At 60.2% G+C, this 230686-nt stretch carries 213 protein-coding genes and 2 riboswitches (2 of these 215 only partly in view); of the genes, 101 read left to right on the top strand and 112 right to left on the bottom strand.

Annotated elements, in window-relative coordinates:
- The 4 genes from V1T76_RS02090 to V1T76_RS02105 all read left to right on the top strand — a co-directional run.
- Positions 1-383, top strand: partial view of an HD family hydrolase gene (locus V1T76_RS02090; RefSeq protein ID WP_330558964.1) — the 3' portion only. 280 nt of this gene lie to the left of the window's left edge; only the last 383 of its 663 coding nucleotides appear in the window; its start codon lies off the left edge, out of view; the stop codon is at positions 381-383.
- 54 nt (positions 384-437) lie between these two features.
- The gene (locus tag V1T76_RS02095) at positions 438-944 is read left to right on the top strand and encodes a tyrosine phosphatase family protein (protein WP_330558965.1); all 507 of its coding nucleotides are present in this window, start codon (positions 438-440) and stop codon (positions 942-944) included.
- 19 nt (positions 945-963) lie between these two features.
- Complete coding sequence (locus tag V1T76_RS02100; RefSeq protein WP_330558966.1) at positions 964-1995, top strand: NUDIX hydrolase; 1032 nt, start codon at positions 964-966, stop codon at positions 1993-1995.
- A gap of 234 nt (positions 1996-2229) precedes the next feature.
- The gene (locus V1T76_RS02105; protein ID WP_330558967.1) at positions 2230-3477 is read left to right on the top strand and encodes a cell wall hydrolase; all 1248 of its coding nucleotides are present in this window, start codon (positions 2230-2232) and stop codon (positions 3475-3477) included.
- 368 nt (positions 3478-3845) lie between these two features.
- On the opposite strand, the gene V1T76_RS02110 is transcribed toward V1T76_RS02105, so the two are convergent.
- The 5 genes from V1T76_RS02110 to dctP (V1T76_RS02130) all read right to left on the bottom strand — a co-directional run bounded on the left by V1T76_RS02110 (position 3846) and on the right by dctP (V1T76_RS02130) (position 9647).
- Positions 3846-5363, bottom strand: coding sequence for a malonate--CoA ligase (locus V1T76_RS02110; protein WP_330558968.1), 1518 nt, complete (start codon positions 5361-5363; stop codon positions 3846-3848).
- A gap of 92 nt (positions 5364-5455) precedes the next feature.
- The gene (locus tag V1T76_RS02115; RefSeq protein WP_330558969.1) at positions 5456-6721 is read right to left on the bottom strand and encodes a malonyl-CoA decarboxylase; all 1266 of its coding nucleotides are present in this window, start codon (positions 6719-6721) and stop codon (positions 5456-5458) included.
- Positions 6721-8037, bottom strand: a complete 1317-nt coding sequence (locus V1T76_RS02120) for a TRAP transporter large permease (protein WP_330558970.1) — start codon at positions 8035-8037, stop codon at positions 6721-6723. Before V1T76_RS02120 ends, V1T76_RS02115 begins: the two co-directional genes overlap by 1 nt.
- Entirely contained in the window at positions 8037-8585 is a 549-nt protein-coding gene (locus V1T76_RS02125) for a TRAP transporter small permease (RefSeq protein WP_330558971.1), read from the bottom strand. Before V1T76_RS02125 ends, V1T76_RS02120 begins: the two co-directional genes overlap by 1 nt.
- Before the next feature lie 75 nt (positions 8586-8660).
- The gene (dctP, locus tag V1T76_RS02130; protein ID WP_330558972.1) at positions 8661-9647 is read right to left on the bottom strand and encodes a TRAP transporter substrate-binding protein DctP; all 987 of its coding nucleotides are present in this window, start codon (positions 9645-9647) and stop codon (positions 8661-8663) included.
- Positions 9648-9780: 133 nt separating this feature from the next.
- Here dctP (V1T76_RS02130) and V1T76_RS02135 point away from each other — a divergent pair, with 133 nt between their 5' ends.
- Positions 9781-10437 carry a GntR family transcriptional regulator gene (locus tag V1T76_RS02135; RefSeq protein WP_330558973.1) on the top strand — a complete coding sequence of 219 codons (657 nt, stop codon included), beginning with the start codon at positions 9781-9783 and terminating at the stop codon, positions 10435-10437.
- 6 nt (positions 10438-10443) lie between these two features.
- On the opposite strand, the gene V1T76_RS02140 is transcribed toward V1T76_RS02135, so the two are convergent.
- A complete protein-coding gene (locus V1T76_RS02140) occupies positions 10444-11508 on the bottom strand; it encodes a GlxA family transcriptional regulator (RefSeq protein ID WP_330558974.1) in 1065 nt (354 codons plus the stop codon).
- A 273-nt stretch (positions 11509-11781) separates the two neighbouring features.
- Between V1T76_RS02140 and V1T76_RS02145 the strand changes: the two genes are divergently transcribed.
- Positions 11782-12375, top strand: a complete 594-nt coding sequence (locus V1T76_RS02145; RefSeq protein ID WP_330558975.1) for a HupE/UreJ family protein — start codon at positions 11782-11784, stop codon at positions 12373-12375.
- Between the two features lie 115 nt (positions 12376-12490).
- Here the strand turns inward: V1T76_RS02145 and nadC are convergent, their stop codons facing one another.
- The 3 genes from nadC to nadA form a co-directional block, all read right to left on the bottom strand.
- Positions 12491-13354, bottom strand: a complete 864-nt coding sequence (nadC, locus tag V1T76_RS02150; RefSeq protein WP_330558976.1) for a carboxylating nicotinate-nucleotide diphosphorylase — start codon at positions 13352-13354, stop codon at positions 12491-12493.
- A 12-nt stretch (positions 13355-13366) separates the two neighbouring features.
- The gene (locus V1T76_RS02155) at positions 13367-14968 is read right to left on the bottom strand and encodes an L-aspartate oxidase (RefSeq protein WP_330558977.1); all 1602 of its coding nucleotides are present in this window, start codon (positions 14966-14968) and stop codon (positions 13367-13369) included.
- A gap of 100 nt (positions 14969-15068) precedes the next feature.
- Entirely contained in the window at positions 15069-16151 is a 1083-nt protein-coding gene (gene nadA, locus V1T76_RS02160) for a quinolinate synthase NadA (RefSeq protein ID WP_330558978.1), read from the bottom strand.
- Between the two features lie 464 nt (positions 16152-16615).
- On the opposite strand from nadA, the gene V1T76_RS02165 reads away from it, so the two are divergent.
- Complete coding sequence (locus tag V1T76_RS02165) at positions 16616-17851, top strand: MFS transporter (RefSeq protein ID WP_330558979.1); 1236 nt, start codon at positions 16616-16618, stop codon at positions 17849-17851.
- Positions 17852-17977: 126 nt separating this feature from the next.
- Here V1T76_RS02165 and glyS read toward each other — a convergent pair whose 3' ends face one another.
- Positions 17978-20065: a glycine--tRNA ligase subunit beta gene (glyS, locus tag V1T76_RS02170; RefSeq protein ID WP_330558980.1), complete on the bottom strand. Its 2088-nt coding sequence runs from the start codon at positions 20063-20065 to the stop codon at positions 17978-17980.
- Between the two features lie 248 nt (positions 20066-20313).
- Between glyS and V1T76_RS02175 the strand changes: the two genes are divergently transcribed.
- Positions 20314-21861, top strand: coding sequence for a putative bifunctional diguanylate cyclase/phosphodiesterase (locus V1T76_RS02175; protein ID WP_330558981.1), 1548 nt, complete (start codon positions 20314-20316; stop codon positions 21859-21861).
- A gap of 25 nt (positions 21862-21886) precedes the next feature.
- Here V1T76_RS02175 and gltS read toward each other — a convergent pair whose 3' ends face one another.
- The 3 genes from gltS to V1T76_RS02190 all read right to left on the bottom strand — a co-directional run bounded on the left by gltS (position 21887) and on the right by V1T76_RS02190 (position 25709).
- The gene (gltS, locus tag V1T76_RS02180) at positions 21887-23107 is read right to left on the bottom strand and encodes a sodium/glutamate symporter (protein WP_330558982.1); all 1221 of its coding nucleotides are present in this window, start codon (positions 23105-23107) and stop codon (positions 21887-21889) included.
- Between the two features lie 84 nt (positions 23108-23191).
- On the bottom strand, positions 23192-25138 hold the full coding sequence (locus V1T76_RS02185) for a DUF2207 domain-containing protein (RefSeq protein WP_330558983.1): 1947 nt from the start codon (positions 25136-25138) through the stop codon (positions 23192-23194).
- 10 nt (positions 25139-25148) lie between these two features.
- Positions 25149-25709, bottom strand: coding sequence for a LemA family protein (locus V1T76_RS02190; RefSeq protein WP_330558984.1), 561 nt, complete (start codon positions 25707-25709; stop codon positions 25149-25151).
- Positions 25710-25867: 158 nt separating this feature from the next.
- On the opposite strand from V1T76_RS02190, the gene V1T76_RS02195 reads away from it, so the two are divergent.
- On the top strand, positions 25868-26233 hold the full coding sequence (locus V1T76_RS02195) for a hypothetical protein (protein ID WP_330558985.1): 366 nt from the start codon (positions 25868-25870) through the stop codon (positions 26231-26233).
- An 83-nt stretch (positions 26234-26316) separates the two neighbouring features.
- Here the strand turns inward: V1T76_RS02195 and V1T76_RS02200 are convergent, their stop codons facing one another.
- Both V1T76_RS02200 and V1T76_RS02205 read right to left on the bottom strand, forming a co-directional pair.
- Positions 26317-26994, bottom strand: a complete 678-nt coding sequence (locus V1T76_RS02200; protein ID WP_330558986.1) for an OmpW/AlkL family protein — start codon at positions 26992-26994, stop codon at positions 26317-26319.
- A 392-nt stretch (positions 26995-27386) separates the two neighbouring features.
- Complete coding sequence (locus V1T76_RS02205; protein WP_006935822.1) at positions 27387-28328, bottom strand: glycine--tRNA ligase subunit alpha; 942 nt, start codon at positions 28326-28328, stop codon at positions 27387-27389.
- Between the two features lie 316 nt (positions 28329-28644).
- On the opposite strand from V1T76_RS02205, the gene V1T76_RS02210 reads away from it, so the two are divergent.
- Positions 28645-30036 (top strand): MATE family efflux transporter, encoded by a 1392-nt coding sequence (locus V1T76_RS02210; RefSeq protein ID WP_330558987.1) that lies wholly within the window; start codon positions 28645-28647, stop codon positions 30034-30036.
- A 54-nt stretch (positions 30037-30090) separates the two neighbouring features.
- Here the strand turns inward: V1T76_RS02210 and V1T76_RS02215 are convergent, their stop codons facing one another.
- The 4 genes from V1T76_RS02215 to V1T76_RS02230 form a co-directional block, all read right to left on the bottom strand.
- Positions 30091-30276: a hypothetical protein gene (locus V1T76_RS02215; RefSeq protein ID WP_006935813.1), complete on the bottom strand. Its 186-nt coding sequence runs from the start codon at positions 30274-30276 to the stop codon at positions 30091-30093.
- A gap of 47 nt (positions 30277-30323) precedes the next feature.
- Positions 30324-31181 carry a S49 family peptidase gene (locus tag V1T76_RS02220; protein ID WP_330558988.1) on the bottom strand — a complete coding sequence of 286 codons (858 nt, stop codon included), beginning with the start codon at positions 31179-31181 and terminating at the stop codon, positions 30324-30326.
- Positions 31182-31299: 118 nt separating this feature from the next.
- Complete coding sequence (locus tag V1T76_RS02225) at positions 31300-31902, bottom strand: PilZ domain-containing protein (protein ID WP_330558989.1); 603 nt, start codon at positions 31900-31902, stop codon at positions 31300-31302.
- Between the two features lie 152 nt (positions 31903-32054).
- Positions 32055-33017: a uracil-DNA glycosylase gene (locus V1T76_RS02230; protein WP_330559404.1), complete on the bottom strand. Its 963-nt coding sequence runs from the start codon at positions 33015-33017 to the stop codon at positions 32055-32057.
- Between the two features lie 379 nt (positions 33018-33396).
- Here V1T76_RS02230 and V1T76_RS02235 point away from each other — a divergent pair, with 379 nt between their 5' ends.
- Together V1T76_RS02235 and V1T76_RS02240 are read left to right on the top strand one after the other, a co-directional pair.
- Positions 33397-35073 (top strand): electron transfer flavoprotein-ubiquinone oxidoreductase, encoded by a 1677-nt coding sequence (locus V1T76_RS02235; protein ID WP_330558990.1) that lies wholly within the window; start codon positions 33397-33399, stop codon positions 35071-35073.
- Between the two features lie 193 nt (positions 35074-35266).
- Positions 35267-35482, top strand: coding sequence for a hypothetical protein (locus tag V1T76_RS02240; RefSeq protein ID WP_330558991.1), 216 nt, complete (start codon positions 35267-35269; stop codon positions 35480-35482).
- A 779-nt stretch (positions 35483-36261) separates the two neighbouring features.
- Here V1T76_RS02240 and V1T76_RS02245 read toward each other — a convergent pair.
- From V1T76_RS02245 to V1T76_RS02270, 6 genes are all read right to left on the bottom strand, one after another.
- A complete protein-coding gene (locus V1T76_RS02245) occupies positions 36262-37587 on the bottom strand; it encodes a DEAD/DEAH box helicase (protein ID WP_330558992.1) in 1326 nt (441 codons plus the stop codon).
- A gap of 333 nt (positions 37588-37920) precedes the next feature.
- Positions 37921-39045: a PQQ-dependent sugar dehydrogenase gene (locus V1T76_RS02250; RefSeq protein ID WP_442970071.1), complete on the bottom strand. Its 1125-nt coding sequence runs from the start codon at positions 39043-39045 to the stop codon at positions 37921-37923.
- 71 nt (positions 39046-39116) lie between these two features.
- A complete protein-coding gene (locus V1T76_RS02255) occupies positions 39117-39464 on the bottom strand; it encodes a chorismate mutase (protein ID WP_330558993.1) in 348 nt (115 codons plus the stop codon).
- An 83-nt stretch (positions 39465-39547) separates the two neighbouring features.
- Positions 39548-41842 carry an NADP-dependent malic enzyme gene (locus tag V1T76_RS02260; RefSeq protein WP_330558994.1) on the bottom strand — a complete coding sequence of 765 codons (2295 nt, stop codon included), beginning with the start codon at positions 41840-41842 and terminating at the stop codon, positions 39548-39550.
- Between the two features lie 107 nt (positions 41843-41949).
- On the bottom strand, positions 41950-42606 hold the full coding sequence (locus V1T76_RS02265) for a ceramidase domain-containing protein (protein WP_330558995.1): 657 nt from the start codon (positions 42604-42606) through the stop codon (positions 41950-41952).
- A 27-nt stretch (positions 42607-42633) separates the two neighbouring features.
- Complete coding sequence (locus V1T76_RS02270; protein ID WP_330558996.1) at positions 42634-43860, bottom strand: aminotransferase-like domain-containing protein; 1227 nt, start codon at positions 43858-43860, stop codon at positions 42634-42636.
- A 187-nt stretch (positions 43861-44047) separates the two neighbouring features.
- On the opposite strand from V1T76_RS02270, the gene moaB reads away from it, so the two are divergent.
- Positions 44048-44605: a molybdenum cofactor biosynthesis protein B gene (moaB, locus tag V1T76_RS02275; RefSeq protein ID WP_330558997.1), complete on the top strand. Its 558-nt coding sequence runs from the start codon at positions 44048-44050 to the stop codon at positions 44603-44605.
- A gap of 48 nt (positions 44606-44653) precedes the next feature.
- On the opposite strand, the gene V1T76_RS02280 is transcribed toward moaB, so the two are convergent.
- Positions 44654-45349 carry a glycosyltransferase gene (locus tag V1T76_RS02280; RefSeq protein WP_330558998.1) on the bottom strand — a complete coding sequence of 232 codons (696 nt, stop codon included), beginning with the start codon at positions 45347-45349 and terminating at the stop codon, positions 44654-44656.
- A 317-nt stretch (positions 45350-45666) separates the two neighbouring features.
- Here V1T76_RS02280 and V1T76_RS02285 point away from each other — a divergent pair, with 317 nt between their 5' ends.
- The 4 genes from V1T76_RS02285 to V1T76_RS02300 all read left to right on the top strand — a co-directional run bounded on the left by V1T76_RS02285 (position 45667) and on the right by V1T76_RS02300 (position 49106).
- Positions 45667-46560: a substrate-binding periplasmic protein gene (locus V1T76_RS02285; RefSeq protein WP_330558999.1), complete on the top strand. Its 894-nt coding sequence runs from the start codon at positions 45667-45669 to the stop codon at positions 46558-46560.
- A gap of 156 nt (positions 46561-46716) precedes the next feature.
- Positions 46717-47829, top strand: coding sequence for a PA0069 family radical SAM protein (locus tag V1T76_RS02290; RefSeq protein ID WP_330559406.1), 1113 nt, complete (start codon positions 46717-46719; stop codon positions 47827-47829).
- A gap of 45 nt (positions 47830-47874) precedes the next feature.
- Entirely contained in the window at positions 47875-48525 is a 651-nt protein-coding gene (locus V1T76_RS02295) for a ribonuclease HII (protein ID WP_330559000.1), read from the top strand.
- Between the two features lie 50 nt (positions 48526-48575).
- On the top strand, positions 48576-49106 hold the full coding sequence (locus V1T76_RS02300; RefSeq protein WP_330559001.1) for a GNAT family N-acetyltransferase: 531 nt from the start codon (positions 48576-48578) through the stop codon (positions 49104-49106).
- A 256-nt stretch (positions 49107-49362) separates the two neighbouring features.
- Here the strand turns inward: V1T76_RS02300 and V1T76_RS02305 are convergent, their stop codons facing one another.
- From V1T76_RS02305 to V1T76_RS02340, 8 genes are all read right to left on the bottom strand, one after another.
- The gene (locus V1T76_RS02305) at positions 49363-49842 is read right to left on the bottom strand and encodes a F0F1 ATP synthase subunit B family protein (RefSeq protein ID WP_330559002.1); all 480 of its coding nucleotides are present in this window, start codon (positions 49840-49842) and stop codon (positions 49363-49365) included.
- A gap of 10 nt (positions 49843-49852) precedes the next feature.
- Positions 49853-50413 (bottom strand): F0F1 ATP synthase subunit B, encoded by a 561-nt coding sequence (locus tag V1T76_RS02310; protein WP_330559003.1) that lies wholly within the window; start codon positions 50411-50413, stop codon positions 49853-49855.
- An 81-nt stretch (positions 50414-50494) separates the two neighbouring features.
- A complete protein-coding gene (locus tag V1T76_RS02315; protein ID WP_006935776.1) occupies positions 50495-50719 on the bottom strand; it encodes a F0F1 ATP synthase subunit C in 225 nt (74 codons plus the stop codon).
- Positions 50720-50789: 70 nt separating this feature from the next.
- Complete coding sequence (locus tag V1T76_RS02320) at positions 50790-51539, bottom strand: F0F1 ATP synthase subunit A (RefSeq protein ID WP_023001969.1); 750 nt, start codon at positions 51537-51539, stop codon at positions 50790-50792.
- Between the two features lie 53 nt (positions 51540-51592).
- Complete coding sequence (locus V1T76_RS02325; RefSeq protein ID WP_330559006.1) at positions 51593-51979, bottom strand: AtpZ/AtpI family protein; 387 nt, start codon at positions 51977-51979, stop codon at positions 51593-51595.
- A gap of 212 nt (positions 51980-52191) precedes the next feature.
- Entirely contained in the window at positions 52192-55650 is a 3459-nt protein-coding gene (smc, locus tag V1T76_RS02330; protein ID WP_330559007.1) for a chromosome segregation protein SMC, read from the bottom strand.
- 87 nt (positions 55651-55737) lie between these two features.
- Complete coding sequence (locus V1T76_RS02335) at positions 55738-56373, bottom strand: thioredoxin domain-containing protein (RefSeq protein ID WP_330559008.1); 636 nt, start codon at positions 56371-56373, stop codon at positions 55738-55740.
- A 363-nt stretch (positions 56374-56736) separates the two neighbouring features.
- Positions 56737-57246 carry a DUF721 domain-containing protein gene (locus V1T76_RS02340; RefSeq protein ID WP_330559009.1) on the bottom strand — a complete coding sequence of 170 codons (510 nt, stop codon included), beginning with the start codon at positions 57244-57246 and terminating at the stop codon, positions 56737-56739.
- 224 nt (positions 57247-57470) lie between these two features.
- On the opposite strand from V1T76_RS02340, the gene mutY reads away from it, so the two are divergent.
- The 3 genes from mutY to bfr all read left to right on the top strand — a co-directional run bounded on the left by mutY (position 57471) and on the right by bfr (position 59956).
- Entirely contained in the window at positions 57471-58550 is a 1080-nt protein-coding gene (gene mutY, locus V1T76_RS02345; RefSeq protein ID WP_330559010.1) for an A/G-specific adenine glycosylase, read from the top strand.
- 83 nt (positions 58551-58633) lie between these two features.
- Positions 58634-59182, top strand: coding sequence for a 2OG-Fe(II) oxygenase (locus V1T76_RS02350; RefSeq protein WP_330559011.1), 549 nt, complete (start codon positions 58634-58636; stop codon positions 59180-59182).
- A 288-nt stretch (positions 59183-59470) separates the two neighbouring features.
- Complete coding sequence (bfr, locus tag V1T76_RS02355) at positions 59471-59956, top strand: bacterioferritin (protein ID WP_148585168.1); 486 nt, start codon at positions 59471-59473, stop codon at positions 59954-59956.
- A 156-nt stretch (positions 59957-60112) separates the two neighbouring features.
- Here bfr and V1T76_RS02360 read toward each other — a convergent pair whose 3' ends face one another.
- Positions 60113-61600, bottom strand: a complete 1488-nt coding sequence (locus tag V1T76_RS02360) for an AMP nucleosidase (RefSeq protein WP_330559012.1) — start codon at positions 61598-61600, stop codon at positions 60113-60115.
- 220 nt (positions 61601-61820) lie between these two features.
- Between V1T76_RS02360 and V1T76_RS02365 the strand changes: the two genes are divergently transcribed.
- The 4 genes from V1T76_RS02365 (at position 61821) to V1T76_RS02380 (ending at position 65691) form a co-directional block, all read left to right on the top strand.
- Positions 61821-62621, top strand: coding sequence for a transporter substrate-binding domain-containing protein (locus V1T76_RS02365; protein ID WP_006935759.1), 801 nt, complete (start codon positions 61821-61823; stop codon positions 62619-62621).
- 123 nt (positions 62622-62744) lie between these two features.
- Entirely contained in the window at positions 62745-63551 is an 807-nt protein-coding gene (locus V1T76_RS02370) for an amino acid ABC transporter permease (RefSeq protein WP_330559013.1), read from the top strand.
- A gap of 183 nt (positions 63552-63734) precedes the next feature.
- Entirely contained in the window at positions 63735-64319 is a 585-nt protein-coding gene (locus V1T76_RS02375; RefSeq protein ID WP_330559014.1) for a DNA-3-methyladenine glycosylase I, read from the top strand.
- Between the two features lie 232 nt (positions 64320-64551).
- Positions 64552-65691 (top strand): site-specific DNA-methyltransferase, encoded by a 1140-nt coding sequence (locus V1T76_RS02380; protein ID WP_330559015.1) that lies wholly within the window; start codon positions 64552-64554, stop codon positions 65689-65691.
- Positions 65692-65798: 107 nt separating this feature from the next.
- Here the strand turns inward: V1T76_RS02380 and V1T76_RS02385 are convergent, their stop codons facing one another.
- A complete protein-coding gene (locus V1T76_RS02385) occupies positions 65799-67604 on the bottom strand; it encodes a putative bifunctional diguanylate cyclase/phosphodiesterase (RefSeq protein WP_330559016.1) in 1806 nt (601 codons plus the stop codon).
- Complete coding sequence (locus V1T76_RS02390; protein ID WP_330559017.1) at positions 67601-68176, bottom strand: heme NO-binding domain-containing protein; 576 nt, start codon at positions 68174-68176, stop codon at positions 67601-67603. Before V1T76_RS02390 ends, V1T76_RS02385 begins: the two co-directional genes overlap by 4 nt.
- A 446-nt stretch (positions 68177-68622) precedes the next feature.
- Between V1T76_RS02390 and V1T76_RS02395 the strand changes: the two genes are divergently transcribed.
- Both V1T76_RS02395 and adh read left to right on the top strand, forming a co-directional pair.
- Positions 68623-69567, top strand: a complete 945-nt coding sequence (locus V1T76_RS02395; RefSeq protein ID WP_330559018.1) for a GAF domain-containing protein — start codon at positions 68623-68625, stop codon at positions 69565-69567.
- 173 nt (positions 69568-69740) lie between these two features.
- A complete protein-coding gene (gene adh / locus V1T76_RS02400; RefSeq protein WP_330559019.1) occupies positions 69741-71261 on the top strand; it encodes an aldehyde dehydrogenase in 1521 nt (506 codons plus the stop codon).
- A 105-nt stretch (positions 71262-71366) separates the two neighbouring features.
- On the opposite strand, the gene V1T76_RS02405 is transcribed toward adh, so the two are convergent.
- On the bottom strand, positions 71367-72089 hold the full coding sequence (locus tag V1T76_RS02405) for an alpha/beta fold hydrolase (protein ID WP_330559020.1): 723 nt from the start codon (positions 72087-72089) through the stop codon (positions 71367-71369).
- A 22-nt stretch (positions 72090-72111) separates the two neighbouring features.
- Complete coding sequence (locus tag V1T76_RS02410) at positions 72112-72486, bottom strand: winged helix-turn-helix transcriptional regulator (RefSeq protein WP_006935745.1); 375 nt, start codon at positions 72484-72486, stop codon at positions 72112-72114.
- 156 nt (positions 72487-72642) lie between these two features.
- Between V1T76_RS02410 and V1T76_RS02415 the strand changes: the two genes are divergently transcribed.
- The 4 genes from V1T76_RS02415 to V1T76_RS02430 all read left to right on the top strand — a co-directional run bounded on the left by V1T76_RS02415 (position 72643) and on the right by V1T76_RS02430 (position 74572).
- Positions 72643-73257 (top strand): glutathione binding-like protein, encoded by a 615-nt coding sequence (locus V1T76_RS02415; RefSeq protein WP_330559021.1) that lies wholly within the window; start codon positions 72643-72645, stop codon positions 73255-73257.
- On the top strand, positions 73254-73640 hold the full coding sequence (locus V1T76_RS02420) for a nuclear transport factor 2 family protein (protein WP_330559022.1): 387 nt from the start codon (positions 73254-73256) through the stop codon (positions 73638-73640). The genes V1T76_RS02415 and V1T76_RS02420 overlap by 4 nt, the downstream gene beginning before the upstream one ends.
- 1 nt (position 73641) lies before the next feature.
- A complete protein-coding gene (locus V1T76_RS02425; RefSeq protein WP_330559023.1) occupies positions 73642-73857 on the top strand; it encodes a tautomerase family protein in 216 nt (71 codons plus the stop codon).
- Positions 73858-74011: 154 nt separating this feature from the next.
- Positions 74012-74572, top strand: coding sequence for a DUF4166 domain-containing protein (locus V1T76_RS02430; protein WP_330559024.1), 561 nt, complete (start codon positions 74012-74014; stop codon positions 74570-74572).
- A 5-nt stretch (positions 74573-74577) separates the two neighbouring features.
- On the opposite strand, the gene tyrS is transcribed toward V1T76_RS02430, so the two are convergent.
- The 3 genes from tyrS to V1T76_RS02445 all read right to left on the bottom strand — a co-directional run bounded on the left by tyrS (position 74578) and on the right by V1T76_RS02445 (position 77312).
- Positions 74578-75855 (bottom strand): tyrosine--tRNA ligase, encoded by a 1278-nt coding sequence (gene tyrS, locus V1T76_RS02435; protein WP_330559025.1) that lies wholly within the window; start codon positions 75853-75855, stop codon positions 74578-74580.
- A gap of 330 nt (positions 75856-76185) precedes the next feature.
- Positions 76186-76770: a hemerythrin domain-containing protein gene (locus V1T76_RS02440; RefSeq protein ID WP_330559026.1), complete on the bottom strand. Its 585-nt coding sequence runs from the start codon at positions 76768-76770 to the stop codon at positions 76186-76188.
- Between the two features lie 98 nt (positions 76771-76868).
- The gene (locus V1T76_RS02445; RefSeq protein ID WP_330559027.1) at positions 76869-77312 is read right to left on the bottom strand and encodes a MarR family winged helix-turn-helix transcriptional regulator; all 444 of its coding nucleotides are present in this window, start codon (positions 77310-77312) and stop codon (positions 76869-76871) included.
- Positions 77313-77407: 95 nt separating this feature from the next.
- Between V1T76_RS02445 and V1T76_RS02450 the strand changes: the two genes are divergently transcribed.
- Positions 77408-78112, top strand: coding sequence for a glutathione S-transferase family protein (locus V1T76_RS02450; RefSeq protein WP_330559028.1), 705 nt, complete (start codon positions 77408-77410; stop codon positions 78110-78112).
- 36 nt (positions 78113-78148) lie between these two features.
- Here V1T76_RS02450 and V1T76_RS02455 read toward each other — a convergent pair whose 3' ends face one another.
- The 8 genes from V1T76_RS02455 to V1T76_RS02490 form a co-directional block, all read right to left on the bottom strand.
- Positions 78149-78793, bottom strand: a complete 645-nt coding sequence (locus tag V1T76_RS02455) for a cysteine hydrolase family protein (protein WP_330559029.1) — start codon at positions 78791-78793, stop codon at positions 78149-78151.
- 21 nt (positions 78794-78814) lie between these two features.
- Positions 78815-79282: a MarR family winged helix-turn-helix transcriptional regulator gene (locus V1T76_RS02460; RefSeq protein WP_330559030.1), complete on the bottom strand. Its 468-nt coding sequence runs from the start codon at positions 79280-79282 to the stop codon at positions 78815-78817.
- Between the two features lie 197 nt (positions 79283-79479).
- Complete coding sequence (gcvPB, locus tag V1T76_RS02465) at positions 79480-81072, bottom strand: aminomethyl-transferring glycine dehydrogenase subunit GcvPB (RefSeq protein ID WP_330559031.1); 1593 nt, start codon at positions 81070-81072, stop codon at positions 79480-79482.
- Positions 81069-82415: an aminomethyl-transferring glycine dehydrogenase subunit GcvPA gene (gene gcvPA, locus V1T76_RS02470; RefSeq protein ID WP_330559032.1), complete on the bottom strand. Its 1347-nt coding sequence runs from the start codon at positions 82413-82415 to the stop codon at positions 81069-81071. Before gcvPA ends, gcvPB begins: the two co-directional genes overlap by 4 nt.
- 232 nt (positions 82416-82647) lie before the next feature.
- A complete protein-coding gene (locus V1T76_RS02475) occupies positions 82648-83133 on the bottom strand; it encodes an OsmC family protein (protein ID WP_330559033.1) in 486 nt (161 codons plus the stop codon).
- A gap of 3 nt (positions 83134-83136) precedes the next feature.
- Positions 83137-83508, bottom strand: a complete 372-nt coding sequence (gene gcvH, locus V1T76_RS02480) for a glycine cleavage system protein GcvH (RefSeq protein ID WP_330559034.1) — start codon at positions 83506-83508, stop codon at positions 83137-83139.
- A gap of 26 nt (positions 83509-83534) precedes the next feature.
- A complete protein-coding gene (gene gcvT / locus V1T76_RS02485) occupies positions 83535-84686 on the bottom strand; it encodes a glycine cleavage system aminomethyltransferase GcvT (RefSeq protein WP_330559035.1) in 1152 nt (383 codons plus the stop codon).
- A 182-nt stretch (positions 84687-84868) separates the two neighbouring features.
- Positions 84869-84961: riboswitch (glycine riboswitch) on the bottom strand.
- 225 nt (positions 84962-85186) lie between these two features.
- Positions 85187-85771, bottom strand: coding sequence for a hypothetical protein (locus V1T76_RS02490; protein ID WP_330559036.1), 585 nt, complete (start codon positions 85769-85771; stop codon positions 85187-85189).
- A gap of 188 nt (positions 85772-85959) precedes the next feature.
- On the opposite strand from V1T76_RS02490, the gene ispH reads away from it, so the two are divergent.
- Genes ispH through V1T76_RS02510 form a run of 4 tightly spaced genes read left to right on the top strand, consistent with a single transcriptional unit; the run spans position 85960 to position 89339 of the window.
- Positions 85960-86961, top strand: a complete 1002-nt coding sequence (ispH, locus tag V1T76_RS02495) for a 4-hydroxy-3-methylbut-2-enyl diphosphate reductase (RefSeq protein ID WP_330559037.1) — start codon at positions 85960-85962, stop codon at positions 86959-86961.
- A 4-nt stretch (positions 86962-86965) separates the two neighbouring features.
- Entirely contained in the window at positions 86966-87931 is a 966-nt protein-coding gene (gene thrB, locus V1T76_RS02500) for a homoserine kinase (protein WP_330559038.1), read from the top strand.
- A complete protein-coding gene (gene rnhA / locus V1T76_RS02505) occupies positions 87928-88398 on the top strand; it encodes a ribonuclease HI (protein ID WP_330559039.1) in 471 nt (156 codons plus the stop codon). The genes thrB and rnhA overlap by 4 nt, the downstream gene beginning before the upstream one ends.
- Positions 88399-88415: 17 nt before the next feature.
- A complete protein-coding gene (locus tag V1T76_RS02510) occupies positions 88416-89339 on the top strand; it encodes a diacylglycerol/lipid kinase family protein (RefSeq protein WP_330559040.1) in 924 nt (307 codons plus the stop codon).
- A 223-nt stretch (positions 89340-89562) separates the two neighbouring features.
- Here V1T76_RS02510 and V1T76_RS02515 read toward each other — a convergent pair whose 3' ends face one another.
- From V1T76_RS02515 to V1T76_RS02535, 5 genes are all read right to left on the bottom strand, one after another.
- On the bottom strand, positions 89563-92472 hold the full coding sequence (locus V1T76_RS02515) for an EAL domain-containing protein (RefSeq protein ID WP_330559041.1): 2910 nt from the start codon (positions 92470-92472) through the stop codon (positions 89563-89565).
- A gap of 31 nt (positions 92473-92503) precedes the next feature.
- On the bottom strand, positions 92504-93142 hold the full coding sequence (locus tag V1T76_RS02520) for a GNAT family N-acetyltransferase (RefSeq protein WP_330559042.1): 639 nt from the start codon (positions 93140-93142) through the stop codon (positions 92504-92506).
- 29 nt (positions 93143-93171) lie between these two features.
- Entirely contained in the window at positions 93172-94461 is a 1290-nt protein-coding gene (locus V1T76_RS02525; protein ID WP_330559043.1) for a M16 family metallopeptidase, read from the bottom strand.
- Between the two features lie 4 nt (positions 94462-94465).
- Positions 94466-95872 (bottom strand): threonine synthase, encoded by a 1407-nt coding sequence (gene thrC, locus V1T76_RS02530; RefSeq protein ID WP_330559044.1) that lies wholly within the window; start codon positions 95870-95872, stop codon positions 94466-94468.
- 229 nt (positions 95873-96101) lie between these two features.
- Positions 96102-96698, bottom strand: a complete 597-nt coding sequence (locus V1T76_RS02535; RefSeq protein ID WP_006935711.1) for a YqgE/AlgH family protein — start codon at positions 96696-96698, stop codon at positions 96102-96104.
- A 184-nt stretch (positions 96699-96882) separates the two neighbouring features.
- Between V1T76_RS02535 and V1T76_RS02540 the strand changes: the two genes are divergently transcribed.
- Entirely contained in the window at positions 96883-97704 is an 822-nt protein-coding gene (locus V1T76_RS02540; RefSeq protein WP_330559045.1) for a protein-disulfide reductase DsbD domain-containing protein, read from the top strand.
- A 145-nt stretch (positions 97705-97849) separates the two neighbouring features.
- Entirely contained in the window at positions 97850-98338 is a 489-nt protein-coding gene (locus tag V1T76_RS02545) for a peroxiredoxin (protein WP_330559046.1), read from the top strand.
- A 181-nt stretch (positions 98339-98519) separates the two neighbouring features.
- Here the strand turns inward: V1T76_RS02545 and V1T76_RS02550 are convergent, their stop codons facing one another.
- From V1T76_RS02550 to coxB, 8 genes are all read right to left on the bottom strand, one after another.
- Complete coding sequence (locus tag V1T76_RS02550; protein WP_330559047.1) at positions 98520-99281, bottom strand: SURF1 family protein; 762 nt, start codon at positions 99279-99281, stop codon at positions 98520-98522.
- Positions 99282-99308: 27 nt separating this feature from the next.
- Positions 99309-99704: a DUF983 domain-containing protein gene (locus tag V1T76_RS02555; RefSeq protein ID WP_330559407.1), complete on the bottom strand. Its 396-nt coding sequence runs from the start codon at positions 99702-99704 to the stop codon at positions 99309-99311.
- 80 nt (positions 99705-99784) lie between these two features.
- Positions 99785-100657: a cytochrome c oxidase subunit 3 gene (locus V1T76_RS02560; RefSeq protein ID WP_330559048.1), complete on the bottom strand. Its 873-nt coding sequence runs from the start codon at positions 100655-100657 to the stop codon at positions 99785-99787.
- Between the two features lie 45 nt (positions 100658-100702).
- Entirely contained in the window at positions 100703-101311 is a 609-nt protein-coding gene (locus V1T76_RS02565) for a cytochrome c oxidase assembly protein (RefSeq protein WP_006935705.1), read from the bottom strand.
- 10 nt (positions 101312-101321) lie between these two features.
- On the bottom strand, positions 101322-101483 hold the full coding sequence (locus V1T76_RS02570) for a hypothetical protein (protein ID WP_330559049.1): 162 nt from the start codon (positions 101481-101483) through the stop codon (positions 101322-101324).
- Between the two features lie 4 nt (positions 101484-101487).
- The gene (locus V1T76_RS02575; protein WP_330559050.1) at positions 101488-102423 is read right to left on the bottom strand and encodes a heme o synthase; all 936 of its coding nucleotides are present in this window, start codon (positions 102421-102423) and stop codon (positions 101488-101490) included.
- Positions 102424-102573: 150 nt separating this feature from the next.
- On the bottom strand, positions 102574-104169 hold the full coding sequence (gene ctaD, locus V1T76_RS02580) for a cytochrome c oxidase subunit I (protein ID WP_209168418.1): 1596 nt from the start codon (positions 104167-104169) through the stop codon (positions 102574-102576).
- 77 nt (positions 104170-104246) lie between these two features.
- Positions 104247-105194, bottom strand: coding sequence for a cytochrome c oxidase subunit II (gene coxB / locus V1T76_RS02585; RefSeq protein WP_442970072.1), 948 nt, complete (start codon positions 105192-105194; stop codon positions 104247-104249).
- 574 nt (positions 105195-105768) lie between these two features.
- On the opposite strand from coxB, the gene V1T76_RS02590 reads away from it, so the two are divergent.
- A complete protein-coding gene (locus tag V1T76_RS02590; RefSeq protein WP_050789405.1) occupies positions 105769-106251 on the top strand; it encodes an invasion associated locus B family protein in 483 nt (160 codons plus the stop codon).
- 84 nt (positions 106252-106335) lie between these two features.
- On the opposite strand, the gene V1T76_RS02595 is transcribed toward V1T76_RS02590, so the two are convergent.
- Positions 106336-108129, bottom strand: coding sequence for a monovalent cation:proton antiporter-2 (CPA2) family protein (locus tag V1T76_RS02595; RefSeq protein WP_330559051.1), 1794 nt, complete (start codon positions 108127-108129; stop codon positions 106336-106338).
- Between the two features lie 300 nt (positions 108130-108429).
- Here V1T76_RS02595 and V1T76_RS02600 point away from each other — a divergent pair, with 300 nt between their 5' ends.
- Entirely contained in the window at positions 108430-109044 is a 615-nt protein-coding gene (locus V1T76_RS02600) for an AraC family transcriptional regulator (RefSeq protein WP_330559052.1), read from the top strand.
- Positions 109045-109063: 19 nt separating this feature from the next.
- Here the strand turns inward: V1T76_RS02600 and V1T76_RS02605 are convergent, their stop codons facing one another.
- Entirely contained in the window at positions 109064-109678 is a 615-nt protein-coding gene (locus V1T76_RS02605; protein ID WP_330559053.1) for an HAD family hydrolase, read from the bottom strand.
- Between the two features lie 19 nt (positions 109679-109697).
- A complete protein-coding gene (gene tldD / locus V1T76_RS02610; protein ID WP_330559054.1) occupies positions 109698-111122 on the bottom strand; it encodes a metalloprotease TldD in 1425 nt (474 codons plus the stop codon).
- Between the two features lie 307 nt (positions 111123-111429).
- Here tldD and V1T76_RS02615 point away from each other — a divergent pair, with 307 nt between their 5' ends.
- Positions 111430-111645, top strand: a complete 216-nt coding sequence (locus tag V1T76_RS02615; protein ID WP_330559409.1) for a DUF2093 domain-containing protein — start codon at positions 111430-111432, stop codon at positions 111643-111645.
- A gap of 26 nt (positions 111646-111671) precedes the next feature.
- Here V1T76_RS02615 and lpxK read toward each other — a convergent pair whose 3' ends face one another.
- Genes lpxK through V1T76_RS02645 form a run of 6 tightly spaced genes read right to left on the bottom strand, consistent with a single transcriptional unit; the run spans position 111672 to position 117184 of the window.
- Entirely contained in the window at positions 111672-112694 is a 1023-nt protein-coding gene (gene lpxK / locus V1T76_RS02620) for a tetraacyldisaccharide 4'-kinase (protein WP_330559055.1), read from the bottom strand.
- The gene (locus tag V1T76_RS02625) at positions 112691-114007 is read right to left on the bottom strand and encodes a 3-deoxy-D-manno-octulosonic acid transferase (protein WP_330559056.1); all 1317 of its coding nucleotides are present in this window, start codon (positions 114005-114007) and stop codon (positions 112691-112693) included. Before V1T76_RS02625 ends, lpxK begins: the two co-directional genes overlap by 4 nt.
- A complete protein-coding gene (locus V1T76_RS02630; RefSeq protein ID WP_330559057.1) occupies positions 114000-114698 on the bottom strand; it encodes a lysophospholipid acyltransferase family protein in 699 nt (232 codons plus the stop codon). The genes V1T76_RS02625 and V1T76_RS02630 overlap by 8 nt, the downstream gene beginning before the upstream one ends.
- Positions 114699-114731: 33 nt before the next feature.
- Complete coding sequence (locus V1T76_RS02635) at positions 114732-114971, bottom strand: DUF4170 domain-containing protein (protein WP_330559058.1); 240 nt, start codon at positions 114969-114971, stop codon at positions 114732-114734.
- A gap of 34 nt (positions 114972-115005) precedes the next feature.
- Complete coding sequence (locus V1T76_RS02640; RefSeq protein ID WP_330559059.1) at positions 115006-115854, bottom strand: 3'(2'),5'-bisphosphate nucleotidase CysQ; 849 nt, start codon at positions 115852-115854, stop codon at positions 115006-115008.
- Positions 115841-117184, bottom strand: coding sequence for a TldD/PmbA family protein (locus V1T76_RS02645; protein WP_330559060.1), 1344 nt, complete (start codon positions 117182-117184; stop codon positions 115841-115843). Before V1T76_RS02645 ends, V1T76_RS02640 begins: the two co-directional genes overlap by 14 nt.
- A 445-nt stretch (positions 117185-117629) precedes the next feature.
- Here V1T76_RS02645 and V1T76_RS02650 point away from each other — a divergent pair, with 445 nt between their 5' ends.
- Complete coding sequence (locus V1T76_RS02650) at positions 117630-118220, top strand: DUF6101 family protein (protein ID WP_330559061.1); 591 nt, start codon at positions 117630-117632, stop codon at positions 118218-118220.
- A gap of 49 nt (positions 118221-118269) precedes the next feature.
- Here the strand turns inward: V1T76_RS02650 and ubiA are convergent, their stop codons facing one another.
- Positions 118270-119226, bottom strand: a complete 957-nt coding sequence (ubiA, locus tag V1T76_RS02655; RefSeq protein ID WP_330559062.1) for a 4-hydroxybenzoate octaprenyltransferase — start codon at positions 119224-119226, stop codon at positions 118270-118272.
- Positions 119227-119540: 314 nt separating this feature from the next.
- Here ubiA and purD point away from each other — a divergent pair, with 314 nt between their 5' ends.
- The 6 genes from purD (at position 119541) to V1T76_RS02685 (ending at position 127889) form a co-directional block, all read left to right on the top strand.
- The gene (gene purD, locus V1T76_RS02660) at positions 119541-120818 is read left to right on the top strand and encodes a phosphoribosylamine--glycine ligase (protein ID WP_330559063.1); all 1278 of its coding nucleotides are present in this window, start codon (positions 119541-119543) and stop codon (positions 120816-120818) included.
- Between the two features lie 103 nt (positions 120819-120921).
- Positions 120922-121842 carry an alpha/beta hydrolase gene (locus tag V1T76_RS02665; RefSeq protein ID WP_330559064.1) on the top strand — a complete coding sequence of 307 codons (921 nt, stop codon included), beginning with the start codon at positions 120922-120924 and terminating at the stop codon, positions 121840-121842.
- 387 nt (positions 121843-122229) lie between these two features.
- Positions 122230-125379: an EAL domain-containing protein gene (locus V1T76_RS02670; protein ID WP_330559065.1), complete on the top strand. Its 3150-nt coding sequence runs from the start codon at positions 122230-122232 to the stop codon at positions 125377-125379.
- A 123-nt stretch (positions 125380-125502) separates the two neighbouring features.
- A complete protein-coding gene (locus V1T76_RS02675) occupies positions 125503-126351 on the top strand; it encodes a patatin-like phospholipase family protein (protein ID WP_330559066.1) in 849 nt (282 codons plus the stop codon).
- A gap of 115 nt (positions 126352-126466) precedes the next feature.
- Positions 126467-126811, top strand: coding sequence for a hypothetical protein (locus V1T76_RS02680; protein ID WP_330559067.1), 345 nt, complete (start codon positions 126467-126469; stop codon positions 126809-126811).
- A gap of 217 nt (positions 126812-127028) precedes the next feature.
- Positions 127029-127889 (top strand): MBL fold metallo-hydrolase, encoded by an 861-nt coding sequence (locus tag V1T76_RS02685; RefSeq protein ID WP_330559068.1) that lies wholly within the window; start codon positions 127029-127031, stop codon positions 127887-127889.
- Between the two features lie 51 nt (positions 127890-127940).
- Here the strand turns inward: V1T76_RS02685 and rsmD are convergent, their stop codons facing one another.
- Together rsmD and V1T76_RS02695 are read right to left on the bottom strand one after the other, a co-directional pair.
- On the bottom strand, positions 127941-128498 hold the full coding sequence (gene rsmD / locus V1T76_RS02690; RefSeq protein WP_330559069.1) for a 16S rRNA (guanine(966)-N(2))-methyltransferase RsmD: 558 nt from the start codon (positions 128496-128498) through the stop codon (positions 127941-127943).
- Positions 128495-130084 carry a pseudouridine synthase gene (locus tag V1T76_RS02695; protein ID WP_330559410.1) on the bottom strand — a complete coding sequence of 530 codons (1590 nt, stop codon included), beginning with the start codon at positions 130082-130084 and terminating at the stop codon, positions 128495-128497. The genes rsmD and V1T76_RS02695 overlap by 4 nt, the downstream gene beginning before the upstream one ends.
- A 102-nt stretch (positions 130085-130186) precedes the next feature.
- On the opposite strand from V1T76_RS02695, the gene V1T76_RS02700 reads away from it, so the two are divergent.
- Both V1T76_RS02700 and V1T76_RS02705 read left to right on the top strand, forming a co-directional pair.
- The gene (locus V1T76_RS02700; protein ID WP_330559070.1) at positions 130187-130648 is read left to right on the top strand and encodes a nucleoside deaminase; all 462 of its coding nucleotides are present in this window, start codon (positions 130187-130189) and stop codon (positions 130646-130648) included.
- Between the two features lie 162 nt (positions 130649-130810).
- A complete protein-coding gene (locus V1T76_RS02705) occupies positions 130811-131995 on the top strand; it encodes a porin (RefSeq protein ID WP_330559071.1) in 1185 nt (394 codons plus the stop codon).
- Between the two features lie 189 nt (positions 131996-132184).
- On the opposite strand, the gene V1T76_RS02710 is transcribed toward V1T76_RS02705, so the two are convergent.
- Entirely contained in the window at positions 132185-133057 is an 873-nt protein-coding gene (locus V1T76_RS02710) for an alpha/beta hydrolase (RefSeq protein WP_330559072.1), read from the bottom strand.
- A 63-nt stretch (positions 133058-133120) separates the two neighbouring features.
- Positions 133121-135010 (bottom strand): DNA mismatch repair endonuclease MutL, encoded by a 1890-nt coding sequence (gene mutL, locus V1T76_RS02715; RefSeq protein ID WP_330559073.1) that lies wholly within the window; start codon positions 135008-135010, stop codon positions 133121-133123.
- Between the two features lie 114 nt (positions 135011-135124).
- Between mutL and V1T76_RS02720 the strand changes: the two genes are divergently transcribed.
- Positions 135125-136000 carry a TIGR01459 family HAD-type hydrolase gene (locus tag V1T76_RS02720; RefSeq protein WP_330559074.1) on the top strand — a complete coding sequence of 292 codons (876 nt, stop codon included), beginning with the start codon at positions 135125-135127 and terminating at the stop codon, positions 135998-136000.
- 133 nt (positions 136001-136133) lie between these two features.
- On the opposite strand, the gene V1T76_RS02725 is transcribed toward V1T76_RS02720, so the two are convergent.
- Both V1T76_RS02725 and V1T76_RS02730 read right to left on the bottom strand, forming a co-directional pair.
- A complete protein-coding gene (locus V1T76_RS02725; protein ID WP_330559075.1) occupies positions 136134-136799 on the bottom strand; it encodes a protein phosphatase CheZ in 666 nt (221 codons plus the stop codon).
- Between the two features lie 199 nt (positions 136800-136998).
- On the bottom strand, positions 136999-137382 hold the full coding sequence (locus tag V1T76_RS02730) for a response regulator (protein WP_006935666.1): 384 nt from the start codon (positions 137380-137382) through the stop codon (positions 136999-137001).
- A gap of 250 nt (positions 137383-137632) precedes the next feature.
- On the opposite strand from V1T76_RS02730, the gene V1T76_RS02735 reads away from it, so the two are divergent.
- The 3 genes from V1T76_RS02735 (at position 137633) to V1T76_RS02745 (ending at position 140450) form a co-directional block, all read left to right on the top strand.
- Positions 137633-138079, top strand: coding sequence for a MaoC family dehydratase (locus V1T76_RS02735; RefSeq protein WP_442970073.1), 447 nt, complete (start codon positions 137633-137635; stop codon positions 138077-138079).
- A 192-nt stretch (positions 138080-138271) separates the two neighbouring features.
- Positions 138272-139270, top strand: coding sequence for a bifunctional riboflavin kinase/FAD synthetase (locus V1T76_RS02740; protein WP_330559076.1), 999 nt, complete (start codon positions 138272-138274; stop codon positions 139268-139270).
- A gap of 244 nt (positions 139271-139514) precedes the next feature.
- Positions 139515-140450, top strand: a complete 936-nt coding sequence (locus tag V1T76_RS02745; RefSeq protein WP_330559077.1) for a DMT family transporter — start codon at positions 139515-139517, stop codon at positions 140448-140450.
- Here V1T76_RS02745 and V1T76_RS02750 read toward each other — a convergent pair.
- On the bottom strand, positions 140442-141749 hold the full coding sequence (locus V1T76_RS02750) for a glycosyltransferase family 87 protein (RefSeq protein ID WP_330559078.1): 1308 nt from the start codon (positions 141747-141749) through the stop codon (positions 140442-140444). The two genes, V1T76_RS02745 and V1T76_RS02750, sit on opposite strands and share 9 nt — an antisense overlap.
- Before the next feature lie 355 nt (positions 141750-142104).
- On the opposite strand from V1T76_RS02750, the gene ileS reads away from it, so the two are divergent.
- The 5 genes from ileS (at position 142105) to V1T76_RS02775 (ending at position 149406) form a co-directional block, all read left to right on the top strand.
- Positions 142105-145065 (top strand): isoleucine--tRNA ligase, encoded by a 2961-nt coding sequence (gene ileS / locus V1T76_RS02755; RefSeq protein WP_330559079.1) that lies wholly within the window; start codon positions 142105-142107, stop codon positions 145063-145065.
- A 21-nt stretch (positions 145066-145086) separates the two neighbouring features.
- Positions 145087-145620 carry a signal peptidase II gene (lspA, locus tag V1T76_RS02760; RefSeq protein WP_330559080.1) on the top strand — a complete coding sequence of 178 codons (534 nt, stop codon included), beginning with the start codon at positions 145087-145089 and terminating at the stop codon, positions 145618-145620.
- Positions 145621-145734: 114 nt separating this feature from the next.
- A complete protein-coding gene (locus tag V1T76_RS02765; protein ID WP_330559081.1) occupies positions 145735-146406 on the top strand; it encodes a hypothetical protein in 672 nt (223 codons plus the stop codon).
- A 268-nt stretch (positions 146407-146674) separates the two neighbouring features.
- Complete coding sequence (locus V1T76_RS02770; protein ID WP_442970081.1) at positions 146675-148075, top strand: M16 family metallopeptidase; 1401 nt, start codon at positions 146675-146677, stop codon at positions 148073-148075.
- A 2-nt stretch (positions 148076-148077) separates the two neighbouring features.
- Positions 148078-149406: a M16 family metallopeptidase gene (locus V1T76_RS02775; RefSeq protein ID WP_330559083.1), complete on the top strand. Its 1329-nt coding sequence runs from the start codon at positions 148078-148080 to the stop codon at positions 149404-149406.
- 404 nt (positions 149407-149810) lie between these two features.
- Here V1T76_RS02775 and V1T76_RS02780 read toward each other — a convergent pair whose 3' ends face one another.
- Positions 149811-151379, bottom strand: coding sequence for an EAL domain-containing protein (locus V1T76_RS02780; protein WP_330559084.1), 1569 nt, complete (start codon positions 151377-151379; stop codon positions 149811-149813).
- Positions 151380-151826: 447 nt separating this feature from the next.
- Here V1T76_RS02780 and V1T76_RS02785 point away from each other — a divergent pair, with 447 nt between their 5' ends.
- From V1T76_RS02785 to V1T76_RS02820, 8 genes are all read left to right on the top strand, one after another.
- Entirely contained in the window at positions 151827-152537 is a 711-nt protein-coding gene (locus V1T76_RS02785) for a hypothetical protein (protein ID WP_330559085.1), read from the top strand.
- 215 nt (positions 152538-152752) lie between these two features.
- Positions 152753-154246, top strand: a complete 1494-nt coding sequence (locus V1T76_RS02790; protein ID WP_330559086.1) for a sigma-54-dependent transcriptional regulator — start codon at positions 152753-152755, stop codon at positions 154244-154246.
- A gap of 259 nt (positions 154247-154505) precedes the next feature.
- Complete coding sequence (locus V1T76_RS02795; RefSeq protein ID WP_330559087.1) at positions 154506-154994, top strand: hypothetical protein; 489 nt, start codon at positions 154506-154508, stop codon at positions 154992-154994.
- A gap of 279 nt (positions 154995-155273) precedes the next feature.
- Complete coding sequence (gene groES, locus V1T76_RS02800; RefSeq protein ID WP_006935644.1) at positions 155274-155561, top strand: co-chaperone GroES; 288 nt, start codon at positions 155274-155276, stop codon at positions 155559-155561.
- 54 nt (positions 155562-155615) lie between these two features.
- Entirely contained in the window at positions 155616-157256 is a 1641-nt protein-coding gene (groL, locus tag V1T76_RS02805; protein ID WP_330559088.1) for a chaperonin GroEL, read from the top strand.
- Positions 157257-157474: 218 nt separating this feature from the next.
- Positions 157475-158266, top strand: a complete 792-nt coding sequence (locus tag V1T76_RS02810) for an isocitrate lyase/PEP mutase family protein (RefSeq protein ID WP_330559089.1) — start codon at positions 157475-157477, stop codon at positions 158264-158266.
- A gap of 68 nt (positions 158267-158334) precedes the next feature.
- A complete protein-coding gene (locus tag V1T76_RS02815; protein ID WP_330559090.1) occupies positions 158335-159009 on the top strand; it encodes a YceI family protein in 675 nt (224 codons plus the stop codon).
- A gap of 102 nt (positions 159010-159111) precedes the next feature.
- Positions 159112-159315 carry a hypothetical protein gene (locus V1T76_RS02820; RefSeq protein ID WP_330559091.1) on the top strand — a complete coding sequence of 68 codons (204 nt, stop codon included), beginning with the start codon at positions 159112-159114 and terminating at the stop codon, positions 159313-159315.
- A 23-nt stretch (positions 159316-159338) separates the two neighbouring features.
- On the opposite strand, the gene V1T76_RS02825 is transcribed toward V1T76_RS02820, so the two are convergent.
- Positions 159339-160037: a glutathione S-transferase N-terminal domain-containing protein gene (locus V1T76_RS02825; protein ID WP_330559092.1), complete on the bottom strand. Its 699-nt coding sequence runs from the start codon at positions 160035-160037 to the stop codon at positions 159339-159341.
- Between the two features lie 198 nt (positions 160038-160235).
- Between V1T76_RS02825 and V1T76_RS02830 the strand changes: the two genes are divergently transcribed.
- The 4 genes from V1T76_RS02830 to V1T76_RS02845 all read left to right on the top strand — a co-directional run bounded on the left by V1T76_RS02830 (position 160236) and on the right by V1T76_RS02845 (position 163576).
- Entirely contained in the window at positions 160236-160448 is a 213-nt protein-coding gene (locus V1T76_RS02830) for a SlyX family protein (RefSeq protein WP_023002075.1), read from the top strand.
- Positions 160449-160593: 145 nt separating this feature from the next.
- Positions 160594-161607: an efflux RND transporter periplasmic adaptor subunit gene (locus V1T76_RS02835; RefSeq protein ID WP_330559093.1), complete on the top strand. Its 1014-nt coding sequence runs from the start codon at positions 160594-160596 to the stop codon at positions 161605-161607.
- Positions 161604-162842 carry an ABC transporter permease gene (locus V1T76_RS02840; protein ID WP_330559412.1) on the top strand — a complete coding sequence of 413 codons (1239 nt, stop codon included), beginning with the start codon at positions 161604-161606 and terminating at the stop codon, positions 162840-162842. Before V1T76_RS02835 ends, V1T76_RS02840 begins: the two co-directional genes overlap by 4 nt.
- Positions 162839-163576 (top strand): ABC transporter ATP-binding protein, encoded by a 738-nt coding sequence (locus V1T76_RS02845; protein ID WP_330559094.1) that lies wholly within the window; start codon positions 162839-162841, stop codon positions 163574-163576. Before V1T76_RS02840 ends, V1T76_RS02845 begins: the two co-directional genes overlap by 4 nt.
- 15 nt (positions 163577-163591) lie before the next feature.
- Here the strand turns inward: V1T76_RS02845 and V1T76_RS02850 are convergent, their stop codons facing one another.
- On the bottom strand, positions 163592-164293 hold the full coding sequence (locus V1T76_RS02850) for a YoaK family protein (protein ID WP_330559095.1): 702 nt from the start codon (positions 164291-164293) through the stop codon (positions 163592-163594).
- A gap of 84 nt (positions 164294-164377) precedes the next feature.
- Positions 164378-164501: riboswitch (SAM-I-IV-variant riboswitch) on the top strand.
- Positions 164502-164542: 41 nt separating this feature from the next.
- Between V1T76_RS02850 and V1T76_RS02855 the strand changes: the two genes are divergently transcribed.
- Positions 164543-164842, top strand: a complete 300-nt coding sequence (locus V1T76_RS02855) for a hypothetical protein (protein ID WP_330559096.1) — start codon at positions 164543-164545, stop codon at positions 164840-164842.
- A gap of 216 nt (positions 164843-165058) precedes the next feature.
- On the opposite strand, the gene V1T76_RS02860 is transcribed toward V1T76_RS02855, so the two are convergent.
- From V1T76_RS02860 to V1T76_RS02870, 3 genes are all read right to left on the bottom strand, one after another.
- A complete protein-coding gene (locus V1T76_RS02860) occupies positions 165059-165403 on the bottom strand; it encodes an acyl-CoA thioesterase (protein ID WP_050789403.1) in 345 nt (114 codons plus the stop codon).
- A gap of 266 nt (positions 165404-165669) precedes the next feature.
- Positions 165670-165891, bottom strand: a complete 222-nt coding sequence (locus V1T76_RS02865) for a hypothetical protein (protein ID WP_330559097.1) — start codon at positions 165889-165891, stop codon at positions 165670-165672.
- Positions 165882-166385 (bottom strand): group III truncated hemoglobin, encoded by a 504-nt coding sequence (locus V1T76_RS02870; RefSeq protein ID WP_330559098.1) that lies wholly within the window; start codon positions 166383-166385, stop codon positions 165882-165884. Before V1T76_RS02870 ends, V1T76_RS02865 begins: the two co-directional genes overlap by 10 nt.
- A 97-nt stretch (positions 166386-166482) precedes the next feature.
- Here V1T76_RS02870 and V1T76_RS02875 point away from each other — a divergent pair, with 97 nt between their 5' ends.
- Entirely contained in the window at positions 166483-166914 is a 432-nt protein-coding gene (locus V1T76_RS02875; RefSeq protein ID WP_330559099.1) for an RrF2 family transcriptional regulator, read from the top strand.
- A 126-nt stretch (positions 166915-167040) separates the two neighbouring features.
- On the opposite strand, the gene V1T76_RS02880 is transcribed toward V1T76_RS02875, so the two are convergent.
- The 4 genes from V1T76_RS02880 to V1T76_RS02895 all read right to left on the bottom strand — a co-directional run bounded on the left by V1T76_RS02880 (position 167041) and on the right by V1T76_RS02895 (position 171586).
- Positions 167041-167637, bottom strand: a complete 597-nt coding sequence (locus V1T76_RS02880; RefSeq protein ID WP_330559100.1) for a Crp/Fnr family transcriptional regulator — start codon at positions 167635-167637, stop codon at positions 167041-167043.
- A gap of 358 nt (positions 167638-167995) precedes the next feature.
- On the bottom strand, positions 167996-168793 hold the full coding sequence (locus V1T76_RS02885; RefSeq protein ID WP_330559101.1) for a ChbG/HpnK family deacetylase: 798 nt from the start codon (positions 168791-168793) through the stop codon (positions 167996-167998).
- Between the two features lie 108 nt (positions 168794-168901).
- Positions 168902-170401 carry an ArnT family glycosyltransferase gene (locus V1T76_RS02890; RefSeq protein WP_330559102.1) on the bottom strand — a complete coding sequence of 500 codons (1500 nt, stop codon included), beginning with the start codon at positions 170399-170401 and terminating at the stop codon, positions 168902-168904.
- A 9-nt stretch (positions 170402-170410) separates the two neighbouring features.
- Positions 170411-171586 carry a glycosyltransferase family 2 protein gene (locus V1T76_RS02895; protein WP_442970074.1) on the bottom strand — a complete coding sequence of 392 codons (1176 nt, stop codon included), beginning with the start codon at positions 171584-171586 and terminating at the stop codon, positions 170411-170413.
- A gap of 546 nt (positions 171587-172132) precedes the next feature.
- Here V1T76_RS02895 and hisS point away from each other — a divergent pair.
- The 3 genes from hisS to hisG are packed head-to-tail and all read left to right on the top strand — an operon-like array spanning position 172133 to position 175721.
- Complete coding sequence (hisS, locus tag V1T76_RS02900; protein ID WP_330559103.1) at positions 172133-173599, top strand: histidine--tRNA ligase; 1467 nt, start codon at positions 172133-172135, stop codon at positions 173597-173599.
- A gap of 2 nt (positions 173600-173601) precedes the next feature.
- On the top strand, positions 173602-174756 hold the full coding sequence (locus V1T76_RS02905) for an ATP phosphoribosyltransferase regulatory subunit (RefSeq protein WP_330559104.1): 1155 nt from the start codon (positions 173602-173604) through the stop codon (positions 174754-174756).
- Entirely contained in the window at positions 174753-175721 is a 969-nt protein-coding gene (gene hisG / locus V1T76_RS02910) for an ATP phosphoribosyltransferase (protein WP_330559105.1), read from the top strand. Before V1T76_RS02905 ends, hisG begins: the two co-directional genes overlap by 4 nt.
- Before the next feature lie 257 nt (positions 175722-175978).
- Here the strand turns inward: hisG and V1T76_RS02915 are convergent, their stop codons facing one another.
- Positions 175979-176659, bottom strand: a complete 681-nt coding sequence (locus tag V1T76_RS02915; RefSeq protein ID WP_330559106.1) for a DNA-3-methyladenine glycosylase I — start codon at positions 176657-176659, stop codon at positions 175979-175981.
- A gap of 141 nt (positions 176660-176800) precedes the next feature.
- Positions 176801-177511, bottom strand: a complete 711-nt coding sequence (locus V1T76_RS02920) for a protein phosphatase CheZ (protein ID WP_330559107.1) — start codon at positions 177509-177511, stop codon at positions 176801-176803.
- A gap of 291 nt (positions 177512-177802) precedes the next feature.
- Here V1T76_RS02920 and V1T76_RS02925 point away from each other — a divergent pair, with 291 nt between their 5' ends.
- The 3 genes from V1T76_RS02925 to clcA all read left to right on the top strand — a co-directional run bounded on the left by V1T76_RS02925 (position 177803) and on the right by clcA (position 181069).
- On the top strand, positions 177803-178528 hold the full coding sequence (locus V1T76_RS02925) for a DUF2927 domain-containing protein (RefSeq protein WP_330559108.1): 726 nt from the start codon (positions 177803-177805) through the stop codon (positions 178526-178528).
- A gap of 251 nt (positions 178529-178779) precedes the next feature.
- The gene (locus V1T76_RS02930) at positions 178780-179553 is read left to right on the top strand and encodes a L,D-transpeptidase (RefSeq protein ID WP_442970082.1); all 774 of its coding nucleotides are present in this window, start codon (positions 178780-178782) and stop codon (positions 179551-179553) included.
- Between the two features lie 154 nt (positions 179554-179707).
- Positions 179708-181069 carry a H(+)/Cl(-) exchange transporter ClcA gene (gene clcA / locus V1T76_RS02935; RefSeq protein WP_330559109.1) on the top strand — a complete coding sequence of 454 codons (1362 nt, stop codon included), beginning with the start codon at positions 179708-179710 and terminating at the stop codon, positions 181067-181069.
- Positions 181070-181112: 43 nt separating this feature from the next.
- On the opposite strand, the gene glcF is transcribed toward clcA, so the two are convergent.
- Positions 181113-182450: a glycolate oxidase subunit GlcF gene (gene glcF / locus V1T76_RS02940; RefSeq protein WP_330559110.1), complete on the bottom strand. Its 1338-nt coding sequence runs from the start codon at positions 182448-182450 to the stop codon at positions 181113-181115.
- A gap of 269 nt (positions 182451-182719) precedes the next feature.
- On the opposite strand from glcF, the gene V1T76_RS02945 reads away from it, so the two are divergent.
- Complete coding sequence (locus V1T76_RS02945; protein ID WP_330559111.1) at positions 182720-183349, top strand: hypothetical protein; 630 nt, start codon at positions 182720-182722, stop codon at positions 183347-183349.
- Positions 183350-183422: 73 nt separating this feature from the next.
- On the opposite strand, the gene V1T76_RS02950 is transcribed toward V1T76_RS02945, so the two are convergent.
- The 3 genes from V1T76_RS02950 to V1T76_RS02960 are packed head-to-tail and all read right to left on the bottom strand — an operon-like array spanning position 183423 to position 186508.
- Positions 183423-183782, bottom strand: a complete 360-nt coding sequence (locus tag V1T76_RS02950; RefSeq protein ID WP_330559112.1) for a DUF4870 family protein — start codon at positions 183780-183782, stop codon at positions 183423-183425.
- A 44-nt stretch (positions 183783-183826) separates the two neighbouring features.
- A complete protein-coding gene (glcE, locus tag V1T76_RS02955; protein ID WP_330559113.1) occupies positions 183827-185017 on the bottom strand; it encodes a glycolate oxidase subunit GlcE in 1191 nt (396 codons plus the stop codon).
- A gap of 9 nt (positions 185018-185026) precedes the next feature.
- Positions 185027-186508, bottom strand: coding sequence for an FAD-linked oxidase C-terminal domain-containing protein (locus V1T76_RS02960; protein ID WP_442970083.1), 1482 nt, complete (start codon positions 186506-186508; stop codon positions 185027-185029).
- Positions 186509-186678: 170 nt separating this feature from the next.
- On the opposite strand from V1T76_RS02960, the gene V1T76_RS02965 reads away from it, so the two are divergent.
- A complete protein-coding gene (locus V1T76_RS02965) occupies positions 186679-187623 on the top strand; it encodes a LysR family transcriptional regulator (RefSeq protein ID WP_330559115.1) in 945 nt (314 codons plus the stop codon).
- Positions 187624-187764: 141 nt separating this feature from the next.
- Complete coding sequence (locus V1T76_RS02970) at positions 187765-188160, top strand: cytochrome c family protein (protein WP_330559116.1); 396 nt, start codon at positions 187765-187767, stop codon at positions 188158-188160.
- Between the two features lie 138 nt (positions 188161-188298).
- On the opposite strand, the gene V1T76_RS02975 is transcribed toward V1T76_RS02970, so the two are convergent.
- Positions 188299-189597, bottom strand: coding sequence for a DUF3422 family protein (locus V1T76_RS02975; RefSeq protein ID WP_330559117.1), 1299 nt, complete (start codon positions 189595-189597; stop codon positions 188299-188301).
- A gap of 194 nt (positions 189598-189791) precedes the next feature.
- Between V1T76_RS02975 and V1T76_RS02980 the strand changes: the two genes are divergently transcribed.
- Together V1T76_RS02980 and V1T76_RS02985 are read left to right on the top strand one after the other, a co-directional pair.
- Positions 189792-190559: a FadR/GntR family transcriptional regulator gene (locus V1T76_RS02980; protein WP_330559118.1), complete on the top strand. Its 768-nt coding sequence runs from the start codon at positions 189792-189794 to the stop codon at positions 190557-190559.
- Positions 190560-190576: 17 nt separating this feature from the next.
- Positions 190577-191713, top strand: coding sequence for an alpha-hydroxy acid oxidase (locus tag V1T76_RS02985; RefSeq protein ID WP_330559119.1), 1137 nt, complete (start codon positions 190577-190579; stop codon positions 191711-191713).
- Between the two features lie 4 nt (positions 191714-191717).
- Here V1T76_RS02985 and V1T76_RS02990 read toward each other — a convergent pair whose 3' ends face one another.
- On the bottom strand, positions 191718-192521 hold the full coding sequence (locus V1T76_RS02990; protein ID WP_330559121.1) for a helix-turn-helix transcriptional regulator: 804 nt from the start codon (positions 192519-192521) through the stop codon (positions 191718-191720).
- Between the two features lie 129 nt (positions 192522-192650).
- Between V1T76_RS02990 and V1T76_RS02995 the strand changes: the two genes are divergently transcribed.
- Positions 192651-193628, top strand: a complete 978-nt coding sequence (locus V1T76_RS02995) for a threonine dehydratase (RefSeq protein WP_330559122.1) — start codon at positions 192651-192653, stop codon at positions 193626-193628.
- Between the two features lie 161 nt (positions 193629-193789).
- Here the strand turns inward: V1T76_RS02995 and V1T76_RS03000 are convergent, their stop codons facing one another.
- Entirely contained in the window at positions 193790-194488 is a 699-nt protein-coding gene (locus V1T76_RS03000) for a type 1 glutamine amidotransferase (RefSeq protein ID WP_330559123.1), read from the bottom strand.
- Between the two features lie 156 nt (positions 194489-194644).
- Between V1T76_RS03000 and V1T76_RS03005 the strand changes: the two genes are divergently transcribed.
- Positions 194645-195562 carry a DMT family transporter gene (locus V1T76_RS03005; protein WP_330559124.1) on the top strand — a complete coding sequence of 306 codons (918 nt, stop codon included), beginning with the start codon at positions 194645-194647 and terminating at the stop codon, positions 195560-195562.
- A 39-nt stretch (positions 195563-195601) separates the two neighbouring features.
- Here the strand turns inward: V1T76_RS03005 and V1T76_RS03010 are convergent, their stop codons facing one another.
- Both V1T76_RS03010 and V1T76_RS03015 read right to left on the bottom strand, forming a co-directional pair.
- The gene (locus V1T76_RS03010) at positions 195602-196492 is read right to left on the bottom strand and encodes a LysR substrate-binding domain-containing protein (RefSeq protein WP_330559125.1); all 891 of its coding nucleotides are present in this window, start codon (positions 196490-196492) and stop codon (positions 195602-195604) included.
- A 170-nt stretch (positions 196493-196662) separates the two neighbouring features.
- Entirely contained in the window at positions 196663-197538 is an 876-nt protein-coding gene (locus V1T76_RS03015) for a LysR substrate-binding domain-containing protein (RefSeq protein ID WP_330559126.1), read from the bottom strand.
- Positions 197539-197801: 263 nt separating this feature from the next.
- Here V1T76_RS03015 and V1T76_RS03020 point away from each other — a divergent pair, with 263 nt between their 5' ends.
- Positions 197802-198116, top strand: coding sequence for a DUF1127 domain-containing protein (locus V1T76_RS03020; protein WP_330559127.1), 315 nt, complete (start codon positions 197802-197804; stop codon positions 198114-198116).
- A 126-nt stretch (positions 198117-198242) separates the two neighbouring features.
- Here the strand turns inward: V1T76_RS03020 and V1T76_RS03025 are convergent, their stop codons facing one another.
- From V1T76_RS03025 to V1T76_RS03035, 3 genes are all read right to left on the bottom strand, one after another.
- On the bottom strand, positions 198243-199031 hold the full coding sequence (locus V1T76_RS03025; RefSeq protein ID WP_330559128.1) for a DUF937 domain-containing protein: 789 nt from the start codon (positions 199029-199031) through the stop codon (positions 198243-198245).
- Between the two features lie 145 nt (positions 199032-199176).
- Entirely contained in the window at positions 199177-200550 is a 1374-nt protein-coding gene (locus tag V1T76_RS03030) for a glutamate--cysteine ligase (RefSeq protein ID WP_330559129.1), read from the bottom strand.
- Between the two features lie 609 nt (positions 200551-201159).
- Positions 201160-201918, bottom strand: a complete 759-nt coding sequence (locus V1T76_RS03035; RefSeq protein ID WP_330559130.1) for a 16S rRNA (uracil(1498)-N(3))-methyltransferase — start codon at positions 201916-201918, stop codon at positions 201160-201162.
- A gap of 181 nt (positions 201919-202099) precedes the next feature.
- On the opposite strand from V1T76_RS03035, the gene V1T76_RS03040 reads away from it, so the two are divergent.
- From V1T76_RS03040 to V1T76_RS03050, 3 genes are all read left to right on the top strand, one after another.
- The gene (locus tag V1T76_RS03040; protein WP_330559131.1) at positions 202100-203803 is read left to right on the top strand and encodes a SulP family inorganic anion transporter; all 1704 of its coding nucleotides are present in this window, start codon (positions 202100-202102) and stop codon (positions 203801-203803) included.
- Positions 203804-203852: 49 nt separating this feature from the next.
- On the top strand, positions 203853-205415 hold the full coding sequence (xseA, locus tag V1T76_RS03045) for an exodeoxyribonuclease VII large subunit (protein WP_330559132.1): 1563 nt from the start codon (positions 203853-203855) through the stop codon (positions 205413-205415).
- A gap of 120 nt (positions 205416-205535) precedes the next feature.
- Positions 205536-206132 (top strand): DUF805 domain-containing protein, encoded by a 597-nt coding sequence (locus V1T76_RS03050; protein ID WP_330559133.1) that lies wholly within the window; start codon positions 205536-205538, stop codon positions 206130-206132.
- Positions 206133-206225: 93 nt separating this feature from the next.
- On the opposite strand, the gene V1T76_RS03055 is transcribed toward V1T76_RS03050, so the two are convergent.
- The 5 genes from V1T76_RS03055 to V1T76_RS03075 form a co-directional block, all read right to left on the bottom strand.
- On the bottom strand, positions 206226-207599 hold the full coding sequence (locus V1T76_RS03055) for a TRAP transporter large permease (RefSeq protein WP_006935570.1): 1374 nt from the start codon (positions 207597-207599) through the stop codon (positions 206226-206228).
- A complete protein-coding gene (locus V1T76_RS03060; protein ID WP_330559134.1) occupies positions 207596-208240 on the bottom strand; it encodes a TRAP transporter small permease subunit in 645 nt (214 codons plus the stop codon). Before V1T76_RS03060 ends, V1T76_RS03055 begins: the two co-directional genes overlap by 4 nt.
- Before the next feature lie 76 nt (positions 208241-208316).
- Positions 208317-209333, bottom strand: coding sequence for a C4-dicarboxylate TRAP transporter substrate-binding protein (locus V1T76_RS03065; RefSeq protein WP_330559135.1), 1017 nt, complete (start codon positions 209331-209333; stop codon positions 208317-208319).
- A gap of 387 nt (positions 209334-209720) precedes the next feature.
- Complete coding sequence (locus V1T76_RS03070) at positions 209721-211115, bottom strand: sigma-54-dependent transcriptional regulator (RefSeq protein WP_330559136.1); 1395 nt, start codon at positions 211113-211115, stop codon at positions 209721-209723.
- Positions 211112-212920: a sensor histidine kinase gene (locus V1T76_RS03075; protein WP_330559137.1), complete on the bottom strand. Its 1809-nt coding sequence runs from the start codon at positions 212918-212920 to the stop codon at positions 211112-211114. Before V1T76_RS03075 ends, V1T76_RS03070 begins: the two co-directional genes overlap by 4 nt.
- 156 nt (positions 212921-213076) lie before the next feature.
- On the opposite strand from V1T76_RS03075, the gene V1T76_RS03080 reads away from it, so the two are divergent.
- Together V1T76_RS03080 and V1T76_RS03085 are read left to right on the top strand one after the other, a co-directional pair.
- Complete coding sequence (locus tag V1T76_RS03080) at positions 213077-213910, top strand: universal stress protein (protein ID WP_330559138.1); 834 nt, start codon at positions 213077-213079, stop codon at positions 213908-213910.
- 301 nt (positions 213911-214211) lie between these two features.
- On the top strand, positions 214212-216941 hold the full coding sequence (locus tag V1T76_RS03085; RefSeq protein ID WP_330559139.1) for a bifunctional acetate--CoA ligase family protein/GNAT family N-acetyltransferase: 2730 nt from the start codon (positions 214212-214214) through the stop codon (positions 216939-216941).
- A 127-nt stretch (positions 216942-217068) separates the two neighbouring features.
- Here V1T76_RS03085 and V1T76_RS03090 read toward each other — a convergent pair whose 3' ends face one another.
- Positions 217069-218331, bottom strand: a complete 1263-nt coding sequence (locus V1T76_RS03090; protein WP_330559140.1) for a urate hydroxylase PuuD — start codon at positions 218329-218331, stop codon at positions 217069-217071.
- Between the two features lie 121 nt (positions 218332-218452).
- Between V1T76_RS03090 and V1T76_RS03095 the strand changes: the two genes are divergently transcribed.
- Positions 218453-219373 carry a LysR family transcriptional regulator gene (locus V1T76_RS03095; protein WP_330559141.1) on the top strand — a complete coding sequence of 307 codons (921 nt, stop codon included), beginning with the start codon at positions 218453-218455 and terminating at the stop codon, positions 219371-219373.
- A 31-nt stretch (positions 219374-219404) separates the two neighbouring features.
- Here V1T76_RS03095 and V1T76_RS03100 read toward each other — a convergent pair whose 3' ends face one another.
- On the bottom strand, positions 219405-220340 hold the full coding sequence (locus V1T76_RS03100) for a LysR substrate-binding domain-containing protein (protein ID WP_330559142.1): 936 nt from the start codon (positions 220338-220340) through the stop codon (positions 219405-219407).
- Positions 220341-220480: 140 nt separating this feature from the next.
- On the opposite strand from V1T76_RS03100, the gene V1T76_RS03105 reads away from it, so the two are divergent.
- The 9 genes from V1T76_RS03105 (at position 220481) to V1T76_RS03145 (ending at position 229138) form a co-directional block, all read left to right on the top strand.
- Positions 220481-220957 (top strand): TRAP transporter small permease, encoded by a 477-nt coding sequence (locus V1T76_RS03105; RefSeq protein WP_330559143.1) that lies wholly within the window; start codon positions 220481-220483, stop codon positions 220955-220957.
- Complete coding sequence (locus V1T76_RS03110; RefSeq protein ID WP_330559144.1) at positions 220954-222252, top strand: TRAP transporter large permease; 1299 nt, start codon at positions 220954-220956, stop codon at positions 222250-222252. Before V1T76_RS03105 ends, V1T76_RS03110 begins: the two co-directional genes overlap by 4 nt.
- A 48-nt stretch (positions 222253-222300) precedes the next feature.
- Complete coding sequence (gene dctP, locus V1T76_RS03115) at positions 222301-223314, top strand: TRAP transporter substrate-binding protein DctP (RefSeq protein WP_330559145.1); 1014 nt, start codon at positions 222301-222303, stop codon at positions 223312-223314.
- Positions 223315-223386: 72 nt separating this feature from the next.
- Positions 223387-224487, top strand: coding sequence for an NAD(P)/FAD-dependent oxidoreductase (locus V1T76_RS03120; RefSeq protein WP_330559146.1), 1101 nt, complete (start codon positions 223387-223389; stop codon positions 224485-224487).
- Entirely contained in the window at positions 224462-224767 is a 306-nt protein-coding gene (locus V1T76_RS03125) for a (2Fe-2S)-binding protein (RefSeq protein WP_442970076.1), read from the top strand. Before V1T76_RS03120 ends, V1T76_RS03125 begins: the two co-directional genes overlap by 26 nt.
- Positions 224760-226163, top strand: a complete 1404-nt coding sequence (locus tag V1T76_RS03130; protein WP_330559147.1) for an FAD/NAD(P)-dependent oxidoreductase — start codon at positions 224760-224762, stop codon at positions 226161-226163. The genes V1T76_RS03125 and V1T76_RS03130 overlap by 8 nt, the downstream gene beginning before the upstream one ends.
- On the top strand, positions 226160-226501 hold the full coding sequence (locus tag V1T76_RS03135) for a RidA family protein (RefSeq protein ID WP_330559148.1): 342 nt from the start codon (positions 226160-226162) through the stop codon (positions 226499-226501). Before V1T76_RS03130 ends, V1T76_RS03135 begins: the two co-directional genes overlap by 4 nt.
- Before the next feature lie 393 nt (positions 226502-226894).
- Positions 226895-227662 (top strand): Stf0 family sulfotransferase, encoded by a 768-nt coding sequence (locus V1T76_RS03140; protein ID WP_330559149.1) that lies wholly within the window; start codon positions 226895-226897, stop codon positions 227660-227662.
- Positions 227663-227803: 141 nt separating this feature from the next.
- The gene (locus V1T76_RS03145; RefSeq protein ID WP_330559150.1) at positions 227804-229138 is read left to right on the top strand and encodes a mechanosensitive ion channel family protein; all 1335 of its coding nucleotides are present in this window, start codon (positions 227804-227806) and stop codon (positions 229136-229138) included.
- 33 nt (positions 229139-229171) lie between these two features.
- Here V1T76_RS03145 and V1T76_RS03150 read toward each other — a convergent pair whose 3' ends face one another.
- Positions 229172-230686, bottom strand: the 3' portion of a protein-coding gene (locus V1T76_RS03150) for a caspase family protein (protein ID WP_330559151.1). Its footprint extends 108 nt past the window's final position; the window shows 1515 of its 1623 coding nt (coding positions 109-1623); its start codon lies off the right edge, out of view — the gene reads right to left on this strand; its stop codon occupies positions 229172-229174.

Raw genomic sequence — 230686 nt, forward strand, 5'->3', positions numbered from 1 at the left:
TCATCGGCGACATGATTTCCCCGTTCAAATCCGTCATCGGCGAAGCCTACAAGGGGGTTGAAGCCCGTCTTCAGGCGGCCATTCACCTTCGGTTCGGCCTTCCGGCCGCCATACCCGTGGCCGTGAAAAAGCTCGCCAAGCGCGCGGACATCATCTGTGCCTATTTCGAGGCCGTGGAACTGGCCGGATTCGAGGAAACCGAAGCGGCGAAAATTTTCGGCAAACCGCGCGGCTTTCCTCTCGATGCCGATGGCAAATTGCGCTACGGCCTCGAGCCTTTGCCGGTGAAAACTGCACAAGAAATGTTCACGCAGCGCTTCGATGAGATCGAGGCCCTGCGTGAAGCTGGGAACAACCCGAAAAGCAGACATGCAAACGGGTGACCTTGTCAGCGAATGACCCTAGTTTAGTGGCAGATACGAAGAACCGGTTCTGCCATGCTGCACGTCTGCTCCCTGTCGAAACTACCTGAAACGGTGGCCACCACTGGTGCCAAATCCGTTATAACGCTGATCAATGCGGAAATGAACGTTCCGACCCCGGCCGGCGTTTTGCCGGAACGGCATCTGTCCCTTGCGTTCAACGACATTGTCAGCCCGGTACAGGGGCTGGTGCCCGCCAGCGAACGGCATGTGAAGGCCTTTCTCTCTTTCGTCAATTCCTGGGACCGGAAGGACCCGCTGGTCATCCATTGCTGGGCGGGAATCAGCCGCTCCACAGCCGGTGCCTATGTGGCGGCGTGTGCCCTCAATCCGGAGGCGGACGAACATCGCCTTGCGAAGATCCTGCGTGAACGCTCGCCCTCGGCCACGCCGAATGCACGCATTGTTGCCATTGGCGACAAGCTTCTCGGCCGCGACGGCCGCATGATCGATGCCATCCGGGGCATCGGCCGCGGCGCCAATGCCTTTGAAGGCACCCCCTTTGTCATGCCGATCGACTGACGGCCACCACGGAGACCCAATGCCCCACCGGCAAGCCAATATTGAAATCGGATTGAATGCCGTCATCGTATCGGTTGCCGGAGGCCTGCCTCAGATCGTCCATGTGAACGATGCGAAGCAGACCGGCAGGGGAACTGGCGCGGACACCGGGGCAAACGCACCGGGCGAGGCAACGCTCGACAGTCTGCCCTTTGGTCCGTTCGACCCGATCCACCACCGTACCTTCGAAATCGGCCTGCGTTCCTGGGTGGAAAACCAGACTGCGCTGAGACTGGGATATGTGGAACAGCTCTACACATTCGGCGACCGGGGCCGCCACCGGGTTTCAGGCGACGAAGGCCCGCACGTGGTTTCGGTCGGATATCTGGCATTGACCCGCCAGACCCCGGATTCGGAAAGCATGTTGTCGCGGCACGATTCAGCGTGGCGCTCCTGGTACGACTACTTTCCCTGGGAAGACTGGCGCACCGGACGGCCGGATGTCCTGGATCGGGACATCCTGCCCGCGCTCGACTTGTGGGCAAGCGAGCCGCCGCCCTCCGGTGAACCACCCAAACCGCTTGGCCGTCAGGAACGGGTCCGGCTGGCCTTTGGCACCGGTGGAACCTCCTGGGACGAAGAGCGGGCGCTGGAGCGGTTCGAGCTGCTTTATGAAGCAGGTCTCGTCGAGGAAGCCCGGACCGATGGACGGCCTGCGGCCCTGCGCCGCTCCAACCTGCCGTTTCTCGGCGCGTCGATGCGGTTTGACCATCGCCGAGTGCTGGCGACGGCCATTTCCCGGCTGCGCGGCAAACTGAAATATCGGCCGGTGATATTCGAACTGATGCCGGAAACCTTCACTCTCACCGAACTTCAGACGTCCGTCGAGGCCATATCCGGACGCCATCTGCACAAGCAGAACTTCCGCCGCCTGGTGGAAAATGCAGACCTTGTCGAACCGACCGGCGCCACGTCGACCGCCACCGGAGGCCGCCCTGCCGCCCTCTTCCGGTTCCGCCATCAATTGTTGAGCGAACGGCCCGCCCCCGGGCTTCGTGTCGGCGGTCGCTGACGGCTTTCTACGTTTTTTTTCCACGCCGTCATCAAAGTTAAGTCCTTCGTAATATTAACCATAACGCACCCTGTGAGCGCGAAAACTTCCACGAATTTCCGCGAATTCCAGTCTTATTAACGCTCTTTCAAGGTTAAGCGCACATCTTCAATTTCAGCGTCGTTGTTTACACAGCGTTCACGCTGTTCGTCCGGCGTTTCGGGACGATGTGTAACGAGTTGGAGTTGGCTGCGTATGTCTGGCCTTAAGTCCCGCAACGGAAAGCGGTTTTCTTCGAAAGTGACACAGGATTTTGGCCCGGTCCGCGCGCGTATGCGCCGGCTCAAATATGTGCTTGTTGCCTGCCCCCTGGTCTGGCTCGGTATCGGCGGTTCGGTGGGAAATCAGGACATCTTCTCGCTCGTAAATGCGCGCAAGGCTGAATCTCCACGCTGGATGATGTATCTTGAGCCTGCGAATTTCACCACGAAAATCGCGCCGCAACTGGCTCTCGGGACAACACCTGTACCGGACTACATCTCCTCACCGGTCCTGACGCTGAACTCCGCAGATGATGCCTTTGAAGCGCGGCCGCTTGTCGGTCTACAGGAAGTTGCGATGAGCGACCGACCGACCGAAATTCCCGACAAGATCCGAACCAACAGCACGGCCAAGAGCGACCGCTTGATCACGATGGCACCGGATCGCCAGATGGTCGACAGGGCCGCCGGCAATCTCTATTCCATGTCCAGCCTGATCTCGACGGAGAAGAAACACGAGGATCTGCCGCGCGTTGCCTTCGTCAAGGCACAGCCGCTCAATTCTCAGGAAACCAGCATGCTGGCCAGCCATGGCAAGGACGGTTTCCCGGAAGGCGGTCCGCTGGATCTGCAAAAGGTGATGATGGCGCGCAATGCCGCGGCTGCCAGCTTCTCGCTCGTGTCCGCTTATGCACCTGACAGCGTGAAGGAAACCAAGGAACCCTTTGACGCGCTGTTCGGCGCGGCCATGTATGAGCAGGAGCTGCCGCCACCGGAAGATCCTGAAAATCCCCACTGGTGGGCGCAGAAGCCGTTGCCCCTTTCCGTTGGAGACAAGAAAGAGCAGCGCTGTCTGGCCGAAGCCATCTATTTTGAAGCTCGCGGCGAAAGCGAAGACGGCCAGGTGGCCGTGGCGCAGGTCGTGCTGAACCGGGTCAAGAACCCGGCCTATCCGGACAGTATCTGCGGCGTCGTCTACCAGAACCGCCACAAGCGCAACCGCTGCCAGTTCTCCTTCGCCTGCGACGGCATCAAGGACCGGATTTCCAGCCCGGTTGCCTGGGCAACAGCGCAGAAGCTGGCAAGGCAAGTAACCGACGGCAAGCGCTATTCCAAGATGGTTGACGCCTCGACCCACTATCACGCGACCTACGTCAATCCGCGGTGGGCGAAATCCATGGCCAAACGCGGCCAGGTCGGCCTGCACATCTTCTACAAGACCTACGCAGGCGGCTGGAACTGATCCTGCCGCCCTTGGGCTTCTTCCACGGCCCTCTCCAGGCCGCCACTCCAAAGGCGTCCTCATCTGCGGCCCATCCTTCGAGACAGAGCGCTTCGCGCTTCCTCAGGATGAGGTTGAGGGGAGGCGAGCATAGATCAACATCTGCAAACACCCAACCTCATCCTGAGGAGGACCATCAGGTCCGTCTCGAAGGATGGGCCGCTCGTCCGGTCTTTTCGGTCTTCGTTCTGCTGTTCGCCCATGATGACTGCCCTGAATGACCTTCTTCAGAGCCGGCGCGAGTTTGGACGGCAGAGCAAGCCGGAAGGCCTACCCGCAAAGCACAATCCCGGCAAGCTTCTGGAGCGTGCCGGGTTATGCGCCTGGCCTCAAGCTGTAGCGAAGGTATCCTTGAACTGCTCGCGCAGGATGTTTTTCTGGACCTTGCCCATGGTGTTTCGCGGCAGGCTGTCGACCACGACGAGCTTTCGCGGATGCTTGAAACGGGCCAGAGATGTTCCGGCAACGGCCAGGATCGCGTCCAGATCCGGAGTTTGGCTGCCGTCCGGCACCACAAGGCCCAGCACCGTTTCACCGAAGTCCGAATGCGGCACGCCGATAACGGCACTTTCGCGCACGCCCGGTTGGGCATCCAGGATCAGTTCGATCTCTTTTGGGTAAATGTTGTAACCGCCTGAAATGATCAGGTCCTTGTTGCGCCCGACGATATGTACGTAGCCATCGGCATCGATCATCCCCAGATCGCCGGTGATGAAGAAGCCGTCCTCACGCAGTTCCGCAGCCGTCTTTTCCGGCATCTGCCAGTATCCCTTGAAGACGTTCGGCCCGCGCACCTCGATCTGGCCAACCGTTTCCGGCGGCAGCGTGTCGCCCGTGGCTGGATCCGTGATCTTCAGTTCAACGCCCGGCAGCGGAAAACCGACGGTTCCGGCACGGCGCTCGCCCTCATAGGGGTTGGAGGTGTTCATGTTGGTTTCGGTCATGCCGTAGCGTTCAAGGATGCGGTGGCCCGTCCGCTCCTCGAATTGCCGGTGCGTGTCGGCAAGCAGCGGCGCACTTCCGGAAATAAACAGCCGAATGCCCTCGGTAAGCTCGGCCGTAAAGCGCTCGTCCTGAAGCAAACGGGTGTAGAAGGTCGGCACGCCCATCATCGTCGTTGCCTTCGGCATCAGGCCGATCATGGCGTCGAGATCGAATTTGGGCAGGAACAGGATCGCGCCGCCAGCCACCAATGACACGTTGGTCGCAACGAAGAGACCATGCGTGTGGAAGATCGGCAAGGCATGCAGCAGAACGTCCTTGTCGGTAAAGCGCCAGAGATCTGCAAGGGTGGTGGCATTCGACAGGAGGTTGGCCTGCGTCAGCATCGCCCCCTTGGAGCGTCCGGTGGTGCCGGAGGTATAAAGGAACGCCGCCAGATCGTCCGGCGCGCGGTCTACGGTTTCAAACTCGGACAGTTTGCTCTTCGCCTGATCGGTCAGAGAACCGGTCCCGTCGGCGTTGAGCGTTTCGAGACGGGCACCGAGCCTGGAGGCGACGGGTTCCAGTATGGTTTTGCTGGAACCGTCGCAGACCACGGTGCGGGCACCACTGTTTTCGATAAAATAGCTGAGTTCATCGACGGTGTAGGCTGTGTTCAGTGGAAGAAACACGATGCCTGCCTGAGCACAGGCTGCATAAAGTGCCAATGCTGTGGCGGACTTTTCGACCTGGGCCGCCAGGCGGTCACCAGCCACCATGCCGTTCTCGGTCAGAACGTGGGCAATCTGCGCTGCACTTTCCAGAAACGCCGAATGGGTCAGGATGGAGCCGTCCTGAAAGATCAGAAAGGGAGTGGTCTTGCCGGCGTGCTTTCCGAAGAGTTGGTCGTAAAGTGGGTTTGTCATTTATGTGGCTCCTGGATCAGCAGGTGTTCCATCCAGCCTTGAAAGGCTAAAAAGCTGATCGATTCTATAGTGTTAGAGCTTATTAACCGCATTCAGTTCAACGCGGGAAGCTCCAAAGTGAAAGCTTTGTCTCCAGCGGCGCTGAGTGATTTGATTTCAGATGAGGCGGCGATTGTCTGTGACGAAGCGAACCTTTCATGGTTCTGCGTCACCTTCTCCAGGTCGTAGAGATAATTGACCATCACGCCCGCGGACTGCTTCAGCCCCTTGTCGGAAAGATCCGCGCCTGCGTGCACCTGATGGACAAGCGCACCGTTGCCGAGATGGAAGCGGGCAACCGGATCGAGCGGCAGACCGTCCTTGCGTTTTGCGGTCATCAGATAGCGCGCTGCAAGCTTTCGCAGGGTGTCCTCGTCGGCAGAGGCGTGGTCGATGCCTTCACTGTCCAGCCAGCGCACCAGCCCGGGGATCGGCGACAAGGTGACGAATGTCTTGAGCTTGGGCAGTTCCAGCGACAGATCGGCGGCCACCTGCTTGATCAGCGAGTTGCCGAAGGAAATACCGGCAAGGCCTGCCTGGCAGTTGGAGATCGAATAGAAGACAGCCGTGTCTGCCTTGTCCGGCTCGATCTGGGTCCGGTTTTCGGCAAGGAGACCCTGGATGGATCCTGGTATTCCCTTTGTCAGGGCCACTTCCACAAAGATCAGCGGTTCATCTGGCATCGCCGGATGCAGAAACGCAAAGCAGCGTCTGTCGACAGGCTCCAGCCGGCGGCGGAGATCGCTCCAGCTATCGATCGCGTGAACGGCCTCATAGGCGATGATCTTTTCCAGAAGCTGGGCCGGACTTTCCCAGTTGATCGGCCTCAGGACAAGAAAGCCGCGATTGAACCAGCTTGCAAACAGATGCCGGAAATCCAGATCAAGCGCCTGCAGGGCATCGTCGCCCTTGCTCAGCCGCAGCAGATCCTCGCGCATGCCGACCAGCAGCCGGGTTGCGTCGGGAACCTGATTGAGCCGCCGGATCAGCTCCTGCCGGGGCGGTTCGACCGCCTCCATGAACTCCCGGTAACTCGCTTTCGATTGTCCTTTTTCGTAAAGTTCCAGCGCTGAACGAACGGCGGCAACCGACACTGCCAGGCCTTCGGCGAGATACCGGAAGAAGCCACGCTTTTCCTCGTCGTTCAGCGCGCGGTACCGGCCCAGAATCTGCCGGGCAAGATTTTGCCCGGAGACTTCTCCTGTTGCACCGATCAGATCGTTGACGAGTGCTTCGAGCGGGCGGTCATCGGCCTTGTCCGCCCATTTCGGCAGGTATCGTCGTTCGAAAACGGTGGTGAGCAGGTCTGCCAGGAACATCAAAGCGCTTCTCCCATGACCACGTCCGGCAGCCAGGTGGCCAATTCCGGAAACAGGCAGAGAATGACGATCGCCAGGAACATGCAGGCCACGAATGGCAGCGATCCCGTGAGGATCGTCTTCAAGGAAATGTCAGGGGCAATGCCGTTGATCACGTAAAGGTTCAACCCGACCGGAGGGGAAATCAGGCCGATCTCCATGTTGATGGTCAGGATCACTGCGAACCAGATCGGATCGAAGCCCGCGGTGGTGATGATCGGCAACAGGATCGGCGCGGCCATCAGGATCACCGCAACCGGCGGCAGGAAGAAGCCGGCAATCAGCAGGAAGACGTTGATTGCCGCCATCAGGATCCAGCGGTTGACCGACAGGGTTCCGATCCATTCGGCAATGGCCTGGGTGATGAACAGCGACGACAGCATGTAGGAGAAGACGCCCGCTGCCGCGATGATGAAGAGGATCATCACGCTTTCCCGGGTGCTGTCGCGCAGCACGGTCCAGAGCAGCTTGGGGCTCCAGAGCCGATAGATGATGACCGCGATCACCAGGCACAGAAGAGCGCCGACCGCCGCCGTTTCAGACGGTGTGGCGATACCGCCGTACATGGCGTAGAGAACACCGAGGATGATGATCATGAAAGGCAGCACGCGCGGCAGGATCTCGAACTTTTCCGCCCAGGTATAGTTGCCCGCGCTAAGCACACTGGCATTGCCGCTGCGCCAGGTCGAATAGAGTGACCAGGCCATGAAAAGCCCCATCAGCATCAAGCCGGGAATGACGCCCGCCAGGAACAGACGGCCGATCGAGGTTTCCGTCGAAATACCATAGACGATCATGGTGACCGACGGCGGGATCAGGATGCCGAGCGTTCCGCCGGCGGCGATGGAGCCGGCGGCAACACCATCCGGATACCCGCGCTTGCGCATTTCCGGAATGCCCATCTTGCCGATGGCCGCACAGGTAGCCGGTGAAGACCCGGACATGGCGGCGAAAAGCGCACAGGCGCCGAGGTTTGAAACCACCAGCCCGCCAGGGACCCGCGTAAGCCAGCGTTCCAGCGCTTCGTACAGATCCGCCCCCGCCCGCGTCGAGGCGATGGACGCACCCATGATGATGAACATGGGGATCGACAGAAGCGCAAAGTTATCAAGTTTGCCGAACAGGATTTCCGGCATCAGTTCCAGAGACCGGAAACCATCGAATGCCAGCAGGAAGCCGGCGGAAACGATCAACAGACCGATGGCGACGGAAATGCCGGAGAAAAGGACAAGAATAGTGGCGACCGCAACCAGTGCGCCGAGCAGCAGGGGATCCATTATTTGTCCTCCAGGCCGAAGGGTTTGTCGATACCGGTGAGAACCGCATAAAGGTCAGCCATGAGCTGCAGCACCAGCAGCCCGATGCCGACAGGGATCGACAGATAAGGGATCCAGAGCCTGACGCCCCAGACTGTGTCGGAGGTCCAGCCTTTCGACCAGGCAAGGTACCAGAATTCGAAGCCGTAAAAGAGCATCATCGCCATGACCAGTATTGAAAGCGACAGCGTGATGCAGGCGAGCACGAAGCGGGCTCGCGGTGACAGCCACAGGGGAAACAGGTCGACGTTGACATGGCCCCTGAGCCGCTGAACGTACGGCAGGCCCACAAGGGTTGCGGCGATCACCAGATAGATGACGGTTTCAGTCTGCCAGACGGTGGAGGCATTGAGCACCAGCCGCACGAAGATCATCTGGCAGGTGACAACGACCGCGACAACGATCATTGCCGCCGAACACCAGCCGGCCACGGTCGAAATTGCAGCGACGAAGCGCAAGAAGGGATTGCTGCCGGCATGCGCTACCGCAGCCGTACTGTGGCCCGCCATGGGTCACTCCTTAGAAATGAGGTCCTTTGGAAAGGGTTCGGGGCGGGTTTCAGCCCGCCCCGCAAATTCAGACGCTTATTCTACGGACAATGCCAGATCGAGAAGCTGCTGACCGTTCGGGGTCTCCTCTACAAAGGCCTTGTAAGATGTTTCCTTGGCAAGAGCGCGCCAGGCATCGAAGTTCTCGGCGGTCATTTCCGCGATCTCGACACCGTTTTCACGGAAGACGTCAGCAGACACCGCATCTTCCTTCTTGGCTTCTTCCAGATAGAAAGCCTGCGCCTTTTCCGACGCTGCCAGAAGGGCTTTCTGCTGCTCTTCCGTCAGGCTGTCGAACTTGGCCTTGTTCATCAGGAGCGGCTGGTACATGAACCAGAGCGCATATTCGCCAGCCGGAGTGTAGCAGGCAACCTGCTCATAGATGCGGTAGCTGACAAAAGACGAGGACGAGGTGTTGACCGCATCCAGAACGCCCGATTGCATGGCGTTGTAAACTTCGGAAGATGCCATAGAGGCAATCGAGGCCCCGGCGCCTGCAAGCATCTGCTCGAAGGCCTTGCCGGCCGCGCGGGTCTGAAGGCCCGGCATGTCTTCCGGCTTGGTGATGCACTTGTCCTTGGCCGCAAAACCACCGGCCAGATAGCCGTGGACCAGCACCATCACGTCATCCTCGGCCATGATTTCCTCGATGGCCTCCATGAACGGGCTTTCGTTCATGCGGGCGGCATGGTCGTGGTTCTTCACCAGACCCGGCATCAGGGTCAGGTTGTAGGCAGGCTGCTGGCCACCGGCGTAGCTGAGCGGCAAAACGGTCATGTCCAGCAGGCCACGGCTCAGCGGCTTGTATTGCTCGCGGGCCTTCAGAAGCGACTGAGACGGGAAAATCTTGATGTCGAGATCGACATCGGCGGCCGCCACGTCGTCAGCCACCATCTGGGCGACCTTGTGGCGCACGTCGCCGGTCGACCACTGGTGAGACAGGCGCAGTTCGGTGGCATTGGCGGTGAGTGCGCTGGCGAAAAGCGCCACCGCGGCGACCGACGCTGAGAATTTGATGTTCATTATTTCCTCCCTGATGGTTCCGGAAGGGAACCGGAGATGGATCTTACCCCGAAGTGATGTTTTTCTGTCAAGGTATTTTGTATACAAGATTGACAATATTGCGCGCAAAAATGTCCTATGCTAAATCCCAACAATGGAAAGAAAACGATCGGACCGCATTGCCGATGCGCTGGAAGGGCTGATTTTCGACGGTACTTTCGCCGATGGCGACAGGCTGGACGAAGTTCAGCTCGCGAGCCGTTTTGCCGTTTCCAGAACGCCGATCAGGGAAGCCCTTCACAGGCTGTCCCAGTCCGGTCTGGTCGTTCAGATCCCCCGCCGCGGCGTCTTCGTTCGCCAGCCCGGCCCGGTGGAACTGATCGAGATGTTCGAAGTCATGGCGGAGCTGGAAGCGGTCAGCGCTCGCCTGGCTGCGGCGCGCATTTCAGAAACCGCCCTTGCCGAACTTCATGCAGCGAATGAGCGCTGCAAACATGCGGTCGAAGCGCAGGACACGGATGGCTATTATCTGGAAAACGAGCAGTTCCACGCCATCATCTACCGCCAGTCAGGCAATCGTTTTCTGGAGCAGGAATGCCTGCGCCTGCAGCGGCGGCTGCAGCCTTTCCGCCGGGTTCAGCTCCGCGTGCGCGGCCGCATGAAACAATCCATGGCCGAACATGAAGACGTGGTTGCCGCCATTGAAGCGGCCGATGGCGACCGGGCGGCGGCGGCCATTCGCCGGCACGTTTCCGTACAGGGCGAGAAATTCCACCACCTGATGGCAAGCCTGAAGCCCGCAGCCGAGTAAGTCCCACTAGAAATCGAAAACCCGGCCATGCTGCTGACGGTCCGCGGCAGGGCTTGTGCCGAGGGCGGACCGGTAGCGTTTCGAAAAATGGGACGCGCTGGCAAAGCCGCAGGCCATGGCGATGTCGATCATGCGCATGGAGGTGCGGCAGACAAGCTGGCGGGCGATGTCGAGGCGAACCTTGGCGTAATAGTCCTGCGGGCTGCACTTCAGGTATTTCCGGAACTCCCGCTGCAGCTGCCGGGGACTGACGTCGAGTTTCTGCGCGATTTCCTGCAAGGACAGCGGCTCGACGACATTTTCCGTCATCAGCGCAATGCAGCTGCGCACCCGCTGCGAGACGGATTCCAGATCATCACGCATGTGCTTGTGCTGCCGCTCGTTGCCACTGCGCCAGTCGTGATGGAGGGCAATTTCGGCAACGTCGGCGGCTACCCCGCCCCCATGAACCTGAGCAACAAAACCGATCATGAGGTCGAGCGCGGACGTTCCTCCGGCGCAGGTCATATACTTGCCGTCCGTCTGAATGAGGCTGTCCACGAGCCGCACATCGGGGAACCGTTCCTTGAAAAAGTCGGCATATTCCCAATGGATCGTGCAGTTCCTGTTGTCCAGGAGACCGAAGTCGGCCAGCACATAGGCGCCAGTGCAGATACCTGCGATCCGGCTGGACCGGTTTGCCAGTTTCCGGATCGCAACCTTTTGGGCCAGCGTCAGCCCGATGCGCTCCACATCGTCGCTGCTGCAGACCGCCAGAAGGTCAGGACGTTCGACATCGCCGATGGCACAATCCGCCCGTATGGTGCTGCCATTGCTGGCAACCGCATCGCTGCCATCCAGACTGCAGCAGCGATAGGTGAAGGCCTTGCGTTTCAGCACCTTGTTCGCGATCCTCAAGGGCTCGATAGCCGATGCGAAGGAGAGCAGCGAGAAATTACGCATCAGCAGAAAACAGATTTCGACCGTCCGGGAGGCGAGTGCCTCCTCGTCATCGCGCAGCTCTTTCCAGGCGGGCACCGGCGGTGCCTTTTGCCCGCGAGACGTCTGCGTTTCGTCCAATCCAGCGCTCATCGGAACCTTGCCTCCACCATCGTCATCGGCTCGAGCCGAACCTGAGGATCCAATGTGCTGGAAATTAGCACCGTGCAAAGCCGCCCCCTATCGGGAAACCGGACTGGATTGTCGCAGTTCTTCCATCACGCGACCACGCGCGACCTTGCGACAGAGACCGTCGCTCCGGTTTACAGGGTGACAGAATCAACGATAGTACGGGGTGTCTTGAGCTCTTCGTGAACGGTGCGACCCATCCCGGGGCACCGGAGTGACCAACCCAAGGATCGTTTCATGCTCTATCGCCTCGGCCTTGCTGCCGTCATTGGCCTGATGACCGCCTCGCCTGCCCTTGCCCATCTGGATCCGTCCGAACACGGCTCGTTTGCCGCTGGTTTCTCGCATCCGCTGTTCGGCACCGACCATGTGCTGGCGATGATTGCCGTCGGCCTTTGGGCCGCTCTCCTGGGCGGCCGTGCCGTCTGGGCCCTGCCAACCGCCTTCGTCGGTTCAATGATCGTTGGCTTCCTGCTCTCGCTTGCCGGTGTGCCGCTGCCCTATGTAGAACCCTTTATCCTGGCATCGGTGGTTGTTCTGGGTGTTGTCGTCGCCCTGGCACTGCGCCTGCCGCTTGGCGTCTGCGCGGCCCTGGTAGGGGCCTTCGGCATTTGCCATGGCCATGCCCATGGCGGCGAAATCGGCGCGGCCGGTGAACTCGCCTATGCCGGCGGTTTCGTTCTGGCGACAGCGCTTCTTCATGCAGCGGGTCTGTTGATCGGCTATGGCGCCAATGTCGCCACCCGCAACGATCCTGCCTGGGCTCCGCGGATCATCCGTAGCCTGGGCGTCCTGACTGCCCTCGGCGGCCTTTACCTCGCCGCAGCGTGAGTTTCACTGGCTGATTGAGTAACCGGCCCTGTCTGCCATCCACCCGACCTTACCTTGAGGCGGAGGCGGGTTGGCAGACAGAGCCGTAATTTCAGCTCTGGCCTGTAATGCGATCTCAGTTGATCTCGATATCGAGCCCTAGATCCAGAACGGGGGCCGAATGGGTGATCCAGCCTGAGGAGATCAGGTCGACACCGGCTTCCGCCACGGCCTTGACCGTATCGAGTTCAATGCCGCCGGATGCTTCCAGCAACACCTTGCCCCCTGCCATTGCGACAGCCTGCTTCAGAACCTCGGGCGGCATGTTGTCGAGCATGACCACGTCTGGTCCGGCCGCCAGCGCCTCCTGCAATTGTTCCAGCGTATCGACTTCCACCTCGATCTTCACAAGATGCCCGGCGAATGCCTTGGCAGCCTCGATCGCCTGCGTCACGCCGCCGGCCACCGCGATGTGGTTGTCCTTGATCAGGATCGCATCGTCGAGACCAAAGCGGTGGTTGGACCCACCGCCGCATTTGACCGCATATTTCTCGAAGGCGCGCAGGCCCGGTGTCGTCTTGCGGGTGCAGACGATGTCGGCTTTGGTGTGGGCGATCAGATCGGCGAATTTCGACGTTGCCGTCGCAATGCCAGACAGATGCCCCAGGAAGTTCAGCGCCACACGTTCTGCGGCCAGAAGCGCACGGGCCGGCCCCTCGATCCGGGCGACAATTGCCTTTGGCGACAGCCGGTCACCGTCGCTCAGAACAGCCTCGAAGTTTAGTCGTGCGTCCGTCTGGCGGAAGGCGCTTTCGGCAAAGGCGAGCCCGGCCAGGACGCCCGGCTTGCGCGCGGCAATCACGGCAGAGGCCTTTGCCTCCGGCGGAAGCGTCGCCTGGCCGGTCACGTCGCCCGCGCGGCCCCAGTCTTCCAGAAGGGCCGCCTTGACGGCTTCATCCACCATCAGGCGTGGCAGCTCGGGCAAATATCTGCGGGTCATGCGCCTCTCCGGTCAGGCAGTTTCCAGGGCCTCGGCAGTGATGGCCTCGACTTCCTTCAAGGTGGTGTAGGAGCGGCTTGCCATATCGGGATTTTCCTGCGGGAAATCCTTGCGGAAATGCCCACCACGGCTTTCCTCGCGCTTCAGCGCGGCCGCGGCGATGATCCGCCCGGCGACCATCATGTTGATGATCGACTGGCGCACGCAGTTCTGTTCCACCCGCGCGATATCGGCCAGGGCCGTCTTGAGCCCCTCGGCATCGCGCAGCACACCGACATTACGCGCCAGGGTCTTACGCAGAACAGTGATGGCTTCCCGCTCTTCGGCGTTGCGCTGGCTCGGAAGACCAGGAGCATCGTCCATCTCGTTCCAGTAGGCGCTGCGCGGGGTGGGCATCAGGCCCTGGATATCCTCGGCGATGCGCGCGGCAAAGACGACCGCTTCCAGCAGCGAGTTGGATGCCAGACGGTTGGCGCCATGGGCTCCGGTCGAAGCAACCTCGCCGGCAGCCCAAAGACCATCGAGAGACGTGCGGCCATTGGCATCGGTCAGCACACCGCCCATGTGGTAGTGTTCCGCGGGCGCCACCGGCAGAAGGTCTTTCGCCGGATCGAGGCCGGCTGCGGAAGCTGCCGCGAAAACGGTCGGGAAATCTTCCTTGAACCTGTCCCCGATTGCGCTCCTGCAATCCAGGAAGGCTCCCCTGCCTTCGGAGACCTCCCGGTGGATTGCCCGGGCAACGATGTCGCGCGGCGCAAGCTCCAGATCCGGGTGAACGCCTTCCATGAAACGCTCACCGGCCTTGTTGAGAAGCGTCGCCCCTTCTCCGCGCAGGGCTTCCGTCGCCAGCGGCGCTGGGTCCTTGCCAAGATCGAGCGCGGTCGGGTGGAACTGCACGAATTCGGCATCGGCAATCACAGCCCCGGCGCGGGCGGCCATGGCAAGACCGTGACCGTTGGCTTCATGCGGGTTGGTCGTCAATTCATAGAGATGGCCGATGCCGCCAGAGGCAAGAACCACGGCCTTTGCCGGGAAGATGAGACGTTCCAGGCTGCCGCGCCTGCGGGCCAAAACCCCGGTTACATACCGGCCTTCGCCAATGAAGCTTTCGCCGATATACCCTTCCAGAATGCGGATCGAGGGTGTCTTGCGAACGGCCGCGATCAGGGCATCCATGATCGCCCGTCCAGCCATGTCACCGCGCACACGCACGACCCGGCTGTGGGAATGGGCCGCTTCGCGCGAAAACTTCAGCCGGCCTTCAAGATCCTGATCGAACGGAACGCCATAGGACAAGAGATCGTGCACCCGGGCGCTGCCTTCGCGGGTCATCTGCTCGACGATCTTTTCCTCGCAAATGCCGCAGCCTGCCACCAACGTATCGTCGCGGTGTTTTTCGACCGAGTCCTGTTCGGAGATCGCAGCTGCGATCCCTCCCTGCGCCCAGGCGGAAGAGGCCCCCTGCCCGATCGGTGCGTTGGTGATGACGGTGACCGGTCGCGGGCTGAGCTTCAGCGCGCAGAAGAGCCCTGCCAGACCTCCTCCCAGAATGACGACATCATCCACATCCTTGCCAACATAGGCAGGTGCAAAATCCTCAACCGACACGGCCATGGGAAACTTCCTGGAAAAGACGGGCACAAGTCCCAAAAGAAACTTCCGGGCCGGAGACGCCCGGAAGCCATCGCATAGATGCGGTTTAGACCGAAGCCGGTCAGATTTTCAAGTTGATCATCCGCTCGACAGCGGTGCGGGCCCTGTCGGTCACCACCGGGTCAACGACCACTTCCTCTTTCATCTCGAGCAGAGAGTCCAGGATCTTGGTCAGCGTGATCCGCTTCATGTGCGGGCACAGGTTGCACGGACGGATGTAGTCAACACCCGGCGTTTCGCTGGCAACGTTGTCCGCCATGGAGCATTCGGTGATCATCATCACCTTTTCCGGACGCTTGGTTTTCACCCAGTCGATCATATGCGCGGTGGACCCGGCAAAGTCGGCTTCCGCAACCACTTCGGGCGGGCATTCCGGATGGGCGATGATCTTCACGCTCGGCTCGATCTTGCGATAGTCGCGCAGCTCTTGCGCGGTAAAGCGCTCATGCACCTCGCAGGCGCCATCCCAGACCAGAACCTCGACGTCGGTCTTGTTGCCGACGTTGGCGGCCAGGTATTTGTCCGGAATCAGGAACACCTTGTCGACACCGAAGCTTTCGACCACCTGCAGCGCGTTGGATGACGTGCAGCAGATGTCGCATTCCGCTTTCACATCGGCGGAGGTGTTCACGTAGGTGATGATCGGAATACCGGGGTTGCGCTCGCGCAGCGCCCGCACATCCGCCCCCGTGATGGATTCGGCCAAAGAGCAGCCTGCACGCATATCCGGGATCAGCACCGTTTTTTCCGGGCTCAGGATTTTCGAGGTCTCCGCCATGAAGTGCACACCGCACTGGACGATGACTTCGGCATCGGTGCGGGTCGCCTCGATGGCCAGTTGCAGGCTGTCGCCAACGATGTCGGCCACCCCATGGTAGATATCCGGCGTCATGTAGTTATGGGCCAGGATAACCGCGTTGCGCTGCTTCTTCAGCTGGTTGATCGCATGGATGGTCGGTGCCAGAGCAGGCCATTCGATGGCCGGGATGATATGCTTGACCTTCTCGTAGATCGGCGCAGTCGCTTCCGCGACCTCCGGCGTATAACGCAGGTCCGGGCGCTCCAGTTTGCCGAAACGCTCCAGTGCCGTCAGTCCGGCGGCAATGGGGGTTCCAACCGGTGCGTTGGTCTGGGCAATGGTCATGGCGACCTCCCTTTATTGCGCGGCGTGAGGGGTGATTGATGCCGCTATTTAATTATACTCAACTTGAGCATATTAGAGACAAAAGAAAACGGGCTGCGACGCCCATACTTTTGCTCTTTCGGAGTTTATATAAGGGTCGCAAAATCGAAAATCTACAAAAATCGGAAAAATTATCGCCTCGCGTCCGTTTCTCTTTTCTTTTCCGGAGCTTAAGATCGAATTTTTCAGGCCCCAGCAAGCCGGCTAACAATTCGCGGCATGAACTCGGCTCCGAAACAGCGCCCCTCAGCCAGCCTCACCGGCAAACCGTAGGCTCCCTCCAGACCTCTGTGGACACATTGCCACGGCATGTCTGTCAGAGCATGTTCCATTTGAAACGCTGATCAATCCATCAAAATTAGGCGTTTTTCCGGAGCCCGACTTCAGACTATTCTGATCGTAATTTCACGATCAGAGACACATCCATGACAACAGCTTCCTCCACCGGCCGGGCCGGGCCGAATATCCCGCTGGTGATTTCCTGCGGCTGTTTGATCGCACTCATTTCCTTCGGTCCACGGTCGGCGATGGGCCTTTTCTTCCAGCCAATGACCGAGGCCCGGGATTGGAGTCGCGAGATATTCGCGCTGGCGCTGGCGATCCAGAACCTCATGTGGGGCATCGGCCAGCCGCTTGCCGGCATGATGGCCGACAGGTTCGGCACCTGGAAAACCATGACTCTCGGCGCGGTTCTTTACTGCACCGGCCTGTTGCTGATGATCGATGCGGAAAGCACGGTCGCCCTGCATATCTCGGCCGGCGTGCTCATCGGCCTCGGCATATCCTGTTCGTCCTTCTCTCTGGTTCTGGCCGCTTTCGGGCGTACGGTTTCTCCGTCGCAAAGAACGCTCGCTTTCGGCATCGGCACTGCTTCCGGCTCGCTCGGCCAGTTCCTGTTCGCCCCTCTTGGTGGCACGCTGATCGCCAGCATAGGCTGGCAGCAGACCCTTGTCGTCTTTGCCGGGCTGGTCGCCCTCGTGCCCCTGCTGGCCATTGCGCTCCGGGGCAAGTCGGAAATGCCCCTAAACAGCAATCCGGCGAATGATCAGAAGCTGACCTCCGCCATTTCCGAAGCCTTCGGAACGCGAGGATTTATCCTTCTGACTTTCGGCTTTTTCGTATGCGGCTTCCACGTTGCCTTCATCACGGTGCATCTGCCGCCATACATCGCCGATCTTGGTCTTGATCCGGCCTGGGGTGCTACAGCCATTGCGCTCATTGGCCTGTGCAACATCGCAGGGTCGCTGCTGTCAGGTTACATTTCCGGCCGCTATTCCAAGCCGATCTTCCTGTCGCTGATCTACCTTGCCCGCGCAGTTGCGATCTTCGCCTTCATCATGCTGCCGGTCACACCAGCCTCGGTGCTCGTGTTCTCCGGCGTGATGGGTCTCCTGTGGCTTTCGACCGTGCCGCCCACGTCCGGCCTGGTCGCCGTCATGTTCGGTCCGCGCTACATGGCAACCCTGTTCGGCTTCGTTTTCCTGTCCCACCAGATCGGCTCGTTCCTGGGCGTATGGCTGGGCGGCAAGATCTACGACGAAACAGGCTCCTACGACGCCATCTGGTGGCTGGGCATTGCCCTCGGCATCTTCGCTGCCATTGTGCATTGGCCGATCGAAGAAAAACCCGTCGACCGGCTGGCTACCCAGGCGGCAGAGTGAGGCGCGGAAATGACGAGGTAAGCCAAAGCTGAATGTGTTGAAGATCCAACGCTTCCCCAGACTCAGCCCCAGAACTGAAAAAGGCGGACCCAAAGGCCCGCCTTTTTGTTTTCAGGTCTGGTCGGCTTAGCCGGCCACCTTGGAGAAATCCGCCACCACATGGGTCGCATCCCGGATTTCAGCGAGGAGCTGCAGACGGTTCATGCGCAGTGTCGCGTCTTCGGCATTGACCAGAATATCAACGAAGAAACGGTCAACGGGAGCACGCAACTTCGACAGGGCTTCCATCGCCCCCTCGAAATTCTCGCTCGCCACGGCGTCTGCCGCTTCGGCCCGGGCCACATCGATGGCAGCCGCCAGATCGATTTCGGCCTGTTCCTGGAAGTGGTCCGGATGCGGCTTTCCGGAAACGGCGGCGCCGTCCTTCTTTTCCTCGGCCTTCAGAATATTGACCGCGCGCTTGTAGCCAGCCAGCAGGTTGGTGCCGTCGTCGGAAGAAACGAATTTGCCGAGCGCCTCGACACGCCGGACCACCATCAGAACGTCGTCCTGACCTTCGAGCGCAAATATGGCGTCGATCAGGTCATGACGCGCGCCTTCGTCCCTGAGGTGGACTTTCAGGCGGTCGGCGAAGAAGGACAGGAGATCGGCGACAAGAGCCGCAGGGTCTGCCGTTTTCACCCCCTGCAGATCCAGAGCGGACCGGAGAATATCGCCAAGTCTGATCCTAAGATTGTTTTCCAGAACAATCCGGATCACACCGAGAGCCGCGCGCCGCAAAGCATAGGGATCCTTGGAACCGGTCGGCTTTTCATCGATGGCCCAGAAACCTGCAAGAAGATCCAGCTTTTCGGCAAGTGCCACGGCAATGGCGACCGGGTCGGTCGGCACGCTGTCGCTCGGCCCCTGCGGCTTGTAATGCTCCTCAATGGCGGTTGCCACCGACGCATCCTCACCCTGGGCCGTTGCATAATAGCGGCCCATTAGGCCCTGCAGTTCCGGGAATTCGAACACCATGTTGGAGACAAGATCCGCCTTGGCGAGTTCCGCCGCGCGCCGGGCCTTCGTCTCGTCCGCCCCGGCAACCGGCGCAAGCTCGGCCGACAGCGCAATCATGCGCTTCACCCGCTCACCAACGCTGCCAAGCTTTTCGTGAAACTTAACCTCGTCCAGCTTGGGCAGATTGTCCGACAGATTGGATTTCAGGTCCGTTTCCCAGAAGAAGCGGGCGTCGGACAGGCGGGCGCGGATCACCTTCTCGTTTCCGGCGACGATCAGCTTGCCACCATCATCGGCGATGATGTTGGAAACCAGGACGAACTTGTTGGCAAGACGCCCGGTGGCCGGGTTCTTCAAGACGAAGCACTTCTGGTTGACCTTAATGGTGAGCTGAATGCACTCGTCCGGGATCGTCAGGAAATCCTCGTCGAAGCTGCCTGTCAGCACCACCGGCCATTCGACCAAGCCGGCGACCTCTTCCAGAAGACCAGGATCCTCGACCAGATCGAGGCCGAGCGCCAGGGCACAATCCTTGGCGTCGTTCTGGATGATGTCCTTGCGACGGTCCGCGTCGAGCACGACCTTGTGCTTTTCGAGAGCCGGCGCATAGTCGTCGAAGCGGCGCACATCGAAAGCCTCGTCTGCCAGGAAGCGGTGGCCACGCGTGGTCTTGCCGGCCTTTATGCCGTCGAATTCGAAGGGGACCACGTCCGGTTCTTCCGTTTCCGGGCCAAAGGTGGCGACGATGGAATGCAGTGGCCGCACCCAGCGGGTGGTGCCTGCGCCCCAGCGCATGGTTATCGGCCAGGGGAAATTGCGCAGAATGCCCGGCATGAATTCGGCAATGACATCAATCGCCGCCCGACCCGGTTTTTCGATCACGGCAACGTAGAAGTCACCCTTCTTGGGGTCTGTCTGGATGGTTGCCTGATCGATCGACGTCAGGCCTGCCCCCCGCAGGAAGCCTTCCAGCGCCTTTTCCGGAGCTCCGACACGTGGGCCTTTGCGCTCTTCGCGCGTGGCGGCGGAACCCGCGGGAACACCCGCGACATGCAAGGCAAGACGTCGCGGTGTCGCGAAGGCCTTTGCGCCTTCATACGGCAAACCGGCATCCACCAGGGCATTGGTCACGAGAGATTTCAGGTCTTCGGCCGCCTTGCGCTGCATGCGGGCCGGAATCTCTTCGCTGAACAGTTCAAGCAGAAGATCGGGCATGGATGTCTGGACCTTTGGTCTGGTGGGATAACACCGGAAACGGTTTGCGCCGTCCGTTACCAAGACAATGAAGACTTGTCACCCCTTTTCGCGGCAGCGCACGCTGTCGGCCGACGCCTTCAGACGACGGCAGATCCACTTTGTTTCATTCTTCTTCAAGAATTGCATGTGAAACTCCGCAACTTGTCAGCAGTTGCATGTATTGGGACCAACCTTCAGTGAAACGGGAAGTTGCAGACGACAGATATATGACGCGATCTATAGTTGCATTACTTGCAACAGTTCTTGTCATTTTTACCGGTATCAAGGTGATACCTGTATTCTTTCCTGCTTATGAAATCGATCATTCCCAGCTGACGTTTGATTTTATCACCAGCCTTGTGCTGGGCATCGCCATCTTCAGTCTGGGATACGGAGCATGGGCGACCCGACGGCTGCGCAAGGAACTGAAAGCCAGATCCTCGGCCCATTCTGAAGCCCTGGCCCTTGCCCAGCATGACCCACTGACCGGACTTCCCAACCGCCGCCGTCTGCTGGAAGCCTTCGCCGACCTGACCTACGAGGTGAAGCCGGACTGTTTTCGCGCTGTCATGATGCTCGACCTGGACGGGTTCAAACCGATCAACGACGTCTATGGCCATTCCTTTGGCGACAACCTGCTGCGCAGCTTTGCAGACCGGTTGGCGGAAACCCTCGGCAAGGAAGGTATTGTGGCCCGGCTCGGCGGTGACGAATTCGCCATTGTCTCTCCGGTGTTCAAGGAGAAGTCGGAAGCGGCAGGGTTCGCCCGGCGGCTGATCACCCGGATCAACGACCGTTTCGAGTTCGGCAACCGGCAGATCTCCATTGGCTCAGGAATCGGCATTGCCCTTTACCCTCATGACGGCCACGCGATTACCGAACTTCTGCGCAGAGCCGACATCGCGCTTTACCGGGCCAAATCCTCCGGGCGCTCGACCTACCGGTTCTTCGAGGTCGATATGGATGCCTCGATCCTGCATCGGACCCTCCTGGAGCAGCGCTTGCGCCACGCAATTTCGGAACATGAGGTCAAGGCCTATTACCAGCCGATCCTGGACATGGATTCCGGCCGCATTGCCGGGTTCGAAGCCCTGGCAAGATGGACCGATACGGATTTCGGCAACGTGCCTCCGCTGCAGTTCATTCCGATCGCGGAAGACTGCGGCATTATCTCCGAGCTGACACAGCACCTGCTGGAAGACGCCTGCAAGGTCGCGGCCACCTGGCCGGACGATCTCTATCTGTCTTTCAACCTTTCTCCGGTGCAACTTCAGGACCCCGCCCTGCCGGTACAGATCAGTGCCATCTTGCAGAAGTTTGGGTTTCCCCCCAGCCGGCTGGTTCTGGAAATCACCGAAACGTCGCTGCTGAAAAACCCTGAATCGGCCAAACGCATCCTGACCGAGCTGACTGAAGCAGGCATCTCCATTGCTCTTGACGATTTCGGCGCGGGCCATTCCAGCCTCAGCTACCTGCGCGATTTCCCGATCAAGAAGGTCAAGATCGACAAGTCCTTTACCGAACGCATGCTGGAAGACAAGCAGTGCGCGGCCATCGTTGAAGCCATTCTGGTTCTTTCCAAGGGACTCGATATCGATGCGGTTGCGGAAGGGATCGAGGAAAGCGCGGTTCATGACGCACTCAATTCCAACGGCTGCCACTACGGCCAGGGGTTCCTTTATGCGGCCGCGGTGTCTTCGGACGAAGCCAGCCTCCTGCTGGCATCGCAGGTCGACGGCCGGTTACCCTTCAGTGAGAAAATCGACGCGGCCTGATCGCCAGCCCTCCTCTGCCCTCCTCTCATCCGCCCAGGAACAGGAGGATGATGACCGCATTGGCGAGATCCACGAAGAAGGCTGACACGAGCGGCAGGATCAGGAAGGCCTGAGTTGCCGGCCCGAAGTGTTTGGTGATGGCGGTCATGTTGGCAATGGCGGTCGGTGTCGCCCCCAGTGCAAATCCGGCGAAACCGGCCCCCAGCACCGCAGCATTATAATTGCGGCCCATCAGCGGATAGAGCGCCAGGATGATGAAGGCGGCTGCAACACCGATCTGCGTAACGAGGATCAGCAGCATCGGACCTGCAAGCCCCGCAATGGTCCAGAGCTGCAGGCTCATGAGCGACATCGTCAGGAAGATGCCAAGGGCAAGGTCGGACAAGACCGCCAGGGACTTGGATCTGGCCGGCCAGGTCATTTTCGGAAAGACCAGCGGCACGGTGTTGGACAGCAGGATGCCGCAGAAGAGACAGGAGACGAACACTGGAAGATCCAGCCCTATGCCTGCGCTCAAGGCTTCCTGAAGCGCGACGCCGAGACCGATTGCGATGTTGAGAACCAGCAACGAGCGCATCAGCCCGGTATGCGTCACGCTTGCGTCCACTTCCCGATCCATCTCAAGGCCGATCATCGGGGCTTCTTCCGGGCGGTTCGGGTCGGGCTTGCCACCCCGCTTTTCGATCAGAAACTTGCCGACCGGCCCCCCCAGAAGACTGGCCGCGATCAAGCCGAGCGTTGCCGTTGCAGCCCCGATTTCGACAGCGCCCGCAACGCCGTAATCAGATGCCAGCTTCGGGCCCCAGGCGATTGCCGTGCCGTGCCCACCGACCAGCGAGATGGTGCCTCCGAGCAAGCCGAAGCCTGTGGGCAGCCCCATCGCCGCCGCGAGCCCCGTGCCAACCGCATTTTGCAGCAGCATGTAACAGACGGTGAGTACCAGCAGGATCAAGAGCGGCTTGCCACCCTTGGCCAGATCCGCAAAGCGGGCGTTCAGGCCGATAGCGGTGAAAAAACAGTAGAGCAGGTAATCGCGCGACTGCAGGGAGAACCCGATTTCGGTTCGAAAGGTCAGATAAACACCAAGTGACAACAGCGCCACCAGCAGACCGCCGGACACCGGTTCTGGAATGTTGAACCTGTCCAGAAGGGCGATCTTCCTGTTCAGCCGCACGCCCAGGAAATAGACTAGGATGGCCAGATTGAAGCTGACGAATTCCGTTAGCGTGATCGTTTCGCCGGCCATCTGCATCCTCGCCCCTGTCTGACATATCCACTATGCCGGTCGAAGCAGCTAGTGCAAGGCGTGGGCTACCCGCCTTCGCGCGGTCTACCAGCCGCCGCCACCGCCTCCGCCACCGCCGCCGCCGGAAAAGCCACCCGAGGAGCCGGAGGAGCCGGAGCTGGAGGACTTGGGTGCGGGAAGTGACGACCGGAAAGACCCGGCCATGGAACTTGCTGTCTGTCCAAGGCTGTCAGACACATGCCGGGCATCAAAATGGCGGCCTGAGTACCAGCCGGGATGATAGCTGGCGGCCGCAGCCGCTCCTGCCGCGGTGGTCAGCCAGGCTTCGAAGGCCTTCGCCCATGGCTTTTCCACACCGAGCGCCACGGCGTAGGGCAGAAGCTGCTCAAAATGGCCGGTGCTCATGTCCGGCACTTTCGCCATGTTGAGCCGTTCCTTTTCGGCCACGCTCAGGTACATCCGCAATCCCTCGATCTCATCGAGAGCCTGACGGCCGAGCGCCGTCGGCGCACTGATCAGGAAGAAGAACAGGATGTTGAGAGCGACCAGCGCCACGGCGATGAACGGCAGAACAGGCAGGGACTCCACGCCGCCATTCACATGATAGGCCCCGAAGGCCGCTCCGGAAATGGCGAGGCCAAAGACCACGAAAATCAGCGCCATGCGCAGTTTCATGCTGGCGAAGCGGAAAATGGCTTTGCCAAGATTGACCGAAATGATGGTCGCGAAGACGGAAAAGACCAGGAATACGATGACGAACCCCTCCTGGCCGGGCTGCACCCCGCCGAAGACCAGAAGGGCGACAATGGTGACGAGGCTCAGAACGAACCCGGGAATGAGATACCGTTTGTTGGTTCTGAAATAGACGTCCCGGCTTTCCCGTTCGATCGCCGCCCTGAACTTGCTGCCCAGAGCCTGGATCGATGTGCCGTTGGCCTTGTTCAGCGTCAACGGGCTCCCCCGCCCGTTCAGCCATTCCTCCAGCGCCGCCTCCCCCTTTGGAAGTCCAAACCCTGGAATATGCTCTTCCCGGCCCGTCCGGTTCAGCACCAGGGTCGTGTCGCCGTCCTCTTCCTCAAGGCGCAACCGTTTCTTGACCGCCAGGTTGAGACAGGCGGCCGACAGCGCGACCCAGCCGCCATCACCGAAGCCCCGGCTGTCTATGTATTTCGCAAGGGCGGGCGAGATGCCGGCGGGAGGCGAGAACCTCGGAAAAACGACGCCTTCAGCCGGATCGCGTCCAACCATCCACCAGGCAGCGAAGTAATACAGGAGCACCAGCAGCAGCCCTGCCGTGCCGATTAGCTCCGATCTGTAGTCATTGACGAAATACTCCAGCTTGTCGGCTTCAGACGGCGGCGTAACCGCGCCCTTCGGCAGGCTGACGTTGACCGACAAGCCTTCGTAGGGCGGCAGAACCGCCGTGGTGCGGAAAACCACCTCAGACCCGTCTTGAACACTCTGCGCCTCAAAGGCGTTGCCGGTCTCGCCATAACCACCCGTATAAGCCGTCCATTCGCTGGCCTTCACGCCCTGCGGAAGAACAACCCGTGCAATGGCTTCATCGACGGGGAAGATCCATTCGTTGCCGGTTACGTTCCAGTAGACCTCGTCATGGTCTTCAAAAAAGCGGATCTGCCGGTCCGTCTCGTAGCTGAAGGTGTAGGTGTAATTGCCAGCCCCCAGAAAGGTGTTCTCGTCCCCGACGTAGATCCGGATACCCTGGCTGTTGCCATTGGTGTGGTAAGGCGCTGGAACACCGTCTTGCAACACGGAGAGCAGCTTGAACCCGGCCTTGTAGATGCGCCCGTTCGCCCCCTCCACCGCAAGCGGAATGTCGCGGAAAATGCCGCGCCTGATCTGATCGCCTTCCGCGCGCACGGTAATCGTTTCCGTGACAGTCAACGTGCCGTCTCGCGCAACGTCGATATTGGAAACGAACTTCAGGATGCGTTCTTCTGCCTGTGCGCCAATGCCCGCGGCCAGGAGAAGGAAGGCCGCAAGAACGCCGGCGAAAATCCGGTTCAGCATCGCACGCACCTCAGAACTGGACCTTCGGCACGGCGCGGTCGGCCTCGTCTTCGATTTCGAAGTATTCGGCCTTTTCGAACTTGAACTGGGTGGCAATCAAATTGGAGGGGAAACTTTCGACCGCGACATTCAGGTTCCTGACAGCGCCGTTGTAGTATCTGCGGGCCATCTGGATGGCGTTTTCGATCTCGTCGAGCGACTTGTGCAGGTCGGAAAAGTTCTGGCTGGCCTTCAGATCCGGATAGGCTTCCGCGACCGCGAACAAGCGGCCAAGCGCGTGACTGAGTTCGCCTTCGGCTTTCGCGCGGGCGGCAACGTCATCCTTCGGCACCGCCGAGACCTGCGCACGCATGCTGGTCACTGCTTCGAGCGCTTCTCTTTCGTGCGAGGCATAGCCCTTCACGGTCTCGACCAGGTTGGGAACGAGATTGGCCCGCCGTTTGAGCTGCACATCGATGCCGCTCCAGCCCTCCTCGACCATCTGCCGTTTGCGGACCAGGGCGTTGTAAAGAACGATCACCAACAGCGAGAGTGCGATCAACAGCGCAAGAATGAACCAGGCAAAGACCATATGAACCTCCGAAATCTGCCGAGGAAGCTAACCGCTGACAAATGGCTTGTCATCCGGATCAGTTCTACCGACAGTCATGAAACGACAAACAGTAATCTGGAACACAGGTTTCCGGTTCGAAGCCATCAGAATCCGCATTCGGTTGGATGAGAAGGGATATGTCCGGGATGGTTTTCAGGCACGCGCGTGCAACCCTGGCCGTGACGGCCGTATTGGCCGGGTCGCTTCCGGGCCTTCGGCAGGCCTCGGCGTCGCTCGCAGACCAGTATGTCTGCTCGTCAGGGGATATGACCTTTACGGTCGTCGTCAATCCGCATGAGCCTGGTCCCGCGACACTTTATGGCCCGCTGGAGCAAACAAAAGCTGACGAGCACCAGCATATGCTTCTGGAAGAACGGAAAGCTGCGTCAGGATTTCATTATGAAAGCGGCGGTTTTCGCTTCTCCGGCCGTTTTGCCCATGCCTCCCTCCACATCGGGCAACGGGAGATCCCCTGCGACATGGAAGCCGAACCGGGAGCGTGACGCACCGAGCGCGAAAAAGCCGGGACCGCACAGCAGCCCCGGCTCGTTCGCCGCATCATTTGCCAAACTTCAAAGTGCCTCGATCAGAACCGGTACGTGATACCCGCACCCACGAGCCACGGATTGAGTTCCGCGGTACCGTGCAACTTGTTGCCCGCGACCGTGACGTCGTAGTCGGGCTCCAGGAAGATCTTCTTCACGTCGAGGTTCACGCCCCAGTGGTCGTCGATCATGTAGTCGAAACCAGCCTGTACAGCCGCACCAAAGCTGTTCTCGATGTTCAGGTCCTGGGCATTCTTCCCAGACTGATTATAGAAGATCGTGTAGTTCACACCGGCACCGACGTAGGGCTTGAACTTGCCGAAGTTGGTGAAATGGTACTGCAGCGTGAGGGTGGGTGGCAGCAGCCAGGTCTCACCGATTTCTCCCAGGGCCGATATCGTTCCCTCACCGTTTACCTTGGCGAAGGTCGTTCCGAGGATCAGTTCCGCAGCAATGTTGTCAGTGAAGAAGTAGGTAATGTCGAGTTCGGGAATCACCGTGTCCGAGTAGGAAAGGTCGGAGCCGGAAATGCCGTCGACCGAGCCGCTGTCCTGGGTGATGACACCGAGTGCACGGACACGGATTTGCCACGGGCTCTTGGGCGCGACGACCTCGAACGCCGCCGGCGGCTCGTTGCTTCCAAGATCGGCGGCAACCGCCTGCTGGGCACACGTCATCGCCAAGGCTGCGGCTGCAAGGCCGCTCCATTTCCTGTCCATTTCAGTCTCCATGAGTCGTCGCGCAGAAGTACGCTGCTCCTCGGCCTAGGCGCATGGAGACGAGCAAACATTGAGATGGATCAAATCTTGGTGACAGAGAGAAAAGCTTACGCAACGGCCTTTTTCAGACAGTTGTATTTTTGCACCAAAGTATTGATTTTTATAATAATTCCAATTCGCAAATCGGCTATACGGAGCGCTTCGGGGACCTGACCAGCGTTCCTTCTGAGGCTCCAGCTGCGTCCCGGTTTCCAGCAAGGCAAATGCTCAGCACGGCCCCGAAGCAGGCGGCTCAAAAAAAGGAGCCGCCACCGGCCGGGTGGTCAAACCCAGACCGGTGTTCATGAAGATGGCAGAGGCGCGATGGAATGCTTGCCAGACCGCAGATGCGTTCAGCCGGCCGCCTGGTTGTGATAGCCGACACCGCCGGCTTCCGTTTCCAGAAAGGCCGCACCGCAGGCCTTGGCCAGTTCGCGAACCCGCAGGATGTAGCTCTGGCGTTCGGTCACGGAGATGACACCGCGTGCATCCAGCAGGTTGAAGGCATGGCTGGCCTTGATGCACTGATCGTAGGCCGGGAGCACCACCTGATGCACGTTGGCGCCGGCCGCTTCACGCGCCTTGGCGCCAGCCTCCAGCAGTGAACGGCATTCGGCTTCCGCGTCCTTGAAGTGGCGGAACAGCATTTCCGTGTCCGCGTGCTCGAAATTGTGCCGGGAGTATTCCTGCTCGGCCTGCAGGAAGACATCGCCATAGGTGACCTTGGCGTCGCCTTCCATGCCGTTGTAGTTGAGGTCATAGACGTTATCGACGCCCTGGATATACATGGCCAAGCGTTCCAGACCATAGGTCAGTTCGCCAGAGACGGGCGAGCATTCAAAGCCGGCCACCTGCTGGAAATAGGTGAACTGCGAGACTTCCATGCCATCGCACCAGCATTCCCAGCCAAGCCCCCAGGCCCCCAGGGTCGGGCTTTCCCAGTCGTCTTCCACGAAGCGGATGTCGTGCAGCTTCGGATCGAGGCCAATGGCATAGAGCGAATTCAGATAGAGCTCCTGAAGGTTCGCCGGAGACGGCTTCAGGATCACCTGGAACTGGTAGTAGTGCTGCAGGCGGTTCGGGTTCTCGCCATAGCGTCCATCGGTCGGCCGGCGCGACGGCTGAACATAGGCCGCCCGCCACGGACGCGGACCGAGCGAACGCAGCGTGGTGGCCGGGTGGAACGTACCGGCGCCCACTTCCATGTCATAAGGCTGAAGCACAACGCAGCCCTGGTCGGCCCAGTAGCGCTGCAGGGTCAGGATCAGGCCTTGAAAGGAGTTTTCCGGCCGCATGTGCGCCGGCAGGGTTTCAGTCGACATGAAGATGTTCCGCGAATGTGGCTCTGCCCGGCGTTCTAAGACCGCCGGTTCGGGCGACAGGTGCCACGATGTCGGGGCAAGGTCAAGGCGAAGCGGGCCTGGCTGTTTCAGATTGACCGACCGGCTGCTCCACGGTATCCCTCGCACCGGCTCCAGAATGCCAGCCGCTCGCGGACGACAGTCACGGTGAAATTCTGGTTTTCAAGACTTTCTGTTCCCCACGCATTTCGCGCTGGTGGCAATGCGAGCCCCTCCTTCCTGATCGAAATGCCCATTGATGGAGAACGGAATGTCTTCCGACATATCCCGGCCCAACAGCTTTACGCATGGGCCAATCCTTCCGACCCTGGCCAGAACCGCCTTGCCCATCATTCTGGTGATGAGCATGAACGGGCTGCTCACGGTGGTTGACGCCATTTTTCTCGGCCTGTTCGCCGGGCCGGACGCCCTCAGTGCTGTCACGCTGATGTTTCCTGCCTATATGCTTCTGGCGGCATTGGCGACACTGGTTGCCAGCGGCATGTCCAGTGTGCTTGCCCGCAAGCTCGGAGCGGGCCTTGGGGAAGATGCCGAAGCGGTTTTTGCCGGTGCCCACGGCCTGGCGCTTGCCATTGCAGCAATCGTGATCACGCTGTTCGCCGTCTTTGGCGACAGCCTGACGCTCGCCGCTGCCGACGGTTCGGCGGAGATTGCCGGTATGAGCCATATCTATCTGGCCATCACGGTTGCCTTCTCACCGCTGATGTTCGTGCTGTCGGTGAATGCGGATGCGCTGCGCAACGAAGGCCTGGCCGTCGTGATGGCAGGTTTCAGCCTGCTTGTTTCGCTGGCCAACATCGTCTTCGATTATCTGCTGATCGCGGTCTTCGACTATGGCGTTGCCGGCAGTGCTGCCGGAACCGTGCTGGCGCAGGCTCTCGCGCTTACGATCATGCTGGGCCTGCGGCTCAGCGGGAAAGCGGAGCTGTCGCCCTCCGCTCTCCTGCGGCATCCGCTAACCTCCTCCTGGCGCGCAATCCTGACGCTCGGCGCACCGCAGAGCCTCAGCTTCATAGGCATTGCTCTTGGCTCCGCTGCGACCATCACCGCCCTGCAATCGGCCGGTGCCAGCGGCTATGAGGCAACGGTCGCCGCTTTCGGGATCATTACCCGGATCATGACCTTCTGCTATCTGCCGCTCCTGGGCCTTGCCCAGGCGCTGCAGACCATGATCGGCAACAATTCCGGCGCGGGCCTGTGGCATCGCTCTGACGATACGCTGCGGATGGGACTGGTTACGGCGTTTGTCTACTGCGGTCTTGCGGAACTGGTGCTGACATTGTTCTCGCACGAGATCGGCTTCGCCTTTGTCGACGATCTTCGCGTAGCGGCGGACGTCAGCCGGATCCTGCCGGTGATGGTGGCGCTCTATTTCGTGGCGGGGCCGCTGTTCATGGTGGCGACCTATTTTCAGGCGCTGGGGGACGCCCGCCGGGCGGCGCTGTTGAGCCTCGCCAAGCCTTATGCGTTCTTCCTGCCGCTGGTGTTCGTCATGCCGGCCTATTTCGGAGAAGGCGGCATCTGGCTGTCCAGCCCATTGGCGGAGTTGATGCTGCTTATGGTGACGCTGGTGCTGCTAACGGTTACCGCGCGCAGGAGTTCGGCCCGCTGGGGCCTGTTCCGGGCCGTTCGGGCAAAATGAAGCTGGCGAAAGAAAGAATAGTGACGGCGGGCGGGCATATTGCCCGCCGTTTCGTCAAGCTTGCGGACGGTATTTGCCGCTGACGGGATCCTGAACCAGTTTGGCGCCACGGCCATTCGGATCGGCCTTGGCGGCGGCCCGGGAAATCTGGTTTTCAACCTCGGCCATCTTGCGCTTGACGCGCTGCACGATCCAGTAGCCACCCACGGCCAATGCGGCCACGCCTATCAGTTCGGTCATATCGTTTCCCCTTGCTCACCCGATTTTCACACAGGCATTGTGCCTTTTTAAAGGCCGTAGCGCATCCACATTGCCCGTTCTTCAACGGAGGAAATCAATTCGTCCCCGATGCCCTCCAGCAACCGGCCCTTGCCCAGGCCAACCCCAACTCCAGCCTTGCGACCAAGAAGCCCTCGGGGCGCGGAAATCAGTTTCGGCTCGGCCTTGTCACCAAACCGTTCCTTGATCACACCGCGCAGGTCGCCGATGGCATCGACCAACCCCAGTTCAACGCCGGTGCGGCCGGTCCAGAACTTGCCCGAAAAAAGGTCGGGATCGTTTGCCAGCACATCGCCCCGGCGCGACTTCACCATGTCGATGAAGGTCTCGTGGATCTCAACCTGCAGGCTTTTGATGTATTCGATGTCCTCGGGCACTTCAGGCTGGAAGGGATCAAGCGTCACCTTCTTCTCACCAGCGGTATAGACGCGCCGGTCGACACCGATCTTCTTGATCATTTCGGTGAAGCCGAACCCTGCCGCGACGACACCGATAGAGCCGACGATGGAGGACGGGTCCACAAAGATCTCGTCGCCTGCGAGCGCAATCATGTAGCCGCCGCTGGCAGCCACATCCTCGACGAAGACCAGAACGTCCTTCTCGTTTTCCTTCGCAAGGTCACGTATCCGCTTGAAGATGAGCCGCGACTGGACGGGTGAACCACCCGGCGAGTTGATGACCAGGGCCACCGCCGGCGCTTTCTTCATCGAGAAGGCTTTTTCAAGGGGGATGGACGCGGTCGCCAGGGACAGACCAGACCGCAGCGGGCCACCGCCACCAATTGCGCCACTGAGGCGCACGACCGGGATAACAGGCTTGTCGTTTCGAAAGCGTTTGGGAAGAAACCGGCGAAGGGATGAAATCACGCGCAATAGGCCCTGAAAGAGTTCACAATCTCTTCCCGATATATGTACGCGGGGCCCACTTTCAAAGGCTCTCGGCCCTCAAAACCGCATCGCAGGCTTTTATCTCATGAATGCCTGCTCACCCGCCGAACGCGCTGATCTTCTTTTTCGCCTTGCGCTTCGGCTTTGCGTCTTCTTCCTTCATGCGCTCCAGCACGTCTTCCGGCTTGGGTTTTGGTGCCGGTTCGAACGGCCAGTTGAGCTTGATGCCGGCCTCGTTGTTCTTGCGCCAGACAATCCTCGCGCTGATGGGCAGATCGAGACCGGGAATGGAGACTTCGATATCATCGGGCAGACGGTCCAGCCTGTCGCCCTCCAGCCGGCAGCCGGACCTGCTGGCATCAACGATGCGGCATTTCATCGTCACCGGGTTGGTCTTTCCGCAGACGATGGCCGTGATCCAGACCTGGCGCCGGATCTCGCCGCGTTTATCGCCTTGTTGCTGATGCTCGACCTGAAAGGAAATCTGGGCTTGCTGGTCGCCATAGGCAATCACCGTCCCGCGCACCAGCTTGTCGAAACCGGCCAGACGCAAACCGACCTCCTCTTTCAGGAGGTCAACCTTGTCGGACGCGATCCAGCAGCCCTTCTCCGTGAGATCGTAGGCGGTAGCTTCGAAACAGGACATGTCCGCCAAATCGACGACAAGCGCCGAAATGCATTTGTCTGCATCCATCGTCATGACCAGATTGTTCAGACCTCAGGCAGGATAGCACATCCCAGCCCAGAATCTGCAGACCGATCCCTATTTGACGAAGGGTCACTTTAGCTCGCGGAAAGATGGGCCCTCACGGCTTTTTCAGCACGGTCGCTCTGCACCAAACTGCAGGCGGATCAATCGGCCGCCTTTTCACCAAGCTTCTGCTTGATCGCCAGAAAATCCCGCCAGGACAGGCGTTTTTCAAGCGGGCTGCGCAGGAGGTAGGCCGGGTGATAGGTGGCAATTGCCGAGATTTCCCGCCCCTTACAAGGGTAGGTCATCCAGCGCCCGCGCATCTTGCGAATGCCGTCCTGAACGCCGAGAAGGGTCTTGGCGGACGCAGCCCCTAGAAAGACGAGCACATCCGGATTGACCAGTTCGATCTGGCGCAAGATGAACGGCTTGCAGATTTCGGTTTCCTGCGGGGTCGGCGTCCGGTTGCCCGGCGGCCTCCAGGGCACCACGTTAGCGATATAGGCCGAGGAGCGGTCCAGACCGATGGCCGCCAGCATCCTGTCCAGCAACTGGCCGGAGCGGCCGACAAAAGGCAGGCCCTGCAAGTCCTCGTCACGTCCAGGCGCCTCGCCGACGAACATGAGCTTCGCCTCGGGATTGCCATCGGCAAAAACAAGTTTCTTGGCAGTCAGTTTCAGGTTGCAGCCTTCGAAGGCGCTAAGGCAATTGCGCAGCTCTTCGAGCGTCGGGGCAGAGGCCGCCAGATCGCGGGCCGCTGCGATGATTTCCCTGTCGGGCAACACCGGCGCCTGGCCCACGGTTGCAGGAGGCATAGCACCGATCTGAGCTGCGATAGGGGCAGCGGGAACGGGCGGAGCTGCCGCCTGACCCTGAAAGTTGCTTGCAGGCGCCTGTTGCCGGGGCTGCTGTGCCTGCGCGGGGCTCGCCGCTTGAGAGCCGGCCTGCGCCCGTTGCGCAGCCTGTGCACGCGTAAGCGCCACCCAATCGACGGGATCATCCTGAAGAAAACAGTCGACTCCCGACCCCGCATAGAAATCCAGCAGGGCTTCGAGATGTTTCGGGTCGTTCGGGATCTGTTGCAAGTGGCTGCCTCCGGCGCGGAGTTTAGCGACCCCGGACATTTCTACAAGCGTGGAGCAGAACCACATGCTCAATACGTCCGGTTTTCCAAAGGCTGTGCACATGCGATCGAAGACCGAAACACTTTCTATTTCCGTTTACGTAAGCGTCAATCTGACACTTGACGCCCCGCACATGCTTTGGTCTATCTGGGGCCCAACAGGATGATCAGCGGTCGGATTTCGTAATTGCCTATGAAAAATGTCGTGTTTTGCGCTGCAAAATAAGGCAAATAGGCGGTAAGGGCTAAGGAGCGCTGGTTGCGAACGAACGCGGTTAAGTTGCTCTGACAGTTGGATATCAGCCGTTATCGAGACGCTGTCTCACTGAATCGAGCACCTTGCGGCGCAGAAGTTGCCCTTTGGGCGGAGGGAGAAAAAGATGAGCGAACAAGAAGCGCTTGGCGAACGCGAGAGCATGGATGTGGATGTCGTGATCGTCGGCGCCGGGCCCGCAGGCCTGGCAGCCGCGATCCGGCTGAAACAGATCGCCAATGACAAGGGCGAGGAGCTGAGCGTCGTTGTATTGGAGAAAGGGTCTGAAGTCGGCGCGCATATTCTCTCCGGCGCCGTGATCGACCCGATCGCCCTCGACAAGCTGCTTCCGGAATGGCGCGAAGAAGACACGCCGATCAAGACGGCGGTCACCGACGACCATTTTCTCGTGCTGGGGCCGGCAGGCTCAATGCGTCTGCCGAACATGTTCATGCCGAAACTCATGAACAACCACGGCAACTACATCGTTTCGCTCGGCAACGTCTGCCGCTGGCTCGCCGAGAAGGCAGAAGCGCTCGGCGTTGAAATCTACCCGGGCTTTGCTGCTGCCGAAATCCTCTATGACGACAACGGCAACGTGGTTGGGGTTGCAACTGGTGACATGGGTATCGGCCGGGATGGCGAACCCAACGCCATGTTCACCCGCGGCATGGAACTGCGCGGCAAATACACATTGATCGGCGAAGGCGCGCGCGGCTCTCTTGCCAAGCAGCTCATCGAGAAATTCGATCTCGACAAGAACAGTGATTTTCCGAAGTTCGGCATCGGCATCAAGGAATTGTGGCAGATCGACCCGGAAAAACACCGGCTCGGCCTTGTGCAGCATTCCTTCGGCTGGCCGCTGGACAGCAAGACAGGCGGCGGTTCGTTCCTCTACCACCTGGAAGACAATCAGGTGGCCGTCGGCTTCGTCGTCCATCTCAACTACGAAAACCCCTGGCTGTCCCCTTTCGAGGAATTCCAGCGGTTCAAGACCCATCCGGCCATTCGCGACACCTTTGAAGGCGGCAAGCGCATTTCCTATGGTGCCCGTGCCATCACCGAAGGCGGCTACCAGTCCGTACCGAAGCTCTCCTTCCCCGGCGGCCTGCTCATGGGGTGTTCGGCAGGCTTCGTCAACGTGCCGCGCATCAAGGGCTCTCACAACGCGATGCTGTCCGGCATGCTGGCAGCTGAGGAAGTCATGGCGGCAATCGGCCGTGGTGAGGCACACAACGAACTCGGCAACTACGACACGGCCTGGCGCGAAAGCCCGATCGGCAAGGATCTGTGGCGCGTGCGCAATGCCAAGCCGCTATGGTCGAAATTCGGCACCGCTATCGGCGTTGCCCTCGGCGGGCTCGACATGTGGACCAACGAACTGTTCGGCTTCTCCTTCTTCGGCACGATGAAACACGGCAAGAAGGACGCCGACACGCTGAAGCCGGCCAAGGACTGCAAGAAGATCGACTATCCGAAGCCGGATGGTGTCATTTCCTTCGACAAGCTGACATCCGTGTTCCTCTCCAACACCAACCACGAAGAGGATCAGCCGATCCATCTGAAGGTGAAAGACGAGGCGCTGCAGAAGCGTTCGGAACACGACGTCTATGCCGGCCCGTCCAGCCGCTACTGCCCGGCGGGCGTTTACGAGTGGATCGAGGAAGGCGAAGATGCGCCGCGGTTCCAGATCAATTCGCAGAACTGCGTCCACTGCAAGACCTGCGACATCAAGGATCCGAACGGCAACATCACCTGGACGGTTCCGGAAGGCTCCGGTGGCCCGAACTATCCGAACATGTAAGTTCGGCAGACCTTCAATTCTTGAAAGCCACGGGGAAACTCGTGGCTTTTTTCGTTTCTGGAAAAACGGACAGCACCGGAAAGGAAACCTTTCCGGTGCTGCAGTCTTGCGGCCGATGGGTCGTAATCAGGCTGGCATTTGTGGGGGTCCAGCCTGTTGCGGTTGTCAAACACGGTAACAGGACCGGGCAGTCATGCTGCTCGGCTTGCTGCCGCGATTTTCCCGCGCCACAAGTTCGTACCCGTATTCAATACGGGCTATTCTTTATGGGGTCGTTGGTCCCGATGGAGCCAGCGTGCACTTTATCCCAGAGAAGATCTGGATTTTTTCCGGTTTCGATTCACTTAAATTCGTTAACCAAAACCTTGATGGCGCCGGGATAAACTCACCCTACGGCAAGGTCAAATGAATTATTCAGCGAATAAGAACTTGTTATGGCTCCAAAAGACAAAACTATACCAACTGGTCAAAAATTGATCACACGGATCAACTCAGAAGGAGCCAAGCCTGGCCTTCGCGCAAACGACCTGAAAAATGATGATCGCATCGCGATATTTGTCGAGAGAAGGTCGACCCGATTTATCATTTACAAACAAGGTGATAGTCAGCACACTCTCGCAGAGGGGCGCCATAAATTTTTTCTATACGATGATAGATAAAGAAAATGAAATGGCCAATTCTTTGAAATCTAAGCATTTCTTCGAAACGGGCAACGACATCTTCGACCTGAGGTTGTCGCCCAAACCAGAGCTCAAGGCAGAAAATCCGCTTTAAGTAAATGAATTAGTTATGAAAATTTTTTTTCCACACACCGAAACACGCGGAACCGGTTGTGATTGCAGTCTCGTGAATGTTAATTTACTTTTACTTCAACGGGGCAAATTTGTAGCAGTTCGCCAAGATCTTGGCGACTTCTAGCAAGTTCTTCGCGGACTTCCCGCGGTTTTCCCGACTAATTACAGAGATCGAGCTGCGAGAGTGGCTGGATACCTTGTGGACAGGAGGTAAGCAGGGACTTTGCCAGACTGCGGCGGTGCTGGCTCTGATCTTGCGGTTCATCCACCAAATTCATTCAGTGCTGTCAAAGCAGTTCTGAAACCCATCGACCACAAGGTTCGGCACCGGGAAGGCCACTTCCCGGTGCAACTTCTTTCCAGTTCACATGACTGAGACGTGAGCCTGACAGCCTCAGGCGGCGTCTCTGCGCGTGTTCTGACGACGGCGGCGCGGAGGCCGGCGACTTTCGGACGCGTTGTCATTCGCACCGGAAGAGGACTGCTTGCGGAACGGCTTCTTGCCGGCCGGCTTGCCGCCTCCGTTCCGGTTGCTTCCGCCGTTCCGGTTGCTTCCGCCGCGCTTGGCGCGACCGGACGCTGCGGACATCGGCGGAATTTCACCGCCAGCTACTGTAATCTCGATACCGATCAGCTTTTCAATCTGACGGAAAAGGCCGATTTCTTCGGGAGCACACAGGGCAATTGCCTCGCCTTCCGCGCCGGCACGAGCCGTACGGCCAATCCGGTGGACATAGGCTTCGGCCACTTCCGGCAGCTCAAAGTTATAAACGTGGCTGACACCCGGAATGTCGATACCGCGGGCCGCGACATCCGTTGCCACAAGCACGTTGATGGTGCCTTCCCGCAGCTCCTTGATTGCCCGGTCGCGCTGGTTCTGGCTCTTGTTTCCGTGGATCGAGCCAGCGGAAATGCCAGAATGCGAAAGCTTGCGCATCAGCCGCTCGGCGCCGTGCTTGGTACGGCAGAACACCAGCGAAAGCCCGTCCGGCTTGTCGCGAAGCTGATCGACGAGGAAATCGCCTTTCGAGTTCTTGTCCATGAAATGAACCGACTGGGTAACCTTGTCGGCGGTCTTTCCGGCCGGGGCGACTTCAACCCGCTCCGGATTGCGCAGATAGGACTGAGCCAGTTCGTTGATCTGTTTCGGCATGGTGGCGGAGAACAGCAGCGTCTGGCGCTTGTCGGCCACCAGGCCTGCAATCCGGCGCAGGGCGTGGATGAAGCCGAGATCAAGCATCTGGTCGGCTTCATCGAGGACCAGATAGGAGGCCGTACGCAGATCGATCGCTTCGCGGTCGACCAGGTCGAGCAACCGGCCCGGTGTCGCCACCAGAATGTCGGTTCCCTTGGAGAGGCGCTTGATCTGCCCGTTGATGGAAACACCGCCCACGACAGAGGAAACCCGAAGCGGGGTGTGTTTCAGAAAGGAAATCAGGTTCTTGGCGATCTGGTTTACCAGTTCGCGCGTCGGCGCCAGAATCAGCGCCCGTGTGCCCTTCGGGGCAGCTTTCTTCTTCTCCATCAGAAGCCGGTCGATCAGCGGCAGGCCGAAAGCCGCCGTTTTGCCCGTTCCGGTCTGCGCCAGACCCATCAGGTCCCGGCCTTCCAGAATCAACGGAATGGCCTTCTGCTGGATCGGCGTCGGAGCGTCATAGCCATTCTCGGAAACGGCAGTTACGAGGCCGTTGGAGAGTCCCAGGCTTTGAAAGTCGGTCAATATAAAATCCTTGGTTCAAGCGAAAACAAACGCTTGTTCAGCCGCACGTCGATGACAGTGCGACTTGAAGTTGGAGTGCGGTACAGCCGGCAGCCATCGCTGCTCGGTCTCTTTACCGCCAGACCCTCGCGTGAAATGGGAACTGGTTGAACCCCTCATTGGGTTCTTGAAGTGGCAACCCTCTTGCGACTGCCCGCCAGGACTGTGTTCCTGTGCGGGGCGCACTCTCTGCTCACGCGGCAGCGGTTGCACTGCGGTATATCGGCGGGATAGGCCGCAATGTCAAGCAAAGAAGCCAGAAAAGCTCTTTTAGCTCAAAAAGTTCGGCTGATCTCACGGTTTCAGGCGAAGCAGGCGGCCGTCATCGCTGTCAGTCAGGACATAGATGTAACCGTCTGGCCCCTGCCGGACGTCCCGGATCCGCTCGCCCAGATCCGTCAGCAGCTTTTCCTCGCCAACCACCTTGCCGTCCTGCAGGTCAACCCGGGCGAGATGCTGCCCGGCCAGAGCGCCGACCAGGAGATCGCCTTTCCATTCCGGATAGAGATCGCTGGTGACAAAGGCCATGCCGGACGGTGCAATGGATGGATCCCAATAGTGTATCGGCTGTTCCATGCCGTCTTTCGAAGTTCCTTCGCCTATCTTGGACCCCGAGTAATGACGGCCATAGGAAATCACCGGCCAGCCATAGTTCTTTCCAGCTTCGGGAATGTTGATCTCATCACCGCCGCGGGCACCGTGTTCGACGGTCCAGAGGACTCCGGTCTCAGGGTGGATCGCAGCGCTCTGCGGGTTTCGATGACCGTAGGACCAGATTTCCGGTTTGGCGTCGTCCCGGCCGATGAAGGGATTGCCGGGTGCTGGTTGCCCGTCCCGCGTCAGGCGCAGTACCGAGCCGGCGTGGTCCGATGTGTCCTGCGCGCGCTCGCCATCTCCGCGTTCGCCAACTGTCATGAACAAGGTGCCGTCTGGAGCAAAGGCAAGGCGCGATCCGAAGTGGCGGCCACCGTAGGACTTGTTGTTGCCAGAGAAGATGGTCTGCCCGTCTTCCAGAACAAAGCCGCCTTCAAAGGCATTGGATAGCCTTGCCCGGAACAGGGACGTGCCGGCACCAGCGGGCGAGCCTTGGGAATAGGTCAGGAACACCGTGCGGTCCGAGGCGAAATCCGGACTGAGGGCAATATCCAGCAAGCCGCCCTGCCCTTGCGCAAACACTTCCGGCGCACCGCCAACTTCGCTTTGCCTGCCGGAGGGATCAATGTGCTTTACCGTGCCGTCGCGCTCCGTCACCAGATAACCTTTGTCCGGCAGAAAGGCGACGCTCCAGGGATAGGACAGGCCGGCGCTGACGGTTTCGAGCTGAAGGCTGGATTGTGCCACTGCGGCAGGGGCGAGCGGCAGAACAAGCGCCGCGGCCATTGCGGCCAAACCCGGAAGAAGAGGCAATTTCAGTGTCATGAGGGCTCCACGGACGATCCATATCCGCTACTAGGTAGGTGATCGATCCGTCAGGGAAACCCGGTAAGGGGCTAAAAATCAGATCCCGGTTTCGACGGCATGTCTCGCAAAGCCTCGAGCCGGGCGGCAATTGCGCGCTTTTCATAGGCAACATTCCAGTCGATCAATGTCCGCCAGACCGCTTCCGCCTGCGCACCTTCCAGACCCAGCTCCTCGGCCCGGCCTTTCAGGGCCGCGACCATGGTTTCAATCCGCTGGTGGTCAAAGGCCTCATCCGGGTGCTGTTTCAGTTCCGCCATGCGCCGGACATATCCCTGGCGGCGGGCAAAGAGCTGCAAGAGTTCCTCGTCAAGCGCATCGATGGCGGACCGGATGTCCGTCTTGCTGACGCAGTCGGCGGGCTGTTTCAATCGGGTCATTGTAGTCTGTTTTCCAAAATAGAAAGGCGGACCGGAGGTGCCGGTCCGCCTGGATCAGAAGCAAGCGCTCTTTCAAGCCGGGATTAGCCGGCAGACCGGGTTTGCCCCTCGACGCTGGCAAGCGCCGACATGTTCACGACACCACGGGAGGTCACCGACGGTGTCAGGATATGCGCAGGCTTGGCGGTGCCCAGCAGAATGGGACCGACATGAAGCGCCTGCGTCGAAACCTTCAACAGGTTATGGGCGATGTTGGCCGCATCCAGGTTCGGGAACAGCAACAGGTTGGCCTCCCCCTTCAGCTTGCTGCCCGGCATCACCCGTTCACGCAATTCGACGCTGAGGGCGCTGTCGCCGTGCATTTCGCCGTCGACTTCCAGCTCCGGATAGCGCTTCCAGATCATTTCCAGCGCTTCACGCATCTTGCGCGAGGATGCCGTGTCGCGGGAGCCGAAGTTGGACAGCGACAGCAGGGCGATTTTCGGTTCGATGCCGAAGCGCCGAATTTCCTCGGCGGCGAGACTTGCCATTTCGCAGATCTCTTCCGCTGTCGGGTCTTCCGTAACAAACGTGTCGGACAGGAAGACCGCCCCTTGCGAGTTGATCAGCAGCGACATGGCCGACAGATCCCTGGCGGATTCACAAACGCCGATGACCTGCTTGATGTCGCGCAGGTGCCGGATAAACCGTCCTTCAAGGCCGCAGATGACCGCATCGGCATCACCGCGGCGCACCGCAAGCGCCGAAATCACGGTAGTGTTGGTTCGAACGACCGTCCGTGCCGCATTGGGCGGCATGCCCTTGCGGCCGACACACTCGAAATATTCATCGACATAGTCGCGGTAGCGCGGATCGTCCTGCGGGTTGATGAATTCGAAATCGACGTCCGGACGGATGCGAAGGCCGAACCGTTCGCAGCGCTGCTGCAGAACGTCCGGACGGCCAACCAGGATCGGCTTGGCGATATTGTCCTCGATCAGAACCTGTGCCGCCCGCAGGACACGCTCGTCCTCGCCCTCCGCATAGATGATCCGCTTCGGGTCCTTGCTGGCGTTCTGGATGATCGGCTTCATGATCAGGCCGGACCGGAAGACGAAACGGTTGAGCCGGTCCAGATACGCGGTGAAATCCTCGATCGGGCGCGTGGCGACCCCGGTTGCCATGGCCGCCTTGGCAACGGCCGGTGCAATGCGCAGGATGAGGCGCTGATCGAAGGGGGACGGGATCAGATAGTTCGGACCGAAGGTTTCGGTCTTGCCGCCATAAGCCCGCGCCGCCACGTCGGACGGTTCCTCGCGGGCAAGGCCCGCGATCGCCTCAACAGCCGCCCGCTTCATTTCCTCATTGATGGTGGTTGCACCGACATCAAGCGCGCCCCGGAAAATATAGGGGAAGCACAGGACGTTGTTGACCTGGTTCGGATAGTCGGACCGGCCGGTACACATGACAACGTCATCACGGGCGGCCTTGGCGTCTTCCGGCATGATTTCCGGGTTGGGGTTGGCCAGTGCCAGGATCAGCGGGCCCTTGCCCATCTTCTCCACCATGCTCGGCTTCAGGACACCGGCGGCGGACAGGCCCAGGAAGACATCGGCGCCATCGATCACCTGATCGAGCGACCTGAGATCCGTCTTCTGGGCAAAGACCGCCTTCCACTCGTCCATCAGGGCCTCACGGCCTTCATAGACGACGCCTTCAATATCGGTGACCCAGATGTTTTCCCGCTTCGCGCCGAGCGAGACCAGCATGTTGAGACAGGCAAGCGCCGCCGCGCCCGCACCGGAGGCAACGATCTTGGCTTCCTCGATCTTCTTGCCCGCAAGGTCCAGACCGTTGCGCACAGCGGCCCCGACGATGATCGCCGTGCCGTGCTGATCGTCGTGGAAGACCGGAATGTTCATTCGTTCCCGGAGCTTCGATTCAATCATGAAGCATTCGGGTGCCTTGATGTCCTCCAGGTTGATGCCACCGAAGGTCGGCTCCAGAACCGCCACCGCATCGACGAATTTTGCAACGTCGGTCTGCGCCACCTCGATATCGAAAACGTCGATACCGGCAAATTTCTTGAAGAGGACCGCCTTGCCTTCCATCACAGGCTTGGACGCCAGCGGGCCAATGTTGCCAAGACCGAGCACCGCCGTGCCGTTGGAGATGACCGCAACCAGATTGCCGCGCGAGGTGTAATTGGCGGCGAGCGCCGGATTGTCGGCAATCGCAAGACAAGGCGCGGCGACACCGGGTGAATAGGCCAGCGCAAGATCGCGCTGGTTGCCCAGGGGCTTGATCGCCTGGATCTCCAGTTTACCGGGGCGCGGATGCTCGTGATAGAACAGGGCCGCTTCTGTCAGATCACTTCCGGACTTGTTGCTGTCGCTCATGACGGTGCCTGTCTCCTGCCTATTCCCTAAGGTTATTTTGTTGTGTCGCAAAGCCGTCCGCTCTGTACGCGACGATGATCTGCAATTTCGTGAATACTCTGTGTGATTTAACCGGCACGTTGCCTGATGAGAACCCGTAATAGCAAGAACAGCACGAGCCCGTTCAGGATATGCCACAGGAAATGCGTGCCGATTGCAAGCCGGTCGCAAATCGGGCCATCCAGCGTCCGGAATGTCAGCGACACGGCAAAGATGACACCGGTCAGCAGCACCTCGCGCCCGAGAGGGGCGTTCCTGACGACAAACAGCCCCCCGACAACGAATATCGCCAACAGCGCAGGCACGTAACCAGCAGATGAGCCGACCAGGGGGGCGACCGCCTGCCCGGCGAAGGGGGTTGCGGCAAAAAACGCGATCACGACGCCGAGCGCCAGCCACCAGGGCAGTCCCAGAAACCGGTTCAGCGCCGCATAAAGATAGACATGGATGAACAGAGCAATCGGAATGACATCCGCAAGGCTCGCCCATCTTGTTGCAAAGGTGTGGAACAGGAACGACCCGACGCCCGTCACGAACACGATGCCGATCAGAACCAGCGCAAGGAGATCGTCCGGCGTCTTTCGGCGCCAGATTATATAGCCGGCAATAGCCGCAATCAGGAAAGCCGCATTGGTGAGCGCGTTGAGCGGCTCGGACCAGAACTCCGGCCCAATCCGCTCACAATAATTGTCCAGCCTGTCGGTCAGCGCCATCGGCTCCAACACCCGCCCCTGCTTCTTCCTTCGAAGGACTTACAACTTGGACGTGACAGTTTCCGTAATCAAGCGGCCAAGCCTTGAAATACCTTCTTCGATTTTATGATAGTCGTTGCAGGAAAAGCTGAGCCGCAGGGTGTTTGCACCGGTCCCGTCCGGATGGAAAGCGCGGCCCGGCACGAAGGCAACCCGCACCGTTTCGATGGAGGTTTCCAGCAGCGCGGCGGCATCCATCCCTTCGGGCAGGGTCATCCAAATGAACATGCCCCCTTCCGGGCGGGTCCAGCTGACACCAGTCGGCATGTGCCGCTCAAGCGCGGCCAGCATTGCATCGCGCCGGGACTTGTAGACCGCATTCGTCTTTGCCGTATGCACTTCAAAGACATTTTCGGCGACCCGGGCCATGGCTTCCTGGTTGAGCACCGGCGAATTCAGGTCACTCGCCTGCTTGATCAGAACCAGCCTGGAGATGACGTCAGCCGCCGCACAGATCCAGCCGAGGCGCAATCCCGGCGAAAGCGACTTGGAAAAGCTGCCGCAGTACAGCGTACGGGTGTTGTTGATGCCGCCCGACGCTTCGCAATCAAGCGCCAGCATTGGCGGCAGCGCTTCACCGTCGTAGCGCAGCGCCTCATAGGGCGAATCCTCGATGACTGCACAGGAGAGTTCTCCGGCCAGTGCCAGCAGGCGTTGTCGCTCGGCCAGATCCACCGTCAGGCCCGTGGGGTTGGCGAAATCGGGAGAAAGGTAAGCGAACTTGATCCGTCCACCTTTTCCGCGCGCGGTTGCCGAATAATCTTCCGCAGGGCGGTTGGCTCCAGGGTCAAGCCGGTCGTAACCGGGCTCATAGGCATTGAAAGCCTGCAATGCGCCCAGATAGGTCGGCCACTGCACCAGCGCGGTATCGCCTTCCGTCAGGAACAGTTTGCCGATGTAATCGAGCCCCTGCTGAGATCCGGAGGTGACGAGAATATTTTCTGGCCCGCACTCGACGCCAAGGCGGCGCATGTGGTTGACGATCCAGTTGCGCAGGCGGGCGCTGCCCTCGCTCATGCCGTATTGCAGGGCGCGGCCCGCACCGTCACCCGCCAGGATTTCCTGATAGGCCTCCTTGAAGGCTTCGGCGGGAAAAAGCGCCTGGTCAGGAATACCGCCAGCGAAGTTGATCACGTCCGGCTGGTCCAGCAATTTCAGGAGTTCACGGATTTCCGAGGCACGCATGCGGTTGGCGCGTCGGGCGTAGAGGCTTTCCCAGGTTGTCATCGTTGGCTCGTTACATTTTTGGATTGGTTATTTAAGTCAATAATACTGACCTAACTTTTTTGCAAGTGTCTCAATCTTGTTATTTTTTGTAATTTTATTTCAATATCAATTTGCCGCTACAGTTTGCTTGCTGCCTCTGGAAGCTGGTGCGGCTATCGCCTATGTCTGGAGAGCAAAGGAGTTCGCCATGCAACGTCTCGATGAAAGCCGCCCATTCATTCCGCTCAACATTGCCGTGCTGACGGTTTCAGACACGCGCAAGCTGGAGGAAGACCGGTCCGGCAACACGCTGGTGGAGCGGATCGAAAAGGCAGGACATGTGCTCGCGGACAGGCAGATCGTCACTGATGACGTTCCCGCCATTCAGGCAGTCGTGAAAGGCTGGATCGAAGACAAGGGCGTTGATGTGATCGTCTCGACCGGTGGCACCGGCTTTACGGGACGGGACGTGACACCGGAAGCCATGGAGCCTTTGTTCGAAAAACGCATGGACGGTTTTTCGGAGGTCTTTCACCGGATCTCCTACGACAAGATCGGCACCTCGACGATCCAGTCCCGCGCAACCGGCGGCGTCGCCGGGGCGACCTATATCTTCGTGCTGCCCGGCTCTCCCGGCGCCTGCAAGGATGCCTGGGACGGTATTCTGAAATGGCAGCTGGACTATCGTCACATGCCCTGCAATTTCGTGGAAATCATGCCCCGGCTTGACGAGCACCTGAAGCGCGGCAAGTTGCGCGAAGCGTGATCCTCGGTTGACGGTCAAGGACGTGCCCGAGGGCGCCGCGCGCCAGCGCTAGCCGTGCAGCTTGACGGCAACGCTTGCCGGAATGCGCAGAGTGCCGACGCAGAAGCGCGCAAAGGCCTGACGAAACCGTGAGACAAGCCCTTCGCGCTCAGGCTCTCCGGAGGAAACGGCAGCGGCCCGCAGGAACACCATCCGCCCGCGCCCGATCCGCTTCGCGATATCGAGATCTTCCAATTCGGGCAACGGCCGATAACCGCCGAGCTTCTGGTAAAATTGCCGGGAAATAAGCAGGCCCTGGTTGCCGTAGGGCATGCCAAGGAGTTGCGACCGCAAGGCCGCGAAGGACTCGCTCAACCGGGCGCTGAGCCCGAAGGCTTCATACCGAAGGCGGAAGCTGGCCGCTGTCCGCGGGCCATTGGGCGCACGCGCCGCCCGCTCGACAAAGGCCTGGGCTTCGTGATGCCAGCCGCTTTCCAGAAGTGTTTCCGGGCGCAGAAACAGCAGCCAGTCTCCCCGGCTTGCCGTTGAGGCGCCATAGGCCAGGCGCTCGCTGCGGGAGGCAGCGCTGCGATTGATCCAGACACATCCGGCCGCGTCGGCAACTTTCTCGGTGTTATCCGACGATCCGCCATCGACCACGATGACTTCACGGACAACACCTTCAGCGGCCGCCGGCACAAGGGCCGAAAGCGCGTGAACGAGTTCAGTTTCGGAATTTCGTGTCGCAATAATCACGCTAATCATGATCTCAAGTCTTACATGATTTTTTTCAAAGTGCGAGCGCAACTAACGAAGCAGACGCTGTTTTTTGTTCCGTTTCTTAACAAAGTTCAATAATCGGACCCGTAGCGTCACCCAATATCGAACGAGGTGATGTCTACTTTGGTCGCAAGGAAATAAAAGGCCTGGTGAATGCTGCGCCAGTACCTGTGCCGAATAGATCAGCTCGCTTCGAAAAGTTGCTTCGCCATGCCAGTACGCGCTATCCATTTGCCGGGTTTTGAAAATTTAACCCGTTCCAGCGAAAGACAGAACTGGATTTCATGGTATTTTAAGAGAGCATGCCAAAGCTGAAGCCGCTCTGCCCGATCACCACACAAGCAACAGGCGCTATGACGACACCTGATCAACAGCCAGCCTCCGGCCAAAATCGCCTGGCATGGTTCCCGAAACGAATTCTTGCGGGATTTGCCGGATTTGTTCTGGCGCTGGCTTCACAGGTTGCGACAGCGTCGGCGCGCGATCTCGTGGTGCTGGCGACGCCTGAAGAGCCTTACAAGTTCGTCGAAAACGGGGTTTCCAAAGGCATCGACGTGGAGGTTCTCGATGAGGTCATGCGCCGCCTCGGGCTTTCCTATTCGCTGGCATTTGTCGACTCCGGAACCCGCATTCAACAGGAAGCGCGTGCCGGGCGCGCGGATATGCTGCTCTTGTTTTCCAAGAAACCGGACAGGATGGAGTATCTCGTCTATCCGCAGGAAAGTTACATCGACATAAGCTGGAGCTTTTTCATCCGCGCGGAAGACGCAGGTTCAATACAATTCGAATCCTATAACGATCTGAAGGGACTGCAGATCGGCATCACCCAGGACTTTTCCTATACGCCGGAGTTTCTCGCCTCAGGTCTCAATTTCCAGACAATTGCCAGCAACAAACTGCAGATCGGCATGCTTCTGGCCAAACGTGTTGATGCGGTTCCTATGAACACGATCAGCACGCTCTACGAGGAAAAAAAGGCAGGACGTCTGGCCAAACTGGCCACCTTGCCTCTGCCGCTCATCACCAAGCCCTACTACAACGTCTTCGCCAAAGCCTCGACCTTTCCGGAGATTGAAACCCTGCCGAAGCGTTATGACGCCACCATTCGCGAAATGCAGACAGACGGCACGCTGGACGCTATCCTGGTGAAATACCTTGGCCGCCGCCCGGGCGGAAATCACCGTAGCGGCTCCTGAGGTTCTCGGCAGACCAACAGTCCACCATCTTTTGAAGCCCGAACCACGCTGGGTGAAAACGCCACCTTGCATCGCGTCGGCACCGTGATAATGTTCCCGTTATGTTCCAACCCGTAACCTGGACCTTAACGCGTGCCCGTCAGCCCTCCCGATGAGATTTCCCTTGCAGCCGATGCAACCGGTCCCCTGCCCGATGTCCGCTCCATCGCCGAGCACAGACGTCGGGGGCGCGCGGCCGCGCTCAATGTGTCCGGCCGGTTCGAAAAACTGTCGCGGGAATGTTTCGATGATGGCTGGGAAAGCCTTGAAGACCTGCCGCCGCTGAAAACACAGGTGCAGGAGGAGCGTGCGCGGACGATCATTTCCCGGAACGAATCGCCTGATATTTCCTTCGACCGCTCGATCAATCCCTACCGGGGCTGCGAGCACGGGTGCATCTACTGTTTCGCCCGGCCAAGCCACGCATTCATGGGGCTGTCGCCGGGGCTGGATTTCGAAACCAGACTGTTTGCCAAACCCAACGCCGCACAGCTTCTGGAGCGTGAACTGTCCCGGCCCGGCTACCAGCCGCGCGTAATTGCCATTGGAACCAACACAGACCCCTACCAGCCGATGGAACGCGGCTACAAGCTGATGCGTGAGATCCTGGAGGTTCTGGACAATTGCTCCCACCCGGTCGCCATCGTCACCAAGTCGGCACTGGTGACGCGCGATATCGACATATTGTCGAGGCTGGCGGAGCGAAACCTGGTGAAGGTCGGCCTTTCGGTCACGACGCTCGACAAGAAACTTTGCCGTGCGATGGAACCGCGCGCCTCTGCGCCGCACAAGCGGCTTGAGGCTGTGCGGGCGCTGTCGCAAGCCGGAATTCCGACGTCCGTCATGATGGCGCCGGTGATCCCTGCCCTGACAGACAACGAGATTGAAAACGTGCTGGAAGCTGCGGCCGAACATGGCGCGACGGAGGTCGCCTATATCCTGCTGCGGCTGCCGCTGGAAGTATCGGAACTGTTTCGCGACTGGCTGCTGCGCGCGCGTCCGGACCGCTATCGCCATGTCATGAACCTGATCCGGTCCATGCGTGGCGGCAAGGACTATGATGCCAAATGGGGCGAACGCATGCGCGGGCGCGGCCCTTATGCCGACCAGATTGCCAAACGCTTCTCCCTTGCAGCGAAACGGCTGGGTCTCAATCTCCGGCGGAAGAAACTGAATACGGAAGCCTTCGTCCAACCGCAAAAAGGCGGTGTGCAATTGGATCTCTTTTGACGCAACATCTTGAGAAACGGGTGGGCTGGCGGCAGGGTGCATATCATGACGTTCAGCCCTTCCCTCTTCGACCTTGCCTTTCCCGATAGCCCGGATCTTGCCGTTGAACGCAATCACGCTGCTGCGTTCGACGGGCGGCTTTGCGGGGTCGATGAAGCGGGCCGTGGTCCCTGGGCCGGGCCTGTCGTAACCGCCGCCGTCATCCTTGACTATGACCGGCTGCCCGACGGCCTCAACGATTCAAAGAAGCTGACCGAGGCCCGGCGAGAAGAGCTCTTTGAACAGATTGTTGCGACGGCCCATGTTTCGCTCGCCAGCGCGTCACCGGCAACCATCGATGCTTTGAACATTCGCACCGCGACCCTGACGGCCATGGTGCGGGCCGTCAATCACCTGCCCCTCGTTCCCGATTACGTTCTGGTCGATGGCCGTGACGTGCCGCCGGGGCTGAAACAGGCCGGACAGGCGCTGATCAAGGGCGATGGGCGCTGCCTGTGCGTAGCGGCAGCCTCTATCGTCGCCAAGGTCACAAGGGACCGGATGATGGTTCACCTGGACGCCCGTTTTCCGGACTACGGGTTTGCCCAGCACAAGGGATATGGCGTGCCGCAGCATCAGTTGGCTCTGGTCCGCCACGGCCCGACGGTTCACCATCGCATGAGCTTCAAACCGGTCAGGCTGGCAGCCGGCTCGTGAAGAAGGTCAGCCCAAAGTCCGGCATGCCAACGCGAGGCTTGCCTCCGAACATGGAACTCCGTGACGCCACTTCGGCCGATCTCGATGCCTTGGCGGCCCTTTCAATCGAAGTGTGGCTGGACACCTACGCTCTTGATGGCATACCCGACAGCCACGCCAGACATGTTCTGCGCACCTATTCACCGCAGGCGTTCGCAGACGTCCTGCAAGCCCCTGACAAGCGTCTGATCGTTTGCCGCTCGGACTCAGGCCTGCTCGGATATCTGCAACTCGACCTCGAGGCGAAACCTGTTCAACCCGGATCGGGAACGGTTGAAATCGTGACCCTTTACGTCCGGCGCAATCATCAGGGCTTGGGGGTGGGCTGCAAGCTTCTTGAAGCCGCCTCCCGCCTCGTCCGGCAAGCGGGCCAGCCGAAGTTTTTTCTGACTGTCTACGAGGGGAACGAGAAAGCCATCGGGTTCTACAAGGCCCGAGGACTGATCGAAGAAGGCCGCTGGTCATTCGACTTCGAAGGCGGCTCTGCCCCCAACCTGATCATGACACGGGACCTGTCCGATGCCGGCCCGAAAACAGGCTGAAAACGGACTGACGCAGTCCGGAACTCTTCCGGTCCCAAATCACGACCACAATTGCCGGGACAGCTTGCGCCTGCACGCCACATCTGCCGCTTGCCAGGCTCACACAGTCTCTTGGCCCTCGTCGGACAGTTTCGCGCTTAGTCGGAGCAAGACGTCTTGTCGCCGTTCCATCAAACGCCCAGGCCGTCCGTTCCCAGAAACAAAAAAGCGGCCCCGAAAGGCCGCTTCTTCAATTCGTCAGCAGAGTGGACCGAACTTAGTTCAGCCGCTCCTTCACCTGCGCAATGCTGTTGGTGAGGATGTCGTCGGCGACTTTGTCCTTCACCTTGGCGGCAAGGATTTCCTCAGCCGCAGCAACGGCAATATCGGCGGCCTTGGCGCGGACTTCTGCGATTGCCTGGCTTTCGGCCTGTGCAATCTTGTCTTCCGCGGCCTTGGTGCGGCGAGCAATCATTTCGTCCAGAGCCTGGCTGGTTTCGAGCGTCAGGCGCTCGGCTTCCGAGTTGGCTTCTGCAATGATGGCTTCCGCTTCGCCTTCGGCTTCGTGACGCTTGCGCTGATACTCAGACAAGAGAGCCTGGGCTTCTTCACGCATCTTGCGTGCGTCTTCCAGTTCCTTGCGGATCGTTTCAGCGCGGTCGTCCAGTGAACCGTTGATCTTGGCCGGAACCTTGACGTAGAAAATTACGACGAAGAACAGGATAAGACCGATCAGGGCCCAAAATGTAGCGTCCATGACGGTCTCCTCAGTTCATCGCCGACTTGAGCGCCTTGGTCAGGTCGGTCTTGGTCGGAGCTTTGCCGATCAGCTGCTCGACGAGCGCTGAAGCGGTTTCTCCGGCAATATCCCCGATCTGAGAAAGGGCATCGGTCTTGGTTGCGGCGATCTGTGCCTCAGCTTCTTTCAGCTTCCCGTTCAGCTCGGCTTCCACCTTTTCGCGGCGAGCTTCGTGTTCAGCCTTGAGCTTGGACCGCGTGTCATGGGCAATGCCATGAGCCTTGTTGCGGGCTTCGGCCAGCGCCTGCTCGTAAGCTGCGATCGCAGCGTCGGTTTCTTCCTTCAGCCGGTTGGCTTCGGAAATGTCACCTGCGATACGGTCCCTGCGGTCTTCCAGAATGCCTGAGATCCGCGGAACGGCCACATTCTTCATGATCCAGTAGAACACGCCGAACGTGATCGCGAGCCACAAGAGCTGGGAGGCGAATGTGGTGCTGTCAAAAGGCGGGAAACCCGCGCCATGCTCTGCGGCCGGCACTTCTATGGCTTCGTGCATGCCTTCTGTGGTCGAGTGAGTTTGGCCTGCCATTTCCAGTCTCCTAAATCCGGCTGGGCGGCGCTAGAGCGCGCCGCCACCGGAGTCGCATCGGTCGTCGCTAAAATTTAGCGATTAAGCGAACAGGAGGATCAGAGCCACCAGCAGGGAGAAGATGCCCAGAGCTTCCGTCACGGCGAAGCCGAAGATCAGACGGCCGAACTGGCCATCAGCAGCGGACGGGTTGCGCAGAGCGCCTGCGAGGTAGTTACCGAAAATGTTGCCGAGGCCGATGCCTGCGCCGCCCATGCCCAGGCATGCGATACCGGCACCGATGTATTTTGCTGCTTCTGCTTCCATGACACGTGCTCCTAAATGGTGTTTGCAGATTGCTCACTCGCGGCGCAAAGGCCGTGTGATTGGGTTACCCTCAGTGTGAAGGATGAATGGCGTCGTTCAGGTACATGCAGGTCAGAACGGTGAAGACGTATGCCTGCAGGAACGCGACCAGGAATTCCAGAGCCGTCAGGGCAACCGTCATTCCGAGAGGGAGAATGGATCCGAAGATACCGACCGCACCCATCGCGCTAAGGCTGACGATGAATCCGGAGAACACTTTCAGCGTGATGTGACCGGCAAGCATGTTCGCGAAAAGACGAACGGACAGGCTGATCGGACGTGAAAGGAACGAAATCACCTCGATCAGCGTCACGAGCGGGATCAGTGCCCCAGGCACGCCACTCGGGACGAAAAGCTTGAGGAACTTCATGCCATTTTTCATGAAGCCGTAGATGATCACGGTGAGGATCACCAGCATCGCCAGGGCGAAGGTCACGATGATGTGGCTGGTGATGGTAAAGAAGTACGGGAACATCCCGAAAAGGTTCGCGACCAGAACGAACATGAAGAGAGAGAACACGAGAGGGAAGAAGCGCATCCCTTCCGTTCCCGCAGAACTTCGCAATGTCCCGGCTACAAACTCATACGCCATTTCCGAAATCGACTGCAGACGGGTCGGAACAAGTCCGCGACCGCTGGTCGAGAAAATCAGGAATGCAGACGTCGCCGCCACGGTCAAAACCATGAACAACGAAGAGTTGGTGAAAGAGAAATCCATGCCCCCGACTTCAATCGGGAATAGCGTCTGGATATGGAACTGATGGATCGGATCGTTCGCCACCGGCCAGCCTTCTTCGTTCGTTCATATCAATGCGCCAAAAGGCGCGACAAATTCTATTTCGATCTGTCGTTCTGAACGTCTTTTTCGCGCTGGACCTTGGCATCCGGCTGCTCGACGACACCCGCCGCGCGCAGAACGTTCAAGATCCCGGCTACGAAACCCAGCAGCAGAAAGACGATCAGCCCGAAAGGCGATGTCCCAAACCACTGGTCGGCTACCCAACCAATCCCGGCCCCCACCAGCACACCGGCGATAAACTCAGAAGAGAGTTTCATTGCCTGCGCGTATCCGGATGAGCTGCTTTGTGACTTCCGAGCGGTCTTTTCTTCAACCACCCTCAAGTCGTCAAGCTTCCGGTTCAATTGAGCCCGCCGTTCCGACAGACCCGCTTCCGGGGAACCAGCCGCCCGATCCTTATTATCGCCGTTTTGCGAAGACATGTTCTTAAGTCCTCAGCTCGCGCCGACATGGTTGATCCGACAACTGGGGAGCCCCCTAAGCCGCGCGCACCATAGTCGGCACCTCATGCCGTGTCAAGAAGCCTGCATCAAACTCTATCTCTTTGAAAAATAATATATTTTTCTGTTTTAGCAGAATCAGCCAGACCTAAGTTGCATAAGGTTTTCGCGGCAGTGCCGCACCAGACGCATTCTTAGCCAGTTTCCCGGAATCGCTCCGCCGTCTCCAGATCGACCGAAACAAGCTGGGAAACGCCACGCTCGGCCATCGTCACGCCAAAGAGGCGGTTCATGCGCGCCATGGTGATCGGATTGTGCGTGATCACCACAAATCTGGTTTCCGTGCTCTTGGCCATCTCGTCCAGAAGGTCGCAGTAACGCTCCACGTTGGCGTCGTCCAGCGGGGCGTCGACCTCATCGAGAACGCAGATCGGTGCAGGGTTGGTCAGGAACACCGCGAAAATCAGCGACATGGCCGTAAGCGCCTGCTCGCCGCCCGACAGCAGCGTCATCGTTTGCGGCTTCTTTCCGGGCGGGCGGGCGATGATTTCCAGACCCGCATCAAGCGGGTCGTCGCTATCAACGAGCTGCAATTCCGCCGTGCCTCCACCAAAAAGATGGGTAAACAGCCGCTGAAAGTGGCCGTTGACGACTTCGAAGGAGGCCAGCAGGCGTTCCCGCGCCTCGCGATTGAGATTCGAGATCCCGGTCCGCAGGCGCCGAATCGCCTCGATCAGGTCGTCACGCTCGGACGTCAGCGTGGTCTTCTGATCGTCGATTTCGCGCAGCTCTTCCTCCGCCCGCAGGTTGACGCCGCCGAGCCGTTCACGTTCGGCCTTCAGCCGCTCGAGCTTGCGTTCCATGGAATCGGGATCTGGCAGCGGTGCGCCGTCCTTCAGGCCGGCGATTTCCGGCAGTGCCGTCACCGGCACTTCCAGGTCCTCATCGATCCGCCGTTCCAGGTTCTGCTTGCGGTCCCGGGCGGCTTCAAGGCGCTCCTCGGCGCGGATCTTTTCTTCTCGTGCGCCCGCCATCGCTTCCATCGCGAGCTTGGCCGCGCGGTCGACCTCGGCAAGATCCAGCTCTGCCTGCTGGAGCTGATCGTCTTTTGCCTTCTTGTCTTCCTCGGCCTTGGCAATGGCGGAAAACAGGTCGCGGCGCTTGATCTCTATGTCTTCGGGCGCTTCGATCAGCTCGGCCCGCTCCTCTTCTGCCTCTTCACGCCTTTCCTGCAAAATGGAAATCTGCTGTGCGGCATTAGCGGCACGGGTCTTCCAGCCGTCATATTCCCGGGCAATGGCCTCCAGACGGCGGTCGCGCATCTGCTGCTCGCGGGCAAGGCCCTCGGCAACCGCCCGCGCCTCGGCCAGCGCACCTCGCGCTGCCGCGACCTGCCCCTGCAAATCCTCGATGCGATCGCGATAGCTGGTTCCGTCAGGCGCTTCTTCGAGACGTTCATCTGCTTCGGCAAGTTGTTCGCGGGCCAGTTCAGCCTCTTCGCCAAGGCGCTGTGCCCGATCCTGCGCAGCTTCCCGCTTCGCGGCAAATTGCGAAACCGCCCGCTCCGCTGCCGCAAGCGCTTCACGCGCGGCAGCCGCCTGGCGCTGACCGTCGCGAACCTTGCCTCTGGCAAGTTGCTCCAGTTCGACGGCCTGACGCACCCTGGACGCCGCACCCTCCAGCGCTTGCTGGCGATCCTCAAGCTCACGCCGGGCCTGTTCGATTTCGTCGCCGAGTTCCGCAAGACGGTTCTTTTGTGCCAGGCGCTGCGCTGCCGGCGTCGGCGCATTGGCTGCAATCACGAAACCGTCCCAGCGCCACAGGTCACCTTCCACGGAAACGAGGCACTGGCCCGGCTTCAAAGATGTGCGCAGATCCGGGCCCGCTGCCTGATCGACAAGACCGACCTGGCGCAGGCGGCGGCTCAGTTCGGCGGGCGCTTCCACCACCTCGGCCAGGCTTCGGGCGCCGGCCGGCAGAGCCGGATCGCCCTCATGGGGCAGGACCCCGCCCCAGCGGACAGCGGCGGCTTCTTCCAGGGAGGCATCCAGGTCCTCACCGAGCGCGGCCCCCAGCGCCGTTTCAAAGCCCTGTTCGACGCGGATCTGCTCGACAACAGGCGTGTGATCCTGTTCGGAATGAACGTTGAGCACCTGCTCCAGCGTCCTGGCCTCTGTCTCTAGGCCCTGAAGCAACTGGCGGGCGTCGCCGACGGGGCCGCGGGCAGACTGCTCCTGCTCGCGTGCTTCGCGGGTTGCGGTTTCGGCTTCTTCCGCGGCAGCTTCCGCCTCCAGAAGGGCTTCCTTGGCCACTTCCAGGGCTTCCCGGTTTTCGGTGACGCCGTCCTGTTCGGCCATCCGCTCGTTGATTTCGGCAAGGGCCTTCTGGGCGTCCTGGGCCTGGGCAAGCAGCCGGTCGGCGCGCTGACGGCTTTCGGCGACCGCCCGCTCCAACTGACGGCGTTCAGCGGTCGCCCGTGCTTCGGCCGCTGTCAGGTCGGACAACTGGCTTTCCAGCGTTCCCACGGCTTCTTCAGCCTCGGCCACCTTTTCGCGGGCGCTTTCGGTACGCTCCTGCACCATCTCGTTTTCTTCCAGAAGCTCCGCGCGCTCTTCCGACAGGCGCTCCAGAACCTCGTCGTTTTCAGAGACCATCGACTGTTCGCGCCGGATGTCCTCCGCCAATTGCACCAGACGGCGCTCCAGGTCCTGAAGTTTTTCCTTCACCCGCCGCTCTTCGGCATCCAGTTCGTTGCGGGCGATTACCAGCCGCTGTAACGCAGCGCCCGCCCTGGCAGCCTCGTCGCGCAGTTCCGGCAGCTTGTGGGCGGCGATGGCCTGAATGCGGGCGCTTTCGGCCTGCAGGCCCGTGGCTTCGTTCACCTGCTTCTGAGCTTCGGCAAAATGACTTTCGGCCGTGCCCAGCGCATCGCGTGCCTCGGTCCAGCGGATGTAAAGGATCGAGGCTTCGGCTGCGCGAATTTCGGAGGACAGGTTGCGGTAACGGGAGGCCTGGCGCGATTGCCGGCGCAGATTGTCGAGCTGGCCGTCGATCTGGACGAGCACGTCTTCCAGCCGCTCCAGATTCTGCTCTGCCGCGCGCAGTCGAATTTCCGCCTCGTGCCGGCGCGAATGCAGGCCGGAAATACCAGCCGCTTCTTCCAGGATCTGCCTGCGGGACGTCGGCTTGGCGGCGATCAGCTCACCGATCTGTCCCTGGCGCACCATCGCAGGCGACCTAGCGCCGGTGGATGCATCCGCGAACAGGAGCTGCACGTCACGTGCGCGCACTTCCTTGGCGTTGATCTTGTAGTTGGAGCCCTGCTCGCGCTCGATGCGGCGGCTGACTTCAAGCGCATCGGCATCATTGAAGGCGGCAGGCGCAGTACGGTCCTGATTTTCCAGGTACAGCGTCACTTCGGCGGTGTTGCGCGCCGGCCGGTTCAGGCTGCCGGAGAAAATGACGTCGTCCATGCCGGACGCACGCATGTTCTTGTAGGAGTTTTCGCCCATCACCCAGCGCAGGGCTTCGACAAGGTTGGACTTGCCGCAGCCATTCGGCCCGACCACGCCGGTCAGGCCGTTGCCGATGATGAACTCCATCGGTTCAACGAAGGATTTGAAGCCGACAATGCGGAGTTTGGAAAATTTCATTGGCGCCCGTGCCCCCTGGACACGGACACCTGAAGATCATGGGTTTGATCGAGGCATACCGAACAGACCGGCGGATGGACCGCCAGTCTAGAGGTTTGCGTCAATAAGTTTGCCCATCTCTTCAATCGAAAGCGCCCCCGAGTGCTTTTCGCCGTTGATGAAGAACGTCGGGGTGGAATTCACGCCAAACTCGCTCGCACCACGGTTTTTCACCGCTTCGATGGCATCAAGCAGGCCCTGGTTCCCCAAGCATTCCTCAAAGGACTCTTTTGTAAAACCTATCTGCTTGGAAAAGTCGAGCATGGATTGGTACGGATTGTCGGTAAACGCCCAGGCCCGCTGCTGTTCGAACATGATGTCCACAATCTCGAAATATTTGTCTGCAGGTGCACAGCGTGCCAGCATGAAAGCGCCTGCGGCAACCGGATCCAGCGGGAACTCGCGGAAAATGAAGCGAACCTTGCCGGTATCGATGTAATCGGCCTTCAGCTCCGGGTAGGTGCGTTTGTGGAAGTTGGCGCAATGACCGCAGGTCATGGACGCATATTCCACAATGGTGACAGGCGCATTTTCATCGCCGAGGATCTTGTCGCCCAGCGGGCCGGGTTTTACCAGTTCGTCCTGGTCGACGGTCTGCGCAAGAGCCAAGCTCGAACCGGCAAGGCAGAAGGCTGCCGTCGCCAGGGCAGTGGTTTTGAGAAACTGTCTACGGGTCTGGGTCACGAAGATCGTCCTGTCACAATAGTCAAGCGCTGCACCGGCCGGTGCATGGATCGAAGAACATCCTGACGGATATCCAAGCCGATCGGGTTTAACGGTACCGGGCCACCCTATTTGCCTTCAGCTGAATGCAGGATGAACCGGCTTGCCGCCTTCTCTGCCCTCTCGGGCAGGCGGCGTCAACAAAGCTTATCAAATGTGGCAGGAGCGAGGACGGTCAACCACCGGGGCCTCTTTGCGTCGTTCCAGGCCGCAATCAAGCGAAGGACCGGTAAACGCGGTCGTTTTCGGGAAAATCCGTGTCCGTGGGATTGCCCGCCAATCCGCATTTCACAGAGTTGTTATTGGAGGAAACGCGGATCCGCTTCACGCGGCATCGTCTTCCCGGCGGGCGATAACCTGCGCCCCGAGTTTCTTCAGCGCTTGCCGAAGACGGTCGTTTTCGACGCCCTCCAGCCGCGCCTCCAGCTGACGCTCTTCGGATTGGGTCAGGTCACGCAGGGGCTTTTTGCGCACTGGCTGTTTCACCAGAACAGGTTTCTGGAGGATCTTGATGCGGCCAATGGCCCGCCAGCCGTAGAAAGTATTGATGCGCTCGATCACCTGAGCGCTGTCATGAGACAGCATCAGGGCCGTTGCGCCGTCTGTGTGGACTACGAGTGTCGCGGGCTCCGGCGGGTTTTCCGGATCGCTGCGTTCGGGCTGGCGCGGCCAGATCAGCCGGTCAGGCTGTACGCGCGTGCCGTAACGCTCGCCCACGATATCGGCCCAGGAGGCAATGATGTCAACGGACGCAAAACCACGCTTTCGGCAAACAGGTGTCATGGCCTTGCCGACAAGATCGGCCAGCGTCTTTGCCCCCCTCGAGGCGTGCACAGGGTTTGCCTTCGTAGCGCTTATGGCCTACCTCCTCATCCAGACATGCGGTCCGGCGATTTGCCGGCCGGTTTCCAGAATGGGGTGTTGTGTCTCAATAGAATACGACAAAATGACGACGAATACTTTCCCCGAACTCGTTGCACTGCCTATATCAGCCAAGTTGTCCCCAGGCTATCCAAGGCTTGCTGCTTCATATCAACACCTGCTGTTCATCTGATCTCATGGCATCTGCTTCCCCTTCTCGACTGCTTCTTGACTGGTATGACCGGCACGCACGGCGCTTGCCCTGGCGGGTTTCTCCCGAAGACCGGAGCCTGGGCGAAGTCCCGGATCCCTACCGGATCTGGCTGTCTGAAGTGATGCTGCAGCAAACCACTGTCGCAGCCGTGAAGGACTACTTCGAGAAGTTTACGCGAAGCTGGCCAACCGTGACCGATCTCGCCAACGCAGCGGAAGAAGACGTCATGAAAGCCTGGGCGGGCCTTGGATATTATTCGCGGGCGCGCAATTTGAAAAAATGCGCCGAAACCGTTGCCCGGGACCACAACGGCCAATTTCCTGAAGATGAAATGGCATTGCAGAAGCTGCCCGGCATCGGCCCCTATACAGCGGCCGCCATCGCAACCATTGCCTTCGACCGGCACGCGGCCGTGGTTGACGGCAACGTGGAACGGGTTCTGACGCGGCTGTTTCAGATCGAAACGCCGCTCCCGGACGCCAAACCCGAAATCAAGTCGAAAATGGCTGAGCTGACGCCAGACGAGCGGCCCGGCGACTTCGCGCAGGCTGTCATGGATCTTGGCGCGACAATCTGCACACCCAGGCGACCGGCCTGCGCCCTTTGCCCCTGGCGCTCGCTCTGCCGGGTCCAGTCGTCTGCTCTTGCCGAAACACTGCCGCGCAAGGCGCCGAAGAAAGAAAAACCCACACGTTTTGGCGCTGCCTTCGTGGCGGTCGACACTGCATCGGGCGCGGTCTTGCTGCGCCGCCGCCCGCCGCGCGGCCTGCTGGGCGGGATGAGTGAAGTGCCGGGAACCGAGTGGGCAGAAGACTTCGCCCTTCAGGATGCGCTCAGCCTTGCACCGTTTCCCGCGAACTGGCAGCAGCGTCCGGTGGAAGTGAAGCACACCTTCACCCACTTTCATTTGCGGCTCACGGTCTACCGGGCCGACCTTGAGGCAGAGGCTGCCCCCTTGCTGGATGATGCCTGGTGGTCGGTCCCGGAAGTCATTGAAAGCGAAGCCCTTCCGACGGTGATGAAGAAGGCTCTGGCTGCCGCGGTTGAAAGGCCGCGGAAATAGTTCTTTTCCGGCTCAAGAAAACAGTTGCAGTTTACCCGAATTGGAGGTTGAACAGCGCACCTCTTTGCTGGATCTGAGCCCCGATGTTCACTTATTCCTACGACGCACTCTTTTCTCAAAAGGAGTGCGATGAAATCATCCGCCTGAGCCAGGCGGAAGCCCAGGATACGGGCGGCCTGGTGGGCGGAAAGCAGCAAGGCGAGATCCGCCGCGCGCGCATAAGCTGGCTTGATGACGAAGGCACCGCCGGCTGGGTCATGGACCGTGTGATGACTGCCGTTGCAAAAGCCAATCGCGAGGCCTTCGATTTCGACATCACCGAGTTTCGGGAGAAGCTTCAGGTTGCCATCTACGATGAAAGCGAAGAAGGCCATTACGACTGGCATTCGGATGTCGGGGAAGGCCCCATCGCCCAGTTCCGCAAGGCGACCATCGTCACCCAGCTTTCGCCAACGGACGCCTATGAAGGCGGGGCGCTGGAAATCAGCCTCGGCCACAAGGTGATGGCTGCCTCGCGCGATCAGGGCTGCGCGACGCTGTTTGCCAGTTTCATGCTGCACAGGGTGGTGCCGGTGACAAAGGGAACCCGCTACTCCCTCACCTGCTGGAGCCACGGCCCGCGCTTCCGCTGAGGCCGGGCAGACGCCTCCTCAAGCGGTTGCCATCTACGTCTTCCTGCCGGGGGCCTTCCTTCATCTGCCGGCAACAAACGGACAGTATGACGAAGTCGCTTTTGCCCGCCTGGAAAGACTTGAAGCCGGCTTGCTTTCATGGACTGGTCTGTGGCCGGTTTCAATTCGCTGCTTCGGGGTGTAACCAGTGGAAGTTCCATTTCAGAGTGCCAAGGCCCCTTGCGCCTGAAGTGAAATATTCTAGAATAATTCTAAACAACAACCGATTTCCAAGAAGGAGGCTCTGCCGTGAAAGGGAACGAGAAAGTCATTGAGCGCCTGAACGAAGCTCTGTTTCTGGAGCTGGGCGCCATCAACCAGTATTGGCTTCACTACCGCCTCCTGAGCGACTGGGGCTTCGCGCGCCTTGCCAAGAAGGAACGGGAAGAATCCATCGAGGAAATGCAGCACGCCGACAAGCTGGTCGACCGCATCATCTTCCTCGAAGGCCATCCGAACATGCAGAAGGTTGCGCCGCTGCGGATCGGGCAGAACATCAAGGAAGTGCTGGAATCGGACCTTGCCGGCGAATATGACGCCCGCACGTCCTATGCCAAGTCCCGCGACATCTGCCGCGAGGAAGGCGACTATGTTTCCATGCAGCTTTTCGAAGAGCTTCTGTCGGACGAAGAAGGTCATATCGATTTCCTGGAAACCCAGCTTGAGCTTCTGGAAAAGATCGGCGTCGAGCGCTACGGCATGCTGAACGCCGCCCCGGCCGACGAAGCCGAATAAGACGTCAAGCCGACGTTCATTGGCCATGCAAAAGCCGGTGCAGCCCTGCACCGGCTTTTCTTTTTGGTGTGTCGCACTCGTACGACTTCATGCGGTGCGCTTCGTTGCATTCGAGACGGCTCCGTTCAGTGCACTACCGAAGCCGTTCGGAACACTTTACTGGAAGGCCGTCTCAGCGAAGCTTCGAAGCTTGCGCGAATGCAGGCGTTCGGCGGTCATGTCGCGCATCTTCTCCATGGCCCGAATGCCGATCTGAAGATGCTGGGCAACCTGACGCTTGTAGAAATCGGTTGCCATGCCCGGCAGCTTCAGTTCACCGTGGAGCGGCTTGTCCGAGATGCACAGCAGCGTGCCGTAGGGCACGCGGAAACGGAACCCGTTGGCGGCGATGGTCGCCGATTCCATGTCAAGCGCGATGGCACGCGACTGGGAGAACCGCTTGACCAGCTCCGGCTGATCCCAGAGTTCCCAGTTGCGATTGTCGAGCGAGACGACGGTTCCTGTCCGCATGACGCGCTTCAGTTCGTAGCCGTCGATACCAGTGATTTCCGCAACCGCATCTTCCAGGGCCACCTGCACTTCCGCCAGCGGCGGGATCGGCACCCAGATCGGCAGGTCCTGGTCGAGGACATTGTCCTCGCGCACATAGCCATGAGCCAGAACGTAGTCGCCGAGCGTCTGGCTGTTCCGCAGGCCTGCACAGTGACCGAGCATCAGCCACACATGCGGCCGCAGCACTGCGATATGGTCGGTGATGGTTTTGGCGTTGGACGGACCGACGCCGATATTGACCATGGTGATGCCGCTGCCGTCCGCCCGCTTCAGGTGATAGGCCGGCATTTGCGGCAGCTTTGTCAGCTCTTCACCATCCGGCTGGCTCTGTCCTGCTTCCAGCACCACATTGCCGGGGGAAACGAAGGCCTCGTAGCCACTGTCCGGCTGCGACAGCAGCTCCCTGGACATGCGGCAGAACTCGTCGATGTAGAACTGATAGTTCGTGAACAGCACGTAGTTCTGGAAATGCTCGGCTTTTGTCGCCGTATAATGCTGCAGGCGGTGCAGGGAATAGTCGACACGCGGCGCCGTGAACGAGGCAAGCGGCATGACGCCATCGGCCGGATCATACGTGCCGTTGGCGATGGAATCGTCCATGACGGTCAGGTCCGGCAGATCGAACATATCCGCCAGGGGACGGTCGAGATTTGCCGCCGCCGCACCGCCTTCCACATGCGTGCCGTCATAGAAGGCAAAGTGCAGCGGGATGGGCATGTCGCTGTCGCCTACCTGGATCGGCACGTCGTGGTTCTTCATCAGTAGCGACAACTGGGATACCAGATAATGCCGGAAAAGGTCCGGTCGGGTGATCGTCGAGGCGTGGGTGCCGGGACGGGAAACGAAACCATAAGACAGGCGGCTGTCGAGCCGGATGTGGCTGTCGGTCACGATCCGCACCTGCGGATAGAACGCGCGCACGCGGCCGTCGATTTCCTTGCCTTCCAGAAGATCCTGAAAATGCTGACGCAGAAACGCGGTGTTGGATTCAAAAATTTCGATCAGCCGGTCGACCGCCTTGTCGGCATCGGTAAAGACCTCAAGCGGATGCGATGGCGCATGCCGGACCCTGCGGGCGGCTTGATGAAACATGTTCTTGTTCGAGTTGGACACAAACCGTCTCCTTATTGTTCTTATGGGCTCACAGTCCCGCTAACGCTTGCCATGGTCAATAGATCTAGCATCGGATTTTGAATTTTTTTTCGCAGAGAGAAAATTTCTGCAAAGCGCCCACGCTACCGCATTTGAGCAGGCTTTCCCAAAGCGAGGCAAGCGGCTAAAGTCCGGCAAAGTTTTCAATCAGGAGTTCCCCATGAAAAACACTGTCCTGACCCTTGCGGTCGCCGTTTCCTCCCTGATTGGCGCAGGCGTTTCCGCCCTTGCCGACAATCTGCCGGATCTCGGCGGCCGGGACGTCGTCATCGCGACCGAAAATACCTACCCGCCGCTGCAATTCGTCGATCCGAAGTCGGGTGAGGCAATCGGCTGGGAATATGATGCCGTTGCCGAAATCGCCAAACGGCTGAACCTGAACGTCACCTTTCAGAACACCAGTTGGGACGCGATGATCCCCGCCATCTCCGCCGGCGAATACGACATCGCGATGAACGGCATCACCATTCGTGCCGACCGCGCCGAACAGGTGGACTTTTCAAACCCCTACATGCGGTCCGAAATGTTCATGCTGGTCCGCGCGGGCGAAGACCGGTTTACGGATGCCAAAGGCTTTGCCGCCAACAGCGATTTTCTGGCCGGCGCTCAGCCGGGCACCACGCCGTTCTATGTCACCGTCTATGAAGTGCTGGATGGCGACGAAGCCAACCCGCGCATCAAGCTATTCGAAACCTTCGGTGCGGCCGTTCAGGCGCTCAAGGCAGGCGATGTCGATCTGGTTCTGACCGACAGCACCGGTGGCCAGGGTTATGTCTCGACCAATCCGGACACCTTCAAGCTGATTGGCGATCCGATGGGCTCGGAAGACTTCGGTTTCATCTTTCCCAAAGGCTCGGACCTGATCGAACCGGTCAACGCGGCTATCGCAAGCATGCGTGATGACGGTACGCTGGATGCCCTCAACAAAAAGTGGTTCTTCGACTACAAAGTCGCCGAGTAAGGCCAATCACCGCCTGCGGGCGGCTGGACTTTCCGACCCATGGCCGGTATCCGGGCCTTTGGCCCCGTTGCCGGCCATTTTCGTTTGAACCGCCGTAACCAACGCTGGAGCCGAGACCAAACCATGTTCCGCACCAAGACACCGTCCGGCGCGCCAAAGGAAGACTTCCCCTACTGGCTTCTGGTTGCCGTCGGCATTGCGGTTTTCCTGTTGTTCCAGATCGCGACCAACGACATCTATTCGCAGGTCATGGCGACGGTTTCGCGCGGTATCGGACTGACGGTTTTCGTAACGCTGGTCGCCTTCTTCTGCGCCTCCGTGCTCGGGCTTTTGCTGGCTCTTGCCTCGCTGTCCGGATCGATCGTGTTGCGGCAGGGGGCACGGTTCTACGTCGAGATCGTGCGCGGCATGCCGATCATCGTCCTGCTGCTCTATATCGCCTTCGTCGCGACCCCGCTGTTCATCGCTGCGGTCAACGCCGTTCTGGAGCCTTTGGGACTGGACCCACTGCGCACCCGGGATTTTCCGCTGCTCTGGCGGGCGGTTCTTGCGCTGACGATCGGCTATTCGGCCTTTATTGCCGAGGTTTTCCGGGCCGGTATCCAGGCCGTCGACAAGGGCCAGATCGAGGCCGCCGAAGCGCTCGGCATGAACGGCTGGTTGCGCTTTCGCCTCATCATTTTCCCGCAGGCGCTGAAGACCATCCTGCCACCGCTCGGCAATGATTTCGTGGCACTGATCAAGGACAGCTCGCTGGTGTCGGTTCTGGGGGTCGCGGACATCACCCAGCTCGGCAAGGTCTATGCCGCCGGCTCCTTCCGCTACTTTGAGACCTATAACGTCGTCGCCCTGATCTACCTGATGATGACGATCACGCTTTCGCTGGCCCTGCGCAAATTTGAACGGACAAAACAGATCCAGGAACGCTAAGGTTTTTCTCCGACCACCTCCCCTCCTGTTCCTCATCCTGAGGAGGCGCAGAGCGACCTCTCGAAGGACGGGTGGCAGGCTCTGGAACTGGCTGGTGGCCTATCCTTGGAAACCGGCATCGCGGCCCTTCTCAGGATGAGGGTTATGGGGGGATCGGCTAGTTGCAGCGAGACGGAGATCTGCATGCGTTCCTTTGAAGAAATAGAAAACCTGGCCGCGGAGAAAAAGGGCGGCCCCGAAGCACTCAAGGCGCTGCTGGCAGAGCATCCTGCCCCCAGAACGGCTGACGAGCTGGAACAGGTCGGTGACGACCGCTGGCTTGCCATGTTCACCAAATGCGTCTTTCAGGCCGGGTTCAGCTGGAAAGTCATCGATCAGAAGTGGCCGGGTTTCGAAGAGGCCTTCGAAGGCTTCGATGTCGCCCGCCTCGCCTTCTTGCCTGACGAGGCGTTCGAGGAGCTGCTTGGCGACAAAAGGATCGTGCGCAATGGCGCCAAGATCCGTTCCGTTCAGGAGAACGCGATTTTCCTCAAGAAGCTAGCGGCCGAACACGGCAGCGCAGCCAGTTTTTTCGCGCATTACCCGGTGAGCGACCAGATCGGCCTGATGGACCTCCTCAAGAAACAAGGCAACCGGCTCGGCGGCAACACCGGGCAAATCGCTTTGCGCTTTATGGGCAAGGAAAGTTTCGTCCTCTCCGGCGATGTGGTTAACGCTCTCATCCGTGAAAATGTCATTGAGAAGGACGCGATGTCGAAAAAAATCTGAACGCGATTCAGGCTGCCTTTAACGAATGGAAAGCAACTTCTGGTCGTCCCCTCAATGAAATCAGCAGAATTCTGGCCTTTTCGGTCGGAACAAGTCATTAACTTCTCATTCAGCTTTTACGATTGTAAACAAAGCCTTGATTCAAAGGGAATTTTTGTTTCGATCGCTTAACCGCTGATTTACCAAACCCGGTAACCATGACACTCGAAATTGCGTGAGGTATTGCGTCGCAATGAGTGTACTGCGTACCGGGGTGTCCTTCGGGGCACCCCGTCTATCCAATGAACCGGAAGCTGGTGCTTCCTGGCTGAACACGATCCTGAAGGGCGACTGCGTTGCCGCCCTTGAGAAACTGCCGTCCCGGTCTGTGGACCTGGTCTTTGCGGACCCGCCCTACAACCTTCAGTTGGGTGGCGACCTGCACAGGCCGGATCAGTCCAAGGTGGATGCCTGTGACGATCACTGGGACCAGTTCGAGAGTTTCCAGGCCTATGATGCCTTCACCCGCGCCTGGCTGCTGGCCGTCCGCCGGGTGATGAAGGCGGACGGGTCGCTGTATGTGATCGGCTCCTATCACAACATCTTCCGCGTTGGCGCGATCCTGCAGGATCTCGGCTTCTGGATCATGAATGACATCGTCTGGCTGAAGTCCAACCCGATGCCGAACTTCCGCGGCAAACGGTTTACCAATGCCCACGAGACCATGATCTGGGCGGTGAAGTCGAAAGATGCGAAGCCGACCTTCAACTACGATGCGCTGAAGACCTTCAACGAGGACCTCCAGATGCGTTCCGACTGGCACCTGCCCCTATGCACCGGTGCCGAGCGGTTGAAGGGCAAGGACGGACAGAAGGTGCATCCGACCCAAAAACCTGAAGCTCTGCTCTACCGGGTTCTGACGGCCTCCTCCAAACCGGGTGACGTCGTGCTCGATCCGTTCTTCGGGACCGGGACCACTGGTGCCGTCGCCAAGAAACTCGGCCGTCACTATGTCGGCGTGGAGCGCGAGCAGGACTATATCGACGCGGCCACGGCACGTATCGAGGCCATCGAGCCCGGCGATGCCGCATCGCTGGAAATGCAGCAAGGCAAGCGGGCACTGAAGCGCATTCCCTTTGGCACGCTTCTGGAGAGCGGTCTGCTGCAGCCGGGCACGGAACTGAGCTGCCCGAAAGGCAAACATCTTGCCATCGTGCGTGCGGACGGTTCGCTCAAGTCCGGCGACCATACCGGCTCGATCCACAAGGTCGGCGCGCTGGTACAGGGGCAGGAAGCCTGCAACGGCTGGACCTTCTGGCACATAAACGAAGGCGGAAAGACGTCACCTATCGACGACCTCCGCAAGGAAATCAGATCCCGTCTGCAGGCATAAGCAGGCACTCCAAAGAGGAGACTTCGCGTTCCCCGCGAGTTCCACTTAGCCCCGTTTCCCAGAAAGGGAGGCGGGGTTTTCTTTATTTATGAGGGGAACTGCCCGGATCAGGCCGTCACGCACTTCAGGTGCGGCGCCCAGACATCCAGCCATTTGCGGATCTCCACTGCGCTGAGAGGCGGCGAGAAATAGAAGCCTTGAAACAACCGGCAGCCGCAGTTTTCCAGGAATTCCAGTTCCTCGCGCGTTTCAACGCCCTCTGCCAGAACATCTAGACCCATGTTCTGGGCCATTGCCAGCATGGCACCTGCAATCCGCTGCATTTTCGGGTTTCTGTCGAGCCCGGAGACAAAAGAGCGATCAATCTTCAAGGTCGCGACAGGTGTCTCGATCAAGGTGGCGATGGAGGAGTGTCCCGTGCCGAAGTCATCAAGGGCCAGGGCAAAGCCTGCCTGTTCCAGATTGCGGCACTGGGCGATCAATTCCTGGTCCGACTGGTCAAACAGGATCGATTCCAGAAGTTCCAGCTGAATGTCGCCGGGCGTCAGGCCCGCATCGGCAAGTTCGGTCTGCAAAATTGCGGCAAACGCCTCCGACCTGAGGTTGGATGCGGTCACATTCAGGGAGAGCTTGCCGATGTCCTTGCCGTCGGATTTCCATTCCGCAAAATGCGTGAAGGCCTTGCACCGCACCTGCCGGTCAATCTCGGACATGATATTCGCCCTGGTCGCCGTTTCCAGAAAGCGAGCTGGCGGCAGCACCCCTTGCTTCTCGGTCTGCCACCGGGCAACCACTTCCAGGCCGCACACCTGCCCCGTCACGCTGTCTATCTGTGGCTGAAAATAGGGAACGAACTGGCTGAGTTTCAGCCCCCTCTCGATCAGCGAGATCAGCCTGCTGGTCTCCTCGTGCCGCCGGATCATCTCCCTTGACAGCAGCTTGACGGACGATCGGGTGGTCTTGGCGTCGTAAAGCGCGATATCGGAATGCGCGATCAGCCTGTCGGCGTTCTGCACCTGTCCGGGATGAAACAGGACAACGCCTATGCTTGCCGTCACCTGGCAGCTATGGCCGTTGTAGCGGATCGGCTTGGCAATCGCATTCAACAGGCGAAGCGCCATGGCATGGAGCTCTTCCTTGTCCGGGGGCTCTGCCAGAAACAGGGCGAACTCATCCCCGCCGAGGCGCGCCGGAAGATCGTTCGGGCCGCAAAAGGATGTCATTGCCTCCGCCGTCTGCAGGAGAATCATATCGCCTGCGGAGTGGCCGAAGTTGTCGTTGATCGACTTGAATTCATCCAGATCGATATGCAGAAGGGCGAACACTTGCCCGTTATCCTGCAAATGCAACACATCTTCCAGGCGGCGGTGCAGGGCTCCCCTGTTGGCGATTTCCGTCAAGGGGTCCTGCAAGGCCTTCTTTTCCGCTTCTATCTTCGCGGCCTTGAGTGCGGAGGCCATTTTCTGGCTGTCTTCAAGAAGCGTGCGCTGCGCTTCGAAGGAGTAGAAAAGGTCGATTGAAAAATCGTTGGGTTTGAAATCTGCTTCCGTCAGCCTGAACCGTTCGACGACCTGCGACAGGTGAAGGCCGAAGGACAGATCCAGGAATATCGCGTTCTCGTTTCCGGCAGCCAGCGCGAACCCTCGGAACTGTATCGGCGCGCCATCTTGCAGATGTGCCCTCAGAACCAGTTTGGTACCCAGCCCTTCACGGATGTCGGCCATGGATCTGACGTTTCGCGGTCTTTCCACCGTGAAGATGTCGAACAGATCCGCCTCCAGAACTCCTTTCCCCAGAACCCTTTCCAGGGTCGGGCCCAGTCCGCCGATCCGTCCGCGATCATCCAACACGACATGCATGGGAAACAGCATGTCGATGGCCTTGCCGGTCAGATCGAGTTTGGATGAGGTCAAATTCCGGCCTCGGTACTGGTGGGGAGTGGTTCCTTGTCGAGAATCCTGACTTCAAAAATATCGTGATCGAATTGCTCGGATTTCACCGCGACCTGGCTCACCTCGATGCGCTCACCGGTTTCCTTGGCCAGGCCGTGCAGAAGGCCTATCACCATCGGTGCCAGTCCTTCGCGCTCAGAATAGTAATGCAGAATGCAGGAACCATCGTCCTTCTGGTCTACTTCGAAGGAAGGTGGTTTGAGGTGTGGCATCGTCAAGAGAATGCGGTCGTGCATGTCATCCAGCCCCTTCAATTGTTCGATGAAGGAATTGCCGGCGAGCCGCATGAGATTGCCGAAATGCGAAGCCCCCGCAAATTCAACCCAGTACCTGCCGAAGATGTCCATAACCTCCGGCAAGGGCAGGTCGGTGAAGCTGCAAATGGCTTCGATGAGCTTGTAGGTGATGGCATCGTCGTAACTCGACATTCTCTCGAATTCGAGCTGATCCAGTCCCGCGGTATCACAAATGCTTTGCCAGGCCTCGGGGCCATGGTTTTCCGTAATGAAGCTACGAATGCCCTCGTTCAGCATCCCATACATAAAGGCCCCTCCGGAGTTTCTATTGTGATTATACGAATTTGCTTACACCAGCTTTAATTTGCTCCAGACATATTTCCGCATTTAACTCTCATACCGACGAAAATTTACTACTTTTTCGCGAAAATTTTCAAACAACCCCTTTTCGTTTATTTTTGTCGAGCCTAACCATCCCGAAAAACAACAAGGGATACGCACTTCCCCCTACGTCGCCAATTGGGGAAGTTCTTTTCCCGGCGTTTTGCCAACACGGCAATATATCAGCCCGCGGAGCTGAGGCCTTTGGCTTGACTGGTCCGGACCTCCACCGGACAGACAGCTTGCAATCACCATTCAATGCCGCCATCCTCTGCGCTCAAACGAGCGTTCATGGGAGGAACGGATCCGAGGTTTGAGGCCGGCTCAAGGAACCGGCAGCCTCTGGGTCGTCGATCGCTACAATGAAGGACCACGTCGAAACAGTTCTGCGAACCGTACAATCCGCCTCAGCGCCTGCGCTGTCCCGGATCGCCGCGTCCTGGCGCAGATCCATCGACAAGCACGGTCTGGATCCGGCAACCCGCAAGCCGCCTCAGCGCATCGGTGACGACCAGCTTTACCAGCGGCGCGAAGAAACGGGCGCCTTCCTGAAGATCGCGGCCCCCAAGCTGGATCAGCTTTTTGGCCTGGTCGGTCAGTCCGGCTGCACGGTTCTCCTGACCGACGCCGAAGGTGTCATTCTCGACCAGCGCTGCACCTCGGCCGACGCGGATATCTTTCAGGACTGGGGCTTGAGCCAGGGCACCAACTGGAGCGAGGCAGCCGTCGGCACCAACGGCATCGGCACCTGCCTTGCAGAAGAACGCAATCTCATCATTCACCGCCAGGAGCACTTTCTGGCACGCAATGTCGGCATGAGCTGCATGGATGCGCCGATCTATGGCCCGGATGGGCGGCTCGTGGGAGCCCTGGACGTCTCTTCCGCCCGGTCCGACCAGACAGAAGCCTTCAACCGGCTGATTGCCGCCATGGTCTCTCAGACCGCACGGCAGATCGAGATCGAAACCTTCCGCGCCGCCTTTCCTGGCGCCCGTATCATTGTCGCAGATGGAGAAAGCACAGACACCGCGATGCTGGTGGCGGTCGACAGTGACGACATCGTGCTTGGCGCGACCCGTGCCGCCAGAAAGGCCTTCGGGCTCGGCGCGAGCGGCCCGCTGAAGCCTTTGCCCGCTTCAGATCTGCTTGGCCGGGAGGACGGTCCGAGCGGATTTGAAAAGGCGGAAAGAGCGGCCGTCATCCGCGCCCTGACGCGCGCCGGCGGCAACGTCTCGGAAGCCGCTCGCGCGCTCGGCATCGGCCGGGCGACCCTTTACCGCCGCATGAAACGGCTCGGCGTCGACTGAAATCCCGGCCGACCTGTCTCAGAACTGAGACACATTCGAAACACCGCCCTTTTCCCCCTCCTACCGCTTCCAGAGCTCCTCCGGCACAGTCCGCCCATTCCCGGTGGAGGACCGGGACCTTCGGCCCGTCTCGGCTTCAATCGCCGGACTGCCGATCTAGTGGAGGATCCCAGATGAACCAGATGCCCAGCTTTACCGTCGACACGTCGTCGCCGTTCAAGTCCCGCTATGACAACTACATCGGCGGCAAGTTCGTCGCCCCGGTGAACGGACGGTATTTCAACAACATCACACCGATTTCCGGCACAACCGTGTGCGAAGTCGCCCGCTCCGACGCCGCTGACGTGGAGCTGGCGCTGGATGCCGCCCATGCAGCCAAGTACGCCTGGGGCCGGACCCCGGCGGCAGAGCGCGCCAACGTTCTTTTGAAGATCGCCGATGTCATGGAGCAGAACCTCGACATTCTGGCGAAGGCGGAAACCTGGGACAACGGCAAACCGATCCGTGAGACAACCGCCGCCGACATTCCGCTTTCCGTCGATCATTTCCGCTATTTCGCAGGCGTTCTGCGCGGCCAGGAAGGGTCCATGTCGGAGATCGATGCCGATACGGTCGCCTACCACTTCCACGAACCGCTCGGTGTTGTCGGCCAAATCATTCCGTGGAACTTCTCCATCCTCATGGCGGCCTGGAAGCTGGCTCCGGCGCTTGCGGCCGGCAACTGCGTCGTGCTGAAACCGGCCGAGCAGACACCGGCTGCGATCATGGTGCTGGCAGAGCTCATCGGCGGCCTGCTGCCGGATGGCGTTCTCAACATCGTCAACGGCTTTGGTGCCGAGGTTGGCGCACCGCTCGCGAAGTCCAGCCGCATCGCAAAGATCGCCTTTACCGGCTCCACCGAAACCGGCCGGATGATCATGCAGTATGCGACCGAGAACCTCATTCCGGTGACGCTGGAGCTCGGCGGAAAGTCGCCGAACATCTTCTTCTCCGACGTGATGAGCCAGGACGATGCGTTCCTGGACAAGGCCATCGAGGGCTTTGTTCTGTTCGCGTTCAACCAGGGCGAGGTTTGCACCTGCCCGAGCCGCGCCTTGATCCAGGAAGATATCTACGAAGCCTTCATCGAACGGGCGATCGCCCGTGTGAAAGCTATCAAGCAGGGCGACCCGCGCGCCATGGAAACCATGGTCGGGGCCCAGGCCAGCCGTGAGCAGCAGGACAAGATCCTGTCCTATCTGACCATCGGTGTCGAAGAAGGTGCGGAAGTGCTGTGTGGCGGCGCGGAAGCCAAGTTCGACGGCGACCTTTCCGGCGGCTTCTACGTTCAGCCGACCATCCTGAAAGGCCACAACAAGATGCGGGTCTTCCAGGAGGAAATCTTCGGCCCTGTGGTGTCCGTCACCACGTTCAAGACCGAAGAAGAAGCCCTGGCAATTGCCAACGACACTATGTACGGCCTTGGCGCCGGTGTGTGGTCACGCGATGCCAACCGCTGCTACCGCTTCGGCCGCGCCATTGAAGCCGGTCGCGTGTGGGTGAACAACTATCATGCCTACCCGGCCCATGCCGCCTTTGGCGGTTACAAGCAGTCCGGTATCGGCCGTGAAACCCACAAGATGATGCTGGATCACTATCAGCAAACCAAGAACATGCTGGTCAGCTACAATCCGAACAAGCTCGGGTTCTTCTAAAGACTGCCGGCGTTACCCGATCTTGTCCTGGCAGTGATGCGGGGCAGCCTTCGAAAGAGGGCTGCCCCGTTATCCGTTGAAGGCCCGGGCCTTGCGCCTTCATCGTCAAAACTCTTCAGCAATGCCTTCCAGCAAGTCTGCCAGCGCCTTCGGTTCGCTCACCATCGCATCATGCCCGGTCGCTATCTGCGAGACCGGCCAGCCTTTGGCTTGCGCGCGGGCCAAGGCGACTTTTGCAGGCGGATAAGGCGGGTCTGTGCATTCGATGTAGTGAGCCGGAAGGCCGTTCCCGACCGGGTGTTTCAGCTCCAGGGCTGTGGTGAAGGTCCGGAACGGATGCGGGGTCAGGCGCAGTTCCAGAAAGGCAATGTCTTCCGGACGGGTGATGCCGAAGCTTTCCGGTGAGGCTGGCGGCAATGAAAGGCCGCCACTGCTGGATTCCGCGAGTTTCCTCCGATCTTCTGCCAGATCCTTCGGCAGAAAATCGAACCAGGTTTCCCCGCTCTCCAGCATGATCGCGTCGAGATAGACCAGCTTCGCGATGCGTTCCGGCAGGATGTCCGCAACACCGGTGATCGGAATGCCGCCAAAGCTGTGGCCGACAAGGGTGACGTCCCTCAGGTCCTCGCACTGAAGGTGCCGTGCGATGTCTTCCACGAAGGTCTGGATGGTGATGTCAGGCGAAAGAAGATGCAAACGCTCGCCGAGGCCCGTCTGCGTGGGTGTGGTGACGCGGTGCCCGCGTGCCCGCAGAATGGTTGCCAGACGCGACCAGCACCAGCCGCCATGCCAGACGCCATGGACACAAACAAAGGTCCGGTGTTTCAAGTCCCCCTCCCCGATCCAGCGCCTATTCGGCAGCTTCCGCCGCCTTCTGGAAATCACGCCGTTCCTTCAGTTTGTGACCGACTTCGACGATGGCTTCCAGCGCGGGAACGAGATCCTGGCCGAGGTCCGTCAGCTCATATTCGACCGACGGCGGCGATGTCGGCCGGACATGGCGCAACAGAATGCCGCGCCCTTCCAGTTCTGAAAGGCGTTGTGACAGAACCTTGCCGGAAACAGGGGGAATATCCGCCTTCAGCTCGTTGAAGCGGCGCGGACCTGCGCGCAGGCTCCAGATGACGTTGGGTGCCCAGGCGCCGGAAATCACCTTCATGCACTGGGTCAGGCTGCAGGGCTGCGGCGGCTTCGGGCTGAGGTTCTTGCGCATTTTCAATGCCATGGGCACCACATAATCCTTAAAGTTCCAAGGTCACGCGGGAACCATCAGGTTTCTGCCCGGTAACTCGATAATGCAAGTTACCGTTAGAAACCTGCTTGTCAATGGTGACCTAAAATTACACCTTCCGGGCATCGATACGAACCAAGGAGCCAATCGATGAAACTGTTCTACAAACCCGGTGCCTGTTCCATGGCTGCTCATCTCATTCTCAACGAAGCGGGAGCCACCTACAGTCTCGAAAAAGTGGATACATCTGCGGGCTTGACGGAAACCGGCGCGGTTTATGACGAAACCAATCCGCGCGGCTACGTGCCCGCACTGCGGTTTGAAAACGGCGACGTCCTCACGGAAAACGTCGCGATCCTGCATTGGCTTGGCGAGCAATATCCGGACTTTGCGTCCGATAGCGCCGGCAAACCGCTCGACCGGTTCCGAGTCCTGGAATTGCTCAGCTTCCTGTCCTCCGAACTGCACAAGGGGTTCAGCCCTTTCTTCTCCGGCAAGCAATTTTCCGAAGCAGACGCGGCTGATAACCTGGCCAAGCTGAAGATCAGGCTTGGCCAGTTCGATGCCCTGCTGGCCAAGGGCGGCGACTATCTGCTGGGTGATAGCTTCTCCGTTGCAGATGCCTACGCCTTTGTCATCCTGAACTGGACCAACTTCATCGGCGTATCTCTTGGCGACTGGCCGAAGACGGCAGCCTATGTCGAGCGCATCCGCGCCCGTCCGGCGGCCCAGAAGACCCTTCAGGAAGAAGGTCTGGCGGCATGAGCAGTGCCTTGGCTGCGCTGGAAAAGGTCATTTCCGACTATTTCGACGCGCTTTATCACTGCGATACCGACCTGTTGCAGCAGGTGTTTCACGAGCGGGCGATCTACGCCACTGCAGACGAAACACCCCTGCTCTATCGCACGATGGCCGAATATGTGCCGGTCGTCGCCGCCCGCCAGTCGCCGGCGTCCCGGGGTGAGGAGCGCCGCGATGTCATCGACGAAATCCAGTTTGCCGGCGAGAACACGGCCTTTGCCAGGGTTCGCTGCTCGATCGGCAGCAACGATTTCACCGACCTCCTGACATTCGTGCGTGACGAGGGCCGCTGGCAAATCATGGCGAAGATCTTTGAAATCCGGCCCCGTACCGAAGGAGTGACCTGACATGCCTTACGTGAATATCCAGGTGACCCGTGAAAGGGTGACCGCAGAGCAGAAAGCCTGGCTCATCAAGGGCGCGACGGACCTTCTGGTCGATGTGCTCGACAAGAACCCCGCAACCACCTTCGTGGTGATCGAGGAAGTGGACCTTGAGAACTGGGGCGTCGGCGGCCTGCCGGTGGCAGACTACCGGGCAAGGCAACTGGAGAAACAAAGCTGAGCAAACCAAATGAAGCCGGGATCTCCCGGCTTCTTTCTTTGGGGTGCTGCTCAACTGCACGTCACGCAATAAGCACAAAGACGATTTTCAGTTGCCCAAATGCCTCCGGAGTGGTCTGCCTGGGAAGACACATCGACATCAAAGCAGTTCACACATGCCCCGCACACTTTATCAGGACATACTCGGCCCCGACTTCGCAAAGGTTCCGGAACAGATTCGCTACATGCACAGTTTTGCGCGAGAGGCGCGTGGAATCGCGGATGTCAGCAGAGGCACTTCCCTGGCAGCCAGACTGATCTGCCGGCTGGCGAAGTTGCCGGAAGCCCGGATGGGTGTTCGGGTCGAGACCAGCTTTGAACCTATCGCGGGCGGAGAGCGCTGGACACGGCGGTTTGACGGGCAGCCATTCCAAACCGACATGATGGCTGGAAACGGCGAAGCCTATCCCTGCATGCTGGAGCGCCTTGGCCCCTTCCTGTTCAAGATGCAGGTGAGTGCGACCGAACAGGGTATCGACATCACCCCGGCGGAAGTTTCACTCGGTCCTCTATCTCTGCCGCTGCCCCTTGCTCCGAGAGCGGTCGGGCGCGAACGTGTTGTCGATGGCAGGTATAGTTTCAGCGTTGAGGTGACCTTCCCGCTGATCGGGAAAGTCTTCGGCTACAACGGCCGGCTGGAGCCGGCCGTTCTGATCGATGACACGGAAGCCGTCTAAGCGACTCACTCAAATCCCACCAGCGCTTTGCGGCGCTTGCCGACGGATATCGACAGGCGGTCATTGGCCTGAAGATCACCTGTCGCGATACGGCGGCGCGGGTCGTCGACGATCTGGTTGTTGAGACGGACGCCGCCCCCTTCCACCAGCCGGCGGGCTTCGCCGTTGGAGGACGCGAAGCCGACCGCGACCACAAGCTCCAGAAGACCAAGCCCCTCCGCCAGCGTTTTCAGCGGCATACTGTGGGTCGGATCCAGGATCTCGCCTTCGCCAGAGAACAGGGCATCGCCCTGCTGCAAGGCTCCGCGCGCTTCTTCGGGTCCATGCACGATAGCCGTCACCTGGGTGGCCAGGATCTTCTTGGCTTCGTTGAGCTCCGCCCCTTCCAGCGCAGCCAGACGCTCGATCTCGCTCATCGGCAGTTCGGTGAAGAGGCGCAGGCATTTGGCGACATCGGCATCGGCGGTGTTGCGCCAGAACTGCCAGAAGCCGAAGGGCGACAGATGTTCGGGATGCAGCCACACGGCACCGGCGGCAGTCTTGCCCATCTTGGCGCCGCTGGCGGTCGTCAGCAGCGGAACCGTCAGTCCGTGCAGCTTGCGGCCGTCGCGGCGGCCAAGCTCCACACCGTTGACGATGTTGCCCCACTGATCGGACCCGCCAACCTGAAGCGAACAATCGTAGCGCTTTGCCAGTTCCAGGAAATCGACAGCCTGCAGCATCATGTAGCAGAACTCCAGAACCGTCAGCGGCATCTGCGCGTCGAGGCGTGACTTGACGCTGTCGAAGGTCATCATGCGGTTGACGGTGAACTGGGAGCCATAGTTGCGGAGGAACTCCAGGAAGCGGAATTCATTGAGCCATTCCGCATTGTCGACCAGCAAAGCCCCGTCTTCGCCTTCCATGTCGACCAGCCGTTCGACGGATCGCCGTATGGTAGCGATGTTGGCGGCGATCTGGCGTTCTTCCAGCATCGGCCGGGCATCCTTGCGGAAGCTCGGATCGCCGATCTGGCTGGTACCACCACCCAGCACGACAATCGGACGATGGCCGAGCTTCTGCAGCCAGCGCATGGTCATCAGCGGCATCAGGTGGCCGACATGAAGGCTTGCCGCCGTGGCATCAAAGCCTGCGTATGCGGTGATCGGCCCTTTCGACAGAGTCTGGTCGAGCGCCTCGATATCCGTGCATTGGTGCACGAGGCCACGTTCCAGAAGCACGGCAAGTGCTTCCGACTTGAGTTTTGTTGCCGGTTTTCCGGCTTCGATCATATGTCTGGTCATTTTTCGCTTCCTGGTTCCCCCGCCAGGAAGCTCGGGTCTCTAGAAACCAAAAAGCCGCCTGACGCGGCGGCTTTTGAGGTGTCTATGGGGTGAACAAGATCCTACGCAGCCGCCGGTATGTCGGTGACGTAATAAAAATACACGAAGGATGCGCTCATCTTGGTCATGCCATTTTAAATGCGTGAGAGCGGGAAAGGAGTCAAGCCTGTTGTGCCGCCGATATCCGCGACCAGGACAAGTGTAACCGGAAAGCCTCAACACTGTGGCATGGGCAAAGCCCACAATTTAACCCGGATCAAGGATCCCTGGCCAATGCCTGCACAGCCGCTTTTACGAAAGTCCCAGTTTCCGCTCGCCCCGATCCAGGATAAGCGGCACGATCAGGTCTTCCTCGTCATCCAGGTGACGCATCAGGCCGGAGATCAGTGTGTCGCTGACACCGGCGAAACTGTCGGCTGCGCGGCGGATGGCGTCCCGGTCTTTCGTCTGCAATTGCCCGAACAGCTTGTTGGCGCTCTTGATGACCGATTCAATGCGATGATGGATCAGCTCGTGATCGCCTTCGAGTAGCTCGAAGCCATCGACAAGACGCTTTTCCGCTTCCATGAAAACCGGAAAATAGTGCTGATCCTCGATCATGTGATGGTGATGCAACTCGCTCAGGAACTGCTGCAGGCGCGGCGCGAACAGGTTGCCGAACCGGTTCACCGGGATCTTCTGTTCGCGGAAGTCGGTCAGGATAGTGTCCAGGTCACCGCCGAGCTGACGAAAGCCGTTGTGCCGGGCAAGCCAGAATTCGGTCAAGGGCCCGAGGTTCCGGTGTCCCGACCAGTCTTCGCGCGGATTTTCTTTCAGAAGGAACAGCCATTCCTGCGGAAGTCCGGTCCGTTCGTCCAGGTTGGTGCTGTCTGTCATGGCAATCAGAGTCCGGTCATCAAGAGGTTTTGTCGACCTTATACGCATGTTTTGGCCTGTCATGGGGAAACAGTGTGTTCACTCCCCGGGAACAGATGTCACCGCACAAGCCTGCCCAGTACATCCCAGAGCGTTTCGGCGTCTCCCGGCTCCAGATGGTTCGTGAATTCGGCCTCCACCGCAGCCTGGTAACACGGCCACATGGCCTTCAAAAGCGCTTCACCCTCGGATGTAACTCGTACTGACACACCGCGGCCGTCCTCCGGGCTTTTCAGCTTTTCGATGTAACCGGCCGCCGCGAGGCGGTCGAGCAGCCGCGAGACGTTGTATTGCGCCAGCAGCATCCGCTTTTCGATTTCAACCGGACGCAGTGTCCTGTCCTCTGCGCGGCTCAATTCCAGCAGCACATCGTACCAGCCAAGTGGTGGAAATCCATCCGCTTTGAGGCGCGTCTCGACGCGAGCCAGAACAGCGCCGCTCGCCCGCTGCAAACGGGCCCAGGCATCGATGGCGGCAGGCGGGGTTGGGGTGCTCTTGCTCATGCGGGAGAGATAGAAAATTTATGCAAGTGCATCAATCTTGATTTTTCATGCAAGTGCATTCACTTTAATGCAAGTGCATGAAAAGGAGTTTTCAGATGCCAGAAAAGCTTACCCTGATCAGCCATGCGCTTTGCCCCTACGTGCAGCGCGCTGCGATTGTCCTTGATGAAAAGAAGGTACCGTTTGAACGGGTCATGATCGATCTGGCCGACAAGCCGGACTGGTTCCGCGCAGCATCTCCGCTCGGCAAGGTGCCACTGCTCAAACTGGCCGGTGACCGCTATCTCTTTGAATCCGCCCCGATCGTCGAATTCCTGGACGAGACCGAGGGGAGCCGGTTGCACCCGGAAAACGCAGCGGAACGCGCCCGGCACCGAGCCTATGTGGAGTTCGCCTCGCAGATCCTGAACGGCATCGGCGCGCTCTACAATGCAAGCGACGACACGGGGTTTTATGCTGCCGGTGAAGCCTTGCGCGCAAGGTTCCGTCACCTGGAAAGCATACTCGATCCGGACGGCCCCTTCTTTGCCGGGTCATCCTTTTCGCTGGTCGACGCGGCTTTTGCACCGGTGTTCCGTTATTTCGATGTCTTCGACGGTTTTACGGATCTTGGAACTTTTGACGCCCTCGACCGGGTCACGGCCTGGCGTGGCAACCTCGCGGCAAGACCTTCGGTCCGGAACGCCGTCTCGGAAGACTATCCCGCGCTCCTGACCGCTTTTTTGCAAAAGCGCGGTAGCTGGATGTCACATCTGCTTGATCTGCGCAGCCGGGAGAAGGCGCTCCAGGCCGCACAATAGGAGCTTGCGGCGCAGTCGAACCCGGCTGCGCCCGCATCAGGCGAAGGCTGCTCCAAGATGGCTCAACTCGCCTTTCAGCTCCGCCCACTTGTCCGGCCGCGTGGTCAGGGTCGCCGGATCCCTGATTTCAACTTCATAGCCCCGAGCCAGGGCTCCCTTTGCGGTCAACTGCACGCAATGGCAGGCATCGAGACCGACCAGAACCAGCTTGCCGACGCGGTTTTCTTCCAGCCAGGCTTCAAATTGCGGACTGGAGAAGCTGTCACCGATCGATTTTTCGAAGACGGCGGCGCTGCCTACATCAAGCGTCCGGTCGAGTTTCAGCCCGTCGCGACCGGGTGTGCCGATGCCGCCAGCGGCGATCTTCATCGCAACGACCACCGGCCAATCCCGGAAAACGTTCTTGATGAAAGCCACCTGGTGGCCCGCCAATCGATGCGCTTCCACCTGCCGGCTGATTTCGGCAAGAGCCGCCTCTCTCTCGCCTGGATCGAACGCATGTTTGCCGGTGTTGCGGGTGAAATCCTCCTGTACATCAATCACCACCAGAGCGGTGACCGGGCGCAACGCCCTGTCGATCCTTTTGCCCTTTGTCGGCGTCCCCAGCCGCTTCAGGCAATAAACGGCATAGGCAAGAACACCGGCAGCGCAGAGCCCTACCATAGTCCAGATTCCGGTCATGTGACCTCTCCTGTTTTCAAGCTATTCCAGACCCCTGGGCCGGTCCGGGTCGTCCTCGAACGCGGCGAAATGATCAAGCATGGTGCACATGACGCGCTGAGTGGAGCGCAGGTCTTCGTCCGAGAACATCTCGCAGATGGCGTCGATCTCGCTGTTTTCCCGTGCCCGGATCTCCCCGAACCTGTGATGTCCTGCTTCGGTCAGGTCAAACAGCGGCGAACGCTTGTGCGCCGGATTGAGGTGACGCTGGACCAGCCCCTGTTCTTCCAGAGCATTCATAAGAAGCTGGATCTGCTGGCGGGCGAGAAACAGCGCCCGGCCGATATCAGGCACGGCCGTTGGCCCAGCCTCCTCCAGCACTTCCATGACCGCGCGCATGCCGACGGTTACACCGGTGCCCTCCAGTTTGGCCTCCACCGCCCTTGCAAGCCGGCGGTGTACGGGACGTATCAGGCGAATGATTTCGTAAAGCTCGACGGACTTCTTCATAGACACCTCATTTGACAATTTTTATGTCATTTTGACATTTTTATTGTCAACAAGATTTTGAGTTGTCGACTGCGAAAATCCGCTCTTTGCTTTCGCAGTCGAGCAGACGGTGAGCCGGGATGAGGCCTCGACGGTTCGAAAAACAAAAACCCCGGCCGTAGCCGGGGTTTTCAAGCTCTTGCGGATCGCGAGGAGCGTTACTCTGCGGCGGCTGGGGTCACCTCGGCCGGAGCAGGCTCGGTCCACTTCAGGACCGGCTTGCGGGCGGCGCCCGTTTCGTCGAGACGGCGGCGCGGAGCGAGATACGGCGCGCCGGAGAAGCGTTCCGTTTCACCGCGTTTCGCACTCATAACGAGATCGCGCATGGTGGCGATGAAGAGGTCCAGCGCGGCCCGGCTTTCCGATTCTGTCGGCTCGATCAGCATCGCACCATGGACCACCAGCGGGAAGTACATGGTCATCGGGTGGTAGCCCTCGTCGATCATCGCCTTGGCAAAGTCGAGCGTGGTGACACCGGTGTCCTTCAGGAAGCTGTCGTCGAACAGCACTTCGTGCATGCACGGACGCTCGCCGAATGGCAGGCTCATAAGATCCTGCAGGCCGACGCGAACATAGTTCGCATTCAAGACAGCATCTTCAGACGCCTGCCTCAGGCCGTCGGAGCCATGGCTCATCATGTAGGACAGGGCCCGCACATACATGCCCATCTGGCCATGGAAGGCGGTCATGCGGCCAAAGGGCTGCTCATCGTCCTTGGTGGCGGCTTCGGTTTCGACCAGTTCGAGGCCCTTGTCCGTCTTGCGGATGAACGGCAGCGGCGCGAAGGGCGCCAGGCGCTCGGACAGGACAACCGGACCGGACCCCGGACCACCGCCGCCATGAGGCGTCGAGAAGGTCTTGTGCAGGTTGATGTGCATGGCGTCGACGCCGAGATCCCCAGGACGAGCCTTGCCGACGATGGCGTTGAAGTTGGCGCCATCGCAGTAGAAATAGGCGTCCGCCTTGTGGATCAGATCGGCGATCTGCTTCACGTCCCTTTCAAACAGCCCGCAGGTGTTCGGGTTGGTCAGCATGATGCCGGCAATATTGCCTTCGTGTTCGGCAATGGTCTTCTTCAGGGCCTCCAGATCGACGGTGCCGTCATCCTTGGCATCAATGTTGACGACCTTGTAACCCAGGAGCGCTGCCGTTGCCGGGTTGGTGCCATGTGCACTTTCCGGCACCAGCACGATCTTCGGATCGCGGCCGGCTGCCGTGTGCGCTGCCTTGATCGCCATCATGCCGCACAGTTCGCCGTGTGCACCGGCCTTCGGGCTCATCGCGACAGCAGAGGTGTTGGTGGACACCATCAGCCAATGGGCAAGCGCATCAATCAGCTCCAGCGCACCGGGCACGGAGGAGACCGGTTGCAGCGGATGGATGTCGGCGAAGCCCGGCAGGCGGGCCATTTTTTCGTTGAGGCGCGGATTGTGCTTCATCGTGCACGAGCCGAGCGGGTAAAGACCGCTGTCGATGGCATAATTGTTCCGCGACAGGCGCACGTAGTGGCGCATGGCTTCCGGTTCGGCGAGACCCGGCAGGCCGATTTCGGCGGTACGCTTGAAGTTGCCAAGCTCGAACTCGGCGCCCTCGTCCTCGTCCAGGTCGACGCCTGTGGTTTCAAGAGAGCCGAATTCGAAGATCAGCGGCTCTTCCATGTCGAGACCACGGTTGCCGGTGAAAGTCTTCGGGCGGAAGCTCTCCCCGACGTCGCCCGCTGCGGTCGGGCGGCCTTGCGTGTTCATGCTCATGCCAGCACCTCCTTCAGCGCGTCCGCAAAGGCCGCGCGGTCTTCATCCGTGTTGACTTCGGTCGATGCGACGACCAGCAGATTTGCGAGCTCCTTGTTGCCCGGCTCCAGTCGTGAAACCGGCAGCCCTGCGAGAATGCCGCGCTCGGCCAATTGTTCGACCACGTCTTCCGCAACTTTCGGCAGGGCGATTGTGAACTCGTTGAAATAGGCAGAGTTCAGCACTTCGACACCCTGCACGCCGGCCAGCAGCTTCTTCAGCTTCACCGCGTTGCCGTGGTTGATGCGGGCGAGTTTGGTCAGCCCGGCCTGCCCCAGCAGCGACATGTGAATGGTGAAGGCGAGGCAGCAGAGGCCCGAGTTGGTGCAGATGTTCGACGTTGCCTTGTCGCGGCGGATATGCTGCTCGCGGGTGGACAGCGTCAGCACGAAACCGCGCTTGCCTTCCGCGTCCACTGTTTCGCCGCAGAGCCGGCCCGGCATCTGGCGAACATATTGCTGGCGGGTGGCGAAGAGGCCGACATAAGGTCCGCCGAAATTGAGGCCGTTGCCGATGGACTGGCCTTCACCAACCACGATATCCGCACCTTGCGTTCCCGGAGGCTCTATCAGGCCGAGCGACACCACTTCGGTGAAGACCGCGATCAGCAGCGCCTTGTGCTGATGCGCCTTTTCGGCAATCGGCTTCAGGTCGATCAACTGGCCATAGAACGACGGCGACTGGACGACGACGCAGGACGTCTCGTCGTCGATCTGGGACAGGATGTCCTCGGTGCCCGTCGGGTCTGCCGGCAGGCTGACGACCCGGTCGCCGGCCATGTTGGACAGGCCTTCGACGACTTCGCGGTACTGCGGATGCAGCCCGCCGGAAAGGACGGCCTTGTTGCGCTTGGTGACCCGGTGCGCCATCAGCACGGCTTCACCGGTGCCGGTGGAGCCGTCATACATGGACGCGTTGGCGACATCCATGGCGGTCAGCCGCGCGACCTGGGACTGGAACTCGAACAGGTACTGCAACGTGCCCTGCGTGATTTCCGGCTGATACGGCGTATAGGAAGTCAGAAACTCCGACCGCTGGATCAGATGGTCGACCGTTGCCGGCACATGGTGCTTGTAGGCACCAGCCCCAACAAAGAACGGTACAGAACCGGCGGCCGTGTTTTTGGAGGCCATGGCGGAGAGCTTGCGCTCCACTTCCATTTCGCTGGCCCTTTTGGGAAGGTCGAGCAGACCTTTCATGCGAACGTCTTCGGGGATATCCGCAAAGAGTTCGTCGACAGATTTGACGCCGACGCGCGCAAGCATGTCGCTGCGGTCGGTATCGTTCAAAGGCAGGTAGCGCATCAGGCAGCTCCCAAGGGTTGATCTAAAAACGGACCGGCATGAACCACGCTCTCATTTCGTCATCCCGGGTGAAGGGAATGCGATCCCGGACCAGAGAGCCGGCAGGCTCCCGGTTACGGGTTCCCCGATCCCGGGTCGGCGCCATTGCGCCATCCAGGAGGACGGAGGAGAGAACTGGTTGCCATCCAGAGCATGGAACCGGCCACGACAGCGTGCGGCCGAGTCCGCACATTCAGGGTGCGACGAGGCGGAGCGGTTCGGGCTCCACAACGATCTCGCAGTTCACGGAGTTGGCGATGAAACAGACGTCATGCGCCTTTTCATGCAGATCCGTCAGCCAGGTCGGGTCCGGATTTTCCTTTGCAACCAGCGTGATTGCAGGCCGCAAAACCACTTTCGTGATCGCCATCTTGCCCCGCGCCACACGGCTCATCTGGCCCTGGGCACGGTCGCTGTAGCTGGCGACAACGAAGTTCGCCCGCCGGGCCAGATCCAGAAAGGACATCATGTGGCAGGACGAGATGGCGGCGACGAAAGCCTCTTCCGGATCGACGGCGGCTTCAATGGAGTACGGCAGGGGTACCACCGTGGGCGATGCGCTTGCGGGAACCTCCAGGCCGCCGTCAAAACGCCATATATGCCCTCTGGAATAAGCATTTGCGGCGTAGTCGCCGTCGCATGCCCATTCCACCTGTGCCGTGTAGTAGTGCCCTGCCATGAATTACAACGTCTCCACGTACGCCTTGTAGGCTGCCTCGTCCATGAGGTCGGACAGCTGATCCGAATTGCCGACGGTCATCTTGATGAACCATGCAGCGCCTTCCGGATCTTCGTTGACTTTGGCCGGTTCGTCCACCAGCGCATCGTTGGCTTCAACGACTTCGCCGTCGATCGGTGCGTAGACTTCGCTGGCAGCCTTGACAGATTCGACAACAGCAGCTTCATCGCCCTGCGACAGCGCCTTGCCGGCTTCCGGCAGTTCCACGTACACGACGTCTCCGAGCTGTTCCTGCGCGTAAGACGTGATGCCAATGGTGGCGGTGTCGCCGTCAACGGCAATCCACTCGTGGTCTTTGGAGTAATAGGTGGTCATATTGTGCGTCCGTTATCTGGAAAGTGTCATGCTTTGGGTTTGCGGTAATACCGGTTCGGAACAAACGGCATGTCCGCAACGGTGGCGGGCAGGCGCTTGCCTCTGACGATCAATTCAAGGGACGTGCCGATTTCGGAATGCTCCGCCGGCACATAGCCCATGGCAATCGGTGCACCCACGGTGGGCGCAAAACCGCCGGATGTGACGGTGCCGATCACCGGCCCATCGGGCAAGGCGATCTCGGCGCCTTCCCGCGCGGGGGCCTTGCCATCAAGGCGCAGGCCGACGCGGATACGGCCAGGGCCGTTTTCAAGTTCACCCTGAATGCGCTCAGCACCGGGAAAGCCGCCTTCTTCGCGGCGACGCTTCTGCATGCAAAAGGTGATCGCGCCTTCGACCGGCGAAGTCGTCTCGTCGATGTCATGGCCGTAAAGGCAAAGCCCGGCTTCGAGACGCAGACTGTCGCGGGCGCCAAGGCCGATCGGCTCCACCCTGTCGTCGGCCAGCAGCGCGCGGGCAATGGCCTCGGCGGCGCCTGCCGGCACGGACATCTCGACGCCGTCCTCGCCGGTGTAGCCGGCACGGGCAACGTGACAGTCGATCCCGTCGAATTCCATTGGTGCTGCGGCCATGAAGCCGAGGTCAGCCGCCTGCGGGGCATGTGCGGCAACGGCGGCGACAGCTTCCGGGCCCTGAACCGCGATCAGCGCGCGGTCCTCGATCACTTCAAGGGTTACGTTTTCAGGCAGTCTCTCGCGCAGATGTGCGTAGTCGACATCCTTGCGGGAGGCGTTGACCACCAGCATCAGCTTGCCGTCTTCGTCTTCGGACAGCGGGCGAGTGACCATCAGATCATCGATGATGCCACCCTCGTCGTTGAGCAGCACCGTGTAGCGCTGACGGCCGTGACCAAGCTCGACGAAATTGGACGGGGTCAGGGCTTCCAGCGCCCGTGCCGTTGTTTCGTGATCGGGACCGATCAACAGGGCCTGGCCCATGTGGGAGACATCGAAAAGGCCGGCCTTCGTGCGCGTCTGCTGGTGCTCGGCCATGATACCGGCCTTGTATTGCACGGGCATGGAATAGCCGGCAAACGGCACCATGCGTGCACCCAGTTCAACATGAAGGTCGTGAAGAGGCGTTTGTTTCAGATCTTCGTCTGCAACGGTTTCCGCCATGAACGGTCCTCGTATTCGGGGTTGCGCAGTCCCGAATCGGCACCTTTAGGTCCTGATCCGTCTGCACCCCCTCTGTCCGAGTACCTGAGAGATTTCCCGCCCGGCGCCTTCGGCAGCTTGCGGTTACTCCTTCGGTGAGCAGTCCGCAAACCCACTTGCGGAGCACTGCTTTCCAGAGCGTTGCAGTTCATGCGGTCCTTCTGCCTGAGAGTTTCCGGGGCGGTTGCTCCTTCGGCGCCAGGATCCTTTCACCCGGCCTCTCCCGCATAAACATTGACGTGTCACCACGCCAACCGGGGGACGACCCCGATTGGGGCGGGATTGTGCGAGGCGGACATAGTCTTGTCAATATGCGACATGCGGCCCCCGCAATTTTGCCGGTGCAAATTTTAGGCACCGTCCGACAGGCCGCGCGCAGCCGGCGGCCCGCCGGGTTCAAACGCCCCGGTCGGGACCAGATCAGGTACCGGAAATCGGTAAATTAGATGCGAATAGCAGCCTCAGCGGCGGCGACCTTCATCAAATCCGAAGATGACCTTGGCTTCCGCGCCTGCCGGTATGGTGAATTTCTCTTCGATCAGCGTCCAGGTTTCGCTGGGAGAATTGGCGCCGAGCGTCACCGGAATTTTCAGGATCTCGGAACTGATCGGCTTGGCTCCGCTGCCACCGGGCACAATCGCGACTCGGATCGGCAGGACCACCTCACCGCCCTTCCAGGCGGGACCGGACGTCACATCGCCCGACAGGCCCAGCTTCATGCGGCGGCTGCCGTCGGGTTGCTGCGTGCAGGTGTTGGCCCAGTCCTTCACGGTTGCCTGATAGAGCAGACCCTGCGGGTCATCATCCTTGCCGCGAACATACTTGCGGATCAGGTAGGTGTTGGATTGAAGCTGCAACGCTGGACAGGGAACGGGTGGTGCAAAGGTATCTGGCGAAATCTCGATCGGCTTCTGACCACCGGAAATCACCTTGCCCGCGACACCGTCAGCGGCACTCATGCACCCCGCCAAAGCCGCGGCGGACAGGCCGACGGCCAGAATTTTCTTCAGGGTCTTGCCGGAGACGGCGTGAATCGCACTGATCATCTTCATTCCATAAAATGCAACACTTGTCGGCGGAGCTTCATAGCAGGTGAAGAATTGCTTGGCGAGGCTTGTCAAACGCAAACCTTCAAGCAGCTCATTGTGGCTGAAATGGTTCAGCTTGCCGCACATCCCTTGACACAGCCGGGCTGCGAGCCCTTATTGCGCGCAGAAACGTTCCTCGAAAGAGCATGATGACCGAGAGCAGACAGGAAAAAACACCGCTTGCCATTCACCTGTGCGCCCCCCGCGGGTTTTGCGCCGGTGTCGACCGCGCGATCCAGATCGTGGAACTTGCGCTGGAGAAATATGGCAGTCCGGTCTACGTCCGTCACGAGATCGTGCACAACAAGTTCGTCGTTGACGGGCTGAAGGCCAAGGGCGCTGTCTTCGTGGAAGAGCTGGAGGAAATTCCGGCCGGACACACCGACAGGCCGGTGATCTTCTCGGCGCACGGTGTGCCGAAATCCGTGCCGCAAGATGCCCAGAGCCGCAAGATGTTCTACCTTGATGCCACCTGCCCGCTGGTGTCGAAGGTCCACAAGGAAGCGGAAATCCACTTCCGGCGGGATCGGGAAATTCTGCTCATCGGTCATGCGGGCCATCCCGAAGTGATCGGCACCATGGGCCAGTTGCCGGAAGGCACCGTCAGCCTGATCGAGACCGAGGACGACGCGCGCGCCTTCACGCCGAAGACCGACCGTCCGCTTGCCTACATCACGCAGACCACCTTGTCCGTGGACGACACGGCCGGCATCGTGGCGGTTTTGCAGGAAAGGTTCCCGCAGATTGTCGCTCCGCACAAGGAAGACATCTGCTACGCCACCACCAACCGGCAGGAAGCGGTCAAGCATGTGGCGCCCAAGGTGGATGCGATGATCGTTGTCGGCGCTCCGAATTCGTCAAACTCCCAGCGGTTGCGCGAGGTTGCGGAACGGGCTGGCTGCAGGACGGCAGTGCTGATCCAGCGCGCAACCGACATTGACTGGCAGGATTTCGAAGGAATCACGTCACTGGGTCTGACGGCGGGTGCATCCGCGCCCGAAACTCTGGTAGAGGAAATCATCGCGGCCTTTGCCGACCGGTTCGACGTGAAGGTCGAGATGGTGCGCACTGCCGAAGAAACGATTTCCTTCAACCTGCCGCGGGAGCTGCGCGACATGATCGACGCCTCCCAGGCCGCCGCCGGATAACCCCATGGCTGTTTATACCGAAGTGACCGATGAGGAACTGAACGACTTCATCGGCAGCTATGATGTCGGTCGCCTGCTGTCCTTCAAGGGCATTGCCGAGGGCGTCGAGAACAGCAACTTCCTGGTCCACACGGACAAGGCGTCCTACATCCTGACGCTTTACGAAAAGCGCGTGAACCCGGACGACCTGCCTTATTTTCTGAACCTGTTGCAGCATCTGGCCGCAAAGGGCCTTTCCTGCCCGACGCCTGTTCCCTCCAGGGACGGCAAGCTTCTGGGCACGCTCGCCGGACGGCCGGCGGCGCTCGTTACCTTTCTGGACGGCATGTGGGTCAAACGGCCCAGGGTCGATCATTGCGCCGAACTTGGCAGGTCCATGGCCGAGCTGCATCTGGACGGCGCCGATTACGACGGCTTCCGCAAGAACGCGCTCGACGTCAGCGGCTGGCGGCCGCTGTTCGATCAATGCGGGGAACGCAGCGACACCGTCCATCCCGGCCTTGGCGGCGAGATCGCGCGTGAACTCGATCATCTTGAAAAGGTCTGGCCGAACGACCTGCCGGGCGGCGTGATCCATGCGGATCTGTTTCCGGACAACGTGTTTTTTCTCGGCAACGAGCTGTCCGGGCTGATCGACTTCTATTTCGCCTGCAACGACGCCTTTGCCTATGACATTGCCATCTGCCTGAATGCCTGGTGCTTCGAGCAGGACATTTCGTTCAACGTTACCAAGGCGAAGGCGTTGCTCAAGGGCTATGCCACTGTGCGGCCATTGAGCGAGGCCGAGTATGATGCCCTGCCGACCCTTTGCCGGGGCGCTGCCCTGCGCTTCCTGCTGACGCGGCTTTACGACTGGCTGAGCGTCCCGGAAGGCGCGCTGGTAACGCCGAAGGATCCGCTGGAGTACCTGAAGAAGCTTCGCTTTCATCAGAGCATTTCTTCCGCCGAAGCCTATGGGTTGGAGAGATGACGGAAAACACCAATCGGGTCACGATCTATACGGACGGCGCCTGCTCTGGCAATCCAGGCCCGGGCGGTTGGGGGGTGATCCTGCGGTTCGGGGAGCACGAGAAGGAGCTTTCCGGGGGTGAAGCGGAAACCACCAACAACCGCATGGAACTGATGGCTGCCATCGAGGCGCTGAATGCCCTCAAGCGCCCGTGCGCCGTCGACCTTTATACCGACAGCACCTATGTGCGCAGTGGCATCAAGGAATGGATGTACGGCTGGAAGCGCAAAAACTGGCGCACGGCTGCCAACAAACCGGTTAAGAATGCGGATCTCTGGCAAGCCCTTGACGCCGCGAGGGAACGTCACGACGTGACCTGGCACTGGGTCAAGGGTCATGCCGGCCATCCGGACAATGAACGCGCCGATGAACTGGCGCGCGGCGGAATGGCCCCGTATAAGAACGGCGAAAAAACGAATCCTGTCTGATGAGCAGAGGATTTTGAGTGAGACTTTTCTCGTGGTCCGGCGCAGCGGCAGTGCGCACAATGGTTCCGGATATGGCCGGAAAGGTGCTGATAGTTGCCAACCCGACCTCGGGTGGCTACAACGCCGAACTTCTGGACGACGTGCGCAACCGGCTGGAAGATCTTGGCTGCAAGACCGAGATCCGGCTGACCCGTCACGCCGGTGAAATCGGCGACATCTGCTCTGATCCCTCGTTGCCCGTGCAGACGCTTGTGGTCGCCGGAGGTGATGGATCCGTCAACGAGGCGCTGACCGGGTTTCAGAACCACCCCGCCCCGCCGCAGCTGGGTATTATTCCCTTTGGGACTGCCAACGTGCTGGCACTGGAACTCGGCCTGCCGCGCACTGCAAAGGCGATCGCGGCCTTGATACGGCGTGGGAAGACGAGACAACTGCATTACGGCCTCGCCAACGGCAGGCCTTTCGTGCTGATGGCCTCCGCCGGGTTCGATGCTGAAGTCGTTCACGCCGTGCCCCTGTCCCTGAAGCGGCGCCTTGGCAAGCTCGCCTATGTCATCACGGCCCTGCGCACCGGCTTCAAACGCAAGAGCGCATCGCTTAAAGTCATCCTTGATGGAGAAGAAGTGACCGGCAAGCTCGCCGTTGCAAGCAACGCCCGCCACTACGGTGGCCCCTTCGTCATCTGTCCCGGCGGAGCGACCGATCCGGGCCTGCATATGCTGGTTCTGGAAAAAGACGACCCTTGGTCGTCCTTCTGCTACGGCGTTGCCCTTCTGATGGGCCGCATCCACAAGGCCAAGGGCGCCCTTGTGCGCCCATTCTCATCCGCATCCATTCTGGCAACGGGCGCCGTCGCCGCGCAGGTGGACGGCGACCCCTTCGGCGCGACGCCACTGGAAATCCGGCAGACGGACAAGACAGTGCCTATCCTGGCACCCTGACGCGGAGACCGCGTAGCAACGTCCCCTCGCCTCTTACGCTCCCGAGGACATCATCTCGCGCAGTCATTGCAGGGCCCGCCCCTGCAATCCATGCCATGACCTTGCCCAACCCGAAGCTTCAGCAAAAAGAGAGCCAACGGCGCGACGGAGAGCTTGTAAAGCAGGTTCGCTCGCAACCGTTCCGGAAGGCCCTATTACCGGGAGAAATAGACGCCGGCGAACATCAAGCCGTTTCGGCTTGCGCCGGCATCTTGCGCAGGATCTTGGTGGCTTCCGCCGCCGTGACGGCCTCTCCGAAATAGAAACCTTGAGCGTATTCGCAGCCGAGCTGGTAGAGTTCCAGCGCGTCATTCTCGCTCTCCGCCCCTTCGGCGACGACCGACATGCCAAGGTCATGGCCCATGGCGACAATTGTCCTCAGCAACACCGGCCGCGCGGACGAGCCGTTCGGTTTCACGAAGGACTGGTCGATCTTGATCGTGTCGAACGGGAACCGCTGCAGGTAGGACAGCGAGGAATGCCCTGTGCCGAAGTCATCCAGTGACAGACCCGCACCGAGCCCGCGAAGGCGCTCCAGAACCTTGGCGGAATATTCCGGATTGGACATGACGAGCGATTCCGTCAGCTCCAGTTTCAAGGTGCCCGGAGTGAGCGAGGTTCGCGACAGAACCGCTTTAACATCGTTTATCAGGTCCTGCTTCAACAGTTGGCGCGACGAAAGATTGACCGACGCAAACAGCGGCTGCGGCAACGGGAACTCACGTTGCCAGAACGCCAGCTGCTGCGCGCCCTTGTCGAGCATGTAGATGCCCAGTTCGTTGATCAGACCGGACTGCTCGGCAACCGGAATGAACTCCGACGGTGAAATCTTGCCGCGCTTGGCGTGGTTCCAGCGCGCCAGCACTTCGAAGCCGGCCACGGACTGGTCTTCCAGCCGGATAATAGGCTGGAAGTAGACGCCGAGCGTTTCCTTCTTGATCGCCTCGCGCAGATCGGCTTCCAGGTCGACGATGTTCTTGTCGAGCGGACGTAAGATCGGCCGGAACACTTCCTGCCGGTCACCGCCCAGACGCTTGGCGTGATTGAGCGCGATCTCCGCATTGGTGACCATGTCTTCAACCGCCTGTTTGCCGCCTTCGAAGAAGGCAATGCCGACGGAGCAGGTCAGGAAGATTTCCCGATCACCGAAAGTGATCGGCGCACGGACGGCCTTGCGCAGGGAATCCGCCAGCGCGACGATCCGGTCAGGCTCCTGTTCGGACAAAAGGACAAGGCCGTACTGGTCGCCGGACAGGCGGCCGAGCGTGTCCTGCTGACCGATCAGCCGGCCAAGCCGGCGGGCAACCGTCAGCAGAATGCTGTCACCGGCAGACAGGCCGATGCTGTCGTTGACCTGTTTGAACCGGTCCAGATTGAGCACGAGCAAAGTCGGCTTTGTGGTTTCTTCCGCCCTTGACCGGATGACGCTGGTGCGCAAGCGGTCAACGAAGAGCTCCCGGTTCGGCAGGCCGGTCAGATTGTCGTGGACGGCATCGTGCAGAAGACGTTCTTCCGCCGTGCGTTCCTCGGTTACGTCCAGAAGCGTGCCCACGCAGCGGATCACCTCGCCGTCGGAGCCGATAATCGGACGCGCCCTCAGTCGGAACCACCGGAAATGGCCATCTTCGGAGCGTAGCCGGAAGGTTTGCGTGACCTTGCCGCGGCGCTGATCAATGACCGCGTCCAGCGTTGCCCGGAATCGGTCGCGGTCCTGCGGATGAAGGATATCCAGCCAGTCGCGCGCCGGCCCCTCCAGGGTGCCGCGCTTCAGGTTGAGCAGGTCTTCAACCTCGTTGCCCGTGTAGATGCGGTCGCGGTCAATGTCCCAGTCCCAGATGATGTCACCGGCACCGGTGAGCGCCAGGGCCTTGCGTTCGACATCGGAAATAAGGCCTTGCGCAATCGCACCGCCGGCAAAGGCATGCTGCATCACCGTGAAGCCGATCAGCAGCACGATGAGAACGAGACCGCCGCCAAGGGCCGGCTGAACAATGTCGTTGGACAGATAGCCGGTCACGGTCATCGCCGCCCCGACCAGCCAGGCCATCAGCAGACACCAGGTCGGGATCAGCAGAATGGCGCGGTCGTAATGCTGGAAGGCGAGCACGGCAATGGTGACGAAGCCGAGTATGCCGATGACGGCCAGCGCCAGACGGGCAATACCGGCGGCAATCGACGGGTCCCAAACGGCAACGCCTAGCAGACCCAGGATCAGGATCAGCGTCGTCAGTGCCAGGTGGGAGTAGTGAATGTTCCAGCGGTTGAGATTGAGATAGGCGTAGAGGAAGATGATCAAACTGGCCGCGAGCATGACCTCGGCGCAGGCGCGCGCCAACTGGCTGCCGCCTCCTTCCAGATTGAACACCATGCCCCAGAAGCCGAAATCAATGCACAGATAGGCCAGAACCGACCAGGCGAGCGCTGCCGTGGCCGGGAACATGACCGTGCCCTTGACCACGAACAAGATGGTGAGGAACAGGGCCAGAAGGCCGGAAATGCCCAGAATGATGCCGCGATAAAGCGTGTAGGCGTTGACGGTTTCCTCGTAGACGTCCGGCTCCCAGATCCGGATTTCCGGCAGGTTCGGCGTCGTCATTTCCGCGACGAAGGTGACGATTGAGCCCGGATCCAGCGTGACCAGGAAGACATCGGCCTCAAGACTTTTCTGGCGTTCCGGAGCAATGCCCTGGCTTGGCGTGATCGCCAGAATGCGCGAGGAGCCGAGATCCGGCCAGAACAGGTCGGAGCCGACCAGCTTGTAGTTGGGAGCAACGATCAGGCGGTCGATCTGTTCATCGCTGGTATTGGCCAGCGCAAAAACCGCCCAGTTGGTGTTGGTGCCCTCACGCGAGGGGACCTCGATGCGGCGCACGATGCCGTCCGCACCCGGTGCGGTCGACACCTGCAGGCGGGTTCCGGCCTCGCGATGCAGGTCGACGGAATTGGTGATATCCAGCGCTTCGACATCGATCGGAACAGGGATCGGCTCCAGCGCCCTTGCCGGCAGGCTGCCAAGCAACGTTGCAAACAACGCCAGAGAAATGACAAGGTTTCTGAACACGCTTCTTATCGGATCCGGTATCATAATCGACATGGGGCGAAGAAGTACCGGGTTGTAGCGCATGTCACAAGAATTCTTTCAAGATTCCCTCGACGCTCGGTGCCACCTTTTCAGGTCGTGACGCATGGTCTTCCGCCAAACAGGCAAACAGCAGGTGGTCCTGCCAGGTCCCGTTAATTAACAGATAGTTGCGTGCGTAGCCTTCCCGGTGGAACCCGGCATTTTCGAGCAGACGGATGGACGGCATGTTGGTTGGCAGACAGGCCGCTTCAATACGATGAAGGTTCAAAACGTCGAAACAAAACGGCAAGATCATGGCGACAGCCGAGGACATATGTCCTTTTCCCGCGTGCCGTTCTCCCATCCAGTAGCCAAGTGTCGCAGTCTGGCTGACCCCCCTGCGGATATTGCTGAGGGTCAGACCGCCGAGGATTTCGTTGGTGCGCGCGCGGAACAATAGAAAGGAAAGGCTACGGCCTTCCTTGCGGTCCTTCGAGTAGCGGCGCAAGCGTCGGCGAAAGCCTGTGCGGGTCAGGTCATCGGAAGGCCAGAGCGGCTCCCAGGGCTTCAGGAAGGCCCGGCTTTCGCCGCGCAGCTCCGCCCAGGGCTTGAAATCGTACATGATGGGCGGGCGAAGGTAATAGCCTCCCGCCTCGATCAGCAGTTCGGCGTCAGGTGATGCTCCCGGCCGTAAAAGCGCCATGCCCCACTCTCCGCCTTGTTCTGCCAGTCTTACATGGACGCAGCCCGCAGGACCGGGCTCTGCTGAAGCCGGCCGGCGAGTTCGTCCGCAGTCATGATGCCGTCCACCGGCCCGATCGCCGTCAGCGTCGGCACCGTGCCCACAAAGGTCTGGTGGGCGACCCTGCGGATATCGGCGGCCGTCACGGCTTCGATCTTCGAAGAAATCTCGTCCGGATCGAGCACACGGTTGTGCACGAGGATCTGACGGGCAATCTGACCGGCCCGTGCTGCCGGGCTTTCCAGCGCCATCATCAGGCCGGCGCGGATCTGTGCCCTGGACCGGGCAACTTCCTCGTCGGTGATCGTCTGCGTGGCGGCGATCAGCTCTTCCACGATCATCGGCATCAGAGCCGCCAGGTCTTCCTGGCTGGTGGCCGCATGCAGACCGAACAAGCCGGTATCGGAGAACGCCCAGTGGAAGCTGTAGATGGCGTAGCAGAGGCCGTGTTTCTCACGGATTTCCTGAAACAGGCGTGACGACATGCCTCCGCCCAGAACGGACGCAAGGATCTGGATGGCGTAATAGTCCGCGGATTTATAGGGCTGGCCTTCGAACCCGATCAGAACCTGGGCTTCCATCAGCTCCTTCGGCCGGAGGGTTTCCCCACCCCGGTATCGCGCTTCCGATTCCGGCGCGGCAGGTTCGGAATTGAACCCGCCAAATTTTTCGCGGGCAAGAGCCACAAGCGCCTCATGCTCCACAGCCCCGGCAGCGGCCAGAACCATATCGGGTGCCCTGTAGCGGTCTGAGAGATAGGCGTTGAGCGCGTCCCGGTTGAACCCCTGCACCGTTTCCGGCGTTCCGAGGATCGGCCGTCCGATGGCCTGGTCCGGCCAGGCGGTTTCCTGAAACAGGTCGAATGCCTGATCGTCGGGAGAGTCGTTGGCAGCGCCGATTTCCTGCAGGATCACATGCTGTTCGCGCGTCAGTTCCTGGGCATCGAACGTGGAGTTTTGCAGGATGTCGGCCAGTATATCCACCGCAAGCGGCGTGTCCTCGGCCAGTATACGTGCATAGTAATTGGTGTGTTCGATGCTGGTGGAGGCGTTCAGCTCACCACCAACTGCCTCGATTTCCTCAGCGATTCCGCGGGCCGTTCGAGACTTGGTGCCCTTGAAGGCCATATGCTCCAGCAGATGGGTTATGCCGTTCTGATGGACTGTTTCCGCACGCGAACCGGTGCGCACCCAAACGCCAAGGGCCGCCGTTTTAAGATGCGGCATCTGGTCGGTGACGACCGTCATCCCGTTGTCGAGAATTGTTGTTTGTACTTTCATATGCTCACACCCCAGCAGTAACGGCCCGGGCGTGATCTTCGATGTATTTCTCCACCACGCCCTGTTCCGCCGCCAGAACCTGCTGGCGCTCCTCCGCACTCATCATGTCTCTCAGGTTTTCCGGCAACTCCGGCCGGTTTCCTGATGCCTTTTCCACCGCATCCGGGAATTTGGCCGGATGGGCGGTGCCCAGCACCACCATCGGTGTCTCGCCATTGTCCTGGCTTTTCGCCACATGGACGCCAATTGCCGTATGCGGGTCCAGAAGATAGCCCGCCTCATTCCAGGTCTCGGCGATGGTCGCCGCCGTTTCGTCCTCGTTACAGCGGCCTGCGCCAAAGATCGCGCGCATCTCACGAAGCGGGCCTTCCTCGATCTCGAAACTGCCGGACTGGTTCAACTGATCCATCATGCGGCGGACGGTGCTACCATCACGGCCGCAGACTTCGGCCAGCAGCCGCTCGAAATTGGACGATACCTGGATGTCCATGGACGGAGAAATGGTCGGCGTCACGCCGCGCTTTTCGTAGCGCCCGGTTTCGAGTGTCCGCGCCAGGATGTCGTTGACATTGGTTGCCACCACAAGTTTTTCGACGGGAAGCCCCATCTTCATGGCGGCGTAGCCGGCGAAAATATCGCCGAAGTTGCCGGTCGGCACCGTGAAGGAGATCTTCCGGTGCGGCGCGCCGAGAGCAGCGCCTGCGACGAAGTAATAGACGATCTGCGCCAGAATACGCGCCCAGTTGATCGAATTTACGCCGGACAGCGCAACCCTGTCGCGGAACGAAAAGTGGTTGAACATGCCTTTCAGGATCGCCTGGCAATCGTCGAAGTTGCCGGTCAGAGCCAGAGCATGGACATTCTTTTCCGCCGGCGTCGTCATCTGGCGGCGCTGCACGTTGGAAACGCGCCCGTCGGGGAACAGGATGAAGATATCTGTGCGCTCGCGTCCACGGAAGGCTTCGATGGCAGCGCCGCCGGTGTCACCGGATGTCGCGCCGACAATGGTCGCCCGCAGGTCGCGTTCGCTCAGGACATAATCCATCATCCGGCCGAGCAGTTGCATCGCCACGTCCTTGAACGCCAGCGTTGGGCCGTGGAACAGTTCCAGGATGAAGGTGTTGGGGGCCGTCTGAACAAGAGGTGTCACGGCCGGGTGGCGGAAGCCGTCATAGGCTTCTGCGATCATGGACTTCAGTTTGTCTTCGGGAATGGCATTGCCGACAAAAGGTGAAATCACCTGAAAGGCAACGTCCTGATACGGCTTTCCGGCGAAGGATGCGATGGTGTCGGCATCAAATTGTGGCCAGGTTTCGGGTAAGTAAAGTCCGCCGTCGCGTGCGAGCCCCTGGAGCAGGACATCGGAAAATTCCAGAACTGGTGCTTCACCACGCGTACTGATGTATTTCACCGCGCAACGTTCCTCTTGCTTTTGTTTGTCGCGGGACGCCCGCGTCCCCTGCCTGTTTGCCAGACCTCTGATGCGAGAAAGATCAGCCTACTTGAATTCCGGCAGATTTGAAACAAACCATGCCATCGATGCGACTTACGCGCCATAACATTCAAGCGCAAGTCGCTTTTGGCTAAAATGATGACCGTGGAGAGACAAGTTTCCCGAAACCGACCGCAGGCAGGTACGCTCAGGCGTGCCCGGCATCGCCATAAAGCATGGCGGGGTCGATCCCCATGCTGGCAAGCGCGCGATGCCATTTCTTGTCGGAGGCCCGGTCGAACAAGATGTCCGGATCGGCAGGAGCCGTCAGCCAGCCATTGGCCTGGATTTCGTTTTCAAGCTGCCCCGGCGCCCAGCCGGCATAGCCGAGGGCCAGCATAGCCTGGGCGGGCCCCTCGCCTTGCGCGAGCGCCCGCAGGATCTCCAGCGTTGCCGTCAGGCAAATGCCGTTGTCGATGGCCAGGGTGGACTGGTTCAGCATGAAATCGTCGCTATGAAGCACGAAGCCACGCTCGACTTCGACCGGCCCGCCCTTGTGAACGCTCATGTCGCGAACCTTCGGCGGAAGGCGAATGGCACTGTCGTCATTGACGATGTCAAGCTGGATCAGAAGTTCTTCCAGGGACAGGTGACGGGCCACCTGGTTCACCACAATGCCCATCGCCCCCTGGTCGGAATGAGAGCACAGATAAATCACAGAATGTTCGAACCGGCTGTCTGACATGCCCGGCATCGCAATCAGAAACTGACCTTCAAGGGATTCTGTTGCTGCGGCTCCGGCCATGCATACCTCGTTTTCTGTTGACGCTCTTGGCTCTGCAAAAAGCATAGACCCTTTGAGGGGCTTTGTTAATGTCTGTTTGTGCCCGTCACATGGCAGCCCGCTCACTTCACCGTCACAAGGATATGACCTGAATTGGCCAGTCTGACCGATGACGCTTGCCTGAAACTCGTGTAGCAGAGAAGGCATGAAACGCTCTGTCATCGCCCTTGTAGTTGCCCTCGCCTGCCTTGCCCCGCCCGCCCATGCCGCCATGACAGGCTGGACGGAAGTTCAGGGAGGCGCCGTCAGGCTGATCGCGTCCGGTCCCCTGAAGGACGGCCTCTATGAAGCCGGGCTGGAATTCATGCTCGAGCCCGGCTGGCATACCTATTGGCGCTATCCGGGAGAAGCGGGAATTCCGCCCCAGATCGACACTTCGGCAAGCTCGAACCTCAAGTCCACGGAAGTGCTCTTCCCCGTGCCCGAGCACTATGACGACGGCTTTTCGGAATCGATCGTCTATCACAACGGCATTGTTCTGCCGCTGCGGATCGAACCGGAGACCGCCGACCAACCGGTGACACTGTCGCTGGATGTCTTCTTCGGCATCTGCAACGAGATCTGCGTTCCCGGAGACGCTTCCCTGACGCTGGATCTTGTGCCCGAGGATGAGACCGACAGTCTTGCCCAGACGCTGATTGCGCGCGATCTCGACGCCGTGCCCGATGCCGGGCCTTCAGAGGATCTTCACATCAAGACCGTCACACTGACCGCCTCCGGAGATGCTCTGGAAATCGAGGTTCAGGCACCTGAAGGCACTTCGCCCAATCTTTTTGCAGCAGCACCTGAAGGCTCCTACATCGGCCTGCCGAAACCCTCTGGTGAAAGCAGTCAGAACCCTGTCTGGCGGTTGCCGCTCAAAGGCATGAAAACGACGGAGAATGACACCGACTTGCGGCTCGTGCTGTCAGCCGACGGGCGCGCGGTCGAGCAGCTTTTTGCAATCGATCCTGCCTGGCTGAAATAAGGTGTGACCCCTTGAATATCCCTGGTGCCTGCAGGGCTTCCGAACCGCTTTTGGCACAACCTCCCTCGACGGATGGACCAACAAGCCCTATCTGTGTCGCGGGGCTGCCGTGTCGCTGCAGCCGGTCAATCAAGGGATATTCACTATGACACTTTCTGTTGGGGATCGTCTTCCTGAAGCAACGTTCAACATCATGACCGCGGACGGCCCCGGCGAAATGTCGACCGGCGAGCTGACATCCGGCAAGACCGTTGTTCTTTTCGGTGTACCCGGCGCCTTCACCCCGACCTGTCACATGAACCATCTGCCCGGTTTCATCGAGCATGCGGAAACACTGAAGAACAAGGGCGTCGACACCATCGCTGTCCTGTCCGTCAACGACGTTTTCGTCATGGACGCCTGGAAGAAAGCCTCCAATGCCGGTGACAACATCACCTTCCTGTCCGACACGGGCGCCGCTTTCGTGGAAGCCGCCGGTCTCGGCCTCGGCCCGGCACCGATCTTCGGCCATCTGCGCTCCCAGCGTTTTGCGCTGATTGCAAAAGACGGGGTCGTGACCTTCATGGCCATTGAAGACGCCCCGGGCGAAGCCGTGAAATCAGGCGCTGCCGCTATCCTGGAAGCCCTCGGCTAAGCCGTTTGCAAGCTTGCACGTAAAATGACGAAGGGCCCTGCGGGGCCCTTTTTTGATCGCCCCCTCTCAGCAGGTCATCCCGGACGCAGCAACGCGGAGATCCGGGATGACGTCCGAGAGCCTGGGTTTTCCCGCCGCCCCGGCGCGAAATTCCTTCGTTTCACGAAGCCACCAGCACCACCTACTTGGTCGACGTTTCACCCGCCTGCCTTTTGCGCGGCCAGAGGATGCTTGCGGCGTAAGTCAGGTAGACCCCGATCAGCGTTGCCGCCAGACCGAACCAGGTCAGCGCATAGCCGAGGTGGTCGTTCTTGAAGCGAACGATGGTTTCGCCCGCCTGCGGCAGGCCCGAAGGCGGTGTGAAGGACGCATCGAGATCGATGCTGTAGGGCGCGAGTTTCGAAGGGTCGAGGCCCAGTTCCGCAGCCATCGCCTCCGTATCGCGCGCGAACCAGATACGGTCTTCCTTGCCGGGTTCGGGCGTTGTCCAGTTGGGCTTCTCGCTCAACCGCAACAATCCCGTCAGCTCCCATGCGCCATCCGGCGGCACGATCGCCTGCTGTCGCAGTGTCTTGTCGAGGCCCTGCGGCAGGAAACCGCGATTGACCAGGACAACCCACTCCTGATCCGTTTCGAACGGCGCATAGACCATCACGCCCGGGCCGCCAGCGGCGCCCACCGGGTCACTCAAGGATGTGTAATAGAAGACCGCCCCTTCCAGGAAACGGCCGCTGAGCCTGACGCGCTCATAATCGTCCGAGGACGAAAGGTTCGCCCAGTTTGCAGGTTCGGGTGCGGGCTTCGGCGGGCTCGTCAGGCCGGCTTCGACCTGGTCGATCAGGTTTTCTTTCCAGGCCAACCGGTCAAGCTGCCAGAAACCGAGATTGAGCAGAACAGCCAGTGCCGCGATGGCGGCAAGCGTCGGGAGAATGAGTTTACGCATGGGATTATCTTCCCGGGACCTGCCCGGTCAGGTGTTGTCCTTGCCGTTGTCCAGTTGTCCTTCGGCGGCCTTGTGCCGGAACTGAAGCGCGATCATCAGGCCCTTCAAAGGCCGCAGCACCCCGCCCGCCAGAATGACGGTGAGCGGCAGCCAGAGGATCAGGTGCACCCAGATCGGCGGCTGGTAGGACAGTTCGACGAAGAGCACCAGACCGACCACGATGAAGCCGACGATCATGATGACAAAGACTGCCGGGCCGTCGCCGCTGTCAGCGAAGGAATAGTCAAGTCCGCAAGCCATGCAGGATTTCTTGACGCTCAGGAAACCGTCAAAAAGCTTGCCCTGACCACAGCGCGGACATTTGCCCGACAGGCCGGCGGTAACCGGGTTGACCGGTGGGAAATGCGCCTTGTCTTCCATGATGTGCCTCACGCTTCAGCGGAAATGGAAACGCCCGATCCGGGGGCCGGATCGGGCGTTGTTCGTGCCGGTGTGGCGCGAACCTAGTGAGCGGCCGGTGTGCCTGCGCCCCAGATATAGATGGAGACGAACAGGAACAGCCAGACGACGTCAACGAAGTGCCAGTACCAGGCAGCCGCTTCGAAGCCGAAATGCTTCTCGACGGTGAACTGACCAGCCAGAGCACGGAACAGGCAGACAGCCAGGAAGATGGTGCCGACGATAACGTGGAAACCGTGGAAACCGGTCGCCATGAAGAAAGTCGCGCCATAGATGTTGCCGCCAAAGTCGAATGCAGCGTGAGAGTATTCGTACACCTGGCAGATGGTGAAGAGAATACCGAGCAGAACCGTGCAGGTCAGACCCCACTTCAGACCATCGCGGTCGTTGTGCAGCAGTGCATGGTGGGCCCAGGTGACCGTGGTGCCGGAGCACAGCAGGATCAGCGTGTTGAGCAGCGGCAGGTGCCAGGGATCGAAGGTTTCGATGCCGGCCGGCGGCCAGTGACCGCCGGTTGCCTCGACGCGGGCATACTGGATGGCTTCGCTGGTGAAGAGCGATGCATCGAAATAGGCCCAGAACCAGGCAACGAAGAACATCACTTCCGAAGCGATGAACAGCAGCATGCCGTAGCGCAGATGCAACGAGACCACACGGGTGTGGTGACCCTGAGCGGATTCGCGAATGGTGTCGCGCCACCAGCCGAACATCACATAAAGGACGATCAGCAGGCCGACGGCGAACAGGCCCCAGCCGGTGAGGTTCATGCCGAAGAGAACGAATTCCGTCCCCTGTGCCAGTTTCATGAAGCCGATGGCACCCAGTGCCATGACAAACGCACCGACGGATGCGATGAACGGCCACGGACTTGGATCGACCAGGTGATAGTCGTGATTTTTGGTATGTGCCTCAGCCATCGGCAAGCTCCCCAAAGACATTCATTTCAGGCGCGGTTGCGCCAATCACTCAAACTTTGTTTCAGCTTCGGCCTTCTCGGCCTTGGCTGCAACAGGACGTTCCGGTTGTTCTACCGGGAAGAAGGTGTAGGACAAAGTGATTTCCTTTACGTGTTTCAGCTCAGGATCCTTGTCCATTTCCGGGTCGACAAAGAAGACGACCGGCATTTCGACAGTCTCGCCGCTTTCCAGCGCCTGCTCGGTGAAGCAGAAACATTGCAGCTTGTTGAAATAGGCCCCTGCGGTCGGCGGCGACACGTTGAAAGTCGACGTACCGACTGTCCTTTCGGAACCCGTATTGGTTGCCACATACTCAAGCTGGGCGGTTTCACCCATCTGAAGCGTGACCGAACGCTGCACCGGTTTGAACTTCCAGGGCAGCTCGTGATTGACGTTGCCGTCGAAGCGCACGGTGATCTTGCGGTCTAGGATCACGTCGCTTTCAGCGGTGGCAACCTGTGTGGTGCCGCCAAAACCGGTGACGCGGCAGAAAAGATTGTAGAGCGGCACGGCGGCATAGGCCGCCCCGACCATGAACATGAACACGCCAGCGCAGACCACCGCGACCTTGCGGTTGCTGCGTGACAGGTTGGAAGTGTCTTGTCCGTTGCTCACGCGATCTCCCTCAAAGCGCCCGGTCCAGAATACCGGGGCCCAGTTTGACGATGGTCACGACATAGAACAGCAAGACGAGGCCGCCGAGCACGCAGGCAATCGCGATCGACCGAGACCGGCGCTTCTTCTTCTGTTCTTCGCTGAGCATGATGCCCTGGTCTTCCTTGGCCATAACGTCACGCTCCTGCGATCAGGCTTTCGCCCAGAAGAAGGGCAAACAGCATGAACAGGTAAAAGATCGAGAACTTGAACAGGCGCCAGCAGGCGGCCTTCGCCGGGTCGCCTTCGCGTTTGCGCCACACATCAAAGGACAGGCCGACGAAGATGGCGCTCAGAACCGCAGACGCCACGCCGTAAACGGGGCTGGCAAAACCAAGCAGGTAAGGCGCAACACCGACAGGTGCGAGCAGAACGGCATAGGCCAGAATGTGATGCCGTGTCACTGTCTCTCCGGCGACAACGGGCAGCATCGGGATCTTGGCAGCCTGATAGTCGCCGTTCTTGACCAGCGCCAGCGCCCAGAAATGCGGCGGCGTCCACATGAAGATGATCAGGAACAGCACAAAGCTTTCCAGGCTGACGCTGCCGGTAACGGATGCCCAGCCGATCATCGGAGGGAACGCGCCGGCCGCGCCGCCGATGACGATGTTCTGTGGCGTCGAGCGCTTCAGCCACATCGAATAGACGACCACGTAGAAGAAGATGGTGAAGGCCAGGAACGCCCCGGCAAACCAGTTGACCAAGAGGCCAAGCAAGACCACCGAACCGATCGACAGCGTCACGCCGAAGGCCAGCGCTTCGTCCCGCGTGACCTTGCCGGCCGGGATCGGCCGCTTGCGGGTCCGCGTCATGACTTCATCGATGTCGGCGTCGTACCACATGTTGAGTGCGCCGGAAGCGCCCGCACCGATGGCAATACACAGGATCGCGACGACGCCGAGCACCGGATGCACGGTTCCCGGTGCCAGCATCAGGCCGACAAAAGCGGTGAAGATGACCAGGGACATCACACGCGGTTTCAGGAGCGCCACATAGTCGCTCACCGATCCCATGCCACCGTCCCAGACGGCGGTTTCCTGGCTCATCATATCCTGGCGCTCAACGAGCGACATAGGCGCGTCCTTTGAATTCTTGTTTTCGACCGCGATCCAGGGATCGCGCATCCGGGTGCACATGGCCCGGCAGATTTCTTTAAAGGGAGCACCGCGCCGGTTGCCGGCGCGGTGCTGATCTTGACCGGGAGGTCACCCTCCCACCGCGGATTACTTGATCCGCGGCAGAGTCTCGAACTGGTGGAACGGCGGAGGAGAAGACAGCGTCCACTCCAGGGTCGTTGCGCCTTCACCCCACGGGTTGTTGCCGACGACGCGCTTCTTGGAGAACGCTTCGACGATGCCGAAGAGGAACACCAGAACCGCGAAGGCCGAGATGTAGGAGCCGATGGAGGAAACGAAGTTCCAGCCGGCAAATGCATCCGGATAGTCGACATAGCGGCGCGGCATGCCGTTCAGACCCAGGAAGTGCTGCGGGAAGAACACCAGGTTCACGCCCACGAAGGTGATCCAGAAATGGGCCTTGCCGATCGTCTCGTTGTACATGTAGCCGAACATTTTCGGGAACCAGTAGTACCAGGCCGCGAAGATTGCGAACACGGCACCCAGCGACAGCACGTAGTGGAAGTGAGCAACCACGTAGTAGGTGTCGTGGAACGAACGGTCGAGACCGGCGTTGGCGAGCTGCACTCCCGTCACACCACCAACGGTGAACAGGAAGATGAAGCCGATTGCCCAGACCATTGGCGTGCGGAACTCGATGGAGCCGCCCCACATGGTGGCGATCCAGGAGAAGATCTTCACGCCGGTGGGAACTGCGATCACCATGGTGGCAGCCACGAAGTAGGCCTGTGTCTCGGAAGACATGCCGACGGTGTACATGTGGTGTGCCCACACGATGAAGCCGACGACGCCGATGGCGACCATGGCGTAGGCCATGCCCAGGTAACCGAAGATCGGCTTGCGCGAGAAGGTGGAAATGATGTGGCTGATGATGCCGAAGCCCGGCAGGATCAGGATGTACACTTCCGGGTGACCGAAGAACCAGAACAGGTGCTGGAACAGGATCGGGTCACCGCCACCGGCAGGTGCAAAGAACGTGGTGCCGAAGTTACGGTCGGTCAGCAGCATGGTGATGGCACCAGCCAGAACCGGCAGGGACAGCAGCAGCAGGAACGCGGTGATCAGCACGGACCAGGCAAACAGCGGCATCTTGTGCAGGGTCATGCCCGGCGCACGCATGTTGAAGATGGTCGTGATGAAGTTGATGGCACCGAGGATCGAGGATGCACCTGCGATGTGCAGGGCCAGGATCGCCAGATCCATTGCCGGTCCGGGCTGACCCGAAGTGGACAGCGGCGGATAGATGGTCCAGCCGCCACCGACACCGTTGGAGCCCGGAGGACCTTCAACGAAGAGGGAGAGAAGCAACAGCAGGAAGGCCGGCGGAAGCAGCCAGAAGGAAATGTTGTTCATCCGCGGGAACGCCATGTCCGGCGCACCGATCATGATCGGCACGAAGTAGTTGGCGTAGCCGCCGATCATGGCCGGCATCACCATGAAGAAGATCATGATCAGGCCGTGAGCGGTGGTGAACACGTTGAACAGGTGCGGATCGCCGAAGATCTGCATCCCCGGTTCCTGAAGTTCCATTCGCATGCCGACGCTGAGCGCGCCGCCAACGATACCTGCCATGATAGCGAACATCAGGTACATGATCCCGATGTCCTTGTGGTTGGTCGAATAGACCCAGCGGCGCCATCCGGTCGGATGGCCATGTGCCGCATGTGCTTCGGTCGCAGCCATTTTGGGCTCCCTCTTTCAGACTTTCTCAGCGGCGCTGCATGACATAGCGCGCATCGCCAAACAGGATCGCCGCCGCATTATTTCGCGGCGACAGAGATCTCTTCAAGCTTGCCTGCGGCAGCCAGCTTCTTGGTATCGGCGATCGACGCCAGGAGCTGCTGGTTTGCAGTGTCCAGATCGTCCTGAGCGGCAGTCGACCAGGTCTGGAACTGATCCTTGGAAACCACCCGGATCGCGATCGGCATGAAAGCGTGATCCTTGCCGCACAGCTCGGAACACTGACCGTAGTAGACGCCTTCCTCGCGAGCGTGGAACCAGGTCTCGTTCAGGCGGCCCGGAATGGCGTCGACCTTGACGCCGAAGGACGGCATCGCGAAGGAGTGGATCACGTCTTCGGAAGTCACCTGGACGCGAACCGTCGTGTCGACCGGAATGACGAGGTCGTAGTCAACGGACAGAAGGCGCGGAACTTCGTTCAGCGTCACGCCACGGGCGTCTGCCACTGCCTGGCGCTCGTCGTCCTTGACCATGATGGAGTCAAAGGAGAGCTCACCCATGTTTTCATCGGTGTACTCGTAGCCCCAGTACCATTGGTAGCCGGTCGCCTTGACGGTCATCTCGTATTCGGGAATGTCGAGCTGCTTGTAGAGCAGCCGGAAAGACGGGATCGCGATCACGACCAGGATCAGGATCGGAGCAACCGTCCAGACCACTTCGATCATGGTGTTATGCGATGTCCTGGACGGAACCGGGTTCTTTTTCGCGCTGAAGCGGGTCATGCAGACGATCAGCAGCGCAAGCACGAACAGCGTGATTACGGTGATGATCACCAGGGTGAACCCATTGAACCAGGTAATGTCGTCCATTACATCGGTGGCAGAGGCCTGAAAGCCCAACTGCCATTCCTTGATGCCGGATTCCGCTGCCAGGGCCGCTGTCGACACTCCAGCAAAAGTTGCCGCCGCACCGGCCATAGTCATGAGACGCTTGAAGACTGCCTTCACGTCCGCGCTCCCTTCCCTCATCCGCCTCAAGTGGCGGAAAATGCTAAATTTCCGGACTCAGATCCGGTCCAATCCGGTGCGGCAGTAGCGGGCTTGGCGGCACTGCGCAAGCCAAATCTGCTGCGTCCTGGCGTTGGACAAGGTCATGAGTTTGACCGGACTATAACCACAAACTCATATAAAGGGCGATGGCTACCATCGGGCATAGCGGCGATGTGCCGCATCAATCCACCGACACCTTTGAGCCGCACAAAAACCACAAGAAACGCCGACCTGCAACGGAATTTCCAACTTTTCACAGCCACCACAAGCGCTCAGCCTTTTGACAAGGGTCAAGGACATGCGAATTTTCGACAAGAATTGCGGTTAATCCTGCGCTTCGTGAGCCGCCGGACTGGAAACGCGCGCCGTCATGCGTCAATGTCTGGCTTGGAATTACACCTTGATTCGCCAAGAGGCCGCTTCTTTTCGGCAGGCCGCCAGAAGCGAACCGGACAACGATTGACTGGAGGATTTCTTGTCAACCCAATTGCCGCAGTCACCGGCTGCCCGCCCTAACGGACGTTCCAGACTGTCTTTTTCCAAACTCGCGGCCATCGCCGGAATCGTCTGCAGTTCGTTGACATACGGAAATCTGCCCGCCGCGGCACAAGGCGAGGTCCGCTCGACTCACGGCGACTGGCAAATGCGTTGCGACACGCCCCCCGGCTCCACCGGCGAGCAGTGCGCGCTGATCCAGAACGTCACTGCCGCCGACCGGGAAAACGTCGGCTTGTCCGTGATCATCCTGAAAACCGCTGACAAGCAGGCCCGCATTCTCCGGGTTCTGGCACCGCTTGGCGTGCTGTTGCCATCCGGCCTTGGACTGAGGGTCGATAATGCCGATATCGGCCGCGCAGGTTTCGTCCGCTGCCTGCCCAACGGCTGTATTGCCGAGGTCATCCTGGAAGAAGATCTGCTCAGCAAGTTGCAGGCAGGCTCGCAGGCCACCTTCATCATCTTCCAGACCCCGGAAGAAGGGATCGGCATTCCGATCTCGCTGAACGGTTTCTCCGCGGGCTTTGACGCCCTGCCCTGACCGAACACCAGGCAACAAGAACACGAAAGGCGCCCCTGAGGCGCCTTTTTCTGTTCAGGACCCGGTGATGCCCCCTCTCCCGGCCTACTCAGCGGCGGGCGCGTCGGGGGTCTTGGCTTCAATCGGCCGGCGCGGCGTCACCTTGTGAAGCTTGTCCGCACCGGCAAACATGCCCTCACGCAGCTGCTGGGCAAGGCGCTCCTCGTCCCGGTCGCGTACGTCTTCCTCGATCTGGTCGATCCGGTCGAGCGGGGTTCCAAGCGCTTCCAGCGCCGCGCGGCCGAAGACAACGCTTGATTCGAACGTTTCGCGAATCTGGAAATCGACCCCGCGCTTGGTGAGATCCAGCATATGGGCGCGGTCTGTCGCGCGGCAAAAGATCAGGGCATCGGGGAAGCCTTCGCGAACGAGATCGATTGCCTTACCCATCACCTTGTCGTTTTCGATGCACATGGCGACAAGCGCCGCCTTGCCGGCACCGGCCGCCGCCAGCACATCGGCGCGCGTCGCATCGCCGTAGTAGACCTTGTAGCCCTGCTTACGGGCATAGGCGATGCGGTCCGGCCGGTTATCGATTGCCGTAATCTCCAGCCCCTCGGATGTCAGGAACTGGGCAACCACCATGCCGAAGCGGCCAAAGCCGATCACCAGCACCGTCGGCGTGGCTTCCTCGAAGGTCTCAATGGACGGATTTTCAACACCGCGCGCCTTGACCCTGGCCGCCAGCCGGTCCAGCCCGAGACAGGCGACCGGCGTCAGCAGCATGGTCAGGACCACGATGGCGTTGAGCTGGTTGACGTCCTGGTAGGTCAGCAGGCGTTCGCCAACGGCGGCGGTGAACAGCACGAAAGCGAATTCCCCGCCCTGAGGCAGGGTGACGGCGATGCGCAGGGCGTCGGAATTCGGCGAGCCGGTGCCACGCGACAGGGCCCAGAGGAAAATCCCCTTCACGCCCATGACGCACATCACGCCAATGGCGAGGATCTCCCAATGGCTCATCACCAGATAAAAATCGAGCGACATACCGACAGCGACGAAAAACAGCCCCATCAGCAAAGACCGGAAGGGTTCGATATCCGCTTCCAGCGTGTGCCGGAAACTCGATTCGGCCAGCAGCACACCGGCCAGGAAGGCACCGAGTGCCATGGAGAGGCCCACCGCGTGCATGATACCCGCGCTGCCGAGGGCAACCAGAAGCGCCGCAGTCAGCATGACCTCGCGCGCCCGGCTTGCCGCCAGCAGCAGGAAGATCGGCGACACCAGATATCGGCCTGTCAGGATAACAGCGGCCACCGCCGCCAGAACGATCATGATCTCGCTGGCGATCTGGGTGTAGGTGGACGGCCCCTCCCCCGGTGCCAGAATGGCCACCATCGCCAGAAGCGGCACGATGGCGATGTCCTGAAGCAAGAGGATGCCGAACGCCCGCTGGCCGTAGGCAGACGAAAGTTGACCGCGTTCCTGCAGGATTTGCAACGCGAATGCGGTGGACGAGAGGGCAAGGCCGAACCCCGCCACCAAAGAAGTGGTGAAGGAATAGCCGACAAGTCGCCCAATTGCGTAAAAGGTTACACCGGTGAGAAGCACCTGGGCCGTTCCGAGGCCGAAGATGTCACGCTTCATCCGCCAGAGTTTTCGCGGATCCAGTTCCAGACCGATGACAAAGAGCAGCAGGACAACGCCCAGTTCGGCGACATGAAGCACATCCTCGCCGGATCCCAGAAGCTTAAGGCCATGCGGACCGATCACCGCCCCGGCGGCGAGATATCCGACCACTGACCCAAGCCCCAGCCGCTTGGCGATCGGAACCGCGACGACTGTTGCCGCCAGAAACACGATCGCCTCAACGAAAAATGGAGGGGCTCCTTCTGCTGCCATTCCATCTCCTATGCTGTTAGATCCCGCAGTTTTGCCTGATTACGTCAGGCTAATCCGACCCTCTTCGAAGATATCAGAGAATATGCTCCATCCCTCCATCAAATCCAGCGCCTACGGCAAAAAAGTGCTTTATTTTCAATCAAGGCCCGACCAAACCCTCGAAGGGCTGCACATGTTGATTGCAAGCCGGGACGTCGCTGCGTAGCTTCGCGGAGATCCGGTGAACCAGCTGGAAACACAACGCGCGCTTTGAAGGCCGGGACCTTGCACACTCTCTCCAATGGGGACCCCACACAACGTATGTCCGACCTGTTCGCCTCAATCAATGCCGCCCGCCTTGCCTGCGGTTTTCTGACCCTGTCACAGACGGTGGATGCCCTTGCGGGCAATCACGTTCTGGATCCCTTTTCCACGCTGATATCGGCGGGCGTAACTGCCGGGAAAAACAATATCTTCTATCCAGGCGTGACGCTGAAAGCCTCATCCGGCATGGAGATTCGCCTTGGCGATGGCAACAGCGTGCATGCGGGCAGCCATTTCGAGGCCGTGACAGGCGACATTCTGATAGGCAGCAACAACCAGTTCGGCGAAGGCGGGTTTACCGCCAAGGCCAACAGGCCCGGCGCGGAGATCCGGATCGGCAGCCATGGCCGATACCTTAACAATCCGGCCCTGTTCGGCAGGTGTGTGTTGGGCGATGGCAGCCAGCTCCTCGGCAATATCACCGTCGATAGCTGCACACTGGCGGATGGAGGCTCCTATCAGGAAGACGATCCGGACCTGAGGGCCGGATTGCTGAAAGGCAGCGGCCTTGCCAGAAACCTGACTGTCGCTCGCGGCATGGTCATCGCCGGCAATGGAACGTTCAGCGCGGACGACCTGCTGCCTCAAAGCCACTTTCACCCGAAAGCCTGACTTTCGGGCGCCGTGCCGGTCAGATCAGCCGGTGAGCCCTCAGGAAGGTTTCAAGGCCACCGGCAGTCTCGTAGTGATGGCCGGTCAATCCCGCGCTTTGCGCGCCTTCGACGTTTTCCTCACGGTCGTCGACAAACGCGCTTTCCTCGGGACTGTAGCCGTACCGGCTGCAGATGCGCTCATAGACGAGGGGATCGGGTTTGCGGGCGCTAAACTCTGCCGAGACATGGGCCTTCTCGCCGAATATCTCGATGGTCTCCGGTGCGCAGACCGGCAAGGCATCTTTCAACAGCATGCCGTTGTTGGTGAGAAGTGCGATGTCCGCCGTCGTCTTCAAGCTGCGGACCAGCGACAGCACGTCCGGCCGTGCGCGCATCATTTGACGGCGCACATCCGCCCAGGTTTCGAAGTCTATCGGATACTCGAGCAGCCTTGAAAATTGCTCCAGATAGGCTTTGGCCGTTGCAGGTTCACCCGCCTCGGCCGCATTCTCATGCGGACCACCCCAGACCGACTGGTTGATTTCGGCAGCGGGCCGCCCCGTCAGCTCTTCAAGCAGCTTCAGGCGGATCTGGTGGTCATAATCGTAGAGCACCAGATCCATATCGAAGATAACGAATTTGATTTCAGGCATAGGTCCACCGACAGCCTTGTCAGACCGCCGTTCCGCCGATGGTCATGGCATTGATGCGCATGGAGGGCTGGCCGACACCGACAGGCACGCCCTGCCCTTGTTTGCCGCATGTGCCCATGCCGGGATCGAGCTTCATGTCGTTGCCGATCATGGTGACGCGGGTCAGCGCATCCGGGCCGTTGCCGATCAGCATCGCCCCTTTCACCGGCGCGCCGACCTTGCCGTTCTGGACACGATAGGCCTCGGTGCAGGAAAACACGAACTTGCCGGAGGTGATGTCGACCTGGCCGCCGCCGAAGGAGACGGCGTAAATACCGTCCTTGACCGACGCCAGGATCTCGTCGGGATCCTTGTCACCCGCCATCATCACCGTGTTGGTCATGCGGGGCATCGGAATGTGGGCATAGGATTGCCGGCGGCCGTTTCCGGTCGGCTCCATGCCCATCAGACGCGCGTTCTGGCGGTCCTGCATGTAGCCTTTCAGGATGCCGTCTTCGATCAGCACTGTCCGGCTGGACGGCGTGCCTTCGTCGTCCACCGTCAGCGAGCCGCGTCGATCTGCAATGGTGCCGTCGTCGACGATGGTAACGCCCGGCGAGGCAACGCGCTGCCCCATGAGGCCTGCAAAAGCGGACGTTTTCTTGCGGTTGAAATCGCCCTCCAAGCCGTGACCGACGGCTTCATGCAGCAGGATGCCCGGCCAGCCCGGCCCCAACACCACATCAAAGGTGCCTGCAGGAGCGGGAACCGCTTCCAGATTGACGAGCGCCTGACGCAGTGCCTCATCGACGCCGCCCTGCCAGTTTTCCGTTGTAATAAAACGCTCGAAACCTTCCCGGCCACCACAACCGAAAGAGCCGCTTTCCTGACGGTCATCATTGCCGGCCACAACGGAAATGCTCAATCGCACCATCGGGCGCACGTCACGCACCAGATGACCGTCCGCGCGCAGAATCTCGACCACCTGCCAGGACCCCGCCAGCGACGCAGACACCTGACGCACGCGCGGATCCTTTGCCCGAGCATAGGCATCGATTTCCTGCAGAAGCTTGACCTTGTCCTCAAAGCTCGGTCCGCCAAGCGGATTTGCATCCGTGTAGAGCGTCTGGTTGGTGCGGGCGGGTGCTGCGGCGTAGCTGCCAGAATAGCCCTTCTTGACGGCGCTGACCGCATCGGCGGCCCGTTTCAAAGCCCCCTCGGAAATATCGCCAGCGTGGGCGTAGCCCGCAGCTTCGCCGGCAACCGCCCGGAGACCGAAGCCTTGCGCGGTATCGTAGTTTGCGCCCTTCAGGCGACCATTATCGAACACAAGCCCCTCGCTTTGCCGGTATTCGACAAAAAGCTCACCATCATCCGCGCCATCAAGAGCGTCCTGGGTGATCCGCCTTGCCGTTTCGAGCCCCAGGCCTGAAGATTCGATAAGATCGGTCGTGGAAAGGGTCATCTGTCTGTCCTGATTGCGCCCGGCTCGTCTGGCTGGCGGAGATCACACCGCCAGACCGGGCAACTTGGTTGTTTCTTCCAACATAGGCGTTTTGGCGCGCAATTCATCCCATTAGCGGAGAATTCCACTTGCCAGTTCTCCAGGCCCGAGCTCTCTTTCGAGTTGGGCATTGGGCGCCCTGCCGACTTTATGACCGGAAACGAGTGCCTTGGGAAATGGCTCCCTGGCAAAGCTTTGACTTGCCCTCACCTGCCAGTCTGCCATAAATGCTACCAAGACTTCCCGATCAACCGACAGCAAACTGCAGATCATGAACCGCTACGAAAATCCGCGCATCCCCAGTGAAGCCCGTGTCCGCTACCTGGACGGAGACTATCAGGTGGAAACACCGGGGACTTTCGTACGCTGTGCGGTGACCGGGACCGCGATCCCGCTTGATGAACTGAAATACTGGTCTGTTGCTCGGCAGGAAGCTTATGTCGATGCCAATGCATCCATGAAACGGTACCTGGAAACGCGCTGAGCCGCTTCAGGCAAGGCCAGACAGCCTTATTTTCCGAACTGACGCTGCCGCAGCCGTTCCTTGATAAGGGATGCCAGCCGGTCTTCGTCATCAATTTCCATTCGCACTTCCAGAACGGCCGCGCTGGATGCAATCCAGTGGAACAGTTCGCCTGTCGCGGTTTCCAGCCTTGCCATGTCCTTTGACGTGGTCACCAGCTTGAACCCTGCTTCCTCGGCTTCCGTCAGCAGAGCGCGAACGTCGGCTTGCGTGTAGAGGTGGTGATCGGGAAATTCCCGCGTTTTCTTCACGTCATAGCCAAGCGACTTCAGCGTATCGAAGAATTTTTGCGGCCTGCCGATGCCGGCAAAGGCAAAGAGCCTCAATCCGGCCAGCTCGTCGTTCGGCTGTGGCCGCACATGTGCGTGCAGGATTGGCAACCCCTTGCGTCCGGCCAAATGGATCGCTTCTTCAGCCGCATCGCCCTCGCCCACCAGAACCAGGCAGTCGGCCTTGAGGATCTGCTTCGCCGCCGGGGCCCGCAACGGCCCGGCGGGCAGGCATTTTCCGTTGCCGAAACCAACACTGCAATCGACAAGCACCAGGCTAAGGTCTTTCGCCAGAGCCGGGTTCTGAAATCCGTCATCCATCAGAAGGACGTCGATGGGCTGCTGTTCGGCAAGCCGGGCACCAGCAGGCCTGTCGGCGGAAATCACGGTTGGGCCGTATCTGGCCAGCAACAAGGCCTCGTCCCCCACCACGTCAGCATCGTGCAGACCGGCGTCGACGAGCAGCGGCCCCTTGGCCTTGCCGCCGTATCCACGCAACAGGAAACCGGGACGCAAACCCTCTTCCTGCAGCCGGTAGGACAGTTCAATGGCAAAGGGCGTCTTGCCGGTGCCGCCGACCACGAAATTGCCGACACAGATGATGGGCAACCGGCTCCTGGCTTTCGGTTTCTTCAACATGCGTCGTCCGGAGACGAGGCCATAGATCCAGCCCACCGGCGACAGCAGCCAGCTTGCCAGTGTCGATCCCGGCTTCCACCAGAAGTCGGGCGCCGTCTTCATGCACGGCCCCGAGACTGTGGATTTTCAGGCGCCGGGCCGGATTTTCCGAGCATGGGTTGAAGCACCTTCAGGGTTTCGGCCAATGCGCCGCGCCCGGCCTCAACGAGAGCTCTTGCCGTTTCCGCCTGCTGCCTTGCTTTTTCGGGGTCGCGCAGAAGGTCGCCAACACGCTCCGCCAGATTTTCCGGCAGCTCGGCTTTAAGAGAAGCCTGCCGGATCCAGAAATCCTTGTAGACGGCCCGGGCGTTCGCCACGCGCGGTCCGGTGACCAGCGCCGAGCCCGAAAGCGCGGCTTCCACCGGGTTATGCCCGCCTGCATCGTTAAAAGAACCACCCAAAAATGTCACCGGTGCCAATCTGTAAAAAAGTCCCATCTCGCCCAGTGTATCACCGAGATAGACGTCTGTGTCCGTTTCGATAGCCTGATCGAGGCTTCTGCGTGCGGCGCGCAGGCTACGGGTTTCGATGAGGGCAGCAATCTCATCTGCGCGGGCAGGATGGCGCGGCACCAGAAGCAGCAACAGATCGGGAAATTCCTCGCAAAGGCGGCTGTTGGCGTCCAGCACGATTTCGTCCTCGCCCGGATGGGTCAAAGCCGCGAGCCAGACCGGACGCCCGCCTGTCTGTGTCCTCAAGGCGGCGGCCTGGTCTTCATCCACGGCCGGATCCGGTGCGTCGAATTTCAAGTTTCCCGGTGTTGAAACATTGCTGCAGCCCAAGAGGCGAAACCGCTCGCCATCAGCAGTGCTTTGCGCCAGAACCAGATCGAGGCAGCGGAACAGATATCCCGAAATGCGCGGAAACCGCGCCCAGCTTCGGTAGGACCTATCTGACAAGCGGCCATTCAGCAGCACGAAGGGCGTTTGGCGTGCACGCATTTCGTCAAACAGGCAGGGCCAGATTTCAGATTCCACCACCATCGCCAGATCCGGCGACCAATGGTCGAGAAACCGGGACACCGGGCCAGGAGCATCGAACGGCATGAACTGGTGGATCGCACCTTCAGGCAAACGGCCTTGCGCCAGTTCCGCCGCCGTCACGGTGACGGTGGTCAGCAGCACCTTGTGTCCGGATGCCGTCAGTTCCTCAACCAGCGGCAGCACGGACATGGTTTCGCCGACACTCGCGGCGTGGATCCAGACAAGTGATCCAATGGGGCGGCGTGTTGCCGTGCGGCCGAAACGCTCGCTCTTGCGGGCCGGTACTTCCTTGCCGGACCGGCTGCGAAACCAGAAGAGAAGATTGAACAGAGGCGTCAGGGCCCGGGCAAGGCCCCTGTAGAGACTGAAGACAAGGGGGCGCCGGTCAGCCATCCACCCTTCCGACCAGCTCATACGCCCGTTTCGTTGCCTTGTTGAGCCCGTCCTCGACCTTGAGGCGATAGTCCTCGAGGGTTTCGTCGTCCGCATCTGCGGGCACCCAGATCAGCTCGCCCACAGCGATGCTGCCACGGCCGAAAGGCAGGTTGACGCTGGCCTTGTCCCAACTGTTGAGCTCGATGCTGCGGCTGGTGGCGACGGCCACCGGCAGGACCGGACGGCCTGAATGCTTGGCAAGCTGAACGATGCCGACGCCGGACTTGCGGGCCGGGCCCTTTGGCACATCCGCCGTCATGGCGATGGAATAACCTTCCTTCAACGCACGAAGCGCCTCAATGAAACCGCGCATGCCGCCGCGCTTCTTGATCTGGCGGGCATTCTTGCCGCCGGAGGCACGGATCAGCCCCAGCCCCAGCTTGCGGGCCGCAATCGCGTTGACCTCACCATCGGCGGAGCGGGAAATCATCACCTTGGCCGGCCAGTGGGCCGGCTTGGCGAAAGGCACCATGAAGTGTTGCCCGTGCCACATGGCCACGATCACCGGCAGATCTTTTTCGGACTGTTCGTGGACGCCCTCCGGCTCGATGACGAACCGGTTGGTGCGATAGACCAGCTTCAGATATGCGGCCATCAAAGTGCCGATGCTGGCCAGAACCCAGGGTTGGCGGCCGAGGCGTTTGATCATTTGGTGTTGTCGCCTGAAAGAGCTGTGCTGCCTTTAAGAAGCCGTTTCCGGATCGAGCAAGCGGTGCATGTGGACGATGAAGTAGCGCATATGCGCATTGTCGACCGTCGCCTGCGCCTTGGATTTCCAGGCTTTGTAGGCTTCGGCATAATTCGGATAGATCCCGACGATATCCAGATCGTTCAGGTCCCGGAACGTCAGTCCTTCGGGTGATTCCAGCTCGCCGCCGAACACAAGATGAAGGAGCTGTTTCGGAGTATCGGTGTCACTCATGAATATCCTCGCTTTGGTCGCTGCAATCGTGCCGCTATCCGATCAGATCGTCGAGCACGTCGCGAACAGGCCCGATCAGCGCAACGGGAGCTGCGATCAGGGCCGGGTGGCCGGTCTTGGCGCGGTTGTAGATCAGGTTCCGGCCCGACAGGTCGGTCAATACACCGCCCGCTTCCTGCACCAAAAGATCCGCCGCTGCAAGGTCCCAATCGCTCGGGCCGCCACGCGCAGTGCCGACATCGACCCGACCTGCCGCAACGACGGCCAGCCGATAGGCCAGGGAGCGCAGGATTTCCGTCCCTACAAATCCTGCGGCCACAACATCCTGATTGGCAACGATGGAATGAGGCCCGGTCAGCGTTGCGCCGGAAAGGCCTGTGCGGTCCGAGACTGAAAGTCTCGACCCGTTGAGCCAGGCTCCGCCGCCTGTACGGGCCAGGAACATCTCGTCCCGGCGCGGACAGAAAACCGAAGCGGCAATGGGCCGGCCAGCCTCAACCACGGCAATCGCCACGGTCCATTCGTCCCCACCTGCCAGAAAGGCTCTCGTGCCGTCAATCGGATCGACAATGAAGACACGCTCATGGTTCAGACGGCTGCGGTCGTCGGCCGTTTCCTCCGACAGCCAACCGTAATCCGGGCGCGCGGATCGCAGATAGTCCGCCAGGAACCGATCCACAGCGAGATCGGCCTCCGACACGGGCGACATGCCTGCCTTGCCCTTGTACCAGGTCTCGGGATCCTGACCGAAGAAGCCCAGCGCGATATCGCCAGCCTGGCGCGCGGCCGTTTCCAGCAGACGCAGGTCCGCGTCCCGCCCGGCTTCATCCAGTCCGGCTTCATCCGGTCCGCTGGTCGCCGATCCCTTGTCAGCTTCCGGCAAGGGCCATTCCTTCAATCATCACCGACGGGGTGGCAGCCGAATAGCGATTGTCCAGATCGCTGCCCGGAACGAGCCGTGCGAACATGTCCTTCAGATTGCCTGCAATGGTGATTTCACTGACGGCTTCGACGATCTGGCCGTTTTCAAACCAGAAACCGGCCGCACCGCGGGAATAGTCACCGGTCAGACCGTTGACGCCGTGACCGATGAGATCGGTCACCAGGAGGCCCTGTCCGGCTTCCGCCATCAGTTCTTCCAGCGATTTCTCGCCCGGCATCAACGTGATGTTGGTTGCGCCCGGGGACGTGCCGCTGCCGCTTCGGTGGGCCCGGCCGTTCGGCGTCAACCCCAGTTCACGGGCGGATGCACCATCCAGGAACCAGTGACGCAGGACACCGTCTTCAATGACATCGAGACGTTCCGCGCGCGTGCCCTCGCCGTCGAACGGGCGTGTTGCAGCGCCGCGGCGCTTGAACGGGTCGTCCACCACCTGAATGCCCGGCGCGAACACCGCCTCGCCCATCCGGTCTCTCAGGAAACTGGTCTTGCGCGCAATAGCTGCCCCGTTGATCGCCCCGACAAGGTGACCGAGAATGCTGCGTGCAGCACGCGATTCATAAATGACATTGGCGGTTCGGGTCGACAGTTTGTTCGGATTCAGGCGGCGAACGGCTCTTTCGCCTGCCCTGCGGCCGATCTCCGCCGGCGCCTCCAGATCCTCGAAGAAGGTGCGGCTATCGAAATCGTAGTCCCGCTCCATGCCGGTGCCTTCGCCGGCAACGGCAGTCATGGACATGCCATAGCGGGACGACATGTAGGAGCCTTCAAACCCGTGGCTGGTCGCCAGAACGACCCCGGCCAGGCGCCAGGACGCGCCCGCGCCCCCGGACTTGGTCACACCTTCGACGTCCAGACCGGCGGCTTCCGCTTCCAGCGCGATCTGCGTCAGATCCTCGGCGGTCATTTCCCTGGTGTCCAGAAGCTCAAGCTCCGGAAAGTCCTTCACGAGAAGATCCTGATCGGCAAGGCCGGCATAAGGATCTTCCGGAGCGACCCTGGCCATTGCGACGGCCCGTTCGGCAAGGCTTGCCGGATCATCGAGCCGGTTGGCGGATACGGCCGCAGTGCGTTTGCCGACAAACACCCTCAGCGTAACGTCATCGCCTTCAGCGCGCTCGGTTTCCTCTACCTTGCCTTCGCGGACATCGACAGACAGCGAAACCCCGGTAACCGCAATCGCATCGCAGGCGTCAGCTCCGGCCTTGCGGGCTGCTTCCACCAGACGGGCTGCCCGGGATTGCAGTTCGCTTTGATCAATCAGTTCCGACATCGTGTCCGCTCTCTCGTCTTCTGGTTCGGCAGTTGTTTACGCTCAGCACGGCTGCGCTGCAACTGCCAGAGCAGTTTGCGGGCAATCCAGCCGCTAAAGGACGCGCAAGCCATGGGGGTCAGTCCCCTTATCGGCTGCAAATGGGATTTTGCGCCGGTCGCGGCAAGAGGTTGCAATGCCAAGTCCTGGCGACGGGTTTTCGTAATGGAGACGGCAGGATAGGCCGGATCGGGACAAGGCGGGAAATTCATTCACAGGTTGTATTTCGCTCCATCTGCCACATGACTGAACAAGACCTTACCTGCCTGCTTACATTCCAGTAACCCTCTTATAAATCAGACTTTTTTAACTCTGTATCTTAAGTGGTTCACGACTTTTCATCCGTACATTGAAACACATCGAGAGACCAAAAATGGTCCGACCTAAAGGTCCGGTGGAGAGTCATTTGAGACGTCAAACAGAAATACAGGAAATGGTAGCAACCGGGGCCGGCACGAATACGATGCTGCACCCCGGTTGCCTTCCGGCCCACTTCGAGCAGCGCCTTGAAAACCGGCCGGGCACCCCTTCCCTGCCAGCCGAAATTTTCCTGGACCGCGACAGGGCGGTCATCAAGAGGCGGGTAGCCGGTGTTCCGGTAACGGTGGTGGTGCCTGCACAAGGTTTCGACGGTGTCATGGTGCGGATCGTTCCGGGGGCAGTGCCTGGCGAAATCGTTGCGGCCCTGATCCTGAAACATCCCGACAGCGCGCTATCGATCACTCTGGCGGAAACGGAGAAATCCGACGACCTTGCCGTTCTCTGGAGCCGTTGGGCCCAGGTTTTCAACCTGCCGATGCTGGTGTGCGACCTTGGTGGCAAGGTGAAACCGATCGAAGCTTACAGTGCCGTTCCGGCGGCCAAACCTGCGCCCCGGCGCAAGCTTCGCCTTCTGACAGGCCGCCGTCCACGCTTTCTGAATCGCCGTCTGCCCGGCCGGCAGGAGCCCGCGGCAACCGTTCATGCCAATGAGCGCGAGATTATCGCCCGCACCTGATCCAAGCCTGAGACTTTAAAAAAAGCCCCGTCCTGCGGGGCTTTTTTCGTTACAGCGCGCCGATCATTGCATCGGCAACGAAGCCGAAGAACAGGATCCAGCCATACGTGCTGTTGGACCGGAACAACTGCAGGCACTGATCGCCATCGTCAATATCCAGCACGACGATCTGCCAGCCAAGGTGAACAACACCGGCCAGAATGCCGACAAAGGCGGCCGGGCCGGCATCGGCGAACATCGCCGCCATGAAGAATAGAGCCGTCGCGCAGCTGTAAAGCAGGATCAGGGCCAGCTTGGTGTGCTCACCGAAGAGGCGGGCCGTCGACTTCACCCCCACAAGGGCATCGTCCTCCTTGTCCTGATGGGCGTAGATGGTGTCGTAACCGATCGTCCAGCAGATACCGCCCACATAAAGAAACACGGGGGACCAGGACAGCGAGCCGAAGGCGGCTGCCCACCCCATGAGTGCGCCCCAGGAAAAGGCGAAGCCCAGAAACAACTGCGGCCAGTTGGTGATGCGCTTCATGAACGGGTAGATCGCAACCGGCAGAAGCGAGGCAATACCCAGCCAGATCGTGAAGGTGTTGAACTGCAGCAGCACCGCAAGGCCGACCAGCGCCTGCGCCACCAGAAAGATCTTTGCCTGAAGCTTGCTGACCTGCCCTGCCGGGATCGGCCGTGAGCGGGTCCGCTCGACCTTTGAATCGATATCGACGTCGACAAGGTCGTTATAGGTGCAGCCCGCACCGCGCATGGCAACCGCGCCGATGAAAAACAGAACCATATGCCAAAGGTCCGGCCAGGCCTTTCCGCCGGCAATGGCCGCCAGTGACGCCGACCAGAAACAGGGCCACAGTAACAGCCACCAGCCGATCGGACGTTCCCAGCGGGCCAGGCGGGCATAGGGGCGCAGGCCAGCGGGCAAGCTTGTGTCTACCCAATGCTGTTTGACCGCATCCGCAACCGGCCCCGTGTCGTTGGTGGAAAACACTTTCGATCCGTCCATTCATCAATTATCCGGCGGAAACGCTGACGCATTCCGACCTTGTCCGGTTCTTTTAGCGACATTCGGCAGGAAATTCATCCCGCAAGACGTCACAGATGCGCCAGGGGCGGATTAGACCGCATCACCTGGGCCCCGTCTGCAAAGCTGATCCGGGGACCGGATCTGAAGACAGACATCAACGTTTCCTGCCGCGTCACGGCGGGGCGCCGACCGGCGGAAATGCGCCATTGGCTGCACCGCCAATTGCGGTGTGCGGCCCTCCGTGTTACGTGACGGCCCTCCTGCTTCCATCTTCACGAAGAGACTGCCCGTTTATGAAACTTCTCCTGATAGGATCCGGCGGCCGCGAACATGCGCTTGCCTGGGCACTGGCAAAATCTCCCAAGCTGACAAAGCTCTATGCAGCGCCCGGCAATGCCGGCATTGCCGAGGTGGCCGAACTTTGCAATCTGGATACCACGGATCATCAGGCGGTTATCGGTTTCTGCCGTGACCATGAGATCGACCTTGTCGTCGTCGGTCCCGAAGCACCGCTTGTGGCAGGCCTTGTCGATGATCTGGAAGCAGCCGGCCTCAAGGCCTTCGGCCCTTCGAAAGCAGCCGCCCAACTGGAAGGCTCCAAGGCCTTCACCAAGGGTGTCTGCGACGAAGCAGACATCCCGACGGCGGGATACGGCCGTTTCGACACGGAAGAAGACGCGCTCGCCTACGTTCGCAAACAAGGTGCACCGATTGTCGTCAAGGCGGACGGGCTCGCAGCGGGCAAGGGTGTTGTGGTCGCCATGACCCTGAAAGAAGCCGAGGACGCGGTTACGGCCTGTTTCGAGGGCTCGTTTGGAGAGGCCGGCGCGGAAGTCGTTATCGAAGAATTTCTGGAAGGTGAGGAAGCAAGTTTCTTCGTGCTGTCCGATGGCACCAATGCACTGCCGCTTGCCACTGCTCAGGACCACAAGCGCGCCTATGACGGCGATGAAGGCCCGAACACCGGTGGCATGGGTGCCTATTCGCCTGCACCCGTTCTGACTGACGCGTTGATTGCAGAGGTGATGCAAACCATCATCGAACCGACCATCGCAACGCTCGCCAAACGCGGTACGCCCTTCAAGGGCGTTCTCTACGCGGGCCTGATGATCGGCAAGAATGGCCCGAAGCTGATCGAATACAATACCCGTTTCGGGGATCCAGAGTGTCAGGTGCTGATGATGCGGCTGAAAAGCGATCTGCTTGACCTGTTGCTTGCCAGCGTCGAAGGCCGACTTGACCGGATGACGGCCGACTGGCGCGACGAAGCCGCGCTGACCGTCGTCATGGCTGCCAAGGGTTACCCGGGCAGCTACGACAAGGGCACGGAAATTCGCGGCCTCGACACAGCCGCGACGGACGACGTTGCCGTTTTCCACGCAGGCACCAGACGCAACGGCGCGCAGGTTGTCGCCAATGGTGGTCGCGTCCTGAACGTCACAGCCGTTGGGGCCACCGTTCACGAGGCACAGCAGCGCGCCTATGAGCGCATCCGTGATATCGACTGGCCGGAAGGTTTCTGCCGAAGCGATATCGGCTGGCGCGCCATCGCACGGGAAAGCGAAGGCTGACAGGAGCCTCTTTCCCAATTTTGCGGCCTTTCCCGTTGCGGGACTTGGCGCGCGTGCGCAAACGAAGCTAATCTCCTCTCCAGCGCGGGCTGGGGAGGCAAATGTGAAAAACAACCTGCCGGATCTGTTTCCGGGGTTCGACAGCCTAACTGTCGACGTCAACGATATGCATCTGTTCTGCCGGGTGGGGGGATCCGGTCCACCGCTGCTTTTGCTGCACGGCTATCCGCAATCGCATATCTGCTGGCATAAGATCGCACCACAGCTTGCCGAACACTTCACGGTCGTCTTGCCGGACCTGCCGGGGTATGGCCGGTCGTCTGTCCCGCCGCTGTCGGACGATCATGCTGCTTATTCCAAGCGAAACATGGCAGTGACCATGGTCGACCTGATGAAGGGTCTGGGCCACACGACCTTTTCTCTGGCCGGACACGACCGCGGCGGCCGTGTGGCGTACAGACTGGCGCTTGATCATCCCGAAGTGCTGACCAAAGTCGCCGTTCTCGACATTCTGCCGACCTGTGACTACTGGGACCGGATGGACAGGTTGTTCGGCCTGAAGATCTATCACTGGATGTTTCTGGCCCAGACGGCCCCCTTCCCCGAAAACATGATTTCTGCCGCGCCTGTGGCGTTTCTCGAACACACGCTGGCAAGCTGGACCGCCGCCAACGATCTGTCGTGCTTTTCCAAAGAGGCCATGACTCACAATCGCGATTGGTTCTGCGAACCGGATCGGGTGGCGGCAACCTGCGAGGACTACCGCGCTGGGGCGAGGATCGATTACGAGCATGACCACGCAGACCTCAAGGCTGGAAAAAAAATTGAGCCTCCCCTCCTCGCGCTTTGGGGAAACAAAGGCATCGCGACCAGCGTCGATAATCCGCTTCAGGTCTGGCAAAGCTGGTGCGCGAGCGCGACCGGCACCTCAGTTGCCTGCGGACATTTCCTCCCTGAAGAAGCCCCGGAGGAAACTGCTGCAGCCTTGATTGCATTTTTCAAAAACACGGCGGAATTGTCCTGAAAACGAGACCCTATCAAGGGTTGCCGAACCTGCTCAAGCAGGAGGAGCGCACCGCAAGTTGACGCCGGTAAAGATGATTGGAGAACACCAATTGAATTCTTTTTCGGCACGTCTTTCAGCAGATAATGAACAGATACAGCTCGAATCGAAACAGTGAAATCATCACCGCCCGCGGCTTTTTTCTTAATAAGCTTTAAGGAACACATTCAAAACAATTTAACCAATACGGCCTATTGAGAAAATTGGCAGTGGTCGTTTGCATAAATTCACCTTGTCCGGTGGCCATAACAAAGAGTGGACTGTCCTTGCCGGAACAAGAGGAGCTGCGGCTGCTCGGGGGAACAGATGCAACGCCAGGGAAAGCAAAAGTTACGGCAACGGAAGAACTTGCGCGACGAGACACCGCGCACGCAGACGCTTGGCAAAGGTCCGAGCGCCCTCGTTGACCAGCTTCTCGCCCGGTGGTGCAAGGATGAAACCTGTTTCGAAAAACCGCTCCGGGTCGTTTTTCTGTCGTTTCTCTGCCTGACGGTCGCTGTCCTTACCTTTCAGAATGTCATTACGGAATATCGAACGCTCAGCGAGCCGCAGGATCTGATCGTGCGCACCACCGAGCGGCTGCTGATGCACCAACGGACGCTCGGGGAGCAGGCGCTCGATCAGGCCGTCAGCGTTGTCAGCGCCGACACCGACTTGCAGACTGCTATCCGCAAGAGAGATCCGGCCAACATCAAGGCGGTTGCCGACAGGGTCTTCGCCGGAAAGGCTACAGATCTCAACATCGCGGAACTGACGATCTACTCTGCCGACCAAAAGGTCATCTATCGCGCCCAGAGCAACCATTCCGCAAACCGGAATGCCGGCAGCTTCCAATCCGAGCTGAACTCCAGCAGGTTCCGTGAAGTCGATGCGATCGAACTCGGCCCGAACAACGAATTCGTTGTCAGCGTGTTCAAACCCTGGCTCGTCGACGGTACCCGCATCGGCTATCTGAAGCTTGCGATCAACATCGAACAATCGCTCGCGCTGGCCAGCTCCGCGGTCAATGCACAGATCTTCAAGGCCTTCGAAATCTCCGATGCCGACGACAGCAGCACCGTTCACTACAAGGTTCTCGGAAACCTGACGCCGACCGGCTTCAACTTCGAAAAAGTCACTTCCAACGGTCATTTCGCCGGCCTCAGCAGCTTCACCATTCAGGACGGCAAGGTGTTCATGGTTCGAGACCTGCCGATTACGGTCGTCAGCACTGACCATGATGTAAAGCTTCTGCTGGTAAAGGACATCACCAGCAACATCTGGGGCTTTGCCAAGGGGACGCTGCTGTCGCTGATGGCGGGCGTCGGTCTGGCCTTGCTTGCCTGGACCGTGGTCTTCCGTCTCCTGTCCCGTCTTCAGTCCTCCGTCCAACTGACACGTTCCCGTCTGGAAGCAGAGGTTCTGGAGAACACCCGCAAGCTGGAAAGCAGCACAAAACAACTAATCGAGGCACAGCGGATTGCGCATGTCGGCAGTTGGGAACGGGACATTTCTTCGAATGAAATCGTCGGATCCGAGGAATACTACCGGATCATGAAGATCCCGCCCGATCTTCCGCCAAACCAGGTCCAGAAATTTCTGTTTTCCCGCATTCCCGGTGACGAACGGAGGAAGACCCTGGAGGCGGTCAATGCCGCCGTGAAAACCTGTGGCGAATTCGACCTCGAACATCCCATGGCGCATGACGACGGCAGCATCCAGTATCTGCATGTTCGCGGGTACGTGCTTGCCGGGCCTGACGGCAAGGCAGCCAAGCTGGTCGGCACCATTCACGACATCACCGACCGCTGTCTGGCGGAACGCAGAAACCATCTGCTCGCGCATATTCTGGAGTCGTCTCTCAACGAGATCTACATCCTGGACGCCTCAACCTTCCAGATCGAACATGCCAACCGTTGTGCCCTCACCAATCTCGGCTACACGCTGGAAGAGCTCAAGTCCCAGAAAATCGGCGATATCGATCTTGTTTATGACCCAAGCACCGTTCGCCGGCATGTGGCGCTGCTGCTGAGAGGGCACCGAGACAGCCTGTCGGCCGAAAGCGTTCACCGGCGCAAGGACGGCAGCGAATATCCGGTCGACCTCAGGGTGCAGATCCTGCGCGACCAGGACCGAGATCTGCTGGTGGCAATTGCCAATGACGTGTCGGAACGGGTGCAGCGGGAAAACGAAACCCGCGAAGCCAAGATACGGGCCGAACGTCTCGCCTATTTCGATCCGCTGACAAAACTGTCCAACCGCGCCGGCTGCCAACGCGATGCCAAGGAACGTTTTGCCCGGCGTGAAAAACCGGCCTTCCTGATCCATGTCGACATGGACGGGTTCAAGCGGGTCAACGATACGCTTGGCCATCTTGCTGGCGATCAGTGCCTGGAAGAAACCGGGCGGCGGCTTCGGGAAGTCTGCCGGGGGCTGGGCACGGCCTATCGCTGGGGCGGCGACGAATTCGTCATCCTCGCAGAAGGGGGCACGTCGGATCCGAACGAGTTGTGCGAACGCGCTCGCCGGATCATGCGGATGCCGATGGAATTCAATGGCCACAGGTTCTGGCCGACCGTCAGCATGGGCCTGGCCCTTTGCCCGGATGATGGCGACGACTTCGAAACGCTCCTGGTCAATGCCGACCTCGCCCTTTACCAGTCCAAGGAAAACGGCAAGGACCGCTACACATTCTTCCGGCCGGACATGCGCACCGACAGCGAAACGGAAGCGCAGATCGAGCTGGAACTGAAGGATGCGGTCAAGAACGACCAGTTCTTCCTCGTGTTCCAGCCGCAGGTCAATCTGCGCTCCCAGTCCGTTACGGGCATAGAGGCGCTGGTGCGCTGGCAGCATCCGGAGCGCGGCACCGTCTCCCCTGCGGAGTTCCTGCCCGTCGTTGAAAAATCCGGGCTGGCTCCGATCCTGGGCGAGATCGTCATCGACAAGGCCTTTGCCGCCGCCCGGTCCTGGATCGACCAGGGGATCGACTTCGGCCGTATTTCCGTGAACGTCTCCCCCTCGCATCTCTCGTCCGGGCTGCTGCTCGATCACTTCAAGGCCGCCATGGAAAAACACGATATCGGTCCGGAGCATATCACCGCCGAGGTCCTGGAATCCGTGTTCCTGAACGACAACCGGTCCGGGCACCTGGCGGCACTGCGGGAGCTATTCGAGCTCGGGGTCCATATCGAGCTGGACGATTTCGGAACCGGATATGCGTCGCTCTCACATGTTTCCGATCTGCCTATCAATGGGCTGAAGATCGACCGTTCCTTCACCCGTCAGATGCTTCAGGACGCAAAGAAGGAAGTGATCGTCAACCAGCTCATCCACCTGGCCAGATCGCTCAATATCGGCGTCGTCTGCGAGGGTGTCGAGACCGACGCTCAATACGACCGCCTGAGGATGATGGGCGATTTTTCGATCCAGGGTTACCTGATCGCCCGGCCGATGCCTTTCCATCAGGCAACGGACTGGATGTCGGAAGCGACGGACGACCTTTATTTCGTGATCTAAAATCCCCAGGCACCGAGTGACGGTTTTGGACCGGGATGGACTTTGGCAGCACCCGGACGGTTGGCAAGGCGCGTTTCAACCCCCATGTGCAGGAGGTCATACCCTCACTGCCGGATCCGGAACATGCCCTCCACCACTTCCCCCACAATCGGTCTCGCCCTTGGCGGCGGCGGCGCGCGTGGTCTTGCCCACATCCCCGTGCTGGAAGCTCTTGACGACCTTGGCATAAAACCCGTGCGGATCAACGGCACGTCGATCGGTGCCCTGATGGGAGCCGCCTATGCCAGTGGTCGCAGCGGCCAGGAAATCCGCGACATTGCGCTGGAGATTTTTGCTGATCGCAACAGCGTTCTGTCGCGCCTCTGGCAATTGAGACCACGCAAGTTCGCAGATGTGTTCCGTGGCGGCCCGGTGCAGTTCGACCCGCTGCGCGTGCTGGAAGTGTTTGTCTCAGACTATCTGTCCGAAACGTTCGAAGATCTGGACATCCCGCTGCGCATGCTGGCGACGGACTTCTATCGCTGCGAGGAAGTGGATTTTGAAAGTGGCCCCTTGCTGCCTGCCCTGGCCGCCTCGATAGCGATTCCCGCGGTTTTCAGACCCGTGCGCTATGGCGACCGGTTTCTGATCGACGGCGGTGTCGTCAATCCACTGCCTTTTGACGGTCTCAGGGCGAATTGCGATATCGTGATTGCCGTTGATGTCGTTGGGGCGCCGGTTCCACGGGAAAACAAGGACGACATCAGCATGCTGGACTCGCTGTTCGGCTCGTCCCAGATCCTCATGCAAACCATCACCAAGCAAAAACTGAAGTCAGATCAACCGGATATCCTGGTCAGCCCGCCTCACGACTCGATCCGTGTTCTGGATTTCATGAAAGCAGAGAGCATTCTGGATAAGGCAGAGTCCTTGCGTACAGTTACAAGGGAACAACTGGAGAAACTGATAAAAGAAACAATGGCAGTTACTTGATGGCAACAATCTCTGATTTATACGTATAATTCCTTTTTATTGAACCTGTCTTTGCCTTTAACACATCATTAATCTTACTCCTAAATACTTTTCTCAATCTATTAGGAGAAGGTCAATGCGGCCATCGGGATCAACAGACTTGGAAGCCTGTCCGGTATCGGACGATTTGCTGAAACGGTTGCTGGACGCAACGTTGAACGCGGTTTCGGATGTGGGGTGCCAGCTACCGGAACAGCAGCGCGCCGCTCTTGCCGTCTACTGCTACCGCCGGGCCCACTTCCGCCGGCTGGGCCTGTCACTGGCGTCGCTCTGCAGCCAGCAAGCCCTCGTCATGGAAGCCGGGCATGCGGGCGACCTGATCTACCGGCAGGCGAGCAGCGCCGGCCTTTCGGCAGAAGGCGACGCGGCCGGCCGGACGGCGAAATCCGGAAAGCCGCCGGTCAGTCTCTACGTGGTTTGAAAGTCCATTCCGGGGCAGGTTCTTCCTCCCACCCGCCCCCACCTCAGGCAACCGCCTTTGCAGCTTTCAGCGCAAGTCGGTTGCCTTTTCTTTTGGCATCGCCATCCAAATCGTCCCAAGTTTCAGACAAACGGCCATCAGGGCCGAGGCCGAGACTTGCCGTTGCCGGTCCGCCCCCTAGTATTTGCTTCAGGCGTGGCTCTCGGGATGGATCGACATGGCGATATTCAGTTACCCATTTCACGGACGGCGACAGAAGGCAGGCAGGTTGCTCCGGATTGGACCCCTGCTGCTCGGGCTCCTGGTTGCAGCGGTGCTGTCAGGACCGGCTTACGCGGTCTGCCAACTGGTTGCTGACGCGCCCCTCAGATCCCCGGGACCGGATGAAGTACGCATATGGCGTGCGTCCTTGCAGGCCAACGAAGTGCAGATCCGATATATCGGCCATTCCACCTTCGAGCTTGAAACGCCCAAGGGCGTGCGGATCGCGACCGATTACAACGACAGTGTCCGGCCGCTGTTGCCACCGACCGTCGCGACGATGAACGGCGCCCACGGCACGCATTATTCCGTCAGCCCGGATCCCAACATCGAACACCTGCTGTACGGCTGGAACCCGAAGGGCGGTCCACTGGATCATGACCTGACGGTTGGCGATGTTCGAATCCGCAACATTCAGACCAACATCCGAGGCTGGGACGGAGCCGAACGCCGGCTCGGCAATTCGATTTTCATCTTCGAGGTTGCCGACATGTGCATTGCGCACCTGGGCCACCTGCATCACCGGCTGACACAGGAAGATCTTGTCCGCCTTGGCCAGATCGACGTCGTTTTTGCCGCAATCGACAATTCCTCGACCCTGCGGCTCGACAGCCTGATGGACGTTCTGGAAAGCATCGGCCCTGCAATGGTCGTTCCGATGCATTTTCATTTTCCGGGAGCGTTGCAGGCGTTCGTCGGCCGCGCGCAGGAAGCAGGCTACGACATCGTGCGAGCGGAAACGCCCACACTCATTGTCAGCCGATCCAGTCTGCCAACGCGCAAGACCGCCTACATAATGATGCCCGGCGGCGCTTGATGGCCCGAGTGGAACTGTGAGCACATTCGGAACGGCTGAGGAAAAAAATCCTCAGCCGACAAACTTCAGAAAAAGAACCTGGCTGTCGCCCGCCTGGCGGCGATCGAGTTCCTCAAAGCCGTCTGGAACATCAATCTGGGCCGACGCTCTTTCTTCGAGCACACACAGGGCGCCCGGCTTCAGCCAGTTTCCTCCGGCTGCGGAGGCAAGGGCTTTTTCGCCCAGCTTCTTGTCGTAGGGCGGATCGGCGAACACCAGATCGAAAGGCTCAATGGTGCCGGCACTGCCGAGCCGCGTGGCATCGCGCCTGAAGATCTTGGCAGCGCCATTGAGGCCGAGGGTTTCCATGTTCCGGCGTATGATGCCGCGTGCTTCCGTCCCTTCTTCAATGAAGGTGCTATGACGGGCGCCCCGGCTGATCGCCTCGAAGCCCAGCGCGCCGGTTCCGGCAAACAGATCCAGCACGCGTGCGCCGTCAAGATCAACATCCAGACCATGGGCCAGGATGTTGAAAATGGTTTCGCGCAAGCGGTCACTGGTCGGACGGGTGTCGTGTGATTTCGGCGCGGCAAGGGCTGTGCCCTTGAAACGCCCGGCAACTATTCTCACGAACGATCCCCGCGACGCGGCGGACGTCCACCTTTCGGAGGCCCGCGCCGGTCGTCCTTGTCACGGCTGGAACGGCGTTCCTGCTGCTTGTCTTCCACCACGCCTTCCTCGCCCCAGATGCGGCGCGGCGGCGGCGTGAACCGCTCTTCACCGAAATCCTTGCGCGGTTTCGGCTCGGAGGTCAGGCGGAAACGCGAGCGCGGCGAGACTTTTACTTTTTCCTGGCGCGGCCCGGCATTCTTGCGAGGTCCCTGACCGGTTGCCTTCTTGCGATCTTCCCGCTGCTGGTTGCGTTCGCTCTTGGCTGCGCGCTTGCGGTCGGTTTCGCTGCGGCCTTCGCGTGCCGTCATCCAGCGACCCTGGCTGGCCTCGCGCTTGCCACCGTCCCGGCCACTACCATCCCGGTCACGGCCTTCGCGATTGCCTCCATCCCGGCCGCCACGGTCACGGCCGCCATCCCGGCCACCGCCTTCCCTGCCGCCGCCGCGCTTTGCGCCTGCGGACTTCTTTTCGGCTTCCGGCTTGGGAGCATGAAAGATCGGAGCGTCGAAATCAGCGCCGGCTTCCTCGGCCAGGGCATCGCCCAACTGGTCACGCAGAACGCGGCCACGGATTTCGCGGACGTCGCCTTCCGGCAGATCCATCAACTGGAACGGGCCATAGGACAGACGGATCAGGCGGTTCACGGCAAGACCCAGGTGCTCCAGGACGCGCTTGACCTCACGGTTCTTGCCTTCGCGCAGCCCCACCGTCATCCAGACGTTGTTGCCCTGCTCCTTGTCGAGCGTTGCCTCGATGGCGCCGTAGAGCACACCTTCGATCGCGATGCCGTCCTTCAGGGTGTCGAGATCCGCCTGGGTCACCTTGCCAAAGGCGCGCACGCGGTAGCGGCGCAACCAGCCGGTGGCCGGCAATTCCAGAACGCGTGCCAGCCCGCCGTCGTTGGTCAGCAGCAGCAGGCCCTCGGTATTGATATCGAGACGGCCTACGGTCAGGACGCGCGGCAGATCGTCGGGCAAGCGTTCGAACACGGTCGGACGGCCTTCCGGATCCTTGTTGGTGGTCACCAGACCGCGCGGCTTGTGATAGAGCCAGAGCCGCGTGCGCTCGCGCATCGGCAGCGGTTCGCCATCGACCAGCACCTTGTCGTCGGGTGTGACCGTGACGGCGGGCGTGGTCAACAGCTTGCCGTTGAGCTCAACCCGGCCGTTTTCGATCCAGACTTCCGCTTCGCGGCGGGAACACAGGCCGACGCGCGCCATCACCTTGGCAATGCGCTCGCCCCGGTCATTGGCATCGCCTGCCAGCGGTGCAGTCGCCGGTTTCGGCGCCCGTTTTTCGAAGCCGCCCTTTTTGGGGCCGGCTTTCGATTTGTCGTTCGGTGCAGACCGGCGCTTTTCCGGTGCACGCTTGTCGCGTCCCCGGCCTTTTTCGGGACCCGGGCGCTCGGAAGAGAATTTTCTTGTCGTCATGCGCGCGTCATAGCAGAGCTTGAGCCTTTCGGGAATCGCTTGTTTTCTGCATTGACCGCAGAGGCGCCGTGTTCCGGACGCATGGCAGAGCCATGTGCCCCCGGCAAAGGCCATCGCCGGGGCTGACGGCAACCGCAATTGCAGGTAAACAGGACCGGCCGGACGGCCTTCAGATCGAGGCTGTCTGCACCCCTTCCCTCCAACTCACCTTGCCTTATGCCCACAGCTTTCTCCAACCAGACATCTTTCATGGATCTTGCGCTTGAAGAAGCCGTGAAGGCGGCAGACCGTGGGGAAGTCCCCGTCGGTGCCGTGCTGGTGCGCGGCGGAGACGTGATTGCCCGGGACGGCAACCGGACCCTGGAGCTGAACGATCCAACCGCCCATGCGGAAGTCCTCGTGATCCGGACCGCGTGTGCCCTGGCCGGCTCACAGCGTCTTCCAGACTGCGATCTTTACGTGACGCTCGAGCCCTGCCCCATGTGTGCGGGCGCAATTTCCTTTGCACGGATCCGCCGGCTTTATTACGGTGCCGGCGACGAAAAGGGCGGAGCCGTCGATCACGGCACCCGGTTCTTTTGCCAGCCGACCTGCCATCATGCACCGGACGTCTATTCGGGCATCGGCGAAACGCGGGCGGGCGAGCTGCTCAAAACGTTCTTCCAGGCGAAACGCTAGAGTGAATTCAGAGCAGATTGACGGGATTGTCCGTTGCCCAAAAGCAACAACGGCCGCCAAACATGCGCAAGGCCAGTATTCGTTACTTCGCGAAAATGAAAGTGTCTTCTAGGAACAGCATATTGTTCGCAGGGGCATTTCCGCACTTCATCGGAGTATCACATGACTCGAAATACTGTTCTCGGGGCACTCGCCGGGCTCATTGCCGCCGCAGGTCCGGCTCTTTCCGCGGATCTGCCGGTTGCTCCGGAACCCGTCGACTACGTCCGGATCTGTGACGCCTACGGCGCGCGCTTCTATTACATTCCAGGCACCGAAACCTGCCTGCGCGTCGGAAGTCGTGTCCGGACCGAAATCCGCGTTCGCAACTTCGGCAAAGCGGAAAATGCCTGGGGCGACCGGGACACCGACGGCTACCAGTGGCGCTCGCGCGGGTATCTCTACCTTGATGCGCGCACCGCAACCGAATTCGGCACCCTGCGCGCCTATATCGAATCCTATGTCACGCTGACCAACGGCTCGAATGCAACAACACTGGACAAGGCGTATATCCAGTGGGGCGGCCTTCTGGCCGGTCACAACGGATCGAACTTCGACTTCTTCACCGGCTATGCCTTCGACGCCCAGATCGAAAGCTATTCGGACCGCAAGCTGAACCAGCTCGCTTACACCTTCGCTTTCGGTAACGGCTTCAGCGCAACGCTCGCTCTTGAAGACCGCTCCGGCCGTGAGGAAAACATCGCGATCAACGGCACCAACCAAGGTTATGGCGGAACACGTGCTCCCGACTTCGTTGCCGCTCTCGGCGTGAGCCAGGGCTGGGGCCAGGCGCAGATCATGGGTGCCCTGCATCAGGTCTATCCGGATGCCACCTATAACGGCCTTGCAGGCCGGACGGAAGACGAACTCGGTTGGGCCGTCGGCGGCGGTGTCGAAGTCAAGTTCGGCGGACTGGCAAAAGGCGGCGCCGTTTCCCTGCAGGCCGTCTACACCGATGGTGCCAGCGGCTATGGTTCCACCGGCTGGAACAGCCGCATCACCGACGCGGTGTGGAACGGCACCAGCACCGAAACCACCAAGACACTGAACATCTTCGGCGGCGTGACGCTTGGTGTCACCGACACCGTGCAGGTGAATGTCGAAGGCGGCTACCATGATGTCGACGGCGGCACCAGCGCCTACGACTTCACCCAATGGGATGCAACGGCCAATGCGGTCTGGGAACCTGTCTCCGGCTTCCTGATGGGCCCGGAAATCCAGTATCGCAATATCGACTACAGCCGCTCTTCCGGCCTGGACGATACTTATGAGCTCTATGGCACTTTCCGTCTGCAACGGACGTTCTAACGGCCGGAACGAGAGCAAGTCGCATTTTATCGGAATCGCTTTCAGCTGCCTGAAATCAGAGATTTCAACACTAAAGGCGATGCAGGACTTTTCCGGTCAAACGTGACACGCTCCCAAACAAACAAAACCCCGGAGCCTTGCCCGGGGTTTTCTGCTTTCAGGGCATTGGCGCTTACATTTCCGGCACTTTCATTCCTGCCGCTGCGCCCAGGCAGAGAGAACGGTGTCCCACAGTCCGTTTGACCACAGAGTGCTGTGACCGCCCCCTTCAACGATCACAAGCTGCTTGGGGGGCTTCGCATATTCAAAAAGGCGCCTGCCGTGCTCGACCGGAATGACCCGGTCTTCCGTCCCGTGTACGATCAGGACAGAGGCTGCGATCTTGCCAACGCGATCCCGGGTCGGCATCGGATCCTTCATCAACAGGTCCACCGGTAGCCAGGGATAGCGATCGGCGGCCATGTCTATCAGGGCCGTATAGGGGGCTTCCAGCACAACCAGGTCCGTTTGCGGACGCTCCGCCGCCACTGCCGCCGCGATGCCCGAGCCAAGGCTCTCTCCATGGACGACGACCGGCGTTCCCGACGCCGCCATACGGTCGAAGTGTTCCAGACCGTCCGAAATCAGCGCGTCTTCCGACGGACTACCCTGACTGCCGGCATATCCCCGGTAACTGGGCGCATAAAGACCGAAGCCACTGTCGAGGATCTGCTTGAACCGCTTCCAGCGCGCCGACACATTGGCCGAGTTGCCGTGAAAATAGAGCACCGTTGGAGCACCGCGGGCCGCGGGCTCCGCCCGCCAGACAGTCACCTGCGTGCCGTCGGACATCGGCACCGTTTCAACGGTGACACCTGCCAGACCCTTGTCCTCCGGAGTGCTTAGCTCACCGGTTGGAATGAAGATGAAACTGCGCTGATTGATATACATGTAACCGGCAGCCATGGCGTAAGCGATGCCGACAATGACGGATACCCGCAAGAGAGCTTTCCAGAACGCGCGCCCTGACCTGCCGGTGCTGGTTCTCGTCTCTTCCGCACTGCCGGAGCCGGTTTGCGTCATATGACTGTCTCCCATCGCTCCGATGTCTACGCTGCGCAACGAGAGGCCGATCAGATTGGCGGGTTATTTGCGGCCGAACAGCTTTTCGATATCGCCGAGTTTCAGCTCCACCCAGGTTGGTCGGCCGTGATTGCACTGTCCGGAAAGCGGGGTTGCTTCCATGTCGCGCAAAAGCGCGTCCATTTCTTCCGGACGCATGCGCCTGCCCGCCCGCACGGAGCCGTGGCAGGCCATGGTCGCGGCAACATGGTCCAGCTTTTCCTTCAGGCCTTCGGCCGTGTCCCATTCGGCAAGTTCGTCGGCCAGATTGCGGACCATGCCCTGGATGTCCATGTCACCCAGGATTGCCGGTGTTTCACGCACGGCGATGGCCCCGGGCCCGAAGGCCTCCAGCGACAGGCCGACCTTTTCAAGATCTTCCGCGCGATCGGCGAGCCGGATGGCGTCTTCTTCCGGCAGTTCGACGATTTCGGGGATCAGCAGGATCTGGCGGGCAACATCCTTCCTGGCCAGCGCTTCCTTCAGTCGTTCGTAGACGAGCCGTTCGTGCGCCGCATGCTGGTCGACGATGACGACACCGTCCTCGGTCTGGGCGATGATGTAGGTCTCGTGAACCTGCGCGCGGGCGGCCCCCAGCGGCAGGCGGGTCTTTTCAGTCTCGACCGGAACGTCATTCGCGCGGGCATCTGCTGAAGGCCTGGCAAAGTCGGCAAAGCCGTTCTGCCGTTCGAAGGCAGGTTGCGGGGCTTCGGCAAAGCCTGTTGCCGGCGTGCTTTCCATTTGAAGCGGACTGAAAGCGTCCGGCGCCCAATGCGGTGCGGCGGATGTGCGCGCGTAGGAGCCGCCATAGCCGCCGGAACCAGCCGGGGCGGACGGCGTGGGACCTGGCTGCGCGAACCCGGCTGACTGCGCCCTAATGGCATCCAGCGCCACGGCAGCGTTCGAGGTCGAAGACCGGTGGCCCGACTGGACCAGTGCGTGCTTGATGGCACCGACCAGAAGCCCGCGCACGAGCTGGCTGTCCCGGAAACGCACATCGGCCTTTGCCGGATGCACGTTGACATCCACCAACGTCGGATCGAGATCGATGAACAGAACCACAACCGGATGCCGGTCGCGGGCAAGGACGTCCGCATAGGCCCCGCGTAGACCGGACAGCAGCAGCTTGTCCTTTACCGGACGGCCATTGACGAAAAAGAACTGGTTCTGCGCATTGCCGCGATGGTGTGTCGGCAGGCCTGCAAAACCGGTGAGACGGACCCCTTCGCGGCCGGCGTCAATTTCCATGGCATTGTCGACAAAATCCTGGCCGAGAATCTGTGCGATCCGCGCCAGATGCGGTTCGCTGCCGCGCGCGGCAGGCCAGCTCTGGGACTGCCGGTCGGCACCGCCGAGAGAAAAGCCAATCTCCGGATAGGCAAGCGCGATCCGCTTGACGATTTCGGTGATGGCGGCCGCTTCCGCGCGGTCGGATTTCAGGAATTTCAACCGGGCAGGTGTCGCGAAGAAGAGATCGCGCACCTCGACCTGGGTGCCTTTCGTGCGGGCCGCCGGCACGAGCGGCTGTTCCCGCCCGCCTTCGACGGCGATCGCCCAGGCATGGTCTTCGTCCTTGTGGCGGGTCTGGATCGCCAGCCGGGCGACAGAGCCGATAGACGGCAGCGCTTCACCGCGAAACCCGAGTGTGCGGATATCAAAGAGGTCGTCGTCTGAAATCTTGGAGGTGCAATGACGGCGGATGGCAAGCTGCAGATCCTCCCGGCGCATGCCTTCGCCATCGTCGCCAACGCGCATGAGGGTCTTGCCACCTGCGGCGGTAACAATCTCGACCTGCTTCGCCCCGGCGTCGACAGCGTTCTCAACCAACTCCTTGATGACGCTGGCGGGTCGTTCGATCACCTCGCCGGCTGCAATCTGGTTGATCACCTGTTCGCCAAGTTGCCTGACCTTCATGAAACTCCCTCTACTCGGTTTCGCACTGCGCCATGTTCCTATATGGTCCGCGCCGAGTTTGCGTCGATTCTTGAGCAAAGCTTATCAGACCTACCCAGATCCGAGTGACCCGCCATGACAGTTTCTGCACCGCTTCTTGTTGAGGGGCTCCGCACCCTCGCCCCGTCCTACAAGGGCATCCTGTGTGACGTGTGGGGCGTGCTGCACAACGGTGTATCTGCTTTTGAAGGCGCGCACAAAGCCCTCAAGGCCTTCCGCGAGGAAGCCGGCGGCAAGGTGGTGCTGATCACTAATGCACCACGCCCGGCCAAGCAGGTCGGCGAGATGCTGGCCGGTCTCGGCGTTCCGGAAGGCACCTATGACGACATCGTCACCTCCGGCGACGTGACCCGAGACATTCTGGTGGCTCAGGGCAAGAAGACACTGCTGCATATCGGCCCGAACCGGGACCAGCCGCTGTATCACGGGCTTGAAGCCACCTTCACGACGAATGACGAGGAAGCGGAAGGCATCAGTTGCACCGGATTGGTGAACGATGAGGTCGAAACCCCGGACGATTATCGCGAGCGGTTGCAGAAGCTGGCCGAACGCGGCCTGCCGATGATCTGCGCCAATCCCGACATCGTCGTTGAACGAGGCGATCGCCTGATCTGGTGCGCCGGTGCACTGGCACGCCTTTATGAAGACCTGGGCGGCCAGGTATCCATTCTCGGAAAGCCGCATGCGCCGATCTATGATGCGGCGATGGAGCGTCTTGCAAAGCTCGCTGGTGAAGACATCGCCAGGGAAGATGTTCTGGCGATTGGCGACGGCCTGCCGACAGACATCCGCGGTGCGGTGTCTCAGGATCTCGACGTCCTGTTCATCACCGCCGGCATTCATGCTTCCGACTTCGGCCCGAGTGACGCACCGGACGAGCATCTGATCCGCCGCCGCCTTGCCGAAGAAGGTCTGCGCGCGCGCGCCGCCCTGCCTCGCCTCTGGTGGTAAGCCGCCGGCAGGCATTCGGAAAAAAGTGCATGGCGAACAAGCGGATGCCGTTTGTTCTCGGTAAGAAATGCGCTTCAGACATGAAAAAGGCTCCCGAAGCGGGAGCCTTTTAAAACTCTGTCTTTAAACCTGATTAGTCGAACAGCTTGTCGATGTCTGCCTGGGCACCACCCAGCAGCGCATCGATATCGTCCTGAGAGACGCCTTCGCCGGAATGCTGCGGACCATGAAGGATCAGCTCGCGCTTGCGGCGCTCCGATTCGGTTTCAACCAGGGCCGCATCCAGATCTTCGGGAATGCGCAGTTGCTCAATGAAGGAGGTGACACGCTCGTCGATGTAACGCAGCGTTTCGACCACCTTGGAAATTCTCTGGCCGGTAATGTCCTGGAAGGTGCAGGCCTCGAAGATGCTGATCATCTTGTTGCTGACCAGTTCCTGGTAAGCATCGTGGTCGCTGGCATCAGCTCCCATGATCTCTTCAGCCGCTTCCATGATGGTGTTTGTGGCGGCTTCCGTCGCTTCCACAATGGCATCCAGCTCCCGTCCGGCGTCCGGGATCTTGCTGCCTGTCATGTCGTTTGCGCGCAATTGGGAGATTTCCTCCTTCATGCGACGGATTTCCTTGGCGATTGCAGTCAGTTCCTCAGTGACGGCCGGTTGGACCGTCGACAGGAAATCATGCATCGAACCTGACATGACCTCTGCAAGATGCATCACATCCGTAAGGGAAACTTCGCCTTGTCTGCTCTTGTTTTCCTGAAGGAAGTCTATGACTCGGGCAATGTTTTCTTGTTTCATACTAGCCACTAGGTCGAGCCTTTCCATTTGAAAGCATCCTCCGAAGCGCAGATCCGAAATGCTCTGGAACCGCTATTACTTTTCGGGTGCACCAAATCAGACCCGGCCTGCCTGCCCAGCAAGACCGCGCCGATCATGTGCATCCGTCTGGCACTGGCGGAGGTTTGCCGCAGGGCTGACCTCCGCCAGGTGCAAGAAATTAGTCGGAGAAGACCGCCTCGATCTTGCCTTTCAATGTCTGCGCATTGAAGGGCTTCACGATGTAGTTGTTCACGCCGGCTTTCTTGGCGGCGATAACGTTTTCCGTCTTGGATTCAGCAGTCACCATGATGAAAGGCGTCTTGCTGAGGCTGCCGTCGGCACGAACCTGCTTCAGCAGCTCGTAACCTGTCATCGGCTCCATATTCCAGTCGGAAATCACCAGGCCATAGCGGCGCTGTTTCATTTTTTCCAAAGCTTCGGTGCCGTCCGCAGCATCGTCGATGTCTTCGAAACCAAGTTGCTTGAGCAGGTTCCGAATGATGCGAATCATCGTTTTGTAGTCATCGACCACGAGGACCGGCATCTGAAGATCAAGGGCCATTGTCTACTCCATACTGTCAATTTGCGCGGCCCCTGGCCGTGGGCCGGTGGAAACGCGTTATGACTTCGAAGGAGAGCGACACATTATTGTGTCCTCACCTCCCCACACTCCACGCAATCTACCGGCTGCCCCTGAAAAGACCGTTAATAGCAGACGTTTTTTTCTTCGCCCAAAGCACAATTGCCAGAAAACCTTGCACCGCCTAGCGTCCGCCTACTTCAAATCAAGACAAATGAGGGCGGGAACCGTAATGTTGGAACTGCAAAAACTCTGCTTCGAAGATCTTTCGGTGGGTATGAGTGAAGAACTTGTAAAGCATGTTAGTTCTTCGGACGTAGTCGGCTTTGCGGAAGTATCCGGCGATCGGAACCCCATACACCTGTCCGAACACTTCGCCGCCCGCACCCCTTTCAAGACCAGAATCGCCCATGGCCTTTATACGGCCAGCCTGATTTCAGCCGTGCTCGGAACCCGGCTGCCCGGCCCCGGCGCGATCTATCTGTCGCAGACGCTCAATTTCAAGGCCCCGGTCAGGATCGGCGACGACGTCAAGGTGACGGTCACCGTCGAGGAACTGATGGAGCGCGGCAATCGCGCCCGGCTGTCGTGCATTTGCAGCGTCGACGGCAACGTGGTTCTTGAAGGGGAAGCGCTGGTGAAGGTTCCCGGCCGGGACGAGGATCAATCGGGCCTCTGACGGGCAGCACCTGCAAAGGTCCGGGTGTGGACCTGATCATCAATACATCCCCATCTTGACCTTTGCTTTGCTTGACGGCAGGTTCCACGCCAAAGTTGGCAGGACCGCCTCAGGGGTCTTGTCGGCGTGTTCCTGCAAACGGGCCGATGTTTCGCTCCGTTCTGCCGTCATCCTTGCGCGAAGGTTTGCCGCATGAGCTCCAAAGATCCTTCCAGCTTTCCGGTCATCGAAAGTCTGGATGCCTTTCCGGCAAACCTGAAAGGCGGCATCGTGGCCATTGGCAACTTCGATGGCGTTCACAGGGGGCACCGCGCTGTTCTGAATGCGGCTCTCGGTCTCGGTCACGGGACACATCATCCTGTCTATGCGATGAGCTTCGAACCGCACCCGCGGACGGTCTTCAACCCGTCCCAACCCGTCTTCCGTCTGACACCGCCACAGCAGAAACTCGACCTTTTGCGCCTGTGCGGGCTTGACGGCGCGCTCATCCTGCCGTTCACCAAGGAGTTCGCGGGCGTCGAAGCCAACGCCTTCGTTCAGGATATCCTGATCGATACGCTCGGCATCTCCCATGCGGTCACCGGATATGACTTCCACTTCGGACGGGCCCGGCAGGGCACGCCGGACTATCTGCGGTCAGCCGGTGCCAATCACGGTTTCGGCGTCACAATCGTGCAGCAGCAGGAAGATGAAGGCGCCGAGGTCATTTCCTCCACCCGGATTCGCGAAAGCCTGTCGCGGGGGGATATTGCCCAGGCAAACGGCCTTCTGGGTTACCGCTGGTTCTTCGAGGCGGACGTGCGCCATGGAGACAAGCGGGGCCGCGATCTCGGCTACCCGACAGCCAATATGAGCCTTTCCGAGGCCTGCCCGTTGAAACAGGGCATCTATGCGGTCAAGGTCCGTGTCGATGACACCTGGCACGATGGCGTTGCCAGTTACGGCCGCCGCCCGACCTTCGACAATGGCGCAGCCCTGTTTGAAGTGTTCCTGTTCGATTTCAAGGGTGATCTCTACGGCAAGACGCTGCGCGTCCACCTGGTGTCCTACCTGCGCGGCGAGGAGAAGTTCGATACGGTCGAGGCCTTGATCGCCCAGATGGACAGGGACAGCGAAGAAGCCCGCGCCGCACTGGGGTCGGTTCAGCCGCTGTCCGAACTCGACATGAAGCTTCTCGACCTTTCCGCTTGAGCCACCGGCAAATATTTTTCCGTTTCTGACGGTTCGCCCGTTTCCCGGCTTGCCCCGGACGGTGTTCGACTTCACAAGGGAGACGGACCGGCAATCATTCTTGCGGCAAGAGACGCAAGGGGTCATGCCCGGCCTTTGCCTGTTGCCGGTCCATGTCCAAAGCGGTCGCCTGATCGCCGGAAGGGCGGCGAAATTCCTGTTTGCGCGGTTTCAGCAGTGAAGACGCTCCGGAGGTTGCAGCACGATGAAGCGTCAGTCCAGTTCGTCACAGGCCGGGGATGTCGAGCAGAATCCGCTGACAGCGATTTTTCTGATGACCTCGGCCATGCTGCTGCTGCCGGTGATGGATATTACCGCCAAATATCTGTCCGCGGAGCTTCCACCGATTGAAATCACCTTCGGCCGCTTTTTCTTTCAGCTTCTGATCAGCCTTGTCATTGCACTGGTCACCGGCCGCCTCATGCACCTGAAGGGCAAGCAGCCGGTCGTGAATTACCTGCGCGGTATCCTGCTGGGCACGGCATCGCTCTGTTTCTTCACCGCAGTGAAATACATGTCGGTGGCGACCGCGATTTCCATCTTCTTCGTGGAACCGATGGTCCTCACCATCCTGGCGGCCGTGCTCTTGAAGGAACAGGTCGGCCCGCGCCGAATTGGAGCCATCCTTGTCGGTCTGTTGGGCGCCATCATCGTGCTGCGGCCGACATTGGCCGAAATCGGCCTTGTCAGCCTGCTGCCGGTCGCAACCGCCGTTCTGTTTTCCTTCTACCTGCTGCTCAACAGGCTCTATCCCGTTCGCGACGATCTGCTGACCATCCAGTTCAGCGCCGGCCTGTCCGGATCGCTGCTGCTCGGAATCGGGCTCTTGATCGGATATCTGACCGGAATCGAAGGCATGGAGTTCATCATGCCGGACTCGCCCCAGACAGGTCTGCTGGCCTTGATTGGCCTGATATCCTTTGCGGGCCACGGCCTCGTCGTTTCGGCTTTTCAACGCGGCAATGCCAGCCTTCTGGCTCCATTGCAGTATATCGAAATCGTCAGCGCGACCCTGTTCGGCTATCTGGTGTTTTCCAACTTCCCGGACGGGCCGACCTGGCTCGGGATTGCGCTTATCATCATGAGCGGGCTCTATATCACCCACCGGGAGCGCAAGCTGAGGCAGATGGCTTCAAAGTGACCCGGCAACAGCGCCATCGATGCGGCTTTGTTCGGCACTGGCGGCAACCGATTGCAGCCTGCGCAGGCCGAGCCAGACAAGCATCACCGGCAAGACAGGCGCAATCGGCAGACCCAGCCAGATCGCAAACGGACTGGTGGATGCCGACAGGGCAATGACGATGAAAAGCGCGAATTTCTCATAGGGAAGAAAACCGTTTCTGAGCCCCTCGCGGATCAGGAAAGCGCAGGGAATGATGATCAGCGTCAGGTCGTAGGAAAGGGCAAAGGGCGTGACCAGCAGGGTACCGCCGACGAGAACCGGCGCCCGCACGGCCATGGCCTCCGTCCGGCGCCACACCCGCCACACGCAGGCGGCAGCGGCAAGGGCAAAGGCGCTCTGAAGCATCATCGCCGGAAGATGACCGAGCCCGAGCACCCTGCCCGCGCCATAGACCGAGATCATCTTGACCCATTCCACGCCGCCCAGTTCCATCATGGCGGAGGCCACCGGTGCCTGCACCCAGAACGCCTGCCAGACACCAAAGCCGAGCACCGCGACGCTGAGAGCGGCGAACACCAGCGTTGTGACGGAGGCGCTGAGGAAACTGCGCCAGTTGAAGCTGGCAATCAGGGCCAGCGGTATCAGGATGCCCAATTGCGGCTTGATGGTCAGCAGGCCCAGCGCAACACCGGCCCAGACCATTTGCCGCCGTTCGATCCCGACAAGAAAGAACCCGTAAAGCGCTGCTGTGAGAGCCGCGTTCTGCCCGTGAAAGGCATTGTTGGCGCAGGCCGGAATAAGGATCAGACAGGCAGCCAGCAGCCAATTGCCTGCAATCAGGCGGCAAGCAAGGCACAGAAGCCCCGTCGTGATCCCGATAAAGGCGGCAAACGCAATCTTGTAAGGCAGAAGCGCAAGTGACATCTGCAGCATCTGGAAGGTTGGCGGATAGAAGAAGCCGAAGACGGTATCCGACCCGGTGACCTGCTGCTGGAGCGCGGAAAACGCCGCGGGACTGTAAGCCACCTCCGGCGTGCCGTTGAGGGCCTGGCCACCCGCGAGCCAGAAGCTCAGGTAGTCCATCAGCAGGGTGCCGTTGGGGGCACCGAAACTGTTGGGCAGAACCAGCATCCAAACGAGACCGAGCGTAAACCCGATGGCCGAACACAGACAGGCAAAACCTATCCTGTCCCAGCTCAGCCAGTCACCGGTCACGACCCCGCGGGACCAGAGGCTTGCGTGTCCTCCCGCTTCCGGCGATCCCATCGCCATCTGTTTCGCTTCATTGGCCATCTTGCCCGTCTGTCCGTCGCTCACCCGTCCCAATCCGGGCCCATACTTGGCGCAAAGACATTCATATTCGGTTACCCGAAGCCGATTTCAGAACGTCCTGCGCCTGGAGCGAAGACAAACAACACAGGATTTGCCGGAATATCTTTATTCATCGCCGAAGTGCTGCTATGTCCCTTGCCATGCAACACACGGCTCTCATAGTCGTCGCCAGACCGACGACCGCGATTACGCGAATTACTTGCCCGGCCTTCGGCTGACGCGGCAATGCGGCGCCAGGGACCGGGACTTCCTGATTTCATGTTGCTGCCCGAAAACGGGACGGCAATCATCCTGACAAATGACGCGGGCCCAGGGCCCGAACGACCGGATCGACGTGACGATGACCGAGACAGATAAACGCGACTATTCCGAAACGCTGAACCTGCCGCAGACCGAATTCCCGATGCGCGCCGGACTTCCCAAGAAGGAGCCGGAAATCCTGGCCCGCTGGGAACAGATGGACGTCTATAAAAAGCTGCGCGAACAGGGCAAGGGCCGCAAGAAGTTCGTGCTGCATGACGGGCCTCCCTATGCCAATGGCAACATCCACATCGGCCACGCGCTCAACAAGACGCTGAAAGACATCGTCACCCGGTCCATGCAGATGACCGGATACGAGAGCAACTACGTGCCGGGCTGGGACTGCCACGGCTTGCCGATCGAATGGAAGATCGAGGAACAGTACCGCGCCAAGGGCAAGAACAAGGACGAGGTGCCGATCAACGAATTCCGCCGCGAGTGCCGCGAATTCGCCGAGCACTGGATCGACGTTCAACGCAAGGAATTCAAGCGCCTCGGCATCGAGGGCGACTGGGACAATCCCTACCTGACGATGCGCTTCGAGAGTGAAGCCATCATCGCGCGGGAACTGATGAAGTTCGCCACGTCCGGCCAGCTTTATCGCGGTTCCAAACCGGTGATGTGGTCGGTTGTCGAAAAGACGGCGCTTGCCGAAGCCGAGATCGAGTATCAGGACTACCAGTCCGACATGATCTGGGTGAAATTCCCGATCGAAAGCGCCGGCGGACGCGATGAAGCAGCCGTCGAGGAACTCCTGGACGCTGCCGTAGTCATCTGGACGACCACGCCCTGGACCATCCCGGGCAACCGCGCCATCAGCTATTCCTCGCGCATCGATTACAGCCTTTACGAGGTCACGCAGGACGGGCTGCCGGACGACAACTGGGTCCAGAAGGGCGACAAGCTGCTCCTGGCCGATGCGCTGGCCGGCGAAGTGTTCAAGAATGCGCGCATCACCGATTTCACCCGCGTGCGGTCCGTCAGCAACGACGAGCTGGCAACGCTGACCTGTGCCCATCCGCTGGCCGGTCTCGACCTCGGCGGATACGATTTCGACGTGCCGCTGCTGGACGGCGACCATGTCACCGACGATGCGGGTACGGGCTTCGTCCATACCGCGCCGGGCCACGGTACGGACGACTTTGAAATCTGGATGACCAACCGGGCCGACCTGGAAGCGCGCGGCATCAACACCGCCATCCCGTTCACCGTTGCCGATGACGGCTTCTACACCAAGGAAGCCCCGGGCTTCGAAGGTTGCGAGGTCATCACGCACAAGGGCGAAAAGGGCAAGGCCAACAAGGCCGTTATCGAGAAGCTGAAGGAAAGCGGCAACCTGATCGGTCTCGGTCGGCTCAAGCATTCCTATCCGCATTCCTGGCGTTCCAAGAAACCGGTGATCTTCCGCAACACGCCGCAGTGGTTTGTCTATATGGACAAGCAGCTTTCCGGCGAAGGCGACACGCTGCGCACACGCGCGCTGTCCGCCATCGACGAGACGCGCTTCGTGCCGGGTGCCGGCCAGAAGCGTCTGCGGTCTATGATCGAAAACCGGCCGGACTGGGTGCTCTCGCGCCAACGCGCCTGGGGCGTTCCGATCACCGTGTTCATTCACAAGGACACTTCGGAAGTCCTGAAGGACGAAGCCGTCAACAAGCGCATCTACGATGCCTTTGTTTCGGAGGGGGCCGACGCCTGGTTTGCAGACGGTGCCAGGGAGCGTTTCCTGGGCAACGACTACAAGGCCGACGAGTGGGACATGGTCACCGACATTCTGGATGTCTGGTTCGACAGTGGCTCCACCCATGCCTTCGTGCTCGAAGAGCGTGAAGACCTTGCACCCAAGCGCAAGACCGACGGCGGCGAGGATTACGTCCTTTATCTGGAAGGCTCCGACCAGCATCGTGGCTGGTTCCATTCCTCGCTTCTGGAAAGCTGCGGCACGCGCGGTCATGCGCCCTATGACGCCGTTCTGACACACGGTTTCACCATGGCCGAAGACGGCCGCAAGATGTCGAAGTCGCTCGGGAACCAGGTGTTCCCACAGGATGTCATCAAGCAATATGGCGCCGACATCCTGCGCCTGTGGGTGGCTTCCACCGACTATTGGGAAGACCAGCGCCTCGGACCGGAGATCATCAAGACCAGCGTCGACAGCTACCGCAAGCTGCGCAACACACTGCGCTGGATGCTGGGGTCGCTTGCCCATGCCACCGGGGAAGAAGTTGCGCTGGCCGATATGCCTGAGCTGGAGCGGCTGATGCTGCACAGGCTCTCCGAGCTCGACAAGATGATCCGCGAAGCCTACTGGGAGTTCGACTACAAGAAGGTCTTCCACCAGCTGTTCACCTTCATGACGGTGGAACTGTCGGCCTTCTATTTCGACATCCGAAAGGATGCGCTTTATTGCGACGCGGCTTCGTCCGTGCGCCGCAAGGCCTCTCTCTTCGTGATCGACAAGCTGTTCGATTGCCTGGTCACCTGGCTGGCACCGATGATGCCCTTCACCATGGATGAAAGCTGGACGTCCCGCTACGGCGAGGACACCTGCGTTCACCTGCAGCAGTTTCCGGACGTGCCCGCCGAATGGCGCGACGATGCGCTGGCGGCCAAATGGGCGAAGATCAAGACGGTACGCCGCGTGATCACCGGTGCGCTTGAAATCGAACGCCGTGAAAAGCGGATCGGTTCGTCGCTGGAAGCGCACCCGGTCGTGCATGTGACCGACCCGGAGCTGATGGAAGCGCTTCAGGGCAAGGACATGGCAGACATCGCCATCACCAGCCAGTTGACGCTCAGCAGCGAACCGGCACCGGAGGGAGCCTTCACGCTCAGCGACACCAAGGGTGTTGCCGTTGTGCCGGGTCTTGCCGAGGGCACCAAATGCGCGCGTTCCTGGAAAGTGCTGCCGGAAGTCGGCTCCGATCCGGAGTATCCGGACGTGACCCTGCGTGACGCCGCTGCCCTGCGTGAATGGGACGCAGCCCATGCCGCGTCTTAAGCGGCAGGGTTTCCCGTCACGATGACATCGCAGGAACCATCTTCCAAAGAAACGAAACGGCCCCTTGTCTGGGGCCGTTTCAGCAGCTTCGTGCTGCTGATCGTGCTGGTCGGCGTTGCTATCGATCAGGGCAGCAAGCTCTGGCTGCTCTACGGCTTCGATCTTGCCCGCAACGGACCGGTCGATCTTCTGCCGTTTCTGGAGATCGTGCTGGTGTGGAACCGCGGCATTTCCTATGGCCTGTTCCAGCAGAACAGCGATCTGGGCCGCTGGCTCCTGGCCGGCGTGACGATTGCGGTCACCATTGGCCTGTGGGTCTGGTCGGCGCGGTGCCAGTCACGCCTGGTGGCGCTTGCGCTGGCACTCGTCATCGGCGGGGCAATCGGCAACGGCATCGACAGACTGGCCTTTGGCGCCGTGGTCGATTTCGTCCACTTCCACGTCGGCACGTTCTCCTGGTACGTGTTCAACCTGGCGGATGTGTGGATCGTTGCGGGCGTCGCCGGTCTCCTGTATGACAGTTTTCGAAATGGTCCTAATTCAGCCGCAAAATAGTGGTTTAGGCTGGACAACGACTGATCGCGGGCGGAGTGCTGCCGGCTGTTTTTTATGAGAAATCGAGGGGTCTGCGCAGTGCGGACGTTAGTTGGGTTTGTAAAGAATTCTGCAGTGCTGGTGCTTCTGGCCGGTTTGGCCGCGTGCCAGGCGGCGGATGGCACGAGCCAGGCACCGGATGTCGCCCTTGTCGATTCGGTGATGAAGGGCCTTGGCGCCGTCAATCCGAACGAAAAGCAGATCGAATACAAGCCCCGTGCACCGCTTGCCATGCCGGCAGAGCCGACCAGCCTGCCTGAACCGGAGACCAATGTCGCCGGTGTGAACGATCAGAACTGGCCCAAACAGCGCGAGAGCGAAGAGCTGAGCGAGCTGAAGCAGATTTATGCAAGTTCCGGCAAGGCCGGCAGCATGAACAGCGAAAAACTGACGCCGGAACAGATGCGCGGCTTCAAGATCACCGGTGTGACCGGCCAGACCCGCGATCTGGAAGCGGAGCGCCGTTTCAACGAGGTTACCGAGGGCGGCAAGCTGACCCGCGCGGAGCAGAAGGCCGAATGGGAGCGTCTGCAGCAGTTGCGGTCCCAGCAGGCCGGCATCGAGCAGAACGGCCTGTCCGCACGCCGCTATCTGACCGACCCGCCCACAGGCTACAGCACGCCGTCGCCGGATGCACCGATGCCGGAAGTCGTGAAGAAAAAGCGCAAGCCGACCAATTACGACGAGTACGATTCCAAACCGCTCGATCCGCGTTGCCTGGAAGGCGATCAGACCTTCTGTAATTGATCGATCGTTGAGCTGGCCTTCGGTCACGCGTCAAATGACAAAAATGTAACGGGACCTCCGGACAGCACCTCCTATATGGAGGGTAGGTCCGGAGGTCTTTTTTGTTGGCCACCTTGAAATTGTCCGGCCTTGCGCTTTTCCCTGCCCTTGTTGAAGCGCATGCTGACTGAAAGACAAAGAACGGGAGTTGCATGTGAACCCATCCCCCTCGAAAATCACCACGACGTCCCCCGTGCGGCGGTTGAAGCGTTCCATCGGCCTGGTGCTGGTGCCTGCGCTCCTGCTTGCCGGTGGAACGGCACTCGTTCCGGCAACCGCCTTTGCCGCCCCGGCAGCCACCGGCAATCTGACGATTGCGCCGAACCTGGAAAGCTTCACACTGGACAACGGCTTGCAGGTGGTGGTCATTCCGGACCGCCGCGCACCGGTGGTCACCCACATGATCTGGTACAAGGTCGGCTCCGCCGACGAACCGGAAGGCCAGTCGGGTGTTGCGCATTTTCTCGAACATTTGATGTTCAAGGGCACGCATGACCATCCCAACGGGGAATTCTCCAAGATGGTTGCCGATCGCGGCGGCCAGGAAAACGCCTTTACCAGCACGGACTACACCGCCTATTTCCAGAAGGTCGCCAAGCAGCACCTGCCGCTGATGATGGCGCTGGAAGCCGACCGCATGGAAAATCTGGTCCTTACCGACGAGGTGGTGACGCCGGAACGCGACGTGGTTCTGGAAGAACGGCGCATGCGGGTCGACAGCGAACCCGGTTCGCGGCTGCAGGAAGCCCTCAATTCCATCACCTTCGTCAACCACCCCTACGGTTCTCCCGTCATCGGCTGGCAGAGCGAAATCGAAGCGCTCAACAAGGAAGCGGCGATAGCGTTCTACGACCGTTTCTATACGCCCAACAACGCCGTTGTGGTGATCGCCGGTGATGTGGACGTGGATACCGTTCGCAAGCTGGCCGAGGAAACCTACGGCAAGGTTGCGCGCCGCGCCGAACCCGGCGAACGCGTCCGCCCGGCCGAACCGCCGCTTGCCGGAGAAAGGCGCATAGCCGTTTCCGACCCGCGCGTGCGTCAGGAGTCCCTGTCGCAGACATGGATCGTGCCGAGCCAGACCACCGGCAAGGGCCGCACCCCCGAGGCACTCGACATCCTGTCCTATATCCTCGGAGAAGGGCCTTCCAGCCGCCTGCACAAAGCTCTGGTTCTCGATCAGGAAGTCGCCTTGAGTGCGGGCGCCTATTACCAGGGCAGCGCTCTGGATGATGGCCGCTTCGGCGTTTACGCCGTTCCGCGGCCAGGCTACACGCTGGAGGACATGGAGCGCCTGATCGAGGCCGAGCTTCACAAGCTGATCGAAACGGGCGTTACCGAAGACGAAGTCGAACGGGCCCGGAACAGCATGATTTCCAGCGCGATCTATGCCCAGGACAGCCAGTCCGGACTGGCGCGTCTGTTTGGCGGCGCCCTGACCACCGGACAAACGGTCGAGGATGTCCAGACCTGGCCTTCGCAGGTGCAGGCCGTCACGGCCGAGGACGTTGTTGATGCTGCGCGCACCTATCTCTCCGGCATGCCTGTGACCGGCGAGTTGCGCATGGAACCGCCGGTCGTGCCTGACGCCGCCCTAACCGACGCGCCCCAGATGAAGGACAAGTCCTGATCATGGCACAAACTCTATTTTCATTGCGCCGCCCCATTTCCGCACTCGCCCTGTCTTTCGTTGCGCTGCTTGGCCTGATGAGGCTGGCGCAGGCTGTCGAAATCCAGGAAGTCACCAGCCCGAAAGGCATCACGGCCTGGCTGGTGGAAGACCATACGGTGCCCATCATCGCCCTTGATTTTTCCTTCGACGGCGGCTCCGCCCAGGACCCGGCCGGCAAGGAAGGCCTGACGCGCCTGCTCGCCGCCACGCTTGACGAAGGCGCCGGCGAAATGGATTCCGAGACCTTTCAGTCCAAACTGGAAGAACTGGCCGTCAGCATCAACTTCAGCACCGGCAAGGACCGGTTCTACGGCAGCTTGCGCACGTTGACGCCGACCCTTGAAGAGGCAAGTGACCTTCTGGCCCTGGCCGTCAACGAGCCGCGCTTCGACGAAGCGCCGGTCGAGCGCATGAAAGACCAGCTTTCACAAAGCGCAAGACGCAATGAAAGCGACCCGGACGCGATCGCCGGCAGGTCCCTCGCCAAAGCCATGTTCGGCGATCATCCCTACGCCCGGCCGACGATCGGCACCGCCGAGACCTTGAGCGGTCTGTCTGCCGCCGATCTTGAAAGCCAGAAGGGCAAGCTTCTTGCCCGCAAGGGACTGATCATCGGCGTTGTCGGCGCAATTGATGCGGACACTCTCGCAGGCGTTCTCGACAAGGTGTTCGCTCCGCTGCCGGAGGAAGGCCAGCTCACCAAGATCGAAGACTTCGAACCGGACTTCGGGACAGAGGTGAACCAGCAACTGGCCGTTCCGCAAACGACAATCCTGCTTGGTCTGCCGGGGCTGACCCGCAACGATCCGGATTATCAGGCTGCCTTCGTGATGAACCACATTCTGGGCGGAGGCACCTTCACCTCCTGGATGTATGAGGAAGTACGGGAAAAACGCGGCCTTTCCTATGGTGCCGGCACGTCTCTTTCTCCCTATGCGCACACGGGTCTTCTGATCGGCAACGCCGCAACCAAGGCAGACCGGGCAGACGAAACGGTGAAGATCATGCTGGAACAGATCCGGCGGATGGCCGAAACCGGCCCCAGTGAAGACGAACTGCAATCCGCCAAACAGTATCTGACCGGCTCTTATCCTTTGCGCTTCGACAGCTCGGGAAAGATCGCCCGTCAGTTGGTCGCGCTGCAGGACGCCGGGCTGGGGATCGACTATTTCGACCGCCGCAACAGCGAGATCGAGGCCGTGACACTGGACGACGTCAAAAGGGTTGCCAAGCGCCTTCTGGCGGACAAGTCGCCCACGGTTGTGACCGTTGGCCCCAAACAGGGATAACGCCTCCCCTCCTGCAATCACACGGCAATGACAAACGCTCCGGCTCAAACCGGGGCGTTTTTCGTATTCCGGGCGTCAGCTTAGGTTGGATGCAAGATCCGTTCCTGCCGGCGTCGTGTGAGGGCTTTCAGCGCCTTCAGCGTTATACCAAGGCACTATTGCGATCCAGGGACAATCGCTTTGGCAAGGTGAGCTGAGAGTGGGCTACGGATCTGCGCTGCGCTTGTCCCGGGCGACACCGAGGGTGGGGAGACCTGCAGCGGAACAACACTGATGTCAGGGCCGTATTTTGCCCGCTCCATACGTGTTGCACCGCTGGCGTCAGAAACCAGTCACGTCAGTTGGTAGAACGTTTGTAGGTCCTGGATAGGTTTTCGATTTTCGACAGGGAGCCGACGAGTGGTTCAGCCTGCGGCAGACCGTCTTGGGCCGGGCGCCGGTGCGCCCTGGAGCACTTCAGCGCGCACCGGGCGCGGCGGTGAGAACAGATTGCCCTGGGCAAGCTTGACGTCATAGTCGAGCAGTTCCAGCACCTGGGACTCTGTCTCGACGTGGTCGGTGATCAACTGCATGCCGTAGCGGTGCAGCAGATCACCGAAGTCGGACGGATGAATGTGCCCATGCTTGGCTTCGCGGCGGCCGATGAGGTAATCGGCGTGCAACTTGCCGTATTTGAACCCGCGACCGGCCAGCGAATTGAAGTCCATCTTCATATCGACGATCTGATCGACGGAGAAGCGGAACCCGGCCTCGAACAGCGAGCTAAGGCTTTCCAGCTCCAGCGCACCCATCTGGGCGACATCGTCCTGGGAGAATTCGAACACCAGTACGTCCGCCAGATCCTGGTTGGCCTTCACGAACTCCAGGAAGCCCGGGAAGAAGGTGTCATCGACAAGCGACTGCGTCGAGATATTGCAGAACAGAATGGCGTTGCGGTTGCGCGACGTCAGGCGGCGGACCACCTGAATGGAGCGGAACAGCAGCAGATTGTCGATCCGCGCGATCTGACCGGATAGCACCGCTTCCGGCAGAAAGGCTGACGCTTCGATCAGATTGCCGCCATGGTCGCGCAGGCGGGTGAAGGCTTCATAGTATTTCACCTGGCGCTGCGGCAACGTCACGATAGGCTGCAGGTGCAGTTCCACCCGATTGGCGTTGAGGGCCGAGGTGATCAGTTCGCGCATAGCCATGTTCGGCTTCGGCTTTTCCGCCGGCATGGCAGCGCGTTCCGGAAGACGCTGCTCCGGCTCCGCCGGCAGATCAAACGCATAATCCTGTTCGTGATGGACCGGCTGCTCACCGGCATAACTATGACCGGGCCTGTCGCCGAGACGCGGTGTCTGCACGCCGTAGCGGCGGTCGAAGTCATCCATGTCCCGCCCGGGCGCAGCCGCAGGAGCATAAGGGGCCTGGACGCCGGCATCAGGCGCCTGAGAATAAGAGGGTGCCGAGGCCTGCTGCTGGCGCTGCGGAGCCTGCGGCTGCTGCACCGGAGGCCAGTTCTGCGGAGCCTGATAGGAAGAAGAAGGCCGGCTTTCGCCCTGATAAGGTTGCTGAGGCTGCTGGTAGCGCGGCAGGCTGGGCATCTGCGGCGGTGGGGCGATGGCCTGCTGGTCCTCCACCCTCGCCTCCAGATCCGACATGGCCTCAGCCATCTGTTTGACCAAGGTACCCAGAACCTCGACTTCGGCAAACAAAGGATCGATTTCGGCGCGGGTCCGGCGCGGCATGGTGTGTTCCATGCCCGTGAGCCTGCCTTCCAGATTGCCGACATCCTCGTCCAGATCCGCCATGCGTTCTTCCAGACGGTCGACCGCCTCGCTGACGGCGCCTCGGTCGCGTGCCCGCCCGATCAGCAGATGGATCAGGATCATCGTGCACATGAGCGCAAGCGACAGGGATACAGCTTCGCCAAACGGCCGTCCGAACTGGAAGATCAGGACTGTCGCGGACGACAGCGCGATCACGGCCATGCAAATAGCTACAAATATGGTCCCTGTCCGCCCCATGGTATTCGAAAGTTCCAACGCGAATCAAAAGTTACTGGTTAATCATGCCTTAAGAACCATGCATGGCCGAATCTACAACCGCTTTGCGGTCTGGAATCGGTGACTTGTCCCCGACTATGGTTGATGCGTCACGTTATTTGGGCGTTTTCGCACTTGCCGCTGCGTTCGGTGTAGACGAACCGACTCACTACCGCCAGCCCCCTGCGGTTCTGCTGGTTTCACTCTTTGACCATTGCAATCGGGGTCACTTCGTCTAAATTTACGTAAGGGAACTTTTCACGACGGATCAGTTAATAGATCTTGCAGGGGGCTGATATGCATGCAGCCGAACAAACGACATATCGGGCACGGCCTGGAAATGCGCCGGATGCGAAGATAGACCAGCCTGCCAGGGATCGACCCGCGCCGGGTATGCCTCTTGCTCTCGAGACCGGCGAAGCGGTCGACCCGAAATCTGCCTCTGACGCGGTTCCGTGCGAGGAACAGATACAAATAGCCCTCATCAACACTCTGAACAGCCCAGAATTCCAGTCAGCGCCCCAACTGCGAGCCTTCCTGGGCTTTGTCGTCAATGCCACGCTGAACAGGCAACAGGAAAAGATCAAAGGCTACACGATTGCCGTCGAAGCGCTCGGACGGCCGGAAGACTTCAATCCGGTGACGGACCCGATCGTTCGTGTCGAGGCCGCCCGCCTTCGGCGCAGGCTCGAAAAATATTATGCCGGTTCCGGGGCCGAGGATCCTGTCCGGATCTCCATTCCAAAAGGCAGCTACGCACCGGAGTTCCTTCCCTCACATCCCGGGGCATTACCGGATTGTTCCGCAGCTCTTGCCACCAAAGACGAGACTGACATCGATCTCGACCGGAGACACCCGATACAGGAGGCGATAGCGCCTCAACGCCCTGCAACGCAAGACGTGCCGGTCACGGGTCGCGGGTATGACATACCTCGATCGCCTCTGCCCCCCTTGCTTGCCGGGCCGCCAGCCCGAAACCGGATGCCTTCTTCAGGGTTCGTCAGCAGACTGCAGGCTGCCGTGGCTAATCCCGTTGCCCCACGGCTGGTGTTCGCCCTCTGCCTGGCGAGTTTTCTGGCCGGATACCTTCTGGCGGTTCTTTAGGCCTCTAGGGGCCTGCGATTTCCCACCTCCCTGCAAATACCCCGCCTTCAGTGGATTATTTTGCTGATTTCGGCCCTTTTCTGTGCCGAAGCCGGAGATTCACTGCAATTTGCGCGTTCTGACAACGCTTTGTTTACCCTGTTCGGAGAATTATCAAATTGACGAATCTTTCGATACTCGATTGACCCGTATCCAGCGATGGGAGTTACCCAGCAATGGGGAGTAATGAGGGCAAAGAGCTGCCTGTTATAGTACGCGTACTTGACGCAACGGCCTCCGAGGCCGCCCGCACATCTGCGGTTTGCGCCAAGCTGTCTCATGCCTGTGCGGACCCCATCCTGTACACGGAATCCTCTTCCTGCCTGCAGGACCTTGCGGACAAGACCACCGACATCCTGATCATTGATCTGGAAACCATCGGCGGTGATGAAGCTCTGGAAGCCTACGCGGTTCGGTGCCCCAAGGCGGTCATCATCGCGGTCTCTGCCAAGGGCTCGGTCTCCAGGGCTGTCAGTGCGATGCGCGCCGGTGCGCATGATTTCCTGACCAAGCCGTTTTCGCTTGATGCGCTTGCCTCCAAGATCTCCTTCCAGTTGAAACAGCGCAGGCCCACGCAGCCGGCAGCTTCCGCAGCGCCGCAGGCCGTGCTGCCTGCTGCTTCAATCCCGGAATTTTCCGCGCCTCCTGTCCGGATCGCTCCGGTCAGAACCGAAACGTCCGGAATGAACCGGCTTGTGGGCACCTCCGCCCAGATGCGCGACATTCACGACCAGATTACGCGCATGGCACCGTCGCAGGCCCCGGTCTTCATTACGGGCGAATCCGGAACGGGCAAGGAACTGTGCGCCGCTGCGGTGCATGATCTTTCCGAACGGCGCACCAACCGCTTCGTGACGTTGAACTGCGCTGCCATTCCGCGGGATCTGATCGAAAGCGAAATTTTCGGATATGTGCGCGGCGCCTTTACCGGAGCCACGGACAACCGCGAAGGCGCGGCCGAGCAGGCCAATGGCGGAACGCTGTTCCTGGACGAAATCGGCGAGATGGATCTCCTCCTGCAGAGCAAGCTGTTGCGCTTCCTGCAGACGGGAACCTTCCAGCGCCTTGGCGACACACACACCCGCAAGGTGGACGCGCGCATCATCTGCGCCACCAATCGGAACCCGGTTCAGGAAATATCCGCCGGCCGCTTCCGTGAAGATCTCTACTACCGTCTGCACGTCCTGCCGATCCACCTGCCGCCGCTCAGAGAGCGCCGCGACGACATCCTGCCGCTCGCCGAAACCTTCCTGGAGCGCTATTCGGCGGAAGAGCGGCGCGGTTTCAGGGGTTTCGATGCCGACGCAGAAGCGCGGATCATCTCCTATCCCTGGCCGGGCAACGTGCGCCAGCTTGAGAACACCATCCGGCAGATCGTGGTGATGAACGATGGAGCCGCGGTCACCTATGACATGCTGCCACTGGTCATTCGCGACCAGAGCAGCCGGCCGGGCACCCTGATCGACCTGTCGCGTGAACGCTCACGCGCCGCGCCGCCGCCAAGCCGTCCGTTCGGAACCATCGAACCGCTGTGGGCCCAGGAGCGGCGTATCATCGAAGACGCTCTTGACGCCTTTGACGGCAACATTGCGATGGCGGCCGCCGCTCTTGAGATCAGCCCGTCAACGATCTACCGCAAGCGTCAGTCCTGGATGGCCCGCAGCATGTGAGGGCCATCTGCAGCGCCGCTTAACTGCAATCCGGTTTTCTTGTTTCGCGGATAACGTGTTGAGCACAGCGAAATCCGGCGTTTACCGCACTGCGCACATTGCCTTGTTTAATCAGACAAGTCGGTTTATATCGGCAAAAATCGCTGATAACGACAAGATTTAAAGGCGTGCGGGGATACGGATGATGCTGGTGGGAAGTCGTGCTTTGAGGCGGATGCTGTCCGCTGCTGTAATCACAACCGGAATGTCTGCGGGGCTGATGTCCGCGCTGGCCCAATCCCCCGCCAACCCTCCTGAAGCTTTCAAGAACGCGCTTGCCGCCTACGACCAGGCCTGGTCGGAAGCCGGTCTTTCTTTCATGACGGCAGTTTTCTCTACCGGTCGCAGCAGCGGGTTCGGCCGCTACACGCCGCGCGGTGACGCTGTCTTTACCGACGAAGAAGCCATCAATATCTACGCGGAACCAGTGGGTTACGGTTTTCGGGAAACCGATGGCGGGTTTGCCTACGAGTTGACGGCGGACTACAGGCTTTTGACCAATTCCGGGCAAGTGCTCGCGGAACAGGAAAACTTCGCGACCTTCTCCGGCAGCGGCCGATCCAGACAGCGCGAACTTTCGGCCGCCCTCACCTTCCAGTTCAGCGGCCTGCCGGCTGGCGACTACCAGCTTGAAACGAGTTTCACCGATGAAATCGGCGGTGCAACGAGCGCTTTCACGCTGCCTTTCACCGTTTCCGCCGCGAATTGAACCGGCATTCAGGGCGGTGTTCCGGCTGCGTCATATTTCCGCCGTGTCAATCTGTTGGATAGGCCATAGGTAAATCGGCACCGATTGCGATTAAATTCTCGTCACAAAGCATTGACAATCTGACCTCAGGTACATAAATCCATGGCGCTGTTAGCACTCGCTGTTAAGGAGTGCTAATAGGTGACGGGAGGCAACGTCCTTCCGTGCAACGCAAACCCAATGTTCATGTCTCGCGCGCTGCCTATTGCGTGGGGCGCGCTCATGAGAGGAAACAGTGTTATGGCATTTCGTCCACTGCACGACCGTGTCGTCGTTCGCCGCGTAGATTCTGAAGCAAAGACTGCTGGCGGCATCATCATTCCGGACACCGCTAAAGAAAAGCCGCAGGAAGGCGAAATCATCGCCATCGGCACCGGCGCCCGCAAGGACAACGGCGAGATCGTTCCGCTCGACGTCAAGGCTGGCGACCGCGTTCTGTTCGGCAAGTGGTCCGGCACCGAAGTCAAGATCGACGGTGAAGACCTCCTGATCATGAAGGAATCCGACATCATGGGCGTGATCGCGTAACCAGTCGCGAACCGCTTCTGATATCAACCTGTTCCAGAAAAGTGAGACGATCACATGTCTGCTAAAGAAGTAAAATTCTCCTCCGACGCACGTGAGCGCATGCTGCGTGGTGTCGACACCCTTGCAAACGCCGTGAAGGTGACCCTCGGCCCGAAAGGCCGTAACGTCGTTCTCGACAAGGCCTTCGGCGCACCGCGCATCACCAAGGACGGTGTCTCGGTTGCCAAGGAAATCGAACTGGAAGACAAGTTCGAAAACATGGGCGCCCAGATGGTGCGCGAAGTGGCTTCCAAGACCAACGACATCGCTGGCGACGGTACCACCACCGCAACCGTTCTGGCCCAGGCCATCGTCAAGGAAGGCGCCAAGGCTGTTGCAGCCGGCATGAACCCGATGGACCTGAAGCGCGGCGTTGATCTCGCTGCTGCTGAAGCCGTCAAGGCTCTGACCGCTGCTTCCAAGACCATCACCACTTCCGCTGAAGTGGCACAGGTCGGCACGATCTCCGCTAACGGCGACGAGCAGGTCGGCAAGGACATTGCCGAAGCCATGCAGAAAGTCGGCAACGAAGGCGTGATCACCGTCGAGGAAGCAAAGTCCCTCGAAACGGAACTCGAAGTCGTTGAAGGCATGCAGTTCGACCGCGGCTACCTGTCTCCTTACTTCGTCACCAACGCTGACAAGATGATGGCTGACCTGGAAAAGCCGTACATCCTGCTGCACGAGAAGAAGCTCTCCAACCTGCAGGCCATGCTGCCGATCCTGGAAGCTGTTGTTCAGTCTTCCCGTCCGCTGCTGATCATTGCTGAAGACGTAGAAGGCGAAGCTCTGGCTACCCTCGTCGTCAACAAGCTGCGTGGCGGCCTGAAGATTGCTGCTGTGAAGGCTCCGGGCTTCGGCGACCGCCGCAAGGCCATGCTGGAAGACATCGCGATCCTGACCGGCGGTACCGTGATCTCCGAAGATCTCGGCATCAAGCTTGAGAACGTGACGCTCGACATGCTCGGCACCGCCGAGAAGGTGTCCATCACCAAGGAAAACACCACCATCGTTGACGGTGCTGGTTCCAAGGACGACATCAACGGCCGCGTTTCCCAGATCAAGGCTCAGATCGAAGAAACCACTTCCGATTACGACCGTGAGAAGCTCCAGGAGCGTCTTGCCAAGCTCGCAGGCGGCGTTGCCGTGATCCGCGTTGGCGGTGCGACCGAAATCGAAGTGAAAGAGAAAAAAGACCGCGTCGACGACGCTCTGAACGCAACCCGCGCTGCCGTTGAAGAAGGCATCGTCCCGGGTGGCGGTACCGCTCTGCTGCGTGCCAAGAAGGCTGTTGAAGGCCTGAAGTCTGACAACGCAGACATCTCTGCCGGTATCAAGATCGTCCTGCGCGCTCTGGAAGCTCCGATCCGTCAGATCGCTGAAAACGCTGGTGTCGAAGGCTCCATCGTTGTTGGCAAGATCCAGGAAAACGACGATCCGTCCTTCGGCTTCAACGCTCAGACCGAACAGTTCGTCAACATGATCGAAGCTGGCATCATCGACCCGACCAAGGTTGTCCGTACTGCTCTGCAGGACGCAGCTTCCGTCGCTGGTCTGCTGATCACCACCGAAGCCATGGTTGCTGAACTGCCGAAAAAAGACGCTCCGGCAATGCCGGGCGGCGACATGGGCGGTATGGGCGGCATGGGCTTCTAAGAAGCCCAAAGCTAAACAGCTTGACGAAAGGGCGGTCTTCGGACCGCCCTTTTTGTTTGCCGCCCCCCATCTCATGTTTGTGCAGCGTTGCGGCAAGGGGGCGACACGAGCTTTGAGGTAAGGACCAGCAGCTCAACTCTCGCAAGCGCTTGCTCTTCCTGCTACCGTCGTGTTTTCATATCGGCATCAGAAAGCCCCACTCTTCGCAAGTCCTTCAAATGTCCATACCAGCCGATGTCTTTCGAGAACTGCACGAGACCGGGTGCTTTATCGTGCCCAACCCGTGGGATGTCGTTTCTGCCAGGCTGTTGGCACACTGCGGCTTCAAAGCTCTGGCGAGCACGTCCTCTGGCTATGCCTTCACGACCGGTCGGCGCGACAGTTCCCGACAAATTTCAAGGCAGGAAGCGATCGAACACGCGGCGGAACTATCCGAAGCGACCGGTCTTCCTGTCACGCTGGACGGCGAAGACTGTTTTGCAGATACACCGGAAGGTGTGGCCGAGACCGTCGCACTTGCCGCCAGCGCCGGGCTTGCCGGCATCTCGATAGAGGACCGGGACACTTCAATTCCCGGTCGGATAAGGCCTTTCTCTGAAGCTCTCGAGCGGGTTCAGGCCGCAGTTGGGGAAGCGCGGAAAACCGGGATCGTCCTGACGGCTCGCGCCGATGGTCTTGGCAAGGGGGCCTATGATCTCGATGAAGTTCTTCGGCGTTTGTCCGCCTTTGCAGAAGCTGGTGCGGACGTCGTCTATGCCCCGGGCTTGCCTGATCTTGAAGCCGTACGGACGGTGTGTGCGTCAGTACCGGTTCCGGTGAACCATGTCATCGGACAGGGCGCGACGGGCCTTTCCCGTGATCAGCTTGCCGATGCAGGCGTGCGCCGGATCAGCCTAGGCGGTTCATTTACCCGTGCCGCCCTTGGCGCGATCAATACTCTGGGTCAAACCATCGCCGCGGGAGATTTTACCAGCCTTGATCGGGCACCTTCCTGGTCAAGGATTCGGTAGGATCGGCCCCGGAACTCAACCAGTAACTCATCGGCGTTCCAGTCAAAAAGAGCGACAGAGGATCCACCATGCCGCGGTCACCAGAACGCCGACTTCTCTCCGCGTTTTGCGTTGGCGCTGCGATGCTTCTGTCATCGCTTGCTGCGCATGCGGAGAGCCCCGCAGCGGACCTGCCAGCGGGCAGCTACAAGCTCGACAAATACCATTCCACGCTCGTTTTCAGGGCAGATCACCTCGGGTTTTCATTCTACAGCGCGTCCTTTGCCGATTTCGATGCCACCCTGCAAATAGATCCGGCCGACCCGGCGAAAGCCAGCGTGAACGTCGACATCAGCACCGCGTCTTTGCACCTTACCGCGCCCCCACAAGACGGGTTTCGTAACATGCTGCTCGGGCCGGACTGGTTGAATGCGGGAGACCACCCGACGATCACCTATCGTTCGACCGGCATAGAACTGACAGGCGCTGACACCGCCGTTGTCTCAGGGGATCTGACGTTCAGGGGGAAGACCAGGCCGGTCGAGCTCAACGTGCGTTTCAACGGCGGTTATACGGGACTGGCCGTTTATGATCCCCAGGCGCGGATCGGGTTTTCGGCAACCGGTACGCTGAGGCGGTCGGATTTCGGCATGTCCTACGGGCTGCCGCCTGAAGGCAGCAACCTTGGCGTGGGCGATGAGGACGAGTTCGTTATCGAAGCTGAGTTCAACGGCCCGCCGCTGAAAGATGCTGATACGCGGTAGCCGCTACGGAATACGCGCCTGCTCCGCGACCGTCGGCACTGGTTTCGGAACCTAAGCTCTCTCCGCCCGTTTTCCTCATTAATGGAAACACGGGAGACACTGATGGCTCAGGAAGAAAGACAGGCAGCTTCAGATCGTATTGAGAATGTTGACGCGCTCAACAGGACGATCGCTCAGGATGCTCAGACTGACCAGGAGCTTGAATCCCAGGTACCACCACGCTCCAAATACGGCACCATCTGGCGCGTCGCAGCGGTGATCGTTCTGCTCCTGGCACTGCTCACCTCGGTTGTCTTTCTGGCCTGATGGGTGAAACCCGGCCCCTGGCGTCAGGAAGGAATGTCGACTGCCTTCCGGCTCGCAGGGCGGCTCATGCAAGCGTCTACCCAGCGAACGACATTCTCAAAGGATGCGAAGTCCGTCACCTCGCCGGCCTCGTAAAATCCATTGATGTTGCGCGCCCAGGGCCAGCAGGCCATGTCGGCAATCGTGTATTCGCTCCCGATAATGAACTCACGCCCCTCAAGCTGCCGGTTAAGGACGCCGAGCAGTCGTTTGGTTTCATCGCGGTAGCGTTCGAACGGGCGGCGGTCCTCGTACTCACGGCCGGCAAACTTGTGAAAGAAGCCGAGCTGTCCCGCCATAGGTCCAAGCCCGCCCATCTGCCACATCAGCCATTGAAGCGTTTCAGCGCGCCTTGCCGGATCCGGCGGCAGGAACTTGCCGGACTTTTCTGCCAGATAAACCAGGATCGCTCCGGATTCCCATAATGGAAGCGGCTTGCCGCCAGGGCCGAGCGGATCGATGATCGCGGGGATCTTGTTGTTCGGATTGAGCGACAGAAACTCCGGGCTCAACTGATCTTGGCTGCCGAAATCGACCAGATGCGGTTCATACGGCAGGCCCGTCTCTTCCAGCATGGCCGACACCTTGATGCCGTTGGGCGTTGGCAATGAATAGAGCTGAATGCGGTCAGCATGTTTTGCCGGCCATTTGCGGGAGATCTCGAAGTCGTTCAGGTCAGTCACATAGCCCTCTTGAGTCATTTTCAGGTGCCAGCCCCTGTCTGGAGTACGCCTCGATATAGGGCAGCTCCAACCGTTTAAAACAAGCAGTCAACTGATGATGACAGTTGGTGTTTTGCCGTTACCGCAATATACCTGCCTCGACAGACACCGGGCGCGCGACAGAAGACCGGTTGCCCCAAGAAGACGCAGGAGACGCCCATGGCGGACGACAAGGAAGCCCGGATCGAGAAGCTTGAAATCGATCTTGCCCATGCGCTCAATACCATCGACGAACTCAACACCGTCGTTTTCGATCAGGGACGCCAACTCGACCGGCTGAACCGGCTCGTCACCAATATGACGGATCAGGTCACCGAACTGATGGAAAACGTTTTGCCCGGTCATCAGATCGAAAAACCGCCACATTACTGATCCCTTCGCGGCCCTTTCCGTGACCGGAAGTTTGACGTCCCCTCCATCCGTCAAGCCTTGCAGCGCGCGCACCCTCATTTGATTCAGGCCATGGCATCGCCTGTCCTAGACGTTATTGTGTCGGCAGGTCCGGCAAGGGTGTGCCATGCGCTTTTTGAAACTATTGATATTTCTGCTGCTGATTGCGGCGGCTGCCACCGGTACGATCTGGTGGCTCAAGAAACCGCCTGAAGTCCAGACGGTGATGCCGACGACAGGACGGGCGGCGGAAGTGGTCTATGCCACCGCCGTTGTGGAGCCGGTGCGGTGGGCGAAGGTCACAAGCATCATTCGCGAGCGCATCGTTTCGCTGTGCGGCTGCGAGGGCGAGCAGGTCAAGAAAGGCGACCAACTGGCGGAGCTCGACAGCGGCGATGCCCGTGCGACGCTCGCGGAACTGGAGGCACGTCAGGAGCTGGCGCAGTCCGACAAGGAACGTGCCCTGCAACTGCTCGAGCGGCGGGTCGTCAGCCAGCAGGTTTACGACAAGGCCCAGAACGAGCTGATCCGTATCAACGCCACCACTGCGGCCCAGAAGGAGCGGCTGCGCGACTATGTCATCGTAGCCCCCATGGACGGCATGGTGCTCAGGGCGGACGGGTCGGTGGGGGAAGTTGCCGAGCCAGGCGAAATCCTGTTCTGGATCGGACAGCCCTCTCCCCTTCAACTGGTGGCGGAAGTCAACGAGGAAGACATTCCCAAGGTGGCCAAGGGCCACAAGGCGCTGATCCGCGCGGACGCCTTTCCGGACAAGAAACTGACGGCCGAAGTTGCCAGCATCACGCCAAAGGGCGACCCTGTGCTGAAGAACTACCGCGTCTATCTCGATCTGCCGGAAGACACACCGCTGCGCATCGGCATGACTGCCGAAATCAACATCGTTACCTCCGAAAAGGAGGACGCCATGCTGCTGCCTGCCGCGGCTTTCGACGGTTCAAAACTGCTGACGCTGGATGATGACAACAAGGTCGTTCCGCTGGAGGTCGAAACCGGGATAACAGGCACACGCGCCACGGAAGTGCTGCAAGGCCTCAGCGCAAACACACGAGTCGTCTTTCCCTACAACCCGGATCTTGCGGAAGGACAGAAGGTCAGACCGGTGTCCGGAGACGCAAGATAATGCTTCTCCTGCGCATCGCCTCCACCCACATTCGCAACCGCTTGCGCCAAACCATCGTCTCGACGCTGGGTGTTGCGCTCGGCGTCGGGTTTTCGGTGGCGATGGCCAGCCTCATGGAGGGGTCTCAACGGGATTTCACGGCAACGCTGATCGATGCCATTCCCCATGTGGAGATCCTTGACGAGCAGCGCGCACCGGCGGAACAGCCGGCCAGCGCCGTCTACGACGCCGTCACCTATCATGGCCTCAGACCGAAGGAAGACCTTCGCGGCATCCGCAACCCGACCGAAGCGCTTGCCTCGTTGCGCGACTGGGTGAACGGCTCGATGGCGCAGCGTCTGAGCGGCCAGGCGGTGTTGCGCTATGCCGGTCAGGATATCGGTATGACGCTGGTCGGCGTGGAGCCAAAGCGCGAACTGACCGTTTCCAAGATCGGCGAGGATATGCGCCAGGGCGCTTTCGAAGATCTGGACACGACATCCAACGGCCTCGTAATCGGTGACAAGGCCGCAGAAAGGCTGGGGGCGGAGCTGGGCGATACCGTGACCCTGACTTCTGCAAACAGTGTCGCCAAGCGCTTCAAGATCGTCGGTCTGTTTCACAGCGGCATCACCACCAGCGACGAAGGCCTTGCTTATGCGCCACTGAAGGCGGTGCAGATCCTTCTGGAAAAGTCCGATGTCATCAATTCGATTGCCATCCATCTCAATGCCATCGGCGAAGCCAATGAGGTTGCCGCACGGGCTGAGCGACAGCTCGGCTACAAGGCGGTCTCCTGGGAGGAGGCCAACGAGGGGCTGATGGAGGCCTTCTTTGTGCGCAACGTGATCATGTATACGGTCGTCGGGGCCATTCTGGTCGTTGCCGGCTTCGGCATCTTCAACATCGTTTCGACGATCGTGCACGAAAAGGCGCGCGACATCGCGATCCTGAAATCGCTCGGATTTCCGGAGGGCGACATTCAGCAGATCTTCGTGCTTGAGGGACTGGTGATCGGGATCCTGGGAGCGCTCGCAGGCTCGGCGCTCGGGTTCGGCCTGTCGAGTTATCTTGCGTCGGTCAAATTCGAGTTCACCCAGGACGTGGAGATGACCCACCTGCCGATCTATTTCTCCACCCTCCACTACATCATTGCCTGCCTGCTGGCGCTGTTTTCCTCCGGGATTGCCGGATATATTCCAGCCCGGAAAGCGGCCCGGCTCAATCCTGTCGACATCATCCGCGGGGCAACATGACCCCTGCCCGTGATCCTTCCCCTGACCAACAAACGGCCCCGGGCCGTGTCCTGCTGGAGGCCAGCAACCTCACCCGCATCCTGCCGGCCATCGTGCCGGTGACGCTGGTGCAGGATGTCAGCTTTCAGGTGGGGGACGCGGAATTTGTGGCAATAACCGGCCCGTCCGGGTCCGGCAAATCCTCGCTATTGTATCTGCTTGGCCTTCTGGACCGGCCAACTTCAGGCGAAGTCCGGATAGACGGCCTTCCCACCCATGCGCTGACGTCCGCCGAAATGGCGCATCTCCGCCTGGAAAAGCTCGGTTTCGTTTTCCAGTTTCACTTTCTGCTGCCCGAGTTTACCGCACTGGAAAACGTGATGATCCCGATGCAGCGGCTCGGCAAACGCAGCCCCAGGGCGCAGCTCGACCATGCGACCCAGCTTCTGGCGGCACTTGGTTTGGGTGACTTTCTGCACCGCCGTCCGGAACAGCTTTCCGGGGGCCAGCGCCAGCGGGTGGCCGTTGCCCGTGCGCTTGCCAATTCGCCCGCGCTGATCCTGGCGGACGAACCGACCGGAAGTCTCGACAGCGTGTCGACCGAGCAGGTGTTTGAAAGCCTTCAAGACATCGTGAAGAGCGAACGGACCACCGTCGTCGCCGTCACCCACGATCTTGAGCTCGCCGACCGGATGGACCGGCGGATCCATCTGGTTGATGGCCGCGTCGATTACGACAGGCTCCGCCAGGAGTGAGGCGGGATATCGGGGTCAGGCAGCCTGCAACTCGTGTGCGGGCTGAACCACCGCAAGCAGCATCAGCAGGGCTACCGGTATCGCAAGCGCCCAGAAGCCGAGGATCGTCATCAGGAAACTGGCCAGAAGCCCCCCGGCGGCGAAGGCCGACAGCACCAGCGCCTGGTGACGGATCAGCATGCGGCTGCCAGGACGGGTTTCGGGGTGCGTGAAGTAATCGGCAATGCCGAGCACGAGCTTCAGCGTGTTGCCTGTCATGACGGTTGTGGGAACATGCCTGTTCAGCAGCGTCAGCATGATGACATTCTGCAGTGACATGGCAACGGTCGAAAAGCCGACTGCCGTCAGGGTGACGGCGGACAAAGCGCCTCCTGCAGCCGGATCGCCAAGTCCTGCGACAAGCATGAAGACAGCCACGAGGATCGCTTCAAGCGCGAACAGATGCCGGACGGCAATCCTGTTTTTCTGGACCAGCCGCGTGACGGTAGCGAACCAGAAGAGCGTTGAGGCAAAGAAGACCACGAGCACGAACACTTTCAGCGCCGCGTTGTCTGCCTGATGAAACATTTCCGTACACAAAACGACAAGCGTGCCGGTGATGAAGGCCGTGAACGTGTGAAACAGTCCAAGGATGCAGATTACATCAATGAAGCAGGCGCAAAAGGCGAGCAGAACCGGCACTATCGGCCGGCTGTGATGCAAAATGGATCGGTCCAACTACCTGCTCCCGAGCTAGTCTTTCCAGGAAGATGTGCCATGCACTGATGGTCTTGCCAAGCCGGAATGGACATGGCATAAGCCCGCCATCATCAAGAGAAGGGCTGGCGCCCTCGCCAACCTGCCGTCCGGGCAAGGTGGTTTCCGCAACAGGGATGCGGCCGGTCAGACCCTCTACCGAGGTTTTCCGGCAACGAAGCGGTTAATTTGCATGCGCCAGTCCTCCTCGGGCAACCGATGGAGGATTTATTGTCTCAGGACCCTTTTGCCGGACGAGCGGCAGATCTGATCGAGAACCATGTGTTGGCGGGCTCCCAGCTCGCCGGAACGGATGTCTGGTGCCAGGCCGCTGAAGACTGCGTGCTGGCGCGGATCAAATCCCTGCGCATTCTGGGCGGCCTGCCGCGGCACAAGGCGCCGCTCACGCCGGCAGCCCGTGCCGAGCGCCTGAAAACCCTGCTTCAACTGTGGGCAAACGGCTGCACCTGCGCTGTCGATGAAGACCTCTTTGCCGATATTCTCAACCGGCACGGCACGGTCAGGCACTGACGGGGGTGCCCCGTGTGGTGCACAACGTCTGCACTGTGCCTATTTCGTTGATACAGGTGTGCTGCAACAACTCGCCTCATCCTGGGGAAGGCCGAAAGCCTGTCTCGAAGGATGGGCCGCTTGCTCATCAGTATGCCGTCCATCCTTCGAGACAGCGCTGACGCGCTTCCTCAGGATGATGTTTTTTGAGAGCCAAGCCGGGTGAGATCGCGGCGCTCAGTCCCGCTTGGGGACTGGGCGCGGCTTGCCACCATCATCGACGGCCACCATGGTGAACACCGCTTCGGTCACCTTTTCGCGGTGGCCATAGCGATGGCGCAGGGCCCAGGATTCCAGCTTGATTTCCATGGACGAGTTGCCAACGCGGATGACTTCGGCATAAACGCACAGCACGTCGCCCACGTGGACAGGCCGGATGAATTTCATCTTGTCGACCGCGATGGTCACGACACGTCCCTCGGCGCGCTGACCGGCAGCTATACCGCCTGCCAGATCCATCTGCGACAACACCCAGCCCCCGAAAATATCTCCCGAAGCATTGGTATCGGCCGGCATTGCCATCGTGCGTAGTGTCAGATCACCTGTCGGCTTTTCGTCGTACACGCCTGAGCCCCTCTGCTGATTCCTGCAAGAAGACTAGGTCATAGACTTCAAGAATAGAAGTGGTTGAACAGGAGACTATCCGGTTGAACGAAGAAAAAGACCGGTTATCGCAGAACAAACATCAGGATCACCATGATCCAGAGCGGCATGGGGGCAGCGACCCAGATCAGCAGAATCGGCAAGCCGCGATGGAGCAGATTGGAGATATTCATTTCCGTGACCTTCTAGCTATGGGCCTGAATCTCGAGGGCTGTCATCACCGCAAGGGCGACGATGCCCGTGATGAAGGCCAGTTTCGCGCTGCCGATGAGCGTGCGCCCGGCGACATCCAGCTTCGGCAGCGGCATCGCGCGCGAATCCAGATACATGGACAGAAGCATCAGCGAAAAGACGGTGAACCAGACGAACACCAGCGCTTCCGCTACCAGGACAATCGTTACCAGCATGATCCGCTCCATTCAGAGGGTTGCGACATCAGTTCGGCAGGCGGATTGGCGCCTGGCGTGCCGAAGGTGGCCAGCCACAGGCTCTGGGCAATGCGTTCGGCAATGGCGACGATTTCGTCCGCAAGATCCGGTACGAACAGTTCGCGGATCACAGGCCGGAAGACACCGAGCCATTCGCCATAATCCGCGCTGACCAGTTCTTTCTGCTTCAGGTGAGCCGGCACGGGCTTGCCCTTGTAGGCGCCGTTCTTCATCAGCACGGACTGCCAGAAGGCTTCCATTTTCGGCAAGTGTTCTTCCCACCTGCCAGCCAGACGGCGCTCGAAGATGCCTCCCAACCGCGGATGCTGGCGGATACAGCCATAGAAGGTGTGCACCATCACGTGGATCGCCTGCTCATCGACCTGCTCATAGCGCTGGAGACGGTCGCCCTTGTCCGGCGCTTCACGTCTCTTCAGCCTGTACCTGTTGGAACTTGCGTCAGGGGCTTCCATAGCCGCCTCCATAACATTCATTTTATATGCATCTTTTAAATGACACAGCAACACGCTAAAATCAACATATAAGATGAATGTTTAAAGAGACCCAGCCATGCGCCTCAGTCAGGCCAGCGATTTCGCCTTGAGAATTCTGATGGCCACCGGCCAGTCGGATGATCCGCAAACCGTCGACAAGCTGTCGAAACAGCTTGGGCTTGCCAAATCGCATGTCATGAAAATCGTCGCCCATCTTGCCAAGGGCGGTTATCTGGAAACGACGCGGGGGCGTGGTGGCGGCATCCGGCTGGCCATGGCGCCGGACGCCATCCGGCTGGGCGACGTCGTGCGGCTGATCGAGCCGGACCTGGGTGTCGTCGCCTGTCTGAAGCCCGAGCCCACAATCTGCGCCTTTCTGCCGCGCTGTGCCCTGAAAGGCGCAATGGCGCAGGCATCAGAAGCGTTTCTCGCCAGCCTCAACACCGAAACGCTGGCGACGATCCTGGCCGGAACACAGATGGCGCTTCCGGTGGAAAAAGGCGTGTGATCTCCTCTTTCGGCAAGAGGATGCCGAGCGGCTGCCGGCAAGGCACATTTGAGGCAAACGACGGCGGGTGCGGCCTTCAACCAATTGCCTCGGCAAAATGATCCTTGGAAGGCCGCCCCTTTTGTCCTAAAGCGTCGAGGCCTTCTCAAGGAACTCCATCTGTTCCAGACAGTAGTACCCGGAAATCCGGCTGATCGTGCCGGCGCGTTTCCAGTCGTTGAGGACCCGGCTGACATTTTCACGCGCGGCGCCTGCCATGTTGGCGATATCCGCCTGGCTGAGCTTGTAGTGGATCAGCAAGCGGCCATCGTCGAGCGGCTTGCCGAAGGTCTCCGCCAGTTGCAGCAGGGTCTGCGCGACCCGTCCCGGCAAGGGCAGGAACGAGCGCGCGGCCAGTACATCATTTGCATGGCGCAGCCGCTTTCCGACAATCGACAACATGTGCCGGTAGACGGCCGGGTTTTCGTCGGCAAAGCGCTGGAAGGCGGCCTTGTCGATGAAGGCAAGCTGGGCTTCCTTCAATGCGATGACCGTGGCCGACCGCGGCCGGCCGTCGAGCAGGGCCAGTTCGCCGACAAGATCGCCCGGGCCGAGAACCGCAAGCAGTTGCTCGTCGCCCTCCACGGACAGAAGCGATACCTTGAGTGATCCCTCCAGAACCGCGTAACAACCGTTTCCGGGATCGCCATTTTCGAAGAGAATGGTGCCAGCCGATATTTTCATCGGCCTTGCAAGGCGCGACAGACCTACAGCCAATTCCGGGTCGAGCCCTTCAAGTGAAAAGCTATTTTTTAAAAAATCCTTGATTTCCGCCACACCTTCCCCCTGCCAAAAGCGCTGCTGCTCGCGAAATTACAAGATCAAACGCAATCTTGTGATGCCCATCACGTGCAATCCAGCAAAATAACCCTATATCTAAGGACATGGAAGCGGGGCCACCCCTCCCCTCTTCCGGACCTCCACGAAAAACGGCCCTGTTCCCCGCAGGGCCGTTTTTTCGTTGCAACCTTTGCCTGGTCAGGCCCGGCCAAAGCCTAATACAAAAAGCCAGGCGACCTGCTCCTTAAACAAACTATCGGCTTCAGTTCAGAAAAACGTCTTTTTTCTCCAGCGTGTGAAAGAACCGTTGACTGGACAGAACCTCATACTGGCATTCGCGTATCGCAATCTTCCGGCGCGACTCGTCCCGCCGCAGGCGATCGTCCGAGCGGCCCGGAATAGCCGCAACAAAGCTGAGATCGGCCATGCCGTCAAAGTGATTGTGCAAAAGAGCGTGCAGCGTTTCCTGGTCCTCTGTCTCCGGCAAGGGGGCGGCCCTGGGCAGAAGCTTCAGCCCATGTGCCCTTGCAAGGCGCGCCAGCCGGGCAGCCTTGAGACCTGACTGAACGGGTGAAATCAGCAACGGAGGCTCGCTATAACCGGCGTGCTCAACCGCCTTCAGGACGATCCGTGCCAGAGAGGTGCGCTCCAGAAGCCCCTCGCGTACCGCCACGAAATCCGGCTGACGTTTCATCAACACGCTGAAACGGGCAAGCTGTGCCTGGGCTTCCTCCTGCAGAATCTGGTCGGGCAGAAGACGCAGCAAGGCGCGGCGCTGAAGCTGCTCGCGCGTGAACATGCGGTCGCCGTAGATTTCCTGCATGCGGGCGCTGACGGGTGACACGCGGTCACCGCTGAAGGCCAGTGTCACGCCGAACAGGGCGCGCTTGCCGACCTTTTCGACAGTTTCCTGAAGTGGACGGAATTCGCGCGGCCATAATTCTGTGGCAACCATGGCCCCGAGTGCGCTGAGACGCCCGCGCTCCACAAGGTCACGCAACGCGCGGTCGACCCCGAAGGCAAGGCCATAGTCCAACGCTCCAAGTGTAATACGCTTCATGAAATTCCGCAGAGGGACGAGACACTGTGAATAGTAAGCCACATCCCTGCGGCATTCGGTCAAGCAAATCAAGTCGGTTGTTGAGTTGAGTCGGCAACTTGTGCCGGATCAGTTGGTCTCGACAGGCTCGAACACCGGGCCGATACGGCCATCGACCTTGTAGACGACAAGTTTTTCCAGCGGCACGTCTTTGACCATGCGTGTCAGCTCTGCGACTTCCTCAACGTTGGCGAAGGACTGCCGCAGATCGGCTTCCCGGTTCCGGCGCTGTTCGGCAACATAAAGCCCCGGGCCATCGAACAGTGACATGTCCGGTGCAGGCTGCATGACATAGCGGATGCGCTCGGTGAGCTGGAAGACCGGCAGGTCATCCTTCAGCAGAAAGTCGAGCTGGCCATTGAGGCCGTAGCTGGTGGTTACCACGAAACCGGCCCCTTCCTTTTCGGCCAAGGCCGTCAGCTCCCGCCCGATCTCAGGCCAGCCACGGAGCTGGAAGGTCGGGTCCTTGCGGGCGAAGGTACCCGTTATCGGCCAGACCGCATGCAGTTGCACCACCACCGCTACGGCAAGACCCAGAGCGACACCAGCTTGTGCCAGACGCTGCCACAGGGACCATTCGGCGGGTCTGTAGGTGACGAACACGGCCGCCATCATGGCGAAGGCCGGGAACAATGGCGCCGGCCAGTTGGCCTGCACCCGCGAGTGCAGCGAGTGATAGACCAGATAGAGCAGAAACGGCAAAACGGTCAGAAGCAGCAGAGACGCCGCGTTTTCCCGTGCCCGCAGACCCTTGAAAAGCCTGACTGCGCCTGCAAACGCCAGCACAGCGATCAGCGGGTTCAGAAGGCCGATCAGCGCGCCCACAAATTCCGGAACATATCTTGCCGTATATCCTTCGGTGCCAGCCCGGCCGAACTGCTTGTAGAAGCTGACCCAGTCGTGGGCATGGTTCCAGTAGAGCACTGGTGAAAAGCAGAGCAGCGCAAGCAGACCGCCGGCCCAGAGCTGCCAGCAGCGCCACCAGCGCCGGGCATCCGGCACCCAGACCAGCCACAGCACGATGCCCGCACCCAGAAACAGAACCGAATATTTGGCAAGCAGTCCGCAGCCGGCCATCAGTCCGACCATGAGCCACCAGTTGGCATTTTTCGATGCCGATAGCTCCGTCAACGCCCACAGACTGAGGCCCCAGAACAGCACGGAAGGTGCGTCAGGCGTCGCCAGAATGCCGCCGATGCCAACCAGAAGACTGGCGTTGAGGAACAGGACGGACCAGGCCGCAGCAGGGCGTCCGAACAGAAGTGAGGCCGTGCGCCAAAGCGCCAGGGACCCGATCACCCCGGACGCGATGACGAGCGCGCGGACGGCGAAGACCGTGTCGCCGAACAGCGCCTGGCCGATAGCGATCCACCAGCCGATCATCGGCGGGTGATCATAGTAACTCAGTGCCGGAGATAGGCCCCAGAGCCGGTAATAGGCTTCATCCTCGACAAAATGGGAGTTGGCGGCGGCAAATATCTTCAACGCCGTCAGCAGCCCGACGATCAGGATCAGCCCTGCAGGCCGCAGGTAAAAGGGCAACCGCCCGGTCTGTGCTTCAGCGGTCACGAGCGGCCTTTACGTCTTGCGCCATGTCAGGGCGGAGCTTGCCGCGTAGTTCCAGACAGCGCCCATGATCGCTCCGGCCGTTCCGGCGAACCACCAGTAGGACGGATCGGCATAGATCAGGTTGGCGACACCGACGTTCGCGAGAACACCGACCGAACAGACCGCGTAGAAGGTCAGAAGGCCGATCAGCACCCTCATGCCGGTCAGGCGCCGGTCGCGATAGGTAAGCTGATTGTTGAGAAAGAAGTTCGATGTCATGGCGACAAAGGAGGCTGCCGTCTGGGCGAGGTTGAATTCCATGTCGCTCAGCAGGAAGACGCGCAGCGCTGCCAGATGGACAAAGAGGCCGCTGGCCCCGACAAGGCCGAACATGAGGAAGCGGACCGAGACAACGTTGCCGAAATACTTGGCAAGCAGCAGACCGAAATAGTCGAGCGTCACCAGCGTATCCAGCTTGCTTTCGCCGTGCTGGCGCTCGCGGAAGGTGAACGGCAGTTCCTTGATCTTCAAGGTCCCGCCTGCGCTGGACACCAGGTCCAGCAGAATCTTGAAGCCCTGCGGCGAGAGTTTCGGGGCAAGCGCTTCGGCCTTGTCCCGGCGGATCATGAAAAACCCGCTCATCGGGTCCTTCAGGGTGACGTTCAGCAGCTTCTGCGCAAGCCCGTTGGCCAGGTTGGACCCCCAGGCGCGAAACGACGACAGGCCTTCGCCAATGGTGCCGCCATCGACCTTGCGGCTTGCGACCACCAGATCCGTGTCGTCGGCCTTCAGGGCGGCCAGCATCTTGGGCAGCATGGTCTCGTCGTGCTGAAGGTCTGCATCCATGACGGCAACAAAGGGGGCGGAAGACGCCAGAATGCCTTCGATACAGGCCCCTGAGAGTCCCCGGCGGCCGATGCGGCGGATGACCCGGACGCGGGCGTCGCTTCCGGCAATCTTGCGGGCAACCTCGGCAGTCCCGTCCGGTGAATTGTCGTCGACGACGATAGCTTCCCAGGCAATTCCGGCGAGTGCCTCGTCCAGAAGGCCGATCAGGATGGGAATGTTTGCAGCTTCGTTGAAACTCGGCAGAATGACACTGAGTTCGGCGGCCACTGGCCCCGCTCCTGTCAGTTCTGCTCCTGTCAGGGCCTCTGTCCTGCCTTCGCCGGCATTTCCGTCCTCCATGCGCACCGCACTGTCCATACTGAGCCCCGTCCGCCGCTCCCGCGCCTTCCTTTAGCGCCGGGACAGCCCTTTTCACCCGATCCGCGCGGACCATAGCCCGGCAGAGATTAAATACAAGAAAAGACAATGAAACGACTGCGCTGTCCGGTCTCTTTACCGAACCAATGTGCTTTCCCTGCCTTCGCAGGCGAAGTTCCACTGTTCCTGAAGCGCCCTTTTACCGCGAACTGTGATGCAAACAAGGCACGGGCTGCAGATTTGAAGGCGTCTCCCTTCGCTCCGCACGTCAAACCAGGTTCCGCTGCCGTGTCGGCCGGGGTGATACCGGCGTCGTGTGGCACATAATTTCCAAAGACATGCGCCCAAGCCTGAGGTGAAGCACTTCTGCTCAGAACCGGAACCGGTTGCCGCGTTTCCTGCCGACGACAAGAAAACCGGCACAATGCTGCACCGCCTTGCCCTTGCGCCGTGTTTCGTCTACGACAGCCGCAATATCAGACAGCCGGATGCAAGGGGCTTCCTTGGGCGCGTCCGGCCGGAAACTCGCCAGGATTCAAGACCTTTATGGCCAAAAAACCGAACAAGCTGAAAGCCCGCCTGCCGCGCGGCTTCGTTGACCGCTCTGCCGAGGACATCCGCGCCACCGACGAGATGCTGGCGAAGATCCGCGCTGTCTATGAGCGGTACGGGTTCGACCCCGTCGAAACCCCGGCCTTTGAATATACCGACTGCCTCGGCAAGTTCCTGCCCGATACCGACCGGCCGAATGCCGGCGTCTTTTCCGTGCAGGACGAAGACGAGCAGTGGATGAGTCTGCGCTACGACCTGACCGCACCGCTGGCACGACACGTTTCGGAAAACATCAACGAAATCCAGTTGCCCTATCGGACCTACCGGGCAGGCTGGGTGTTCCGCAACGAAAAGCCCGGCCCGGGCCGTTTCCGCCAGTTCATGCAGTTCGACGCCGACACCGTCGGCGCGCCTGGCGTCCAGGCGGATGCCGAAATGTGCATGATGATGTCCGACACAATGGAAGCCCTCGGCATCCCCCGCGGGCAATATGTGATCCGCGTCAACAACCGCAAGGTTCTGGACGGTGTGCTGGAAAGCATCGGCCTTGGCGGTGAAGAGCACGAAGAGCGCCGGCTGACAGTTCTCAGAGCCATCGACAAGCTCGACAAGTTTGGAACGGACGGCGTGCGCCTACTGCTCGGCGAAGGACGCAAGGACGAGAGCGGCGACTTTACCAAGGGTGCGGAACTCGCCCCGGAAGGCATCGACAGCATCATCGCCTTTGTGTCGGGAACCGGCACGCTGGACAATGAAGGCATCACCGAGCTCAACACCATGGCGGAGATCTTCTCGGCCTGTGGTTATGGTGAGGATCGGATCAAGATCGATCAGTCCGTCGTGCGCGGCCTGGAATATTACACCGGCACGGTGTTCGAGGCTGAGCTGCTGTTCGACGTGACCAACGAGAAGGGCGACGTCGTGCAGTTCGGTTCCGTCGGAGGCGGCGGCCGTTACGATGGCCTGGTCAAGCGCTTTACCGGGCGCGACGTTCCCGCGACGGGCTTTTCCATCGGCGTTTCGCGCTTGATGACGGCGCTGAAGAACCTCGGGAAACTCGGAACGTCCGACGTGGTCGCGCCGGTGCTGGTCACCGTGATGGACGGCGATGTCACCGCGCTCGGTCGCTACCAGAAGATGGTACAGGACCTGCGCGAAGCCGGTATCCGCGCCGAAATGTATCAGGGCAACTGGAAGAAGTTCGGCAACCAGCTGAAATATGCAGACCGGCGCAACTGCCCGATTGCCATCATCCAGGGCTCTGACGAACGGGAAGCCGGCGAAATCCAGGTCAAGGACCTGATCGAAGGCAAGCGGCTTTCCGAAGAGATTACCGACAACATTACCTGGCGTGAAAGCCGCCCGGCGCAGGTGACCGTCAAGGAGACGGACCTCATCGCGACCGTGCGCGGTATCCTGGACGGACAGGCGGAAGACCGCCAGCGCCAGAACGAGGGCTGAACATGAGTGGGGCGGCACAGGTGACCGGACTGGCTCCGGAAAAGATCGAGACGGTTCTTGGCCTCTTCAAGGCCGCGGGCCATGACGAAGTCAGCCCGCCCATCCTGCAACCGGCGGACGTCTTTCTGGACCTTACCGGCGAGGACATTCGCCGCCGGCTCTATCTGACCAGCGGTACCGACGGGCTGGACCTGTGCCTGCGCCCCGACTTCACCATTCCGGTCTGCCGTCATCATCTGGCTCAGGACGCCGTCAAGCTTCCGGCTGCTTACTGTTACAACGGCCCGGTGTTCCGCCAGCGGCCGGACGGCCTGGGTGAAATCCCGCAGCTCGGCGCGGAAAGCCTCGGCCGTACCGACACGCCGGAAGCGGACGCCGACCTGCTCGCGCTGTCGGTCAAGGCACTGGAAGAATTCGGCCTGTCGGACATCGTGATCCGGATTGGCGATGAAACCCTGTTTGCCGCCGTGCTGGAAGGCCTTGATTTGCCGACCGTCTGGCGCCGCCGCCTGCGCGATCTCTTTGGCGAGACCGACAGGCTGACTGCCGCGATCTCCCGTATGGCCGGAGGATCTGCCTCCGACGACGACAGCCGCGATGTTCGCCTCGGCTTCCTGTCCGCGCTGGAAGGCGCAGACCCGGAAGCGGCTCATGCCGTCGTAGAAGATCTTCTGTCGATTGCCGGGATTTCGGCTGTCGGCGGACGCACCCCCAGCGAAATCGCCGACCGGTTTCTGGAACAGGCGGCCCTTGCGAGCGGCGCGCGCGGCCACGACAAGGCAGCGGAAATACTGTCCGCCTATCTGGCCCTGAAAGCCGATGGAGCCAGTGCCGCGGATGTGCTTCGCGGCTTTTCCAGCGACTTCGGTCTTGGCCTGGACACGCCTATTGCCGCCTTCGAGCAGCGCCTTGCGGCGCTTGAAGCGAAGGGCATTGATCCTGCGCGGCTGACATTTGCAGCCGAGTTCGGCCGGCGCCTCGATTATTATTCCGGCTTTGTTTTCGAGATTCATGCGGTCAATCCGCCGGTGGAAGGTCCGCTGGTCGGCGGCGGGCGCTACGACAAGCTGGTAACGCTTCTGGGGGCCGAGGACGACGTGCCGGCCATCGGCTTTTCCATGTGGCTCGACCGGATTGCAGCGAGTGTTAGGTCATGAGCAAACTGATTATCGCCATCCCCTCCAAGGGCCGCTTGCAGGAAAACACGCACGAGTTCTTCGGCCGCGCAGGCCTGAAGGTGGTGCAGCCCGGCGGTGCGCGGAACTACCGCGGCGCCATCAAGGGCCTGCCGAACGTTGAGATCGCCTTCCTATCGGCCTCCGAAATCGCGCGGGAGCTTTCCGACGGCACGGTCCATTTCGGCATCACCGGTCTTGATCTGGTGCATGAGAACATCGCCAACCCGGAAAGCACCGTTCACATCGTCACTCCGCTCGGCTTCGGCCCGGCGGATGTGGTGGTTGCCGTTCCGAAGGCGTGGATCGATGTTGAAACGATGGCGGATCTTTCCGATGTCGCTTCCGATTTCCGCAACCGCCATGGCCGCCGCCTGCGCGTTGCGACCAAATACGTCAATCTCACCCGCTCGTTCTTTGCCGGTCACGGCATTGCCGACTATCGCATCGTGGAAAGCGCGGGCGCGACCGAAGGCGCACCGGCGGCGGGTTCTGCGGAACTTATCGTCGACATCACCACCACCGGCTCGACGCTACAGGCCAACAACCTGAAAATCCTGTCTGATGGAGTGATGCTGAAGAGCCAGGCCAATCTCGTGGCCTCGCTCAACGCCGACTGGTCTGCCTCTGCGCTCGGCGCGGCCCGGGCGATCCTCGACCGGGTGGCAGCGGAAGAAGCCGCGCGTAACGTCAAACTGGTGAAAGCCGTGGTCGCCGACCGCACACAGGCCCTCCGCTCCGTCAGCAAGGTCGGCGCTCTGCAGCGCTTTTCCGAGGTCGACGACCTGCATCATGTCAGCGTTCTGTGCCCGAAGGACGCCGTTGCCGACTGCGCTCAGCTCCTGATCGAAGAAGGCGCGGAAACGGTTACCGTCGAAACGCTGGACTATGTCTTCTCCAAGGAGAACCGGCTGTTTTCGCCGCTGAAGGCAAAGGTGGGCGGATAAGCACGCCCCAGCGTTTCCGAGCCGCGTGATATGATTGCGGGGGGTGCTTGCGTCCGGTGTTTTTTCGGCTTCGCCGAATACCCCCTTCCCTAACCCTTCCCCACAAGGGGGAAGGGAATCCTGCCGAACCAGTTCATAGCTCTGCGTTTCCTGCCAAGGTTGGCAGGGTGTGAACCCCACCCTCTTATCGGTGAACCAACCAAAACGTCGGTGGTTAGGGGAATAATGCCTTGCACCTCGTCAAGACCGGAACACCTTCAGCGCTTCACAGGACGCTTGAATGCCGTGCGTGCGGCTTTAACGCTTTCCCGGCAGCAGCAACCTTCCAGGTGGTCGTTGACCATGCCCATGGATTGCATGAAGGCATAGACGGTGGTCGGGCCGACAAAGCTCCAGCCACGTTTTTTCAGGTCCTTTGACAGCGCCGTGCTTTCGTCCGTCTTGCCAAGGGTTCTGGCTGTGGCGAAATCCAGTTTTTGCGGCCGGTTTTCCGGTTTCGGCTCGAAAGACCAGAAATAGGCGGCAAGCGTGCCGAATTCGTGACGCAGTTCCAGGGCCCGCCTCGCGTTGTTGATGGTGGATTCGATCTTGCGGCGATGGCGGACGATACCGCTGTCCTGCAGACAGCGTTCGACATCGGCCTCCGTAAACTCAGCCACCCGCTCGAATTCGAAATTGGCAAAAGCTGCCCGGAAGGCGTCGCGCTTGCGCAGGATGGTCAGCCAGGACAGGCCGGACTGAAATCCTTCCAGGCAGATCTTTTCAAAAAGCCGTCTGTCCTCGTCAACCGGCCAGCCCCATTCCGTGTCGTGATAGCGCTGGTAGTCCGCCAGCCCGCCGTGCCACCAGCAGCGGTTCCTGCCGTCTTCGCCCAACAGCAGACCTGTAACCGGATCGCGTTCCGGTTTGACTGTTTCTACCGGTTTCCGATCTGCCATGCGCCCCTCGATATTCACTATTTGTTCCCGTCTTGGTACCCTCCCCGAAACCTTGAGGCAACCCGAAATGCGAGCCACCCTCTGAACAAACAAAAAACCCGGCCAGTTGGCCGGGTTTCGAAATCGGATTTGAAAGGTGCGTCAGGCGAACAGGGCGTCGATATCGTCCTGGGTTGCCACATCGACGTCGCTTTCCAGCGCCGGACCGTTGAGCAGGGCAGCGTCGCCCTCCTTCAGTTCGCGCTGTTCGACTTCAATATCCTTGAAGGTTTCGATGCCGCCCCAGATATCCATCATCTGCATGATCCGGTCTTCGACGAACCGCAGCGTCGAGACCACCTTGGTGATGCGCTGACCGGTCAGATCCTGGAAGTTACAGGCTTCGAAGATCTGGATCACCCTGTCCCGGATGTCGTTTGCAAGTTCCGAATCTTCCTTGCCGAGACGTGCGGACAGCGTGTTGGCCGTTTCATCAATGAACTCGGCAGACGCAAGAATGGTTTCGGTCGCCCCTTCCGTTCCGATCACAACGGCATCAAGCTCGTTGGTGACCCGGGTCATCTCCTCACCTTTGGCACCGGTGGTGTGATGCAGGGTGGCAATCTCACGCTTCGTCTGGGCGATTGCCTCATAGATGGCGTCCAGTTCGACCTTCAGCTTGGCAGCCTCAGACAGCTCCTTGCGGAACTCGGCCATGAACTTCGCACTCATTTCTTCCGGATCAAGCTGCGCCTGCTTGTCCGGGCCATTCCTCATCATGGATTTGAGGCTGGCGATTTCTGCAAGAACTTCCTGGTGACGACGTTCTTCAGCATAGGCGGGGTTCTCGTTCGCCCCGGAATTCATGCGCATCAAGCTTTCCGCTCGAAAGGATCTTTTCACCGCGGCCATGCCTACTCCCGTTCCCCGCCCCTGCAGGCTTTCATAAATCGCAATAGGGCTCTTATAGCGTGGGAAGTTTAAAGAATTGTTTTTTCAAAGCTTGGCACACTTAGGGACATAATTTGGTGTTTGGTAACGGTTTCTTGGCTTTCCTCCCGTCATCGCTTTGGGTATCCTCCCCCTCAGTAACAACGAACTGCTGCGCGCATGAACAGGCATGTCCCTCAGGCCAATGTGGCTGCAAACGGTGCTTTGACCTAGATGAAATTCGTGCGCTTCCTCGTCACCTGTGTGCTGCTTCTGACAGGTTCTCTCACATTGAGTTCCGCTTCGGCTGCGAGCGATTCCTTCTCTACGGAAGAGCTTCTGGTGGGGTTTGAAAAGACGGTATTCGGGCTGGAGTACCGTAGCTGGAGCTGGCGGCCCTATCTGGTCAAGAAGTTCACCACCCCGGTCCTGTTCTATGTCCATAACCTGTCCTCTCGCGACAGGACGCAGACCGTTCACAGGTTCATCAAGGAAATCGACAACCGCATCGGTGGATTGACGACCGACGTGACCAACGACCCGTCCAAAGCGAATTTCGAGGTCTATGTGGTCGACCGGGCCCAGTATGAGCCCGTGGTGAAGAAAGACATCTACAAGAACGAACATGCCCGGGTGCCCGGCCGTTGCCTTGTGCGTGTCGTTTCCGGCCGCAAGGGCATCAAGCGCTCGGCGGCCGTCATCGTTTCCGACGAAGGCGAGTTCCTGTTCAAGCGCTGTCTTGTCGAGGAACTTCTGCAGGGACTGGGGCCGATGAACGACGATTCGCAGCTCACCCATTCTGTGTTTAACGATTCTTCGCGCCACAGCCGTTTTACCGTGTTTGACCAGATCATTTTGAACATGCTCTACGATCCGCGTATCAAGCCGGGCATGTCGATGCAGCAGACCCGGCCTCTTCTGCCGCTGGTGGCACGCGATGCCAGGCGGCGTGTGCGTTAACCAAGGAATCGCGGAAAGCACTGTCTTTTCAAACGGCCTTCTCGGACCGTTCCAGCGCGGGTCACAACGGTTGGGGTTTCGTTAAGCCTGTTCCTCAACCAACGACTAACCATAAGAAAAGATTACCTGATTTCCGGACGCCGGATTCATCTTTGCAACAGCCTGAGCTGCTTATCATCCTTGCCAATCCGTTAACCGGCGGCTGTAAAAGGCCGCTGAACGTGGTCGATAACAAGTTGATGAGTGCTGCCATGTTCCGCTTGTGCAATATGCTTCCCAGGGCTCTCGGGTTCGCCGGTGTCCTGGTTCTTTCAACCGGTCTTTCCGGCCTTGCCGGTTCTCCGGCAACCGCGGGCCAGGTCTCGCCGCCTCCGCTCGTTCTCAGCCCGAACCTGACCGAACCCTGGATGCTGCAGCTCCAGCCGAAGGTGCAGCGCCGCTCGACAGCGCAGCGCTACCAATTCAAGCAGCAGCGCGTTCAGCAGCCGCAGGTGCGCCGTGCCAACTGGTGGTCGCCCCGCCAGCAGCCGGTGCGCCAGCAGCCACAACGTCAGGCGAGAGCCCCCCAGTCCCGGCAGATCGCGCCGCAGTTCCTGCCGACCATCATCAACTATGATGGCCCGTACAAGGCCGGCACGATCGTGATCGACACCAATGAGCGGTTCCTCTATCTGGTGCAGAGCGACGGCACCGCGCGGCGCTATGGCGTGGGCGTCGGCAAGCCCGGTTTCGAATGGGCCGGCACGCACAAGGTCACCCGCAAGGCAGAATGGCCGGACTGGCGTCCGCCGGCGGAAATGCGCAAGCGCCGCCCCGACCTGCCGACCTTCATGGCAGGCGGCCCGGAAAACCCGCTTGGCGCCCGCGCCATGTATCTGGGGTCCACCCTCTATCGCATCCATGGCTCCAACCAGCCCTGGACCATTGGTCACGCGGTTTCCTCCGGGTGCATCCGCATGCGCAACGAGGATGTCATGGACCTTTACGAACGGGTGAAGGTCGGCACCACGGTGCATGTGATCTGACGACACTTTTCGCAGTCCGGTGAACGGAACACTGACGCGCGGCCTGCCGCGCGTTTTTGTTGCGGGGGCTGGCATTTCTTTGCAGTGTGACAGCACGAAGGGTCGAATCGCCGGCCTCAGACCATTTCCTCGAAATCTCTTTCAGGACCGCGGCATGAAAGACCCATTCTCCTCCTTTTCGGTCCGTTCGGATGCCGCCTATTTTCTGAAGGCCACACTCGTCGGTATCATGGTCGGCAGCCTGGCGACCGGATTTCACACCGGCCTCGATTTTCTGTTCGCCCATTATACCGCGCTTCGGCAGGCCCTCGGCCCGGGGTACATGCCCTATGTCGTTTCCATGATCATTTCGGCAGCCTGCGTCACCGGGGCCTATGTTCTGGTCAAGCGCGTCGCACCGGAAGCCGCCGGCAGCGGTATCCAGGAAATCGAAGGCGCGATGGAAGACAAGCGGCCCCTCCACTGGCCACGCGTTCTCATTGCCAAGTTCTTTGGCGGCCTCCTGGCGCTCGGATCCGGGCTTGTGCTCGGGCGGGAAGGCCCGACCATTCACATGGGAGCGATGACCGCCGAAGCCCTGTCGCGCTCGCAGGATCTGTCGGGCGATGACCACAAGGGCCTTCTGGCTGCCGGTGCGGCTGCCGGACTTGCAGCTGCCTTCAACGCCCCGCTTGCGGCCATCCTGTTCATCGTCGAGGAAACCCGCCGCCAGTTTCCCTTCGGTTATCGCACCTATATGGCCGTCATCATCGCCTCTATCCTGAGTGCAGCCATCACCGAGCAACTGACGAGCATCGGCCCGCCGCTGCAGGTGGATGTCGGGTTCGTGCCGGTCTGGAGCTTTGCACTGCTGGCGGTTCTCGGTCTTTTCCTCGGCGCTCTCGGGGTGTTCTTCAACCGGGCGCTGATCACGGTCATGGACCTTTTCCTGAGGATTCCCTTCGGTCTGCGCTGGGTACCGGCCGTGGTCATCGGGGCGGTAACAGGTCTTCTGCTCAACTTTCTGCCTGCTGCCACCGGTGGCGGCGAAGAGCTGGTTCACGACCTCATTCTGACAAACTACGGGGTGATCACGCTGCTGGTGCTGACATTGCTGCGCTTCGGTGGTGTTCTCTTTTCCTATGCATCCGGCGTGCCCGGCGGCATCTTTGCCCCGATGCTGTCGATTGCGACCTGTGCCGGTCTCGCCTTCGGTGTCGCGTCAGCCGAACTGCTGCCGGTGGACGACGATTTCCGCAGCGCGTGTGCGGTCGCCGCGATGGGCGGTTTCTTCGCTGCGTCGGTGCGCGCGCCGCTCGTCGGCGTGGTGCTGGTCATGGAGCTGACGGGAGCCTATTCGCTCATCATGCCGGTTCTGATCACCTGCACCACGGCTTCGCTGACGGCCCACCACATGGGTGGGCGTCCCATCTACGAGGAACTGCTGGAACGCACACTCCGTCTGGCCGGGCAGCCTGTGGACGGCCCTCCGGGCGGAGACAAGACACCGGTTCAACTGGGCACACGCGAGCTCTGACGGCCACAGAGACGCCCTACAAGTGCGGGTTGTTCTTTACGGCCTATTCCGCCGCCACACGCTGCTGAAGCACTGGTGCCAGGCTTTCAGGCTGCGGTCCACCATAAACCCAGTCAAGCAGTTCGGCCGTGTGCAGGATCGGAATGTCAGTGCCAAGTCCGATCTGCGTCATGCAGCCGATATTGCCGGTGGCGATCACGTCCGGCCGGGTCTTTTCGATGTTGGCGACCTTGCGGTCGCGAAGGCGGCGGGCGATCTCCGGCTGAAGAATGTTGTAGGTGCCGGCCGACCCGCAGCACAGATGGCCTTCGGGAACATCCTTGACGGCAAACCCGGCCGCTTTCAGCAAGTCTTTCGGCTGGCGGGTGATCTTTTGGCCATGCTGCATGGAGCAGGCCGAGTGATAGGCAACCGTCAGACCGGGCTGCATTGGCGGTTCGCCTAGGTCGACACCGGACAGGAACTCGGTGATGTCCTTGGCGAGAGCTGACACCCGGACCGCCTTTTCGGCATAGGCCGGATCGTCCCGCAGCATGAAGCCGTAGTCCTTGATGGTGGTGCCGCAGCCCGAGGCGGTGATGAGAATGGCGTCCAGCCCCTCCCCGTCGGCTTCCTTCATCCAGACATCGACATTGCGGCGGGCGTTTTCCAGGGAGGCTTCTTCCTGGCCCATGTGATGAACGAGCGCGCCGCAGCAGACCTCGCCTCTGGGAAGCACGATCTCGTAACCGGCGCGGCGCAACAGCCGGATGGTCGCATCGTTGATGCCGGGATTGAGCACAGGCTGGGCGCAGCCACTTAGAAGCGCAACGCGCCCCTTGCGTTTGGGGCTTTCAGCCGCAAAGACCCCGGGCCCTTCGAGCTGGCCGCGTCCTGGCGCCCTGGCAGGTGCCAGTTCCAGCATCGCGCCCATCTTGGCGAGCGGGCCGCCCATTCTTTTCAGAAGACCGGCGAAAGGCCGGCCAAAAAAGGCTCCGATCAGTGCCAGCCGGAACCGTTTCGGATACGGCAGAACGAACGCGAGCAGCGACCGCATCAGGCGGTCGGCAAGCGGGCGCTTGTAGGTCTTCTCGATGTGGGTACGCGCATGATCGACCAGATGCATGTAGTGCACACCGGACGGACAGGTGGTCATGCAGGCAAGGCACGACAGGCATCTGTCGATGTGCTTTACGATGGTTTTGTCCGCCGGACGGTCGTTCTCCAGCATATCCTTGATCAGGTAGATCCGGCCCCTCGGGCTGTCGAGTTCGTCCCCCAGAAGTGTGAAGGTCGGGCACGTGGCCGTGCAGAAACCGCAGTGTACGCATTTGCGCAGGATCTTCTCCGACGCTGCGACGTGACTGTCTTTCAACTGGTCTGCGGTGAAATTTGTCTGCATTGCCCCCGTATCCCTCAATGGCCCTTCGTCCCGGGCCTCTCCTTCCGAGCGAGGCGGATCGTACGGTCAGAAGAAGAGCCGCACAAGGCACCTTTGAGGCACAACGGTTTTGCCGCCGCCGACTTTCTGTCCCTCCGCCTTTTAGGGTGTGGCACGCCGCGGCCGGGAACATGAACCGAAGATAAATGCAGCGCTCAGGATCGGTTCAATCCCGGCCGCCTAAGGTGCAAGGCGTGGGCGATTGATATGCCAAACAAGGAATTGATTTGATGATTAAGACGATTACAAAAACCGCCGTCCTGACCACTGTTCTGGCCAGTGTTGCAACAGGTGCCATGGCCAAGGACTGGATCGAGAAAGTGGAAGTCGTGCGTGACGGCATCGACATTGTTCCCGTCCAGGTGAAAGCCAACTCCTATAACTACACCAAGATCAAGTCCGGCAGTCACCGGTTCCTGCTGCGCCTTTCGGCCAAGGCCACGAATGGCGAGCGGATCGTTGCCATGAAGGTCGGTTCCTTCAAGAACGTGCAGTATTTCGAAGCCGACGGCGACCTGTGGAGCAAGAGCTTTCAAAACCGCGATGTCGGCGCAGGCACCAAGCGCACGGTTTCCCTTTCCTACACCCCGGTGATTCCGACGGCCAAGCTGAAGTGGCAGGGTTGGGATCCGGTTCAGGCCTGCTCTCTCAACCTGGACAAGGTGCTGAAGGGGGGCATGAAAAAGAAGGATGCGCTCAGCAAGACGTGGACCGTGTCCGCCAAGGCCTATTTCGAACTGGACGCCGTGGCGGCGAAGAAGAACAAGGCTGAAAAGCACAAGTGGACGATGAAAACCACCTCGCATCAGCGCGACGGCTATGGCTATGACGTCACGGTGGAATGCCTGCCGGCACAGTAAAAACCAGCGAACCGGCAGTCTTTGGAAGGTTCAAGGCCCGTACCGCGCTCTGCGAACGGGCCCTGTCCCGTGGTCAGACCAACCAGGTTTCCGGATTTGGCACAGGCTCGTTGCGGCCAGCCAGCTGAAGCCCCTTGATACAGCGGACAATCATCCAGACCAGCACTGCGATCAACATCAGGAAGCCGATCAGGACGAGGGTCAACAGACCACTGACGATGCCGAACAGGAGCCCGATCCAGAAGGTGCGGATCTGATAGGTATAGTGGCTATCGACCCAGGCCGATCCCTTGCCACGGTTGAGATAAGCGAAGATGACACCGACAATGGCGGTGAACGGCACAATGATATTTGCCAGATAAAGAATATAAACGAGCGTGGCGTTCTTGCCGCCAGGCTCCATGTAACCTGAAACTTCGGACTGTTGATCCATGAAGGCACCCCGTTTGAAATAAGCGCGACGATTATGCCTTCACACTACACGCCGCTGACCATTTTTCCAGGATTTAGAATGCCTTTCGGGTCGAACTGCTCCTTCAGGCGGCGGGACAAGGCGGCAAGCGGAGCAGGCTGCGGATGAAACACGGCAGCGTTCGAGCGCTGAGAGGCGTTGGCCCGCACAAGCGTTGCATGGCCGCCACCGACCGCCTCGATCGCAGCTCTTATTTCCGCCTCGTGGAGGCTGCCGTCCAGACAGGACAACCAGACAAGACCACCGCTCCAGTCGTAATAGGCCTGAAGCTCGAATGTTTCCCTCAAACCGGCAACCAGTTGCGGCCCGGCAGTGGGGGCAACGGAAATCCGCCAGACAGGCGTTGCGCCGCCGGCATAGGGTTTGACGTCGCGGATCGTCTGCCAGAGCTCCCCTGTCTCCACTGCCTCAAGCCGCGACGGCGCCCCATAGCTTGCAAGCAGGGTCTGCAGGGTCTTGAAGCGGTAATCCACCGAGGTCGAAAAGCCTTCCAGGCGCAGCAGAGTTGAGCTGCTGCCGCCGTTGACACCGGCAGGCAGATGGGCCGCGCCGGAGATTTCCGCGGATGATCCCATGGCCTGGCACAGTGCCTTGACGCCATCGTCGTCATCGAGTCCGGACAGCATGAAGGTTGCCGATGTTTCCGGCTTGGGATTGACCTTCAGCGTGACGGTCGTCGCGACCGCAAGCGTGCCATAGGCACCGCACAGGGCCCTCGGCAGGTCGTAACCGGTGACGTTCTTCACCACCAAGCCGCCGGAATTGAAGATTTCGCCACGTCCTGAAACGGCTTCCATGCCAAGCACATGATCGCGCGCGGCACCGGCCTTGATCCGGCGGGGTCCGGAGAGGTTTGCCGCCAGCACACCGCCGATTGTGCCCTGCGCAGGTGCGCTGCCCAGAAGCGGGCCGAAATCCATCGGTTCGAAAGACAGTTCCTGCCCGTTGTCATCGACCAGCTTCTCCAATTCAGCAATCGGCGTCCCGGCCTTTACCGTCAAAACCAGCTCAGCCGGTTCATAACTCTCGATACCGGTCAGCCCAGAAAGATCCAGCACATGGGCAGCCTGGACAGGCCGACCCAGTGCCCGCTTCGAGCCCTGGCCGATGATTTCCAGAGGCTGGTCCTCGGCCGCGGCCCAGGCCACCACCTTTTCCACGTCTGTGGTGCTCTGCGGTTTCAGTGTCGCGTCCATGCCTTGCCCTCAAAACCGCGGAATGTCTGGAAAGGGCAACTGGCCCTTGTGAACGTGCATCTTGCCAAGTTCCGCGCAGCGGTGCAGCACGGGAAAGACCTTGCCCGGATTGAGAAGATGCTTCTGGTCGAAAGCGCATTTGACACGCTGCTGCTGCTTCAGATCCGCTTCGGTAAACATGTCCGTCATCAGATCGCGCTTTTCGATGCCGACCCCGTGCTCGCCAGTCAGCACGCCGCCGACCTCGACACACAGCCTCAGGATGTCCGCGCCGAAGGCCTCGGCTGCGTCCAGTTCACCGGGCTTGTTGGCATCGTAGAGGATCAGGGGATGCAGGTTGCCGTCGCCGGCATGAAAGACGTTGGCGACACCAAGCCCGTGTTTAACCGACAGCTCCCGCATACGGGCCAGCACCTTCGGCAGCTCGCGGCGCGGAATGGTGCCGTCCATGCAAAGATAATCCGGCGAAATGCGCCCCACGGCCGGGAAAGCAGCCTTGCGACCGGCCCAGAAAGTCATGCGCTCTTCCTCGCTCTGGGAAATGCGCACATGGCTGGCCCGGTTGGCGTTGGCAATTTCTTCCACTCGCTCGATCAGATAGTTGACCTCGCCTTCCGGCCCGTCCAGCTCGACGATCAGCAAGGCCTCGACATCGCGCGGATAGCCCGCGTTGACGAAGTCCTCAGCCGCGTGAATGGCGGGCTTGTCCATCATCTCCATACCGCCGGGGATGATGCCGGCGGCAATGATGTCGGCGACGCAACGGCCGCCGTCCTCGCTGGTCGGAAAACCGATCAGAAGCGCCCGCGCGGTTTCGGGCTTTTGCAGAATTCGAACGGTTACCTCGGTCACGACCCCGAGCAGACCTTCCGAACCCGTCATCAGGGCCATGAGGTCGTAGCCTTCGCTGTCCAGATGCTTGCCGCCGAGGCGGATGACCTCTCCGGTGATGAGCACCATTTCAAGGCCAAGGACGTTGTTGGTGGTCAGCCCGTATTTCAGGCAGTGCACGCCGCCGGAGTTTTCCGCGATGTTGCCGCCGATGGAACAGGCGATCTGAGAAGACGGATCCGGGGCGTAGTAGAAGCCTTCATGCTCGACCGCACGGGTGATGCCCAGATTGGTGACGCCGGGCTGAACGACGACGGCCCGGTTCTCATAGTCGATGTCGAGCACGCGGTTGAACTTCATCATCGACAGCAGCACACCGTCTTCCAGAGGCAGTGCGCCGCCTGAGAGAGACGTGCCCGCGCCGCGCGGAACGACCTTGACGTCGTTGTCGTGGCAATATTTCAGAACCCTGGAGACCTGTTCGACCGTTTCCGGCAAAACCACAATCAGCGGCAGTTGACGGTAGGCCGTCAGCGCATCCGTCTCATAGGCACGCATTTCGCGTTCGTCATGGATCACCCCTTCTCCGGGCACGATCGCCTGGAGTGCGCTCAGGATTTCCTGGCGGCGGGCCAAAACGGCCTGATCGGGCGCGGGCATCGCAATGGCGGTCACGAAATGAACTCCTTCTGCTTTTTAATACGCTGATCCAATCGAATTGGCCTTGCGTAACACCTGATGGCAATGAATGCCCTAAGTACGAGTCTGGCAAGGTTCGTGCCCAAGGAAAACGACCGGCAAATACTAATTGTGTTTCTGAGAGATTGAAAATGAGCAATCTGACCGACATGGAGATTTTCGCAAGGGTGGTGAGTGCCGGCAGCATGTCGGCAGCCGGCCGCGAAATGAGCCTGTCGCCCGCAGTCGTCTCCAAGCGGATCAGGCGCCTGGAAGAAAAACTCGGAACCAGGTTGCTGCAACGCACGACACGCCAGATCGCCATGACCGAGGCAGGACAAGGGTTTTACGAGCGTGTGGTGGCCATACTCGCTTCCGTGGAAGAAGCAGAATCCTTCGTTTCCAGAGGGTCTGCCAAGGCACGGGGCAATCTGAAGGTTGCTGTTCCGACATCTTTCGGCCGCCTGCATATTGCCCCTCACCTCGGCACATTCCTGGCGGAAAACACCGATCTGTCGGTCAACCTCGATCTCTCAGACGATTTTGTCGACATCGTAGGCGACGGCTACGATCTTGCCATCCGCATTGCGGAGCTCTCCGATTCCAGTCTGGTCGCCCGGCGCCTTGCGCCGGTACACCGTGTGCTGTGCGCAAGTCCTGCCTATATCGACAGATACGGCACCCCGCAGAGCATCGAGGATCTTGTTGCCAATCACGTGACGATCGCGGCGACCAGTCAGGACCCGTGGCGGCTCGCAGGGCCGAACGGCATCGAGACGGTTCGAACGCAGGCCCCGATCAAGACCAATTCCAACGAAGTCGTGCGGGAGTGCCTCTTGGCAGGGGTCGGTGTCGCGCTGCGCTCCACATGGGATGTCGGGCCGGAACTGCGCGAAGGCAAGTTGCAGATCCTGTTGCCCGAGTACCGGGCCTCGAAGGATGTCGGGCTTTACGCCGTCTATCCCAGCCGCCAATTTTTGCCGGCCAAGGTGCGTGTTTTCATTGACTTTCTGGCCGGACTTTATGGCTCATCGCCCTATTGGGACGATGGCCTGGAAGACTGGTTACGTCTGCCCAGCAACGCTCGCGCGGGCTGATGCAGACGCCGGTCGCACGATGGTCCTGCGGGGTGTCTGCCAGTCGGGCGGACGGGATGCGACGGTCCGTCACTTGCATCAAAGCGCGACATCCTGTTCTGTTGGCACGGGTTTTGAACACCCAAATCGAGGGAGATACACATGCAGCGACTGCTGATGATCGCCGGAACCGCGCTTCTGGCCCTGACCGTTCAGGCTAGTGCCGACGGCGACCCTGCCAAGGGTGAAAAAGTTTTCAAGAAATGCGCCGCGTGCCACGCGGTTGGTCCTGATGCCAAGAACAAGGTCGGTCCGGAACTGAACGGCATTGTCGGCCGGCCATGGGGCGTGGTTGACGGCTACAAGTATTCCGCCAACCTGCTTGAACTGGCCGATGGCAAGGTGTGGGACGTCGAAACGCTCGACGCCTACCTGACCAAGCCGAAGGACATGATTCCGAAGGGCAAGATGGCTTTTGCCGGTCTGAAGAAGGAAGACGACCGTGAAAACGTCATCGCCTACCTGAACCAATACAACGAAGACGGTTCCAGCAAGTAAGCATTGCTTGCCAACTGACGAAAAGGCCGGGGTGACCCGGCCTTTTTGTGTCAGGTGGCCTGCGGTTCAAAAATCATCCCTGACCTGATGCGGCAGAGGCTTCCGCCCGTCACGCGAGACACGCAGCCTTTTGAAGGCTCACTGGTCGCCATGTTGCTGGCGGATGCGTTTGACAGTCCACCAGATCACCAGCACGACCAGCGGAACGGATATGCCTGTCATCACGTTGGCATCCGGCAGCGGCAGGCCGGTTTCCTTGGCGGCTTTCGCGAGATAGGAAATCAGGCCGACGACGTAATAACTTACCGCCGCAACGGACAGGCCTTCGACGGTCTGCTGCAGGCGAAGCTGAAGGTGGGCCCTCCGGTTCATCGATTCCAGCAGCGAGCGGTTCTGTTCTTCCAGTTCGACATCTACCCGGGTCCGCAGAAGCGTGGTGGCGCGTGCCAGCTTGCGCGAGAGCATCGCCTGACGGTCTTCGATCGCCTGGCAGGTCCGCATGGCCGGCGCAAGACGGCGGACGAGAAAGGAGGCCATGGAAAGCTCGCCTGGAGCGGCGGCCTCATGCAGGGTTTCGAGCCGCGCCCGTACGATCTGGTCATAGGCCCGGCTGGCGCCGAACCGGAACGTGCTGGCCGTCGCACCGGCCTCCAGCGCCGCGGCAAGGCCACTTAATTTGTCCAACAGTTCCTGATTGGCCCCCAGTGCAGAGGTCTCCTGCATCTGTCCGGTCAATGCCGCAAGCTCGATTTCGAACCGCCGGATGTCCGGCTGCAGCCTCGTTGCCTCGAACAGACCCAGCATCGCCAGGGTGCGGTAGGTCTCCACTTCCAGAAGCCGTTGAACGACTGCACCGCACTGAACGTCGCTCAAGGTCCGGTTGCAGACCAGCAGCCGCGTCAGCCCATCGCCATCCTGCCGGAAGTCGGTCGCCACCATGGCAGCACCATCTTCCAGGCTGGAGACTGTCAGGCTGCCTTCATCAAACTGGGTTCGCCATTCCTTGCCCTCGTCGCCGCCACGCAGTTCCAGCCTGACGGCGACCAGCAGATCGCCAGGAGCGTGGAACGCGGCGCCAAAGGGGTGGTTGATCGGCACCTGCCCGAAAATCGTTTCTTCGTGGGCGGTGCCGTCCCAGGTGTAGGTGGTGAATTCCGCGTGCTGTTCCCAGCTCAAGGTGCCACCGCCGAATTTGATCGTGTGATGCCGGGCACCGGGCGCAGGCCCGTGACCGCCGCGGGAAATGCAGAACTCAGACAGCCAGGCATGATCGCGGGCAGCTTCTTCGGTATCTGTCAGGAAGGCGTAGTGGAGCACGGTCCGAGGACAGGGCAGCGCGCGAAACGGCCGGGCATGAACCTCGCCCAGCACCTTTTCCCGGAGCGGCGACGTGCGAAAGGCAGGAAAGGCAGACCCGTTTTCTGATCCCTGATCCAAGGAGCACCCCCGACTTTGGTCGTATTCTGTCTTCCTTACATTCCGCGAAGGCATGCCAAAAACCAACCGACATTTTTGACGCAGCCGGCAATTGGGTATCTGAGCGACATTTCAGCAACAAAGAATTGGACAAAAAAATTGACCAATTTGAAAAGCGGCGCTAATTTTCGCGCCAGCAGAGGAGCGGGAGCGGCATGTTTCAGCCGGTCGATCATCAGAAAACAGCGCATGCCGTCGTGGAGCAGATTGAGGATCTGATCCTGAAGGGTGTGCTGCAATCCGGTGACAGGCTGCCTGCCGAGCGCGACCTTGCCGATCAGATGGACGTCTCCCGGCCCGTGCTTCGCGATGCGTTGAAGACGCTTGAAGACCGCGAGCTGATTTCCTCGCGCCGCGGTGGCGGCACTTATGTTGCCGACCTGATAGGCCCGATCTTTTCCGAAGCAGTAATCCAGCTCATCGCCCGGCATCCGGGTGCGGTGAACGACTATTTCGAATTCCGGCGCGGCATCGAGAGCCAGGCAGCAGGCCTTGCCGCCGCACGTGCAGCGCCTTCCGACCTTGCCCGGCTACAGGACATCGTGCGCCAGATGCAGGAAGCGCATGACAACGAGGATCTGCCTGCCGAAAGCGGGCTGGACGTTGCCTTCCATCACGCGGTTGGCGAAGCGGCCCACAATGTGGTGATGCTGCACACGCTCCGCTCCTGCTACCGGCTCCTGGAAAACGGCGTCTTCTACAATCGCGGCCGGCTCTACCATCACCCGACGGCCCGCATTGAGCTGTTGCAGCAGCACAAGGCCATTGCCGACGCCATTCAGGCCGGGGATGCCGACCGCGCAAGGCAAGCCTCGGAAGACCACATCGACTATGTGCGCGGCACTCTTGCCGAAACGAAGGATCTGGACCGGCGCGAACAGCTGGCCGGTCTGAGACGAACCCGAAACCCGGCTCGCTCGTGAGCCTCAGGAGGAAATCGATGACTGTTGTGACCGATGTTGCCGATATGCAGGCCCTGGCCCGTCGCCGGGTGCCGAAGATGTTTTACGACTATGCGGATACGGGCTCCTGGACGCAAAGCACCTACCGGGAGAACGAAGCAGCGCTTCAACGTCAGAAGCTGCGGCAGCGCGTGGCCTGCAACATCGACAACCGCTCGGTCAAGACCACCATGATTGGTGAGGATGTCTCCATGCCGATCGCCCTTGCCCCTGTCGGCCTGACCGGAATGCAGCACGCCGACGGTGAAATTCTCGCCGCGCAGGCCGCCGAGGAGTTTGGCGTTCCCTTCACGCTCTCCACCATGAGCGTCTGCTCCATCGAAGATGTCGCCGAGAACACCAAGACGCCTTTCTGGTTCCAGCTTTACGTGATGCGCGACCGAGGCTTTTCGGAAAACCTGATGCATCGTGCAACGGATGCCGGCTGTTCGGCACTCGTGCTGACACTCGACCTTCAGGTGCTGGGCCAGCGGCACAAGGACCTGAAAAACGGCCTGTCCACACCGCCCAAGCCCAAGCCGCACGTGCTTCTGGACCTTGCCTTCAAACCGCGCTGGTGCTGGAACATGATGCAGACCAAGCGCCGCCAGTTCGGCAACATCCATGGCCATGTGTCCGGCGTCGATGACATGACCTCGCTTGCGGAATGGACCAACAGCCAGTTCGACCCAACTCTCGACTGGTCTTCGGTGGAATGGGTGAAATCCCACTGGAAGCGCAAACTGATCCTCAAGGGCATCAACGATGTGGAGGATGCGAAGATTGCGGCCGACGTCGGCGCCGACGCAATCGTCGTTTCCAACCATGGCGGCCGTCAGCTCGACGGGGCTCTCGCCTCCTATGACGTGCTTCAGGACATTGTCGACGCGGTCGGCGACAAGATCGAAGTGCATTTCGACGGCGGCATCCGCTCTGGCCAGGACGTCTTCAAGGCTGTCGCGATGGGCGCGAAGAGCACCTACATCGGCCGTGCCTTCATCTATGGTCTCGGCGCCATGGGCAAGCAAGGCGTCGCCAAGGTGCTGCAGATCATGCACAAGGAACTGGACGTCACCATGGGACTTTGCGGGGAAACCGACATCAACAAGGTTGGCCGCCACAACCTGGTGCTCTGAGCGATCACATGTTGTCCGGGCGCGCGATCTTCGAAGGGCTGATGCCCAGGCGCGTCCGGAAACTTTCCGTCATGTGGCTTTGCGACGAAAAGCCGGAACCAAGGGCGATTTCCGAAAGTGGTGTGCTGGTGGACGCAATGAGTGCACGGGCGCGCTGCAGCCGACGGCTGATGATATAGTCATAGGGCGATTGCCCGCAGTAAGCCGAGAAGGCCCGGCTCAGGAAACTGGCCGAAACGCCGATTTCCGCCGCCAGACCAGCCACGGTCAGGCTGGAGCCGAGATCTGCCTCGATCCTGTCCGTCACCTTTTGGAAGCGCTTGCCGGTCATCCATCTGGCCGCCTTGTCCGGACGATGCGGCTTTTGCACCGCCGCGACCAGGCGCGCAATGCATGCCTCGCTTTCAAGTTGGGCGGGCGGTTCACCCGACAACAGCCACATGCGCAATCTGCTCGCGGCCCTGAAAGCGGACTTCGATGGAATGTTGGTTCGATAGCCATCCCCTGCCCGGCAGATGCTGCCGCCGCTGAGCAACAGATATTCGCCGCCGCCGTCTGACCGGGAGCGGATATCGCAGCCACCGGGTGTCAAAGCCAGAGTGTTGGGCAAACGGACGAAGTCTTCCTGCCGGTCCGAGCCGACGGCGTGGCTGCCTGTTTGAACATCGAATGCAAAGCCGACGGTATCCGCGTCGGCAATGAAGCCGACATCATAACCGGCAGCCGGCAGCAGGCTGAGCCTGTGCCCGGCCATCTCGCGGGTGAAGGGCGCCGGTCCCTGTATTGGATGAACAGTGTGCGGTTGCATGGCAGGCCAACCTGACCGAGGAACACACGCCGCGCAAGCCCGAACAGGTTCAGGATCCTGAAAGACAGATGTGTCTGCGTAGATATACTCGCTGCAACCTCACACGTTAAACCGGACCCGACCCTTCCCATGACCACGCTCTTTACCCTGGAAGATCTTGACGCTGCTTTTCCGATCGTGCGCCGACTGGTGCCGGAAACTCCAAGTTATGTCTGGCCGCTCCTGACAGAGCGTTTCGGCCTGGAGATCGCCGTAAAACACGAGAACCACACCCCGATCGGCGCCTTCAAGGCCAGAAGTTCCATCGTCTTTATCCAGAAACATATCGAAGAGCATGGCCGCCCGACCGGTGTGGTCACGGCAACCCGGGGCAACCATGGCCAGTCGATGGCACTGGCAGCCCGCACGCTGGGTCTGCCCGCTACGATCGTGGTGCCGGAAGGCAATGCGCAGGGCAAGAACCGGGCGATGAAAGCCTTCGGCGCGGATCTCGTGATCGATGGCCGGGATTTCGACATCTCACGGCGCACGGCTGAACGGCTGGCCAGCGAAAGCGGCTACCTGCTGGTGCCGAGCTTTCACAAGAACATCGTTCTGGGGGTTGCCACCTACGCACTGGAATTCTTCCAGATGCATGCCAATCTCGATGTGGTCTATGTTCCCGTCGGCATGGGCTCGGGGGCTTGCGGGCTGATCACGGTGCGCGATCTGCTGGGTCTGAAAACCGAAATCGTTCCCGTCGTCACGGAAAGGGCTCCCGCCTACCGGCTGTCCGTGGAGGCCGGCAAGATCGTCACCACAGAGACCGCAGCCACATTCGCCGACGGCATGGCGTGCCGGGAGCCGTTACAAGCCGCGCTCGACATCCTGCAAAACGGAACGGAACGGATTGCAACGGTGAGCGACGACGAGATTGCCGCCGCCATCCGCATCCTGTTTTCCGACACGCATAATCTTGCCGAAGGCGCAGGTGCCGCCGCCCTTGCCGCGCTCATGCAGGATGCGTCGAGGCTGCAAGGCAAGAAGGCCGGCATCATTCTGTCGGGCGGCAATCTGGATGAAACCGCAATGCAGACAGTTCTGACGGGCGGAACACCGGTGGTGTGAAGACCATGCGCTCAGAGGCAACGCTGACCTCTTGCAATGCACCGAGGTGCGTTGGCAAGGCAACGTGGCCTGGCCGAATACTGGATCCCGGTCTTGCCGCGTTGCGGCAAGACCGGGATGACAACCTTCGGGGTGACAGCGGCCAGGGAGAGCGGAAGGGCTCAAAGCAACGACAGCCAGGCTTTCGAAATTGCTGCTCCCGTCCCGTCGGCCCGCGCCGCGTGGCGGGCTGCTTCGGCGTCCAGCCGGTCGTGCCAGTCCGGTGTGTGCGCGCGGATATCGTCGGCGAAGGCTTCAGACCAGTTGCGCACTTCCGGCAGGCCGGTTTCAAAGTGGAACTGGATTGCATAGGTCAGCTCACCCATCCGGAAAGCCTGGACCGGCGTCATGGCGCTGCTTGCCAGAAGCACCGCGCCATCGGGCAGTGTCACCGTATCGGAATGCCAGTGAAACTGCGGTGCTCCGTCTCCGAGCGTTCCCACGACAGGATCTTCCAGCCCTGCGTCCGTCGGCGTCACATCGCGCCAGCCGAATTCCACCGGAAGGCCCAGAAGGTTCTCTCCGCCGAAGGCGCGGGCGATCAACTGTGAGCCAAGACAAATGCCCAGGACAGGCTTTCCTGCGTCGTCAAAGGCGCGGATCAGATCGCAGACCTGGGGCAGATGCGGGTAGGCTTCATCGGCCAGCGCATCCTGGGCACCGCCCAATACGACCAAGCCGGAATATGCACCGGCCGCTGAGGGAAGCGGCTCACCCTGATAAGCCTTGACGGTCTTCCAGCTATGTCCTTCCTGCGCAGCCACACGGCCCAGAATGCCGAGTTCCGTCTGCTCATAGTTCTCAACGACGAGAAATTGCATGTTGTCCTCAAACGCGCCCGCGAGCCCGATCGCTCCCGTTTCGGACAGACTTTATCCATGCGCAACCTTGATGCAAACATCAAAAACAATCATTTGCATTGAAGTGTTCAGGCCGCCAATCTGAGAACCAATATCTCCACAAAGATCGGTTCCTTCATGAGTGTTGCATCCCCCAGCCTCCGGCACAGCTCTGCCGGCTTCAGCGCGACAGACTATGGTCTTTACGCCGTAACGGTTCTGGCCTGGGGCTTTAGCTGGATTGCGATGAAGGGTCAGGTGGTAACGGTTGCACCTGAGGTCTCGGTGTTCTGGCGTTTTGTGCTGGCGGCCTCGATCATGATGGTCTGGGCGCGTTTTCGCGGCCATCATCTGGCCTTCGGACTTCGGGATCACATGCGGTTTGCCGGTCTTGGCGTCCTGCTGTTTTCCACCAACTTCACCCTGTTCTACTATGGAGCGGCCGCGTTGCCGTCCGGGTTGCTGGCGGTGATCTTCTCCACCGCCTCGATCTTCAACCTGTTTCTGGGGCTGATCCTGTTCGGACAGCGGCCAAGCCCGATTGCGCTCGCCGCCGGGCTGCTCGGCTTTCTGGGAATTGGTCTGATGTTCTGGCCGAAACTGGCCGGGGCCGAGTTCAACGAGGATGCCGCCATCGGCCTTGCCATGTGCGTCGGCGGAACCTTTTCCTTCTGCCTCGGCAACATGCTATCGGCAGACACGCAGCGGCGCGGCATCGGCGTTACACCTGCCACTGCCTGGGGCATGGTCTACGGCATGCTGTTTCTGGGACTGTTTTCGGCCCTACGCGGTCAGAGCTTTTCCATGGAATGGTCCGTCAACTATGTCGGCAGCCTGATCTATCTGGCGGTCGTTTCCTCAGTCATCGCCTTTGCCTCCTACCTGACGCTGCTCGGGCGTATCGGCTCGGCTCGGGCCGGCTATGCCACCGTGCTTTTTCCCGTGGTCGCTCTCACCTTGTCGACGATTTTCGAAGGGTATGAGTGGACGCCGGTCGCGGCCGCGGGCCTCTTGTGCGTCATCTGCGGCAATCTGATGATGCTGCGCGCCCGCTGACTCTATCGCAGACCTGACAACAAACCGGACGGCGGACGCTTATTCCGCCGCCAGTTGCGATGTGCCGCCGCCAACGTTGCCGATGGCCGCCACAAGGTGGTTGCACAATGTGTCGTGCATGGCTTCGCGCGCGGTATCGGAGCGCAGCAAGGCTATGTCGCAATAGGGCAGTGTCGGAAAGCCGTCCTTCTCGTCCAGAATGCGCATGCCGTCGCGGATCGCGCTTTCGGGAAACACGGTCACGGCAAGCCCGGCCTGAACAGCGCCGACAAGGGCGGCTGCGCTGGAACTGGTGTAGGAGACCCGGTAGGGGCGGCCTGCCCGGTCGAGAGCCTCCATGGAAAGCCGGCGCCAGCCGCAGGTGACCGGACCAAGGGCCAGCCGGACAACGTCCTGGGTGTGCGCAGAGTGCTGGGTGGCCGTTACCCAATATAGTGGCTCACGGCGAATGATTTCGCCGCGCAGATCCATCGTATCCTGGGAGGTCGTGATGGCCACGTCGAGCGTTCCTTCCCGGATCGCTTCCGTCAGCCGGTGGCTGGAGATACATTCGACCTCAACTTCGATGGAAGGATTGAGCCGGTTGAAGGCTGCAAGCACCTGCGGCAGCAAACGGTCCGCATAATCGTCCGGCACGCCAAGCTTCACATGGCCGACTTCCTTCTGGCCGTTGAAGGCTGACAGGGTCTCGTCATTCAGCATGATCATGCGGCGGGCGTATTCGACCAGCCGCAAGCCGTTTTCGGTCAGCCTGGACTGACGTCCGTCCTTGATGAAAATCGGTTGTCCGACACGCTCTTCCAGCCGGCGCATCTGCATGGAAACTGCAGACTGAGTCTTGTGCACGGCTTCACCAGCCTTGGTGAAGCTCCCAAGTTCCGCGATAGCTAAAAACGTCCGAAGTTGGTCGATGTCCAGTGCGTGATGCATGCAAGGACCCTATAAATGAGCCACAAACCAGTGGTGAGATTTGAGATTCGAATTGATTGATCAAAGATACATCAAAATTTTTTACAACTCAATCCGTATTTAATTGACCGAAGAAAAAACTACCCTAGGTAAGATTTTGAAATCATTTTGAGAATGCCGATTATTTGCAACTATTCGGCAGCCAGCGGCACGGACAGGTTGTCGAGCGACGACACGATATGCTCGACCAGCGCGTCCGTGACACGGGAATTGTTGTGCCAGGACCGCATGATGCCGATCTCGCAATCCGGCAGTTTCGGAAAGCCTTCGGCCTCCGTCAGCACCCGCATTCCGGACCGAAGAGCTGATTCCGGCAGGACGGAAATGGCAAGACCCGCCAGAACGGCGGCCCCGACAGCCGTCGAATTCCAACTCGAATAAAGCAGCCGATGCTCGCGCATCTGGTCACTAAGAGCATTGATCGCAGCCCGGCGCCAGTCGCAGGTGGCACGCCCCAGCGCCAATGGCAGCGGCGATTCGTTTTCCACCGCATGACGCGCGGAAACGACCCAGAGCAACGGTTCGCGCCGCACGAGGTCAACATTCTTGCGGCCGCGTTTCTGCACATGGGTGATGATGGCGACATCAAGTTCGCCTTCGGCGATCATGTCGGCCAGATTGGGCGTGGGAGCACAGACGACGCTGACCTCAGCCTTGGGATTGGATCTGGAAAAGCGCGCCAGAATTTCCGGAAGGAACCGGTCGGCATAATCGTCCGGTGTGCCCAGGCGCACGAGACCGGCCAATTCGGTGTCATCGAAGGCCGCAAGTGTCTCGTCGTTCAACTGCACGAGGCGGCGCGCGTAATGGAGCAGACGCTCACCATGTTCTGTCAGGCGGGATTGCCGGCCGACGCGGACAAATAGCGGCTTGCCGATCCGCTCTTCCAGGCGGCGCATCTGCATGGAGACTGCCGACTGTGTCTTGTGCACATTGTCCGCAGCTCTTGTGAAGCTGCCGCTTTCGGCAATGGCCACAAAGGTCCGGAGCTGATCCAGGTCGAGCATGAGCGCCTCACTGATAACGAATACTCATATTTAACACGGCATCCATTCAATAGCGAAATGATTTCGCAACTACGGCCCAGTCGCCTCGCTGGACAGCCCCTACCGCTTTGACTTCACAAAAATTGATTATTTCAATCAAAAACATTCGTTGGAATAATAGCATTAAACACGGCATATAAGGGATGTTCCACAACAAGCGACGCCAAATCTGGCCGGGAACAGGCAGTCGGAATTCCTCCGTCCGCCAACAGGAGACTTTTGTCATGTCACATGCAGCAAGCACCCCGTTCTTCGCTCTCTTCGGGCAGATGGTTGCCCGTGCATGGCGCGTATTCAACAACCGTCGTCAGTTCGCGGAACTGACTGACTGGTCAGATGAGCAGCTCAAGGATATCGGCCTGACCCGGAGCGACGTTCGACGCGCACTGGCCCTGCCGTTCTATACCGATCCGACATCTCTGGTGAACGGATCCTCAGCGCTCCGCGAGACCATCGGCTACAGCGCCGCCAATTCGGCGCAGGACAAGCCGGTGATGACCCTCGTGACCGAAAGCAAGACCCGCCAACTGGCGGCCTGACCCTTTCGCTGACTTCCCCTAATTTGCAGCCCCTGTCGGCAAGCCTTGCTGACGAACCTGACCCGCCTCACGGCGGGTCTTTTTTTTGCAGACAAGGATCTTTCGGGCCTGGTTTCGTGGAAGGCTCTAGGCGCCCCGGAAGTCCTTGGCAGCCTTTTCGAAGAAACTGTCGAAGGCTCTGAACTGGCTGGACTGGAAGTCGCGCCCGGCGGACATCCAGCTGGACACCATTTCCTCAAATTCCGAAGCGGTGGCTTCGGATGCACCGGCTTCGGGGGCATCCGGCTCGTCTTCCGGGGGCAAATCTTCTTCCAGCGGCTCGGGGTCAGGTTCCGGTGGCTGGGACTTCGTGACGATACTGGCCGGCTGCAGAAACGCCCCCCAGAAGGACTGCATTGCCTCGGCATAGCCCTGCAGATAGTCGACAGGTGTCGGCTGCGGTTTCGGCCGGCCTCTGGCAAAGCCGCGCAGATAGGCGTCGAGCAGGTTACGGGCTTCGCCATGGACGAAGGGCCTGGCAATCTGTCCCATGGCAAGCGTTGCCGCCACCGGCATCATTTCCTGAATGGCATCGCGCTGCAGCCCCGTGTAGGCGGAAATCTGGCTCGCAAGCGCCTTTTGTACGGCTTCGGGGCCAAAAAACGGTGTGAGCGCCTCATCGGACGGGCTCTGGAACAGGCCTGCATAACCGGCGAAAGGGTTTTGCGTTGTCGACCCGAGCGGCGATGTCTGCCCCAGAAACTCTGAAAAGCCCGGCACCGTGCTACCGAAGTAGCGGAAGCCGTTCAGCGCGGCAGGCAAGAGCTGCTCCATCACGCGGCTGAGGTCGTCATTCGACCAGCCGAAACGGTTGCGCACATCTTCCGACAGGGAAAAGATGTCGAAGGGAGGGGCTACCGTCTCGCTGCCAGTCATTGCGTCGCTCCGCTCACGCTGTTGCAAGGCCTTGAGAAAAAAGACCGATCACTGACAGAGTGACGCTTCGCGGGCCTCAGGTCAATTCAGGCCTTTTGCGGATCGTATCTGCCGCCCGCAACACACTGCGGCGGGCGGGCCTTGCTCAGTAGGCGTAATCGCGGAAGACCTGGCTGATATCGCCCTTCCAGGAGCCGTGATACCGCTGCAACAGGACGTCGGCCGGGCACATGCCCGAAGCAAGACCTTCCTCGATCGGCGCCAGATGAACACGCTCGTCCAGATCGCCATCGCTCAGGCGTTTGCGGCGCTTGAGGCCTTCCTGCGACAGGGCAAGCACCTGTTTTGCAACGTCCAGAACCGTGCCGGACCGGAATGGCGTCTGCAGCGCAGTTTTCGGAACGCCTGCCCGAAGAGCCGCGCGTTCTTCCTGGGTCCAGTCCTTGACCAGCTCCCAGGCCTGATCCAGTACACCCTTGTCGTAAAGCAGGCCGACCCAGAGCGCCGGCAGAGCGCAGATGCGCCGCCACGGGCCACCGTCAGCACCGCGCATCTCGATGTATTTCTTCAGCCGCACGTCCGGGAAAAGTGTGGACAGGTGGTTGTTCCAGTCGCCGATATTGGGCGTTGCATCCGGCACCTTGCCCTCCAGCGCACCGTTCATGAACTGGCGGAAGGTGGTGCCGGTGACGTCGTAGTAGGTCGCGCCGCGCTTGACGAAATACATCGGCACATCGATTGCCCATTCGACATAACGCTCGAAGCCGAAGCTTTCCTCGAAAGCAAAGGGCATGTCGCCGGTCCGATCGTGGTCGGTGTCGGTCCAGATCTGGGCGCGGAAGGATTTGAAGCCGTTGGGCTTGCCTTCTGTAAAGGGCGAATTGGCGAAAATGGCGGTCGCGATCGGCTGCAGAGCCAGACCGACACGCATCTTCAGGGCCATATCCGCTTCGGAGGAGAAATCGAGATTCACCTGAATGGTGGAGGTCCGGTACATCATGTCGAGACCAAGCGAGCCGACCTTCGGCATGTAGTTGGTCATGATGTCGTAACGGGATTTCGGCATACGCGGCATGTCGGCGCGCGCCCAGGTCGGAGCCATGCCGATGCCGAGGAAGCCGATGCCGAGCGGTTCGGCAACGCGGCGCACATCGGCAAGATGCTGGTTGGCTTCGCGGCAGGTCAGGTGCAGGTTGTCGAGCGGCGCTCCTGAAAGTTCGAACTGGCCGCCCGGCTCGATGGAAATGGCGCCGCCGCCGCGGTCGTCCGCAAGGCCAATGATCTTGCCCGCGTCCTCGATCCGCTCCCAGTGGATCAGCTTTTCCATGCCAGTCAGGATGGCCTCGACACCCTTTTCGCCTTCATAGGGGATCGGCGTGAGTTCGTTCAGGCAGAAGCCGAATTTTTCGTGCTCGGTGCCGATGAGAAACTTCTCTTCCGGCTTACAGCCTTCTTCGAGCGTCGCGGCAAGGTCCGCTACCGTTTCAATCGGAGTTGAGTCGACCGTATCGCGGGCCATGAAAGCGTCCTAAAAACTGCGCGGCCCGTCAGGCTGCCCCCTACAAACCGCAGTGATCCGGCGCGTTCCAGTTGGAACGCTTTTGAGCCTCGGTGATTTAGGTTTCTTGAAACAATAATGCAAGCAAGGAAACGACACCGAAGATCGCACGGTGCTCGTACCAGGTGACTTAACGAGTGCACGCGTTCATTCGAAAAGGCGTCTCCGGCACGTCTGACGCTGTGCGCCACCACTGGCAAACGACTGCGAGACGAAGGCCCAACTGCAAGGTCTTGCGCCTTTGGCTACGCCGAAACGTGTCTTTGATAGCGAGCGATCAACCTGAGCGACGGCCCGGCCTGGCGACCCGACACCGCCAGTTAGGGAGTTTTCCGTCACGCAATCCTGAAGACGGATAACGGTTCCGTGCGGCCGCGCAACTGGATGATGCCGCAGATGACAACCAGCAGCATGGAAAACACCAGCCCGAGAGCCACGCCGACCGGCAGACGGAAGCGCCTGTGCTTTTGCGCAGGCTAAGCGGAACTCTCCGCGTCTCCAACATCACGGGCTGCCTCAACGTTTCCGCTGCCTGGCTTCCCGTTTGTCAGGACGTCCCGCGGCATTCACCTATCTCCAGTCACCGACCGTTGCCTGAAGAACGGCCAGGGCCGCCACCGCAGCCGTGTCGGCTCGCAGGATACGCGGTCCGAGGGGAATTGGGGTGACGAAATCCAGACTGCGCAGGAGCGCGCGTTCCTCTTCGGAAAAGCCGCCTTCCGGACCAATCAGGATCGCCAGCGGTTGCGGGCCGTTTTCCTTCATCTGCGCCAGGCTCAGGAGCGGGTTGTTGGTCCCTTCCGCCTCGTCGCAGAACAGCAGCCGGCGTCCAGGCTGTGCTTCAGCCCAGACCGAAAGCACATCGGACAGCGGCTGGGGCGCAAGCACTTCGGGCACCGCCAGCACACCGCATTGCTCGGCGGCCTCGATCACATTTGCTTCCATGCGCTCCAGGTTGATCCGGCTGGCCTGGGTGTGCTGAGTCAGCACCGGCTTCAGGCTGCCTGCACCCATCTCCACGGCCTTTTGCACCATATAGTCGAGCCGGGCATGTTTGAGCGGAGCAAACATATACATCAGGTCATTTGCGGACGTTTGCTCGCGGGTGCGTTCCATAAGCTGCAAGGTGCAATCGCGCCGGCCGTTGCTGATGATCTTCGCCAGCCATTCACCGTCGGTGCCATTGAAGGCAAGTACATAGTCGCCATCCTTCAGGCGCAGAACATTCAGGAGATAGTTTGCCTGGCTGCGGTCCGCTTCTATGCGCGCGCCATCGGCAAGAATGTGTCGCAAGAACAGTCGTTGCATGTTGAACTCGTATTTGGCCATGGTGCTTAGGTATGCGTTCGATTGTGAGGGTTTCAAGGCGGTTCGGGCGGCTACGGAAGCATCCACAGCCTATTCGATTCTCGGGGGACATCTTACCCTTCATCGAATTTTTCCTTACCCTTGATCCTGCCGGCAGCAACCGCAAAGCCTGCAACCCGCCCAACATACCCGGATAACCGTCTTGTCCACTCTTGTCCCGAAACCCTGGTGCCTTGCCGGGGTCTTGCCTCTCAAGCCCCCGCAGATCCTGCCCGAAGTGCTGGCCGGGCTGACACTGGCGGCAATCGCGATCCCGGAAGTGATGGGCTACACCAAGATTTCAGGCACACCAGTGATCACGGGGCTGACAACGCTTCTGGTACCGATGGCGTTGTTTGCGCTGTTCGGCTCATCCCGGCATCTCGTGGTCGGAGCCGATTCGGCGACCGCGGCCATTCTTGCAACGAGCCTTGCCGGCCTCGCCGCCGCAGGGTCTGCCGATTATGTCGCACTCGCCGGTCTGCTTGCGCTGATGGTCGGCGGATTGCTGCTTGTGGCCAGCGTCACAAAAATCGCCTTCATGGCGGATTTTCTGTCCCGTACCGTTCTGACCGGTTTTCTGTCCGGCGTCGGCATTCAGGTTTCGCTGCATTCGCTTGGCGGAATGAGCGGCCTGCATCTGCCTCAGTCAAACAGCATAGAAAACGCCGTCGAACTGATACCGCTTCTCAAAAATCTCAATCTCACAGCCTTGACCGTTTCCGCCGCCGTTGTGGCGATCATTGTCGGATTGAAGCGGGTTTCAACCACTTTTCCCGGGGCAATAGTCGCACTCGGTTTGGCGACGGTCGCCAGTGCGCAGCTGTCGTTGAAGGATACGATCGCCGTGGTGGGCAGCGTGCCGGGCGGATTGCCGTCGCTGGCACTTCCTGCGCTTGACTGGTCGTTCGCCCTCGTCTGGCAACTCGGTCCAACCGCTCTGGCCATGCTCGTGGTGATCCTGGCGCAGAGCGCGGCAACTGCACGCGCTTATGCTGCCCGATATGGCGAACAGTTGGCGGAAAGCGTTGACCTGAGGGCGCTTGGGCTCGCCAATCTCGGTGCGGGACTGACCGGCACCTTCGTCGTCAACGGCAGCCCGACCAAAAGCCAGATCGTGGACAGCGCCGGCGGGCGAACGCAGCTATCCATGCTGGTCACCGTGGCTGTCGTGCTGCTGGTACTGTTGTTCTTCACCGAACTCCTGGCCGATCTTCCCGAAGCGGCCCTTTCCGCGCTGGTGTTTCTGATCGGGATCGAGTTGATCGATCTGAAGGGTCTCCGCAAGATCTACCGGACACGGCGACCCGAATTCTGGGTGTCTGTTGTCACCATCGCCGTTGTCGTGGTTGCAGGCGTTGGACCTGGGATTGTACTGGCAATCGTCCTGTCTTTGATCGTTCACACCCGGCACGGCTATCATCCGGTCAACATCCTGCTTGTCCGCGAACCGTCCGGAGACTGGCAGGCCAAGCCGCTTTCATCGCGGGAACCAGCCGCTGACGGGCTGATGGTCTACCGTTTCAGCCATTCCATGTATTACGCCAACGCGGAAAGAATGGCGGAAGAAATCCGCGCATTGACGGATCGGGAAGACCAAGAGCTTCGCTTTTTCTGCATCGACTTTTCCTGTGTCGACGACATCGACTTCACAGCTCTCGAAACCCTCAAGACGTTGCGAAAGAACCTCAGAGCAAAGGGCATCGACCTTCTTTTCTCCCATGACCTCGATGATCCAGGCGCACCGGCCCGCAAACAACTGGTCGAGGCATTTGGCGAGGAGGCGGTTTTGGCGACCTTGAAGGAGCTGACGGATTACACACAGACAATGAAAGCGGCGCGGAACGGCAGCCCTGCTAGCCCTTGACCCTCCTCGCCCGAACGGCCACTTTCGAGGCAGAAGAGGAATCATCTGCTTGAGCGAAACCCAGTCCAACGTCGCCGAATTCTCCGTTTCCGAAATCTCCTTCTCCATCAAGCGAACGATGGAGGAAGCATTCGGCTATGTACGCGTGCGCGGTGAACTGGGTCGGATCTCCCGACCAGGGTCCGGTCATATCTATCTCGACCTGAAGGATGACCGCTCGGTGCTTTCCGGCGTGATCTGGCGTGGGTCCGCGTCCAAGCTGAAGATCCAGCCCGAACAGGGGCTGGAGGTGATCGCCACCGGCAAGATCACAACGTTCCCGGGTCAGTCGAAGTACCAGATGGTGATCGACTCCCTTGAGCCGGCCGGTGCTGGTGCGCTGATGGCGCTGCTGGAAGAGCGCAAGAAGAAACTGGCCGCGGAAGGCCTGTTTGCCGAAGAACGCAAACGGCCGCTGCCGCCCCTGCCAAGGGTCATCGGCGTGGTCACCTCGCCGACCGGGGCTGTCATCCGCGACATTCTGCACCGGATCACCGACCGCTTTCCGCTGCATGTTCTGGTCTGGCCGGTCCGCGTTCAGGGCGAAACCTCGGGCGCGGAAGTTGCCAACGGCATTCGCGGTTTCAACGCCCTCCAGCCAGGCGGCCCGATCCCGCGCCCGGATGTCCTGATTGTCGCCCGCGGCGGCGGCAGCATTGAAGACCTTTGGGGGTTCAACGAGGAAGCGGTCGTCCGCGCGGCTTCCGACAGCCAGATCCCGCTGATTTCGGCCGTCGGACACGAGACCGACTGGACGCTGATCGACCTTGCCGCCGACCTGCGTGCTCCGACACCGACAGGTGCGGCGGAATTTGCCGTGCCGGTGAAGGCCGAACTGATGGCCATGGTCGACGATCGGTCCCGCAGGCTCAACTCCGGCCTGGTACGGTTCGTGACCACGCGGCGCACCGAGCTGCGCGCAGCCAGCGCCGCCCTGCCCGCGCCGCAGGATCTCCTGGCCCTGCCACGCCAGAAATTCGACACGCTGGCCAGCAGCCTGGAACGGGCCCTGATCGTCAGCACCCGAACCCACCGGACCCACTATCAGAACTTCGCCGGGCGCCTGTCCCCTCTGCTCCTGTCCCGCCTGACGACCAAGGCACGACAGGATCTGGTCCAGGCAAGCGAGCGCAAGCAACGCGCGCTGCAAGTGGCCGTTACGCAGAAGCGCCACGCTTTCGAAGCACTCGCCGTACGGCTGACACCGTCCCGCCTGGCCCAGCAGACAACGCTCGGTACCGAACGACTGTCTGGCCTGGGTGAGAGGCTCGAGCGGGCCTATCTTGCCCGCCTGTCGCAGGAAAAGGCACGCCTCGACGGATTGCAGAAGCTGCTGAAGTCGCTTTCCTACAAGGATGTGCTTGCGCGCGGGTATGCCGTGGTGCGCGACGACAGCGGCCAACCAGTGCGCTCGGCTGCGGCGGTTGCCTCTGGCGCAGCCCTCGCCATCGAACTGGCGGACGGCACGGTCGATGCAGTCGCGCTCAGCGACAGTGCCGGCCCGAAACCTGCCAAAGCAAAAAAGCAGCCGTCCGGCAAGGGCCCGGCAACCAACCAGGGCAACCTGTTCTGATCGACCAAAAAACCCTCCGCAATTTCACCAAGATTTAACCACATCCCTTACGTCAATGTTAAGTTGACTTGCGTAGCGTTACCTCCGTTCTGACAAGACATTTCCTGGCGGGGGATACTGATGCCGGTACAGCGCAAGCAGTTTGGAAGACGTGGATTGAACCAGGAAGGCCCGACCCAGTGGGGGCCGAGCCAGAGCAGCTATTCGAGCAACGATGGTTATGCTGCGACTGCCGGTGCCTATGCTCGCGCAGGCGGCGCAGCCGTTCAGGTGGCCGGCGACAGCGGCGGCTCCCTCATAGACGCGGTGATGCAATGCCTTGGGCTGTTTTTCAGCTTCAAAGGCCGCACTGGCCGCCTCGGTTATTGGGGGATCGGCACCTTCAACCTGGTCATGATGATGGCTGTCCTCTTCGCCTACTTAACGGCGATCCAGGACGAGCTGCAGAATTACGCAAATTCGGATGAACTTCTTGCAAGCGGCAGCGGGCTGACCATGTGGCTGCTGATCCTGCCGTTTTTCGTTTCGAACCTTGCCGTACAGGTTCGCCGTTTTCACGACAGGGACGTATCGGGCTACTGGCTGCTTGTCTGGTTCATTCCGATCGTCGGCAGTTTCTTCGCTCTCGTCCAGGGGTTCGCCAATATGTTCTTTGCGGGCACCCGGGGGTCGAACCGTTTCGATACGCCGCAAAGCCAGGCTCACATCTTCGATTAACCCGAACCCGGGGCATTTCCCCGGTCTGCGACAAAAAACGCCGCCGGAAAGAAATTCCGGCGGCGTTTTGTTTTCTTGCTCTTAGCTTTCCCGTCAGGCCATCAGTTCGGGCAGGATAGTGATGATCGACGGAAAGGCCAGCAGTCCCGCGATGGTCAGCACGTCGGCGACGAAGAACGGGACGCAGCCCCGGAAGACTTCCTGCACCGGAATATCCGGACGCACACCCGAAACCACAAAGCAGTTCAAGCCGATGGGTGGTGTGATCAGACAGAGCTCCGCCATCTTCACCACCAGAATGCCGAACCAGATCGAGCAGGCCTCACCCGACATGCCGAAGGCACTGTCTGCCGCTGAAACCCCCTCGCCACCGTTCAGCGCCATCACGGCGGGATAGACCACCGGCAGCGTCAGAATGAGCATGCCGATCGCATCCATGAACATGCCGAGCACGGCATAGGCCAGGAGAATGCAGACCATCACCACCCAGGGGGAATAGTCCAGCGCGACGATGAAGTCCTTGAAGGCGTCCGGCAGGCCGGCAAAGCCCAGGAAGCGCACGTAGACAAGCACGCCCCAGATCAGGGTGAAGATCATCACCGTCAGTTTCGCGGTTTCATGCAAGGCCTGACCAAGCTGCTTGGTGCGCATGCCCTTCATGAAGGCAACGATCAGCACCACGAAGGCGCCGAGCGAACCGGCTTCGGTCGGGGTGGCCAGACCGAAGAAGAACGAGCAGAAGATGATCGCGACGACAGCGATGATCGGCAAGGTGCCCGGCACGCTTTCGAAACGCTCTTTCCAGGTGAAGCCGCCGACAGGCGGTGCGTCTCCCCGCCAGGCGGATACACCGACAATGATGCCGACATAGATCAGCGCGGAAAAGACGCCTGGCAGGAACCCGGCAATCAGGAGCTTGCCGACAGACTGCTCCACCAGAATTGCGTAGATCACGAGGATCGCTGACGGTGGAATGAGCGAGGCAAGCGTGCCGCCTGCGGCAACGACCGCAGCCGACAGGCGCTTGGAATAACCGGCTGCAAGCATTTCGGGAATGGCAACCCGCGCAAAGACCGCAGCCGTTGCCACCGATGCCCCGGAGACGGCAGCGAACCCGGCAGTGGAGAACACGGTACCGACGGCCATTCCGCCCGGCAGCCAGCCGAGCCAGCGTTTTGCCGCTTCGAATAGCTGTTTGGTAAAGCCGGCATAGAAAGCAAGAAAGCCGATCAGAATGAATGTCGGCAGCACCGACAAGGCATAGGTAACCGACTTGGAATGGGGGATCGTGCCTGCCATCTGCAAGGCGACGAAAAAGCCTTTCGAAAAGCCCATCTTCAGCGAGAACAGAATGATCAGGCCAACCAGGCCCGTAAAGGCCGCGGCAAAGGCCACACGAACACCCAGAATGACGAGCACCAGCAGAACGCCGGTCATCAGGAGGCCAACTTCAAACGGCGTCGTCATCGCGCACCTCCTTCTTCAACGTCATCGCCAAAAGCTTCTTCGATCTCGTGTTTGGCGTGTTCTTCGACACCCTCGATCATCGGAACACAGAAGGCCTCCCGCGTCGGATCGGCCACGAGACGGGCGTATCCGTAGATCTGCATGCACAGACGCAGGAACAGGAGGCTGAGCGCAACCGGCACCATCAGCTTGGATGGCCAGGTTGGCAGGCGAATGTCCATGGTGCTGTCGCCGATGGCCCAGGACCTGTCGAAATGGTACCAGGAGCCCCAGACCAGGAGGGCGACCGTCAAGGCGATCAGGATGACACCGAGCATTTCGCAGATGTAAAGCGTCCGGCCGCTTAACTTGCCGAGCACGATTTCCATGCGGATATGGCCGCCAACGCGTTGGCAATAGGCGATACCGGCAAAGGCGAAGATGGCCATGGCCTGTTCGGTGATGTCGATGAAGCCGGGCACCGGGGAGTTGAAGACCAGGCGCCCGATGACCTGAACCACGGCCAGCAGCATCAAGGCCAGGATGGAGCCGGCAGCGAAAAGGTTGAAGGCATTCTCGACGTGCGCGAGCCAGCCGTCAAAACGGATATAAGTGACCGGGCGCTCCGAGACGGAACGTCCTCCGGGATCGATTGTGTTCATGAGTTAAGCCCCGAGCATTGGCTTCCCGGCGCAGACTGCGCCGGGAAGAGTGTGAATCAGTCCAGGCTGGCCGGGCTTATTCCGCGAGGGTTGACTTGACCATGTCCAGGATTTCCTGCGCAGGCAGACCGTTGGCGGACTGCTCTTCCACCCAGGCGGCCTGGATCGGGCCGGCTTTTTCGGCAAAGGCGGCCAGTTCGGCATCGGAGAACTCGATCTGGGTCACACCGCGGCTTTCCAGTTCCGGCCACCACTTTTGGTAGACCTTGTCATAGGTCTCCAGGTAATGGGCCAGTGCCGGCTCGACGGAGCTGTCCAGAGCGGCCTTGAAGTCGTCCGGCAGGGCATTGTAGGCGTCGATGTTTACGATCACCGGGCACTGCACGGTTCCCGGGTTCAGGTTCTTGGTCCACCAGTTGGCGACTTCCACCACCTTGAACGACAGATGCGCATGCGGCGCGAAGCTGGCAGCTGCCACCGTGCCGGAATCGATTGCCTGATAGGTTTCAGAAGCGGTCACGGACGTCGGCACCGCGCCGACAGCTTCCATCAGCTGACCGATACCGCCCAGAGCACGCACGCGCATGCCGTTGAAGTCGGAAATCGAGTCGGGCACATCGCCCTTGCCGGCGAAGTTGTACTGCGGCATCGGCGAAGGCATCAGGGCCTGGGCGTTCCAGCGGGCCAGGTCTTCCTTGACCGCAGGATGCTCATACAGCTTCATAGAAACCTTGATCTCCTGATCAAGGTCCTTCACGCCCAGGAACGGCAGTTCCAGCACCGTCAGGCTCGGGTTCTTGTCCGGGTGATAGGAAGCACAGATCTGTGCCATTTCAAACGCGCCAAAGGAAATGCCGTCGAGGTTCTCGCGCGACTTCGACAAGGCTTCGCCGTATTGAAGCTTGATTTCGAACTTGCCGTCCGTCTTCGCGGCCACTTCTTCAGCCAGCTTTTCGACATGCTCGGTAAACGCACGGCGCTTGCCCCAGAGCGACACGTTCCAGGTGACATCAGCGGCAAAGGTTTCGGTGGCAAAGACCAGAGACAGCGCAGCCGCGGATACAGCGGTTGCGGACTTCAGTGAAAAGAGCATGCAATCCTCCCAAGATGTTTGCTCATTTCCCTGGCAGCTCGGCCTGCACGCCTCCGCGCACAAGCCCGTGCCAAGTCGATGATCCACTAGCATGACCCGTGCCAGTTCTTGCTGGCAACACTTTCCGGCAGGAAATGGTGTTTCTTTCCACGCCGCGCCGGATTTGCTGCAGTGCAGCTCGGCAAGATCTTGCCGACGCCCCGATCCGTTCGGCGGATTTTCGCCGGTTGGGTTGTTTTGCGGAGTTTTTTTGATCCTCTGTCTTTGCCAAGCTTCAAACCACCATCTCATTTCCCGATAACCTCCTCCTGAGGAGGACCGTCAAGTCCGTCTCGACGGATGAGGCAGGATGTTGAGCATCGCTCGGGTTAATTCTCTGAGGAATGCCTACCCCTCCACGCTCTCGGCATTGGCCTGATCGCGGCTGAGGCCGAGGCGGGTCATTTTTTCGTTGAGGGTGCGGCGCGGCAGGTTGAGTTCCTGCATCACATCGGCCATCCGCCCGCCGTGTCGGCGGAGCGCGCCTTCGATCAGGTTGCGTTCATAGGCGTCCATAAGCTCCTTCAGACCTCCACCGGCGGGAACAGGGCCCGTCTCCCGCTGTCCGGTCACGTGCTCTTCCAGCGGCCGCGGCGCGACCGGGGCATTGAGTAGGAAGCGTTCCGCGGCATTGCGCAGTTCCCGGACGTTGCCCGGCCAGCCATAGGTTTGCAGGAACGCCTCGTCGCGGGCGCTGGTCGCAGGGACGTCCAGCCCGTATTGGGCGGCGAAGCGGTTGAGGAAAGTATCGAACAGCAAGATCGCGTCGCGGCCACGCTCCCGCAAAGGCGGTACGCGCAGTTCGATCGTGTTCAGCCGGAAGAGCAGGTCTTCACGCAATCGGCCGGTACGCACCGCCTCCCTTGGGTCTATGTTGGCCGCGCTAACGAGACGGATGTCGACATCGACGGGTCTTGTGCCGCCGATGCGATCCACCTTTTTCTCCTGAAGAACGCGGAGCAGTTTCGGCTGCAGCGCCAGTGGCATGGAGACGATCTCGTCCAGGAACAGCACACCGCCGCTGGCCGCCTCGATGCGGCCAATCCTTTGCCTGTCGGCACCGGTGAAGGCCCCCGCCTCATGGCCGAACAGTTCCGCCTCCACCATGGCCTCCGGCAGGGCCGCAGCGTTGATGGCCATGAAAGGCCCATCCTTGCGCGCGCTGAAATCACGCAGGGCCTGGGCAATCACTTCCTTGCCGGTGCCGGTTTCGCCGGTGATCAGAACGGAGGCATCGGTTGCGGCGAAATGCAGGATCTGCTGGCGCAGCGCCTGCATGGCGGGACTGGTGCCGATCAGGCGGCTTTCCAGCCCGGCGCTTTGATGCAGCTGTGCGCGCAGCGAACGGTTTTCCAGCACCAGCGCCCGTCGGTCGCAGGCCCTGCGCACCACATCGGCAATGTGATCGGGATCGAACGGTTTTTCGATAAAGTCGTAGGCCCCTGCCCGCATTGCCTCGACGGCCATCGGCACATCGCCATGGCCGGTGATAAGCACCACCGGCAGATCCGCATCGAGCGCCCCGATCCTGCGGAGCAGCGACACCCCGTCGTCCCCGTCCAGCATCACGTCCGAAACCACACAGCCTCGGAAATCGGCGGACAATCCGGTAAGCGCCTGTCCTACCGTCGCAACTTCACGCGTTTCGAACCCGGCAAGCGTTATCCATTGCCGTAGCGCCGCGCGCATGGACGGGTCATCGTCGACGATTAGAACTGGAGTTTTCTGGGAAAGGTCGGTCATTCTGCGGCTTCCGGTTCCCGTTCGTTCCTGGTGGTGGACGACGTCTCACCCGCCGTTTCGCTGGCCCTTTCACTGGGTAACGCAGGCAGACGCAACTCGAAGACCGCCCCCCTCGGGGTGTTCGATCTCACCGACAGACTGCCTCCCAGGTCCTCCGCAAGCCGCATGGATATGGCAAGGCCAAGCCCCATGCCGCCGCTGCTGGTCTTGGTGGAAAAGAACGGGTCGAAGATCCGCTCCTTCAGGTCTTCCGGAACGCCGGGTCCGTTGTCGGATATCTCCAGCACCAGCTCTGCCCCCTGCCGGCCCGCATGCAGCCGAACTTCACCGGCCTCTTCGCCTGCGCTCGCATCGGCGCCATTGCGCAAGAGGTTGACCAGGATCTGCTCGATCCTCAGCGGTGCGGTTTCCGCTTCCAGCGGCTCTGCCGGAAGGTCCAGCTTCAGGCTGCAGCCCGTTTCCTCGAAGCGGGGACGAACGATCTTTTCGGCAGTCCGGACGCTTTCGGTGAGATCAATCTTCTCGATCCGGCTTTCACCGGGTCGGGCGAAGCGCTTCAGTTCCTGCGTGAGACTGGCCATGCGCATCTGCAGGGAATCGATCTCGTCGAGGTTTTCCGAGGCGGTTTCCGTGTCGCCCTTTTCCAGAAACTTGCGCGTGCCCGCAACGAACATGCGCAAGGCGGCCAGTGGCTGACTGAGCTCGTGCACGACGGCTGCCGACATCTCGCCAACGGCTGCAAGGCGGCTGGAGCGGGCAAGGCCGCGCTGCGCTTCCAGAAGCTCTTTCTCAACGCGCCGCCGTTCCTGGATTTCCTCCACCAGGCGGGTGTTCAGTTCCTTCAGGCTGGCCGATTCCTGCCGCAACAGCGCGGAAGCCTTGCGCAGACGCCAGCCGCGCAAGACCAGCACGATAACCGCGTAGACAAGACAGAGCGTGATGGTTGCCGCCCAGATCGGCAGCACGCTCTTGCGGGTTTCTTCCACCGGCACCAGAAAATGCAGGGTCCAGCCGAGCAGACCGACCTCCGCCGAATTGTGCCTGTAGTCCTTGCCGCCGATGACCAGTTGCTGCTTCGCCTCATCCCGCTTGTCGCTGATCGGAGACAGTTCCCGTCCGGCATATTGACGGGTAGCCTCGATCATCTGGCGCACTTCCTCCGGCAGAACCGTCAGCGTCCGGTAGCGCCAATCCGGCTGGCTGGACAGAAAGATCACCCCATTGGCATCGGATGCAAATACGGTCTCGCCGCCTTCCGCCCAGGCTTCTTCCAGGGGACCCATATCCACCTTGACCACTGCCACGCCCACCGGTTTGCCGCTGACCGGTGTCGGGCGGGCCAGGAACAGGCCCGGCTCGTGTGACGTCGCACCGATTGCGAAAAACCGGCCCTCCTCACCTTGAATGGCCGATGTGAAGTAGGGCCTGAAACCGTAATTGCGGCCAACCAGCGAAAACTCGTCCTGCCAGTTGCTGGCAGCCAGGGTCGTGCCCTCTGTGTTCATGACGTAGAGCAGTTCAGCGCCCGAGTTTTCAGCCATTTCCTGCAGGAAGCGATTGGCGCTTTCCGATGGCTGGCCGAGGCCGAGCGCGGATGTTGCCCTCGGGTCGCGGGCAATCATGTAGGGCAGATAGCGGTACTTCTGGTATTCTCCCAGAATCGTCTGACGGTAGAGCGTCAGCCGTTCGGCTGCCTTCCTGTCAACGCTGTCCTCGTCCAACTCCATGAAGAGCTGAACCAGCAGAAATGCGGCCGCCACGAGCAGCAGGGGTGGCAAAGCCAGATAGAACCAGCGTTTCGACATAGCTCCATATTGCGCATTTTTTTCGTCGCCGCCACCCGCTGGACACAGGCTGCGTGCATTGCGACATTGATGCGCGTCAAGGACACACCACATTGACGCCTATAGATTTTTGACGAGGCTGGTTCGATGTGATGATACCGGCTGCAGGAGGGATATATGCCTATCAAAGATATTTTGACCGTTCTGGATCTCGCAGGTGACCAGCCGGCCGCCAAATACGCACTCGAATTCGGCCGCAACTACGATGCCCATGTCACCGGACTGGCAGTGTCTTTCGAGCCGGTCGTTCCTGCATTTGCTGCCGCACCGATGCCGGTTGACTATCTGCAGGCAGCGCACGAACAGGCAGTTGGCGCGGCGACCGAGGCCAAGAAAGCGTTCGACGAGCTGGCGCGCCTTGCCGGTGTGAAGAACGAAAGCCGGCTTGCGGAAATCCTGACCGGCGGCCCGCTGGAAAACGTTCTGGTGCACTGCCGCCCGACAGACCTCGTGGTGATCGGCCAGGCCAATCCGGACAAGCCGGAGCCCATGCGTGAGCTCCTGATCGAGACGGTTCTTTTCGAAAGCGGCGTCCCGGTTCTGCTCGTTCCCTATATCGGCAGCAAGTCCTTCCAGCCGCAGAATGTGCTGGTCGGTTGGGATGGCAGTTCGACAGCAACCCGGGCCATCCACGCGGCTCTTCCGGTTCTGGAGAAGGCAGACAAGATCACCGTTCTGGTTGTCGAGAAAAAGGCCACCAAGGCAACCGGCCAGCCCGGTGCCGATGTCGCCAACTATCTGGCCCGCCACAACATGAATGTCACCATCGAGGTGATCAGCAATCCGCAGGCAAGCATTGCCGACACCGTTTTGAACCATGTCTCCGACAACAGCAACGACCTGGTCGTCATGGGCGGTTACGGCCACAGCCGTATGCGTGAATTCCTGTTCGGCGGAGCAACCCGGGAAATCCTGGAAGCGATGACCGTGCCGGTGCTGATGGCGCATTGACGCATATGCACACCCGCAATCGTTGAGATTTTGCGATGCAAAAAGCCCGCGAACCTGACACACTCCGGTCCGCGGGCTTTTTTTGACCGCGCACAAGGCGCAAAAGGACAGGAACGGTACGCAAGTGCTCTTGACCGCAAAAACAGCAAGCCGTTACCGGCTCAAGATGCGGACATGGCATGTCTCTCGTGCGCATCCTTTCCGCTGTTTCCGGCTGTGGGCCCGTGAAAAGTCTGGCCCGTGACCTAGGTTCGTTTCAAACCCCTCGTTCCTTACGATCGTTTTTCAAGGGATCGATCTCATGACCATTCGCAACCTCGACGGTTTCTTTGCGCCAGGATCGATAGCCGTTATCGGCCCCTGCCGGCATCCGGGGGTCTTGACCAGCAAACTGGTTTCCTGCCTTCAGGACATAGAGGCCGGACATCCCGTAACACTTGTCGGGATCGATGAGGATGTTCCCTTCAAGGGCCGCAAGGCTGCCAGGCTGGACGATCTGGAAAAGATGCCGGATCTGGCGATTTATCTCGCCAAGGCGGAAAAACTGCCGGCGACGATCCGGGTTCTCGGAGTAGGTGGCACCAAGGCTGTGCTCATCCCCTCTCCCGGATTTGAAACCTGGCCGGAAGAGCTGCTTCAGGAGTGCCGCGAAGCTGCACAGGCAACTAACTTGCGCATGATAGGGCCAGGCACGCTCGGCCTTGCCGTACCGGCAACTGGGCTCAATGCGCTCCTCAGCGCCGAGCGTCCCGAGAAGGGAGAAGTTGCGTTTTTCTCCCGCTCCGGGGCGGTTCTCAACGCAACGCTTTCCTGGGCGAAAACCCATCGCACCGGTTTTTCCGCCGTCGTATCGCTTGGCGCGCGGATGGATGTCGATATCAGCGACCTGATCGACTATTTCGCGCAGGACTACCACACCCGTGCCATCGTGTTTCACCTGGAAGGCATCGCGGTTCCGCGCAAGTTCATTTCCGCTGCCAGGGCAGCGGCACGCAGCAAACCGGTGATCGTGATCCGCTCGGGCAAGAGCCGGGATTCGGGCGGCACGGGCCGCACCCACGCCGGACGCCTTGCCCGCACCGACCGGGTTTACGAGACCGTCTTTCGCCGAACCGGGCTGTTGCGCGTGCACGATCTCGACGAGATGTTCGAGGCGCTGGAAACCCTCTCCCACGTCCGTGTTCCCCAATGCAACAAGCTTGCTGTCATCGCGAACGGACGGAGCCTTGCCAGCCTTGCCGTCGACAGGCTTATGGATCTGGGGGGCTCTTTCGCCGAGCTTGGCCCGGACACGCGGGCAGCCCTTGCGGACACCAGCCGCAACTACGCCGGTCTGTCGGTCACACCCGCGGCCGGCGGCTCGGTGATCCTGAAGGAGAACGTCACGCCGGAACAGATCACCGAGGCGATCAGCACCGTGCTGAAAGACCCGAGTGTGGATGGCGCCGTCGTGCTTCAGGCCGCCAGCGCCTTTCAGCCCTTGTCCGCTATCGCAAAAGCAATTGCGGATGCTGCCGCCCTCGACCGGCGCCGCACGGGGCGGCGCAAGGCGCTTGTGGCCGGCCTTATCGGCGGCGACGGCACGACACGGGCCGCGCTTTCCGAGGCCCGGATTCCAAATTACGCCAGCCCGGCGGAAGCCGCCCGCAGCCTGATGCATCTGGCCCACGATGCACAGGCACGCGAATTCCTGATGGCGGCCCCGGCCAGCCTGCCGAGCACATTCTCACCAGACGTCGCGCGGGCGCGCAGCATCGTCGCTGCCGCCCTTCAGGAAGACCGCACCTGGCTCAACCCGCCGGAGGTTGTCGCGGTTCTGGAAGCCTATGATCTGCCGATCATGGCGACCGCCATGGCTTCAACACCCGAAGAAGCCGGAAACCTTTCGGAACCCTTCTTCAAGACGTCGGCCCATTGTGTTGCCAAACTTATCTCGCCTGACCTGCCGTTCAAGTCACGGATCGACGGTGTCCGGCTTGGTCTGGAAAGTCCTGACGCCGTGCAGAAAGCCGCTCAGGAGCTGATCGCAAAAACCCGGCGGGATTATCCGGACGCAAGGATCGACGGGATCTCCATCCATCCGATGCTGGAAGACCGGCACGGGCTGGAACTTTATATGGGCGTTGCCGAAACACAGGACTTCGGACCGGTGCTGGTGTTCGGACATGGCGGCACCGCCATCGAGGAAAGCGAGGACATCGCGCTGGAGCTGCCGCCGCTTGATCTCAACCTTGCCGAGGCGCTGATTGCCCGAACGAGGATCGCCAGGCTTCTGGACGGCGGGCCGGCGCGCCCGGCTCTGGACAAGGCCGCACTTGCCGAAGCGCTTGTGAAACTCTCCCAGATCACCGTCGACATTCCGGAAATACAGGAGCTCGACATCAACCCGCTGGTTGCCCTGCCGAGCGGTCTCATCGGCCTTGATGCCCGCATGACCTTGTGCCACCCGGAAAAGCGGCCGGGCCGCGCCGGAAGCTCCCGCCTTGCCATTGCGCCCTATCCGCAGGAATGGGAACAGAACGTCAAACTGAAGGATGGACGCGATATTTTCATCCGGCCGGTGCGCCCGGAAGACGAGGACCTGTTCAAGACGTTTTTCGAGCAGCAGACACCGGAGGATCTGCGCCTGCGCTTCTTTGCGCCCGTGCGCGATTTCAGTCACCGGTTCCTGGCGCGGCTGACCCAGCTCGATTATGCCCGCGCAATCGCCTTCGCAGCCGTTGAGCCGAAGGACGGCAGCCTGCTCGGCGTCGTCCGGCTGCATGCGGACCCGGATCACCAGACCGGCGAATATGCGGTCATGGTCCGCTCGGACCTGAAGGGCCAGGGACTTGGCTGGACCTTGATGAAGCTGCTCATCCGCTATGCGAAGGTGGACGGGATCGAGGTGATCAAGGGGGAGGTGCTGAAGGAAAACACATCGATGATCTCCATGTGCCAGTCGCTCGGCTTTTCGGTCGGAACCTCGCCGGACGATCCCGGCATCGCTCTCGTCACGCTGCCTGTGGCGGAAGTTCCGGAGCAACTCTGAACGCACAGGCCAGGGCGCTGTGCCACTGTTTTCGATTCTCAGCTTCGCATGACTGCACCGGCCCGCCTCAGACAAAAACGCTCCCCGCAAGGAGGAGCGCGATGTGTGACTGAATGGCGGGGGCGCTTCAATGGGTTGCGGCCATTCCGAAGGGCAATTGCTCGCGCGCATTCCGGTACCATTCGATGATCTTCCTGCGCTCGCCCTCTTCCATGAAGGAGACATTGGCAGGCGGCATGGCGTTGGTGACACCGGCCTGCAGGTAGATCTGCTTGGCGGCCCGCACCACGTCCGCCTTCGTTTCCAGCAGCATGCCCTTGGGGGCCCAATGGATGCCCTCGTAGAAAGGTTCGCGGGCGTGGCACATGCCGCAGCGGCCGGGGATGATGTTCATGACATCGTCAATGCCTTCCGCATTGGCAAACACCTGTTCCGTCGACGTCAGCGGGCGGGCATCCGAGGCTTCCCAGGTGTCCTGCTGGAGTGGTGCCATGGACAACTGGATGATGGCGACGAACAGGATTGCCGTTGCCAGCCATGTCCAGGTCGGCGCCGGAGCGCCCGTGTGCTTGGTGTTGAAATAGTGCCGGATGGTCACACCCATCAGGAACACCAGCGCGGCAATCAGCCAGTTGTATTGCGAGGCGAAGGCGAGCGGGTAATGGTTGCTCAGCATCAGGAACACGACCGGCAGGGTCAGATAGTTGTTGTGGGTGGAACGCAGCTTGGCGATCTTGCCGTATTTGGCATCGGGTGTCCGGCCGGCCTTCAGGTCCGCCACCACGATCTTCTGGTTGGGAATGATGATGAAGAACACGTTCGCGGTCATGATCGTGGCCGTGAAGGCGCCCAGATGCAGCATGGTGGCCCGGCCGGTGAAGATCTCGTTATAGCCGTAGCCCATGGCTACCAGCAGCGCGAACAGCAGCAGCATCAGCAGAGTCGGGCTTTCCCCGAGCTTCGATTTGCACAGTCGGTCATACACCAGCCAGCCGATGGTCAGGGACCCGGCGGAAATCAGCACACCCTGCCAGAGGGCAAGATCAGCCTTGGCCGGATCGATCAGGTAAAGCTCGCCGCCGACCCAGTAGACGACCATCAGCAGGGCCGCGCCGGACAGCCACGTGGAATAGCTTTCCCATTTGAACCAGACCAGGTGCTCGGGCATGTTTTCCGGCGCCACCAGGAACTTGCGGATGTGATAGAAGCCGCCGCCGTGGACCTGCCATTCCTCGCCGTGTGCCCCCTTGGGCAGGTCGGGAGCTTTCTTGAGCCCAAGGTCCAGCGCAACGAAATAGAACGACGAACCGATCCAGGCCATCGCCGTAATCACATGCAGCCAGCGGACCGCAAAGGCGATCCAGTCCCAAATGATGGCAATGTCCAGCATTGCTTCCCCTCCAAATTCGTTTGTCCCAAGCTAGCCCAAGCAGCAATTTTCTGGTATCTCGGGATAATTCCGAGCAGTTTCAAAAAAATCGGAACAATAACCGGCCCGGCTGGACATCCTCATGGCGTATCTGGAAAACATCCGAACCTTTCTGCGCGTTTACGAGCTGGGCAACATGTCCGCTGCCGCACGCGACCTCAGGATTTCCTCTGCTGTCGCGTCGTCTCGGGTGTCCCAACTGGAAGAGCATCTGAACGTCCGCCTGTTCCAGCGAACGACCCGTGCCCTCAGTCCGACAGAGCATGGCAACTTGTTCTATCGCGGTGCAACAAAAATCATCGAAGCCGTGGAAGAAGCCGAAGCGGAGATCAGCAACGTCACCCGTTCGCCGCGCGGCACGCTGTTCGTTGCCGCGCCCATCGGCATGGGCCAACGGCTGATTGCGCCCGCGATCCCCAAATTCAAGGACGCCAACCCTCTGATCGATATTCGCCTGCGCCTGTCCGACCGCAAGGTCGACCTGACGGGTGAAGGCCTTGATGCCGCGTTCTTCCTGGGGCTTCCGGAAGACTCCAACCTGAAGATTCGCAAGATCGCCGATTGCAACCGCGTGCTGTGCGCCTCGCCGTCCTATCTCGCCCGCAAGGGTAGCCCGAAAACAAGCGAGGAACTTGGCGCCGGCCGCCACGACTGTCTCAACATGCGGTATCCCGGTGCACCGGAATTTCAGTGGCCGCTGCAGACGGAAAACGGCGTCAAGCGTGTCGCGGTCTCCGGCCCGTTCGAATCCGACCACGGCGACGTCTTGACCGGCTGGGCCCTGGAAGGCCACGGCATCGTGCTGAAGCCGGTGTTCGAAGTTGCCGACTATCTGGCGTCCGGCACATTGGTGCCGGTGCTGGAAAACGAGCCGCCAATTCCGGTTCAGATGGCCTGCCTTTATACCCACCGCCGCCATCAGGACCCGAAGGTCCGCCTGTTCCTGGATTTCATGGTGGCGCATATCCAGAAGTCACTGGCAGATATGGCCAGCGCCCACTGAGGGTTCGCTCTCTCACCTCTTCACCAAGACCTCATGGAAGATCGCGGAGACCGGCGGCTCTCTCCACGAGTGCCTTGATCTCGGCACGCAAAACCTCAGCAAAGCTTTCCACCAGCAGGGAAAGCGGCCGGTTGGCCGGGGTAAGCAGCGACATGTTGAGAAAGCACTCCGGCTTGAAAGGCCGGAAGACCAGGCTGTTCTGGTCGCCGAAACTTTCCTGGTGGCTGATCGCCGACAGTCCCTCGCAGATCGTGTAGCACAGACCTTCGGAAACCAGCTGCAGCGCGGGCAGGAACGTCCTGAGCTCGAAGCGCTTGTTGAGCCTTGCTCCCGCCTCATTGAAGGACTTGCGGGTCTGTTCGCTGATCGAGTGATCGTCAAACAGCATTGCCATCGGCTTGCCGTCAAGATCAGCGGGTGTGATGACTTTCATGCGGGCAAGCGGATCGTCCTTCGGCACGGCGCAGACCCCCGGCAAGGCAAAGACCTCCGAGATAATGGTACGCCGCGGCTCCGGTGTTTCGGCAAAGCCGATATCGTATTGTTGGGAGGCGATCCAGTCGGTGACGACGGGCGATGAGCGCATCATCAGCGAGGCTTCGATGTCGGGCTTGTCCCGCAGGAAGTTGGCCAGAACCCGGGGCATGAAGAAGCTGGAGGCGGCCGGGTTACAGGCAATACGCAGCTTGCCCTTCTCCAGGTTGCCGATGTCCTGCAGCGTGCGGGTGGAACGTGTCAGCCGTTCCAGCAGAAACTCCGCTTCCTCCAGAAAATAATGTGCTTCGGGCTTGGGCACGAGGCGGCCGCGTTCGCGCTCGAACAGCTGGAAGCCGACCTCCCGTTCCAGCCCTGCGATCATGGCGCTGACGGCAGGCTGGGTTCGCCCCAGCGCACGCCCTGCTTCGGAGACGGATCCGGTGCGCATCACCTGCACGAAAGTCTGCAATTGGCGGAAGGACAGGTTCATAACCAAACTATAAAGTCGCTCTATTAAAGTAGCAATATTTCGAATTTGCCTTTATGGATTAGCCAACTCCATACTCCCCCTCCAGACAGAGGGTGTTCGAGCGCCAAAAAAATAATGGCGCCAACAATACGGGGGTGGTTTTGGAACGGTTCACGCAGTGCCTTTTGACGGCTCTGATCCTGATCGTTGCGCTTGGCCAGTTTGTTCAGGTCGTCACGCGCTACGTGTTTCAGGTCCCGGTGATGGGGCTGGAAGAAACGATCATGTATCCGACGCTGTGGCTCTATATTTTCGGCGCGGTCAATGCCTCGCGGGAAAATAGCCACATCCGCGCCAACGTCCTTGAAATCTTCCTCAAGACAGAACGTCAGCACACCATTCTGGCCATCGTCGGCGAGTTGATCAGCCTCGTTGTCGGCATCTGGCTGCTGACCTGGGCGTGGGACTATACCCGCTATGCCTGGCGGGTCTGGCGCGAGAGCCCGACCCTCTACATTCCAACCTTCTATGCAGACGTCGCACTGGTCGTCGGGCTGGTGCTGATGATGGCCTACACGATCACCTATTTGCTGATGCATGTCCGCAGCCTGCGGACGGCGGAAGGAGGCGCACGATGATCGAGATCGCGCTTCTGGCCATTCTTGTTCTGGTTATCACGCTGACCCTGGGCGTCCCGCTGCCCTGGTGCTTCGGCGCCGCACTGATGGTCATGTATTTCATCGGTGACGTTACCATGAAAGGCATGGTGCTCTGGGGCTTCCAGCAGCTTGGCAACCCGGCGCTGCTTGCCATTCCTCTGTTCGTTCTGGCCGGCACCATCATGTCGGAAAGCGGAATAGCGGCGGCCTTGCTGCGGTTCGTCAATTCCTTCGTCGGTCATGTCCGTGGCGGTCTGGGTGTCGTCGCGGCGGTCAGCTGCGCCATCATCGGTGCGATTTCCGGTTCGGGCCTCACCGGTATTTCCGCCATCGGGCCTCTGCTCATTCCCGAAATGGAAAAGCGCGGTTATCCGAGGGAATACGCCACCGCGCTGATCGCAAACTCGTCGATCCTCGGCCTGTTGATCCCGCCGTCCCTGAGCATGATCCTGTTCGGCTGGGTAACGGACACGTCGATTGCAGCCTGTTTCCTGGCAACGCTCGGCCCGGGCCTCCTGATCATGTTCAACTTCTCGGCCGTGAACCTCTGGATGGCGCGCAAGTTCAACCTGGTTCTGGACGAAAAGCCGACTGCGCGAGAATTCACCGCCGATATCACGAAACGCGGCATATATGCCTTTCCGGCCCTGTTGATGCCGGTGATGATCCTTGGCGGCATCTACGGCGGCATCATGACACCGACCGAATCCGCCGCTCTTGCCGTCATCTACGCAATCCCGGTCGGCTTCCTGATTTACAAGGGCCTGCGTCTCGACAACTTCCTCTTTGCCGGCAAGGAAGCGGCAACGGCCGTTGGCGCGATCATGCTGATGATCCTGTTTTCCATGATCCTGGGGCAGATGTTCGTCTATGAGGGCGTGCCGCAGAAACTGGTCAGCGTCATCTTCGGCATCACCGAGAACAAGATCGTTCTCCTGATCCTGATCAACATAATGCTGTTCCTGATCGGCATGGTCGTCAACGATGCCACCGCCATCATCCTGGTGGCGCCGCTTCTGCTGCCGCTGATGCAGGCACTCGATATCAGCCCGGTCCAGTTCGCCGCGATCATGGGCGTCAACACCGCCATGGGCGGGGTCACACCACCTTATGCATCGATCCTCTATCTGGGCGCACGCATCGGCAAGGTGAAGGTCACCAAGGTCATTCCGCCGGCCATGTTCCTGGTGCTGACGGGATATGTGCCGGTGGTCTTCCTGACCTCCTTCTGGCCGGACCTTTCACTCTACCTGCCGCGTCTCTTTGGTTATTGAGCCGGCTCATAAACACAGAATCGAATCGACTTTCTTGGGAGGACAAACATGAAAACCACGGGGAACACCAACATGAAGAAGTTTCTGACCGCGACCGCCGTCGCAACACTGATCGGTCTTTCCGGCGCTGCCCAGGCGGCCGATTTCAAGATGAGTCATGTCCGCCCGCAGGGCGCGACCATCGACGTTGAACTGAAGGCCTATGCCGAAGCCGTGAAGGAAGCCACCGGCGGCGACGTCAACATCGAGATCTACGCCGCTTCGGCCTTGGGCGACTACACCACCGTCCAGGAACGTGTGTCCGTCGGCGCCATTGAAATGGCAACCCAGCCGGCAGCAACCGGTACGGACCGGCGGATGCAGATCGCGTCCGTGCCGTTCCTGGCATCCAACTGGGAAGAGGCACGCAAGATCTATGGCCCCGGCGGTGTGCTGCACGAGACCATGGCCGAGCTGTTCTCCAAGCAGGACATCACCATGCTTGCGGCTTACCCGGTCTATTTTGGCGGCATTTCCCTGAACCGCGACGCCGTCACGCCCGGCACCACCGAGCCGAAAGGCATCAAGGTGCGCGTGCCCGGTATCAAGAGCTTCCAGCTCACCGGTGAAGCGCTCGGCTATATTCCGGCACCGATCCCCTTCTCCGAAGCCTTCACGGCGATCCAGGTAGGTGTGGTCGACGGTGTCATCGGCTCTGGTGCAGAGGGCTACTATGCGTCGTTCCGCGATGTCACCAAGTCCTACATTCCGGCCAACACCCATTTCGAGGTCTGGTTCATGATCATTTCCAACGAAGCTCTGTCGGGCCTCGATGAGGACGATCAGACAGCTTTGAAAAAGGCTGCTGAAGACTTCGAAGCCGCCCGCTGGGTCGTGGCCGAGGAAGACCAGGGCAAGTGGGAACAGCGTCTTTCAGATGAGCTCGGTGCGACGGTCGTTGAACTCACCGACGAACAGCTTGCCGGCATGGCCACCAAGGTGCGTGAAACGGTATGGCCGGAGCTTCTCAATGACGTCGGTCAGGAGTGGGGCCAGTCGATCCTCGACAAGGCTTTGAACTGAATGCTGTGAACTGACCAAGGCTCTGCCGGGCGGCCTGCGCCGCCCGGTTATCGATCAAATTCGGGAAATATCATGGAATCGGACTACGCCATCATCGGTGGAGGCGTCGTGGGGCTTTCCGTTGCCTGGGGTCTGCTCCAGCGCGGCAGGTCGGTCACCGTTCTTGACGGGGACGACGGCAGTTTTCGCGCCAGCCGGGGCAACTTTGGCCTCGTCTGGGTGCAATCCAAGGGTATGAAACAGCCTGCCTATGCCCGCTGGTCGCAGCGCTCCGCCGCCGCGTGGGCAGATTTCGCAGCCAGCTTGCGCGAAGCCACCGGCTTCGACGCGGCGCTGGAGCAGCAGGGGGGCTACGATCTCCATTTCTCGGACGAGACACTCGCCGAGACCGTTGCCCAGTATGAAATTCTGAAGGCAAAGCTTGGCGGTGATTATCCTTATGAAATCCTGGGCCACAACGAACTGCGCCGGGAAGAGCCCGAAGTTGGCCCGAAGGTTGCCGGCGCCATTCTTCATCATCAGGACGGGCACGCCAATCCGTTGAAGTTGCTGCGAGGCCTTGCTGCCGGTGTACGCGGCAACGGCGGAACCGTGCTGAACGGCAAGACGGTCGACACGGTCACGCGCGACAGCTCTTTCAGGATCCGCTGCAGCGATGGCACCTTTGTCGAAGCGAACAAGCTGGTGCTGGCTGCCGGTCTCGGTTCGGCTGCACTCGGCCCGAAACTCGGCTTCAAGGCGCCTATCCGGCCGCAGCGCGGTCAGGTTTTGATTACGGAAAAACTGCCCAAAATCCTCAACCGGCCATCCCTGATCGCACGCCAGGTCGATGACGGTGGCATACAGATCGGCGCGACAAACGAAGAAGTCGGCTTCAATGACAAGGTCACCGCCAAGGGGCTCGCCGGTCTCGCGGCCGAAGCGATCGCCGCCTATCCCATTCTGGCCAAGGCTCAACTGGTGCGCAGCTGGGGTGCCTTACGCGTTCTCTCGCCTGACGGCCTGCCGATTTATCAGGAAAGTCCGGAGATGCCGGGCGCTTTCCTCGTGACCTGTCATAGCGGCATCACGCTTGCCGCCGCACATGCATCCTTCCTGCCCGACTGGCTGGAAAAGACCGACACAGCGCCAGACCTGGAGGTGTTCAGTGAAGACCGCTTCGCCCTTTCGTGAACTGGAAACAGATGTTCCTCGCGTCCGCGTTCGCTTCGCCGGCAAGGACCTGATGTTGCGCGATGGCGGCAATCTGGCGGCCGAGCTTCTGGCGGCCGGTGTCCTGTCCTTCCGTCAGACGCCCGTATCCGGAGCGGAGCGCGGACCGTTCTGCATGATGGGCGCCTGCTTCGATTGCCTTGTCGAAATCGACGGTGTCACCCGTCAGGCCTGTATGAGCGAGGTGACCGCCGGCATGGATATCGGCATGCCGGGAACCGAAGGAGACGGCGATGCTTGAAGCAGACCTTCTTGTTCTCGGCGCGGGTCCGGCAGGAATGGCGGCAGCCAGAACAGCGGCAGACGCGGGACTTTCCGTTCTGCTTCTGGACGAGCAGGCCCGGCCCGGTGGACAGATCTACCGCGACGTCGGAAACGTGCCAGAAGACCGGGCACAAATTCTCGGCAGCGATTACACCAAGGGACGCGTGCTTGCAGAGGCGCTCGACCATCCGATGATCCGGCATCTGACAGGCACCACCATCTGGCAGATCGAAGCAGGTCCGCGCGTCTCCTTTACCCGTGACGGCGCAGCTTCCACCGCAAAAGCCAAGCGCCTGCTGATTGCCACCGGCGCGCTGGAGCGGCCGATGCCGGTGCCGGGCTGGACGTTGCCGGGCGTGATGACCGCGGGTGCGGCACAGATCCTGTTGAAGCAATCCGGCCTCATGTGCGAACGGGCGGTTCTGGCCGGAAGTGGCCCCCTGCTTTATCTGATCGCCGCCCAGATGTGCCGGGCAGGTACGCCACCGCTGGCTCTGGTGGAAACACAGACATTCGCCGACAGGCAGGCCGCGCTTCGGCATTTGACCGGTGCGCTGCGCGGCTGGCGGCTGCTTGCCAAGGGGTTGGGTCTGCTTGCCGAAATCCGCAAGGCGGGCGTTCCCCGCTACACCGGCGCATCGGCAATTGCCATTGAAGGCAAGGTGCAGGCAGAAACGATAAGCTTCACATCGGGAGGCAAACGCCACAATCTGGAGTGTGCAACGGTGCTGCTGCATCATGGTGTGGTTCCCAACACCCAGGCTGCACGCTCCATCGATGTGCCGCATCACTGGAACGAAGTTCAGCAATGCTTCGTGCCAGAAAAGGACGGGTGGGGCCGCACGCAGCTTCCGGACGTCTTCATTGCCGGTGATGGCGCGGGTATTGGCGGTGCAAAAGCTGCGCAGCTTCAGGGCAGGCTGGCCGCACTGGAAATTGCTTGCGATCTCGGCAAAACCACGCCGGCAGATCGTGACCGGAACGCCGCCCCACTGAATCGGCAACTGGAAACCGAACTGGCCGCCCGGCCATTCATAGACAAGGCCTATCCGGCATTCCGCGAAGCCTTGCTACCTGCCGACGACACCATCGTCTGCCGCTGTGAAGAAGTCACGGCAGGCGATATTCGCCGCTATGCCGGTCTGGGCTGCCTTGGACCCAACCAGACCAAAGCTTTCGGACGGCCCGGCATGGGCCCGTGCCAGGGCCGCTATTGCGGCCTGACGGTCACGAACCTTCTTGCGGACGAAAGCGGCCGTTCACAGGACGACACCGGCTATTACCGCATCCGGCCCCCTCTGAAACCGGTCACACTCGGTGAACTGGCGGCCATGAAAGACCTAGAAACCGACGAACAGGAACCCGTCACATGATAGATCGCATCGAAACCGGACCCCGCATGAGCAAGATCGTCAAGCACAACGGCGTTGCCTATTTGTGCGGGCAGGTGGGCGATGGCGCGAGCGTAACCGACCAGACCCGGGATTGCCTGTCGCGCATCGACGCTTTGCTGGAAAAGGCCGGATCCTCACGCAAGAACATTCTGCAAGCCATCGTCTGGCTGTCGGACATGAGCGACTTCGCCGACATGAACTCCGTCTGGGACGCCTGGATACCCGAAGGAAATGCCCCCGCACGCGCCTGCGGAGAATCCAAACTTGCCCGGGAGGAGCTGAAGGTCGAAATCATTATCACCGCCGCCTGCGACTGATGGCGGTCTGACAGTCTTCGTCAAGTCTCTTTCGAGACATTATTCAGCAAGATCCCGGAGCAAACTTACGCCGGCGCTACTCCCTCTGACGTCCCCCCGGGTGGGCAACGCAATACTCCGGGGGCCGCTCATTTCCAGATCATCGAAGGGTTCTCAACACATCCTCTTCGACAAACTGTCCGGCCCGTCTGCAACTGAACTCCAAGGCCTGACCGGAAACGGCGAACGTACTCACAGCCCCATCACCCTCATTCCGAGGAAGCGCGCAGGGTGTTGCTCGCCAGACACCCCATGATCAAAATCCGTCGCAAATTCAAGCCTATGTCTGGCGCACCCCCCTCGCTTTGCTTCAGGTGTCTTGCACCTGTCACCAATCCTTGACATGAACAACTCATGATCGGCTACTCGTCCTACATCCTGTGCACCTCCCCCCGTAGCGGCAGCACGCTGCTCTGCAAGCTTCTGGCGGCGACAGGTGTTTCCGGGCATCCGGGCTCCTATTTTCACGAGCCGTCCCAGGAGGATTGGCTTGAGGACCTGAATGTCGATGTTGTGCCGGGGGAAAACGAGCAGGCGACGCTTCGCCGCATCTTTGCGGCAGCTATCGAAAAGGGCACGCGGGGCAAAGGTCCTTTTGGCCTGCGGCTACAGCGGCACAGCTTCGATTTCTTCATGAAACAGCTTGCCTGCCTGCATCCGGGCCCATCCAGCGACCTGGCGCGTCTTGAGGCTGTCTTTGGCAACACGCTGTTCATTCACCTGACCCGGACAGACAAGGTCGAACAAGCGGTCTCCTTCGTTCGTGCCGAGCAATCCGGCCTCTGGCACAGGGCCCCGGACGGCACCGAACTGGAGCGCTTGTCGGAGCCGCGCGAACCCCATTATGACGCTCACGAGATCCGCGCCTGCTACCATCGCTTCACCCGGTTTGAGAGTGACTGGCAGGCCTGGTTCGAAAGTCAGCGAATTGCTCCGCTCCGGATCACCTATGATGCCCTGTCGGCAGACCCGCAGGCAACCCTGCGGCTTGTCCTTAAGCACCTTGGCCTGAAGGAGACCGCGGCGGATGGCGTCGTGCCCGGCGTGGCCAAGCTGGCGGATGCGACCAGTGCCGACTGGGTGTCTCGCTTCAGGCTGGAACTGGAACTCCAGCAATCGTGAACGCTGTCTGAGTGAACCGGCCAGAGGACGGCACCGTATCTCCCGCTGAAGACAAGGCGTTTTGCACCCGCCTTGGCCACGTGCCGTCAATGCTGTTAAGCTCTTGATGCTTCAACCGGAAACAGACGGACGGCTGCGTTCATGGACCTTGAAAGTCTCATTGCTGAACTTCACTCATGGGGCATGCTTGCGCTCAGCTATCTGACTGCGCCCTGGTTTGCCTATCAGGTTGCCATCATCGCGGTTCTGTTCGGCGTGGCGAAGGTGCTGAGCCTTCGCGTCGAACCCAGGCTTGAAGCCCGCGCCCGCGAGATCAAGGGACATCCGGGTCTGCTGCGCGTGGTGGTGGCTCTGCTGCGGCGGACCGAGTGGATCCTGTTCAGCCTGTTCCTGTTCATCGCCCTTACGGTGATGCGCGCCGTCACGTGGCCGAGCCGCAGTCATTTTATCGCCATTGCCCTCTCCCTGTCGCTCGCCTGGCTGTTTGTTGCGGTTCTTTCAAGGGTAATTCGCAACCGGCTGGTTGCCAGAACGCTCAGTTGGCTCGCCTGGATCTATGTAGCCCTCGTCATTCTGGGCTTTGACGACGAGGCCGGCAGCTTTCTCGACAGCATGGCCCTGCCCCTCGGCGAGGTGCGGCTGTCGTTGCTGCTGATCCTCAAGGCGGTGCTTCTTCTGATCGCGACAATCTGGGTTGCCGTCATTCTCGGGCGCTATTTCGATGAGCAGGTTCAAAAGTCGGAAGAACTGACACCGTCGATCCGCGTGCTGATCGGCAAGGTCGCAAAATTCGGGTTGATTCTGGTGGCCGGCATGATCGCGCTGTCGTCCGTCGGGATCGATCTGTCCGCCTTCACCGTCTTCACCGGGGCGGTCGGCCTCGGTCTCGGTTTTGGCCTGCAGAAGGTCATCTCCAACTTCATCTCCGGCATCATCATCCTGCTCGACAAGTCGATCAAACCGGGCGACACGATCTCGCTGGAAGGCACCTTCGGCTGGATCCGCGAGTTGCGCGCCCGCTTCGTTTCCGTCGTCACCCGGGACGGACGCGAATATCTGATCCCGAACGAAGATTTCATCACAAACAGGGTGGTCAACTGGTCCTTCAGCGACGAACTCGTCCGCCTCGACGTCAATTTCGGCGTCTCCTACGATGCCGACCCACATGAGGTCTCAAAACTTGCCATCGAAGCGGCGATGACGGTCGGCCGGGTTGAAGACTCACGGCGCCCGGTCTGCTGGCTGACGGGCTTTGGCGACAGTTCGCTCGACTTCGTCCTGCGCTTCTGGATCCGCGATCCGCAGCAGGGACTTACCAACGTGCGCGGCAAGGTGCTGCTGGCGCTTTGGGACACCTTCAAGGAAAACAACGTCGGCATTCCGTATCCGCATCGGGAAATCATCATGAAGAAGGATCCAGAGGGCGGAACGGTAGATCCTGCTCGGTCGGAAATTGGGACGCTGGACCCGGACTGACACGCACGCTTTCAGGGGTGATTGAATTCAGCCTTAGCGAAGCGACAGCGCATCGCAGCGGTGCCATGAGTGCTGGTATCCAGCCTCACCCTGCCGGCCGTAGCACCAGCCGAATTCCGCCAATTTATCGCCGAGCGCGGCGCGACGCCGGCAGGCTGCGAGGGTGTTGGGCTGCTCCGCTACCCCGCCCCGGCAGGCATGGTTTTCGGCTTGCCAGTTCTGGAAAATGTGGCTGGGCGAACGCGAGGATCGGTCCGTTTCCAGCACCTTGCTGCTTTCAGCAACGATCTTTTCCGTGTCCGGATCCCAGAACAGCTTCACGCTGGCGGCCCCCGACGAATGCGCGTTCCTGGAAACGCTGCGCGCATACCAGTCCACCACGGCCGTGAGCGTGCAATAGCTTTCGCAAGCGGTCCGGATGCTGAACCAGCGCACGGCGTAGATCCGGTCCGGCCAGCGGTCCGCGAATTTCTTCTTCTCCGCGAAGATCTTCTCCTTGCCGACCTGCTTGCCGTAGTAATCGACGCTGTCCGCATAGAGCGAACGCATGGCCTCAAGTGCCGAGCTGTTCGGAAGCGACCAATTTACGTTGTAGCTGTAGAGAAAGGCTTTCGCGCGGCTGACGGGATCGTCCGGGGTAGACCTGCTGCCGTCTGCGGCATCCGGAGAACTTTTGCGTGGCGGTGCTGGGGGGATCGCCGCCGGGGCAATCGACGCAATTTCCGGCGCGGGTTCGTCCGACGCTTCAGATGCGGTCTGGCCGTCGGAAGCGAGTGAATTGGCCGGCCCTGAGTTCTGTCTCGCTTCCAGAAGGCGTTTGATGTCCGCCAGCTCCTGTTTCAGCTTGGCAACCTCCAGCATCTCGCTGTTCGTGCTCTGCGGCGGCGGGCTGTCGGGCGGGACAAGGAAAATCTGTTCCGCCGGCAAGGAGCCGTAGGTGAAGGGCTGCTGCGTCTGGCGGGTGGCCTGAAGCACGTCGTCGCGCACCTTGCGGAACAGGAAATTGATCTCAAGCCCCGGCTGCTCGATATGTGACAGCAGCGCCGTTGCAAAGGGGCTGTTGGTGCCGTTGTCTCCATCCAGCGCAACCGTGCCCTCCTTGGCGGAATAGACGACCAACGTTCCGGCGGTCGGCTCCACGCTTGCAAGGCCGCGCCCGAGCGACCGCGATGCGTCAGTGCGTTCCATTGTGGTCAGGAACGGGTTGTCCCGGCAGGCATCGACAATGACGAGCTTCAGCTTCGCCGCTCCCGCCACCGCTTGCAGGGCTAGATCCAGCGGTACGGCCTCATAGGAAATCGACCGGTCGTTCTCCAGCTGCGCATCGACCGGGATCATGTAATTGACCTTGTCGACCTCGATGCCGTGCCCGGCATAGTAGATCACCGCCATGTCGGCCCCGAGGGCCTTGCGGTCCATTTCACGCAAGGCGCGGCGCAGGTCATCGAAATTCAGATCGTTTGCCTGGACGACTTCGAAACCGAGGCGACGGAACGCCTCGCCGACATCGACGGCGTCCTTTTGGGGATTGGGCAGTTGCGAGGCAAA

This window comes from Roseibium sp. FZY0029 (genome assembly GCF_036350355.1).
GTDB lineage: Bacteria > Pseudomonadota > Alphaproteobacteria > Rhizobiales > Stappiaceae > Roseibium.

Excerpts from the sequence above, each read along its gene's own strand:
- V1T76_RS02095 (WP_330558965.1), top strand. The coding sequence starts at position 438 with ATGCTGCACGTCTGCTCCCTGTCGAAACTACCTGAAACGGTGGCCACC.
- V1T76_RS02100 (WP_330558966.1), top strand. The coding sequence starts at position 964 with ATGCCCCACCGGCAAGCCAATATTGAAATCGGATTGAATGCCGTCATC.
- V1T76_RS02105 (WP_330558967.1), top strand. The coding sequence starts at position 2,230 with ATGTCTGGCCTTAAGTCCCGCAACGGAAAGCGGTTTTCTTCGAAAGTG.
- V1T76_RS02110 (WP_330558968.1), bottom strand. The coding sequence starts at position 5,363 with ATGACAAACCCACTTTACGACCAACTCTTCGGAAAGCACGCCGGCAAG.
- V1T76_RS02115 (WP_330558969.1), bottom strand. The coding sequence starts at position 6,721 with ATGTTCCTGGCAGACCTGCTCACCACCGTTTTCGAACGACGATACCTG.
- V1T76_RS02120 (WP_330558970.1), bottom strand. The coding sequence starts at position 8,037 with ATGGATCCCCTGCTGCTCGGCGCACTGGTTGCGGTCGCCACTATTCTT.
- V1T76_RS02125 (WP_330558971.1), bottom strand. The coding sequence starts at position 8,585 with ATGGCGGGCCACAGTACGGCTGCGGTAGCGCATGCCGGCAGCAATCCC.
- dctP (WP_330558972.1), bottom strand. The coding sequence starts at position 9,647 with ATGAACATCAAATTCTCAGCGTCGGTCGCCGCGGTGGCGCTTTTCGCC.
- V1T76_RS02135 (WP_330558973.1), top strand. The coding sequence starts at position 9,781 with ATGGAAAGAAAACGATCGGACCGCATTGCCGATGCGCTGGAAGGGCTG.
- V1T76_RS02140 (WP_330558974.1), bottom strand. The coding sequence starts at position 11,508 with ATGAGCGCTGGATTGGACGAAACGCAGACGTCTCGCGGGCAAAAGGCA.
- V1T76_RS02145 (WP_330558975.1), top strand. The coding sequence starts at position 11,782 with ATGCTCTATCGCCTCGGCCTTGCTGCCGTCATTGGCCTGATGACCGCC.
- nadC (WP_330558976.1), bottom strand. The coding sequence starts at position 13,354 with ATGACCCGCAGATATTTGCCCGAGCTGCCACGCCTGATGGTGGATGAA.
- V1T76_RS02155 (WP_330558977.1), bottom strand. The coding sequence starts at position 14,968 with ATGGCCGTGTCGGTTGAGGATTTTGCACCTGCCTATGTTGGCAAGGAT.
- nadA (WP_330558978.1), bottom strand. The coding sequence starts at position 16,151 with ATGACCATTGCCCAGACCAACGCACCGGTTGGAACCCCCATTGCCGCC.
- V1T76_RS02165 (WP_330558979.1), top strand. The coding sequence starts at position 16,616 with ATGACAACAGCTTCCTCCACCGGCCGGGCCGGGCCGAATATCCCGCTG.
- glyS (WP_330558980.1), bottom strand. The coding sequence starts at position 20,065 with ATGCCCGATCTTCTGCTTGAACTGTTCAGCGAAGAGATTCCGGCCCGC.
- V1T76_RS02175 (WP_330558981.1), top strand. The coding sequence starts at position 20,314 with ATGACGCGATCTATAGTTGCATTACTTGCAACAGTTCTTGTCATTTTT.
- gltS (WP_330558982.1), bottom strand. The coding sequence starts at position 23,107 with ATGGCCGGCGAAACGATCACGCTAACGGAATTCGTCAGCTTCAATCTG.
- V1T76_RS02185 (WP_330558983.1), bottom strand. The coding sequence starts at position 25,138 with ATGCTGAACCGGATTTTCGCCGGCGTTCTTGCGGCCTTCCTTCTCCTG.
- V1T76_RS02190 (WP_330558984.1), bottom strand. The coding sequence starts at position 25,709 with ATGGTCTTTGCCTGGTTCATTCTTGCGCTGTTGATCGCACTCTCGCTG.
- V1T76_RS02195 (WP_330558985.1), top strand. The coding sequence starts at position 25,868 with ATGTCCGGGATGGTTTTCAGGCACGCGCGTGCAACCCTGGCCGTGACG.
- V1T76_RS02200 (WP_330558986.1), bottom strand. The coding sequence starts at position 26,994 with ATGGACAGGAAATGGAGCGGCCTTGCAGCCGCAGCCTTGGCGATGACG.
- V1T76_RS02205 (WP_006935822.1), bottom strand. The coding sequence starts at position 28,328 with ATGCGGCCGGAAAACTCCTTTCAAGGCCTGATCCTGACCCTGCAGCGC.
- V1T76_RS02210 (WP_330558987.1), top strand. The coding sequence starts at position 28,645 with ATGTCTTCCGACATATCCCGGCCCAACAGCTTTACGCATGGGCCAATC.
- V1T76_RS02215 (WP_006935813.1), bottom strand. The coding sequence starts at position 30,276 with ATGACCGAACTGATAGGCGTGGCCGCATTGGCCGTGGGTGGCTACTGG.
- V1T76_RS02225 (WP_330558989.1), bottom strand. The coding sequence starts at position 31,902 with ATGACGATGGATGCAGACAAATGCATTTCGGCGCTTGTCGTCGATTTG.
- V1T76_RS02230 (WP_330559404.1), bottom strand. The coding sequence starts at position 33,017 with ATGTCCGGGGTCGCTAAACTCCGCGCCGGAGGCAGCCACTTGCAACAG.
- V1T76_RS02235 (WP_330558990.1), top strand. The coding sequence starts at position 33,397 with ATGAGCGAACAAGAAGCGCTTGGCGAACGCGAGAGCATGGATGTGGAT.
- V1T76_RS02240 (WP_330558991.1), top strand. The coding sequence starts at position 35,267 with ATGCTGCTCGGCTTGCTGCCGCGATTTTCCCGCGCCACAAGTTCGTAC.
- V1T76_RS02250 (WP_442970071.1), bottom strand. The coding sequence starts at position 39,045 with ATGACACTGAAATTGCCTCTTCTTCCGGGTTTGGCCGCAATGGCCGCG.
- V1T76_RS02255 (WP_330558993.1), bottom strand. The coding sequence starts at position 39,464 with ATGACCCGATTGAAACAGCCCGCCGACTGCGTCAGCAAGACGGACATC.
- V1T76_RS02260 (WP_330558994.1), bottom strand. The coding sequence starts at position 41,842 with ATGAGCGACAGCAACAAGTCCGGAAGTGATCTGACAGAAGCGGCCCTG.
- V1T76_RS02270 (WP_330558996.1), bottom strand. The coding sequence starts at position 43,860 with ATGACAACCTGGGAAAGCCTCTACGCCCGACGCGCCAACCGCATGCGT.
- moaB (WP_330558997.1), top strand. The coding sequence starts at position 44,048 with ATGCAACGTCTCGATGAAAGCCGCCCATTCATTCCGCTCAACATTGCC.
- V1T76_RS02280 (WP_330558998.1), bottom strand. The coding sequence starts at position 45,349 with ATGATTAGCGTGATTATTGCGACACGAAATTCCGAAACTGAACTCGTT.
- V1T76_RS02285 (WP_330558999.1), top strand. The coding sequence starts at position 45,667 with ATGCCAAAGCTGAAGCCGCTCTGCCCGATCACCACACAAGCAACAGGC.
- V1T76_RS02295 (WP_330559000.1), top strand. The coding sequence starts at position 47,875 with ATGACGTTCAGCCCTTCCCTCTTCGACCTTGCCTTTCCCGATAGCCCG.
- V1T76_RS02300 (WP_330559001.1), top strand. The coding sequence starts at position 48,576 with ATGGAACTCCGTGACGCCACTTCGGCCGATCTCGATGCCTTGGCGGCC.
- V1T76_RS02305 (WP_330559002.1), bottom strand. The coding sequence starts at position 49,842 with ATGGACGCTACATTTTGGGCCCTGATCGGTCTTATCCTGTTCTTCGTC.
- V1T76_RS02310 (WP_330559003.1), bottom strand. The coding sequence starts at position 50,413 with ATGGCAGGCCAAACTCACTCGACCACAGAAGGCATGCACGAAGCCATA.
- V1T76_RS02315 (WP_006935776.1), bottom strand. The coding sequence starts at position 50,719 with ATGGAAGCAGAAGCAGCAAAATACATCGGTGCCGGTATCGCATGCCTG.
- V1T76_RS02325 (WP_330559006.1), bottom strand. The coding sequence starts at position 51,979 with ATGTCTTCGCAAAACGGCGATAATAAGGATCGGGCGGCTGGTTCCCCG.
- smc (WP_330559007.1), bottom strand. The coding sequence starts at position 55,650 with ATGAAATTTTCCAAACTCCGCATTGTCGGCTTCAAATCCTTCGTTGAA.
- mutY (WP_330559010.1), top strand. The coding sequence starts at position 57,471 with ATGGCATCTGCTTCCCCTTCTCGACTGCTTCTTGACTGGTATGACCGG.
- V1T76_RS02350 (WP_330559011.1), top strand. The coding sequence starts at position 58,634 with ATGTTCACTTATTCCTACGACGCACTCTTTTCTCAAAAGGAGTGCGAT.
- V1T76_RS02360 (WP_330559012.1), bottom strand. The coding sequence starts at position 61,600 with ATGTTTCATCAAGCCGCCCGCAGGGTCCGGCATGCGCCATCGCATCCG.
- V1T76_RS02365 (WP_006935759.1), top strand. The coding sequence starts at position 61,821 with ATGAAAAACACTGTCCTGACCCTTGCGGTCGCCGTTTCCTCCCTGATT.
- V1T76_RS02370 (WP_330559013.1), top strand. The coding sequence starts at position 62,745 with ATGTTCCGCACCAAGACACCGTCCGGCGCGCCAAAGGAAGACTTCCCC.
- V1T76_RS02375 (WP_330559014.1), top strand. The coding sequence starts at position 63,735 with ATGCGTTCCTTTGAAGAAATAGAAAACCTGGCCGCGGAGAAAAAGGGC.
- V1T76_RS02380 (WP_330559015.1), top strand. The coding sequence starts at position 64,552 with ATGAGTGTACTGCGTACCGGGGTGTCCTTCGGGGCACCCCGTCTATCC.
- V1T76_RS02390 (WP_330559017.1), bottom strand. The coding sequence starts at position 68,176 with ATGCTGAACGAGGGCATTCGTAGCTTCATTACGGAAAACCATGGCCCC.
- V1T76_RS02395 (WP_330559018.1), top strand. The coding sequence starts at position 68,623 with ATGAAGGACCACGTCGAAACAGTTCTGCGAACCGTACAATCCGCCTCA.
- adh (WP_330559019.1), top strand. The coding sequence starts at position 69,741 with ATGAACCAGATGCCCAGCTTTACCGTCGACACGTCGTCGCCGTTCAAG.
- V1T76_RS02410 (WP_006935745.1), bottom strand. The coding sequence starts at position 72,486 with ATGGCATTGAAAATGCGCAAGAACCTCAGCCCGAAGCCGCCGCAGCCC.
- V1T76_RS02415 (WP_330559021.1), top strand. The coding sequence starts at position 72,643 with ATGAAACTGTTCTACAAACCCGGTGCCTGTTCCATGGCTGCTCATCTC.
- V1T76_RS02420 (WP_330559022.1), top strand. The coding sequence starts at position 73,254 with ATGAGCAGTGCCTTGGCTGCGCTGGAAAAGGTCATTTCCGACTATTTC.
- V1T76_RS02425 (WP_330559023.1), top strand. The coding sequence starts at position 73,642 with ATGCCTTACGTGAATATCCAGGTGACCCGTGAAAGGGTGACCGCAGAG.
- V1T76_RS02430 (WP_330559024.1), top strand. The coding sequence starts at position 74,012 with ATGCCCCGCACACTTTATCAGGACATACTCGGCCCCGACTTCGCAAAG.
- tyrS (WP_330559025.1), bottom strand. The coding sequence starts at position 75,855 with ATGACCAGACATATGATCGAAGCCGGAAAACCGGCAACAAAACTCAAG.
- V1T76_RS02440 (WP_330559026.1), bottom strand. The coding sequence starts at position 76,770 with ATGACAGACAGCACCAACCTGGACGAACGGACCGGACTTCCGCAGGAA.
- V1T76_RS02445 (WP_330559027.1), bottom strand. The coding sequence starts at position 77,312 with ATGAGCAAGAGCACCCCAACCCCGCCTGCCGCCATCGATGCCTGGGCC.
- V1T76_RS02450 (WP_330559028.1), top strand. The coding sequence starts at position 77,408 with ATGCCAGAAAAGCTTACCCTGATCAGCCATGCGCTTTGCCCCTACGTG.
- V1T76_RS02455 (WP_330559029.1), bottom strand. The coding sequence starts at position 78,793 with ATGACCGGAATCTGGACTATGGTAGGGCTCTGCGCTGCCGGTGTTCTT.
- V1T76_RS02460 (WP_330559030.1), bottom strand. The coding sequence starts at position 79,282 with ATGAAGAAGTCCGTCGAGCTTTACGAAATCATTCGCCTGATACGTCCC.
- gcvPB (WP_330559031.1), bottom strand. The coding sequence starts at position 81,072 with ATGAGCATGAACACGCAAGGCCGCCCGACCGCAGCGGGCGACGTCGGG.
- gcvPA (WP_330559032.1), bottom strand. The coding sequence starts at position 82,415 with ATGCGCTACCTGCCTTTGAACGATACCGACCGCAGCGACATGCTTGCG.
- V1T76_RS02475 (WP_330559033.1), bottom strand. The coding sequence starts at position 83,133 with ATGGCAGGGCACTACTACACGGCACAGGTGGAATGGGCATGCGACGGC.
- gcvH (WP_330559034.1), bottom strand. The coding sequence starts at position 83,508 with ATGACCACCTATTACTCCAAAGACCACGAGTGGATTGCCGTTGACGGC.
- gcvT (WP_330559035.1), bottom strand. The coding sequence starts at position 84,686 with ATGGCGGAAACCGTTGCAGACGAAGATCTGAAACAAACGCCTCTTCAC.
- V1T76_RS02490 (WP_330559036.1), bottom strand. The coding sequence starts at position 85,771 with ATGATCAGTGCGATTCACGCCGTCTCCGGCAAGACCCTGAAGAAAATT.
- ispH (WP_330559037.1), top strand. The coding sequence starts at position 85,960 with ATGATGACCGAGAGCAGACAGGAAAAAACACCGCTTGCCATTCACCTG.
- thrB (WP_330559038.1), top strand. The coding sequence starts at position 86,966 with ATGGCTGTTTATACCGAAGTGACCGATGAGGAACTGAACGACTTCATC.
- rnhA (WP_330559039.1), top strand. The coding sequence starts at position 87,928 with ATGACGGAAAACACCAATCGGGTCACGATCTATACGGACGGCGCCTGC.
- V1T76_RS02515 (WP_330559041.1), bottom strand. The coding sequence starts at position 92,472 with ATGTCGATTATGATACCGGATCCGATAAGAAGCGTGTTCAGAAACCTT.
- V1T76_RS02520 (WP_330559042.1), bottom strand. The coding sequence starts at position 93,142 with ATGGCGCTTTTACGGCCGGGAGCATCACCTGACGCCGAACTGCTGATC.
- V1T76_RS02525 (WP_330559043.1), bottom strand. The coding sequence starts at position 94,461 with ATGAAAGTACAAACAACAATTCTCGACAACGGGATGACGGTCGTCACC.
- V1T76_RS02535 (WP_006935711.1), bottom strand. The coding sequence starts at position 96,698 with ATGGCCGGAGCCGCAGCAACAGAATCCCTTGAAGGTCAGTTTCTGATT.
- V1T76_RS02540 (WP_330559045.1), top strand. The coding sequence starts at position 96,883 with ATGAAACGCTCTGTCATCGCCCTTGTAGTTGCCCTCGCCTGCCTTGCC.
- V1T76_RS02545 (WP_330559046.1), top strand. The coding sequence starts at position 97,850 with ATGACACTTTCTGTTGGGGATCGTCTTCCTGAAGCAACGTTCAACATC.
- V1T76_RS02550 (WP_330559047.1), bottom strand. The coding sequence starts at position 99,281 with ATGCGTAAACTCATTCTCCCGACGCTTGCCGCCATCGCGGCACTGGCT.
- V1T76_RS02560 (WP_330559048.1), bottom strand. The coding sequence starts at position 100,657 with ATGGCTGAGGCACATACCAAAAATCACGACTATCACCTGGTCGATCCA.
- V1T76_RS02570 (WP_330559049.1), bottom strand. The coding sequence starts at position 101,483 with ATGGCCAAGGAAGACCAGGGCATCATGCTCAGCGAAGAACAGAAGAAG.
- V1T76_RS02575 (WP_330559050.1), bottom strand. The coding sequence starts at position 102,423 with ATGTCGCTCGTTGAGCGCCAGGATATGATGAGCCAGGAAACCGCCGTC.
- ctaD (WP_209168418.1), bottom strand. The coding sequence starts at position 104,169 with ATGGCTGCGACCGAAGCACATGCGGCACATGGCCATCCGACCGGATGG.
- coxB (WP_442970072.1), bottom strand. The coding sequence starts at position 105,194 with ATGAGGGAAGGGAGCGCGGACGTGAAGGCAGTCTTCAAGCGTCTCATG.
- V1T76_RS02595 (WP_330559051.1), bottom strand. The coding sequence starts at position 108,129 with ATGGCAGCAGAAGGAGCCCCTCCATTTTTCGTTGAGGCGATCGTGTTT.
- V1T76_RS02600 (WP_330559052.1), top strand. The coding sequence starts at position 108,430 with ATGTCCGACCTGTTCGCCTCAATCAATGCCGCCCGCCTTGCCTGCGGT.
- V1T76_RS02605 (WP_330559053.1), bottom strand. The coding sequence starts at position 109,678 with ATGCCTGAAATCAAATTCGTTATCTTCGATATGGATCTGGTGCTCTAC.
- tldD (WP_330559054.1), bottom strand. The coding sequence starts at position 111,122 with ATGACCCTTTCCACGACCGATCTTATCGAATCTTCAGGCCTGGGGCTC.
- lpxK (WP_330559055.1), bottom strand. The coding sequence starts at position 112,694 with ATGAAGACGGCGCCCGACTTCTGGTGGAAGCCGGGATCGACACTGGCA.
- V1T76_RS02625 (WP_330559056.1), bottom strand. The coding sequence starts at position 114,007 with ATGGCTGACCGGCGCCCCCTTGTCTTCAGTCTCTACAGGGGCCTTGCC.
- V1T76_RS02630 (WP_330559057.1), bottom strand. The coding sequence starts at position 114,698 with ATGATCAAACGCCTCGGCCGCCAACCCTGGGTTCTGGCCAGCATCGGC.
- V1T76_RS02635 (WP_330559058.1), bottom strand. The coding sequence starts at position 114,971 with ATGAGTGACACCGATACTCCGAAACAGCTCCTTCATCTTGTGTTCGGC.
- V1T76_RS02645 (WP_330559060.1), bottom strand. The coding sequence starts at position 117,184 with ATGTCGGAACTGATTGATCAAAGCGAACTGCAATCCCGGGCAGCCCGT.
- ubiA (WP_330559062.1), bottom strand. The coding sequence starts at position 119,226 with ATGGACGGATCGAAAGTGTTTTCCACCAACGACACGGGGCCGGTTGCG.
- purD (WP_330559063.1), top strand. The coding sequence starts at position 119,541 with ATGAAACTTCTCCTGATAGGATCCGGCGGCCGCGAACATGCGCTTGCC.
- V1T76_RS02675 (WP_330559066.1), top strand. The coding sequence starts at position 125,503 with ATGCCCTCCACCACTTCCCCCACAATCGGTCTCGCCCTTGGCGGCGGC.
- V1T76_RS02680 (WP_330559067.1), top strand. The coding sequence starts at position 126,467 with ATGCGGCCATCGGGATCAACAGACTTGGAAGCCTGTCCGGTATCGGAC.
- V1T76_RS02685 (WP_330559068.1), top strand. The coding sequence starts at position 127,029 with ATGGCGATATTCAGTTACCCATTTCACGGACGGCGACAGAAGGCAGGC.
- V1T76_RS02695 (WP_330559410.1), bottom strand. The coding sequence starts at position 130,084 with ATGGCCTTTGCCGGGGGCACATGGCTCTGCCATGCGTCCGGAACACGG.
- V1T76_RS02700 (WP_330559070.1), top strand. The coding sequence starts at position 130,187 with ATGCCCACAGCTTTCTCCAACCAGACATCTTTCATGGATCTTGCGCTT.
- V1T76_RS02705 (WP_330559071.1), top strand. The coding sequence starts at position 130,811 with ATGACTCGAAATACTGTTCTCGGGGCACTCGCCGGGCTCATTGCCGCC.
- V1T76_RS02710 (WP_330559072.1), bottom strand. The coding sequence starts at position 133,057 with ATGACGCAAACCGGCTCCGGCAGTGCGGAAGAGACGAGAACCAGCACC.
- mutL (WP_330559073.1), bottom strand. The coding sequence starts at position 135,010 with ATGAAGGTCAGGCAACTTGGCGAACAGGTGATCAACCAGATTGCAGCC.
- V1T76_RS02720 (WP_330559074.1), top strand. The coding sequence starts at position 135,125 with ATGACAGTTTCTGCACCGCTTCTTGTTGAGGGGCTCCGCACCCTCGCC.
- V1T76_RS02725 (WP_330559075.1), bottom strand. The coding sequence starts at position 136,799 with ATGAAACAAGAAAACATTGCCCGAGTCATAGACTTCCTTCAGGAAAAC.
- V1T76_RS02730 (WP_006935666.1), bottom strand. The coding sequence starts at position 137,382 with ATGGCCCTTGATCTTCAGATGCCGGTCCTCGTGGTCGATGACTACAAA.
- V1T76_RS02735 (WP_442970073.1), top strand. The coding sequence starts at position 137,633 with ATGTTGGAACTGCAAAAACTCTGCTTCGAAGATCTTTCGGTGGGTATG.
- V1T76_RS02740 (WP_330559076.1), top strand. The coding sequence starts at position 138,272 with ATGAGCTCCAAAGATCCTTCCAGCTTTCCGGTCATCGAAAGTCTGGAT.
- V1T76_RS02745 (WP_330559077.1), top strand. The coding sequence starts at position 139,515 with ATGAAGCGTCAGTCCAGTTCGTCACAGGCCGGGGATGTCGAGCAGAAT.
- ileS (WP_330559079.1), top strand. The coding sequence starts at position 142,105 with ATGACCGAGACAGATAAACGCGACTATTCCGAAACGCTGAACCTGCCG.
- lspA (WP_330559080.1), top strand. The coding sequence starts at position 145,087 with ATGACATCGCAGGAACCATCTTCCAAAGAAACGAAACGGCCCCTTGTC.
- V1T76_RS02775 (WP_330559083.1), top strand. The coding sequence starts at position 148,078 with ATGGCACAAACTCTATTTTCATTGCGCCGCCCCATTTCCGCACTCGCC.
- V1T76_RS02780 (WP_330559084.1), bottom strand. The coding sequence starts at position 151,379 with ATGGCCGTGATCGCGCTGTCGTCCGCGACAGTCCTGATCTTCCAGTTC.
- V1T76_RS02785 (WP_330559085.1), top strand. The coding sequence starts at position 151,827 with ATGCCTCTTGCTCTCGAGACCGGCGAAGCGGTCGACCCGAAATCTGCC.
- V1T76_RS02790 (WP_330559086.1), top strand. The coding sequence starts at position 152,753 with ATGGGGAGTAATGAGGGCAAAGAGCTGCCTGTTATAGTACGCGTACTT.
- V1T76_RS02795 (WP_330559087.1), top strand. The coding sequence starts at position 154,506 with ATGTCCGCGCTGGCCCAATCCCCCGCCAACCCTCCTGAAGCTTTCAAG.
- groES (WP_006935644.1), top strand. The coding sequence starts at position 155,274 with ATGGCATTTCGTCCACTGCACGACCGTGTCGTCGTTCGCCGCGTAGAT.
- groL (WP_330559088.1), top strand. The coding sequence starts at position 155,616 with ATGTCTGCTAAAGAAGTAAAATTCTCCTCCGACGCACGTGAGCGCATG.
- V1T76_RS02810 (WP_330559089.1), top strand. The coding sequence starts at position 157,475 with ATGTCCATACCAGCCGATGTCTTTCGAGAACTGCACGAGACCGGGTGC.
- V1T76_RS02815 (WP_330559090.1), top strand. The coding sequence starts at position 158,335 with ATGCCGCGGTCACCAGAACGCCGACTTCTCTCCGCGTTTTGCGTTGGC.
- V1T76_RS02820 (WP_330559091.1), top strand. The coding sequence starts at position 159,112 with ATGGCTCAGGAAGAAAGACAGGCAGCTTCAGATCGTATTGAGAATGTT.
- V1T76_RS02830 (WP_023002075.1), top strand. The coding sequence starts at position 160,236 with ATGGCGGACGACAAGGAAGCCCGGATCGAGAAGCTTGAAATCGATCTT.
- V1T76_RS02835 (WP_330559093.1), top strand. The coding sequence starts at position 160,594 with ATGCGCTTTTTGAAACTATTGATATTTCTGCTGCTGATTGCGGCGGCT.
- V1T76_RS02845 (WP_330559094.1), top strand. The coding sequence starts at position 162,839 with ATGACCCCTGCCCGTGATCCTTCCCCTGACCAACAAACGGCCCCGGGC.
- V1T76_RS02860 (WP_050789403.1), bottom strand. The coding sequence starts at position 165,403 with ATGGCAATGCCGGCCGATACCAATGCTTCGGGAGATATTTTCGGGGGC.
- V1T76_RS02865 (WP_330559097.1), bottom strand. The coding sequence starts at position 165,891 with ATGCTGGTAACGATTGTCCTGGTAGCGGAAGCGCTGGTGTTCGTCTGG.
- V1T76_RS02870 (WP_330559098.1), bottom strand. The coding sequence starts at position 166,385 with ATGGAAGCCCCTGACGCAAGTTCCAACAGGTACAGGCTGAAGAGACGT.
- V1T76_RS02875 (WP_330559099.1), top strand. The coding sequence starts at position 166,483 with ATGCGCCTCAGTCAGGCCAGCGATTTCGCCTTGAGAATTCTGATGGCC.
- V1T76_RS02880 (WP_330559100.1), bottom strand. The coding sequence starts at position 167,637 with ATGAAAATATCGGCTGGCACCATTCTCTTCGAAAATGGCGATCCCGGA.
- V1T76_RS02885 (WP_330559101.1), bottom strand. The coding sequence starts at position 168,793 with ATGAAGCGTATTACACTTGGAGCGTTGGACTATGGCCTTGCCTTCGGG.
- V1T76_RS02895 (WP_442970074.1), bottom strand. The coding sequence starts at position 171,586 with ATGGACAGTGCGGTGCGCATGGAGGACGGAAATGCCGGCGAAGGCAGG.
- hisS (WP_330559103.1), top strand. The coding sequence starts at position 172,133 with ATGGCCAAAAAACCGAACAAGCTGAAAGCCCGCCTGCCGCGCGGCTTC.
- V1T76_RS02905 (WP_330559104.1), top strand. The coding sequence starts at position 173,602 with ATGAGTGGGGCGGCACAGGTGACCGGACTGGCTCCGGAAAAGATCGAG.
- hisG (WP_330559105.1), top strand. The coding sequence starts at position 174,753 with ATGAGCAAACTGATTATCGCCATCCCCTCCAAGGGCCGCTTGCAGGAA.
- V1T76_RS02915 (WP_330559106.1), bottom strand. The coding sequence starts at position 176,659 with ATGGCAGATCGGAAACCGGTAGAAACAGTCAAACCGGAACGCGATCCG.
- V1T76_RS02920 (WP_330559107.1), bottom strand. The coding sequence starts at position 177,511 with ATGCGCATGAATTCCGGGGCGAACGAGAACCCCGCCTATGCTGAAGAA.
- V1T76_RS02925 (WP_330559108.1), top strand. The coding sequence starts at position 177,803 with ATGAAATTCGTGCGCTTCCTCGTCACCTGTGTGCTGCTTCTGACAGGT.
- V1T76_RS02930 (WP_442970082.1), top strand. The coding sequence starts at position 178,780 with ATGTTCCGCTTGTGCAATATGCTTCCCAGGGCTCTCGGGTTCGCCGGT.
- clcA (WP_330559109.1), top strand. The coding sequence starts at position 179,708 with ATGAAAGACCCATTCTCCTCCTTTTCGGTCCGTTCGGATGCCGCCTAT.
- glcF (WP_330559110.1), bottom strand. The coding sequence starts at position 182,450 with ATGCAGACAAATTTCACCGCAGACCAGTTGAAAGACAGTCACGTCGCA.
- V1T76_RS02945 (WP_330559111.1), top strand. The coding sequence starts at position 182,720 with ATGATTAAGACGATTACAAAAACCGCCGTCCTGACCACTGTTCTGGCC.
- V1T76_RS02950 (WP_330559112.1), bottom strand. The coding sequence starts at position 183,782 with ATGGATCAACAGTCCGAAGTTTCAGGTTACATGGAGCCTGGCGGCAAG.
- glcE (WP_330559113.1), bottom strand. The coding sequence starts at position 185,017 with ATGGACGCGACACTGAAACCGCAGAGCACCACAGACGTGGAAAAGGTG.
- V1T76_RS02960 (WP_442970083.1), bottom strand. The coding sequence starts at position 186,508 with ATGCCCGCGCCCGATCAGGCCGTTTTGGCCCGCCGCCAGGAAATCCTG.
- V1T76_RS02965 (WP_330559115.1), top strand. The coding sequence starts at position 186,679 with ATGAGCAATCTGACCGACATGGAGATTTTCGCAAGGGTGGTGAGTGCC.
- V1T76_RS02970 (WP_330559116.1), top strand. The coding sequence starts at position 187,765 with ATGCAGCGACTGCTGATGATCGCCGGAACCGCGCTTCTGGCCCTGACC.
- V1T76_RS02980 (WP_330559118.1), top strand. The coding sequence starts at position 189,792 with ATGTTTCAGCCGGTCGATCATCAGAAAACAGCGCATGCCGTCGTGGAG.
- V1T76_RS02985 (WP_330559119.1), top strand. The coding sequence starts at position 190,577 with ATGACTGTTGTGACCGATGTTGCCGATATGCAGGCCCTGGCCCGTCGC.
- V1T76_RS02990 (WP_330559121.1), bottom strand. The coding sequence starts at position 192,521 with ATGCAACCGCACACTGTTCATCCAATACAGGGACCGGCGCCCTTCACC.
- V1T76_RS02995 (WP_330559122.1), top strand. The coding sequence starts at position 192,651 with ATGACCACGCTCTTTACCCTGGAAGATCTTGACGCTGCTTTTCCGATC.
- V1T76_RS03000 (WP_330559123.1), bottom strand. The coding sequence starts at position 194,488 with ATGCAATTTCTCGTCGTTGAGAACTATGAGCAGACGGAACTCGGCATT.
- V1T76_RS03005 (WP_330559124.1), top strand. The coding sequence starts at position 194,645 with ATGAGTGTTGCATCCCCCAGCCTCCGGCACAGCTCTGCCGGCTTCAGC.
- V1T76_RS03010 (WP_330559125.1), bottom strand. The coding sequence starts at position 196,492 with ATGCATCACGCACTGGACATCGACCAACTTCGGACGTTTTTAGCTATC.
- V1T76_RS03015 (WP_330559126.1), bottom strand. The coding sequence starts at position 197,538 with ATGCTCGACCTGGATCAGCTCCGGACCTTTGTGGCCATTGCCGAAAGC.
- V1T76_RS03020 (WP_330559127.1), top strand. The coding sequence starts at position 197,802 with ATGTCACATGCAGCAAGCACCCCGTTCTTCGCTCTCTTCGGGCAGATG.
- V1T76_RS03025 (WP_330559128.1), bottom strand. The coding sequence starts at position 199,031 with ATGACTGGCAGCGAGACGGTAGCCCCTCCCTTCGACATCTTTTCCCTG.
- V1T76_RS03030 (WP_330559129.1), bottom strand. The coding sequence starts at position 200,550 with ATGGCCCGCGATACGGTCGACTCAACTCCGATTGAAACGGTAGCGGAC.
- V1T76_RS03035 (WP_330559130.1), bottom strand. The coding sequence starts at position 201,918 with ATGGCCAAATACGAGTTCAACATGCAACGACTGTTCTTGCGACACATT.
- V1T76_RS03050 (WP_330559133.1), top strand. The coding sequence starts at position 205,536 with ATGCCGGTACAGCGCAAGCAGTTTGGAAGACGTGGATTGAACCAGGAA.
- V1T76_RS03055 (WP_006935570.1), bottom strand. The coding sequence starts at position 207,599 with ATGACGACGCCGTTTGAAGTTGGCCTCCTGATGACCGGCGTTCTGCTG.
- V1T76_RS03060 (WP_330559134.1), bottom strand. The coding sequence starts at position 208,240 with ATGAACACAATCGATCCCGGAGGACGTTCCGTCTCGGAGCGCCCGGTC.
- V1T76_RS03065 (WP_330559135.1), bottom strand. The coding sequence starts at position 209,333 with ATGCTCTTTTCACTGAAGTCCGCAACCGCTGTATCCGCGGCTGCGCTG.
- V1T76_RS03070 (WP_330559136.1), bottom strand. The coding sequence starts at position 211,115 with ATGACCGACCTTTCCCAGAAAACTCCAGTTCTAATCGTCGACGATGAC.
- V1T76_RS03075 (WP_330559137.1), bottom strand. The coding sequence starts at position 212,920 with ATGTCGAAACGCTGGTTCTATCTGGCTTTGCCACCCCTGCTGCTCGTG.
- V1T76_RS03080 (WP_330559138.1), top strand. The coding sequence starts at position 213,077 with ATGCCTATCAAAGATATTTTGACCGTTCTGGATCTCGCAGGTGACCAG.
- V1T76_RS03085 (WP_330559139.1), top strand. The coding sequence starts at position 214,212 with ATGACCATTCGCAACCTCGACGGTTTCTTTGCGCCAGGATCGATAGCC.
- V1T76_RS03090 (WP_330559140.1), bottom strand. The coding sequence starts at position 218,331 with ATGCTGGACATTGCCATCATTTGGGACTGGATCGCCTTTGCGGTCCGC.
- V1T76_RS03095 (WP_330559141.1), top strand. The coding sequence starts at position 218,453 with ATGGCGTATCTGGAAAACATCCGAACCTTTCTGCGCGTTTACGAGCTG.
- V1T76_RS03100 (WP_330559142.1), bottom strand. The coding sequence starts at position 220,340 with ATGAACCTGTCCTTCCGCCAATTGCAGACTTTCGTGCAGGTGATGCGC.
- V1T76_RS03110 (WP_330559144.1), top strand. The coding sequence starts at position 220,954 with ATGATCGAGATCGCGCTTCTGGCCATTCTTGTTCTGGTTATCACGCTG.
- dctP (WP_330559145.1), top strand. The coding sequence starts at position 222,301 with ATGAAAACCACGGGGAACACCAACATGAAGAAGTTTCTGACCGCGACC.
- V1T76_RS03120 (WP_330559146.1), top strand. The coding sequence starts at position 223,387 with ATGGAATCGGACTACGCCATCATCGGTGGAGGCGTCGTGGGGCTTTCC.
- V1T76_RS03130 (WP_330559147.1), top strand. The coding sequence starts at position 224,760 with ATGCTTGAAGCAGACCTTCTTGTTCTCGGCGCGGGTCCGGCAGGAATG.
- V1T76_RS03135 (WP_330559148.1), top strand. The coding sequence starts at position 226,160 with ATGATAGATCGCATCGAAACCGGACCCCGCATGAGCAAGATCGTCAAG.
- V1T76_RS03140 (WP_330559149.1), top strand. The coding sequence starts at position 226,895 with ATGATCGGCTACTCGTCCTACATCCTGTGCACCTCCCCCCGTAGCGGC.
- V1T76_RS03145 (WP_330559150.1), top strand. The coding sequence starts at position 227,804 with ATGGACCTTGAAAGTCTCATTGCTGAACTTCACTCATGGGGCATGCTT.